Source organism: Salmonella sp. A1325 (assembly GCF_056991255.1).
The window spans coordinates 105,768-336,453 of the sequence record NZ_JAMLWO010000002.1; the positions used below are offsets into that span (position 1 = coordinate 105,768).

The window sequence follows — 230,686 nt, forward strand, 5'->3', positions numbered from 1 at the left end:
GGTGCATCCGGGAGGATTCGAACCTCCGACCGCTCGGTTCGTAGCCGAGTACTCTATCCAGCTGAGCTACGGATGCATCGGAAAACTTGCTTTACTGCCGATATTGATACCGCGGTGAAAGCCGTATCAAGTAAGAGATGGTGCATCCGGGAGGATTCGAACCTCCGACCGCTCGGTTCGTAGCCGAGTACTCTATCCAGCTGAGCTACGGATGCAAATGGCGGTGAGGCGGGGATTCGAACCCCGGATGCAGCTTTTGACCGCATACTCCCTTAGCAGGGGAGCGCCTTCAGCCTCTCGGCCACCTCACCACACGCCTCTTACGAGTGCTTCGAAGAACTTGTTCTGCTCATCGTCGCTGCGTGGCGCACATATTACTTTCTGGGACTTATAAGTCAAACAATTTTTCCAGAGCTTTTATCGTTTGCACACTTCACGCTCAATTAGTCTGTAAAAAAGCCAAAAAGAGTGTTTTATCAACAGATAATTTGATGACACGCTGGCCGCCAAAAGCGCACCATATCAACAATGAGGTTGAAAAAAGTCATGAAGGGACAACGCGGGCGAGCGAGAAGAGAGGCTGCGTCTCACCCGAAAAGTGAGACGCGAAAACCTTAGTAACTGGACTGCTGGGATTTTTCAGCCTGGATACGCTGGTAGATCTCTTCACGATGGACAGAAACTTCTTTCGGGGCGTTCACGCCAATACGCACCTGGTTGCCCTTCACCCCTAAAACTGTCACGGTGACCTCATCGCCAATCATGAGGGTCTCACCAACTCGACGAGTCAGAATCAGCATTCTTTGCTCCTTGAAAGATTAAAAGAGTCGGGTCTCTCTGTATCCCGGCATTATCCATCATATAACGCCAAAAAGTAAGCGATGACAAACACCTTAGGTGTAAGCAGTCATGGCATTACATTCTGTTAAACCTAAGTTTAGCCGATATACAAAACTTCAACCTGACTTTATCGTTGTCGATAGCGTTGAAGTAAACGCCGCAGCATGGGCTGCGGCGCCAACGAACGCTTATAATTATTGCAATTTTGCGCTGACCCAGCCTTGTACACTGGCTAACGCTGCAGGCAGAGCTGCCGCATCCGTACCACCGGCTTGCGCCATGTCCGGACGACCGCCACCCTTACCGCCCACCTGCTGAGCGACCATACCAATCAATTCCCCTGCTTTAACCCGGTCGGTCACATCCTTCGACACGCCCGCAATCAGAGAAACCTTACCTTCAACAACCGTTGCCAGTACGATAACGGTAGACCCCAGTTGATTTTTCAGATCATCAACCATGGTTCGCAGCATTTTCGGCTCAATACCAGTAAGCTCGCTGACCAGGAGCTTCACGCCGTTGAGATCGACCGCTTTACTGGAAAGATTTGCACTCTCCTGCGCTGCGGCCTGGTCCTTCAACTGCTGCAACTCTTTTTCCAGCTGACGTGTACGTTCCAGCACGGCGCGCACTTTGTCGCCCAGATTCTGGCTGTCGCCCTTCAGCAGATGCGCAATATCGTTTAAGCGATCGCTTTGCGCATGAACGGTGGCCATAGCGCCTTCACCGGTTACCGCCTCAATACGACGAATGCCCGCTGCGGTGCCGGACTCAGAGATAATACGGAATAGACCGATATCACCGGTACGACTGGCGTGAGTACCGCCGCACAGTTCGGTAGAGAAATCGCCCATGCTCAGAACGCGTACACGTTCGTCATATTTCTCGCCAAACAGCGCCATGGCGCCTTTCGCCTTCGCCGCGTCGAGATCCATGATGTTCGTTTCAATCGGCAGGTTGCGGCGAATTTGCGCATTCACCAAATCTTCAACCTGACGAATCTCCGACGGCTTCATCGCTTCATTGTGCGAGAAGTCGAAGCGCAGCACTTTATCGCTAACCAGCGAACCTTTCTGCGCAACGTGTGTCCCAAGCACCTGGCGCAACGCCGCGTGCATCAGGTGCGTGGCGGAGTGGTTCAGACGGATACGTGCGCGGCGCGCTTCATCTACGTCAGCCTGTACCGCATCGCCCACTTTCAGAGCGCCCGCAGACAATTTGCCGAGGTGACCAATCGCCTGACCATATTTTTGCGTGTCGTCCACAGCGAAAGTAAATCCAGCGCCTTTCAGCTCGCCTTTATCGCCAACCTGACCGCCTGATTCCGCATAGAATGGGGTCTGATCCAGCACGACAACTGCTTCCTGTCCCGCGTTAATCGCTTCAACCGCTTTACCATCGACAAACAGCGCAGTCACTTTGCCGTTCAGTTCCAGATGGTCATAACCTTTAAATTCAGAAGCGCTATCAACGCGGATCATCGCGTTGTAGTCCGCGCCAAAACCGCTAGCTTCGCGCGCACGACGGCGTTGCTCTTCCATAGCGGCTTCAAAACCGGCTTCGTCGACTTTTATGTTGCGCTCACGGCAGACGTCCGCCGTTAGATCGACCGGGAAACCATAAGTATCATACAGACGGAAAGCAGTTTCACCGTCCAGGGTGTCGCCCTGCAATTTCGCCAGTTCTTCATCCAGCAGCGCCAGACCGCGCTCCAGCGTACGGGCGAACTGCTCTTCTTCCGTTTTCAGAACCTGCTCGACCTGCGCCTGCTGACGTTTCAACTCTTCGCCTGCGGAGCCCATTACCTCAATCAGCGGCCCAACCAGCTTGTAGAAGAAGGTCTCTTTCGCGCCCAGCATGTTGCCGTGACGAACCGCGCGACGAATAATGCGACGCAGCACATAGCCACGGTTTTCATTCGACGGCAGCACGCCATCGGCAACCAGGAATGCGCAGGAACGGATGTGGTCGGCGATAACGCGCAGCGATTTATTACCCAGATCGGTGGCGCCGGTGACTTTCGCTACCGCTTCAATCAACGTGCGGAACAGGTCGATATCATAGTTAGAGTTAACGTGTTGCAGTACCGCGGCAATACGCTCCAGCCCCATACCGGTATCTACAGACGGTTTCGGCAATGGTTCCATAGTCCCGTCAGCCTGACGGTTGAACTGCATAAAGACGATGTTCCAGATCTCAATATAGCGATCGCCGTCTTCTTCCGGGCTTCCCGGAGGGCCGCCCCAGATGTGGTCGCCATGATCGTAGAAGATTTCGGTGCACGGACCGCAGGGACCGGTATCCCCCATCTGCCAGAAGTTATCCGATGCGTATGGCGCGCCTTTATTGTCGCCGATACGGATGATACGCTCGCGCGGGATGCCGACTTCTTTTTCCCAGATCTCATAGGCTTCGTCGTCGGTTTCATAAACGGTGACCCATAAACGCTCTTTTGGCAGAGCAAACCAGTTTTCACCGGTCAGTAATTCCCATGCGAACTGAATGGCGTCGTGTTTGAAGTAATCGCCGAAGCTGAAGTTGCCCAGCATTTCGAAGAAAGTATGGTGACGTGCAGTGTATCCGACGTTTTCCAGATCGTTGTGTTTACCCCCCGCGCGTACGCAACGCTGGGAAGTGGTTGCACGGGAATAATTACGTTTATCGAGCCCAAGGAAAACATCCTTGAACTGGTTCATCCCGGCATTGGTAAACAACAGAGTGGGGTCATTGTTAGGCACCAGGGAACTGCTGGCAACTACCTGATGCCCTTTACTATGGAAAAAGTCGAGAAACGCCTGACGGATCTCAGCGGTGCTCTTGCTCATAATTATCCTGAAATCAAGCTACACTTCATCCTTCAGGCCGCCTCTGCGTTGGCTGCGAGTTTCCCGGTCACGCGTTCCCGAGGCTCACTTGCCGCTTTGATGCGGCTTGAATGATTTTGTGTATTTAAGGAATATTCGTCGCAGACGCTGTTCGCCGTTAAGCAACCCGCGTCCAGACGGAAAAAGTGGGAATAAGATAAGTTTTCTTTACCGGGAAGTAAAATCCCGTATGCGCTCAATCTGCAAAATTTCGCCATATTTGCTGGATATCGTCCATCAGATACCCGCGATAGAGCAAAAAGCGCTGTACCTTAACCTTTTCTGAAAAGTTTGAAGGGAGCGGCTCGCCATATTTGCGAACGGCCTGTTCACGTGCCATTTCACTCCAGTCAATTTCACATTCTCGCATCGCTTTTTCAGTCGATTCACGGGAAATGCCTTTCTGATTCAACTCCTGGCGAATACGCGCCGGGCCATAGCCTTTGCGGCTACGACTGGCGATAAAGCGCATCACGAAGCGCTCGTCATCAAGATAGCGATGTTCGTGGCACCAGGCGATCACGCGTTCATAATCGTCTGCCGTCGCATCAATCTCTTCCGGCCCATTTTTGCCCATCACCGGCGCGGAGAGTTTACGCCGTAATTCCTGCTCGCTGTGATCGCGGACAGCAAGAATACGTACCGCACGATCAAGGAGACGAGCATAAGCGGGACGGCGCGATGTGGGTTCACTCATAAAAAACCTTAACAGGGAGAAATGCCAAAAGGGCCGCATAAATGCAGCCCTTGATGGTAATTTAACGTTTTGCTGAATGGCGGCTTCGTTTTGTCCGACCCACCATCACCTGATGATTAAAAATCTTCGTTGGTTTCTGCAACGCCTTCGCTATCGTCAACGGCGAAATCGGGCGTGGCATTCTGATTACTCAACAGTAATTCACGAACCCTTTTCTCGATCTCTTTCGCTGTCGCCGGGTTCTCTTTCAGCCAGGTAGTCGCGTTCGCTTTACCCTGGCCAATCTTCTCGCCGTTGTAGCTGTACCATGCGCCCGCTTTCTCGATCAGCTTCTCTTTCACGCCCAGGTCAACCAGCTCACCATAGAAGTTGATGCCTTCGCCGTAGAGGATCTGGAACTCGGCCTGCTTAAACGGCGCGGCGATTTTGTTTTTCACCACTTTTACCCGCGTTTCGCTACCCACGACATTATCGCCCTCTTTCACCGCGCCAATACGACGGATATCAAGACGAACAGAGGCGTAGAATTTCAGCGCGTTACCGCCGGTGGTGGTTTCCGGGTTACCGAACATCACGCCAATCTTCATACGGATCTGGTTGATGAAAATCAACAGCGTGTTGGACTGTTTCAGGTTCCCCGCCAGCTTACGCATCGCCTGGCTCATCATACGCGCCGCGAGGCCCATGTGAGAGTCGCCGATTTCGCCTTCGATTTCCGCTTTCGGCGTTAGCGCCGCTACGGAATCGACCACAATGACGTCCACCGCGCCTGAACGCGCCAGCGCGTCACAGATTTCCAGCGCCTGCTCGCCGGTATCCGGCTGAGAGCAGAGCAGGTTATCGATATCGACGCCCAGCTTGCGTGCGTAAACAGGGTCAAGCGCGTGTTCCGCATCGATAAACGCACAGGTTTTACCTTCACGCTGCGCAGCGGCAATCACCTGCAGCGTCAGGGTCGTTTTACCGGAAGATTCCGGCCCGTAAATTTCGACGATACGCCCCATCGGCAGACCGCCCGCACCGAGTGCGATATCCAGTGAAAGCGAACCGGTGGAGATAGTTTCCACATCCATAGAACGGTCTTCACCCAGACGCATGATGGAGCCTTTACCAAATTGCTTTTCAATTTGGCCCAGTGCTGCCGCCAACGCTTTCTGTTTGTTTTCGTCGATAGCCATTATTACTCCTGTCATGCAACTTGGTATTGAACCGGATAGTGAATTCGTACTGTTGAAGCAATTATACTGTATGCTCATACAGTATCAAGTGTTTTGTAGAAATTGTTGCCACAGGGTTTGTAGCGCGTACGTCGTCGCCTGTCGACGCACCGATTCACGGTCGCCGCTGAAGCATTCCCGACGCGTAATCCCTTCTCCACTGACGCTGGCGAAAGCAAACCACACCGTACCAACCGGCTTTTCTTCACTGCCGCCATCCGGCCCGGCAATTCCGCTAATAGCGACAGCAAAATCGGCGCGAGCGGCCTTCAACGCCCCGATCGCCATTTCGACCACTACGGGTTCGCTGACCGCGCCATGCTGCGCCAGAGTCTCTTCACGCACGCCAATCATCTGCGCTTTGGCTTCATTACTATAGGTGACAAAGCCGCGTTCAAACCAGGCGGAGCTTCCGGCGATGTCGGTAATGGCTTTCGCCAGCCAGCCGCCGGTACAGGACTCTGCTGTCGTTACGGTCGCCCTGCGCGCTTTTAACGCCAGCCCAACCTGCTCGCTAAGCCGCATCAGTTCACTGTCAGTCATCATGACCTCTGTCAGTTAGAAATCCTGCCGCACAAGATAGCACTTTCTCACCAGAGATGGGGACGAGCAGTCGATTTTACGAGTCGGATTCCGAAAAAATGCCAGCAGGTTATTTATGCAGAATGAAAGAGGTAGCACATGACTAAATAGCAGTACCATGTTGCTAAATTTACACGCACAGAGAGAAAGCAAGGATGTCACTCAAAAAAACGGAAAGTACACAGCACAAACTGAAACAAACCTGTCAACTCCGGCTGTGGTTAATTGTGGGTGGAGTATGTTCATTAGGAATGGGAGTACTGAATATATTGTCGTCAGGCTATTTTGAAACGTATGATGGCGGTCAAATTATCTTAGGCCTGGGATGTCTGGGATATAGTCTGGCACTATCAAAGAAGATATCCCACTTGCAGGCAGAGAATCAGCCCAAAAAGCCATAATAATAGCGGAGGGGGTGCTCCCCTCCCTAAGCGTAAATTAGCGCACCCGCGCCAGCGCTACCGCCTGGCCCAGTTGCCAAACCGCCATCGCATAATGCGTGCTGTGGTTATATCGGGTAATGGTGTAGAAGTTCGGCAGGCCGTACCAGTACTGGTAGCCTGTACCGATATCCAGACGCAGCAGGCTGGCTTCCTGATGATTGCCCAACGATTGCTGCGGCGTTAAGCCTGCGGCGGCAAGCTGAGAGAGGCTATATTTTGTTTTGAAACCATTCGCCAGTCCCGGCGCCTGACCATTCGCTGGCACCGCAACCGTATCGCCTTTCACCCAACCATGCGCCTTGAAGTAGTTCGCCACGCTGCCGATGGCATCAACCGGGTCCCAAAGGTTGATGTGATTGTCGCCATTGAAATCGACCGCATATTCTTTATAGGAAGACGGCATAAACTGGCCGTAGCCCATCGCGCCCGCAAAGGAACCTTTCAGATTGAGCGGATCGTCTTGCTCATCGCGCGCCATGAGCAGGAAGGTTTCCAGCTCGCCGGAGAAATATTCCGCCCGGCGCGGATAGTTAAATGACAGCGTCGCCAGCGCGTCCAGAATCCGCGTTTTCCCCATGATACGTCCCCAGCGGGTTTCCACGCCGATAATCCCCACGATGATTTCCGGCGGTACGCCGTATACCTGCCAGGCGCGGTTCAGCGCGTCTTCATACTGATTCCAGAACACAACGCCGTTTTGCACGTTATCCGGCGTAATAAATTGTTTGCGGTAGCGCAGCCAGGCGCCATTTGGTCCGGCGGGCGGCTGAGTGGTCGGCGCTTGTCTGTCCATCAGACGCAGAACGTAATCCAGTCTTTTAGACTGCGAGAGGATCTCCTGCAGTTGCTGACGGTCAAAACCGTGTTTACTGACCATTTTATCAATGAACTGCTGCGCATTAGGGTTGTTGGCGAAGTCGCCGCCCATTTGCATGACGTTATGCTGCGGCTCAAGCAGGAAGCCGCCGGAAGGCGTGCCCGTCGTCGCTTGAGTCTCGGAAGATTTTGGCTTGCTGCTACAGGCAGCAAGCAATACGCAAAGTGGAAGTAACGCTACATAACGACGCTTGAACATGAGACATCCATTAAACAAATTCATCCAGGGAGAAGTATGGTAAAGCATCCCTCGCCGCACAAGGAAGCGGCACAAGAGAATAAATCACCTTTCTCCTCTTTTCAGTTTGTATCTGCTCCCCCACCCCATAAACTTTCAAGTTAAAATATTTTTCTTTTATTTTGCGATCAAAATAACACTTTTGCATCTTTCAACATGATTACAATGAACAGGAAATTAGCAAGAAAACTAAAAACCCTACAGGAGAGAACAATGATCGAAACCATTACACATGGTGCGGAGTGGTTCATCGGGTTATTCCAGAAAGGCGGAGAGGTGTTTACCGGTATGGTGACAGGTATTCTTCCGCTACTGATAAGCCTGCTGGTTATCATGAATGCGCTCATCAATTTTATCGGCCAGCAGCGTATTGAGCGTTTTGCCCAACGTTGCGCCGGAAATCCGCTATCTCGTTACCTGCTTTTACCGTGTATCGGGACATTTGTTTTTTGTAATCCGATGACCCTGAGTCTGGGACGCTTTATGCCGGAGAAGTACAAGCCGAGCTATTACGCGGCGGCCTCCTATAGCTGTCACTCCATGAACGGTCTGTTTCCGCATATCAATCCCGGCGAACTGTTTGTTTATCTGGGTATTGCCAGCGGACTCACCACGTTAGGGCTTCCTCTCGGCCCGCTCGCAGTGAGCTATCTGCTGGTAGGTCTGGTGACGAACTTCTTCCGCGGTTGGGTAACCGATCTCACCACCGCTATTTTTGAGAAAAAAATGGGGATTCAACTTGAGCAGAAAGTTCATCTGACAGGAGCGGTATCATGACACGGGTTCGTATTGAGAAAGGCGCCGGCGGCTGGGGCGGCCCGCTTGAACTGGACGTTACGCCAGGCAAAAAGATCGTCTATATCACAGCCGGTACGCGCCCGGCGATCGTCGACAAACTGGCGCAACTAACAGGCTGGCAAGCGGTGGACGGCTTTAAAGAAGGCGAACCGCCGGAAGCGGAGATCGGCGCGGCCATTATCGACTGTGGCGGTACGCTGCGCTGCGGTATCTATCCGAAACGCCGGATTCCAACCATTAATATTCACTCGACGGGTAAGTCCGGCCCACTGGCGCAGTATATTGTTGAGGATATTTATGTCTCCGGCGTAAAAGAAGAAAACATTACTCTTGTCGGCGAAACGCCTGCCAGTCCTCAGCCTGCCAAAACGACATTAGGACGTGACTACGACACCAGCAAAAAAATCACCGAGCAGAGCGATGGGCTGCTGGCAAAAGTCGGTATGGGAATGGGCTCCGCCGTGGCGGTACTGTTCCAGTCCGGTCGCGACACCATTGATACGGTTCTGAAAACAATCCTGCCGTTTATGGCGTTCGTTTCGGCGCTGATCGGCATCATTATGGCCTCAGGTCTTGGCGACTGGATCGCCCACGGCCTGGCGCCATTAGCCAGCCATCCACTGGGGCTGGTGACGCTGGCATTGATCTGCTCTTTCCCGCTGCTGTCGCCCTTTCTCGGCCCTGGCGCGGTTATCGCTCAGGTCATTGGCGTCCTGATCGGCGTTCAGATAGGCCTGGGCAATATCCCCCCGCATCTGGCGCTTCCCGCCCTGTTCGCGATTAACGCGCAGGCGGCCTGCGACTTTATCCCGGTCGGCCTGTCGCTGGCGGAAGCGAAGCAAGACACCGTTCGCGTCGGCGTACCTTCCGTGCTGGTCGGACGCTTCCTGACTGGCGCGCCCACGGTACTTATCGCCTGGTTTGTTTCCGGCTTTATCTATCAATAAGAGGTTCAGACATGAGCGTGATTTATCAAACCACTATCACCCGTATCGGCCAGAGCGCGATGGAGGCGCTCGGCGAACAGATGCTGATTACGTTTCGGGAAGGCGCGCCGGCGGATATCGAAGAATTTTGCTTCATCCATTGTCATGGCGAACTGACCGGCGCGCTGCAGCCTGGCGCGCGGTGTGAATTGGGCCAACATTGCTATCCGGTCACGGCGGTCGGCAGCGTAGCCGAGCAAAACCTGCGTGAACTGGGGCATATCACTTTGCGCTTCGATGGTCTGCGCGAAGCAGAATTTCCCGGCACCGTACACGTTGCGGGGCCTGTACCGGACGATATCGCGCCGGGCTGTATTTTGACGTTTGTCGCTTAAGGAGAAAAAACATGAATCAAGTTGCCGTTGTCATTGGCGGAGGCCAGACCCTGGGGGCATTCCTTTGCCGTGGGCTTGCAGAAGAAGGATACCGCGTGGCGGTCGTTGATATTCAAAGCGATAAAGCCGCGAATGTCGCCCAGGAAATTAACGCCGATTTTGGCGAAGGTATGGCGTACGGTTTTGGCGCTGACGCTACCAGCGAGCAGAGCGTGCTGGCGCTGTCCCGCGGCGTAGACGAGATTTTCGGGCGCGTCGATCTGCTGGTTTACAGCGCGGGTATCGCCAAAGCGGCGTTTATCAGCGATTTCCAGTTGGGCGATTTTGACCGCTCGCTACAGGTGAATCTGGTGGGCTATTTCCTCTGCGCCCGGGAGTTTTCCCGCCTGATGATCCGCGACGGCATTCAGGGGCGCATTATTCAGATTAACTCTAAATCCGGCAAAGTGGGCAGTAAACACAACTCCGGCTACAGCGCGGCGAAATTCGGCGGCGTGGGGTTAACCCAGTCTCTGGCGCTGGATCTGGCGGAATACGGCATTACCGTACACTCGTTGATGCTCGGCAACCTGTTGAAATCGCCAATGTTCCAGTCACTGCTGCCGCAATACGCTACTAAACTGGGCATTAAGCCCGACGAGGTGGAGCAGTATTACATTGATAAGGTACCACTCAAACGCGGGTGTGATTATCAGGATGTGCTGAACATGCTGTTATTTTATGCCAGCCCGAAAGCGTCTTATTGCACCGGGCAGTCGATCAACGTAACCGGCGGTCAAGTGATGTTCTGACCGTGAATTGCCGGATGGCGCCGTAGGCCGGATAAGACGGTTACGCCGCCATCAGGCAAAACAACAGGAGCACATTATGGTTTCCACTCTGATTACCGTCGCCGTTATCGCCTGGTGTGCGCAACTGGCGCTGGGCGGCTGGCAGATTTCCCGCTTTAATCGGGCCTTCGATAAACTTAGCCAGCAGGGACGGGTCGGCGTCGGGCGCTCCGGCGGGCGTTTTAAGCCCCGGGTGGTGGTTGCCGTGGCGCTGGACGAACAGCAGCGGGTGGCGGACACTTTATTGATGAAAGGCCTTACGGTATTCGCCAGACCGGTTAAAATTGCCGCAATGCAAGGAAAACATTTGCATGAATTACAGCCTGATGTGATCTTTCCCCATGATTCGCTCGCGCAGAATGCACTATCATTGGCGCTTAAACTGAAACATGGGTAATTTCGTTGTGAATGCGTATAGCTTGCGAAATTATCATTTTGCAACCAATACCCTAAATAATTCGAGTTGCAGGAAGGCGGCGACGCAGTGAATCCCAGGAGCGTACATCAGTACGTGACCGGGGTAAGCGAGGAAAGCCAACGCACATGCAGCGTGAAGTATGACGGGTAAATACATAAGTCAGGGTAATCACGCCTATGAAACCTCGTCAGCGTCAGGCCGCGATTCTGGAGCACCTGCAAAAACAGGGAAAATGCTCGGTTGAAGAACTGGCCCAGTACTTTGACACGACAGGCACCACTATCCGTAAAGATCTGGTCATTCTGGAAAATGCCGGAACCGTCATCCGCACCTATGGCGGCGTGGTGTTGAATAAAGAAGAGTCCGATCCGCCTATTGATCACAAAACGCTTATCAACACCCACAAAAAAGCGCTGATAGCCGCAGCCGCTGTGAAATATATCCATGATGGCGATTCCATTATTCTGGACGCCGGAAGTACCGTGTTACAGATGGTGCCGTTGCTTTCGCGTTTTAGCAACATCACGGTGATGACCAACAGCCTCCATATTGTTAACGCGCTATCGGAACTGGACAACGAACAAACTATCCTGATGCCCGGCGGCACCTTCCGTAAAAAATCGGCGTCGTTTCACGGTCAACTGGCGGAAAACGCCTTTGAGCAATTCAGCTTTGATAAACTTTTCATGGGAACTGACGGTATTGACCTGAACGTCGGTGTGACCACGTTCAATGAGGTTTACACCGTCAGTAACGCAATGTGCAATGCAGCACGCGAGGTGATTCTGATGGCGGACTCCTCAAAATTTGGTCGTAAAAGCCCCAATGTGGTGTGCAGTCTGGAAACCGTCGACAAACTGATCACGGACGCGGGTATCGATCCGGCATTTCGTCAGGCGCTGGAAGCAAAAGGGATTGAAGTAATCATAACCGGAGAAAGCAATGAGTGATGCACTACTAAACGCGGGCCGTCAGACCTTAATGCTGGAGCTACAAGAAGCCAGCCGTCTGCCGGAGCGTCTGGGCGATGATTTTGTCCGCGCCGCCAATATCATTATTCACTGTGAAGGCAAAGTGATCGTTTCCGGCATTGGTAAGTCAGGCCATATTGGTAAAAAAATCGCCGCGACGCTTGCCAGTACCGGTACTCCCGCTTTTTTTGTTCATCCGGCGGAAGCACTGCATGGCGATCTGGGGATGATTGAAAGCCGCGACGTGATGTTATTTATCTCCTATTCCGGCGGCGCAAAAGAACTCGACCTCATCATCCCGCGTCTGGAAGATAAATCCGTCGCGCTGCTGGCGATGACCGGTAAACCTCACTCTCCGCTGGGGCGAGCGGCAAATGCCGTTCTGGATATTTCCGTCGAGCGTGAAGCCTGCCCGATGCATCTGGCACCGACGTCCAGTACCGTCAATACGCTGATGATGGGCGATGCGCTGGCGATGGCAGTCATGCAGGCGCGCGGTTTTAACGAAGAAGATTTCGCCCGTTCGCATCCGGCTGGCGCACTGGGCGCGCGTTTGCTCAATAATGTGCATCACCTGATGCGCCAGGGCGATGCAATACCGCAGGTGATGCTCGCCACCAGCGTGATGGATGCCATGCTGGAGCTTAGCCGTACCGGGCTGGGGCTGGTGGCGGTTTGCGATGAGCAACATGTTGTGAAAGGCGTCTTTACCGACGGCGACCTGCGTCGCTGGCTGGTGGGCGGCGGCGCGCTCACCACGCCGGTAAGCGAAGCCATGACACCCAACGGTATTACGCTCCAGGCGCAAAGCCGCGCCATTGACGCCAAAGAGCTCCTGATGAAGCGCAAAATTACCGCCGCGCCAGTGGTCGATGAAAACGGCAAACTCACCGGCGCCATTAACCTACAGGATTTCTACCAGGCGGGGATTATCTAATCCTTCAGTCCCAGACGCTTCGCCAGCCGATGCAGGTTGGCGACGTCGGTTTCCAGCGCCCGCGCGCTGGCCGCCCAGTTATGATTATTTTGCGCCAGCGCCTGGCGAATCATCTCTCGCTGGAAGTTCTCCGTCGATTCGCGCAAATTGCGGCAGGTTGGCAGCGCCAGAAAGCTTTCCGCAGGCGGCGCGGGTAAAACGTCCTCTGACAAGGCAAAATGCTGCGCCTCCAGTATCACCTCATCCCCTGCCCGAGTCGCTCTCGCCAGCACAACCGCACGGTGAATGGCATGTTCCAGCTCCCGGACGTTGCCCGGCCAGCCATAGTTGAGCAAATGGCGGCGCGCGTCGGGACTCAGCACCACGCGGGACAGCCCCAGCCGCAGTCGGCACTGCTCGCAAAAATAGCCCGCCAGCAGCACCACATCATCGCCACGCTCGCGCAGCGGCGGCACAAAGAGCGGAAAAACGCTCAGGCGATGGAACAGATCGGCGCGAAAACGCCCCGCCAGCACCTCTTCACGCAGGTCACGGTTGGTCGCCGCCAACACCCGCACATCCACGCGCAGGCTACGATCGTCGCCGACGCGCTGAATATCGCCATACTGCAACACGCGAAGTAGCTTGGCCTGTAGCGCCAGCGACAGTTCGCCAATCTCATCCAGAAACAGCGTACCGTTATCTGCCATTTCGAACTTACCGCTACGATTACTGATAGCCCCGGTAAAAGCCCCTTTTACATGACCAAACAACTCGCTCTCCGCCACGCTTTCCGGCAGCGCGGCGCAGTTGAGATAGACCAGCGGATTGACCGCTCTGGGGGAGCCCTGGTGAATAGCTTTCGCCACCAGCTCTTTACCGGTCCCCGTTTCACCGCCGATCAGCACGTTAAGATCGGAGCCCGCCACAATCTCGATCTCTTTTTTCAACTGCGTCATCGCAGGCGACAGGCCGATCATGTGCGTCTCTTTTATCGGTTCAAACACGCCTGACGACCCCGGCAGCATGTTCTGGCTTTCCAGTTGTTCAATTAACAGCGCATTACTCAATGCCCCGGCGGCCAGCGCGGCGACAAGCCGTAGTTCTTCATCGCTAAATACCTCGAACTGCTCCGGCGTCATAGCATCAAGGGTCAGCGCACCGATGAGGTTCTGTCCGGCAAACAGCGGCAGACCAACACAGGCGTGGACTTTCAGGCTTTCCTGTCCGGGAATTAACCCGTCATACGGATCGGGTAAATCGCTATCAGCCGGAAAACGCACCACGTCCCCCGCGCGGGCGATGGCTTCCAGGCGCGGATGCCCTTCCAGGGTAAAACGTCTGCCGAGGACGTCCTGCGCCAGGCCATCAATCGCCAGTGGAATAAATTGTCGTGATTCATAACGCAACAGCGCCGAGGCGTCGCACGCCAGCACCTGACGCAGCGTAGTAATCAGCCGCTGAAAACGATCCTGATGCCCAATACCGCGTTGTAACTCAATGGCGATGCCCGCCAATACCTCCACGGAAAAACTCATGGTTACCTCATTGTCATTTTGACAATCTATAGTGTCATATTGACAGCATCATTTATAGTCTTTTTGACTATATCAAAAATACAAACTTATTATAACTTCATATAAATCAATAAGATGTAAAGTTGGCACACTACCTGCTATAAGCAAAACAACTTTTTGCAAACGTTGAATGAATTGAGGTGGTTATGTCTATTCTGGTTAAAAATAATATTCATTGGGTTGGTCAGCGCGACTGGGAAGTACGTGATTTTCACGGCACTGAATACAAAACTCTGCGCGGCAGCAGCTATAACAGCTATCTCATTCGTGAAGAAAAGAATGTGCTGATCGATACCGTCGATCATAAGTTTAGCCGTGAGTTTGTGCAAAATCTGCGCAGTGAAATCGACCTCGCGGACATCGACTACATCATCATTAACCATGCCGAAGAAGACCATGCAGGCGCGCTGACCGAACTGATGGCGCAGATCCCGGACACGCCTATCTACTGTACCGCCAACGCCATTGACTCTATCAACGGCCATCACCATCACCCGGAATGGAATTTTAAGGTGGTGAAAACCGGCGATACGCTGGATATCGGCAACGGCAAGCAGTTGATCTTCGTGGAAACGCCGATGCTGCACTGGCCGGACAGCATGATGACCTATATGACCGGCGACGCGGTGTTATTCAGCAACGACGCCTTTGGTCAGCACTATTGCGACGAGCGCCTGTTCAATGATGAAGTGGACCAAACCGAACTGTTTGAACAATGCCAGCGCTACTACGCCAATATCCTGACGCCGTTCAGCCGTCTGGTAACGCCAAAAATTACCGAAATCCTCGGCTTCAACCTGCCGGTGGATATGATTGCCACCTCACACGGCGTGGTATGGCGCGACAACCCAACGCAAATCGTGGAACTGTATCTGAAATGGGCGGCAGATTATCAGGAAGATCGTATCACTATTTTCTACGATACCATGTCGAACAATACTCGCATGATGGCGGATGCCATCGCACAGGGTATCAATGAAGTGGACCCCAACGTGGCGGTCAAAATCTTTAACGTCGCCCGCAGCGATAAAAATGAAATATTGACCAACGTCTTCCGTTCGAAAGGCGTGCTGGTCGGCACTTCTACCATGAACAACGTGATGATGCCGAAAATCGCTGGTCTGGTGGAAGAGATGACCGGCCTGCGCTTTCGCAACAAACGCGCCAGCGCCTTCGGTTCTCATGGCTGGAGCGGCGGCGCGGTGGATCGACTGTCCACGCGCTTACAGGATGCCGGTTTTGAAATGTCCCTGAGTCTGAAAGCAAAATGGCGTCCGGATCTGGATGCGCTGGAGCTGTGCCGTCAGCACGGTCGCGACATCGCGCGTCAGTGGGCGCTTGCTCCGCTGCCGGAAACCACACAGAAAACCGCGCCAGTCGAAGAAACCACAACCTACGCCGCCGCAGACCTCGGCCCTAAAATGCAATGCAGCGTATGCCAGTGGATTTACGACCCTGCGCTGGGCGAGCCGTTGCAGGATGTCGCGCCGGGTACGCCGTGGAGCGACGTGCCGGATAACTTCCTGTGCCCGGAATGTTCATTAGGTAAAGACGTGTTCGACGTACTGGCGATGGAGGCAAAATGAGTCGGGGGATCATCATTATTGGGTCGGGCTTCGCCGCCCGCCAGCTCGTCAAAAATATCCGTAAACAAGATGCGCATGTGCCGTTAACCCTGATTGCGGCGGACAGTATGGATGAGTACAACAAGCCCGATCTCAGCCACGTTATCAGCCAGTCGCAGCGCGCCGATGATCTCACCCGCCAGTTAGCGGGGGAATTTGCTGAACAGTTTAATCTGCGACTGTTCCCGCATACCTGGGTTGCTGACATTGATGCCGATGCCCATGTGGTGAAAAGTCAGGATAAGCAGTGGCAGTACGACAAGCTGGTACTGGCGACCGGGGCGACAGCCTTTGTGCCGCCGATTGCAGGACGTGAGTTAATGCTTACTTTGAATAGCCAGCAGGAGTACCGCGCCTGTGAGACACAACTGCGCGAGGCGCAGCGAGTGCTGATTGTCGGCGGCGGTCTCATTGGCAGTGAATTAGCGATGGATTTCTGCCGCGCCGGGAAAACGGTAACGCTGATGGATAACGCCGCCAGCCTTCTCGCCTCACTGATGCCACCGGAAGTGAGCAGCCGCTTACAGCATCACCTGACCGATATGGGGGTGCATCTGCTGCTGAAATCGCAGTTGCAAAAACTGGAGAAAACCGAAGCCGGTATCCGCGCTACACTGGCAAGCCAGCGTAGTATTGAGGTCGATGCGGTGATTGCCGCCACCGGCTTACGCCCGGAAACCGCTCTGGCGCGCCGCGCCGGGGTAGTCGTCAACCGCGGCGTCTGCGTGGATAGCTATCTACAGACCAGTCACCCGGATATTTATGCGATCGGCGATTGCGCGGAAATCAATGGTCAGGTGCTGCCCTTCCTGCAACCGATCCAGTTAAGCGCGATGTACCTGGCGAAAAATCTGCTCGGCGGCAACGCGCCGCTGAAGCTACCGGCGATGCTGGTCAAAGTCAAAACGCCGGAACTGCCGCTGCATCTGGCGGGAGAAACTCAGCGCCGCGATTTAAGCTGGCAGATTACCGCAGAATCTGACGGTATGATTGCCAAAGGCATGAGTGGAGAAGGCCAGCTACGCGCCTTTGTGATGAGTGAAGACCGCATGAAAGAGGCCTTTGCACTGCTGAAAACGTTGTCCGTATAAGCCTGTGATGCCGGATGGCGCCGCTTCGCGTCTTATCCGGCCTACGAGTGAGCATCTGTTTACAGGCCAGATAAGGCGCAGCCGCCATCCGGTGCCCTACACTTCCCTTAATGCTCGCGCTGCGGCAATCACGCCCTGTCCAAACGACAGCCCGCCGTCGCCCGCTGGTAACCGCTGCGGAAATAACAATTTAAAATCAGAAAGATAAAAGGCAAGACGCGCGCGCAGTAAGCGGTTGTGTATCACCCCGCCGCTGAAGACCAGAGTGGTTATCCCCCGCGCCGTAGCCTGCTGGCGCATTAGCGTGGCAAACCCGCACGCCAGCGCATCATGAAAAGCCCAGGCGCGTTGCGCGGGCGTGGCCTGCCAGTTCAACCATTGCCGCCAGAAAACAGCGACGTCCAGTTGAGCGCCGTTAAGCGGCATCGTTACCGGATGCTCAACGTTAGCGCATTGAGAGGCCAGCGCCTCCAGTGCGCAGGCGGCCTCGCCCTCATAGCTAAGCGATGCTGGCGCGCAGCGAAGCGCGGCAGCCACCGCGTCAAACAACCTCCCGCAGGAAGAGGCCAACGGGGCATTGACGCCGCGCTCAATGGCACGCGCCAGGACACTCCAGTTTTGCTGTTGCAGCCCCGCTGTCTCCGGGTAATCCTGCCAGTCCGGCACAAAGCGCAGGCACTGCGCTAACAGATTACGCCACGGCTGTTTGGCAGCCAGATCGCCTCCCGGCAGCGCCACGGCGGGTAAACCACCTAAATGTTCGCATTCGCGATAATTGACCCGCAAACATTCTCCGCCCCATAGCGCACCATTCTTACCCATGCCGATACCGTCTACCGTCAGGGCAATCACCTCTCCGCCGTCCAGCGGCCAACCATGCTCGGCCAGGCAAGCCGCCGCATGGGCATGATGGTGTAACACCGTCTCTGTCGGTAGACGCATCTCACTGGCCCACTGACTGGAAACATAGCCCGGATGCGCATCACAGACGATACGCTCTGGGGTAAAATCGTAGATTGACTGGATCAGACGCAATGCCTCGCGCCACTGCGCCTGGATACCGTCATCGCTGAGATCGCCCAAATGTTGGCTGACAACCGCCTGTTCGCCGCGTACCAGACAGAACGTGTTTTTCAGATCCGCGCCCAGACAAAGTATCGGCGGCACATCGCGAAATCCGGGCGGCAACGCAATCGCGTCCGGCACGTATCCCCGCGAACGACGCAGCATTTCGCCGCTGTCGCGCACAACAGAGTCGTCCATGCGCTGTACAATGTCGCGATTGTGCAACAGAAAACCATCGGCAATATCGTGTAAATCGTCCAGCGCCTGTTCGTTGGTGATGGCGGGCGGTTTGCCGCTCAGGTTGCCGGATGTCATCACCAGCGGGTAATTGAGCGCCTGCAACAAGAGATGTTGCAATGGGTTGGCTGGCAGCATCACGCCCACCTCCGTAAGCCCTGGCGCGATGCCCTCACTCAGCGAAGGTACATACTGCTTATCCACCAGTACAATCGGGGCCGCTGGCGTGGTCAGCAGCGAACGCGCCGCGCTCGGCAGCGTTTGCGCCTTGGGCAACATCACCGCCAATGGTTTCGCCGGGCGATGTTTACGCGCCCGCAGCATCGCCACTGCGTTATCGTTGCGCGCATCGCAGGCCAGATGAAAACCACCCAGCCCTTTAACGGCAATAATGCCTCCGGCGTTCAGTTGGGCGACTGCCGCCTGCAAAGCCGCCTCTTTTTCCGCTCGTTCATGTTGGCTCCGCCACTCAAGATGCGGCCCGCATGACGGACAGGCAACAGGCTGGGCATGAAAACGGCGATCGTACGGATCGCGGTATTCGCTGTCGCATTCCGGACACAAGGGAAACGCCGCCATCACCGTAAATGGCCGGTCATAGGGCATAGCGCGAATAATGGTGAAGCGTGGTCCGCAGTGGGTGCAATTGATGAAAGGATAACGGTAGCGCCGCTCGCCCGGGGTATTCATCTCGGCAAGACATGCCGGGCAGGTCGCCGCATCCGGCACGATTTGCGTGTTCATCGCACCGCCTGCGCTCTGACGAATGGCGAAATCCGTCGGTGCGCGCTCCCATATCAACGACGCGTGTTCAACGCTGTCAATGCGCGCCAGCGGCGGGCAATCCTGATAGAGCGCGGCAATAAATTGCGACGGCTCTTCCAGCAGCCGAACGACGACGCCGTCGCCGTCATTACACACGTCGCCGTGTAATTGCAACTGCTGCGCCAGCTGCCAGACAAAAGGACGAAAACCGACGCCCTGTACTTTGCCCCGAATGCGTAGCTGTACGCCGGAAGGTGTGTCTATCGCCATCTTATTTTCCCGCCATCATCGAACCCAGATGCCTGATGGCGCGACGCTTATCAGGCCTACAACCGCACGGACCGTAGACCGGAGAAGGCATTGATGCCGCCATCCGGCAATGCTTTGTGGCGTATTCTACGCGCAATCGCAGAAATCAGAAAAGCAGCGATGCCGTTGAATCCAGCGCCGCACGACGGCGTTTTTCCGCGCTTAGCTGTTCGAGCTTATTGCGGTCAACGCAGATGAGGGCGTGCGTTGGGCAAGCGGCCATACAGGCCGGACCGGCTTCACGGTGGTGACACAGATCGCACTTGTTGGCTTCGGCTTTTTCGGCACGCACGTTCAGCCCCGCGCCGCTATTGCGAACCACCGGACGTACCACCACTTCCATGGCGCCATAAGGACATGCTACTACGCAAGTTTTACAGCCAATGCAGCGTTCCTGCATCACATGAACAAAGCCTTTGTCACGGCTGATGGCGCCATTCGGGCAAACGTTGGCGCACGGCGCGTCTTCACACTGGCGACATAGCGTTGCCGTGGAAACATTCACGCCTTTGATGACATGGATACGAGGTAAAAAGGTTTCAGGGGTCAGCGATGCGCAATCCTGATTTTCCTGATGGGATACGACGCAAGCCACTTCACAGGTACGGCAACCAATGCACTTACTCGCGTCTGCAATGATGAAACGGTTCATCAAATTCTCCAGCAATAACAGATGATGTGCCGATATATACACGAATCGTGCCAATTTTTATTTCATTGTTATTTAAGAATATTATTTCTATTTTCGTGAGCATTTACGTGTCATCGTCACAAGTGTCGATGACACGTAATGTCGCCAGTGGTGGTCAAAATTTGCAGTGATAGCCAGCCAACTCTGCACCGCAACTGGCATCAATCCTGATTAACGCCTGGCAATACGTTACCGCGTATTAAACAGCGCTGCGTAAGGGAAAGATCGTCCGTTTGCGGATTCCTTCCGGCAATAGGTTTGATAATTAATTTACGGCCAGGATAGTGATTAAAACGGGTCAGCGCCGGATAACTCAACCGGCCAAACCAGCCGTGTACGCGCTGCCAGCGGGCGTCCTTCACCTGATATAAATTGGTTATCCAGTAGCCTGAGTCAAACTGCATATCCAACAGTTGCGTGCGCCCATTGCCCTGTAAATCAAGCAAATCATCGACGCCAGTATCGGTCGCGGTATAAAACCCCCACGGTTCAAAGACGCAGGGGCGGCCATTATTGAGAAAGGTGAAAATGATATATTGCGCGCTCGGCGCCAGGCCCAACCCAGGATTGCCCAACCAGATAACCAGATCCTGAATGCCGTTACGATCGAGGTCAGCGCGATAAAATTGCGCATTACCCGCCAAATTAATCAGCATTCTCACCGGGACAACCCACGAATTACCGGCGCTGTCTTTTCCGCTAATCCGCCATTCGTTATCTTTTTTCGGCTCCGGCAATAGCGTCACTCCACTGACTCCGACCTGGCGAAAATGCCAGGTCTGGTCGGGCGATACAGAATAAGGCAGGGTCAACAGCGGCTTCAGCGCACGCTTTTGCGCATATTCACCGTCGCTCATCGGCAGGTAACCGACAAAATCGGTGGCCAGTGCGCGCGCGGCGATGCAGAAAAATAGCAGTCCGCTCCATACGATAATCTTCACGTCCTTCTTACAACCTTTGCCGGGTAACACAAATTCTCCCTAAATATGTGCGCATTTTACGCCTCCGGCGCTTCCAGCGCGGCAAATCCACCGTTTCCCTGCCAGCCTTCCAGGCGCTGATAGACGATATTTACCGCGTCCTTAATCGGTTGAGTCATTGGATAATAAAACCCGACGATATCCGGCTGGATACCAACAAAAATCACCTCGCCGACATCCTCTTTCAGCTGATCGATAAGGTAGTTGAGCGGCATATTGTGGGTGGTCATCATAAACATTTCGGCGATATCATCCGGATCGATAATGCGGATCTCGCCCGGATTAAGTCCCATGTCGGTGGCGTCGACAATCAACAGACGCTGCGGGCGCAGTTCGCGAATCGCCACAATGTCGTTTTCCGGCGCGCTGCCGCCGTCGATGACAACCCAGTTGCCCTTCGGCTGCGCTGCGCACATTTCCGCCAGTAACGGGCCTGCGCCGTCGTCGCCCATCATGCTGTTGCCGACACAGAGTAAAACGTCAGTCACGAAGCCTCCTCACCATCAGGTAGATGGCGCTTTCCTGATGAATGTCATGCAGCATACTGAGCATCAGTTTGCTCCATTCTTGCTGCTGCGGGGTCTGCGCGGCGCGTGCATCATCAAACGCGCGCGCCAGCATTTGCACATGGTTGAAATCGATAACGATCTCGCCATACTTCGGCACGCCTTCCATTTTACGCCGGGCATCGCTACCGGCTTCCAGGGTGGCGATCCACGCCAGATACTCATCCCATGGGCAGGTGAGCGCGGCCTCCAGACAATCGATAACCCCCAGGTGGTGACCAATCGCCAGGCTGTAATAGACAACCTGCTGCGCCTCGGCAGGCGTCGCATCGTTCTCATCAATAAACTTACGGCTCAGTTGACTGAACACCACCTGTTCGCTCATCGGATACGCGCCTCTTCAACAACATGATTGAGATGGGTGACAATTTCGGTTAAACGCGGATCGTTTTCCGCTTCCAGCCAACGCGCCACTTGCTGCTCGCCCTGCCCCAATTGTGTCAGGTAATCATCAGCGATCTGACGACCATAGCGATACCCCGCCAGCCGGCGCGCCGCGCGATCCACCTTCACGCGCAGCGGCTGCACCATATCCGGATGCAGGATCTCTGCGGGCTGATCGTCCAGCTCACCCGGCGCGCGGGCGTGGATTTTCTGCTCCAGCAGGCCAAGCGCCATCGCAAAGCCATACAGCGTGGCGGCAGGCGTTGGCGGGCAGCCTGGAATGTAGACATCTACCGGGACGATTTTGTCGGTACCGCCCCAGACGCAGTAGAGATCGTGGAAAATACCGCCGCTGTTGCCGCAGGCGCCGTAAGAGATACAGATTTTCGGGTCCGGCGCCGACTGCCAGGCGCGCAGCGCCGGAGAGCGCATGGCGCGGGTCACCGCGCCGGTAAACAGCAGAATATCGGCATGACGCGGCGACGGTACTACTTTGATGCCGAAACGCTCGGCATCAAACAGCGGCGACAGCGTCGCAAAGATTTCGATTTCACAGCCGTTACAGCCGCCGCAGTCCACGCGGTAAACGTATGCCGAACGCTTAATATTTTTCAGTAGAGACGCTTTCATGCTGGCGATGGATTCATCCACCGTCATCGGTACCGGAATGCCGTTGGCGTCACGCGGGCCTAATAAATTGCTCATTAGCTGACCTCTTTCATATGGCGAGTCAGTTCAATACGGTCGGACGGCACCAGGCATTTCTGACGCTTACAGTCCGGGCAGGTCTCAAAGCTTTCGCGGTGGTTTTCCGCGCGGCTGTCGCCGTTGTGCGCAAGCAGCGCAATGGCGTAGTCAATCTCTTTCTGTACCGCGAAAGGACGATTGCACACGCGGCAGTTGCACAGCGCAAAGCGGGACTGTTGCAGGAAATCTTCTTTCTTCCACACCGCCAGTTCGTATTCTTGCGACAGTTTAATCGCCGCCGTCGGGCACACCTCTTCGCAGCGACCGCAGAAGATACAACGGCCAAGATTGAACTGCCACGCCAGCTCATTGGTCGCAAGATCGGTTTCCACCGTCAGCGCGTTCGACGGGCAGGCATTAACGCAGGCGGCGCAGCCGATGCACTGCTGCGGATTATGTTCCGGCTTGCCGCGGAAGTTTTTATCAACCGCAATCGGCTCCAGCGGATAAGACGAGGTCGCCGTGCCGGTTTTGATAACTTTTTTGATAAAGGTAAACATGGCGATTCCTTATTTCAGCGGCGAGTTTTTACGCTCAATGCTGTAGCGCTCAAGTTCTTTGTACGGCACGACTTTGCTCTTCTTCTTACGCACATCGACCACGGTCATCCGGTCGGTACAGGAGTAGCAAGGGTCGAGGCTGCCGATAATCAGCGGCGCGTCGGAGACGGTGTTGCCGCGCAGCATATAGCGCAGCGTCGGCCAGTTGGCGTAGGTCGCCGCACGGCAGCGCCAGCGGTACAGCTTCTGGTTGTCGCCGGTCATGCTCCAGTGGATATCGTCACCACGCGGCGCTTCAGCGAAGCCGAGCGCAAAACGGTGCGGAATATAGGTAAAGCCTTCCACCATCAGCGGGCCACCCGGTAGATTATCCAGACCGAAATCGATCATGTTCAGCGCGGTATAAACTTCGTTGATACGGACTTTCAGACGAGAAATCACATCGCAACCCTGCTCGCTATGTACTTCCATCGGCAGCAGACCGTAACCGACAAACGGGTGGTCGGCGCGGGTGTCGCGGGCGTGGCCGCTGGCGCGCACCATCGGGCCGACATTACTGAAGTCGCGGGCAATTTCCGGGTCCAGACGACCGATACCCACGGTACGCTGTTCCATATTCGGCGTGCTCAGCAGCATGTCCACCAGCTCCTGCACGTCACGACGCATCTGCTGCGCCAGTTGACGGGTCTGGATCATGTCCTCTTTGAGCAGATCGCGGCGAATCCCGCCGATCAGGTTCAGTCCGTAAGTTTTGCGCGCCCCGGTCAGTATCTCCGCCATCTTCATGGAGGTTTCACGCACGCGGAAGAACTGCATAAAGCCGGAGTCAAAGCCGGTAAAGTGGCAGGCCAGGCCGAGGTTGAGCAGATGCGAGTGCAGGCGTTCCACTTCCAGCAGAATAGCGCGGATCATCTGCGCACGTTCCGGCACCTGAATGCCCATCGCGTTTTCCACGGAAGTGGTGTAGGCGGTGCTGTGGGCGAAGCCGCAGATACCACACACGCGATCCGACAGGAAGGTGACTTCGTTATAACCCATGCGGGTTTCCGCCAGTTTTTCCATGCCGCGGTGGACATAGAACAGACGGTAGTCGGCGTCGATGATGTTCTCGCCGTCAACAAACAGACGGAAGTGACCGGGCTCATCGGAGGTCACGTGCAGCGGGCCAATCGGCACCACGTTATTTTTCTTGTCACCCAGCTCGTTAATGAACTCGTAGGTTTCCTCATCGGTGGTCGGTGCCGGGCGCTGACGATAATCCATACTGTCTTTACGCAGCGGATAGAGCTCATCCGGCCAGTCGTCCGGCAGCACCAGACGGCGCTCGTCCGGCAGACCGACCGGGATTAAACCGTACATGTCGCGTACTTCGCGCTCACCCCACACGGCAGCCGGCACACGCGGCGTAACGGATGGGAATTCCAGCTTATTGGCATCCACTTCAACGCGGACGGTAATCCAGCACTTCGTGCCCTGCTCCATCGACAGCACGTAATAAACGGCATAGTGGCCGCACAACTGGCGTTCGTCATTACCGAACAGCACCGACAACCACCCACCCTGCTGGTAGTAAAGAAACTCCACCACTTCCGGCAGATAGTTCACTTTTACCGTAATAGTCAGCTGATCTTTGGTCTGCCAGGCTTCGTCCAGCACGACGCCCGGAAACGCCTGGTGCAGCGCCGCAAGGTATTGTTGACCTAATTTTTCTTCAGACATGCTCAAACTCTCTTAAATCACGCCGCCAGCAAGGAGACGAAGGCTAAAAACGCAAACCCAAAACCGGCCCAGGTCACGCGTGAAGTGGCGCAAAAACGCAGTCGCGCCATGCTGTTTTCAAACAGGGCGATCACCAGTACGCCGACAATCAGCTTGACGATGGCAATCACCAGCGCCAGCAACAGTCCGCCTGAGCTGAAGGTTTCCATCTGTCCCCACGGCAGAAACACGCCGACGAACATTTGCAGCACCACCAGTTGCTTAAGGCTGATGCCCCATTTCAGCACCGCAAAGCCGCTACCGCTGTATTCGGTCAACGGCCCTTCCTGCAACTCCTGCTCCGCTTCCGCCAGGTCGAACGGCAGCTTGCCCATTTCGATAAAGGTGGCGAAGGCGCAGGCGCACAGCGCCAGAATCAGCGGAATACTGCGCGCGACAGGCCAGTGATAAATGGTGTCGGCGATATTGCTGATATGAGTTGAACCCGCCACCTGCGCGGCGACCCACAGACCCAGCAGCAGAATCGGCTCCACCAGCACGCCGAGCATCGCTTCACGGCTGGCGCCGATCGCGGTGAACGGACTGCCGGTATCCAGGCCTGCAATAGAGAAGAAGAAGCGCGCGATGGCGAACAGGTAAATCAGGGTGATTAAATCACCCAGTTGCGGCAACGGAGATCCAACGGTGACAACCGGCAGCGCGGTGGCGATAGTCAGCATCACGCCGACCATCACAAACGGCGTCAGGCGAAAAACCCAGCCAGAATCAGCGGGCGCAATACTCTGACGACCGAGCAGTTTGATAATGTCGCGGTACTCCTGCAACACGCCCGGCCCACGGCGATTGTGTAGACGGGCGCGCGCCACGCGAGTAATACCGGACAGCAATGGCGCAACGGCAAATAGCACCAGCGCCTGAATTAACGGATAAAACACACTCATTTTCAGGCTCCTCGTGAAACCACAATCACCACCAGCACCGCCAGCTCAATCAGCGCCAGACGACGGAACAGCACCGCGGCCGCCGCGTTCTGCCAGCCCGGCACCAGCGATACCGGGTTAAGCCATTTACGCAGTTTAAGTACCGGGGCAAAGGCCTCTTTCACCGGCATGGCAAAACCGTGCGCGGTAATCACCATCGACTGCTCATGATCGTAGCCGCACACCCAGGCCGCGCCGCGAGAACGCGACGGCAGACGGTTGCCTTTGAACATCGCCATAATGATGAACGGCAGTAGCGGACAGGCGACCAACAGCAGCGTGATCATCGGCTGCGATACGGTGGTGTGCGCGGTTTCCAGCGGCAACGGTACCGCAGTGGAAATCATCGGCAGCAGCCACGGCGCGGCAACCCCGCCCAGTACACAGCAAATCGCCAATGCCACCACGCTGACGCCCATCAGGATCGGCGCGCAGCTGGCATTTTCAGCTTCCTTCGTGCGCGGCGCGCCAAGGAACGTCACGCCGTAAACTTTCGCCATACACATCACCGCCAGCGCGCCGGTAATCGCCAGGCCAACCGCCAGCAGCGGTCCTAACAGACGACCAACAAACGCGCCGCTGTTGCCCAGTTTGAAGAAGGACTGGTAAATCACCCACTCGCCGGCAAAGCCGTTCAGCGGCGGCAACGCAGCCATCGCCATCAGACCGACCAGCATGGCGATAGAAATAACCGGCATCCGTTTACCAATACCGCCCAGTTTTTCGATATCGCGATGACCGGTACGGAACCAGATGCTGCCCGCGCCCAGAAACAGCACGCTTTTGAACAGGCTATGGTTCAGCAGGTGATAGAGCCCGCCGGTCAGACCCAGCGCGATCAGTACCGGCTGATTGAGAGCAATCCCGGTAACGCCTGCGCCCAGACCGAGCAAAATGATGCCGATATTTTCCAGCGTGTGATAGGCCAGCAGGCGCTGAATGTTATGCTCCATCAGCGCGTACAGACCACCGACAAAGGCGGTGATCATCCCAAGCACCAACAGCGCCACGCCCCACCACAGCGGCGCATTGCCGCCAAGCAGAGATAGCGTGAGAATGCCCAGCAGCCCGATTTTCATCACCACGGTCGAGAACAGCGCGGCGGCGGGAGCGCTGGCGTTGGCGTGCGCCTGCGGCACCCAACCGTGTAGCGGGATAATCCCGGCCAGCAGACCAAAACCGATAACGCCGAGCAGCCAGATATCGGAGCCCAGCGGCAGTTGCTGAGCGCGTTGATCAAGCAGCCCCAGATCCAGCGTGCCGTAGCGCTGCCACACCAGCCAGCAGGCGATTGCCAGCAGCAGCGTACCGAGACGGCCCAGCGCAAACCACAGTTTGCCCTCTTTGCTACCGCCGGTGAGGAACACGGCGCAGAGCGCCATGATTTCCGCCATCACCACCATCGTCCCCAGGTTACTGGCGACCACGGCGCAGACGGCTGCCGCCATCAGCAGGTTGATCAACAGTCCGTTGGCTTTTACCTGTGGATGGCGATGCCAGTCGATATTGAACAGGCTGACGAACAGGCCGCACAGCCCGAGCGTAATCAGCCAGATAGCATTCAGCGGCGTAATTTGCAGCATGTGACCGGTAAACGGCATCACGCCGCTCACCGTAACGGCGCTGGTCAGCGCGGTGAACCCCGCGCCTGCCGTACACAGGCTGCCGACCGCGCCGCCGATACCGGCAATCCAGCCGCTCAGCGCTTTATGAAACGAAAACAGAAACGCCAGAACGGCGGCGGCGGCAAACCACGCGACGCCGCTAGTAATCAGTGAAAGTGAACTCATTATGCATCCCCACTCTGAGCCTGCTGAAACAAGGTGAGATCGCCAAAATCGGTATTAAATGTCAGCTCACGTTTACGTTTGCTGGCGCGGGCGATATCCGTGTTATCCACCAGGTGTAGCGCTTTAGTCGGGCACATCCGCACACAGGCCGGGCCTTGCTCGTCAAAGCTGCACAGGTCGCATTTCACCGCGATAGCGCGTACGCCCGGCACCCAGTCGAGCAACGTACTGACGCGCGCAGGCGCTGGCGGCGCGGGCGGCGCTTTCGGCGTATTGGCGTTCGCCGGAATATGCAGCGGACGGCTGCCGGAAAACTCAATAGCGCCAAACGGACAGGCAATACCGCACAGTTTGCAGCTCACGCACAGGCTTTCATTAAGCTGGACAGCGCCGTCAACGCGATTAATCGCGTTAACCGGGCATACCGTGGCGCATGGCGCATCTTCACAGTGGTGACAAAGCTGCGGCGCAGATTCTTTTTCATTCAGCATCACTTTCAGGCGCGGCATTGACTGCAGGCCATGCTGGCGATGCGTCTCTGAACAGGCGGCCTCACAGGTGTGGCAGCCGATACAGAGAGTGGAGTCAGCAATTACAAAACGATTCACCAGGCATTCCTCAGGTGATTGTCATTTTTGACGAAAACATGCCGTTGAAATGTCATTTTCGACACTTATCGACACGCCCATCCCCAAAACATTCATGACATGGCGCAACGCCATATCGAGAATCAAAGCGGGCAACACCTCAGGCTTATACCGCCGGGCTGTTTCCCTTTACCAATTGACGCAAATTAACCGGCGAGTTGGTTTCTACAGCGGTATAGAGGCTGTCGTAAACGCTGGCGATTTTTTCCAGATAGTGCTCCAGCACCTGCTCGCGATCGCGGTTGTTAACCCGTTCATCAACCTTGCCATCGATATCGAGCTGCGCCTGTGCAATCAATTGCTTATCTTCGCCATCTTTGGTTTCAACGTAGTACTCAATGGTGTGGCTGTTAAAACCATCCGCCAACGCGACGTAAATACGAAAGTGCTCAAACAGGACAAAGCAAAGATCCCTTTCCGGCGCGCAGCTCATTGCGTGATGCAGGCGCGCTTTCGAGAGGGTGATCCCCTGAACCAGCGAGTTGCAGTAAATATGCCACTGGTCCTGTAGGCGACGATGCCGCTGCGCGATGTAATCGGCCTTTTCGCTTATTTCCCAAATAGTCATGTCAGGTTACCCATTTAACAGAGATGCCTGCGTTAAGCATTTTCCATGCCAATTTTTAACTTGTTGTTTTTAATGGCAGACGAGCGCAGTTACTGCCGTTTCGACGCGGTGACGACATGTCATTTCGTCATCGTCGACATTAACCTGCCAGGGGATAAAAATATTGGCATAAATATTGCTTTACAGGGGCAACCACTACGGGAGGCGATATGCACGAAATCACCCTCTGCCAACGGGCACTGGAATTGATTGAACAACAGGCTTCAGCATACGGTGCAAAACGTGTGACAGCCGTCTGGATCAAAATTGGCGCATTTTCTTGCGTGGAAACCAGCGCTCTTTCCTTTTGTTTTGATCTGGTATGCCGCGGCACGATAGCAGAAGGTTGTAAACTGCACCTCGAAGAACAGGAAGCCGAATGCTGGTGTGAGCATTGTCAACAATATGTCACGTTGTTAACCCACCGTGTACGTCGTTGTCCGCAATGTCATAGCGATACGCTGCGAATTGTGGCCGATGACGGCTTACAAATTCGGCGCATAGAGATTGATGAAACTGAAGATTAATGCCGGATAGACGCTCGCGTCGCCATCCGGCAGAAAGCCTGTAACAAGAAAAAGATCAGGAGTAAGCGATGTGTACGACTTGCGGTTGCGCTGAAGGCAACCTTTATATAGAAGGCGATGAACATAATCCGCACTCAGCGTTTCGTAGCGCGCCCTTTGCCCCAGCGGCTCGCCCGGCGCTGAATATTACCGGCATTAAAACGCCTGACTTTACCCCAAGTCAGACCGCAGAAGGCGATCTGCATTACGGCCACGGCGAAGCCGGAACTCACGCGCCTGGTATGAGTCAGCGGCGGATGCTGGAGGTTGAAATCGACGTGCTGGACAAAAATAATCGTCTGGCTGAGCGCAACCGCGCCCGTTTCGCCGCCCGCCAGCAACTGGTGCTCAACCTGGTGTCCAGCCCCGGGTCAGGTAAAACCACCCTGCTGACTGAAACGCTAATGAAATTGAAAGACCGTGTACCGTGCGCGGTGATTGAAGGCGACCAGCAGACAGTGAACGACGCCGCCCGCATCCGCGCTACCGGCACGCCCGCCATTCAGGTCAACACCGGTAAAGGCTGCCATCTTGACGCGCAAATGATCGCCGACGCCGCGCCGCGCCTGCCGCTGGATGACCACGGTATTCTGTTTATCGAAAACGTCGGTAATCTTGTCTGCCCGGCCAGCTTCGATCTGGGCGAAAAGCATAAAGTCGCAGTGCTTTCCGTGACCGAAGGTGAAGATAAGCCGCTGAAATATCCCCATATGTTTGCCGCTGCGTCGCTCATGCTGCTCAATAAAGTCGATCTGCTGCCCTACCTCAATTTTGACGTTGAGAAGTGCATCGCCAGCGCGCGTGAAGTGAACCCGGAGATTGAAATTATCCTGATTTCCGCCACCAGCGGCGAAGGCATGGATCAGTGGCTGGCCTGGCTGGAGGCGCAGCGATGTGCATAGGCGTGCCGGGTCAAATCCGCGCCATTGACGGCAATCAGGCAAAAGTTGACGTCTGCGGCATTCAGCGCGACGTCGATCTCACATTAGTCGGCAGTTGTGATGAAAACGGTCAGCCGCGTCTGGGTCAGTGGGTGCTGGTTCATGTCGGATTCGCCATGAGCGTCATTAACGAAGCGGAAGCGCGCGACACGCTCGACGCGCTACAAAATATGTTTGATGTTGAGCCGGACGTCGGCGCACTGCTGTATGGTGAGGAGAGATAATGCGTTTTGTTGACGAGTACCGTGCGCCGGAACAGGTGATGCAGCTCATTGAACACCTGCGTGAACGCGCCGCCCTTCTTCCTTACACTGCCGAACGTCCGTTGCGCATTATGGAAGTCTGCGGGGGTCATACCCACGCGATTTTTAAATTTGGTCTCGATCAGTTACTGCCCGAAAACGTGGAGTTTATTCACGGCCCCGGTTGTCCGGTCTGCGTGCTGCCGATGGGACGTATCGACAGTTGCGTGGAAATCGCCAGTCATCCGGAGGTGATTTTCTGCACCTTTGGCGATGCCATGCGCGTGCCGGGGAAACAGGGTTCTCTGTTGCAGGCTAAAGCGCGCGGCGCGGATGTGCGTATTGTTTATTCTCCGATGGACGCGCTGAAGCTGGCGCAGGATAACCCGACCCGCAAAGTGGTATTTTTCGGGCTGGGCTTTGAAACCACCATGCCGACCACCGCCATCACGCTACAGCAGGCAAAACAGCGTGACGTGCGAAACTTCTACTTTTTCTGCCAGCACATTACGCTGATCCCGACGCTGCGTAGCTTACTGGAGCAGCCGGACAACGGCATTGACGCCTTTCTTGCGCCAGGCCACGTCAGCATGGTCATCGGCACCGAGGCGTACCAGTTTATCGCCGCCGATTTTAATCGCCCGCTGGTGGTGGCTGGATTCGAACCGCTTGATCTACTGCAAGGCGTGGTCATGCTGGTTGAGCAGAAAATAGCGGCCCTAAGCCAGGTTGAAAACCAATACCGTCGCGTGGTGCCGGATGCCGGAAACATGCTGGCGCAGCAGGCCATCGCCGATGTGTTCTGCGTTAATGGCGATAGCGAGTGGCGCGGTCTGGGCGTGATTGAATCCTCCGGCGTCCACCTGACGCCAGAGTATCAGCGCTTTGACGCCGAAGCGCATTTCCGCCCAGCGCCGCAGCAGGTCTATGACGATCCGCGCGCCCGCTGCGGCGAAGTGCTGACCGGCAGATGCAAGCCGCATCAGTGCCCGCTATTTGGTAAAACATGTAATCCAGAGACCGCGTTCGGCGCGCTGATGGTCTCTTCCGAAGGCGCATGCGCCGCCTGGTATCAGTATCGTCAGCAGGAGTGTGAAGTTTGAACAATATACAACTCGCCCACGGCAGCGGCGGCCAGGCTATGCAACAGTTGATTAATAGCCTGTTTATGGAGGCCTTTGCCAACCCGTGGCTGGCGGAACAAGAAGATCAGGCGCGTCTGGAGCTGGCGCAGCTGACGGCGGAGGGCGACCGTCTGGCGTTTTCTACCGATAGCTATGTGATCGATCCGCTCTTTTTCCCCGGCGGCAATATCGGCAAACTGGCGATTTGCGGTACGGCGAACGACGTTGCGGTGAGCGGCGCGATCCCCCGCTATCTCTCCTGCGGCTTTATCCTTGAAGAAGGACTGCCGATGGAGACGTTAAAAAGCGTGGTCAATAGCATGGCGGCGACCGCGCGGGAAGCGGGTATCGCCATTGTAACCGGCGACACCAAAGTTGTGCAGCGCGGCGCGGCGGATAAATTGTTTATCAACACTGCCGGCATGGGGGCGATTCCCGCCGATATTCACTGGGGCGCGCAAACGCTGAACGTTGGCGATGTGCTGTTAGTCAGCGGTACGCTTGGCGATCACGGCGCCACTATCCTCAACCTGCGTGAGCAACTGGGACTGGATGGCGAGCTGGCGAGCGACTGCGCAGTATTAACGCCGCTTATTCAGACGCTGCGTCATATTGACGGAGTGAAGGCATTGCGTGACGCCACGCGCGGCGGCGTGAATGCGGTCGCCCATGAGTTTGCGGCGTCCTGCGGTTACGGTATTGAATTGTCCGAATCCGCACTGCCGCTCAAACCTGCCGTGCGCGGCGTCTGCGAGCTGTTGGGGCTGGATGCCCTGAACTTTGCCAACGAAGGAAAACTGGTGATTGCCGTTGAACGGCAGGCCGCAGATCGGGCGTTGGCGGCATTACGCGCGCATCCGCTGGGACGTGATGCGGCGCTGATTGGCGAAGTCGTGGAACGCAAAGGCGTTCGCTTAGCCGGACTCTATGGCGTGAAGCGAACCCTTGATTTGCCACACGCCGAACCATTACCTCGTATATGCTAGCAGCCTGTTGGCAGCATACTGTAGGCCGGATAAGACGCATTTGCGTCGACATCCGGCATTAACGCTGCATGAACGCCTGATGGCGCTTTGCTTATCAGGCCTACGGAGTGTGTGACCAGCGAGTTTGCGGTCAGCCATCCGGCAATAACTTACGACTTATACCTATAATTCATTTACCGTTTTCGCACCGTTTTGCGGTATTTTCCTGGAAAAGCAACATGTCGTATACACCCATGAGCGATCTTGGACAGCAAGGCTTGTTCGATATCACTCGTACCTTATTGCAGCAGCCCGATTTGGCGTCGCTCAGTGAAGCGCTTTCGCAACTGGTAAAGCGTTCAGCGCTCGCCGACAGCGCCGGCATTGTGCTATGGCAGGCGCAGTCGCAACGCGCACAATATTATGCGACGCGAGAAAATGGCCGTCCTGTTGAATATGAAGATGAAACCGTACTGGCGCACGGCCCGGTACGTCGTATCCTTTCTCGCCCCGATGCATTGCACTGTAATTTCCATGAGTTTACCGAAACCTGGCCGCAGCTTGCCGCGAGCGGCCTCTACCCTGAATTTGGTCATTATTGTCTGCTTCCTTTAGCCGCGGAGGGCCGTATTTTCGGCGGCTGCGAATTCATCCGTCAGGAAGATCGCCCCTGGAGTGAAAAGGAATATGACCGCCTGCATACGTTTACCCAAATTGTCGGCGTGGTCGCCGAGCAAATTCAAAACCGGGTAAACAATAACGTCGATTATGATCTGTTGTGCCGCGAACGCGATAACTTCCGTATTCTGGTTGCAATCACCAACGCCGTCCTGTCGCGTCTGGATATTGATGAACTGGTAAGCGAAGTCGCAAAAGAGATCCACCACTATTTCAATATCGACGCGATCAGCATCGTGTTGCGCAGCCATCGCAAAAATAAGCTGAATATCTACTCCACCCACTACCTTGATGAGCATCATCCGGCGCACGAACAGAGCGAAGTCGACGAAGCCGGCACGCTCACGGAGCGCGTCTTTAAAAGTAAAGAGATGCTGCTTATCAACCTCAACGAACGCGATCCGCTTGCCCCCTACGAACGCATGCTGTTCGATACCTGGGGCAATCAGATCCAGACGCTTTGCCTGCTGCCGTTGATGTCCGGCAAGACGATGCTTGGCGTGCTCAAACTGGCCCAGTGCGAAGAAAAAGTGTTTACCACCGCCAACCTCAAGCTGCTGCGTCAGATTGCCGAACGGGTAGCCATTGCCGTGGATAATGCGCTGGCCTATCAGGAAATCCACCGTCTGAAGGAACGCCTGGTCGACGAAAACCTGGCGCTCACGGAGCAGCTTAATAACGTCGACAGCGAGTTTGGCGAGATCATCGGGCGCAGCGAAGCGATGTACAACGTGCTAAAGCAGGTTGAGATGGTGGCGCAGAGCGACAGTACCGTGCTAATTCTGGGCGAAACGGGAACCGGTAAAGAGTTGATTGCCCGCGCCATTCACAACCTGAGCGGACGTAGCGGGCGCAGGATGGTAAAGATGAACTGCGCCGCGATGCCGGCGGGGCTGCTGGAAAGCGATTTGTTTGGTCATGAGCGCGGCGCGTTTACCGGCGCCAGCGCGCAGCGGATTGGCCGTTTCGAGCTGGCGGATAAAAGCTCGCTGTTTCTGGATGAAGTGGGCGACATGCCGCTGGAGCTACAGCCTAAGCTGCTGCGTGTCCTTCAGGAGCAAGAGTTTGAACGTCTCGGCAGCAATAAACTGATCCAGACCGACGTGCGGCTGATCGCCGCGACTAACCGCGATCTGAAAAAAATGGTCGCCGATCGCGAATTCCGTAACGATCTCTACTATCGGCTGAATGTTTTTCCGATCCAGCTTCCTCCGTTACGCGAACGTCCGGAAGATATACCACTACTGGTCAAAGCGTTCACCTTCAAAATCGCCCGCCGAATGGGGCGTAATATCGACAGCATTCCCGCCGAAACGCTGCGCACGCTCAGCAGCATGGAATGGCCGGGGAACGTTCGCGAGCTGGAGAATGTCGTCGAGCGCGCCGTGCTGCTGACGCGCGGCAATGTGCTACAACTGTCGCTGCCGGATATTACCGCCGTAACGCCCGATACCTCGCCTGTTGCGACTGAAAGCGCCAAAGAAGGCGAAGATGAATATCAGCTTATTATACGCGTGCTGAAAGAGACCAATGGCGTAGTGGCTGGACCAAAAGGCGCGGCGCAGCGTCTGGGGCTTAAACGAACCACCCTGCTGTCGCGTATGAAGCGATTGGGTATTGATAAAGACGCGTTAGCGTAACGGGTTGCCGGATCTGATCCGGCCTGGAGATGATGCGCGTCGTAGGCCTGGCGCTTCCCCTTCACTTCTTGCGCTGATATTTTTCCGGCAATTCCGGAACGGGGCGCTTATCGTCGATAAGGTGCCGCACGGTCAGGACAGGGTGTCGCCAAAGCATTCGCGGACCTGCCCAACGCATAATCTGCTTCATCTCCTCGCGTTTAGCCGGCTGATAGCAGTGCACCGGGCACTGCTTACAGGCGGGTTTTTCCTCGCCAAATACGCACTTATCAAGACGTTTTTGCGCGTAGGCGAACAGCGCGTCGTAATGCCCCTGCACCGCTGACGCCTGTGGGCACTGGCTTTCATACAGCGCGATCATTTTTTTGATCGTCAGTTTTTCACGAGCGATACGTTTACCAGGCATCGTGCTCTCTCCGAATATTAAGTTGTATTTATTTTACACCTTATCCCTCTTTAGCACTATCACTGCATATCGTCGCCATTACGCAAATAAGAATTATTTTCATTTATTCATACCTTGTGCTATATAACATAGCAAATGCTATATTCGATGATTAATTAACCACATTGTTGCGAGGGATACTATGACGAATCTACATCGTCTGAAAACACTCCTGATTGCCGGTATTGTCGCGATACTCGCGCTATCGCCAGCCTATGCAAAAGAGAAATTTAAAGTCATCACCACGTTTACCGTTATTGCCGACATGGCGAAAAACGTGGCGGGCGACGCAGCGGAAGTCAGCTCAATTACCAAGCCCGGCGCTGAAATCCATGAGTATCAGCCAACGCCCGGCGATATTAAACGAGCGCAGGGGGCACAGCTTATCCTCGCGAATGGTCTGAACCTGGAGCGATGGTTCGCCCGCTTTTATCAGCACCTTTCCGGCGTACCGGAAGTCGTCGTCTCCACCGGCGTCAAACCGATGGGCATTACCGAAGGCCCGTATAACGGTAAACCGAACCCGCACGCCTGGATGTCGGCAGAAAACGCGCTGATTTATGTCGATAACATTCGCGACGCCCTGGTGAAGTACGATCCGGATAATGCGCAGATCTATAAGCAAAACGCCGAACGCTATAAAGCGAAAATTCGCCAGATGGCCGATCCGTTGCGTGCCGAGCTGGAAAAAATTCCCGCCGATCAGCGCTGGCTGGTCACCAGTGAAGGCGCGTTCTCTTACCTGGCGCGCGATAACGACATGAAAGAGCTTTATCTCTGGCCAATTAACGCCGATCAACAGGGGACGCCAAAACAGGTGCGTAAAGTGATTGATACCATTAAAAAGCACCATATTCCCGCCATCTTTAGCGAGAGTACGGTTTCCGATAAACCGGCCCGTCAGGTCGCGCGTGAATCCGGCGCGCATTATGGCGGCGTGCTGTATGTCGATTCTCTGAGCGCCGCTGACGGCCCTGTGCCAACCTATCTGGATCTGCTGCGCGTCACGACCGAAACCATCGTCAACGGCATTAACGACGGACTGAGGAGTCAACAATGAGTGAATCTGCGATTACCGTTGATCAAGTCACGGTGACGTATCGCAACGGTCATACCGCCCTACGGGACGCCACTTTTCAGGTGCCTGGCGGTTCAATCGCCGCGCTGGTAGGCGTAAATGGTTCCGGTAAGTCTACGTTATTTAAAGCGTTAATGGGCTTTGTGCATCTTGCGCAGGGCGATATCACTATCCTGCAACAGTCAGTCAACAAGGCGCTGAAAAAAAACCTCATTGCTTATGTTCCGCAATCGGAAGAAGTGGACTGGTCATTTCCGGTGCTGGTAGAAGATGTGGTGATGATGGGACGCTACGGCCATATGGGCTGGCTACGCCGCCCCACTGCGCATGATCACGCCTGTGTTGACGCCGCGCTGGCGCGGGTGGATATGCAGGAGTATCGTCACAGGCAGATTGGCGAGCTGTCCGGCGGGCAGAAAAAACGTGTGTTTCTTGCCAGGGCCATCGCTCAGGATGGACAGGTAATCCTGCTGGATGAACCTTTTACCGGCGTAGATGTAAAAACCGAAGCGCGAATCATCGATCTACTGCGGGAACTGCGCGATGAAGGCCGCACGATGCTGGTCTCAACGCATAATCTCGGCTCCGTCACCGAGTTTTGCGACTATACGGTAATGATTAAAGGAACCGTACTGGCCAGCGGCCCTACCGAAACCACGTTTACCGCCGCGAATCTGGAACAGGCGTTTAGCGGCGTTCTACGTCATATCGCGCTAAGCGGAGGTGAAGAGCACATCATCACCGATGACGAGCGCCCCTTTATTTCCCGGCGCGTGGCCAGCGGAGGAAAATCGTCATGAACTGGCTTGTTGAGCCGTTTGGCTACCAGTATATGCTCAACGCGATGTGGGTCTCCGCGATGGTGGGCGGTCTGTGCGCGTTTCTCTCCTGCTATTTGATGCTCAAAGGCTGGTCGCTCATTGGCGATGCGCTATCTCACTCTATTGTGCCTGGCGTCGCTGGCGCCTGGATGTTAGGGCTGCCCTTCTCGCTCGGCGCGTTTCTTTCCGGCGGACTGGCGGCAGGCAGTATGCTCTTTCTTAACCAACGCTCACGCCTGAAAGAAGACGCGATTATCGGGCTTATCTTCTCCTCTTTTTTTGGCGTCGGCCTTTTTATGGTGTCGCTCAATCCGATGTCGGTGAATATCCAGACGATTATTCTCGGCAACGTGCTGGCGATCGCGCCAGCGGATATTGCGCAACTGGCGATTATCGGCGCAGTCTCGCTGACGATTCTGCTGTTAAAGTGGAAAGATCTGATGGTCGTCTTTTTCGATGAGACCCATGCGCGTTCTATCGGGCTTAATCCGGGTCGACTAAAGCTGTTGTTTTTCACTCTATTGTCCGTCTCTACCGTAGCGGCCCTGCAAACCGTTGGGGCGTTCCTGGTGATCTGTCTCGTCGTCACGCCGGGCGCGACGGCCTGGTTACTCACCGACCGTTTTCCACGTCTGCTCATGATTGCCGTCGTGATTGGCAGCCTGACCAGTTTTCTGGGCGCATGGCTTAGCTACTGGCTGGATGGCGCCACTGGCGGAATTATTGTCGTCATGCAAACCTTACTGTTCATCACGGCCTTTATTTTCGCCCCGAAACACGGTCTGTTAGCTAACCGTCGACGCGCCCGCCTGCAGAAGGAGCCGACATGTTCTTAACAACGTTACTGGAACCCTTTCAGTTTGATTTTATGGTGAACGCCCTTATGGTTTCGGTCATTGTGGCGATTCCCTGCGCCTTGCTGTCCGTGTTTTTAGTGTTAAAAGGCTGGGCGTTAATGGGCGACGCAATGAGTCATGCGGTATTCCCCGGGGTCGTGCTGGCATATATTGTGGGGATCCCCCTGGCGATTGGCGCTTTCATTGCCGGATTATTTTGCGCTATCGCGACCGGCTATCTGGACGATAACAGCCGCATCAAACGTGATACGGTGATGGGCATCGTCTTTTCCGGGATGTTTGGCGCAGGTCTGGTGCTCTATGTTTCTATTCAATCGGAAGTGCATCTGGATCACATCCTGTTTGGGGATATGCTGGGCGTATCGCTGGGGGATATCGTACAAACGTCGGTTATTGCACTGGGTATTGCGTTAATCATAGGGCTGAAATGGAAAGATCTCCTGCTACACGCTTTTGACCCGCACCAGGCGAAAGCCAGCGGGCTGAATACCACGCTACTGCATTATGGCCTGCTATGTATGATTGCGCTGACTATCGTCGCCACGCTGAAATCGGTGGGCATTATTCTGTCGATCTCACTGCTTATCGCCCCCGGCGCAATTGCCATTTTGCTGACGCGACGCTTTGCGCGCGCGCTGGGATTAGCGGTGAGTCTGTCAGTTATTACCGCTTTTGCGGGCGTCTATCTGTCTTTTTATCTTGATAGCGCGCCAGCGCCGACCATCGTGGTATTATTTGCCATCGTGTTTATTGCGGCATTTATTTACGCAACATGGCGCGACAGGCGTAATGAAATCGTACCAGAGGCGCAAGGTTAACACTTTTTTGCCTGCTATTCAGGAAACATACGGTCATAATATAGAGTAGTTTTATGGCGCTGGAAGGATTTCCTCTGGCAGGTAACCTCATAATTTCATTACGGTTTAAGCAAAGACTTATATTCAGCTATCCTTTTTTTATGAGCGGATATAGAGAGTTTTTTATCGTTTAGCATAACGGCATTGTTATCGAATCGCTCATAAAGCGTTTCATTCTTTTTGTTTACTATACTGCTTCCCGCCGCCGGATTGGCCTGCACATATTCATTTAATCGTTGTACGCCTTGAGTATGTTTGTAAAAACTCACCGGCAGATAGCGGTCTGCTTTATCGGACGGGAGAAAAGGTTCTTCACCACACAGACGTTCACAAATATTATCTTCATGAATTTTTACTAAGTTCATAAATTCAAGCTGAAGTTTTTTGGCGAGCGCCAGGCTAAAAATACCGCATTCAGAAGAGCTTCGTTGAATGTCCAGCTCGACCATAGCAAAATAACAATCAGGCAGTTGTTCACGTTCAAGAGCTGCTTTGGTCCTCAACGCCAGTAAAGCAGGTCCAAAAGCGCTACACGCTGCTGGTTCGAACAAAATCACCGATGTCTTTCCGTCCATAACTCTAAAATCGACGACTGAAATATGGATACCTGAACTTCCCATATTTACGAGAAATCGGGCAGATTCAACGCCTTCCATTCTGGTCTCCTTTATAGAGGAAACAAGCTCATGGACTGACATAACAAATTTAAGATTTAACTCTGGATACTTCTTATTGGCCTGTGCAACAAGAAAAGGCATCATTTCGAGATCGGTTTCCTCGTAACTGATATGAATCCAGCTGCCATCTATAATTTCACTTTCCAGACGCTCAACAATACAGGTCAATGCTTCGGTGTTTAGCTCCCCGCTGACGTCAGGCTGAGGCGATAAACTCGCCCCCATATTACGAGCCGTAGGACTTAGCATACTTTTCCCTCCACATGATAGCTCCTGCACCGAAAATATCATCTTTAACTTTTCAGATTCAATATATTGCCCGCAAAAATATGCCTCAATGATTGAGCCAGGCAACCAATCACCTCCAGATGATTATATATAAGAATTACTACTCAAAAAATCTTTTTTATAATAAAAGCTCAACACATGGTCATAAATGATAAAAAATATTTTAATTCATTCCTACCGCAATCGGTAACGCGCAATTATCGTCAAGTACACCAGGGTTATGTGCAAAAGCAGTGCGCTGTAAATGCGCGTCTAGTTTCAGTCCCCGGAACAGCGATAGCGGTGAAGAGTCCATCCCCAAACGATACATAACCTTCTTACGATAAATACTGACGGTTTTTGTTCCCAGACCAAATTTTTTCGCCAGTTCAATTGCTGGATGTCCGGAGGATAATAATATCAGCAGCGCATATTTCGCCTGAGTGACGCCGGGAGGTAGATTCCACCAGGCGTATTGATTGATATTAAACAATACCTCTTCCGGCGTCTCGCCGACATTAAAAGCATACGTAGCAGCCACGGTTTTCTTTTGTGGCCTGTGGCAGAAACGCAGCCAGGCTTCCGGAAGACGGAGCTTCTCTCGATCCGAGCGGATAGCGCAGGATAGTTCGTCTTTTAAAACATAATCCATAACGCCAAAATATTGCAGCACACAGCGATCGATATAATACAAGCGATCTGCCACTACCAAAACTTTACGGTTCTGCAACCGCGCCTGCAACGCATGAAAAAGATAAACATGCTCATGCGGGTTCAAAGCTAAAATCAGCCCGGCGTCCGGCATATCGGATAGAGAATGCAAAAGTGCGGTTAATGAGTTACACGTTTTAACGCACTTTTCCGGATATTTTTGCTTAAAAATAGACTGAAGGGCATAACAATTAGTCCAGTTAATACCGTATATAATTACATTTCTCATTTATTTATCCTTTTTTGAAAACTGACTACAGCTTCGGTAATAATTTTTCTTCCTGGGCGACTACTGCGCAAGTAGATAACGCCTTCTTACTACAAAGGTAATAAGACCAGATACGTTATTACATGCGCAATGTCGTTACCGAAATGAATTCCTTTTACAAATCTGATAATGATTAAATTTGCTGTTTTACTTTACTGTAATCTCTTAGAGTACAACGATTGCCCGACGCCTGGTGGCCATGTATGTCTGACAATGAACGCTTTCGATTCCCTTTCATTAACTATATATCACTGGTGTAGCGATACTGAAATATACACTACGATTAAAAAAATATTTGGTATCTGTAACGCAAACAGATAGTAACGTTTAAAATAATTTCACAAATCAATGGTTCATCGTACGCATAAAGCTAAGCGGTGTAATCTTAAAATGCCGTTTAAAAATAGCGATAAAATAAGAAGGCGTATCATAGCCACACATCGTCGCGACTTGTGAAATATTTCCAGCCCCCATACGTAATAATTTTATAGCCTGATTCATACGAGCATCCAGGTATATTTTGCTAAAACTCACCTCTTCAGCGGCCAGTTTTCGCTTCAGACTTGATACGCTCATAAACAGCTTTCCTGCCACCTCAGCCTGTGACCATTTGCGGGTGAGATCGCTGATAATAATGTTATAAACTTTCTCTTTTGTCGTAATTTTTATTGCTCGCTCAAGGAAATCAAACCCACCGGGCTTACGTACAAATGCCGATATAAGATACATCAATGAGAAATATGAATAATCATGATCATCAATACTCACATTACTACAAACCCGTGGACATGCCACACCATGCAAAATAGAGTCAAAAGTATCACTCATCCCTGGCAACAAGTCCGCATGAAAAAAATACTTTGGTTTCGTTTTTAATGATAGCTCTCGATCATTGTAGTTTCTTGTACTGTAAAAAACTTTGTAGAATTTTTGCATTAAGTCATAGGAAACTTCCAGTGAAGAAAAATCAATATGCCCTTCTATTTCGCTCATACTAAGCGTGATTGTTTGATCTTTTTCCAATAAAAATAAACACGGCGCAGATTGTTCGATGAACTCCCCAAATTCGTTTTCAATTCGCAAACTGCCTTTATTAAGTTTAAACAATAAGCAGTTTGCGACATAATAGTCTCTTACGTCAGCTAATCCATTTATTAATGGAAATTTGTTCGGCTGTTGAAGGTGATTATTGCTAATGGCCTCAACTGATTTATTCATTGAAGGCAATACCATATTTTATCCTGTGTGCTATAAGGAACTCAAAATCGTTATATTCTTATAAACAAATAATTAAAACTCACAGTGATGATTTAAATCCGATTTTTTTATTATTATAGCCAATAATTACATTCCAACGCGCGTTCATTTTGTCACAAAAAGATACTCTTACAAACTTTATGCACAATTTTGTAATGGAAGCTTACAATATTAATATAATCCTTTCAGAATAAAACGCCTGGCAGAGACCTTAATAATCCATATACATCAATAAGATAGATACACTGGCATGGTGCATTACTTGCTGATATATACACCATACCTTATCACAAATCGCCAGCAATGGGGGTTCACCAGTCAATTGCCTCTTTGTTTTCCCCGCCCGATAAAATAATCTCCTGCATCCAGGAGGTCATTTGTGACTGTGCATTCATTGTACCAACTAATACCCCGTTTAAAGCCTCATATAAATGGGTGCCCGGTTCAACTTTTGCTAACATGTTTTGTAGCATAGCCGTTTGCTGCTCAAAAGAAACAAAAGCCGAATCACCACTTTTAGGATCTTTGAAGGCATTCATCTCTTGATAAATGCTATCTTTAAGCGTTTCAGAAGAGGCTGACTCAGGGAGCGCCAAAAGTCGTTGGTAGAATGCATCATAAAGATCAACGTCGCCGCCATTGCTTAAAGGCGCGCTATCCACATTATTCAGCATAGCGGCCCTGGCACTCAACGAAACCACACCCGTCGCTTCAGTGTCCGCTGTCGGGACCAAATAAGAAGTCGGAATCGTACCCGGTATCACCTTATAACCTCCATTTTACAATGCTTGCGTTTTTGTCTTCCATTCATCAATAAGTGCGTTAATGGCGTTATCAGAAATCGTCCGGCAGTCTTGTGGAAGTTCATCAAGATGATGCTTAATGACGCCTACTGCCGTTTCAACAAATTGTTCAGGTGAAAATTCTGCGATCTGATCGCCGCAACTCATGATAAAGCGCTGTTCCTGATGATATTTAAGATTAAAAGTGCCAGGCCAGTTCTCCATAAGCAACACCATCAGTTTTTGGTGATCTTTTTTCGCATTAACTGGTAGTGTTAAAAAAAGTTGCCCCTCAGGCTTATCGAAATCCCTCAGCCACTCATCCAGGACGGTTAAAAGCGTTTCGGGATGGTCGACTGCAGCTGAAAATAACTCGCGGGCATAAATCTGTATTTTTTCCATCCACTTCCAGGCCATTGTCTGATTATCAGTAAGATAAGCGGCGACCTGCTGTAACGCGTCTATCATTCCCTGCTCGTAACCTTCCTGATAGGCGTACATCCGCAAGGTCTTTGCCTCTTCTTCCGCCTCTCGCAAAATACGCTTAGCCCGTTGATGCGCCTGCTGTTCTAATCTTTCAATAGAGAAATAACGTTCCAGCGTTTTACGCTTTATCAGTATCCCCTCAACAGGCGAAAGCGGGGACGGAATTGGGATATTTTTGAGCATATTGTAAGGCCAGTAGCAAAATTGACATTTCTACAGCATCCTGCTTCGATGCCTCCTCAATAAATGGAGGAAAAAGCAAAGGAAAACGCTGTGCTAAAGATTCAGGTAAAAATTCATTCAGGGCATTTAACTGTGCATACCCGACGCTAAGTAAAAACCGGTGATTCGGCGCCTTATTGCAGACAGATAAACTTGTTCCCTGATGCATTGCCAAAAATGCTTGCGCCCAATCCGGCAGGCCAAGCAAGGCTCCCTGCCTTGCCAGATCGGCTCTCAGTTTATGGCAACCGAGTAAATACGCTACTTGCGGCAGTCGGCGCCACTGACGCAGCCACAGCTGCGTCAGTGAGTTTTGAATACACTCCTTTTCTCCGTTCTTAAGCCGCCATGCCGCCAGTATTAACTCATTTGCCGCCGCCCTGGCGGCGGGTCTGACAATCATTTCCGGCGCTATCTGCAACCGCTGAGGATGGATATACGATAACGGATCAAAAATGATTCTTTGCCAGATAATGGGTAATGGCTGCCTATTCATTTGACGATTTCGCCTTATCATCAGCCGTTATGCCTTTCTTATTGCGGGCATAATGGTTTTTGTAATACCAGACGCCAAAGCCTGCTGACATCACGGATAACAAAATAATCAACACAATCCAACTGGTTGCAAAAGAATTACGTTTTACTGGTGTGCCGGGAGCCTGTAATTGGGCATCAGAACGTTCTGACAACACAACAGAAATGTTGTCATAATCCACATCGGCAAAACTATTCTTTAAGAAACGCTTGATATCGCTGATCTGATGCGCAAGCGGCGAACCTCGTTCATATACGGCTAATGCCGACAGATGAACAGGTTTTGGCGGACGGCCATTTTCACCAGCATCAATATCATAACTAATATGGACCCTGGCGGAGAGCACGCCCTCCATCGTCTGTAATGACTGTTCCAGTCGCTGTTCAATAGCCGAATATAACCTGGCCTTTTCAGCTCGCGGAGAGGATACCAGCGAATCCGCCGGGAACATCTGCGCTATTTCCACCCGTGGCCGGGGAGGAAGCTGATAAGTTTTAATCCAGTACACCGCAGCGGTAAAATCAGGCTCAGCAACGGTAATGCTATAGCCCAATTTTCCGCTATCAATTTTATTCGCCTCTATATTGTGCATTTGCAGAACGGCAATGACCTCATTAGCCTGTTCCTGGTCCAGTCCTTTTAAAAGATCCTTATCCTTACAGCCGGCAAGGGTCATTACCAGCAGAAAGGTATATAGATATCGACGAATCATGAGCGTAATAGCGTTTCAACAGCCCCGACTCCTTTACGAGTAAGGGTACTTACCATAGAAACATACAGGTTATAATCTGAAATCATCTCTTGCGAAATAGCCAGCTCTTTAGGATCCGTCACCAGATTAGGGTCCTCAATCCTGTTGGTAATCGTCTGTTTATCCACAGCCGTGGCAATCGCCGAACCAGAAAAAGCCTGGAGTAGCCGGTCATCCAGCGAGACAATGTCCGTTTCCATAGACCTGATATTGACCGCCTGCCCTATAACGGCATTCTCAGGGACAATAGTTGCAATCGACATAATCCACCTTATAACTGATTAACGGAAGTTCTGAATAATGGCAGCATCAATATCCTTAAAGACTTTTACCGTGTTCGATTGCGCGTTACGGTACAAGTTATATTCCGAGAGCTTACTCTGATACGCCGCCAGTAGCGCCGGATCGGAGGGTTTTGCTGCTAATTTATCCAGCGCCTCTGTTACCTGCGTTTGTAGATTATCAACGCCTGTATCAAATTTTGCTGAAACTTCATCCAGATAGCCTGACCAAGGTGTTGGCATAATGACTTCCTTATTTGCGTTAAATTAAAGTGGGCTTGGGAAATACCAATGGCCTGGGCTCATTTTGATATAACCTTCCGCCCCGTACTGAAATGAGCGTCCCTTGAGCCAGTCATCTTTTAATTCGATCGCAAACTGCACATAGCGTCCTCCCCATGTGCGGTAATAGCTATCGACAAATTGACGAGCTCTGAGTATTTCTACATCATCGAGCGCCCCCTGAATAACAAACGTTACGCCCCCCTTATGATTCCTGCGGGAATAAGGTAACGCCTGCTGTTTTAGCCCCGCTTCCGCCTGGCCTGCTGCGGTAACATCGTCCATCAACGTGATGTTGACCGAATCCGCGTAGGGCATTAGCGCTCTCAGCTTTTGACTTAACACCTCGAGCTCTTTCTTGCTCATCGTGTTTCGCTGGCGGCTTAGCCAGAAAACGGGTTTACGCGGCTCATCGAAATGAAGCCGATAATAAGCCAGCTGCGGATAATAGGTATCCAGCCAGGTAGAGATACGCTTATTTTCTTCGTTTTCGTTAATCACTCGCGCATTTTTATCATAATCGCCCCTCGCTAAAACCTGACGAGCCCACAGCGTATCTCTTTCATTTTGCGCAGCGACATAGAGCATTTTGTCCCGTCCTGGCAACACCTGAAAGCGCTCCTTCTCCTGCCCCAATAACGAATCGAGCTCTGCGGCCTGCCGCTGCGGCGAGTTAAGTAACCATAACGTCCCCACCGTCCCAATTCCCAATATAAAAAACCCGGCCAGTGCTGCTACAATTCCGTTTTTAAAACGCGGCTCGTTCTTTTTTGCAGACGTTTCTAACTTCTCAGGCTGCTCGGGCACCCACGGCTCGCTTTCCGGGCGAATCAGGATAAGCAATTCACCGACCTGTATTGGTGTATTTAATTGCACCGAACGAGATTCAGAATTTCCTTCTTTCAGCTCATGGAGTATAATTTCGGTCGCATCCGTATCCACCTGGATTTCAAAATTTACTCCGCCATGGTCCAGCGGGATAAAAAAGCTATCGGCAGGTATATCAGGGAGTTGGCCTGAAGCAGTGAGCGCATCACTCTGACCTACCACAAAGAGTGTTCGGCCTGTCAGCAATGGAAACTCACAGCCGTTCAGTGAGCTGTTAAGTAATCGAACTATGTATGGCCCTGGGCTTGTTATCGTCTTCTCTTTTGATGTTTCCATATATACTGTTAGCGATGTCTGTCGTTCTCGATAGCAGCAGAGTACCGCACAGGACACAGGGATTCCTGATGAAAATAGAATGAAAAGTGAGAAATAAAATCAATTTATTCTGTATAATGCGTCTCAACACATATTAAAAGAACCATCATCCCCATTGGGGCTTAAACTACTGTAGATAAATTACCCAAATTTGGGTTCTTTTGGTGTAACAATCAGACCATTGCCAACACACGCTAATAAAGAGCATTTACAACTCAGATTTTTTCAGTAGGATACCAGTAAGGAACATTAAAATAACATCAACAAAGGGATAATATGGAAAATGTAACCTTTGTAAGTAATAGTCATCAGCGTCCTGCCGCAGATAACTTACAGAAATTAAAATCACTTTTGACAAATACCCAGCAGCAAATTAAAAGTCAGGCTCAGCAGGTCACCATCAAAAATCTTTATGTAAGCAGTTTCACTTTAGTTTGCTTTCGGAGCGGTAAACTGACGATTAGCAATAATCATGATACGATTTACTGTGACGAACCTGGGATGTTGGTGCTCAAAAAAGAGCAGGTAGTTAGCGTGACGCTTGAAGAGGTCAATGGCCACATGGATTTCGATATACTCGAGATACCGACGCAACGACTTGGCGCTCTCTATGCACTTATCCCAAACGAGCAGCAAACCAAAATGGCGGTACCCACAGAGAAAGCGCAGAAAATCTTCTATACGCCTGACTTTCCTGCCAGAAGAGAGGTATTTGAACATCTGAAAACGGCGTTCTCCTGTACGAAGGATACAAGCAAAGGTTGCAGTAACTGTAACAACAAAAGTTGTATTGAAAATGAAGAGTTAATTCCTTATTTTCTGCTGTTCCTGCTTACTGCTTTTCTCCGACTCCCGGAGAGTTATGAGATCATCCTTAGCTCAGCTCAGATAACGTTAAAGGAGCGCGTTTACAACATTATATCTTCGTCACCCAGTAGACAGTGGAAGCTTACGGATGTTGCCGATCATATATTTATGAGTACGTCAACGCTCAAACGGAAACTTGCAGAAGAAGGTACCAGCTTTAGCGACATCTACTTATCGGCAAGAATGAATCAGGCAGCAAAACTTTTACGCATAGGCAACCATAATGTTAATGCTGTAGCATTAAAATGTGGTTATGACAGCACGTCCTACTTCATTCAATGTTTCAAAAAATATTTTAAAACTACGCCATCGACATTCATAAAAATGGCGAACCATTAACATTTTTTGTATCTGTCACTCAAGTAAAGATTTTTATTAAAATTGTAATAATTTAAAATTCAGACTGCGCATTAACACGCTATATCAGGATGGGAGGCTATTCAATATCATTGTTCTGTCAGGAAGACAGCTTATACTGATATCTCTGGTAATTTAAAGTAAGGCTGATTATATAACACGATTTTTGTGAACTTGTCATCGCTATGATGACTGGTAAATCGATATTGCCTTATTCACAGCGTAACAATCCATCCAGATGACACTATCTCCTTCCGGCTTTAACCCTGTGGATTAAGGCCGGCATTTTATTCATATTTATACATCATCCGTTCCCTCTGGGAACTATTTGCCTGAACGGTCTACACCGAAACAGTCACGCTTGTTAGCTTCTGCCTGGCATACCTCTTCTCTTCCTCCTGATATCGATATAATGCCTGGGGGACAGCCTGAGGATGATACTGCTCATAACCCTCCTGCCTTTTGACTTTATAGCTGAAGGGAGTAAAGAAAAGACGATATCATTATTTTGCAAAAAAATATAAAAATAAGCGCACCATTAAAAATGGTCTTTCATTTATATTTTGACATCTAAGACAAATTACACTCTTAAACTTTCAACGAATGGTCATTTAGTGGAAACCTTCGAGAAAAATAGTTCTGATGGTGTAATTATCAGACCATTAACCATGAAGATATAATAAGCAGCATTTACACCCCAAAAAAATGCAGTAAGATAGCTACAAAACTAATCTCTATAGCAATGAGGCCAAGTTAAATATGTAAATATTTAGATGCCCGGCGCTGCCCCTCTCTGCACCAGGATATACGGCAGCGTCCATTCGATAATCACGGTTAGTTATAACAATATTATTACCAACATGTCAGTTATTTAAAGCACAGACATAAGCTAAATAATCAAATGTTAAAAACATATAAACCCGAGCCCGTAGAATATGACATTAAGCTCATAATAAAAGCTCAACCTGACCGTTAGTACTAATAGCAGAATTACTGAAACCGTAGATTCTATCCTAACGACTTGTATTAACTATTATAACTTTTCACCCTGTAAGAGAATACACTATTATCATGCCACATTTTAATCCTGTTCCTGTATCTAATAAAAAATTCGTCTTTGATGATTTCATACTCAACATGGACGGCTCCCTGCTACGCTCAGAAAAGAAAGTCAATATTCCGCCAAAAGAATATGCCGTTCTGGTCATCCTGCTCGAAGCCGCCGGCGAGATTGTGAGTAAAAACACCTTACTGGACCAGGTATGGGGCGACGCGGAAGTTAACGAAGAATCTCTTACCCGCTGTATTTATGCCTTACGACGTATTCTGTCGGAAGATAAAGAGCATCGTTACATTGAAACACTGTACGGACAGGGCTATCGGTTTAATCGTCCGGTCGTAGTGGTGTCTCCGCCAGCGCCGCAACCTACGACTCATACATTAGCGATACTTCCTTTTCAGATGCAGGATCAGGTTCAATCCGAGAGTCTGCATTACTCTATCGTGAAGGGATTATCGCAGTATGCGCCCTTTGGCCTGAGCGTGCTGCCGGTAACCATTACGAAGAACTGCCGCAGTGTTAAGGATATTCTTGAGCTCATGGATCAATTACGCCCCGATTATTATATCTCCGGGCAGATGATACCCGATGGTAATGATAATATTGTACAGATCGAGATAGTTCGGGTTAAAGGTTATCACCTGCTGCACCAGGAAAGCATTAAGTTGATAGAACACCAACCCGCTTCTCTCTTGCAAAACAAAATTGCGAATCTTTTGCTCAGATGTATTCCCGGGCTTCGCTGGGACACAAAGCAGATTAGCGAGCTAAATTCGATTGACAGTACGATGGTTTACTTACGCGGTAAGCATGAGTTAAATCAATATACCCCCTATAGCTTACAGCAAGCGCTTAAATTGCTGACTCAATGCGTTAACATGTCGCCAAACAGCATTGCGCCTTACTGTGCGCTGGCAGAATGCTACCTCAGCATGGCGCAAATGGGGATTTTTGATAAACAAAACGCCATGATCAAAGCTAAAGAACATGCGATTAAGGCAACAGAGCTGGACCACAATAATCCACAAGCGTTAGGATTACTGGGGCTAATTAATACGATTCATTCAGAATACATCGTCGGGAGTTTGCTATTCAAACAAGCTAACTTACTTTCGCCCATCTCTGCAGATATTAAATATTATTATGGCTGGAATCTCTTCATGGCTGGTCAGTTGGAGGAGGCCTTACAAACGATTAACGAGTGTTTAAAATTGGACCCAACGCGCGCAGCCGCAGGGATCACTAAGCTATGGATTACCTATTATCATACCGGTATTGATGATGCTATACGTTTAGGCGATGAATTACGCTCACAACACCTGCAGGATAATCCAATATTATTAAGTATGCAGGTTATGTTCCTTTCGCTTAAAGGTAAACATGAACTGGCACGAAAATTAACTAAAGAAATATCCACGCAGGAAATAACAGGGCTTATTGCTGTTAATCTTCTTTATGCTGAATACTGTCAGAATAGTGAGCGTGCCTTACCGACGATAAGAGAATTTCTGGAAAGTGAACAGCGTATTGATAATAATCCGGGATTATTACCGTTAGTGCTGGTAGCCCACGGCGAAGCTATTGCCGAAAAAATGTGGAATAAATTTAAAAACGAAGACAATATTTGGTTCAAAAGATGGAAACAGGATCCCCGCTTGATTAAATTACGGTAAAATCTGAGAGAGGAGATATGCATTATTTTTTTATCATCGTAATCTGGTTGCTTAGCATAAATACGGCATGGGCTGATTGCTGGCTTCAGGCTGAAAAAATGTTCAATATTGAATCCGAACTACTTTACGCTATCGCCCAGCAGGAATCAGCCATGAAACCTGGCGCCATTGGTCATAACCGAGATGGTTCAACCGATCTTGGCCTGATGCAAATTAACAGCTTCCATATGAAAAGGCTGAAAAAAATGGGGATTAGTGAAAAACAGTTGTTACAGGACCCCTGCATTTCTGTCATTGTGGGCGCATCCATTTTATCAGATATGATGAAAATCTACGGTTATAGCTGGGAGGCCGTTGGCGCTTATAATGCCGGGACGTCACCGAAACGATCGGATATAAGGAAACGTTATGCTAAAAAAATTTGGGAGAATTACAGAAAATTAAAAGGGATGTCAGCAGAAGAGAAAAACAAAAGACTTTCTATCGCGGTAAACAAATAATTATACAGAAATAGCTTACTTTCAGATAGTTCTAAAAGTAAGCTATATTTTTATCAGCTTGCCGTCGTCATAAGCAACTGGGCTTGCATTGCTTTTAGTTGTACAAACTGTGAGGCGTCTTCCAGCATTCTATTGTTCCGTGAATCCCGGAAATCTGCACGTACCTGCTCCAGATTACTATGAGGATTATCCTTAAGTACAAGAGCCGCCGCCATCGTTCCGGTTCTCCCCACTCCACCCAGACAATGAATCATCGGTAAATGCTTATCTGATGAACTACGCCCCGGCGCGCCATTTTGGTTACTATTTTTCACCCTATCCGCCAGGTATTCTAACTGATCAGTAGACGGTAACGGCTGGTGATCTGGCCAATTTTTCACATGCAATACCGGGATTGTATACTGCTTTTCCCCGCAGGACAGGTGCATATTGTATTGGTCTATCGCTCCTCCCTGACTGGCTGAGCTCACTTTTTGGCTGTTGGTATGCACCTCGCCAAAGGTGTAGCTCCCTCTGAAATAGGCTGGTAATTGTTTTGCCTGCATCTGATCTTCCGACGTTAACACCACCAGGCACGAGCATTCTTTTTCAAGAAGCATTTTCATATGCGCTTCCAGCGCGTCCGGCGTATTTTTTGGGTACGAACCGGCTAATGCCACAGGCTTACCGTCAAAAGTTAACGTATTCACTGGCACAGGCATTCCATCGCTCAGTTTCACCTGGGTTTGCTGATTAATTGGAATGCTGCTGACCGCAAACCGTGCCAGGCCCAGTGTCGGTCCGCTCATCGTCTGTGGCATTGACGCGCCGGCTTCTATTTTCTCAAGTTCAGCTGTAACGTTTTTCAGTTCTTTAGCAATAACGTGAATTTTTTTTACAGCCTGGGTTAATTCATGAGTAGAGGCTTTATCAATCCACCTCTCAACCTCTCCCCCACAGGTTCCCCATTGTGAGAACCGGGCTACACCTACCTGAATATTTGTTAACGTTGTAACATAATCATTAAGTTGTTTAGCCTCTGGAATTTTATTTAAATTCTGTAAATTCGTCATTAATGAACGTAGCGGGCCGTTACCTGAAGCCATCTCCTGGAAGTTTTCTCGCAGGCTATTTCCATCCATTTGTTCCAGTTGCGGTAATGTTCGTTTAAGTCCCTTTAGCGCGATATCGAGTAAAGGTTGCTTACTTTCTGCTCCAATATCGTTATTTTTTTCTGCCACTTTTGTATCGCCGCCTTTTATGACTAAAGCGGCATTCCGGACACCAACATTATCCTTTCTCTTAATAAGGTTTATAAACCCTTCGTCAGCAGCTTTTACACACTCCGTGATCTGCACTGCTAAACGTTGGGTAAGGGGTTTGTTCATATTTATACGGGACATTAACAGTGCGTCATTAACCGCTGTTTCCCCATATTTTTCCGTTAGTGCCTGGAGAAATGTCTGTAAAATCTTTTGATCCTGTACTCTGATATTTTCCGTATGTTTTTGCACCACTTCAGTGTTTTTAAATAACGGCATTTTTCCAAGCCAGGTTAATACTTTTGACGAAAATTTTTCAGGCGCAACATATGCCTTATCAGTATTTTCCTTAGCAATATAAAGTCGGGCATCATTCGACACACCAACTTTTGAAAACGAAGACAACGTTAAATTATTCAATTTTCTCTCCTCATACTTTAGCATATTCCTGCAGTATGTTTTTGAGCGCTTCCTGCTGATTCACAAATGACTCAAGCTGCGATATAATATGGTAAGTATTTGTCAGATCGGTAATTGCATGTATAAACAACAACGTCTCTGCGGCATCAATATACGCTAACGTACCTTCATTATTCGCAGCCAGTTCACCATTAATCACCATAATCTGCCGCCAGATAGAATCGCCACAAAAAGGCGATAACGGTATAATCATACCGTTCAATAACCAGATATCATCTTTAGCTTCAATAGACGTAAAAATATCGCTATCGAGTAGTAATAAGCACTGATTGTTGTCGTCAAAAGTGAGCGGTAAACCCAATTTTTCACCAATATTAGCGATAATATCCTGGTGTGCTTGCAATTTACTTTCCTCTTGAATTATATCTTTTATAAGATTGCTTCTTCAAATTTAATCTGGTTACACAATGACTTGATACTTTTTCGCGCCCATCGCCGGGCGCAATATTTCTCTCCTTTAATCCAGTAGAATAGCCATTCACTACGCATCGGAACACATATCAGCAGCTCCTTCGGATCATTTTCAACATGACGTAACTTGCCTTTAATAACAAAACGCGGACTGTCAGCAATATCATCATATATTGCAGCCATACCTGAACCGGGTACTACGTGTGTGATGATTTTCATAACAATTAATCTTGTTCAATTGTTGTCGAGCGAGAGAAAAATACTACACCCTGGACTCAAGACTTTTTTTAACAACACGGCATATATCCGCAAAGGTCGTCATATCCGGAAGATCGTTTTCATTACAACTAATGTCAAACTCCTCACTAAGACCAAATACAATATCAATTAAATCCAATGAGTCAGCGTAAAGATCCTCAACCAGATGGGTCTGACCATTGATACTATCAACATCAACGGCAATACAGGAGGTGATCACTTTTTTGACTCTTGCTTCAATATCCATATTCATCGCATCTTTCCCGGTTAATTAACGCTGCATGTGCAAGCCATCAACGGTAGTAATAACCCGATCCACGCCAGGTTTATTCAGGTATGACTCGTAAGCCGGGCCAGCTCGCCAGCTACCGTCTCCGATAAGGCCGTCCAGCACATTACTTAACACATAGTCAGTTTCCCCTTTTTGCCTGGTCAACCCCGCCTCTCTGGCAAACTGCAGTGCAATCTCAGCCAGTTTTTCTTTTTGTGGATGATGAGTAATGACCTCTTTGAGCGTATCCATTTTCGCTTTCAATTCTGGGTGCTTGTCAATATCGCTACATTGCGCTTTCAACGCTGCACTCTTTATCGTGTCATTGGGTAATATTTCCGCACGCAAGCCGTCAAACGCTCTGCGTACAGGAAACGGTGTGGAGGTATCCGGCTCCAGCGCTTTACGTATCACACCCAAAAACGCCTCACGGGCGTTGAAATGCATTGAATGCATATTCGTAACGCTCGGTACCGTTGAGAGGAAACTATTTTGCTTAAACTTCAAACCAGAAAATGGGCCAGTCTTATCTGTCTGGCTATTATCATTATCGGTCGTACCAGCTTTATTACCTGTAATTACCGTCGAGTCTGATTGTAAGGTATCGATTTTAACATTCTCGACGCCAGCCAGTTGACCGGCAAGCGGCTTCACATTCACAATCTCTGCCGTCTGGCTTTGCTGTTTATTATCATCAACGCCGTGCACCGTGGCCTGTACCGGCTTGCCGATAATGTTCTTGCTGGTTACGCCATCAACTTCATCAAAAGAGGGTGTTTCACCCGTAGTGCCCTTTTCTGACGTGACCACCTTTCCATTTTTACTTTCGGAAGAAGCGTTGGTCACAGCCTCTGCCGTCGCATGAGCCGTGATGTCAATTTTACCTGCGATGCCATGGTCAATTGCCCCTGTGTTGGCGCTGTGTGCCGTCTCCGTTTGATGCGTAGTCGAATCCACACGCGAATGACTATGGCTTACGTTACTGCTGTTAGTCGAATGGTGTGACTCGCCATGGCGTTGGCTGTTATCAATAAATGTTCGGCTATTATCAATCGTCTTCCGGCTATTATCATGGTTGCTATTATCGATATGGCGCTGGCTATTATCGACATGGCTTCGGCTATTGTTAATATGCTTACTGTTATCCACGCTATGGTTACTGCTATCAATATTAATATTGATATTAATACCCGTAGGTTCTGCTTTTTTCCCACCATCAGGTACTGGTCCAGCCGCAGGTTCCGGAATTTTAGGGTCGGGCAGTTTATCTGCAGGAATTTGTGCAAAAACATTACGTAGCAGCAGGGGTATCAACGTTTGCATTTCAAGGTGCCGGGCTTCCCGTCCTACGCTGGTACCCTGCTCTTGCGTTAATTTTTGGTGGCACATATCAAGCGCCTCAACCGCCTTCGCCGCCGCTTTGTCAACAAGCTGCGTAAGATTGCTGCGGGTTAACGGATCCAACGTACAGCCAAAGTTATGTTCAATGCAGCTGGCAATATAGGGCATCACCTCCTGCATAACAAAATGCGTCGATAATTTACTTAATTCACCGCCAGTGTTATTTTTGATGATATCTAACAGCTGCTTTTCCAGGTTTTCCAGCTTCGCTTCCGCTTTCTTTGTTTCTGGCATCCATGGCCCAAAAGCTGACTTTTCTTTCAGGCCATCTTTTATGATTTGCGCGGTATACTCTGCCCCCACCTTCATTAGTAGCGTCTTCGCCTCAGGAAAATCACTGGTGGCGTTGAGCGCTGAACGAAAGAGCCCGGCAAACTCCATTATCGCTTTCTTACTGGCGACATTATTTGAATTAGTAAAAACTTCTTTTAACGCCTCGGCGTCTTTCCCGCATTTAAACAATGCATCCAGACTCGCCTGTTTGGTCAGCGCGGGAAAATCTTCCAGTTGCGGGCCTTTAATTTCCCCTGACAGCGTCGCTGTGGCACTTTCCCTGACTGCGGAAAGATTCGCCGCAAGATTCGTGGCCTGTGTTTTGATCTCGGTCTGCATACCTGGCATTATGACGGGAGGCTGAATCCTTACACTTGTAACCATTATTAATATCCTCTTCTGTTATCCTTGCAGGAAGCTTTTGGCGGTTTCCAGGCTGCTACTTATCGTACTGCTCAGCACTTTTACCAGGTTGTCGTATAATGAATTGGCATTACTATATTTTTGCGTCAGCGTCTGTAATGTGGTTTTCATATTTTCTTCCTGCGCTTTAAAACCCGACTGCCAGGCTTGATATTTGGCGTTATCCATTTCGAGTTTTGAATCTTTTCCCGGCGCGCCTAAACCACCAATATCCTGAACCATTTTTTGTAATGGCGTCAGATCAACGGTGACGACATAACCGGATCCATAAGATTTCAGGCAGCTATTCGGCAAATTCAATTCACTGAGCCACTGTCTCGCTTCCGCTTCAGTAGCTACTTTAACGCCGCTGCCTGACTGCGCTGGAAATAAAACGGTATTACTGTTTATTTGATTATATTTACTGACTAAACTGTTTAAATCATTTTTGAGTGAGGTAACATCTAGCTTAACGGTATTACCGTCCTTACCTGGTAATAACCAGCCTCCCATTTTGGACAGAATGTCACTGAAGGCCTGATAAAAATCGGTATAGACTGCGACAACGTTTTCATAAACGCCCAGATAGCTGTCACCGATCGCCGATATATTTTGGGAAACCATATCCCAAATCTCAGCATCAGAAATGGTTGTTCTCGGCTGCGCCATAGGCGAAGCGCTAAATAAGGCCGACGTCGGCGCAGAAAACGCGCTCCGCAGGTTCTCATTTTGTTCTGCGGATAATGACACGCCAGACTTCGCCAGCGCATTCAGGCTGCTGGTCAACTGCTGGCGCGCCAGCGTGCGCTCGTCATTATTCTCTTCAGAGATCGGTGGCGTTGACTGCAGCGTCTGCTGTGCCTGCTGGATTTTAGTAGCCGCCTGCGATAATGAAATGATATCTGTACCGCGATGTTCTGTGGTAGACGGTACCACGGCAGTCTCGACGTGCTCGCTCGCCGAGGGAGTCTGCGGCCGTTCGGCAACGATCCCCGGATGAGGAGAAGCGGAATAATTTTGAATATTAAGCATAATATCCCCAGTTCGCCATCAGGAGCGCGATTAAATCACCCCCATGATGGCGTATAGATGACCTTTCAGATTAAGCGCGAATATTGCCTGCGATAGCAGCGAGTGCGGATGCTTTCGACTGGTTAATGCTCTCCATTGTTTTCAGCATTTCCTGAATCAGGCTGGTCGATTTACGTGAACTTTCACGGGCTTCGTCCGATGCAGTGCTGGCAACCCGGTTATTCACCTGGCTAATTTGCTGCTCGGAACGTTCCTGAGTAGCGGCGTACTGCCCGGACGCCCCTGCAATACCACCGACCGTGACCGAGTTCTTCATAATCAGATCGCCCGTCATCTGCATCTTGCGCGCATCGATTCGGGTCATATCCATGGTATTCTGCTCAAGACGAATATCGGATTCGACAGACTCAAGACGTTTCGACAGAATAGCCTGATGTTCAGGGGAGATTTGTTTATTACTGTCTTTAATACCCAGACTTTCCGTGGCGCTGGTTCCGGCATTAGATTTAAGCGTCGCATCATTAAGATTTTTCGTCGCATCGGTACCGGTTTTCTTCATATTTAACGATTTCAGAGAATCGACGCCTTCAGCACCGAGTTTGACGCTATTCTGCCCGTTCAGCACGTTTTTAATACTGTGGCTTTCAGTGGTCAGTTTATCGATCTTCGCGGCATTATGTTTAAGCGCGCCTCTTTCATTCTGCAGCCCCTTATATTCCAGTTTGGCGCCCACGCCAGTGATCCCCAACTGAAGCGCGCTCTGGGAAATACTACCGGACAACGCATTCATCCCTTCGCGCATCATGGAGCTTGCCGTCGTTTTAGCTGCATCAAAACTGACTAATGACAACTTACCAGACAGTTTGCTATCAGCCTGGTTCAACGTCAGCATTAACGTATTCGCGGCAGCCAACAGCGCAACGGCACTGGAAGACATTCCGCTAATATCAAAAAACTTTCCGACTTCTGCCTGCTGCTCGCGTAACTGGGTTTGCACAACCTCATTCGCTTTAGTCGTGACATTATTTGCCAGGGCATTCAAATCCTGATTCATGTCGGTATTTTGAATACTGGCTTTTAAAAAGGACGTGATCGTTCCGGGGGTTTGCGTTAATACCCCTGGCGCAGGCGCGCTCAGTGTAGGACTCAACCCCAGGTCACTGACTTTACTGCTGCTAATACCAATACTATTCAGAATATCTTTAGCGCTAACGGATTGCGAAGCTGTCTGTGAACTATTCTCAACAGAATGATTATTTAAATAAGCGGCGGGATTTATTCCCACATTACTAATTAACATATTTTTCTCCCTTTATTTTGGCAGTTTTTATGCGCGACTCTGGCGCAGAATAAAACGCGAAGCATCCGCATTTTGCTGTACCGCAGAAGACATGGCTTTTTGCAGTTCCGCCGTTACCTTCTGGTTTTCACCAAATATTTCTACGGATTGTTTAAGCCACTGCTGAATCTGATCCATGGCAAAACGGGCGAGCATAAAATCAGCAAGCGCCTCGCTGGCATTTTTAATAAATACGCCCTCGGCAACACCACCGGCTGACTGGGCTGCGGTATTCGTGACTTCCATGCCCAACGCCACTTTATTTAGGGTATTACCTACCAGCTCTTTACTTAAGGCATTCGTTTGCAGGCCCATCTTGCTACCCACATTACCCAGGCCGCTAGTAATACGTTGCATCCCTTGGGTAAAGAGTTTGCTGCCGTTTTGTGCCAACTGTTTCAGCACGTTAGGCACCAACTTCTTAATCGTTTCGCCCATCATTTTGCTCAGCGCGTTACCCAGTTTCGCCGCCGCGCCTTTCCCGACAACTGCGACCACCACAATGACCGCTACCATCGCAATAGCGGCAACAATCGCACCAACAATGCTGCCTGCCATCTCTGCCGTTTTCTTATCGACGCCTAATCCTTCCAGCGCTTTGGTAATCGCCTTGCCAATCAGCTCCATTAACGGCTTCAGCACATGCTCCATAATCGGGTTTAGCGCCTGCTGAATAAACGACACCCCCGTCGCCGCCTTCACAATTTCATCGGCCACCATTACCGCAAGTCCCACCGCAGCCAGCGCCAGACTCGCCCCACCGGTAAAAACAGCGGCCACAACGCTGACAATGGTTAGCAGCGCGCCGAGGACTTTCCCGATACATCCCATAATGCGGTTCGTTTCCTCGGCTTTGCGCGTCTCTTCCTGGAATTCAGCCGATTTCTTTTCCATCTCCGCCTGACGCCCTTCCTGCAAGGCGTTGAAAAGCGCAAGATCGTTTTGCAGGCTTTCTTCCGTATTTTTGCCCACAATCTCAATAAACATGGCCATGAGCATTGTGAGGCGGGCGACATTTGACAGATTATCCTGCTCCCCCTGGGAAACCTGATTCTGAGAGGCGGCATTAGCCGTTCCCTGGAATTTGGTCAGAATGTTATCCGCTTTCTCGGCTTTCGCTTTGGCGTCTGTGCCTGCTTTAACCGTCGCATCCGTGGCCTTATCTAAGGCCTCTTTCGCCTCTGTCGCTTCTTTTCCGGCCTGTTCTACCGCGGCTTCAGCTTGTGCATAGCCGGGGTCAGCCGGGTCCAGCGATTGCAATTTATTTTGCGCCTGCGTCAGTTTTTTGGCCGCAGCGTCATAAACACTCTTGGCGGTATCCGTCTTTTTGATGCTGGCCTCATAGAGATCCGTCGCCTCCTGAGCCTCTCCCAGAGCCATCTGGAATTCTTTCGATACCTGAATCCCCATCTCTTTTTGTGACTCAATCATCGCCTGCCATACCGCCAGACGAGACTCCAGTTGAGACAGCGAAACATCGCCCAGTAGGGTCATTAACTTGCCAAGCAGTAATGTCAATTGCCCTTCGCTGGAGAGTTTTTCCCGGGCGGCGTCCGTAGGCGGCTTTAGACCCACCGTATTAATAGCGCTCTCGCCGGACTTTGTTCCGGCTTTAAGGTCGCCCGCTTTCGTTGCCACCACATCTTTAAAAGCTTTATCCGCCGCTTTTAAAAAGTCCGTGTTCTTACGAACGCCTTCAAAAGCCGCCTCAGCGAGGCGCGGATTTTGGGTATATCCGCTACGGCTAATGCTACTTGCGTCATTTACCATAATTATTCCTTTTCTTGTTCACTGTGCTGCTCTGTCTCCGCCGTTTTTAGCGCCTCCAGATAGACCAACGCTTTTGCCCGCAGAGACTCATCTTCAGTACGTTCATTGACAAGTTCAAAACACTGTCTGGCTTTTGCTGCCTTACGCATTAATAATTGACATTGCCCGGTAAAAAAGACGGGGCGATAATCATTTTTAAGTAACGTAAACGCTACTGCATAAAGGTCACATGCTTTCTGAAATTGTTTTTTCAGTTGGCATACCGCCGCCAGTCCCATGGTGTAATCGGGATTGTAAAAATCATAAATGCATAAGAAACGAAAGAACGTCTCAGCTTCATCCAGTCGTCCCTGGTTATAAAACTCATAAGCATGAGCATATAAACCGTCCATCATATCTTGAGGGATCCCATGAACGTCTTTTAGCGTGGCGCCTTCACTAACGGCATCCCAAATCATTTCCGCAACACGTTCTTCGCTGACATTATTTTGATAATCCATTACTTACTCCTGTTATCTGTCACCGACTTTGTAGAACTTAACGACTGCGTTTATCTGATGCAGTTATTAAACCCCGACGGTGGTTAGTGAACATTCAAAAAACGCCCAATGAATACATCGCTACTGCTTTACGCGGCTCAATGCCGTACCTCGTTTTCTTGTGGCTGAATAACGTCTTTGCCCGCGTTTTCTACCTCTTCCAGCCAAACCAGAAGACGTAAAACTTCATCAATTTCTTCCAGACTCACCAGATCATAACGGCGATGGGTTTTGAAAAGACTGCGCGCCAGTTTGATATCGACGATCACAGGTACGCCAACCTTCTCCGCATAGGCGCGGACGGCCAGCGCGCGCTGATTCGTTTCATACACTGAGATCATCGGAATCGGCATCAGTTCGGGTTTAAAATAAATCCCGATCGTAATATGCGTGGGGTTGGCAACAATCAGGCGTGAGTTTTCAATATCGGATTTCACCTGTTCAGACAGAATTTCCATATGAACTTCACGTCTTTTAGATTTAACCTCTGGGTTCCCTTCCTGCTCCTTCATTTCACGCTTCACTTCTTCCTTATCCATTTTCATGTCTTTCATGGTCAGGAAATATTCCGCAATAGCATCCAATAATAAGACAATCAATGCGCAAGCAAGGCAAGTTAATACCAGCGCGAGGAGAAGTTCACGCCAAATGACGGCGATATCCACAACATTGCCATTTAACTGAGAAAAGATTTCAACCTTATATTTCTTCCAGCAAATGATGGCGGCCACCACAAAGGATGATAGATACAGTAGGGTTTTGACCGTATCTTTAACCGTGCGCATACTAAAAAGTTTTTTCGCCCCTTCTACCGGGTTTAACGCCGATAAATTAGGTTTTAATGCTTCTGTCGCCAGCACAAAACCGGCCTGTAATAGCGCCGGTAATGCGGAACACACTAAGCAGAGCAGCATAAATGGAATCAGATATTTTAACCCTATCCCAAAAACGGCCAAACTGTAATCAGCCATGCTCTGATCAAAATTATCCGCAATAATGATCTTAATTATCCCCATAAACTCATTAAATGAGCCATACGACACCAGATAGGCAATTCCTCCCAGCGTCAGGCAGGCGATAATGAGATCTTTACTTTTAAATGACTGGCCTTTTTTAGCGGAGTCTTCCAGCCGTTTTTTAGTCGGTTTTTCTGTTTTATTCGAGGACATGCGTCGCCCCTCGCTCGTAAAACCAACTGCTTAATCCTGTGGCCTGGAAAGAGAGTCGCAGTACATTGTCCGGTAGTACCGGAGAGAAATAAAGCAGCATAATTAAAACGGCAATGCCGCTTTTTACCGTCAGTGAAATCGCAAAGGCGTTCATTTGCGGAGCAAAGCGCGACAATAAACCCAGGAATACTTCTGACAGCAACAGCACTAATACCACCGGACTGGCCAGAACCAAGGCGTTTTGAGCCACCTGATTAATAAACGTTAATAGCGGCGGTAATGAAGGCGTGCACTCGTTCATCGGATCGCATAGCTGATAGCTTTTATTTAACACGTCAACCATCGTGACCAAGCCGCCGTTTTGTAAATAAACGACAGCGGCAAACATATTCAGGAAATTAGCCATTTCCGAGGTATCAATACCGTTTGCCGGATCGATACTGCTACTTAGCGTTGCCCCTCGCTGGTTATCGATAATACAACCCAGCGCATGCATAACCCAAAAAGGCCATGACAGCAAACAGCCCAGCATGACGCCTACCGCCGCTTCTTGCAGAACTAACGGGATCATCGCCACCGATAAAAACGGCGGCGCCTCGTTCAATGCATGCGGCCATACTCCCAATGCCACCAGGATGATAATGGCGTTTCTCGGCGCGCCGCTTAATACCCCGCTATTCAAAAACGGCAGGAAGAAAAAAATCGGCGCCACGCGAGCAAACCCTAGTGCCGCAGACGCAACCAGGTGATGAATTTCAAAGTACAACGCGTAAAACATTTTTTACCCCTTAGCCAACGCCAGGAATATCACCTGACGCCCGTAAGAGAGTAAAACTTCGCCATACCAGCCAGACAGTAAAAACAAGCACAAACACACGCCAAGTAATTTAATGCCAAAAGGCAGCGTCTGTTCCTGTAATTGCGTTACCGTCTGGAATAACCCTACCAGGAGGCCGATAATCGTTGCGACAATCGTCGGCCACCCTGACAGGATCAAAACAAGATAGAGCGCCTTATTACCTGCAAACACTAAATCATCCATTTAACTATCCCGTCTCGTAATGATGTCATGTTGCAATGTCCATATACTGTAATATCAATCCCTTAGACAGTAAGGTCCAGCCATCAAGCGCGACAAAAAGCACCAGCTTAATAGGTGTAGATATCGTCACCGGACTCATCATCATCATCCCCAGCGCCAGTAGCACGCTGGATACCACCAGGTCGACGACGACAAAGGGCAAATAAAGATAAAAACCAATTTTAAACGCGCTTTTTATTTCGCTCAGCGCATAAGCAGGTAATAACGCAAATATTGAAGGTTTTTCAATTTCATCTTTGTCACGCTTTACCGTCTCGGTCTCTTCTCCATACTGACGCTTCAGTTGCGCGTTTTCAAAAAACTGAACTAACTCGCGATCTGAATATTTGATCAGATAATCGCGATAACCATCCAGACCTTCATCAACGTGTTTACTTAATGACGAAATATCATTAAAGGTGACATCTTCGTCCTCAAAATAGACGTAGGCATCATGCATTATGGGCCACATAACAAACATAGAAAGCAGCAATGCGACGCCGTTAAGCGTCATATTTGAAGGTATCTGCTGCAATCCCAGGGCGTTACGCACCATGACAAATACAATAGAAAATTTAACGAAACAGGTTCCTGACGCAATAATAAATGGCAACAGGGTGGAAAATGCCAGTAAGGCAATTAATGAGATATCATTCCCCATTACCAGACTCGCTCAGCCATTCATGGATCTCAACGCCTAAGGTGTCATTCATCTGTACCAGTTCGCCATTACCCAGCAAAACACCATTCGCCATAATTTCAACGTTAAGTTCAGCATTGGTCGGCAGTGATAATAGCTGTTGCTGCCCCATGGCTTCGAGTTCGGCGAGGGTAACGTTCTTACGATACAAAACAAATTCCAGTTTGACGGGCAATTGGTTCAAGCCAGGCAGAGTTTCTGCAGTTTCAGTTGTATTATTTTCTTCTTCGATATGTTGAATATCTAACGTTTCCACAATAATTCCCCCTTCAACACGGTTGAAATGACCTAACTTTTTCGCGTAGCAAGAAACTTCCGCACGGGAAGTACGAATCAGGAGTACATCTCCGATCCCGATTCGGCCCAGCAACGAACACTGCGTATCACTGCTACCGATTACAAAGCGCAACGGCCAACGCAGCATTTTCGGCCTGCCGCCCCCGACTGCAGGCAGTTCAGGAAGATGCTCAAACCACAGGCCGCCCCGATCGCTCATAATGTGCAACAATTTCCCTTCCGGCAGCGCGCTTCCCGGCACGGGGTTCTCTACGCATAAACGCCGACAGGACAAATGCGGCACGGGCAACTCAAACGGTCGCTCTGTCGCAGCAAGCCAGGGAACGACCAGGTGCTCAGCGCCAGCAGAAACCGCCGCCCCCGCCAGAGCGGGAGAGACATGCTCAAGCCAGTCCCCAGGTTTAATCCAGGCCGACCACCGTTTTTCTGCATCGCTCAACCGAACCCACATTCCCTGTCGCGTCGGATATTCCAGCGTCGCTTCCCGGCCATGGCGCTGGCATTCTGTCGCGGTTTGCGCCAATAGCCATTCGCGACGATCAATCTGTCTCACACGCAATGACATCAGGCGTCATCCTCCTCGCCAGATTGCTGTCTGTGCTGTTGCTGCTGCGGATTTTGTTGATCGTCTCGCGTCAGGTGCCAGCGCTGGGGATTACCGTTTTGCCATTGATCATGCAAACGATGTTCAACCTGCGTATTTGACGGTATTAACGAAAACTCCCCTGCTTGCCGCGCCTGAATATTGACGGAATAGTCATTTCCCCAGCGCTGAAAACGGTAAGTCAGCGAGCTATCCTCTCCTTTCACGCCATCGGCAGTGGGAAAAATAGTCATCATCGGCTTTGATTGCGCCGCTAAAGGCATTTTTTCATCGCCGCCGGTTAATTGGCTAAGATCGGCGATAGTGGTTGGTTGCAGCGGAAGCTGAGAAACATCTTTAACCTTTTTATGATCTTTATCGTCAGGCTTACCGGTGTTGGCTGCGGCCATTCGGGCAGGTGCGACATCCCGCGCCAGCGGCGCGCCCTCTTTACGAACGCCTTCGCCCGCGATGGCTTTATTATCTCCAGGCAATGCCTTGATATTATCGTCAGAGATTCCCGTGGCGTTATCGGCTACTTCACTAGCGGATTCCACGGCTTTTAAATCAGCAGATAATTTTTTACCGCTTACGCTTTCTAACGGCCTATTTTTAGACGATAGCAACGCTGCGGATTTATCTACTTTGGCCTCCGCAGAAATCAAACCGACAGATTTTTCAGCAGTGACTTTCAACAGTTTTTCAGCAATCCTGAGTTCGCCTTTTCCGTTATGATGCAGACCAGAAACGTTGCCATTGTGATGTTCTGATTTCGCTGGCGCGCCATGTCGCCATGCCGCCAGTAATACCGGTAAAGCCGTTTCTTTATGCATTACGAAAGCATCACCATAGTCGCGATCTTTTTTATCACCGGAATATTCTGTCTTATGTTTTTCCACCGCTTTTTTTAATGCTTCTGATAAACCGCCAACCTCATCCTGCTGCGGCAGTAAAATGTTCCCGGATGAACTGACAGCTGACACATCGCCCATTAAATTATCTCCTCTGACTCGGCCTCTTCCTGCTGTATCTCTCGCTGGATATAGTGTCTTTTCTGACGGATTATCCAGCGTTGATAGTTCCCTTCTTTGCGCAACCAATATTTACTTTTTTTCTGAAACTCTTCCCTTTTCTTTTCCAGCTCGCTCCGTTTTTCCTGAATTTGTATAATCTGGAGTTCTAAATCTTTTATCTGCCGGCGAACAATAGACTGCTTACGTAATAACGTATAAATTTCCTCACGACTGAGCTGTCTGTTTTCTGCACGCAGCGTATCTAATAACAATTTCAGACCCGCTATTTGTTCAAGGATCGCCTCCTCCTCGGCCTGCAGCCCGCGGTCCTCATCCTGATAGCGAAGTAATATCGACTCACACTGTGAATGAAATACCGTACAGCGCCGCTGCAATACTTTAATTCTGGTCAGCGAATGCATTCATACCGCTCAACGTGTCATCAAAGGATGAATACTGCGCTACCGGCTGGCATAACCAGGCTTTCAGGCTATCCCGCATCTGCATCGCCCGATCGTTATCGATATTTTCGCCAGGACGATATTCTCCCAGGTCAATGAAAAGCTGGAGCTCTTCCAGACGCGTCATTAATTTACGCACGGCAGATGCCTGTTCAGCATGTGTCGGCGTCGTGACTTGTCCAAAAACGCGGCTTACGCTTTTCAGTACATCGATTGCCGGGTAATGTCCCTGCCCGGCCAGCTTTCTGCTCAGATACAGGTGACCGTCAAGGATAGAGCGAATTTCATCCGCCATCGGGTCCGCCTCTTCCTCGCTTTCCAGCAGTACCGTATAAAAGGCAGTAATGCTTCCCTCGCTGGTCGCACCGGGGCGTTCCAGCAAGCGGGGCAAATTATCGAATACGGAGGCGGGATAACCTCGACGGGCCGGACGCTCTCCCGACGCCAGTGCCACGTCTCGCAAAGCACGCGCATAACGGGTCATGGAATCGATAAAAAGCACGACCCGTTTTCCCTGGTCGCGAAAATATTCCGCTACGGTTGTCGCCAGTTGCGCCGCATTGCAGCGATCGACCGAGGGGAAATCGGAAGTGGCAAAAACCAGCACGCATTTTTCTTTCTTATGCGAAGCGCGCAACATATCCACGAATTCAGTGACCTCACGGCCTCGTTCACCGATAAGACCAATAACAAAGACATCCGCCTCCGTTTGCTCGATCAGCATATGCATCAGCATGGTCTTACCGCATCCTGCGGAGGCAAAAATGCCCATTCGCTGGCCTACGCCACAGGTCAATAACCCGTCAATCGCGCGCACACCGGTAATCAGCGGTTCACGGACGCCAACGCGCGAAGCGTAAGAAGGCGGTGCGACATCAATAACGCGTTCTTCGCTAATCGGCGCCACTTCAGGGGTAAAACGCTCAACGATTTTCCCCGTCGGATCCAACACCGCGCCTAATACCGAGTATCCCACCCACGCCGATAACGCACGTCCAGTGGGATAAAGCACGACATCGCGGCTCAGCCCCTGGGCATTGCCGATAAGGCTCAGCACGGTGCGTTCCCGCTGTAAGCCAACCACCTGCGCACGTGCAACAACCTGTTTTTGGTGCCAGCCACGGCGTATTTCACACAGTTCGCCAATGGCCACATCGCGCAATTCCGCCTCAATAATTGGGCCGGTTATTTTTTGTGGGTAGGCCAGATATTGCAGTAAACGAGGTGTTTTCATCTCATTAGCGACCGACTAAAAACTTCCAGATAGTTGTAAAACCCATTCAAGGCAGTAGAGAACTTTTCACCGTCAGATAAAAAATCCGGATGCACTAAGGCTTTAAGCGTTAGCTCCCCATTCTGCTCCCCCAGTAGTAATTGCCCGCCGCGGGCAAAATGGCATCCTTCCATTATGGTCATTAAGATTTCATAAGCCCGCTGTTGTAATACCACCATGCTGTCAGCACCCAATTGCGCCCAGATCCATACATCATCGTCCTTGACGCTGATACAGATACTTGGCAATGCAAATAAATCCAGAACAATTGTTGAATGGCTATCTATTCCTCCGATGAGTGAAGGATCGCAACCACTTACTTCCAGTGCGGAACGAACTAATTCAGCGATATCCAAATGTTGCATAGATCTTTTCCTTAATTAAGCCCTTATATTGTTTTTATAACATTCACTGACTTGCTATCTGCTATCTCACCGAAAGATAAAACCTCCAGATCCGGAAAACGACCTTCAATCATTTTCTTAATAAATCGACGGACATCGACAGACGTAAGGAGGACAAGATCTTTATGTGCAATCAATAAATCATCCAACTTAAGTGTAATGAGATCCATCAAATTAGCGGAGGCTTCCGGGTCAAGGCTGAGGAAGGTACTGCCAGAGGTCTGACGGATCCCTTTGCGAATAACATCCTCAACTTCAGCAGATACCATTACTGCTCGTAATTCGCCGCCATTGGCGAATTTATGACAAATATAACGCGCCATTGCTCCACGAATATGCTCCACAAGGTTAATGACATCTTTTTCTCTTGGCGCCCACAATGCGAGCGCTTCCATAATTAATTTCATATTACGCACGGAAACACGTTCGCTTAACAAACGCTGCAAAACTTCAGATATACGTTGTACCGTGGCATGTCTGAGCACTTCTTTAAGTAAATCAGGGAATTTCGCTTCCAGTTGGTCCAGCATATGTTTTGTTTCCTGAATACCGAAATATTCATTGACGTTGCGCGCCAGCGTCACCGCCAGACAGTGGTAAAGCTCATCAAGCGCGTTCCGCAACACATAGCCAAGCTCCCGGAGTTTCTCCCCCTCTTCATGCGTTACCCAGAAATACTGACTGCTACCTTGCTGATGGATTGTTGGATTAATGCCAAAGGAAACAACTTCATCGGAATAATTTACCACTCGCATCAAATCAAAATAGACCGTAAATTGTTCAACACGGATCTCATTAATCAACAATACGATGCTGTTATCGTCCAGACCCTCGCCATCGCGTAACAATACTTCCGGCAGGCGCACGCCATAATCAATAAAGAACTGACTACGTAGACGCTCCGCAAGTTGAGCTTTTTCCAGATCTTCACGCCGGCTCTTCGGCACAAGTAATATCAACGGTACGGTCTCTGTAGAGACTTTATCGAGATCGCCAATCAGTCCCAACGACGACCCTTCTTTTTCCTCAATACTGAGCGGCTGCTCGCCTTTGCTGGTTTTAGGTTTGGCGGCGCTACGTTTTGCTTCACGGAATTTAAAATAGAAGAGTACGCTTAAAACCACCGATAAAATAACAAATACCGGCAGCGGGAATCCCGGCAGAGTTCCCATTGAAATGGTCAAAATAGCCGTAACAACCAATACAAATGGGTTGTTCAACAGCTGCGTCATGATATTCCGCCCCATATTATCGCTATCGCCATTTACGCGAGTCACGATAAAACCGGCACTAATCGCAATCAACAATGCGGGGATCTGGGCGACAAGACCATCACCAATGGTCAGCATGGTATAAGTAGACAGAGCGGAGGACAAATCCATACCATGGCGGGTCATCCCCACCGAAATACCGCCAATAAAGTTCACAAAGATAATAATGATGCCGGCAATAGCGTCACCTTTGATAAACTTCATCGCACCGTCAAAGGAACCGTAAAGCTGGCTTTCCCTTTCCAGTACACTTCGCCGTTCGCGCGCAGCATCCGCATCAATAATACCGGCCTTCAAATCGGCATCAATACTCATCTGTTTACCGGGCATACCATCCAGAGAAAATCGGGCCGCGACTTCCGCGACGCGTTCTGAACCTTTGGTAATAACGATAAACTGGACCACGGTGACAATAGAGAAGACAACAAAACCCACCGCCAGGCTATCGCCAATAACGAATTGCCCGAACGTGGCGATAATTTCACCGGCATCGGCTTCAATCAAGATAAGACGGCTGGTACTGATCGATAATGCCAGACGAAAGAGCGTGGTAATTAACAGTACCGCAGGAAACGTTGAAAAACTGAGGATTCTGTCAATGTAGAACGACCCCATAAACACCAATATCGCCAGTACGATATTCAGTGCGATCAGGAAATCAACCAGATAGGTAGGTAATGGAATGACGAACATAGAAATGATCATCACCATTAGTACCAGAATCAGTAATTCAGGTCGTAAACGAGCACTGTTAAGTAGAGAAAGCAGCACTATAGGTATCCTGTTAATATTAAATTAAGACAGCTTTTCAATAGTACGACGCTGTTCTGCCATTTCATGCTTGTAGGCAATATCGGTCATACTACGTAACGCCATTAACAATTCTTCCTGCCAATATTCTTCATAAAAGAGTGAAGAGGGTATGGCTTTACATACTTGATAAAATATCTGCAAAAAGGATGCATGTTCTTTATGACTAAGCAATAACGCATTCAAACCTATAATATCGGCTAACAGCGAATCCACTTCATGTGGCTGTTGCAATAGCGAAAGCATCAGTAGTAGCCACGACGACTCCTCCGCATTAAACGCTTTGGTAAACGAATACGACAACAATGTACTCACAAACAGTAGATCAGCGGAGCGCAACATTTTGAGTTGCGTCAGGCGTCGTAAAAGCTGACCAAACTCCAGACGCGAACAGCTGGCGTCATTCGCGTCAATATCGGTTAATAGCGAACCCTCAATAAAATCCAGTACCACCAGTCGACGTTGATAGCCATAACTGGCTATCCAGTCAGAGTAAATCTCCACTTCATGTGATTCACTCTGGATAAATTGCCGATAGCTGGCGCGCAATAAGCCTGGTTTTAACGATAATGTTTTCCCAAAAAGCCGGGCCTTCAACGCACAATTAATCCCTGCCTTGAGGGTCTTCGGATCGGTTTGCTCTTCAACGTGCTTAAGTAACGACTCCAGCTTTTTCCGCACGATCTCTTCCAGATCTTTACGACGAAGCAATTCGCGTAACACAAGGACTAAATCACTGGGGTCAGGAAATAAGCTACGCGCCTGACGTAAAAAATCTTCTAACGCGCCGCCATGTACGCTAATTAGCTTTAATATTTGCTTCGCCTTCGGTAAAGCCTCATCCTCCAGCACGCGTTCAAAACTGTTAGATAAATTACTGGATTTTTTTTCATAATCGCGACGGTTACGAAATTGCGCCAGCGCCGCTGACATTTCGTCCGTCGACTGGACAAATTTTTGTACTTCCGCCCCTGGAGACGAATCCTCTGCGGCCTGTTGTATTTCCGCCTGTTGCGCATCAGTATGCTGGGTTGCATCCTGATGAGATGTCTGCCGGGACAATATTCTGGAAAATGAAATACCGGAGGTTGAGCCAGGAATCATTTAATTGCCTCCTGACCTCTATCCAGATAAACACGAACCCATTTCTGTAACTTATCGTCCCCACTCCAGGCACCGCTTTGCTTCAGAATATTGTTTACCGATTCGCTGGCATCCGGCGTTAACGGGTCGACAATTTCTTTTGGTTCAATCATGAATACACGAACAACATTACTTTTATTCTTACTGGAATAACGGAACAGGCTACCAATAAGCGGTAATTTGCCTAAAAACGGAATACTTTGGACAGTATCGGTATTTGCATCCCGTGTATAACCCCCGACCAGCAAACTTTTTCCGTGCGGAACTCTCGCAATAGTGCTAATTAACGTTCGCCCGACTTCGGGTAACGCATCTACGGAGGTGGTAGTATCGGATTGCGGCGTCTTATCGTTGCCATCTTCAATGTCCAGCGACATTTCTATCTGACCATCTGCGGAAAAACGGGGTAGCACTCGGATCATTGTTCCGTATGTTACATGCTCAAGCGCCACATTACGTTCCCCAATCAGCTTGGTGTAAAACGTTCTGTTGTTATCAAAAATAGCGGGAACATTTTCCTGAGTCAGTAATACCGGGCGCGAAACCACCGTCGCCTGTTTCTTCTCTTCTAACGCATTTACCGCGGCGATGAATCGACTGCCATCGAGGGTACTTATTGAAGACTGGTTTAATGACACGCCAAGTTTGTCCCCAATAGTAATGCTGCCGCTCCATGAAGTGCCCAAACGCTCCAGATCGCTTTTATTAAGATCGACAATCCACAGGGATAATTCTACGTGACGTTTGGCGACATCCAGCGCTTTAACCAGCATTTCGATAAAATGCACCTGCTCAGCCGTTCCCTTTACTAACAAACTGTTGGTATCCGGATAGGCCACGATTTTAATATTGCCCGCCGCGGCATTTTGCTTTAAGGCTTCCTGCAGACTCATGCCACCGGCATAATTTGCTGCTTTACCTTTTTCTCCATTCGCTGAAAACGCTGGCATCGCCGGGGGTTCGCTACTGACAATATTACCTAAGGGTTGCTCTTCTCCCTGCAATAACCTTTCAATGGCCGTGGCAATACCGGGGATAACCATTTTCTGATCGCGCAGATTGTAGGTACGATCGCCCACGAAGGTATTGTTCAGACGCATCACCCCTATTTTCTGGCGTCCCAGCTCAATACCATCGTTTTGCTTGTCCATCATGGTGGCGGCGTTGACCACCATATCAACATAGACGGGTGGCCCTGAAACATAGAATGTTCCTTTACGGTTATCGCCACGTAGCGGGTAATTTTTGTTATATAAACCTGAGCGTTTTAGAAAATTGTTGAACTCATTGAGTGAGACGTTGCGTAAAGAAACCACGGCATTGCGCATTTCACTGGCATCATAAATATAGATAGCCTGCCCATCGAAATACCAAATCAGCCCCAGTTGTAGGGAAAGCTTCTCCAGTAATGCGTTAGGATCGTGAAACTCAAAGTTGCCCGTAATTTTTTTTCGTGCCGCCATTTTGCTAACAATGACAGGCTCCTTTAGCTGTAGCGCCATGGCATCGAAAAATGTCCGCAGGCTATCGTCTTTCGCAACAAACCCACTTCCCGTTACAGGTATTTTTTCACTAGAATAACCAGGTGCAACCAGAACAAGCGCGGCACATGCCAGCACTCTGGCCAAAAGAATATGTGTCTTCATTTGTCTGCCAATTGAATAATATTTGATAATTTCCGCGGCGAAACGCCGATCAGCTCTTTGATCTCACTAGAAAAATGTGAAGGCGATGAGTAACCATGATTAACGGCTAATTGGGTGATGTTCTCGTGGCCTTCTACACTATTCAGCAGCGATTGCGCCATACGCCAGTTTCGTAATTCACTCTTCGCTTTTCCGCCCAACGCTCTGCTGCACAAACGACGAAAATGGGTATAAGAAACGCCATAGTCTTCTCCCAGCATTCTCATCGTGTTGCCGCTGGTTGACTGAGCAAGTAAATAGCCAACTAACCAGTAACTCTCGCTTTTTCGTAACAGCGCCAGTACCTTATTGAAGGCCGGAGAAGGCGTAATAATTTGCTGCAAAAACCAGTACTCGCAGCGTTTACGATCTTGCCAAATAGCGCGAAACTCAGGACTCAGCAAAACCCATTTATCGGATTCAGCATATGTCGTGTCCACTAATCCTGCGCCATCGATAAATGCCAGTAATTTGCTGAGTACTTCAATTTTTAACGGTTGAAAAACCAGGTCTCCTGATACTGGTGCGACAACGGCCTGCTCGCAAAAAAGCAGCGCGCCTTCCTGAATCAGGCAGTTTTCATTGTGTCGGCCTTCAGAAAATGACATATGCAGCTTTTGCGCGGAACACGTCTGTATAAACCATGCTTCCGGGCTGCGGATTTTCCGCTTCTCTCCTTCTTTAAGTACTTCCTGCGTATTTAGCATAGTTGTCAGCACCAGTTAAAAATCATTTTAATATGTAAACAATACCGGGAGCTGGTGGCAAAATCCTGATGCAATCATTATGAAACTGATGCCACCCGCTAATTAAATTAGCCAACTTGCACAGCGCTTGCTGATTTTAAATAGAAAATCAGCTCATAGAATATAAATTCTGGCTTATTGTTCTACAGCAGCAAAAATTCAGATATTGTCATCGGGATGGAGAATTAATTATTTATATCAGGAGTTTTTTTTGCTAGCATTCCTGAAACGCATTCGCCCCCTTATAACTATTGTCAGATAACGTTCTGACGGTTGTGTAAAAACATGGCGCCTCATTCTTCTGTAGTTGGAGTTAATATGAAAAAATTTTATAGCTGCCTTCCTGTCTTTTTACTGATTGGCTGTGCCCAGGTGCCCCTCCCTTCCTCCGTGAGCAAACCGGTACAGCAACCTGGCGCTCAGAAAGAGCAACTGGCCAACGCAAATAGTATTGATGAGTGTCAGTCTCTTCCGTATGTGCCGTCAGACCTTGCGAAGAATAAATCATTATCAAACCAGAACGCTGATAATTCCGCATCAAAAAATAGCGCAATCAGCTCAAGCATTTTTTGTGAAAAATATAAACAAACCAAAGAACAGGCGCTCACCTTCTTCCAGGAACATCCACAATACATGCGTTCGAAAGAAGATGAAGAGCAACTCATGACCGAATTTAAAAAAGTTCTACTTGAACCCGGAAGCAAGAATTTAAGCATATATCAGACGTTACTTATTGCCCATGAAAGACTGCAAGCCTTATAAGGCCATATCACCGTTGGCTGAACTCATCATGATATAATTAAGACCATATTTTGCATTGCCACTTAATATCAATATAATTATTATAGCTATGGTCACTTTTACGGTTGGCCATTTGTCTCTTACGTTGCATTTATCAATCTGCTTTTTGATACAGCAGCACCTCGCTGCTGCTTTTTTTATTTGCGATAAAGAACGGCCTCCCAGACTTGAGAAATAGCCGAAACTTATACTGACAAACTATCATCTCGTATATCGCGGTAAACTAACATCCCCCTCTTGCCCCACATGTTGGCATTCTTACGATACCCCATCCACTTTTCGCGGATAACGTTCTTTTTACCCGTGACAACGTATTGACGACCAAGCTAGTATAGCGGCAGAAACGTCCCGATGTCTGGAATGAATGGCAAACAGTCTATAAGGTGATTGAATGGATACGACAGAAGAACTAAACGGAACCTACTTCTACCACGGACAATCGAACCTGTCAGCAGGTGAACTATTTGATGTAATTTTCCTTGAGCAATTTTGTGATGAACTTGGGGTTAGCATTGAGTCAGGTGCTGCTATCCTCGCCGGGCAACCGTGGTTAAAAACCAGAACGAAACCGGGAGAGGCAATCAAAGGGACAAGTGTTATCTCCAGGTATGGGAGAATGCTTTTACGAAATGCACGAACTCCTTTTGGTATTAGAGTTCCTACACCCGTTGGTATAAGAATGCGAAAAACAAATAATCTTGCCGCAGTCATAGCACGATATGTTCCATGGTTAGGTTGGGTTGGTCTTGTGAATTCAATTTACCAGGTATCAAGGAGAACTCAGGCAAAATACAACCTAATAGCACGCCCTAAAGATCGTATACAATGGACATCCTTTTGATGGACACAATTCAGCAAGAGGTGTTAGCACTCTTCCGTGAAGAGATTCCCGGATATTTAGACAGCAATTGGAAAGAAATCCCTTTAGAACTTGATTCTGATTTATTTGAAGCTCCAGGCGATGACCTGCATGAAGCTTTGGATAAATTTGAAAAAAAATTTAATGTAGATTTATCACAAGTTAAATGGTCGTGTTATTTTCCCTGGGAGAATACTCCACTGCTTACACGATGGTTTAAATTAAAACGGGAAGATGTAGAACGAACTCGTAAGCCTTTAACAATCAGAATGTTTTCTGAATCAGCGAAAGCTGGGAAATGGCTTTATGATTAATGAAAAATATGTCGAATTAATCAGGAGTTAATTACTATGAATTTTGTTATTTGGCGCAGTACCATTAAACGATCAACCCCTTTCCTTGTTGCTGTCGTTTAAAACGCTTTATGCTGCTTTATCTGCATCTGGTAGGTTATGACAACATGAGGCTTTGTTGAATAATTCAGAATCGGCCAACGATAAGGATACAGGACTCCCACCGGAGCACTCGTTATACGAGCCTGACGCTGGTCGGCATTGCCAACAACGTCATCCAGTTCAGCGCCTTGAGCATCGCCATCGCTTCACCCACCTGCGCGTCATAGTTCCGCAGACTCAGATAGCCGCCCAGCAAGGTTTTAATACGAAACATCGCTGTTTCCACTACTGAACGACGGTGATAGCCCACTTTCTTTTCCAGACCTCATTGCTGCCGCTCCGATGTTGATTCGCCACCGCGTGGTTACGCTCATGGTACTACTTGTCCGGCCAGTATCGCGCACCGCTTCGTGGCGGGATTAGCGGCCTGATTTTTTTCCTCAATAACACATAATGGCAATAGCGCGTGTCATAAGCGCCGTCAGCCGAGGCTTCCCTGATTTTACAGTGAGTCTGGCTAATCAGCCCCGGCAGTGCCTGCGTATCCGTCGTGCCGCTGAGCGAGAAAGTATGCCTTTGCAATTAATCAGTAAAGTGTTGCGCGAGAAATCGTGCATCTTTCAAGCACATCGTCTACTTTAATTAACCGATTCATAAAATATATATTATCTGTTGATTTCTAGCTTGTAGGTTATTTTAATAACTGTGTATTTTAAAGAATAAAAATTAATATCACCCTACTTCTTTGTTATAATACCAGCCTCCAAAGTTGTGCTATAGGAACATCATGGAATTAATCCGTTATGTTGACATCAACAGCGATCTCTATCGCCACATTTGGGTCGTTGGTGATATTCATGGATGTTACTCCTTATTGTTAACCAGACTGGCTCAATTACATTTCTCTCCTGATACCGATCTCTTGATCTCCACTGGAGATAACATTGATCGAGGAAAAGAAAACCTTGAAACACTAAGACTGTTAAATACCCCATGGTTTATTTCTGTAGTGGGTAATCATGAAGCTATGGCGCTTGACGCTTTTGAAACACAGGATGGCAATTTCTGGTATGTAAACGGTGGTTACTGGTACGACTCGGTCACCGAAAAAGACAGGCAAGAAGCCACTGAGCTATTACTAACTTTTAAGCAGCGTCCTCACATCATAGAGGTTGAAACGTCCTCAAAGAAGTACGTGATTGCCCATGCCGATTATCCAGATGACAGCTACGATTATGGGAAGCAAGTTGATATTGATAGCGTTCTATGGTCACGCGATCGTCTGCTTGGTTCGTTACAGGGGAATATCCATCCAATACGCGGTGCGGATACTTTTATCTTCGGCCATATGATTGTTGACTACACAACAACATTCGCCAATCAAATCTACATTGACACCGGTTCTTTCTGTTCAGGCAATCTGTCTTTTTTTAAAATAAAGTAATCTGGAAATAGAATTATATAATATCAACCCTCCCTGAATTATGGGCAATGATATAGCCTTCAATAAGTACCATTGCCCATTCGTAATAGCGTCTAAATTTCGCGTTTTTCTGCCCATTTCAGCATTAAGATCGCAGGCCAAAAAAACGAAGCCGTAATCCGACGCAGGTAGTTACTCGATCACCTGAGAAGAGTAAAGATCGCACATCTCAAGATACCTATCGGAAGAAAGCGCAATAACCGTGGTGGCGAAATGGATCGGCTTGCCTTCATGCAACACAATCTTAATACCGGCGGCGGCCGGGATGAAGTTAATGCTCTGTGAATGCCAGGTGTTTTCGGCGATATTTGTCCAGGCCGCGAATTTGCCATTACAGAAGCGAATACCTTCACGACTGATGGTGACTGCCGGCTTTGCCGCGCTTAAAAATGTGCGAGCCAGGCGCACAATAAATAACAGACTGCCGCAACAAATAAGCCCCATAAAGACGGCACCGCCAGTTTTGGGCTCCTCGGGATCGGTGGCCATACTCACCGCCAGCGCAATAAAAACTCCCATCATACAAATCCAGAACACAATACCAACCAACGTTTTAGATCTGGAATAATAGATATTGAACTCCACAGGCATGTTTTGCTGGCTGGTTTTTGATACGTACAGTTCCATTGATTCATCCTTGTATAAAAATGTCGTCAGGCGGGTAAACGCTGGGAAAGAAAGTTGAGCAGCAGCGGCTCATTGACGATAGTGGAGCGGTCGATTTTGCAGATCCGGCCCGTAGCGGTGCTAATCATCAGATAGCTCATTGAACTGCCAGCACCCTCCTCGCGCTGGGTGCGAATACTGGCGATCTGCGCATACGGCACCGCCCGGTTTTTGTGTTCAAGCCGATCCGCCAGCGCGGTCACTTTGCCGAATTTAAGACGTCCATCGGCGGCGAGGCGCGCCCCCAGCGCAGAACCGTGTCGCCGGACAAGTTCAGCAGCCAGTCGGTCGTAAATTCCGTTGCCATCGTTCCAGAAATCAAGGTAGATGACGTACTTCTTGCCGCCACTGTGGCGCAAGATGAGTTTGTCGGATTGGTGGAGCAGACGCATTGATTCAAGCGCATCGTAATGGATAACACGATGCCCGGCCTGCAACGCGGTTTCGGTTAACGTCATCCTGCGTGGCGTAAACAGAAACATAACTGTGACGCTGAATTTCCAGATGATAAACAACAGGCCCACCAGTAGCGATATACCGGAAAGCCGATAATTCACAGTGGCTGTTGCTATGCTGAGAATAAAAAAACCGATCCCGATAGCAAACCATTTCAGCTCCGAAAGCGAAAGATGCCGGGTGTATTGACGACTTTCCATGATGGTATGGTATCCCTGATTTTACTGTCGGCGTATTACGTCAGGTTGAGTAAGGAAGCTATATCCGTTATGTTTTAGGTTATATACACTTCATCCTTCAGGCTGCCGGAGCAACTATTGTACGCTCCCGGAGATTAATGAGAGACATCCTGCCTCTCACCGAAGACCAACCACGAGCTTATACACCATTCGGTGTAAATGCCTTTCTCGGAAGTGAACGTCCAGGCGGCTACCGAACCCGAGCGTGATAATAAAGCGACTCGTTGTCATGAGCCAGTCCCTTAGCGACATTGTCCATTTTCGGATGTCGGCCTGAATTGCCAGTCACACGACCTTTTTCACTGACTCGTCCGTCGGAAACACCGTACGCTTTTTAATAACATGTTGATTATCTATGCCGGAAATGCGGGTCTGGTTTTTCTTCAGCAGACGATCGAACGGGCTGAGATCTTCAGGTATTTTGAGATTTTGGCCAGTGCATTAGCCAGAGCCTGCAACTGTTTTTCGTCCATAAAGCAACCAGCTTTTGATGTTGAGTCGAACATATCAAAATCAGGCAATTACACAATTTTAATTACAGTCTCATTTTGAGTTTGGAAGCATCCGTTTCCCTCTTAATTTTGTTGGAATTTCTCTTTGTTGCGAGCACGGTCTGAACTAATTGCCTGGTTACTTGCCTTGTTTCGTCAATATTTGGAAAATCGAACACATTTCCAACTTTTACTTTCAAGACAGAACTTGGCTTCCTACCCTCACTGACATTACGATCTGACGAGGCTACTCTTCGCTGGATTACGTAGGTCTTTTTCGTCAAACTGGCTTTTACCCCCGAAACTAACAGGAGCTTCTCTGTGGTCATCGAAAACAATGTAGAGTTTTTGAGCTGGGTTAGCTTCGAAAACGATTTTTCCAGAGCGACTGAGTGCAGACTTAACATTGATACTTAACTTGTTGATAATGAAAGGCTGGCTGAGAGTTGTTTTCAAAGTATCACCCCTGTTGTAGTCCAGGAATGATGAGAATGTAACCTGTCACATTTTAGGCTACAGGTGAGCTACAAATTTATGGGTTTATGTGAGTTTATAAGGGTTTTACCCGGGGCCACATGAGCACTTGAAAGAATAAAAAACGAGTAAAATCAATATGAATGAGTCATTTGATAAGGACTTCTCCAACCACACCCCGATGATGCAGCAGTATCTCAAGCTGAAAGCCCAGCATCCGGAGATCCTACTCTTTTATCGTATGGGAGACTTTTACGAGCTGTTTTATGACGACGCAAAGCGTGCGTCGCAGCTGCTCGATATTTCGCTGACCAAACGCGGCGCATCGGCTGGCGAACCTATCCCTATGGCGGGTATCCCGCACCACGCCGTAGAAAACTACCTCGCGAAACTGGTCAATCAGGGCGAATCCGTCGCTATTTGCGAACAGATTGGCGATCCGGCCACCAGCAAAGGTCCTGTTGAACGTAAGGTCGTGCGTATCGTTACGCCTGGCACCATCAGCGATGAAGCCCTGTTACAGGAGCGTCAGGATAACCTGCTGGCGGCTATCTGGCAGGATGGTAAAGGCTACGGTTACGCCACGCTGGATATCAGCTCCGGGCGCTTTCGTCTGAGCGAACCCGCCGACCGTGAAACGATGGCCGCAGAGCTGCAGCGCACCAATCCCGCCGAACTGTTGTATGCCGAAGATTTTGCTGAAATGGCGTTAATAGAGGGACGCCGGGGTCTGCGCCGTCGCCCGTTGTGGGAGTTTGAGATTGATACCGCCCGCCAGCAGTTAAATCTGCAATTCGGTACGCGGGATCTGGTCGGTTTCGGCGTCGAAAATGCCTCGCGTGGATTATGTGCGGCAGGCTGCCTGTTACAGTACGCAAAAGATACCCAGCGCACCTCCCTGCCGCATATTCGTTCCATTACGATGGAACGCCAGCAGGACAGCATCATTATGGATGCCGCGACCCGCCGCAATCTGGAAATTACCCAAAACCTGGCCGGTGGTGTCGAAAATACCCTCGCCGCGGTGCTTGACTGTACCGTGACGCCAATGGGTAGCCGAATGCTTAAACGCTGGCTGCATATGCCGGTACGAAATACCGACATATTGCGTGAACGCCAGCAGACCATCGGCGCCTTGCAGGACACCGTCAGCGAACTGCAACCGGTGCTGCGTCAGGTCGGCGATTTGGAGCGTATCCTTGCGCGTCTGGCGCTGCGCACCGCGCGTCCGCGCGATCTCGCCCGAATGCGTCACGCCTTCCAGCAGTTGCCGGAATTGCACGCTCAGCTTGAAACCGTTGACAGCGCGCCGGTACAGGCGTTGCGTAAAAAAATGGGCGATTTCGCCGAGCTGCGCGACCTCCTGGAACGCGCCATTATTGACGCGCCGCCGGTACTGGTCCGCGACGGCGGCGTTATTGCGCCCGGCTACCATGAAGAGCTGGACGAATGGCGCGCGCTGGCGGACGGCGCCACCGATTATCTCGATCGTCTGGAAATTCGCGAACGTGAGCGTACCGGGCTGGATACACTGAAAGTCGGCTATAACGCGGTACATGGTTATTACATTCAGATTAGCCGTGGTCAAAGCCATCTGGCGCCCATCAATTATGTGCGTCGCCAGACGCTGAAAAATGCCGAACGCTACATTATTCCTGAGCTTAAAGAGTACGAAGATAAAGTTCTGACCTCGAAAGGCAAAGCGCTGGCGCTGGAAAAACAGCTATATGACGAATTGTTTGATCTGCTGTTGCCACATCTGGCCGATTTACAGCAGAGCGCCAACGCGCTGGCGGAACTGGATGTGCTGGTTAACCTGGCCGAACGCGCCTGGACGCTGAATTACACCTGCCCGACATTTACCGATAAACCCGGTATCCGTATTACCGAAGGTCGCCACCCGGTGGTTGAACAGGTACTGAATGAGCCGTTTATCGCTAACCCGCTCAATCTGTCGCCGCAGCGCCGGATGTTGATCATTACCGGCCCCAATATGGGCGGTAAAAGTACCTATATGCGACAAACGGCATTGATCGCCCTGCTGGCCTATATCGGCAGTTACGTTCCGGCGCAAAACGTGGAAATCGGCCCCATCGACCGTATTTTTACCCGCGTCGGCGCAGCGGACGACCTGGCCTCCGGGCGTTCGACCTTTATGGTGGAGATGACCGAAACCGCGAACATTTTGCATAATGCGACGGAAAACAGTCTGGTATTGATGGATGAAATCGGGCGCGGTACCTCCACGTATGACGGGCTGTCGTTGGCCTGGGCCTGCGCGGAGAATCTCGCGAATAAGATTAAAGCGTTAACGCTGTTCGCTACCCACTACTTCGAGCTGACCCAATTACCGGAGAAAATGGAAGGCGTGGCGAACGTCCACCTGGATGCGCTGGAACACGGCGATACTATCGCGTTTATGCACAGCGTGCAGGACGGCGCGGCAAGTAAGAGCTATGGCCTGGCGGTCGCGGCGCTTGCGGGCGTCCCTAAAGAAGTCATCAAACGCGCGCGCCAAAAACTCCGCGAGCTGGAGAGCATCTCGCCCAATGCGGCGGCAACGCAGGTGGACGGCACGCAAATGTCGTTGCTTGCCGCCCCGGAAGAGACATCGCCCGCCGTTGAAGCGCTGGAGAATCTCGATCCGGACTCCCTGACGCCACGCCAGGCGCTGGAGTGGATCTATCGGCTGAAAAGTCTGGTGTAAACGTGTCAGACCCGATAGCGCGGCGCTATCGGGTCTGCGCGCCGGAACAGGCTTTTCAGGCTGTGACTGTCGTTTCGTGTAAATGACGCCAGACTATCCGTCCTCTTTCCCTTTTTAAAATGACCGTCGACCAGCGTACCGTCTCGGCCTGGCCCGGCAGTTGCTGGCGCTCACGATAACGCAGCGCGGCGCCTTCCGGCCACTCCGCCACAAGGTCAATGTGCTCAACCACGATAACCAGCCCCGGGCGACACGCGCGCTGCGCCTGGAAAAAAGCGCCCAGCGCCGGATAATCCAGACAAACACCGCCTGGCGTTATCATCGTAAAATCAGCAGCGAAACGCGCTATCAACGCCTCCAGGCTACCCATCCCCTTACTAAGCCAGTTCTCAATCGCCGCATGGGCGTGAATAATTTCATCTTTATATGGATTCATGATCTTTCCTTTTTCAGGCACAGAAGCGCCTGTCTATTGTTCAGACAGACAGCGTAAATAAGGGGCAGCAGGGTGATACCGGCGGCGGCAATAAAGGTCCAGCGATAAGCAACCTCAAGCGACATAACGCGCTGGAGCACGTTTAACAGCAGCGTCAACAGCGTCGCGCCAAGGAAAAAGCTGATCTGACGATTAAGATTCCATAGCGCGCTGGCGTCAGGCATGTCCCGGCGAGCAATAGTCAGGAAAGCGCCACTCTGCGCGGTACTGCTGCACAAACTGCCGCCAGCGCCCATTAAGGCGAATATCATCATCAGTACACGGTGCGATGTCGCAGGCGTAACGTTAGTTAAAAGCAGTATCCCTGCGGCCTGAAGAAGACAGCCGACGATAATCAGCGGACGCGGCCCAAGCCGATTGAAGTAACGTCCGGTAAGCATAATGGCGACAAATGAAGCGATCGACCAGGGAAGCATCAGCGACCCCGCCGCCGCAGGCGATAGCTGCGCGACGTTCTGTAGATAAAACATCCCGACCACGCTGATACCAATGAACATACCCGGTACGCACAGATAGACGATCATGGCAAAACGCAGCAGCCTGTCCGTCAACAACGGCAGATGGAGCAATCTTGCTGACGCCATTGTCGTCGACGCGGCGTTCAGCCAACGATAAGCGAGCAATAAAGTGAGAACGGCCACCGGCAGCGTGGCAAAGAATATCCAGCGCCAGCCGCACGTTTCCACCAGCAGCCCGCCAATCGCAGGCGAACATGCCGGCGCCAGTAGCGCCACCATCATGACAACCGATGACACGCCAGCGCGTTCATGCGGTTTAAACTGTTGCCAGGTTAACGCCTGACCAACCGGGATCAATAAGCCACCGCCCGCCCCCTGCACAATACGCCAGAAAACAAGGCTGTGTAAGGAATCGGCAAAACCTGCGGCAGCGGCGGCAACGCTAAACAGGATGAGCGAAAATATGATCAACCGTCGTGCGCCGAGATAACGTGAAAGAAACGCGCTAAACGGAACGATCAGCGTTAATCCTGCGATATAACCGTTACTCACCCATGCCAGCGCCGATATGGACGTATGCAGATCCACGGACATCGCAGGAAAAGCCACGCTGGCAATAAACAGATTAATCAGATCAAGAAAGAAGCCGAGCAGGTAAACCACTGCCACTTTACTGCGATACGTCATTATGCATCCTCCGTCAGAGGCGCTAATGTAGCCGTCCGGAGAAAGCCAGATAAGTCCGCGCTTCAACGATATACTGTCAAAATAATTTTGACAGTAAAGGAGCTCGCCATGCTCAATTTGCAGCGTATGTCGCTGTTTATCGCCGTGGTAGATAGCGGCAGCTTCACGGCCGCTGCCGCCGCATCGGGCCAAACAAAAGCGGTAGTGAGTTTTAATATTCGGCAGCTTGAAAAAGAGCTTGGCGTAACGTTACTGCTACGTTCCACCCGACGACTGACGCTCACAGACGCCGGCGTCCTCTTTTACCAAAAAGGCGTGAATTTACTCAATGCCGCGAAAAATTTGCAGGATGAAGTGCGTGCCAGCCATAGTGGGCTGGGCGGCGAGTTACGTATTACCACTACGCCCGAGTTTGGCGAACAGGTGGTCATTCCGGTACTGGCGCAGTTTAGTCAGCGCCATCCCGATCTCCGTATTCGACATATGTCCTCATCACATCATGCCGATTTAATTGCCGAGCGCTTTGATGTGGCGATTCGGCTTGGCTCGCTGGCGGACTCCCGCTATCGCGCCGCGCTGATATCCCGCTTTACCATTCTGCCGGTCGCCGCGCCGCAGTGGCTCGCCCGCCACCCTGTGTCGTCACTGGAGTCGTTGGCCCAGGCGCAATGGATTATTCATGAGCGATTACCTACGCCGCTACGGTGGACAGTAACGAATAATCATGGCCAACACTCACGTCTGGAGATAAGCAAAGCCGGCAAAATTTCTGTCGACAGCGCGCGCTCGCTGATGGGCTTCGCTCTCGCGGGAAGCGGCGTCGCATTACTGCCGCAATGGTTAGTCAACACCGCACTGGAGGATGGAACGTTAATTCACCTGTTACCCGACTATCATTTTCCCCGTCAGGGCATTTATGCCGTTTATCCGGACGCCCGCCATGTATCGACAAAAGTACGCACATTTATTGATTTTTTACGTTCGCAATGGGATTGCGGGGAGCACGCCCCATCATTGTAGCCAGTCCGGGAGCATTGCGCTCCCGGACGGATAATACCGTCTTAATCCTTAACTACCAGCTTGTCTTTGATCCCCTGCGCCTGCCAACGCACCCACAGCATAATTGCCGCCAGAACGACAATCGGCAGTAACGGATCGAGCCAACTGCCGCCGGAACCAAACAGCAGGTTAATCAGCGCCACGCCGGTGCCGCCAATCGCCCAGGCAATGGTCGTCGGTACAGACCAAACCACCATCTGCTGTTTGACATCAGAGACGCCCATCATGCGGTTAACCACCCAGAACAGGCTATCGTTGAAGTAGCCGAAGAACAGCGACCCCATCGTTGCGGCCTGAGCGGCAAGCAACATATTGATGCCGGGGATCTGCGCCAGGATCGGCGCGGAAATCGAGGCGGCAGTGATCATCGCCACCGTCCCCGATCCCTGAATCAGGCGTACCAGCGTCGCCACGATAAACGGGATCAGGATCGGCGAGATCGGCAGGTTGGCAACCTGCTCCGCCAGCTGTTGCCCCGCGCCGCTGTCGCGCAGGATCGCGCCCAACGCGCCGCCAGCGCCCGTGACCAGTAAGATAATCCCGGCGCTTTGCAAGCCCTCTTCCAGACGCTCTGCGGTGGTATGTTTATCCATGCGCGGCACCAGCGTATACACCGCCAGCAGAACGCTGATGGCCAACGCGATCACTGGGCTTCCCACAAAGTTGATTGCCTGTACCACCGGATGCGTCGCCAGGCCGGACCATCCTTCTATGGTAGCGAGGGTGGAACAGATAGCCTTCAGGAAGATCAGCACGATCGGCACCACAATAGGCAACAGAGAGAGCGTCAAACTCGGCAGATCCTTTTGCTCTTTCTCTTTATTGTACTGCTCCAGCGCGGCATTGACTTCATCGGCGTTCAGCGTGCGCGGCACGAAATCAGGGTAGCGTTTATCCAGCCACTGCGCATAGAGCACAATGCCGATCACACAGGGCACCGCCAGCGCCATCCCGGTCAATAACATTGCGCCGATGTCGACGTTAAAAATCCCGGCTACCCCCAGCGGACCGGGCGTCGGAGGTACCGTATGGTGAGTGACCACCAGCCCGCCCGCCAGCGCGACGCCCAGCGTCAGTAGCGAACGTTTACCGCTTTTCGCCAGCGCTTTCGCCACCGGATAAAGAATGACAAAAGCGGAATCGACGAAAATGGGGATGCTGACAATATAACCCGTGATCGCCAGCGCCCACTCTTCACGACGTTTCCCCAACCATTTGATAAAGCTCCAGGCGATACGCTCCGCCGCGCCGGAAACCTCCAGCAAGCGCCCCATCATTACGCCGAGACCAATTACCAGACCAATGCTGCCCAGCGTCGTACCGAATCCGCTGGTGATGACAGAGAGCGTTTTATCAATGCCCATTCCCCCCAACAGACCGGCGATACAGGCCGCCGCCAGCATCGCGATCAGCGCATGAACACGAGTGCGTAACACCAGCCATACCAGAACGAAAACGGCAACGATCAGGCCGATAATTGGGGTCGGTAAACTTGTCATGACCTCCCCTCCATATCATCTTGTCGAAAGCGTTCGATAATGTCATCGAAGCGTTTATCGGCGACAAAACCTAACGCCAGCGCATGCTGGTTATCGATACGTCCCGGCCAGGAGGCGACAATTTTCTCGACGCCTTCGTCGCGCTGATGCGTAACCCGATCGCGCGCCGCCTGACCGCCCGCCTGACGCAACGTTTCCAGCATCTCGCCCACGGTTACGCTGATCCCCGGTAAGTTGATGCTGCTCGCCTCGCCAGGCGCGGGTAACGTTGCGGCCAGCGACAGGTTATGGATCACCGTCGCCGGGCTGGAAATCCACAGCCGCAAACTTTCCGATACCGGGCAGACGGTCGTCTCGCCCTGCAACGGTTCACGAATAATCGCGCTGACAAAAGAAGAGGCGGCGCGGTTTGGTTTACCCGGGCGAACACAGATCGTCGGCAAACGCAGCGCCAGCCCATCCACATAGCCTTTGCGGGTATAGTCGTTGACCAACAGTTCACAGGCGGCCTTCTGCGCGCCATAAGACGAGCGCGGCGTGAGCGCGGTGGTATCGGTGACGCATTCCGGCAGCGTACCGCCATAAACGGCAAGCGAGCTGGAGAAGACAAAACGAATTTTCTGCGGTTGCCGACGACACGCCTCAAGTAACTGGCGGGTAAGATCCAGGTTAACTTTCCATCCCAGATCGAAATCGTCTTCCGCATGGCTGCTGACAATCGCAGCGAGATGATAAACAACAGAGGTATTAGCGGTAATCACATTCTCCAGCACGCCCGGCTGGGTTAAGTCAGCCTCCAGACAGCGTAAACGTGGGGAGTCTGATAACCGCGCAGGCATTTTTAAATCAACAAGAAGCAGTTCGTTAAACGCCAGCGATGAGTTTAATAAGGCGCTTGCGAGTTTCTGGCCTAAAAAGCCGCCCCCGCCGGTAATGATAATCTGCATCCGGATGTCCTCTTTATTGTTGTGTAGGGTAGTTCAGGGTTAGCGCCAGGCGTTAAACCAGCCAAGCCCGTCCTGAGTGGTATTCCGTGGTTGGTATTCGCAGCCTATCCAGCCGCGATAACCTACGTCATCGAACAGCCGGAACAGCCACGGGTAGTTGATCTCGCCATCATCCGGTTCATGTCTGTCCGGTAGCGAAGCGATTTGTACATGGGCATAGCGGCCCGCATACTCGCGAATCAGGTGACTCAAATTGCCATCCACTTTTTGCGCATGGAAAGTGTCGAGCTGGATGAACACATTCGGACGGTCAACCTCTTCTGCGATGCCCAGCGCCTGATATTGGCTGGAAAAGAGGTAGCCGGGTTTAACGCCGGGACTCAGCGCTTCGATCAAAATACGTTTATCGTGGGCGGCAAACCGGTCGGCGGCATAACGCAAATTATCGATAAACGTGGCGCGATAACGTGCGCCATCAGCGCCATCCGGCACGACGCCCGCCATGATGTGAACCTGCTCACATTCCAGCGCCAGAGCGTATTCCAGAGCCAGATCAATATCGGCGCGCGCGTCGTGTTCGCGCCCCGGTAGCGCGGCACGTCCCCACTCGCCCGCCGCGGTATCACCCGCCGAAGTATTAAACAGCGCCAGCGTCAGATCATGACGCGATAGCTGGGCTTTAATCTCGCTGGCGGCAAAGCCGTAGGGGAACAGAAACTCAACGGCCTGAAAACCGGCTTCGGCAGCAGCGGCAAAACGCTCGATAAACGGCACTTCGGTAAACATCATCGACAAATTGGCGGCAAAACGCGGCATCGGGTTATCTCCTTAACTGCGCAATTTCTTCGGTGGTTAAATAACGAATCGGGCGTTCGCCAAGGATAAAAATCAGCTTTGCCGTCTCTTCCAGCTCCTCGGTATTATTAGCGGCTTCCTGCAAATTCTCCCCGCACACGACCGGCCCATGATTAGCCAGTAAAAAGGCCTGATGCCGGGCCGCCAGCGCAGCCAAATCGCGAGCAATTCGGTCATCCCCCGGGCGATAGTAGGGAACCAGCGGAATGTCTCCCATCCGCATCACCACATAGGGGGTAAACGGGCGAATCACATTTTGCGGGTCCAGTCCTTCGAGACAGGAAAGCGCCGTTGACCAGGTGCTGTGCAGATGAACCACTGCCTTGCAGCAAGGGTTATTGCGATACAACGCCAGATGAAAACGCACCTCTTTAGACGGTTTATCGCCACTGAGCCATTCGCCCTGCGGGTCCACTTTGGATAGCCGCTGCGGGTCGAGATTACCCAGACACGAACCGGTGGGCGTCGCCAGAATATTGCCGTCCGGCAGTAACAGCGAGAGGTTGCCTGCCGAGCCGGTAGCATAGCCGCGCTGGAAAAACGAGGCGGCTATCCTGACCATCTCTTCTCGCAAAGCGTGCTCTTCTTTTGCCAGTGTCGTCATACCTGAAACTCCCTTTGAGCGCGGATGAAAAAGGATTCATCGCCAAAATTGCCTGACTTTAGCGCCAGCGAGACTGGCGCATGGAGCGCGTTGACCCACGGCACGCCGGGTGAAATGCACGGTCCGATGTGAAAACCGGTAATACCGAGGCTTTGCGTCACCACGCCCGAGGTTTCGCCGCCCGCCACGATAAACCGGGTGATACCGCCTTCCGCTAAGCGAGCGGCCAGCAGGGAAAAGAGCGCCTCTACCGCATGGCTGGCTTCAGTAGCGCCATATTGCTGCTGGATGGCGGCCAGCGCCTGCGTGGAGGCGGTGGCGCTAATCATTGGCGCCAGTTCGCTGTCCTGACTGAGCACCCACTGCGCCAGCGCTTCGGCGTAGGCCTCGCGCGTCTCGGATGACAGGCAGCGCGCCACGTCAACGTCGCGTGTGGGAGCATGTTGTCGATAGAAGGCCACCTGCTGATTCGTCATTTGTGAACAGGAACCGGAAAGCACCACCGCGCGACCGCTCAGCGGATAGCCTGCGGAACGGGCCTGAGAAACGCCGTGCTTCGCCCACTGACGCGCCAACCCCATTGCCAGCCCGGAACCGCCGGTCACTAACGGGGCATCACGCAAAACCTCGCCCTGGATTTCCAGATGCCGCTCATTGAGCGCGTCAAGTACTGCGTAGCGATACCCTTCCTGCTGTAAACGCGACAGCGCCGTACGGGTCGCGGCAACGCCTTCATCAAGCGTCTGAGTCGGAATAACGCCGCAGCGCCCTTGTGCCTGCGCTTCCATCAAACGCGGCAGGTAGCTGTCGGTCATCGGATTGATAGGGTGGTGGCGCATACCGGACTCCGCCAGCAAGTGGTTCATGACAAACAGATAGCCCTGATAAACCGTGCGTCCGTTAACCGGCAGCGCGGGAGAAATCACGGTAAATGAGGTATCCAGCGCCACCATCAGCGCATCGGTGACCGGGCCGATATTGCCTTCGGCGGTACTATCGAAAGTCGAGCAATATTTGAAATAGACTTGCTGGCAGCCCTGTTTTTTCAGCCATACCAGCGCCGCCAGCGATTGTTTTATCGCCTCTTGCGCCGGGCATGAGCGGGTTTTCAGGCTGATAACCACCGCGTCGCACCCTTCCGGTTGCGTCCCGGTTGGGACATCATTGATCTGCACTGTCGGCATCCCGTTTTCGACCAGAAAACTGGCGATGTCGGTCGCGCCGGTAAAATCATCGGCAATGACGCCAATTTTTAACATGACGGCTCCTCAGGCGTGACGCCAGGCAGAGTAATCCCTGAGAAAATTTTGATCACAGCGCTGTCATCCTCTTTGCCATAACCGGCGTTACTGGCGCTGGTGAACATATTTAACGCCGTAGAGGCCAGCGGTAAGGGGAAGCGCAGCGCTTTCGCCGTGTCGGCAACCAGCCCCAAATCTTTGACAAAAATGTCGACGGCCGAACGCGGGGTATAGTCGCCGTCAACGACATGCTGCATACGGTTTTCGAACATCCAGGAGTTGCCGGCGGCATGGATCACGACGTCATACATCACGTCCAGAGGAATACCGGCCCGCGCGGCCAGCGCCATCGCTTCGGCCGCCGCCGCAATATGCACGCCAGCCAGCAGCTGATGAATGATTTTGACAGTTGAGCCTGCGCCCGGCGTATCGCTGATGCGATAAACGTTGCTGGCAACGGCGTCCAGCACAGGCTTCAGGCGGGTAAACGCCGCCTCGCTTCCGGAGGCCATCACCGTCATTTCGCCCTGCGCCGCTTTTACCGCGCCGCCGGAAACCGGCGCATCCAGCATGTTAAGATTCAATGCCGTCAACGCCGCGGCGATCTCTTGCGCGTCGGCGCTTGAGATCGTAGACGAAACCATCACCGCGCTTCCGGGTTTCATCAGATGGGCGACGCCATCCTCACCGAATAACACCTGTCTGACCTGGGCGGCATTGACGACCAGAATGACTAACGCATCCACGACGCCGGCGAACTCCCTGGCGCTGGCGGCAGCCCCACAAGCCCCTTCAGCAAGAAGATTCGCGCACGCTTGCGGGTTAAGATCGGCCCCCCATGTGGAAAGTCCGGCGCGCAGGCATGAACGCGCAGCGCCCATTCCCATTGAGCCAAGCCCCACAATGCCGACATGAAAATCAGTTCCTGTTGTCATTATCACTCCATGTTAATTTACGTGATATTATGTTTTGTTATGTGAATATAGGCGTTTTTGTAAACAATTGCGGTGAGTTGTTTCACAAAAAATAACAAAATGTGTTATTTTTTGTGAAGGCAATCCTCATAGAACTTCACACGCTGTGACGAGAAATCGCGTAAAATCGCGACAGGACTAAAGAAAGGAGCAGACGTTGATACCTACTGAGCGTCGACAAATCATTCTTGATATGGTGGCGGAGAAAGGCATCGTCAGTATCGCTGAACTGACCGAGCGCATGCATGTATCCCACATGACTATCCGCCGTGATTTACAAAAACTGGAGCAGCAAGGCGCGGTAATCCAGGTCTCTGGCGGCGTGCAATCATCGACTCGCGTGGCGCACGAACCCTCGCATCAGATCAAAACCGAACTGGCGACGCCGCAGAAAGCGGCGATTGGCAAACTGGCCGCCAGCCTGGTACAGCCAGAAAGCTGTATCTACCTTGATGCAGGTACTACCACGCTGGCGATTGCCAGGCAGCTGGTTACGATGAATAAACTTACGGTGGTGACCAATGATTTCGTTATCGCCGATTACCTGATGGACAACAGCGGTTGCACAATTATTCACACTGGCGGGGCGGTATGCCGGGAAAACCGGTCGTGCGTCGGTGAAGCCGCGGCGACGCTTTTGCGCGGGCTGATGATTGACCAGGCCTTTATTTCCGCCTCTTCCTGGAGCGTGCGCGGTATTTCAACGCCGGCAGAAGATAAAGTCACGGTGAAACGGGCCGTCGCCAGCGCCAGCCGCCAAAAAATTCTGGTGTGCGACGCGACCAAATACGGCCAGGTCGCGACGTGGCTGGCGTTACCGCTGGCGGAATTCAACCAAATCGTCACCGATGACGGCCTGCCGGAAAGCGCAATTCGGGCGCTGGCCAAAGTGGATATCTCACTGCTGATGGCCAAAAAATAGCGAAGCGGCGCAAGCCGCTTACGTCATCATCTTGCGTACCAGTTGCGTAAACTGTTCGCGTTCTTCAGCGCTCAGTCGCCCCAAAAACTCATCGTCAACGCGATCCCCCAGTGGTATCGCGGCGGCGAGCAACGTTTGGCCCTGAACGGTGAGATAGACAAAACGCCGACGTTTATCCAGCGGATCGTTTTCTCGCTTTACCAGCCCACGATTTTCCATCCGGCTTAACATCTCCGCCAGCGTCGCTTTAGTGCTGACCGCCGCTTCGGTCAGATCGACCTGTTCAATACCCGGATGTTCAGCAATAACGCGCATCACCGCATATTGAGGTTTGGTGAGCTCCGGTAGCTCATGCTGCCAGCGTGCGGTATGTTGCTGAAAAAGTTGGCGTAACAGATGAAACGCGGTGTTTCGTAACTCCATGAGCGCTCCGGATAAATTAACTTTTTCTATCATAACGACTTATGCACGGTTTTTTAATGACGAATGCTTTAGCTAAACGTGCGCAGGCGTCGGGAGCGATCTTGTCGCAAAGGCCGAGTGGGCGTATTTTGATCAAAATGTTCGTATACGAACGATATTTGAGGTAAGAAATGAGATTGATTGTGGGGATGACCGGTGCGACCGGCGCGCCGCTTGGCGTCGAGCTACTCCAGGCATTGCGGGCGATACCTGATGTTGAAACGCATCTGGTAATGTCAAAGTGGGCGAAAACCACTATTGAACTGGAGACGCCCTACACGCCCGCTGAGGTAGCCGCCCTGGCAGATTATTGTCATAGCCCGGCCGATCAGGCGGCGACCATTTCCTCCGGCTCATTTCGTACCGACGGCATGATTATTATCCCCTGCAGTATGAAAACACTGGCGGGGGTTCGCGCCGGCTATGCCGAGGGGCTGGTGGGACGCGCTGCCGATGTCGTGTTGAAAGAGGGTCGCAAGCTGGTGCTTGTACCGCGGGAAATGCCGCTCAGCACGATTCATCTGGAAAACATGCTTGCGCTTTCTCGTATGGGGGTGGCGATAGTGCCGCCCATGCCCGCGTTCTACAACCTGCCGCAAACCGTTGACGATATTATCCAGCACATCGTAGCGCGCGTTCTCGACCAGTTTGGTCTGGAGCATACGCGCGCGCGTCGCTGGCAAGGACTGCGACAGGCAGCAAATTTTTCACAGGAGAATGGATAATGGCATTTGATGATTTGCGCAGTTTTTTACATGCGCTGGATCAGCAGGGACAACTGCTGAAAATCAGCGAGGAAGTGAATGCGGAGCCGGATCTCGCCGCCGCTGCCAACGCAACGGGACGCATCGGCGATGGCGCGCCCGCGCTGTGGTTTGACAATATTCGTGGTTTTACCGACGCCCGCGTGGCGATGAATACCATCGGTTCCTGGCAGAACCATGCCATCTCACTGGGTTTGCCGCCTAACACGCCGGTTAAAAAACAGATCGATGAATTTATTCGCCGCTGGGACAATTTTCCGGTAGCGCCGGAACGACGGGCGAATCCGGGCTGGGCGGAAAATACCGTCGACGGCGACGCGATCAACCTGTTTGATATCCTGCCGCTGTTTCGTCTGAACGACGGCGACGGCGGATTCTATCTGGATAAAGCCTGTGTGGTATCACGCGATCCGCTCGATCCCGATAACTTCGGCAAGCAGAATGTCGGCATCTACCGTATGGAAGTTAAAGGCAAGCGTAAGCTGGGTCTGCAACCAGTGCCGATGCATGATATCGCATTGCACCTGCACAAAGCTGAAGAGCGCGGGGAAGATCTGCCGATTGCGATCACGTTGGGTAACGATCCGATCATTACCCTGATGGGCGCAACGCCGCTGAAATACGATCAGTCAGAGTATGAAATGGCAGGCGCGCTGCGTGAAAGCCCCTATCCTATCGCCACCGCGCCGTTGACCGGTTTTGATGTGCCGTGGGGATCTGAAGTCATTCTTGAAGGGGTCATCGAAAGCCGTAAACGTGAAATTGAAGGACCGTTCGGCGAATTTACCGGCCACTATTCCGGCGGTCGCAACATGACCGTGGTGCGTATCGATAAGGTCTCTTACCGCAGCAAACCCATTTTTGAATCGCTCTATTTGGGTATGCCGTGGACGGAAATCGACTACCTGATGGGGCCGGCGACCTGCGTGCCACTGTATCAACAGTTGAAAGCCGAATTTCCGGAAGTGCAGGCGGTAAACGCCATGTACACCCACGGCCTGCTGGCCATCATCTCGACCAAAAAACGCTACGGCGGCTTTGCCCGTGCGGTGGGCCTGCGAGCGATGACGACGCCGCATGGTCTGGGATATGTGAAGATGGTGATCATGGTCGATGAAGATGTCGATCCATTCAATCTGCCACAGGTGATGTGGGCGTTGTCGTCGAAAGTGAATCCGGCAGGCGATCTGGTACAGCTACCGAATATGTCCGTCCTGGAACTGGACCCGGGCTCAAGCCCGGCGGGGATTACCGACAAGCTGATCATTGACGCCACCACGCCGGTTGCGCCAGATAACCGTGGTCACTATAGCCAGCCGGTTGTTGATTTACCGGAAACTAAAGCCTGGGCTGAAAAGCTGACCGCCATGCTGGCAAACCGTAAATAAGGAGTAACCGATGATTTGTCCACGCTGTGCCGATGCACATATTGAACTCATGGCGACTTCGCCGGTAAAAGGAGTCTGGACGGTATATCAGTGTCAGCATTGTCTGTATACCTGGCGCGATACCGAACCGTTACGCCGTACCAGCCGCGAACACTATCCACAAGCGTTTCGCATGACGCAAAAAGATATTGATGACGCGCCAATGGTGCCGAGTATCCCGCCGCTGCTGGCAGAAGACAAACGGTAAAAAAAAGGCCAGTCGACAGACTGGCCTTTTTTTGACAAGGGTACTTACTCGCGGAACAGCGCTTCGATATTCAGCCCCTGCGTCTGCAGAATTTCGCGCAGACGGCGCAGGCCTTCAACCTGAATCTGACGAACACGTTCACGCGTAAGACCGATTTCACGGCCTACATCTTCCAGTGTCGCAGCCTCATATCCCAGCAGACCGAAACGGCGCGCCAGCACTTCACGCTGTTTGGCGTTCAGTTCGAACAACCATTTGACGATGCTCTGTTTCATATCGTCATCTTGCGTGGTGTCTTCCGGACCGTTCTCTTTTTCATCGGCCAGGATGTCCAGCAACGCTTTTTCGGAATCACCACCCAGCGGGGTGTCTACCGAGGTAATGCGCTCGTTGAGACGAAGCATACGGCTGACGTCATCAACCGGTTTATCCAGTTGCTCTGCAATTTCTTCCGCACTCGGTTCGTGGTCCAGTTTATGCGACAACTCACGTGCGGTGCGCAGGTATACGTTCAGCTCTTTAACAATGTGAATCGGCAAGCGAATCGTACGGGTTTGGTTCATAATCGCCCGTTCGATTGTCTGGCGAATCCACCAGGTTGCGTATGTTGAGAAGCGGAACCCGCGTTCCGGGTCAAACTTCTCGACTGCACGGATAAGCCCCAGGTTGCCCTCTTCAATCAGGTCCAGCAACGCCAGTCCACGATTGCCATAACGGCGGGCAATTTTTACCACCAGACGCAGGTTACTCTCAATCATGCGACGGCGAGAAGCGACATCCCCACGCAGTGCGCGACGCGCAAAATAGACTTCTTCTTCGGCTGTTAACAGTGGTGAATACCCAATCTCACCAAGGTAAAGCTGAGTCGCGTCCAACACACGCTGTGTGGCCCCTTGCGATAACAGCTCTTCTTCAGCCAGGTCGTTATCACTGGGTTCCTCTTCACTCAAGGCTTTTTCGTCAAAAGCCTCTACTCCGTTCTCATCAAATTCCGCGTCTTCATTTAAATCATGAACTTTCAGCGTATTCTGACTCATAAGGTGGCTCCTACCCGTGATCCCTTGACGGAACTAGCAAGTCAAAGCCTGGTTCCGCCGCTTTATCGCTGCGGTAAATAACGCAGCGGGTTTACGGATTTCCCCTTGTAACGAATTTCAAAATGCAAGCGTGTAGAGCTGGTGCCGGTGCTACCCATAGTAGCGATTTTTTGCCCCGCCTTAACTTCCTGTTGTTCCCGGACCAGCATCGTATCATTATGGGCGTAGGCACTCAGGTAATCATCGTTATGTTTGATGATAATAAGATTACCGTAACCACGCAGTGCGTTACCGGCATATACGACGCGCCCATCAGCGGTTGCGACGATAGCCTGTCCCTTACTGCCTGCAATGTCGATCCCTTTATTGCCCCCTTCGGAAGCACCAAAGTTTTCGATCACTTTGCCATCCGTCGGCCAGCGCCATGCGGAAATCGGCGCGCTGGTTGACGTACTGCTTGCATTTGGTTCGGTCGTGCTTACCGTTGGTGCCGTTACAGGCGCTGTGACAACCGTCCCAGCAGGCTTGTTGTTTGGCAACATTTTGTTAGCACTTTGTTCACCTGAGCCCTCAGAATACGTAATTGTTGGTTGAGACGCAACTGCAACGGTGGAATTTTGTGCAGACCTGGTCACAACTCCTTGCTGTGCTGCATCCGCCTGGGTGATCGCATTTCCACCAGTAATTGGCGTACCGGATGCGTTACCAACTTGCAAAGTTTGCCCTACATTCAGGCTATACGGGGCAGAAATACTGTTTCTCTGGGCCAGATCGCGGAAATCGTTCCCGGTAATCCAGGCGATGTAAAAAAGCGTATCACCCTTTTTCACGGTGTAAGTACTGCCACCCGTATAGCTACCTTTCGGAATATTCCCATACTGGCGATTATATACGATTCGCCCATTTTCCATCTGCACGGGCTGTTCCGCGACCGGTTGAGTTTGAATGGGCTGCGTTACAGGACGCTGAACGGGTTGAATTTGCGGCGCTTGTTGCGGCGTTTGTTGCGTCGTCGCGCCCATTTTTGGCGGCGGTGTGATCAACATCCCGGAATTGGTATTTGATGACGAACCACTGTCCACAGACGTAACCGGCGCCGGAGGGTTTGACGAACTGGTACAACCTGCCAGCCATAGTGAAACCAGTGATAGTGCCGCAATGCGACTAACGGTGAATTTTGGGCTTCCCGCGCTCATTTATCCCCCAGGAAAAAATTTGGTTAACAACCAGTGACGTAAGAACCGTGCAACGCATTAAGTGAACACGGGAAAATGTGTTCACGATACGCTTAACCCACCGGGAATAACCAGGAAAACTCCAGGTATTCGTTTCGGCTTCATCAGGCGTAAGAGTGGGTGTTTGCAGGGCAAACTAGGCCAGCTCTCCCTTGACTAACGGGACGAAGCGAACGGCCTCCACGGTATCGATAATAAATTCGCCGCCCCGGCGACGCACGCGTTTCAAAAACTGCTGCTCATCGCCCACGGGCAGAACAAGAATGCCGCCTTCATCCAACTGTGCCATGAGCGCGGTAGGAATTTCCGGCGGCGCAGCCGTCACAATGATAGCGTCAAACGGCGCACGCGCCTGCCAGCCTTGCCAGCCATCGCCATGACGGGTAGAAACATTATGTAAATCGAGCTGCTTCAGGCGGCGACGCGCCTGCCATTGCAGCCCCTTAATCCGCTCAACGGAGCAAACGTGATGTACCAGATGCGCCAGAATCGCCGTCTGATAGCCGGAACCGGTGCCAATTTCCAGCACCCTGGATTGCGGCGTCAGTTCGAGCAGTTCCGTCATTCGCGCCACCATATAGGGCTGCGAAATCGTCTGACCCTGGCCTATCGGCAAAGCGATATTTTCCCAGGCCTTATGTTCAAACGCTTCATCAATAAATTTCTCGCGCGGCACTGCAGCAAGCGCATTAAGCACCTGCTCATCTCTGATGCCCTGCGCGCGCAATTGTTCAAGAAGAGCCTGTACACGTCCACTTACCATTGCGTGCCAACTCCCACGCTGTCTAACCAGTCTGAAACCACATCATGCGCGCTGTGCGCGGTTAAATCCACATGCAACGGCGTGACGGAGACGTAGCCTTCATCCACCGCCGCGAAATCGGTATCCGGCCCGGCATCGTATTTATCGCCCGGCGGGCCAATCCAGTACAATGTATTACCGCGCGGATCTTCCTGCGGGATTACTTTATCCGCTGGATGGCGGCTACCACAGCGAGTCACGCGGATGCCTTTAACCTGCGCTAACGGTAGATCCGGGACATTCACGTTGAGAATACGCCCGGTACGCAACGGCTCCCGGCTTAACCCTCGCAAAAGCGCGCAAGTCACGGCTGCAGCCGTATCATAATGCTGATAGCCGTTAAGGGAGACCGCTAATGCCGGAAAGCCGAGATGACGACCTTCCATCGCCGCGGCGACTGTACCGGAATAGATCACATCATCGCCCAGATTCGGACCCGCGTTAATACCGGAAACGACAATATCCGGACGCGGACGCATTAAGGCATTAACGCCCAGATAGACGCAATCGGTCGGCGTCCCCATCTGTACGGCGATATCGCCATTATCAAAGGTAAAAGTACGAAGCGAAGATTCCAGCGTGAGGGAATTAGACGCGCCGCTGCGGTTACGATCCGGGGCTACGACCTGTACATCAGCAAACTCACGCAGCGCTTTCGCCAGCGTTTGTATACCGGGCGCGTGAACCCCGTCATCGTTACTCAGCAATATGCGCATAATCACCCATTGTGTTGATCAGTTCCCTTACTACGCTGGTGGCAAAACTGCCTGCGGGCAGCCAGAAACGTAACTCGACGGTAACGTCATCCCACCAGTTCCAGCTTAATTGTTGCGGATAAAGCAGCATCGCTCTGCGCGACGCCTCTACTTTTTCGCGCAGCAACAGCGATTGCAACACCGTTTCCTGGGCAATGGCATCTTGCTCAAACGCCAGCGCCGCACGCTGTGTTCCCCACTCTCCGCTGCCCGGCAACGATGCTGTAATCATCAGCTCTTTTTCGTCTACCCGGCGCTGCAATTCAGGCAGTTCTTCAGATGTCGCGACGAACCAGCTTCCACGCCCCGCTAATTGTAGCGCATCGCCGTCAACAACTTGATTAAAGTCTGGTTTCTTCAGCCGCTGGTGAACAATTTGATTAAACAACGCGCTACGTGCCGCCGACAACCAAAAACTGCGTTTATTGCGATCGCGCACCGGCGCGTTACTTTGCGCCCAGCGCAGCGCGCCCTGCAAGTTGCTGCCGCCAATGCCGAATCGCTGTGCGCCGAAATAGTTCGGCACGCCGCCATCGCGAATCGCCTGCAATCGTGTTTCGACATCGCGGCGATCGCTTATTTCACGCAACACCAGCGTAAAGGCATTGCCTTTCAGCGCGCCTAAACGCAGCTTACGCTTGTGACGCGCGTATTCCAGCACTTTACAACCTTCCAGCTGAAAGGCGCTGAAATCGGGCATCTCTTTCCCCGGCACGCGCGCGCACAGCCACTGCTCGGTAACGGCGTGTTTATCTTTTTGCCCGGCAAAGCTCACTTCGCGAGCGTGAATTTTCAGGAATTTCGCCAGCGCGTCAGCGACAAAACGGGTATTGCAACCGTTTTTCAAAATACGCAGCAGAATGTGCTCACCTTCACCATCCGGCCTAAAGCCTAAATCTTCAACCACCACAAAATCTTCCGGATTCGCTTTCAGCAATCCGCTACCTTGTGGTTTTCCGTGCAGCCAGGTGAGATTGTCAAACTCTGTCATTTCGCCGCCTTCATCAGCAACGCGACCGCTTCGCAGGCAATGCCTTCTCCGCGTCCGGTAAATCCGAGCTTTTCCGTCGTCGTCGCCTTCACGTTAACCTCATCCATATGGCAGCCGAGATCTTCGGCGATAAAGACGCGCATTTGCGGAATATGCGGCAACATTTTCGGCGCCTGCGCAATAATGGTGACATCTACGTTACCGAGGGTGTACCCCTTCGCCTGAATACGACGCCAGGCTTCACGCAGTAGTTCGCGGCTATCCGCTCCCTTAAATGCCGGATCGGTATCCGGGAAGAGCTTGCCGATATCGCCAAGCGCCGCTGCGCCCAGCAGCGCATCGGTCAGCGCATGTAACGCCACATCGCCATCGGAATGCGCCAATAGCCCTTTTTCATAAGGGATACGCACGCCGCCAATAATAATCGGCCCTTCTCCGCCAAACGCGTGTACGTCAAAACCGTGTCCAATTCGCATTATGCTTTCTCCTGGTGGATGGTTCGGGTCAGATAAAATTCCGCCAGCGCCAGATCTTCCGGACGGGTGACCTTGATGTTATCCGCGCGACCTTCTACCAGCGCCGGATGAAAACCACAATACTCCAGCGCTGACGCCTCGTCGGTGATGGTCGCGCCTTCATTCAGCGCACGCGTCAGACAATCGTGCAAGAGCTCGCGGGGGAAAAACTGCGGGGTGAGCGCGTGCCATAAATCGGCGCGCTCTACGGTATGGGCAATAGCGTTTTTCCCTGGTTCGCCGCGTTTCATGGTGTCGCGCACCGGACTGGCGAGGATACCGCCGACCCGGCTGTTTTCGCTGATAGCCAGCAACCGCGCAAGGTCATCCTGATGCAAACAGGGTCTTGCCGCGTCGTGCACCAGCACCCACTGCGCCTTTGCAACGGCCTGTAACCCGGCCAAAACGGAATCAGCGCGTTCGTTGCCGCCATCCACAACGGTGATTTGCGGATGATTCGCCAGCGGAAGTTGGGCAAAGCGATGATCGCCAGGACTGATAGCAATAACAACGCGTGTCACCCGAGGATGCGCCAGCAGCGCATGAACTGAGTGCTCCAGAATGGTTTTATTACCGATTGAGAGATACTGCTTAGGACATTCTGTTTGCATTCGGCGGCCAAATCCGGCCGCCGGCACCACGGCGCAAACGTCCAATAAAGTGGCTGCCATGTTAAATCCCTGGATGGTTTATCGATGAGTTTGCCCCGCCGTTGCCGCGCGTTTTGAGGCGTCAGGCACCAGACGATAGAAGGTTTCGCCCGGTTTGGTCATGCTAAGTTCGTTGCGCGCGCGCTCCTCAATCGCTTCCTGGCCGCCATTGAGATCGTCAATTTCGGCAAAAAGCTGATCGTTACGCGCTTTAAGTTTGGCGTTTGTCGCCTGCTGCGCGACCACATCATCGTTGACGCGGCTATAGTCATGTATGCCGTTCTTACCGAACCACAGCGAGTACTGTAGCCAGACCAGTAAAGCCAGCAACAGCAGCGTTAGTTTACCCATCCTGCCCCCTGAAAAACGGCATCATCATCCCATAACGTCCTCTGTGACTCCACATTCAGGACGGGATTGCCGCGACAACGCCGGCAAATGTACCACATTTGCCGGATGTTACGTATACCCGAGTAAGGAGAACATAATCTCATTGTTGGTTACGGTTTGAATTATGACCGGAGGCGCACTGATAACCCGTCTACCCTAATAGCCATATAAATAACGCGCCGAACAGCGCGCCTACGGCCAGTAGAGTAAACATAATGCTAAAAAGTATTTTGCCCTTTACCAGCAGATGCAACGCAATGCCGATAATCACCGATACCGGCATTAACGCGAGGAAAAAGGGCCAGGTATAGAGGAAAAAAAACAGCGTGTTAGGACCATAAAGCAGAAAAGGGATCCCCAACGCCAGCAGCCATGACACAAAGCCGACCACCGCCCCCGGAAATGCACTGGTGGCGTCATCGTCGACCATGAAGGCGTCTGACCTTGTGAAAGTAATGTTATGGCTATTACGCATATTAAATCCTGTAACCTTGACCATACCGGGCATACAAGCCCGGTGGTGTCTCAGGATCTGATAATATCGCGCCGTCTCAGCAGGTCTAATAATTGGGAAACCAAATTTGTTACTAATTGTTCACCATTAAGATGAACCTGGGGCGAGTCAGGCGCTTCGTAAATGGCGTCGATGCCGGTAAAGTTACGCAACTCGCCCGCGCGCGCTTTTTTATACAACCCTTTAGGATCGCGCTGTTCACAGATAGCCAGCGGCGTATTAACATAAATCTCGATAAAACGATCGTGGCCGACGCGCTCTTTTACCAGTTGCCGCTCGGCGCGGTGCGGAGAAATAAATGCCGTCAAAACAATCAGGCCAGCGTCCGCCATCAGACTGGCCACTTCGCCTACCCGCCGGATATTCTCCTGGCGATCGGCATCGCTAAAGCCTAAATCACGGCACAAACCGTGGCGCACATTATCGCCATCCAACAGGTAGGTACTGACGCCACGCTGATGTAACGCCTCTTCCAGCGCGCCGGCCACCGTTGATTTTCCCGAACCGGAGAGCCCGGTAAACCACAGCACCACGCCACGGTGGCCGTGGAGCTGTTCACGGGCGGCGACAGTAACGGGATGAGAGTGCCAGACCACGTTCTCATCATGCAGCGCCATGTTTATCTCCCAGCAAATCGCGGGCGTCCCAGTGCGGAAAATGACGGCGTACCAGCGCATTCAGCTCCAGCTCAAACGCACTGTATTCCACGGGCGGCGTCGCTCCGCGTTCATCCAGTTCCCGCACCATGCCAGCGCCCACGGTGACGTTAGAAAGTCGGTCGATAAAAATCAGCCCGCCCGTCACCGGATTTTGCTGATAAATATCCAGCGCGAGCGGCTCATCGAATGTCATCTCTACCAGACCAATACCGTTTAACGGCAGGCTCTCGACGTCTCGTTGGGTCAGATTGTTGATATCAATCTGATAGCGAATAGCCTCGATACGCGCGCGGGTTTTCTTACCCGCAAGTTTAACGTCGTAGCTTTGGCCCGGTGCCAGCGGCTGTTCCGCCATCCATACCACATCGATCGCGGCGTGCCGCGCAGGTGCCAGCGTCTCGTTTGCCGCCAGCAGCAGATCGCCGCGGCTAATATCAATGTCGTCGTTGAGTACCAGGGTAATGGCTTCGCCCGCATAGGCTTCTTCTTTATCGCCATCAAAAGTGACGATACGCGCCACGCTGGATTCCACGCCAGACGGCAGCACTTTAATGCGCTCTCCGACTTTGACGCTACCAGACGCCAGAGTGCCGGCATACCCCCGAAAATCAAGATTCGGGCGATTGACGTACTGTACCGGAAAGCGCATCGGCTGACGGTCTACCGCACGCTGTATGTCTACCGTTTCCAGGACTTCCAGCAGCGTCGGACCGCTGTACCAGCGCATATTGGCGCTCTGCGCGGCGACATTATCCCCTTCCAGCGCCGAAAGCGGGACAAAGCGAATGTCCAGATCGCCTGGCAACTGTTCAGCAAAAGTCAGGTAATCTTCGCGAATACGAGCGAAGGTCTCTTCGCGGTAGTCAACGAGATCCATTTTGTTGATTGCCACCACCAGGTGTTTGATCCCCAACAGAGTGGAGATAAAGCTATGGCGACGCGTCTGATCCAGCACGCCTTTACGCGCGTCGATCAGTAGGATCGCCAGATCGCAGGTGGACGCTCCGGTCGCCATATTCCGGGTATATTGTTCATGGCCCGGCGTGTCGGCGATAATAAATTTTCGTTTTTCCGTGGAGAAATAGCGGTACGCGACGTCAATAGTAATGCCCTGCTCACGCTCGGCCTGCAGCCCATCTACCAGCAGCGCCAGATCGAGTTTTTCTCCCTGCGTGCCATGACGTTTACTGTCATTATGCAGAGAAGAGAGCTGATCTTCATAAATTTGCAGGGTATCGTGCAGCAAACGACCTATCAACGTACTTTTACCGTCATCAACGCTGCCACAGGTTAAAAAACGCAGCAGGCTTTTGTGTTGTTGGGCAATCATCCAGGCTTCGACGCCGCCTTCATTGGCGATTTGTTGTGCAAGTATGGTGTTCATGGCGGCTCCTTAGAAATACCCCTGACGTTTTTTAAGCTCCATCGACCCCGCCTGATCGCGGTCAATCATCCTCCCCTGGCGCTCGCTGGTGGTAGAAACCAGCATCTCTTCGATAATTTCCGGCAGCGTTTGCGCGTGGGATTCCACCGCCCCGGTGAGCGGCCAACAGCCAAGTGTACGGAAGCGCACCATCCTTTTTTTGATGACTTCGCCAGGCTGGAGATCGATACGATCGTCATCCACCATCATCAACATGCCGTCACGTTCCAGAACCGGGCGTTCAGCAGCCAAATACAGCGGCACGATGTCGATGTTTTCCAGCCAGATGTATTGCCAGATATCCTGCTCTGTCCAGTTGGAGAGCGGGAAGACGCGTATACTTTCTCCTTTATTAATCTGACCGTTATAGTTACGCCACAACTCTGGCCGCTGATTTTTCGGGTCCCAGCGATGGAAACGGTCACGAAAGGAGTAAATACGTTCTTTCGCGCGGGATTTTTCCTCATCGCGCCGTGCGCCGCCGAACGCGGCATCAAAACCGTACTTATTCAGCGCCTGCTTTAACCCTTCGGTTTTCATAATGTCGGTGTGTTTAGCGCTACCGTGAACGAACGGATTGATGCCCATCGCCACGCCTTCCGGATTTTTATGTACCAGCAATTCGCAGCCGTATGCGTTGGCGGTACGATCGCGAAAGGCGTACATCTCACGGAATTTCCAACCGGTATCAACGTGCAATAGCGGGAACGGTAACGTACCCGGATAAAACGCCTTACGCGCCAAATGCAGCATGACGCTGGAGTCTTTACCAATGGAGTACAGCATGACCGGATTAGCGAATTCCGCTGCCACTTCACGGATAATGTGGATACTTTCCGCCTCCAGTTGCCGCAGGTGGGTGAGTCGTTTTTGATCCATAACCGTTCCTTTGCAATACCGTTTTTTGCTAAACATTTCGATTACACGACTATAGGGAGCGCAGGAGAGTGAATGAAATGACGAATTGGAATGAGTAGTTCCTCAAAGGAATAACGCGGCCCAAAAACCAATATCAAAAAATGCTTAACGTACCGGATTGCCAGCATTTAGGAGCAAATGAAATTGTATTAACACGATCGCGGTTTCATACTAGCCACGTAAAATTTTGTTCTGTATTTAAGGACTCATTATGTTTTCCGCAACGCGCCGCTTTGCCGTCATTCTGGCGCTCGGCGTAGGCTTTATCCTTCCTGCACAAGCAGCATCACCAGGGCCTGGTGAAATAGCGAATACTCAGGCACGACATATCGCCACCTTTTTTCCCGGGAGAATGACGGGCTCCCCCGCCGAGATGTTATCTGCCGATTATTTACGCCAACAATTTACCCAGATGGGATACCAAAGCGATATTCGAACGTTTAATAGCCGATTTATTTATACCACGAAGGATAATCGCAAAAACTGGCATAACGTGACGGGCAGTACGGTCATCGCCGCCCATGAAGGGCGCGTGCCGCAACAGATCATCATTATGGCGCATCTGGATACCTACGCTCCGCAGAGCGACGCTGATGTCGATGCCAATCTGGGCGGTTTAACGTTACAGGGAATGGATGATAATGCCGCGGGATTAGGCGTTATGCTGGAACTGGCGGCGCACCTGAAAGATATACCGACCCATTATGGGATTCGTTTTATCGCCACCAGCGGGGAAGAAGAGGGAAAGCTAGGCGCGGAAAATTTACTCAAACGAATGAGTGACGCTGAGAAGAAAAATACGCTGCTGGTCATTAATCTCGATAACCTGATTGTTGGCGACAAGCTCTATTTTAATAGCGGGAAAAATACGCCGGAAGCGGTGCGTACACTGACCCGCGATCGGGCATTAGCGATTGCGCGCCGTTATGGTATCGCCGCCAACACCAATCCGGGACGCAATCCATCCTACCCCAAAGGAACGGGTTGCTGTAATGATGCGGAGGTTTTCGATAAAGCGGGAATATCGGTGCTTTCTGTTGAGGCGACGAACTGGAATCTGGGTAAAAAAGACGGATACCAGCAACGCGTGAAAAATGCATCCTTCCCGAACGGCAATAGCTGGCACGACGTACGGCTTGATAATCAACAGCATATTGACAAGGCGCTGCCAGGGCGGATTGAGCGCCGTAGCCGCGATGTAGTGCGGATAATGCTGCCGTTGGTAAAAGAGCTGGCGAAGGCGGAAAAAACGTCCTGATATGCTGGTGAAACGTGTTTATCCCCGCTGACGCGGGGAACATTTTTCAGCCCTTGCCGACTGCGGAACGCCCCTCGGTTTATCCCCGCTGGCGCGGGGAACACGCTTCGAGTGATGGAAAGACAGGAGTTGTCTTCGGTTTATCCCCGCTGGCGCGGGGAACACGTTTCTGCCGAGTTCAGCAAATTCCCCAGTTGCGGTTTATCCCCGCTGGCGCGGGGAACACGCTGAACGCATCCAGCGCGTTGTCCAGCTGTTCGGTTTATCCCCGCTGGCGCGGGGAACACATTTCTGCGCCTCCGCCATCGTCTCTTCCCTGCGGTTTATCCCCGCTGGCGCGGGGAACACGATGAATTTACGATCCCAGTTGCTGTAAAAATCGGTTTATCCCCGCTGGCGCGGGGAACACTTTTTGAATTTCCAGCGCTCAATGAATATCCACGGTTTATCCCCGCTGGCGCGGGGAACACGGAGGCGTGGAGATCATTCAGACTGTAGCGCCCGGTTTATCCCCGCTGGCGCGGGGAACACTCTGAGAGGTGTTTATCCCTTCTGTAATACAGCGGTTTATCCCCGCTGGCGCGGGGAACACATTCAGACGAATTAAGGGGAATGGCGAAAGCCCGGTTTATCCCCGCTGGCGCGGGGAACACATCCATTTATTAGGCAGGAAACGTGCATATAACGGTTTATCCCCGCTGGCGCGGGGAACACCGTCTGTGCGTAACTCTCGCTCCAGTTGTGATCGGTTTATCCCCGCTGGCGCGGGGAACACTGGTAAAAAATAATGGCAGGGTCTTACCCTGCCGGTTTATCCCCGCTGGCGCGGGGAACACATATTGAAAAGCACAAACGGATTGTCACCCTGCGGTTTATCCCCGCTGGCGCGGGGAACACCAACGTTTGGTAAGTTAATAACGCCTAAAATACGGTTTATCCCCGCTGGCGCGGGGAACACTTCAAAAATCCAGGCTGCACAGTCGAGATCGGCGGTTTATCCCCGCTGGCGCGGGGAACACGTTAATCCATGTTTGATACTATTCAAGTCAATCGGTTTATCCCCGCTGGCGCGGGGAACACCACCGGCACGGCGTTAACCGTGATTAGCCAGTCGGTTTATCCCCGCTGGCGCGGGGAACACGCCGTTTATTCGACCTGCCTTTGATTCGAATATGGTTTATCCCCGCTGGCGCGGGGAACACCACCGTCAGTCGGCAGAACGTTAATGCCGCGGCGGTTTATCCCCGCTGGCGCGGGGAACACATGCGGCGGAGTTGGGGTTAACGATAAAAACACGGTTTATCCCCGCTGGCGCGGGGAACACGGGAGTCGTTACCGCTTCGCCGCAAATGTTTGCGGTTTATCCCCGCTGGCGCGGGGAACACGCTAATCAGTTCGGTGGTTCTGTAAAATCATACGGTTTATCCCCGCTGGCGCGGGGAACACTCGACGGCATCACGCAGGTCAGTTAACGCGTCCGGTTTATCCCCGCTGGCGCGGGGAACACTCTAAATCTACCCAATTGAATTTAAATACTTTTTTAGCGCACAAAAAACCCACCAACTTTTCCTAATTTTTAAAGATCTCTAACTTATTGATTTTCAACAGGTAGAAACGACACCAATCGCAGTCCATCAAGATCTACCGGAATACGTCGATTTACACCAAAAGTCTGAAACTCAAAACCTGATTCTGTATTTGTCGCCCACGCCATAACAACATTTCCCTCATCTGCCAGAACGGAAACCTGTTGCCATATCATCTCGCGGATCTTTGCGGAAACATCACCAACATACACACCAGCTCGAATTTCCAGTAACCAGACGGCCAGCCTCCCCCGCAGACGAGGAGGAACATTTTCGGTAACGACAACCAGCATACTCATCGTTAGGTACTCCGATGACCGGAATCTCCCAACGCAACAGGAAGAGGGATCGCTATGGGTTGTGAATCTTCAGGAGGTAACGGCGGTTGAATTTCCCCTGCCGCGAGAACATCTTCAATAAGAGGAATCAATTTCGCCAATGTTTTTCCACTGCGGAAGATATCCCGGCAGGCAATACGGACATCACGATCGGGCTCGGCAGGATTACGTCGCGCAATTTCAAATGCTTTCGGTACAACGGTCTCAAATTTAATGATATCGGCAATATCATAGACAAAAGAAAGCGGCTTGCCGGTGTGCACAAATCCAATCGCGGGCGCATATCCGGCAGCCAGTATTGCCGCCTCCGTTACGCCATAGAGGCAGGAGGTTGCCGAGCTGATACACTGATTAATGACATCGCCTTTCTCCCAGTCTTTCGGATCGTAGCGACGTCCCTGCCATTTCACGCCATACTGTTTAGCAAGTAGTGCATAGGTTGCCCGCACACGGCTCCCCTCAATACCACGCAATTGATCTACAGAACGACGGCTCGGCGCGGGTTCGCCAAAACGTAATTCAAACATTTTACGCACGACCTTCAGCCGCAAATCTTCATCCAGTGCAAGTTTCGCCTGATAAAGCAATTTGTCGGAACGGGCACCACCAGGTTGCCCCGAAGCGTAAACGCGTACGCCCGCTTCCCCCACCCACACCAGTAACGTACCCACCGTTGCCACAAGTCGCACGGCGGCATGGGAAACCCGCGTCCCCGGTTCCAGCATGATGCAGGCCACCGATCCAACAGGAATATGGGTACGTACACCCGTTTTATCGATAAGCACAAACGCACCGTCGATCACATCTATTTGTCCGTACTGGAGAAATATCATCGAAACACGGTCTTTCAACGGGATGGGATTCAGCGGCAGCCAGCTCATCAGCGTTTCCTTTTTACCATCAGCATTCCGCAGCCCAGCGCTTTACTTTTACCTAATCCGGAAAATAAAGCCTGTTTAAACAGTGCTGCATCGGTGATACAGAGCGCACCGCTAAAATCAACGCTACTGAAAGTGATCGGTTTTTGCTGGTCTTTACGGACAAAACGATGCTGCTGATACGCTTGCACGCATCCACAATGCGCCTGCAATTCACTGTACTCGTCACCAGCCCACATAGCGAAATCATCAGGTTCCGGTGCAATCAGCCGGAAACCATGCTGCTGCCCTTGTTGTTCCAGCCACGCCTGCGCGGCCTGCTGTTGAAGCTCCCACCACCGTTCTTTCTCCACACCATTCGCCTTCGCCTGATGTTTCGCGTTCATCATCACGTCACTGCGCTTACCGTTGCGGGTTATCACCGGGTTAGCTCGTAGTTGAAAATCAAGCTCAAGACCATTTGTCAGTTGCGGATTAAATGGTTTGGTTTCAATAAGAAACAGGGAGTGCTGCAATAACGGCGGTATTGCCGAGAGCATAAAAAAGCCGCCATGCGCCTCTTCGCGAAACAGAAACTGACGCAATTCCTGTTCCGGAAAGAGCTGCCATAACCACTGGTGGCCGGCATAAGGCCTGGCTGAATTCCACTTTGCCAACATCTCCGGTCGCAAATTATTAAACCGGAGTTGAATACGAGAAAGATACATTATGTTCTCTCCTGCAACGGCCCATTGAAGCGGGTGTAGCCGCCAAACTGCCAGCGTTGGCGGCTAACTGGCTGGTTATTGCTATGCTGCTTTTGTTGCCAGACCAGACTCTCCTCATCAGGATCATCCCAATAACAAATACCCTCACGCAGGGTAAATCCACTTAATTCCGCTGCGGAAATCTCCTCCACAGCATGGGTGAATACCTCTTTTAAGGTGCCGGTCATTAAACGCGCCGCTAACGGTAACGCCAGCGGGCAGGATTTTCTCCCCAGATAGAGCGGAAAATGCGGTGTCAGCAGCGCCTCTCGCAATTTGCTAAGCGAATGTGGTGCATCAGGCGTGGCACTTATTGCCACATGCCAGTAGCCGTCGCAGCGATACTCTCGCTGCGAGATAAGCGTTCCCACTTCATCCGGCGCGAGAGTCAGTTCATCCCGGCGCGTGTAATAACGATATTTTTTGTTTTCTCGCGGCGCGCTAACCGTGTGATAATCCCGCAACCAGCGATCTTGTGAAGCCAACGCGTGCACCGCCAGATGATAGTGCCGGTTAAAGTTATTCAGCCGCGCTTCTTCGTCGCGACGAATTCCTAACGCTGCGGCAAGCAGACCCAATAGCGCAGAGCGCGTGGGAACCGTAGCTGAGTGGCGAATCTCGCCAGACGCTTCTTCCCCCCACGACGCCAGCGGCGCATAGAGCTGAAAAACCAGATATTCCTTCATTATTCATCCTTACTGGCTAACAAAGGCCAGTAATTCCGCCAGAGATCCCGTACCTTCCTGAACGTTCAACTCGCGATAATCGTCTGCACAGTTTCCGTATACGCTATCGAAGCTGGCGCGCTGCTGTTTTAAACGGGTTATTGCCGCAGGAATTTGATCGGTATCGCGTACCGGCTGGAAAAATGCCGCCGCCAGAGAACGCGGTTGTTTTTGCCCGACTTCGGCCAACGCATAGGTGGCATAGGCACGAGAAGCGAAGCTGTTTTGTTTACCGGTTGGCGAGACGGTTAACGCTGTTTCAGTGAGTGCCGCGATAGTACGCTTCGCCAGTTCTTCGTTACCACCCAAGTTTTCCACCAGCAGATCGCGGCTGATACAGACATAGGTATAGAAAAGCGCCGAGGCAAAACCCTGCTCGCCCATATGCCCGGAACCTGCGTCTTCCTCTTTATTATTCAGATCGTCAACGGCGGTGAAAAAATCAGACTCAACGGTCACGGCACTTACGCCCAACGCATGGGATACCTGACAAGCAGCCTCGACGTTGAACTCAGGCGATGACGCCAGCATACGGCCAAACAGCGCCATATCTACGCTACGCTGCTCTTTGCGCAACAACTCCACTTCTTCATCGTTAGGTTCGCGTTTGTCGGCAATTAGCGTATCAACCAGTTGCTTAATCAAACTAATTTCATGGTTACTGACGTGAACGATCTGCTCAATTTCGAGATTTTTTTCCGGTTTCGCATCTTTATCACTTTTAAGCTTGCCAAATTGCTTAGCGATTAACTCAGACGAACTCTTAGCAATTTTTTCTTCAATTCCGGCATCTTTCATCGGACGATAAACATAATCCACGCCAATTCGACGAGTACGCTTACCCATAAAACCATCCATTGCCGCTTCAAAAGTTTCCGACACCCGCCAGGCACGCTTCAGACTTTGCGACGATACGCGTAAACGCTCAACTCCTCCCATAAACGCAGTCTTCGGTCTGCCAGACTCATCACGATTCAGGTTAGCGGGCGCATAAGCAGTCAATAAATGCAGTTGAATAAAAGTTGTCATTATCAAATCCTTCTAAAAATGATTATTTGCCACGCGACGTGGAAAGATATTCGTTCGCCCAACGGATGCGATTTCGTTCAAAGGGGTTACGGAATTCCGGCTGATGGTTTTCGCGTCGTTGCCACTCTTCCATCCACAGGAAAATGCCATCGGCAAGTGAAAGAACATTCACCCCCTCCGTACCGCGAATCTTCACTGCCTGAATCAACAACTGGCAAAATGTTTCCGGGTCGGACGCTTTTTGCAAACGTTCAAAACGCAGACCAGAAACGCACGACGTGGAACCTTTAAGCTTTTCCCCTAATTGTGCAGCGAAACTAATATTCGCCTTATGGCTCTTAATATGCACAGCGACGCTGACAAACAGCGCCAGAGCCATCTCATCAAGAGGTTGCAGTCGCATATGTTTAAGCAGAGCCTGGCGGAGAGCGTCATGCCCTTCACATATCATTACGCCATATGGCGGCGCCATTCTTTTCAACTCAGCCCGCCAGGCGCGACCGTTGACTCGTTTACCATCCTTGCGCTCGTAACGCTCAGACAGCGTAGCAAACCAGTCAAGTAGCGCCTTCTGCGCATCGGGGTGGAGAATTCTGCATAACACTGCTGTATTGCTATTCAGCATATTTGGCTTCCTTCTGTTATTCGACCAGCGCCAACACATCCTTGCGCGCTTTATGTTTACGATAGCTGCTGGCTAAATCCTGTCGGGCCGTCAGCTGGCGCTGCAGGATATCGTCCGGGCAGTCGGGGTTGGTCAGGGCATCACGGTCAAAAACGTGAAATAGATAGTGTGCTAATTCCGCCTCCCACTGACTTACTGCGTGACGAGTCTGTGTATCCTGCCGAAGCGGATCGACAGCCAGCGCCTCTTGCAACGTCCGAAAAGCGGGTTCGGTTTCCTGCCAGAAGGCGATATCCACCATACTAAAATCCATTTTGGCTTCTTTCGGACAATCGAATTTGGCGCTCTTTAACGCGTTCCGTAACAGCGACAGCGACTCACTAGCCAGCACCAGCACAATGTTAAGCACAGCGAGAAATTGCTCTTCGTGCGAAACGCTAATGAGCGGAATACGGTGCTGATACCAGCAGCGGACCTTGGCCTTATCCATATCCCAGGCAAAGCACCACAGGCTCATTTTGTTCCGCTGACCAGCGGCACGAACGACCTTTGCAGGCTGCATTTTGTTGAACTTATCCTCACGATTGAGCATCAGCCCCAACCAGTCTTTATAACTTAACCCGCCCGGCTGCCCTTTAAACGCCAGCCAGGGTGCGGATGGATCTTTCAATGCCTGCCGATATGGGGAGAAAGGATGTAGCCAACTGTCGTACTGAACGCCATAATTTTTACTACGCATTTGCAGTAGCAGTGATTCGTGATGCTCCCCGCACAAATCGCAGATACCTGCCACAGTGTGGGTGAAATCCAGTTCTATGCGCCGCGGCATTCCCCAGTAGGCTTGCAAGGGGTGCGCATTATCCGGTGTGACCACATTCCCCGCTTTTTCGCTGGTTTTCGTCGGCGCAAGCCAGGGAAAAATGAGTGGATGCTGTGTAACATTCGGCGGCTCTTCCTGCGGCAAAACGTTAAGCCAAAGTTTTTTCCATAGTGGATATTTATCTTCTTCCTGCGGTACCACCAGCGTAGTCAGCGGACCACCGCCGCGCATCCCTACCCGGTAACCCGCCCCGCCGGCAGGTGAATTGGTTTGAATCGCAAATAGCGCTATCGCCGCGCAGTGAGGACATATTTGTTCTACGTTGCCACGTTTTACAAAATGATCTTTATTGAGCTTGAGCGCATTACCGCCCGGCGCATCCACCAGCAGCCCGGCAATAGAACCATATTCACTATCGAGAGGATCAAAACTTTGCAGGAAGGAAGGTTTTTGCTCGCCGAACTGTAGAGCCAGAGAAATCGTATTTAACGCCTTCTCCCATTGTTCGAATTCGATACTTTCATGCCAGATATCTGCCCATTCTTCTTTATCTTCCGGCGCGACGGTACATTGTAAAATACCAATCAGCATTTGCCATGCAGCCCCCTGAAAATCGGGCCGGGGGTATGCAAGATCCTGAATGCGGTTATCCAGAAGATCGCGTAATGATATTCTCGTTTTTTCGCCGTTTGAGAATATGACGGGAAGCCATTTCTCTTTGGTTAAATCCATACCTTTACTCCTGCAGGGCTATTTATTAAGCCAATTTGGAATATTAACTACCTATAGGTAGGTTCCGTCCTGAGGTATCTCTTAAATACTGTCATCGGAGTTATACTACATTTTCTCGAAGACGAAAATATAAATAAAAAGTAGATACAGTCTTAAACCAGACTATGTATTTTTTATAGTTATCTGTTATCTTTAATACGTTCCCTAAAATTATGGGATAAACCGTAGATACAGTCTTAATAGCGCAGCGTTCCCCGCGCCAGCGGGGATAACCTAATCCAGACAAAAAAACTGGCCAATTACCCGTATCCCAATTTATTATCGATTTCATTGTAATCCCCCTGCTACAGGAAAAAGATGACACAGATAGAATATCTGGACTACCTCTGCTATTGGGGGAAAACTGATAAATCAACAAAAAACATAACCTGTAATTATCATTTACTGGCATACCATTGCCTGGACGTTGCTGCATGCGGGAAATACATAATAAAAAACAATATATTCAATTCATGTAATATATTAAAGGAATGTAATATCTCAGGTACAAATGCAGAAAACTGGATAATCTGGTTTCTTGCCAGCCACGATATCGGAAAATTCGCCAGAGGATTTCAAAAATACGCCGAATTCCCAGACTCTCCCTTAGTCTCTCCCGTTAGCGGTGTTTCCGCGTTTGAGAGACATGATTCCTTAGGCTTCTATTTATGGGGTAAATTATTTGAAGCGTGGAGTTCAGGCAGTAATGAAATTATCGCAGGTATTGAACCAGAAAATCGCGCCAGGTTTGAAAGCGCTTTAAATAGCTGGATGCTTATTAGCACCGGGCACCATGGCATCCCGCCGGACACCATGAAAAACAGAAGCTCGCTGGCATTCACCGATGAAGACATTGTCGCAGCAACGCATTATCTGGAAGCATTAAGTGAATTATTTCCTTTCACTCTACCTCAGGAGTGGAAAACCAAAGCAGGGAGAAAATGTTTAAAACAGCACAGTTGGTTTTTCGCTGGGCTTGTCACCCTTGCCGACTGGATGGGCTCGGATGAAAGCCAGTTTCCACTGCTCAGCAGCGCCATGCCATTGAAAGATTATTGGCCTCTCGCTTGTGAAAAAGCCCAACAGGCCATCCTCCGAATGCCGCCGTTATCTCAGCACAGCTATTATCAAGATCACCGGGCATTATTTCCGTTCATTCAGACGCTCACTCCTCTTCAACAACGAGCAAGCGAACTGGATATTTCAGCACCCGGTGCACAGCTGGTTGTCCTGGAAGACGTTACCGGAGCAGGCAAAACAGAGGCCGCGCTGATTCTGACTCACCGCTTAATGTCAGCCAATAAAGGCCACGGTCTCTACGTTGGGTTGCCGACAATGGCCACCGCAAACGCCATGTATCAGCGCCTGGCATCGGCTTATCATGCGCTATTTACCGATGAGTCCAGGCCATCGCTCATCCTGGCACACGGTGGGCGAGAAATGTCGGACTCTTTCCGACAATCCATCTGGCAGCCAACAGAAAATATAGCTGAAGATTATGCCCGTGATGATGGCAACGCGACTACTGAGTGCCATACCTGGTTTGCAGATTCACGCAAAAAAGCGCTGCTGGCGGAAGTCGGCGTAGGTACGCTGGATCAACTCTTAATGGCGGTGATGCCTTTTCGCCATCAATCGCTCCGATTGCTAGGGATGCGCGACAAAATCCTGCTGCTGGATGAAGTGCACGCCTATGATGGTTATATGGTTAAATTGCTGGAAGGTTTATTGCGCTTCCATGCCGCCCAGGGCGGTAGCGCTATTATTCTGAGCGCCACTCTTCCCGCCGCTTTACGGGAAAAATTACTTAATGCGTTTAGCGATGGCGCGGGATTTATGAGCGCTGGTGGTAGCGATAACGCGGGTTATCCATGGTTAAGCCACCTCACTTCCTCCGGTCTGTTAGAGCAACCACTGGCCACACGTCCCGAAGTTCAAAGGACTGTAGCCGTTAATTGGATACAGCAGCGCCAGGAAGCACTGGACATTATTTATCGCGTTGTGGCAACCGGACAGTGCATTTGTTGGATCCGCAACACGGTTGATGATGCGCTGGATACTTACCAGCAGTTGCTACACGAGGGAATCGTTCCAGAGCAGGATCTTTTGCTTTTCCACAGCCGTTTTGCTTTTATCGATCGTATTGCTATTGAAAATAAAACGTTAAACTGGTTTGGTAACAATGCCCCCGTTTCTGAACGACGTGGTAAGGTATTAATCGCCACACAAGTCGTTGAACAAAGTCTCGATCTGGACTTTGACTGGATGATCACCGATCTGGCGCCGATTGATTTATTGATCCAGCGCGCCGGTCGCCTGCAACGCCATATCCGCGATGCCCATGGGCAACGAAAATCTACGCTTCCGGATGAACGCCAGCCACCAATATTGCATATTCTGGCCCCTCACTGGCAGGAGCAGGCAGAAGAGGGCTGGTTGGGGCAAGAGCTAAAAGGTACCGGCTTTGTTTACACCGATCATGCCTGCCTGTGGCGTACCCAGGCGCTGCTGCGTCAACATGGTGAGATCCGTATGCCGGATAATGCCAGAGCACTCGTTGACGGCGTATACGAGCAGAAAATTGCTGCGCCAGCAGGCTTGCAGACGATCTCTGACGTTGCCTTTGGCAAAGTCCTTAGCCAACGTTCAGTGGCTGCGCAAAATTTATTACGTTACGATCTCGGTTACGATCGAGAAGCCAGCGACTTTTTATGGGATAAAGATAGAGAATTTTCTACCCGTCTGGGTGAAGAGAGTGTTGATGTTTATCTCGCGAGAAAAGACATTGATGGACAGCTACGCCCTTTAGTTGATGAAATAGATTTCTGCTGGGAAAAAAGTCGCTTATCCGTCCGAAAATCATGGTGGCAAAAAAATTCTGGTACATTCCAATGTCCAGATGAGGAAACATTAGCCTGTTTCAGAAAACGCCACCATCGCCCTTCCGGACAGGTTGTGCTGGTATCTGATGCCGGAGAAGCTAGCTATTATAGTAAACGTTTTGGATTGGTTGGATAACGGGTATTATTCTAACTCCGTTGTATAGAGAAGTTATTACATTAGATTCACCAAAATCTTTGTAGCTTCTCTATCTACATCCATTTCCATGAATACCCTTAATTAATTAAATTTAACTACTTCATTTCATCATACTTTATCTCTCAGCATCAACACCATTCATGACAAACCAAAATTTAAAAAAACGACCATTTGCGGCGAATCATCTACCTTTTGTCTGAATTATCGTCACCACAAAGAATTACCAACCATAAATGTGCTGTATTGATAATGCCGTTCAAATTCTCTCCTGTAGTAAACCTTGTCTGTTTAATAAAAAAGAGGGAGTTGAACGATATATTTTACTCCGGATATTAAATAATATAAATTTGAAGGAAAATATTATGCCAGTCACTTTAAGCTTCGGTAATCATCAAAATTATACGCTTAATGAAAGTCGGCTTGCTCATCTGTTAAGCGCAGATAAAGAAAAAGCAATCCATATGGGGAGCTGGGATAAAGTCCAGGATCATTTTAGAGCGGAAAAAAAGGACCATGCGCTGGAAGTGTTACACTCCATCATTCACGGTCAGGGCCGTGGTGAACCTGGAGAGATGGAAGTTAACGTAGAGGATATAAATAAAATTTACGCCTTTAAACGGCTACAACATCTGGCCTGCCCGGCTCATCAGGATCTGTTTACTATCAAGTTGGATGCCTCTCAGACACAATTTTTACTTATGGTCGGCGACACGGTGATCAGCCAAAGCAATATTAAGGACATCCTCAATATATCAGATGATGCAGTGATAGAATCTATGAGTAGGGAGGAGAGACAGTTATTTTTACAAATATGCGAGGTAATTGGTGCGAAGATGACCTGGCACCCAGAATTACTTCAGGAGTCGATTTCTACTCTACGAAAAGAAGTGACGGGCAATGCACAAATCAAAACGGCGGTTTATGAGATGATGCGTCCAGCAGAGGCTCCAGACCACCCGCTTGTCGAATGGCAGGACTTACTTACTGCAGATGAAAAATCGATGCTGGCCTGTATTAATGCCGGTAACTTTGAGCCTACGACTCAGTTTTGCAAAATAGGTTATCAGGAGGTACAAGGTGAAGTCGCTTTTAGCATGATGCATCCGTGCATCTCCTATTTACTACACAGCTATTCACCGTTTGCAGAGTTTAAACCAACAAATTCTGGTTTTTTAAAAAAACTTAATCAGGATTATAACGACTATCATGCAAAAAAAATGTTTATTGATGTAATTCTTGAAAAACTATATCTAACCCATGAACGTTCTTTGCACATTGGTAAAGATGGGTGCAGTCGCAATATATTACTGACATAAAGATAGTCAGTAATATAACCAATTTAAAATCCGGCTGCCTGCCGGATTTTTCATAGCAGCAAGTATAATCATACCGCGTAAGGACAATTACCCTTCATGCAGCCCGCACTCACGTTTCAGTCCGAAGAAGCGTGTCTCTTCTTCCGCCATGCCCGGCTCCCACTTGCGGGTAGTATGTGTATCGCCCACCGACAGATAGCCCTGATCCCACAGCGGATGGTATTTCAGACCATGCTTTTGCAGATACTGGTAAACCGTGCGGTTATCCCAGTCGATAATCGGTAGCACTTTAAACACGCCGCGCTGGATAGCGAGAACAGGTAAATGCGCGCGGCTGCCGGACTGCTCGCGACGCAGACCCGCAAACCACGTCTGCGCTTTCAGCTCTTTTAGCGCCCGGTTCATCGGCTCGACTTTGTTGATGTCATTGTATTTCTCAATACCTTCTACGCCCTGCTCCCACAGCTTGCCGTAGCGCGCTTCCTGCCAGGCCGGACTTTCGCCCGCGCGGTAAACTTTCAGGTTGAGTTTGAGTTTGTCCGTTAACTCATCAATAAACTGATAGGTTTCCGGGAACAAATAGCCGGTATCGGTGAGGATCACCGGGATATCCGGGCGAATCTGGTTCACCAGGTGCAGGCTCACCGCCGCCTGGATGCCAAAGCTTGAGGAGAGCACGTATTCGCCGGGCAGATTTTCCAGCGCCCAGACCACGCGTTCTTCGGCAGTTAGCGTTTCCAGTTGGGCGTTGGTTTCCGCCAACGCCAGTACGCGATCGACTTTTGGCAGTTCATTCAATGCGTTGAGATCGAGTTGGGACATAAGTTCCTCACTGTTTGCCTTGCCTGATGGCGCTGCGCTTATCAGGCCTACACAGACGCCATCCGGCAATTCAGGTTATTCCCAGAAATCACGCGCGGGATCGAGCACCGGGCGAATGATGCCCGCACGCACCGTAAAGTCGCCGAAGCCTTCACCCGCTTCACGCTCTTTCGCCCAGCGCCCAATCAGTTCATCCAGCGAAGCCAGAATATCCGGCTCGGTGATATTTTCTTGATACATCCGTGGGATACGTGTCCCAATACGGTTGCCACCAAGATGCAGGTTATAACGACCCGGCGCTTTCCCTACTAAGCCAATTTCCGCCAGCATCGCGCGACCACAGCCGTTCGGGCAGCCGGTCACGCGCATCACGATATGCTCATCAGGAATGCCGTGTTTTTCCAGAATCGCCTCCACTTTGTCCGTGAACGACGGCAGGAAACGCTCGGCTTCCGCCATTGCCAGCGGGCAGGTCGGGAACGATACACAGGCCATTGAGTTTTCACGCTGCGCGCTCACGGCATTCATCAACCCGTGGTCGCGCGCCAGCGTCTCGATTTTCACTTTCTGGCTTTCCGGCACGCTGGCAATAATCAGGTTCTGGTTAGCGGTAATACGGAACTCGCCCTGATGAATCTTCGCGATCTCCAGCAGGCCGGTTTTCAGCGGGCGCCCCGGATAATCCAGGATACGACCATTTTCAATAAACAGCGTCAGGTGCCAGTTGTTGTCGATCCCTTTCACCCAACCGATACGATCGCCGCGACCGGTAAACTCATACGGGCGGATCGGCTCAAATTTGATCCCCGCGCGACGCTCGACTTCCGCTTTAAACGTCTCCAGTCCCACGCGCTCAAGGGTGTATTTGGTTTTGGCGTTTTTCCTGTCGGTACGGTTACCCCAGTCGCGCTGCGTCGTCACTACCGCTTCCGCCACCGCCAGGGTGTGCTCCAGCGGTAGATAGCCAAACTCGCTCGCGGTACGGGCATAGGTTTTCTTATTACCATGCTCAATAGACAGACCGCCGCCCACCAGCAGGTTAAAGCCGACCAGCTTGCCGTTTTCGGCAATCGCCACAAAGTTCATGTCGTTGGCGTGCAGATCGATATCGTTTTGTGGCGGGATCACTACCGTGGTTTTGAACTTACGCGGCAGATAGGTCTGCCCGAGGATCGGCTCTTCATCGGTGGTCGCTACCTTCTCCTGATCGAGCCAGATCTCCGCATAGGCGCGAGTGCGCGGCAGCAGATGTTCAGAGATCTTCTTCGCCCATTCGTAGGCTTCCGCGTGCAACTGCGATTCGTACGGGTTGGAGGTGCACAGCACGTTACGGTTCATGTCGTTGGCGGTCGCCAGCGCGTCCAGACCGACCGAATGCAGCATCTGGTGCACCGGCTTGACGTTCTTCTTCAGAATGCCATGGAACTGGAAGGTCTGGCGGTTGGTCAGACGGATACTGCCATAAATCGTGTTATCCGCCGCGAATTTATCGATCGCCTGCCATTGCGCCGTAGTAATCACCCCGCCCGGCAGGCGGCAGCGCAGCAGCATGGCGTGGCGCGGCTCCAGCTTCTGCGCCGCACGCTCGGCGCGAATATCGCGGTCATCCTGCTGATACATGCCATGAAAGCGTATTAGCAGGAAGTTGTCGCCTTTAAAACCGCCGGTGAGACCGTCGTTCAGATCTTCCGCAATGGTACCGCGCAGGTAGTTGCTTTCCAGCTTCATGCGCTCGGCATCGGACAGTTTACCTTCGACCACCAGTGGGCCTGGATGTTTTTCGCTCATTAGTAGACATCTCGCTGATAACGGCGCTCTACGCGCAGCTCACTTAAATATTCATCTGCCGATTCGAGGTCCATACCACCGAATTCAGCGATCACTTCCAGCAATGCTTTTTCGACATCTGCGGCCATGCGCCTGGCGTCGCCGCAGACATAAATATGCGCGCCATCATTGATCCAGCGCCACAGCTCGGCGCCCTGTTCACGCAGCTTGTCTTGTACGTAAATTTTTTCTTTTTGATCGCGTGACCAGGCGAGATCGATACGGCTTAACACCCCCTCTTTCACGTAGCGCTGCCACTCCACCTGATAGAGGAAATCTTCGGTAAAGTGCGGGTTGCCGAAGAACAACCAGTTCTTACCTTCCGCCCCTTCCGCCGCACGCTGTTGCATAAAGGCGCGGAACGGCGCGATGCCGGTGCCAGGGCCAATCATAATGACCGGCGTCTGTGGGTTAGCAGGCAGGCGGAAGTTATCGTTATGCTCAATAAAGACGCGAACTTCGCCCTCTTCTTCCACGCGGTCAGCGAGGAAGCTGGAAGCGCCACCGGCGCGGGCGCGGCCTTCAATGTCATAACGAACCACGCCAACGGTGATATGCACTTCGCTCTCCACTTCAGCCTGTGCGGAGGCGATGGAGTAGAGGCGCGGCGTTAGCGGACGCAGCAGGTCGATTAGCGCCTGAGCATCCAGCTGCGCCGGAGAGAAACGCACCATATCAACGATCGGCGTGGTGGCGGCATACTGTTGAAGCTGGGCTTTATCGCCCACCAGCGGCAACAGCGACTCACTGCGCGTCAGGGTCGCGTAGTTCTCAACAATGTTGGCGGTATTCACCGTCAGCTCGAAGTGCCACTCCAGCGCTTCGGCGAGCGGCAGGGTTTTACCGTCAACCGTCACCGGCTCATCGCCTTTCAACCACAGCAACTCAACCAGCTCTTTCACCAGATCCGGATCGTTCTGATACCAGACGCCCAGCGCATCGCCCGGCTGGTAACGCAGACCGGAGTCGCCTAAATCAATCTCAATATGACGAACGTCTTTTTCCGAGTTGCGACCGGTGATTTTCTGATTCACGGCGAGGGGCGCGGTCAGCGGCGCGTCTTTGGTATAGGGGCTGGTATGGATATCGTTTACCGCGCCAGTAGCGACGGATTGCGAAGGTGCCGCGACAGGTGCGCGGGACTTCAGAACATCAACCACGCGGGCGCGCCATTCGCTGGCAGCGGCCTGATATTCAACGTCAGCATCGACACGGTCGAGCAGACGTTCACCGCCCAGTTCCGCCAGTTTGCTGTCAAAATCTTTTCCGGACTGGCAGAAAAATTCATAAGAGGTGTCGCCGAGGCTAAACACGGCAAAAGCGGTGTTTTCCAGTTTCGGCGCTTTTTTCGAGAACAGGAACTTATGCAGCGCGACGGCCTCTTCCGGCGGCTCGCCTTCTCCCTGGGTGGACGTCACTATCACCAGCAGTTTTTCACTGTCAATCTGTTTGAATTTGTAGTCGCCGGCGTTCACCAGTGTCACATTAAGGTTGGCCGCCAGCAGATCATCACGCAGCGCTTCCGCCACACGACGCGCGTTGCCGGTTTGCGAAGCGGAGATAAGCGTAACCCCCGGCATCTTCCCCTCAGGAGCAGGCGTGACGGCAACAGTGCCTGAGCGCGGGTTCAGTACGCCCCAAAAATAGCCGGAGACCCAGGCAAGCTGTTCGGGAGTAAGGTCGGTTGTCGCGGCCTGAAGGCGCGCCAGTTGCTCCGGATTAAGCGGAAGCAACCCAGTCAGTGGAGCCGGTGTCGTCATGCGTCGTTATGTTCCAGTAAGCAAAGCGGATCTATACACAAAAGCATTCAAGTTCGCTGTAGCCCAGACTGTAAGCTGAGCGCGCCCCAGGAGCGTACATAAATACGTGACTGGGGTGAGTAAACGCAGTCAACACAGATGCGGCTTGAAGGATGAAGTGTATAAGCGATAAATCCCAAACTGAGGATAAGGTTAACGGTGAGAGGAATAACAATTAAAGAAGGGTTGGAAATAACAAATAACCAAATGAACTAACCTGTTTTAGTTATCGTTATTAACGCCAAAATCGATTTTATAATTGATTGATAATTATTAATTTTTCTGGAAATTCTTAAATTAATTGCCCGTCACAAGGCGGAGAATGGTTTTAGTTAATGATAAAAAATGCGCTTTCCGGTACCCTACGGCGGTTTTTTTATTGCCTGAGAGTTCATCATGTCCACCACGTTGTATAAAGATTTCACCTTTGAAGCCGCTCACCGCCTGCCTCACGTGCCTGAAGGGCATAAGTGCGGCCGCCTGCACGGACACTCGTTTATGGTGCGTCTCGAAATTACCGGTGAAGTCGATCCACATACCGGTTGGATTATGGATTTCGCGGATCTCAAAGCGGCGTTTAAACCTACTTACGATCGTCTTGATCACTACTATCTGAATGATATTCCAGGGCTGTCCAATCCCACCAGCGAAGTGCTGGCAAAATGGATTTGGGATCAGGTTAAGCCCGTCGTGCCGCTACTGAGCGCCGTGATGGTGAAAGAAACCTGTACAGCCGGCTGCATCTATCGCGGCGAATAAGGTTTATTAACGCGTGGGCTGGATGCCAAATTGATTCCAGCCTATTCACACGACGTTTTATCAGTGAAAACATTGTCCAGCGCGTGGTGTTAAAAGCGCAGCACATCACCGGTTGCAGGTGCGGTTATTTCCGGTAGCCACAACCGCCCCCAGGCCCCTGTACAGTGACAACCGCATAGTTTTTCAGGTTTTTGTTCTTGCAGAAAGCGCCTGACTCGCCACATCGTGAACGGTGATGCGCAGCGGAGATGAAATCCGCCGACAAGCGCGTAAATCCGCTTTATACCGGTAATGTTCTGACAGTGCCGGACAATATTTGCGATCCCCCGATGCCCGCATCCCGTAATGATGACTAATCCTTTTGCCGATTGGTAAATCAGTACGCCCTCATCCAAAATAGAGTCCGGCTCCGCATCGTGGCCGCCAAAAATGCCGTAGGCTTCAGGCGCGACCACCGGTATTTCCCCTGACCAGATAAAGTTTTCGCCAATCGGCAGGGGGTCACGCGTGTACATCATTCGATAGCGTGAATAGTCCACCTCACGCGACAATTTTTTTATTTTGCGGGTAATACCGAGAAAAGTCATTGCCGCATAACGTTCGCGCGCAATATCGGGATGGCAGATGATTCGACTGTTATCAGGAAGCCACGGCACGCCGCCGTAATGATCGTAATGACCATGCGAAAGCACCACAGCAGACACATCGGACAGGTCGATCCCCATCGCCGACGCGTTTTGCATAAAACTGCCATCAGGGCCGGTATCGAACAAGATCGACGTAGACTCATCCTCGACCAACAGGCTTAATCCTGGCCGGGCCTTCAACGATTTATCCGCTCCAGCTCCCTTATGATTTTCGAGCAATACCCTGATCCTTAACGCCATGGCCTTCTCCTGTATAAAAGCCTCCCCGGGAAAACGCGGCCTTTTTACTTTACAGGTTTGTAGCAGCCATTACTGGTACACAGATTATGATTATGCAACGGCTATCCCCGCTGGCGCGGGGAACACTCGTAGTCTTCCGGGTAGGCGTTTTCATCCGGCGGTTTATCCCCGCTAGCGCGGGGAACACTCTTTATCAGCTAACCATTTCCAGAACTCGTCCGGTTTATCCCCGCTGACGCGGGGAACACAGTGCCGATGCGCGGTATCTGGGGAATTTCGCCGGTTTATCCCCGCTGGCGCGGGGAACACCACATTTCTTTTAGACTGATATATCTCGACGTCGGTTTATCCCCGCTGGCGCGGGGAACACCTCTCCCCTGACTTCCGCTGCAGACCTGAAAACGGTTTATCCCCGCTGGCGCGGGGAACACATTGAGCGTCGAGCACTCGCCAGGCGACAGATCGGTTTATCCCCGCTGGCGCGGGGAACACCTAAACCTCAAAAAATAAGACCATTGCCAGAACGGTTTATCCCCGCTGGCGCGGGGAACACTACTTGGCTTGCACCAGCATAAGCCGCATTCCCGGTTTATCCCCGCTGGCGCGGGGAACACGGTTTTGCGGGAATGCCCGGGTGCTTATTCCCCGGTTTATCCCCGCTGGCGCGGGGAACACCTAAACATCGCGTATGCCTCCGCGCGCATGCCCGGTTTATCCCCGCTGGCGCGGGGAACACCGGTACAGGTGACATAACGATTAACGGCGAGACGGTTTATCCCCGCTGGCGCGGGGAACACACTCACCCCATTACCCTACCCGAGGCATTTTGCGGTTTATCCCCGCTGGCGCGGGGAACACTTCATTGGTCATGTCTCCGTTATTTAAACAAACGGTTTATCCCCGCTGGCGCGGGGAACACGAGCGCGGCACGGGTGCCAGCCGCGCTAATAGCGGTTTATCCCCGCTGGCGCGGGGAACACGGTTCAGATGAATGATGACGGTTCTATAATGTCGGTTTATCCCCGCTGGCGCGGGGAACACAAACGAATTGCATCATTTTTGTACACGTCGATCGGTTTATCCCCGCTGGCGCGGGGAACACTCCAAAAGGCACACCGTGGTAATAAAAAATCACGGTTTATCCCCGCTGGCGCGGGGAACACATAACCGCCGCGTCGCCGAGCGCGATCTGTTCCGGTTTATCCCCGCTGGCGCGGGGAACACGCCGCCGCAGTTAAGGAGTGTTACATCAATGCCGGTTTATCCCCGCTGGCGCGGGGAACACATATGAAATGAGCTAATGAACTACCAATTACGCGGTTTATCCCCGCTGGCGCGGGGAACACACTAAACGGATATCATTGTTTATAAACTACTTTTTATCAGCACCACATTCTACCAACATAATCGCAACAATTTAAATTATTAAAGAACAGCTAATTTGCTGATTTTGATGCAAAAAAGTTCATAGAATGATTTTTTCTTTAAATTTACCAAAATAGCGTGATCCGTGCATCGCTATGGAAAAATTTATCAGCGCTTTTATACACTCATCGAAATTCACATAGAGAAAATAAACAATGCAAGGTAATGGATGAGTCACAGACGGCATCGGCAGGCCGTCTGTAAGATTAGTAATGCATCAGGCGATATTTAAATATTTATGCGTTTGCATAGACAGCCGCCAGTTACGTGCAATACAAGTTTCAATACACAGACGCGTCGCGTCTTCTTTCTGGCTAATGGGCTGCAAAGCAATCACGCGCGGTTTATCATCGCTCAACGTGGCTAACAGTTCATCCAGCGCCTCAATATCACGAACTCGCCCAACGGGATGCTTGATTTCATTGGCGCGCTCCAGCGCCTGGGAAAGCACGTCATATCCTCCGCGCATATTCACTTTTGGTGAAACCGTTACCCAGGTGTTAGGCGTACAGCGCACTTCGTGCGTCCCGCTGGTTTCAATCTGACAACTAAAACCACTCTTTTCAAGCAGATCGGTGAGCGGCATGAGGTCGTGAATACAGGGTTCGCCACCGGTGATGACAACGTGACGCGCGGTATAGTCCTGACGATTAATCACCGCCAGCAGATCTTCACTGCTCGCAGCACCCCATTTGTCACTCTCTTTGGTTTTTGCCAGAATGCTGAACAGAGACACTTCCCGATCGCTCAGTTTATCCCAGGTATGCTTAGTATCACACCAGGCACAGCCGACCGGACATCCTTGTAAACGAATAAAAATAGCGGGGACGCCGGTAAAATAACCCTCGCCTTGTAGGGTCTGGAACATCTCGTTAATCGGGTACTGCATAGCGTTCTCTGTTAAGGGGATAATCGTTAATTATTGCAGATTTCGTCTGCCCGGTCATGCACAGCGGCTGCGCTATTGAACAGATACAAAAAAACCCGCCGAAGCGGGTTTTTACATTAAGAGGTAAAAGCAGGATTACGCCTGGCCTTTGATCTCTTTACGACCGTTGTACGGTGCTTTTTCGCCCAGAGCTTCTTCGATACGAATCAGCTGGTTGTATTTAGCAACACGGTCAGAACGGCTCATAGAACCGGTTTTGATCTGGCCTGCTGCGGTACCAACAGCCAGGTCAGCGATGGTAGCGTCTTCAGTTTCGCCAGAACGGTGAGAGATGACAGCAGTGTAGCCAGCGTCTTTCGCCATCTTGATTGCAGCCAGAGTTTCGGTCAGAGAACCGATCTGGTTGAATTTGATCAGGATGGAGTTAGCGATGCCTTTCTCGATGCCTTCTTTCAGGATTTTGGTGTTGGTTACGAACAGGTCGTCACCAACCAGCTGGATTTTGTCGCCCAGTACTTTGGTCTGGTATGCAAAACCGTCCCAGTCAGACTCGTCCAGACCATCTTCGATGGAAACGATCGGGTACTGTTTGGTCAGTTCTTCCAGGAAGTGGGTGAATTCTTCGGAGGTGAACGCTTTGTTGCCTTCGCCAGCCAGAACGTATTTACCGTCTTTGTAGAATTCAGATGCTGCGCAGTCCATCGCCAGGGTGATGTCTTTACCCAGCTCGTAACCAGCCGCTTTAACCGCTTCAGCGATTACCGCCAGCGCTTCCGCGTTGGAGCCCAGGTTCGGCGCATAGCCGCCTTCGTCACCCACAGCGGTGTTCATGCCTTTGCCTTTCAGCACTTTTGCCAGGTGATGGAAAACTTCAGAACCCATACGGATGGCTTCTTTAACCGTTTTCGCGCCAACCGGCTGGATCATGAATTCCTGGATGTCGACGTTGTTGTCAGCGTGCTCGCCGCCGTTGATGATGTTCATCATCGGAACCGGCATGGAGTATTTGCCCGGAGTGCCGTTCAGTTCAGCAATGTGCTCGTACAGCGGCATACCTTTAGCGGCAGCAGCAGCTTTGGCGTTAGCCAGAGAGACAGCCAGAATGGCGTTTGCACCGAAGTTAGATTTGTTTTCAGTACCGTCCAGGTCGATCATGATTTTGTCGATGCCAGCCTGGTCTTTAGCGTCTTTGCCAAGAATAGCCTGAGCAATCGGGCCGTTAACCGCGCCAACAGCTTTGGTTACGCCTTTACCCAGGAAACGGGATTTGTCGCCATCGCGCAGTTCCAGCGCTTCGCGGGAACCAGTAGAAGCACCTGACGGAGCCGCCGCCATACCTACGAAACCACCTTCCAGGTGTACTTCAGCTTCAACAGTCGGGTTACCACGGGAGTCGATGATTTCACGACCGATGACTTTAACGATTTTGGACATTAGGTTTTCCTCAAGTCACTAGTTAAACTAAAACTTCAGACAAACGGTGCACCGCTGAGGGTGCACCGCCGTTCTAACTTTTTTACTTCGCCTGACGTTTCTGATGCTCGTTGGCGGCTTTAACAAAGCCAGCGAACAACGGATGTCCATCACGCGGCGTGGAAGTAAATTCCGGATGGAACTGACAGGCCACGAACCACGGATGATTCGGTACCTCAATGATCTCGACTAACTGATCATCACCGGAACGGCCTGCGACACGCAGACCCGCTGCTTCAATTTGTTTCAACAACATATTGTTGACTTCGTAACGATGGCGATGACGTTCAACAATCGTCGACGCGCCGTACAACTGACGTACCAGACTGTCATCGCTAAGCTGGCACTGCTGCGCGCCCAGGCGCATGGTGCCGCCCAGATCGCTTTTCTCGCTACGGACTTCAACGTTACCGTCTTCATCGCGCCACTCGGTAATTAACGCCACAACCGGGTACTTACAGTCTGGCACAAATTCCGTTGAGTTGGCGTTGTCCATGCCGGCCACGTTACGAGCGAACTCAATCAACGCAACCTGCATCCCCAGGCAAATGCCCAGATAAGGAATATTGTTTTCACGCGCATAGCGCGCAGTGGCGATTTTACCTTCAACGCCACGATAGCCGAAGCCGCCGGGGATCAGGATAGCGTCCAAATCTTTCAGAATTTCGACGCCGCGCGTTTCAACATCTTGCGAATCGATCAATTTGATGTTGACGGTAACGCGGTTTTTCAGACCACCGTGTTTCAGCGCTTCGATCACCGACTTATAGGCATCCGGCAGTTCAATATATTTGCCGACCATGCCGATAGTCACTTCGCCTGCCGGGTTCGCTTCTTCGTAAATGACCTGTTCCCATTCAGACAGGTTAGCTTCCGGACAGTTCAAGCTGAATCGTTTACAAATATAATCATCAAGCCCCTGAGATTTCAACAGGCCTGGAATTTTATAAATGGAATCGACATCTTTCATTGAAATAACGGCTTTTTCCGGCACATTACAGAACAATGCAATTTTTGCACGCTCGTTGGCAGGAACCGCGCGATCGGAACGACAAATCAGAATATCGGGCTGAATACCGATAGACAGCAGCTCTTTCACGGAGTGCTGAGTCGGTTTAGTTTTCACTTCGCCCGCAGCCGCCAGGTAAGGTACCAGCGTCAGGTGCATAAACAGCGCGTGTTCACGACCGATATCTACCGCCAATTGACGAATCGCCTCAAGAAACGGCAGCGATTCGATATCACCGACGGTACCGCCGATTTCCACCAGTACCACATCGTGGCCTTCGCCACCTTCCAGCACGCGCTCTTTAATCGCGTTAGTGATGTGAGGGATTACCTGTACGGTTGCGCCCAGATAGTCGCCACGGCGTTCTTTACGCAGAACGTCGGAGTAGATGCGGCCAGTCGTGAAGTTGTTGCGGCGAGACATCTTGGTGCGGATGAAACGCTCGTAGTGCCCCAGGTCCAGGTCGGTTTCAGCGCCGTCTTCAGTAACGAACACTTCCCCGTGTTGGATTGGGCTCATAGTACCCGGATCGACGTTGATGTACGGATCCAGTTTCATGATGGTCACGTTGAGACCACGGGCTTCCAGAATGGCTGCGAGGGAGGCTGCGGCAATGCCTTTACCCAGAGAGGATACGACCCCGCCGGTCACAAAAATATAGTTCGTTGTCATGCGGAACCTGAGAAGTTAGGTTTAAAAGACGATGGAATAACCAGGACGGGAAAGCAGTATACCCGAACATGACCTACGCCACAAACTTTCATTATTCCTCCTCTTCGTCAGGCTGACATTCACACAGGGAGGGAGAAAATAGCCCCTTTGAGGTAAATGTTTTTGACGTAAATCAAGCGCTTGTTATTTAAAAAATCACACAAATCGCTCTTGACCGCCTAAAACCTTTAGAGATCAATTTCCTGGCGTTTTACTTCCTGCCAAACTTCTTCCATTGTTTCCAGGTCCACCCCGGTCATTTCCAGGCCTCTGGCTGCGACAATACGTTCAACTTCGCGAAAACGACGTTCAAATTTATCGTTCGCTTTTTGCAAAGCGAGCTCCGCTTTCGTACCTAAATGACGCGCCATGTTGACCGTGGCAAAGAGCAAATCGCCCATTTCCTCTTCCAGTTTAGCCTGATCAACAACCGCCTGCCGCGCCTCGAACATCACCTCATCGATCTCTTCATAGACCTTATCGACGACCGGTCCCAGCGTCGTCCAGTCAAAGCCCACGTTTGAGCACCGTTTCTGGATTTTTTGCGCGCGCATTAAGGCCGGTAAACTGCGCGGAATATCGTCCAGCGCGGAATGCTGCGCTTTTTGCGCGCGCTCTTCCGTTTTGATTTGCTCCCAGCGAACTAATGCTTCTTCGCTATTACCTGCGGAAATCTCGCCAAAAACATGCGGATGGCGGCGCTCCAGCTTGTCGCTGATGGCAGCGCAGATATCATTAAAATCGAAGCGGCCTTCTTCCTGCGCCATCTGCGCGTAAAACACCACCTGGAACAACAGGTCGCCCAGTTCGCCGCGCAAATCGTCAAAATCCTCACGCGCAATAGCATCCAGTACTTCATAGGTTTCTTCCAGCGTATAAGGCGCGATGCTGGCGAAGGTCTGCTCTTTATCCCACGGGCAGCCGTTTTCCGGGTCACGCAAGCGCTGCATGAGGGTGAGAAGACGGTCAATTTGATGGTTAGTTGTCATGGTTTTTAATCGGTTGTAAATACTAGCGACAATTGTAACGTATTATTCTTAACCATTCACGCACAGAGACACTACGGCAACGCCTATATAATAAAATATATTGTTAACAGGTGTTGAACGCTACCTCTCCCGTATAATTTTAAAATTATTAATCGATACACAACAATATAATAATCATATAACTAACTTATTAAAAAAAACAGATATTTGCACCAGGCATTATAAATAACATCAATTAAGCAAACGCTATAAGCACCCCACCCAAAGAGCCTTCTCTTTCAAAAAAAATAAATTATTTCACTTTTACGGAAAAACGAGTAGCATGCACACCAGTTTAATATTCAAAAAAGACCACTTTTTTTGTTTTTTCTGGAACATACATGAAAATAAACATATTGAAAGTATTACATATAATATTTTATGAGCCTGTACGATCATTCAGCCCTTAAGAATACACTCATAAAAATGTAGAAATATAATATTTTTATTATGACCTATTTTTTACCCAAAGCCCGCAGCATAGCTCTATGCCGCATATCCCTTGGTATACACGTACAAAATGCTGCCATAAAACACGTTAATTAAGGATAACACGATGAAGTCATCTCATTTTTGTAAACTGGCAGTAACTGCATCTTTAGTTATGGGAATTGTCTCCGGCGCTCAAGCCGCGGGTAGCAACACAGCAAAGGTCACTTTCCTTGGTAATATTGTTGATTCCCCCAGCTCTATCACACTTGTTTTTTAGATAAAAAGGCTATAACCAATTTACATGCTTACCAGCATCCTGATGCTGGCTCAGAATACGTATCACGATAACTTCCGTAACTGATTGTATAAAATAGATAATATGCCTTTCAAACGGTAAGGCATAAATGTATTCACCCAGTTCAGGTCGAGGCGTGCCAATGTTATTGGCACTCATAATGCTGAATATTTCTGATAGATGATTAATATATCGATCGGCCTGTATTTCGCCAAAATACAGCCAGCCGTAATGCCAGATATTTTCCAGATCTTCACTGGCCTTTGGCGTTAATTTTACCGTTCTCATCGGGTTTGATCATCCCTGTTTTGACCTTCCGTAAAAAGGCGTCCTTTTCCCAGGCCTGGGGCTCTCCGCTGTTCAGACCTTCAGCCAGAAGTTCACGTAACGCCTGAAGTCGTGACTCGGCCTGTTTTTCCCTCAGCAGACGAAGAGACTCTCTGATCACTTCACTTTGTGTTCTGTAATCACCTGATTCTATGAGCGATTCAATAAACTCGCGCAGTTCATCGCCAAGATCAACGGTCATTGTTCTGGCCATAACAGCCTCCACTGTAAGTATAAATCTTACATAAGAGTACACCGGAAATGAAATGTACGTCAAAAACATACCCCATATCTCATGCTTATGGGGTTGGTTAATGCGGCTTTGCTGAACGAGTAGCAAAGCCGCTACATTATTACTGTCTGGGGTTTACCCCCCGTGCAAACGACGGGCATCAATCACATCCGGCACCTGGTTCAGCTTACCGAGCACGCGGCCCAGCACCTGCAGGTTGTAGATCTCGATGGTCATATCAATGGTGGCGATCTGCTGCTTAATGTCGCTGCGGCTGGCGACGCCCAGCACGTTGACTTTTTCGTTAGCCAGAATGGTGGTGATATCACGCAATAAACCGCTGCGATCGTTGGCCTGGACGCGCACCACCAGCGAATATCCCGCCGAGTAGCTTTCGCCCCATACCGCCTCTACGATCCGCTCCGGCGCATGTGAGCGCAGTTCCGCCAACTGTTCGCAATCGGCCCGGTGCACGGAAATCCCCCGCCCCTGAGTAATGAAGCCGACAATTTCATCCCCCGGAATCGGCTGGCAGCAGCGGGCAATGTGGTGCATCAAATTACCCACGCCTTCTACCACCACGCGCCCGTCGTCTTTACGACGATTTTGCGGCGCGTATGTTTTTTGCTGAAGCTGTTTCAGCGCCGCTGCATCCTGCTCCTCTGCACTCGGCTTATTGAACTGCGATTGCAGGAAATTCACCATCTGATTAAGACGGATATCACCGCCGCCTATCGCCGCCAGCAACTCTTCCAGCTCATTAAAGTTGTAGCGCGGCAGCAGATGTTTCTCGGCCTCTTTCAGGCTTATCCCCAAATGCGCCAGCTCATCGTCGAGGATCTGCCGTCCAGCCAGGATATTTTTGTCACGGTCCTGTTTACGGAACCAGGCGTGAATTTTCGAGCGTCCGCGGCTGGTCGTCACATAGCCCAGGTTTGGATTCAGCCAGTCGCGGCTGGGATTCGGCTGCTTCTGAGTGATAATTTCAACCTGATCGCCCATCTGTAACTGGTAGGTAAACGGTACGATGCGCCCACCAATTTTCGCGCCGATGCAGCGGTGCCCGACATCGCTGTGGATGTGGTAAGCAAAATCGAGCGGCGTAGATCCGGCAGGCAAGTCAACCACGTCGCCTTTTGGCGTAAAAACGTAGACCCGATCGTCAAACACCTGGCTGCGCACTTCATCCAGCATTTCGCCGGAGTCGGCCATCTCTTCCTGCCAGGCGATCAGCTTACGCAGCCACGCAATTCTGTCTTCATGGCCGGAACGCACGCCGCCGGACGCGGCGCCTTCTTTATACTTCCAGTGCGCCGCCACTCCCAGTTCGGCGTCTTCATGCATCTGTTTGGTACGAATCTGGATCTCAACGGTTTTACCGCCCGGCCCCAGGACCACGGTGTGGATAGACTGGTAACCGTTCGGTTTCGGGTTAGCGACATAATCATCGAATTCATCCGGCAGGTGACGATAATGCGTATGCACTATCCCCAACGCGGCGTAGCAGTCTTGCAGACGTTCAGCGACAATACGCACGGCGCGCACGTCAAAGAGTTCATCAAACGCCAGATGCTTTTTCTGCATTTTGCGCCAGATGCTATAAATATGTTTTGGTCGTCCGTAGACTTCCGCCTGCACGCCCTCGTTTTTCATTTCGGCGCGCAGATGTCCAACAAACTCTTCGATGTAATGTTCGCGATCGAGACGGCGCTCATGCAGCAGTTTGGCGATGCGTTTGTATTCCGCCGGATGCAGGTAGCGGAAACAGTAGTCTTCCAGTTCCCACTTCAGTTGCCCGATGCCCAGACGATTAGCGAGCGGCGCATAGATGTTGGTACATTCTTTCGCCGCCAGCACGCGCTCATCTTCCGGCGCCTCTTTCACTTCGCGCAAATGAGCGATTCGCTCGGCCAGTTTGATGACCACGCAGCGGAAATCATCCACCATCGCCAATAACATTCGACGGACGTTATCAACCTGCTCCGAAGAAACAGAGTCGTTATGAGTGGCGTTTAGCTGACGGATCGCCGCCATATCGCGCACGCCATGAATCAGGGTCACGATAGATTTGCCGACGCTTTCGCGCAGTACATCTTCGCTGACTACGTTGGCGTCGGCCAGAGGGAACAGTAGCGCCGCCCGCAGCGTGTCGATATCCATACTCAGCGTGGAAAGAATTTCTACCATCTCCACGCCACGCCACAGCAACAGATCCGCATCCGGATGTCCTTGTGTCTGTTGCAGGCAATACGCCCAGGTTTCGGCTAAGCGCTCACACGACTGCTGGCTGGAAATTCCCAGGCTTGCGATCCACTTCTTCGGATCAAATTCACCAGCTTTATTAATATGTGCACTTCTTACCGCGACCATCGTCCTCTCCTTAAGGGACCAGGCCTACCGAAGTCGGTAAGCCGGTAATCATTACATGCGCTCGAACAGAACCATTGATTCCAGATGTCCTGTGTGCGGGAACATGTCGAGCATCGCTAAACGCGTAACCTCATATCCCGCATTGACTAGCGCTTCACTATCGCGCGCCAGCGTCGCCGGGTTACAGGATACATAAACAATGCGAATAGGTTTTAATTTTATAATATGTCGCATCACTCCTGTAGCCCCCGCACGCGCAGGATCAAGTAAGACTTTGTCAAAGCCGTTTTTCGCCCACGGCTGCTTCGTGACATCTTCCTCCAGGTTCTCATGGAAGAATGTCACATTATGTAAACCATTGCGGATGGCGTTTTCACGGCCTTTTTCTACCAGCGCCGGAACGCCCTCAACCCCTACCACGCTTGCCGCGTGCGTTGCCAGCGGCAGCGTAAAATTCCCCATTCCGCAGAACAGATCCAGGACACGATCCTCGGCGCGCACATCAAGCCACTCCAGCGCGCGGGCGACCATTTGCTGGTTTACCACCTCATTAACCTGAATAAAGTCTCGCGGACTGAAGGCTAAACGTAAGCCGTGCGAATCATACCAGGGCGCCTCGCCAGATACCGTTTCCAGTATCTCGCTAAACGGCGCCAGAAACAGAGACAATCCCTCAGAATGCGAAAAGCGTTCCAGTTTTTCTTTATCCGCCGCACTTAATGGCGCGGTATGGCGCAGAATCATCAGCGTACCGCTTCCCGCCTGTACCAGCTCAACATGCCCAAGATGTCGGGTGCCGTGTAAACTCGCCAGACACGCCCTGATTCGGGGCAGCAATGCTTCAAGCTGGGGCGCCAAAACGGGGCACTGTTCGACATTGACGATATCGCTGGAACCCGCTTTGCGAAATCCCATTTGCAGCGGTTTATCCGGCGGGCAATTCAGACTTAACCGCGCACGACGCCGATAACCCCAGGGCGCGCCGGCGATGATGTCATTCACCTCGTGTTTCATCAAACGCGCCAGCGCCGCGCTTTTGCTGCGTTGTTGCAGGGCGATGCTGATATGCTGTTGCTGACAACCGCCGCAGACGCCAAAATGCGGGCAGCGCGGCGTTTCTCGTTCCGGGCTATCATTCAAACGACGCGAAACGCGTGCGCGGGCAAATTGCTTTTTATCTTCTGTAATAATGACTTCTGCGCTTTCCTCAGGCAATAAACCGGGGATAAACAGCGCCTTTCCGTTATGACGGGCTACGCCCTGACCAAATGAATCGAGGTCATTGACTTTAACGGTTATGATCTGACGCGTCGTCACGCGCCGTTTTGCAGAGTAGAATTGCGCCATCGACCAGCTTTTTCTCAATTTAACAGTGTGACCCTAATTGTCCCATAACGGAACTCCATGACCAACTACAGCCTGCGCGCACGCATGATGATTCTGATCCTGGCCCCGACCGTCCTGATAGGTTTGCTGCTCAGTATCTTTTTTGTAGTGCACCGCTATAACGACCTGCAGCGTCAACTGGAAGATGCCGGCGCCAGTATTATTGAACCGCTCGCCGTCTCCAGCGAATATGGTATGAACTTACAAAACCGGGAGTCTATCGGCCAACTTATCAGCGTCCTGCACCGCAGACACTCTGATATTGTGCGGGCGATTTCCGTTTATGACGATCATAACCGCCTGTTTGTAACGTCTAATTTCCATCTGGACCCCTCACAGATGCAGCTTCCCGCCGGAGCGCCGTTTCCACGTCGTCTGAGCGTCGATCGCCACGGCGATATTATGATTCTGCGCACCCCGATTATCTCGGAGAGCTATTCGCCGGACGAGTCAGCGATTGCCGACGCGAAAAATACCAAAAATATGCTGGGGTATGTGGCGCTTGAACTGGATCTCAAGTCGGTAAGGCTACAGCAATACAAAGAGATTTTTATCTCCAGCGTGATGATGCTTTTTTGTATTGGCATTGCGCTGATCTTTGGCTGGCGGCTTATGCGCGATGTCACCGGGCCTATCCGTAACATGGTGAATACCGTTGACCGCATTCGCCGCGGACAACTGGATAGCCGTGTGGAAGGATTTATGCTGGGCGAACTGGATATGCTGAAAAACGGCATTAATTCCATGGCGATGTCGCTCGCCGCCTATCACGAAGAGATGCAGCATAATATCGATCAGGCCACTTCGGACCTGCGTGAAACCCTTGAGCAGATGGAAATCCAAAACGTTGAGCTGGATCTGGCGAAAAAGCGCGCCCAGGAAGCGGCGCGTATTAAGTCGGAGTTCCTGGCGAACATGTCGCACGAACTGCGAACGCCGCTAAACGGCGTCATTGGCTTTACCCGCCTGACATTAAAAACGGAGCTGAATCCCACCCAGCGCGACCATCTGAACACCATTGAGCGTTCCGCGAATAATCTGCTGGCGATCATTAATGACGTGCTCGACTTCTCCAAGCTGGAAGCCGGTAAGCTCATTCTGGAAAGTATCCCTTTTCCACTGCGCAACACGCTGGATGAAGTGGTTACGCTGCTGGCCCACTCGTCGCATGATAAAGGGCTGGAGTTGACGTTAAATATTAAAAACGACGTCCCGGATAATGTGATTGGCGACCCGCTGCGCCTGCAACAGGTCATTACCAATCTGGTGGGCAATGCCATTAAGTTCACCGAGAGTGGCAATATCGACATTCTGGTAGAAAAGCGGGCGCTCAGTAACACCAAAGTACAGATTGAAGTGCAGATCCGCGATACGGGGATCGGCATTCCGGAACGCGACCAGTCGCGACTGTTTCAGGCGTTTCGCCAGGCCGATGCCAGTATTTCTCGCCGTCACGGCGGCACCGGGCTTGGGCTGGTGATTACGCAAAAGCTGGTCAACGAAATGGGCGGGGATATCTCTTTCCACAGCCAGCCTAATCGCGGCTCGACCTTCTGGTTTCATATTAATCTTGATCTTAACCCAAATGTTATTATTGACGGGCCGTCGACCGCATGTCTGGCCGGAAAACGGCTGGCTTATGTCGAACCGAATGCTACCGCCGCGCAATGTACCCTGGATCTACTGAGCGACACGCCGGTGGAGGTGGTTTACAGCCCGACCTTCTCCGCGCTGCCGTTAGCGCACTACGATATTATGATTTTGAGCGTTCCGGTGACCTTCCGCGAGCCGCTCACCATGCAGCATGAACGTCTGGCGAAAGCGGCGTCAATGACGGACTTTCTACTGCTGGCGCTACCTTGCCATGCGCAAATTAACGCCGAAAAGCTGAAACAAGGAGGCGCGGCGGCCTGTCTGTTAAAACCATTGACGTCAACGCGCCTGTTGCCAGCGCTGACGGAATATTGCCAGTTGAATCACCATCCTGAACCGCTGCTAATGGATACCAGTAAAATCACCATGACGGTTATGGCGGTTGATGATAATCCCGCTAATCTGAAGCTTATCGGCGCGTTACTGGAAGATAAAGTCCAGCACGTAGAGCTTTGTGATAGCGGACATCAGGCGGTGGATCGGGCGAAACAAATGCAGTTTGATCTGATTTTGATGGATATTCAGATGCCGGATATGGACGGCATACGCGCCTGCGAGTTAATTCACCAGCTTCCTCATCAGCAGCAAACACCGGTTATTGCCGTTACGGCACATGCGATGGCCGGGCAAAAAGAGAAGTTGCTCAGCGCGGGCATGAACGACTATCTGGCTAAACCGATAGAAGAAGAGAAGTTGCATAATCTGTTGCTGCGCTATAAACCCGGCGCCAACGTAGCAGCGCGCCTGATGGCGCCGGAACCGGCTGAGTTTATCTTCAATCCGAATGCGACGCTCGACTGGCAGCTTGCGCTCCGCCAGGCTGCCGGTAAGCCCGATCTGGCACGGGATATGCTGCAAATGCTGATTGATTTTCTGCCGGAAGTGCGCAACAAAATTGAAGAACAACTGGTGGGAGAAAACCCCAACGGTCTGGTCGATCTGATCCATAAGCTACACGGGAGCTGCGGCTATAGCGGCGTACCGCGGATGAAGAACCTTTGCCAGCTTATTGAGCAACAGCTTCGCAGCGGCGTCCACGAAGAGGAGCTGGAGCCTGAGTTTCTGGAGCTGCTGGATGAGATGGATAATGTCGCGCGTGAAGCGAAGAAGATATTGGGCTGATATTCGCCGGATGGCGGCATGACCGCCTTATCCGGCCTATAACTCAGCGTAACTGTTGCCCCGCTTTCAGCGTTGCAGCCACGTTGCGCGCGGTCATTCGTACGTTTTCACTCGCATTCTTCAGCGCGTCCTCCAGCGTACAGATGGTATAAATCACGCTGAAAACGGCATCAAGCCCATGTTCATGAACCACGCCAACATCCGCCGTCAGGCTACCCGCAATACCAATTACCGGCTTGTTATACCGTTTGGCGATGTTTGCCACGCCAATAGGGACTTTACCGTGAATGGTCTGGCTGTCGATGCGCCCCTCGCCGGTGATGACTAAATCAGCATCCGCAAGACACGCTTCCAGATGAAGCGCATCGGTGACAATCTCAATACCACGCCGTAGCTGCGCGCCGCAAAACGCGTATAACGCCGCCCCCATGCCGCCTGCCGCGCCGCCGCCTGCCAGATCCAACACATCGACATGCAGATCGCGGGCAATCAAATGCGCATAGCGAGTCAATGCCGTATCCAGGCGTTCAATCATTTCCGGCGTCGCCCCTTTTTGCGGACCAAAAACCGCAGACGCGCCCTCTTTGCCGGTAAGGGGATTCGTGACATCGCAGGCGACCTCTATATGACACGCCGACAAACGCTTATCCAGGCCGCTGATATCAATGCTGGCGAGTGTTTCCAGCCCAATGCCGCCTTGCACAATATCATTGCCCTGCGCATCCCGTAGCCTGGCCCCCAGCGCCTGCACCATCCCCGCGCCGCCATCGTTGGTGGCGCTACCGCCGATACCAATAATGATATGCTCAACGCCCGCATCCAGCGCATGACGGATCAGCTCGCCGGTTCCCCATGATGTGGTCTTCAACGGATCGCGTTGCGCGGGCGGTACCTGCTCCAGCCCACTGGCGGCCGCCATTTCAATGAACGCGGAACGCGCATCGCCGGAAAGCCCATAAAACGCATTGACGCGATGCCCCAACGGCCCGGTGACCTCAACATGCACGATTCGACCCGCCGTCGCTTCAACCATCGCTTCGACAGTACCTTCTCCGCCATCAGCCAGCGGTAATTTCAGGTAATCGGCGTCAGGCCAGATCTCGCGAAATCCTTGTTCAATGGCGGTCGCTACCTCAAGAGCACTCAAACTTTCCTTATACGAGTCTGGTGCGATCACTATTTTCATAAGTCGTCCTTACGCATGTTGATCCTGTTAAGCATACACCCAGAGAAGGACCGGTTCCTTACGGAACCGGCTCTGACTTAACGCACCATGCAAGGACGCTTATTATCAAACGTCCAGCCAGGAATTAAGTACTGCATTCCCATCGCGTCGTCACGCGCGCCTAAGCCATGCTTTTGATAAAGCTCATGCGCTTTCATCACCTGATCCATATCGAGCTCAACGCCCAGCCCCGGTTTGGTCGGTACTTGCACCATGCCGCCTTTAATTTCAAACGGTTCTTTAGTCAGACGTTGGTTGCCTTCCTGCCAGATCCAGTGGGTATCGATCGCGGTGATCTTGCCCGGCGCCGCCGCGGCAACATGGGTAAACATCGCCAACGAAATATCAAAGTGGTTGTTAGAGTGCGATCCCCAAGTCAGACCGAACTCATGACACATTTGCGCCACGCGTACAGAGCCTTGCATAGTCCAGAAGTGCGGGTCCGCCAGCGGGATATCTACAGATTGCAGCGACAGCGTATGCCCCATTTGACGCCAATCGGTCGCTATCATATTGGTGGCCGTCGGTAATCCGGTCGCGCGACGGAATTCCGCCATCACTTCACGTCCGGAAAAACCCTGCTCCGCGCCGCACGGATCTTCTGCATAGGCCAGAGAACCTTTCAGGTATTTACCAATGCTGATCGCTTCGTTCAGCGACCAGGCACCGTTTGGATCGAGCGTGACGCGCGCTTGTGGGAAACGTTTCGCCAGCGCCACGATTGACTCGGCCTCTTCTTCGCCCGCCAGCACGCCGCCTTTCAGTTTGAAGTCGTTGAAGCCGTATTTTTCATAGGCGGCTTCCGCCAGACGTACTACCGTTTCCGGCGTCATCGCCTCTTCATGGCGCAGACGATACCAGTCGCATTGCTCATCCGGCTGGCTCTGATACGGCAGCGGCGTGGCCTTGCGATTGCCGACAAAGAACAGATAACCCAGCATTTCGACTTCGCTGCGCTGCTGACCGTCGCCTAACAGCGAAGCGACGTTGACGCCCAGGTGTTGGCCCAAAAGATCAAGCATTGCCGCTTCAATACCAGTCACCACATGGATAGTGGTACGGAGATCGAACGTTTGTAAACCGCGTCCGCCCGCATCGCGATCGGCAAACTGGTTGCGAACGGCGGTCAGGACATTTTTATATTCACCCAGCGTTTTTCCCACCACCAGTGGGATCGCATCTTCCAGCGTTTTGCGAATTTTTTCGCCGCCCGGAATCTCGCCGACCCCGGTATGGCCGGAGTTATCTTTAATAATGACGATGTTGCGCGTGAAGAACGGGGCGTGCGCGCCGCTCAGGTTCATCAGCATACTGTCATGACCCGCAACCGGGATAACCTGCATTTCAGTCACTACAGGCGTCGTAAATTGAGTACTCATAACTGTGTCCTTATTCAGAATTAGTGACGACCAAAAACAGGGCGTTTGCGGTCAAAAGTCCAGCCGGGGATCAGGTATTGCATCGGGCCTGCATCATTACGCGCGCCGCCTGGCAGCGTTTTATACGCGTCATGCGCTTTTCGCACCTGTTCCCAGTCAAGCTCCACGCCCAGTCCTGGCGCATCCGGAACGGCAATTTTGCCGTTTTTAATTTCCAGCGGATTTTTAGTCAGGCGGCAATCGCCCTCCTGCCAGATCCAGTGCGTATCAATAGCGGTGGGTTTGCCTGGCGCCGCCGCGCCGACATGGGTAAACATCGCCAGTGAAATATCAAAATGGTTATTCGAATGGCAGCCCCAGGTTAGCCCCCAGTCATCGCACAGTTGCGCCACGCGAACGGCGCCGGTGAGAGTCCAGAAATGCGGGTCGGCAAGAGGAATGTCTACCGCGTTGAGCATCACCGCGTGTCCCATTTCACGCCAGTTGGTGGCAATCATATTGGTCGCCACCGGCAGTCCTGTCGCGCGGCGGAACTCCGCCATGACTTCACGACCAGAGAATCCTTGCTCCGCGCCGCACGGATCTTCCGCGTAGGTCAGTACATCATTCAGCCCTTTGCACAACGCAATGGCTTCATCCAGTAGCCAGGCGCCGTTCGGATCCACGGTAATACGCGCGTCCGGGAAGCGTTTTTTTAGCGCGCGAACGGTATCAATCTCTTGTTCGCCCGGCAGCACGCCGCCCTTGAGTTTAAAATCTTTAAAGCCGTAACGATCCTGAGATGCTTCCGCCAGCCGCACAACCGCGTCGCTGTTCAGCGCTTCCTGATGGCGCAGGCGATACCATTCATGACTGCCCGGCGTGCTTTCCAGATACGGCAGATCGGTTTTAGTGCGATCGCCAATATAGAAGAGATAGCCCAACACGGTGACGGCATCGCGCTGTTTACCGGGTCCTAACAGTTCACAGACCGGCACATTAAGCGCCTGTCCCAGTAGATCAAGCAGCGCCGCTTCCAAAGCCGCCACCGCGTTAACCCGCAGTTCAAACGTCCATGCGCCTTTACCAAAGGTGTCAAAATCAGCGGCCTGGTTGCCTTTATGCACCTGCTGCACCACTTTGTTCAGGCGGGCGACTTCCTGGCCTAATACCATCGGAATAGCATCGACCAGCGTCTGATAAATCACTTCTCCGCCCGGCGCCTCACCGACGCCAGTATGCCCGGCGTTATCGGTGAGGACGACGATGTTACGGGTGAAGTACGCGTTATGCGCGCCGCCGATGTTGAGTAGCATACTGTCATGTCCGGCAACCGGAATGACCTTCATGTCCGTAATAACGGGACTGGATTGCGTTGTCATGATAATTGTCCTGCGACAGGTTTCAGTTCAATACGCTTAATATCGCCTACCAGCACCAGATAGCTGATGATGGCCACCAGGGCATGTACGCCGACATAGATCAACGCGCCGTTGAAGGAACCGGTGGTGCCAACGATGTAACCAATCGCGATTGGCGTCACAATACCGGAGATATTGCCGAACATATTAAACAAGCCGCCGGAAAGACCGCTGATCTCTTTCGGCGCGGTATCCGCCATTACTGCCCAGCCCAACGCGCCGATACCTTTACCGAAGAAGGCCAACGCCATAAAGCCGATGATCATCCATTCCACGTTCACATAGTTACAGAACACCATAACCATTGACAGCAACATCCCCAGCACAATCGGCGTCTTGCGCGCGATATTCAGGGAGCCAGTACGACGCATCAACCAGTCGGAAATGATGCCGCCCAACACGCCGCCGATAAAGCCGCAGACCGCAGGAACCGAGGCGACAAAGCCCGCTTTGAGAATCGACATGCCGCGCGCCTGAACCAAATAGACCGGGAACCAGGTAATAAAGAAATAGGTCAATGCGTTAATACAGTACTGACCGATGTAAACGCCAATCATCATACGAGAGCCCAGCAGCTGTTTGATCTGGCCCCATTTGACGCTAAACGGTACTTTCGCTTTGGTGTCTTTCTGATCCATATTGATCAGCGCGCCGCCTTCTGCGATGTACTCCAACTCTTTCTTATTTACGCCCGGATGGTTATTTGGTTCATGGATAACTTTCAACCAGATAAAGCTGATGATGATCCCTAACCCGCCCATAAAGAAGAAGACATGCGACCAGCCCACTTCGTGCGTCAGCCAGCCCATAATCGGCGCGAAAATAACCGTGGCAAAGTATTGCGCGGAGTTAAAGATGGCCACTGCCGTTCCCCTCTCCTGCGCCGGGAACCAGGCTGCAACGATGCGACTGTTGCCCGGGAAAGAAGGCGATTCCGCCAGACCAACCAGGAAACGAAGCGTAAAGAGGGCGACAATAATGCCGAAACCACTAAAGATATCGACAAAACCCTGCAACAGGGTGAAGACTGACCAAATGAAAATAGACCAGAAATAGACGCGTTTGGAACCAAAGCGGTCCAGCAGCCAGCCGCCCGGGATCTGCCCGATAACATAGGCCCATGAAAAAGCAGAAAAAACATAGCCCATGCCTACCGGATCAAGGCCGATATCTTTGGCCATTTCTGAGCCGGCAATGGACAATGTGGCGCGGTCGCCGTAGTTGAAGGATGTGACGATAAACAGCATCACCACTATCCAGTAGCGGGCGTTCGTGCGTTTCTCCGCACTACTCGCCGCGTGACTTAATGAACTCATTGTTGCACTCCTGAAATTTCGCGTTAGCTACGCTCACTCTGAACTGCACAACCGGTAGGGAATCAGAGATAACGTTTCCTTGTTGCAGCTTTTATTAGGTCGTTTGCTTTGCACGCTGCATGCTTTTATTCACTGGCAGGAGAAGTATAAAAAGCGCGCCACACACACTCACCGTGCAACAACACAGTATTTTGGCGATGAATTACGCCTGTTTATGGCAAAAGCCCAGGACAGTGGAAGCCACTTCACGGAAATGAAATCAGAAGGCGTCAGGCGTCGACGCAGGAGGAATAAAAAGAGAAGAATGTGAAACAGGTCGCTTGATTACATGAAAACGCCCGTAAAAAACTGCCGCTTTTGCGGGCATATGCCCAAAGCTAACACGATTCAGTTACTTTACACTGTGTACAGGTCGTGATTTTGCTTACTGGCAACGCAAGCAAACGAAAAGGTACCCTCCCGTAGGGGGGAGGGATTTACCTCAGGAAAGTAAAGTTCCCCAGTTTTCAACCCAGGGATTGGATTGGCTCTCCGGCTCCGGATGTTCGTTGGCGTCAATGAATAACATCTCCCCCACCCGCTGCGCGCTTTGCTCCTGCAACAGGGCATCAAACTGTTTGCCGCCATTACAGAAATTGGGGTAGCTGCTATCACCTAGCGCAATCACCCCGTAACGCAGGTTTGGTTGAAAACCGACTGTATCTTTAATGCCGTGAAAGAGCGGCGCAATGCTATCCGGTAGATCGCCCTGCCCGGTCGTCGAGGTAACGACCAGCGCAACCTTATCCTGATATTGCTGCCAGTCGGACAGTTCAGGATCTTCAAACACGGTCGCGCTGTGGCCCTGTCTGGCGAGGATCGCTTCCGCTTCTTCCGCCACCAGCAGTGAGTTGCCATACATGGTCCCGACAAAAATACCAATTTCCGCCATTATGCGTATCTCCCTGAATTATGCCTGATGAGTCTCATCCTGCCGGGACGCCGCCGTAAACTCAACCCTTTCATTGTCAGGGAGAAGTCCACGCCAGCCAAACTGTGTCAGCGCCTGCATCCAGGTTTCATCCAACCCGGCCTGAATCATCAACGGCTGTCCGGTGAAGGGGTGCGTCAGTTCAAGCCGACTGGCATGAAGCATCAGGCGACGACAGGCAAAATGCTCTGCGGCGCTGCGGTTTTGTCGCAAATCGCCATGCTTGCTGTCGCCGATGATAGGATGACGCAGATGCGCCAGATGACGACGAAGCTGGTGCTTGCGTCCCGTTTTTGGTTCCAGCTCAACCAGACCATAACGCGTGGTGGGATAACGTCCGGTCGGCACCGCCATTTCGACCGTCGCCAGTCCGCGATACTGCGTTACAGCCGGCTGGGGCGCTTTATCCTCGCGGGCGAATTTATCAGCAATTTTATCGCGCTCTTCCACCAGCGGATAATCCAGTACTGCGTCATCCATCAGCCAGCCGCGCACAATGGCATGGTAGCGTTTACGGATGTGGTGCTGCTCGAACTGCTGCGCCAGACGGCGTCCCGCTTCGCTGGACAGCCCCATTAACAGTACGCCCGACGTGGGTCTGTCGAGACGGTGGGCGGTAAAAACATGCTGGCCGATTTGGTCGCGCACCGTTTGCATGACCACGACTTTTTCGTCGCGATCCAGCCAGCTCCGGTGAACAAGCCAGCCTGCGGGTTTATTCACGGCAACCAGCCACTGGTCTTGATAGAGGATCTCCAACATCAGGATTTATCGCGGACGAATAGCGCATCCAGATCCTGCAAAACCGCCAGGATCGCCTCCCTCTGCGGATGATCCGCCGCCAGCGCCATTTCATAATAAGGGGCGACGGCAAACGCCTCGGGCAGCGGCTGCGCATTATCAAGTAGGGTATGCATACGTGGGATCAATACCCATTGCAGCCATTCCAGCGGTTCCATGGTATCCATAAAAAATGGTTGGGTACTGGTAAACAGGTGCGCCTGCGGCGCATCCAGCCGCCAGTGGCGATGCTCGCGCAGCAGCGTTTCAAGCGCATGTAACTGCTGACGCACACGGTCATGAGTCGTCATGTTAAAAACCTCAATGATGAAAATCTGGCGCGAAGAATAACAAAAAAAAGGGAGCACTGTATAAACAGTGCTCCCGGTTCGTTTCGCAGCATTCCAGCTACTTTTCGTGCTCCCTGCTCATCCGTGACAACTTTTCCTGTGACCTTACGGCCTGTTCATCCTGAACGTTTGCATCCTGCGCACATCGCCCGATGTGATAGCTTCTTCCTGAAGCGTCCCTGGTCATCCAGACCCGCCGAACATCCTGATCGGCTCTCGTTCTCCGTCCTGGAGGTGTCCTTTAACGCATCCTGCGCTTTCCACTTTGCTTCATCCTGAAGCCTTTCCTTGTAACACCATCCTGGCGTGTCCTGCTGAAGCGCCATCATCCTGACGTTCGCTTCGTTGTACGACTCCCTGTCGACGAAGATAGAATCGCCTGTTTCACCTTGTCTTACAAGACACCTACAGACAATACCTTAAGTAAATTTTCATATGAAAGTGCGCAAAAACATTTTAACAGGTTGTTTTATATAGACTTACATAAGAAAACGGGACTCAGTATCCGCTGATATCCTGGCGATCTCCTACAGACTTTGTAAGAGATCTCTCACACCTGTTAGGGCAAACGATTACAGAAGAGGATTAAGTTGCGTAAGGAATTCCGCAAGCGTTGCGGCAAGAACGGTACGATTGCGGGTGCCCAGCGTTTCTTTAATCACCTCGCCGGACAGATTACAGACCGAAATGACCTCAAGCTCATTTTCCTGCGTCGCAATAAAAAGCGTGGGAGGAAGCTTGAGCCGCTTTTGCGTGACCAGGTGGCCTATCAGATTTTCCTGCACGCGCCGAAAGTCATCCTGACTCCAGGTTTGCAGTAGCGTAAGCTTTTCATCCGCGAACTGCGCGGGCATGTCGCCAGCAAACTGCGTGGTGTAAAACGCGTGGAGCGCAGGTTGTACCATAATATCGAAGGCGCGTTCAACCGCGTTTACATTTTCTTCGCCTTCAAAAGGTTGCGGCTGCCAGTAAACGGCATCGCGGGTTGAAGAAATAATGCACGGAGAAGGTACGCCATACAGTTCTTCGCTCAACGGCCAGCTACCGTGTTTTTCTTGCCACGCGTCGCAGTAACGCGTCGTAAAGGCTTTCAATGCCTGCGCTGTCAGTTCGTCCACCAGTTTCTCTCTTCATAAAAGCCAGGATACACTTGGCGCATAGTGTATCTGGTTTATGACGGTGAAACATGTCTTCTTATGAAAACCATCAGGCTCTCGATGGCCTGACTCTCGGAAAATCAACGGATTACCGGGACAATTATGACGCCAGCCTGCTGCAGGGCGTACCGCGCAGTTTGAATCGCGACCCGCTCGGATTAACAGCCGATAATTTGCCGTTCCACGGCGCGGATATCTGGACGTTGTATGAACTTTCCTGGCTTAACAGCCGTGGTCTTCCGCAGGTCGCCGTCGGGCATGTCGAACTGGATTACACCAGCGTTAATTTAATCGAATCCAAAAGCTTTAAACTGTATCTGAACAGCTTTAACCAGACGCGCTTTGACACTTGGGAGACGGTGCGCCAGACGCTGGAGCGCGATCTGCGCGCCTGCGCGCAGGGCAACGTTAGCGTGAGGCTTCATCGTCTTGATGAGCTGGAAGGACAGCCTGTCGCCCATTTCCACGGCACCTGTATTGACGATCAGGATATCAGTATCGACAACTACCAGTTTACTACCGACTATCTGCAACATGCGGTCAGCGGCGAGAAGCAAGTAGAGGAGACGCTGGTCAGTCATCTGCTGAAATCCAACTGCCTGATCACCCACCAACCGGACTGGGGCTCAATACAAATTCAGTATCGCGGGCGCAAAATCGACAGGGAAAAACTGCTGCGTTATCTGGTCTCCTTCCGTCACCATAATGAATTTCACGAGCAGTGCGTAGAGCGTATTTTTAATGACATTCTGCGCTTCTGCCAGCCGGAAACGCTAAGCGTTTATGCGCGCTATACCCGCCGCGGCGGGCTGGACATTAATCCCTGGCGCAGCAATACCGATTTCGTGCCCGCCACAGGCAGGCTGGCGCGACAGTAATTTTTTTGTCAATTTTGCGTGCCGGATTGCGCATGTAAGGTTGTGAAAGGTCATCAGCCAGGGCTATTGTAATCAACAGGGAATGGCGTGTTGCGTCCCATAAGGAGTTTACTTGATTACACATATTAGCCCGCTTGGCTCAATGGATATGTTGTCGCAACTGGAAGTGGACATGCTGAAACGCACGGCCAGTAGCGACCTGTATCAACTGTTTCGTAACTGTTCACTTGCCGTTCTTAACTCCGGCAGCCTGACCGACAACAGCAAAGAGCTGCTGTCCCGCTTTGAAAATTTCGATATTAACGTGCTGCGCCGCGAGCGCGGCGTGAAGCTGGAATTGATTAATCCGCCTGAAGACGCTTTTGTTGACGGGCGGATTATTCGTGCGCTACAGGCTAACCTGTTCGCGGTGCTGCGCGACATTCTCTTTGTGAATGGGCAGATCCACAATGCCGGTCGTTTCCAGCATCTGGATCTTGAAAGCTCAACACATATCACCAATCTGGTGTTCTCCATTTTGCGCAACGCCCGGGCGCTGCACGTCGGCGAAGCGCCAAACATGGTGGTATGCTGGGGCGGCCACTCAATTAACGAAAACGAGTACCTGTATGCCCGTCGCGTCGGCACACAGTTGGGATTACGCGAGCTGAACATCTGCACCGGCTGCGGCCCTGGGGCGATGGAAGCCCCCATGAAGGGCGCGGCGGTCGGTCACGCGCAACAGCGTTATAAAGACAGCCGTTTTATCGGCATGACTGAACCTTCCATTATTGCGGCTGAACCGCCTAACCCGCTGGTGAACGAACTGATCATCATGCCGGATATCGAAAAACGCCTGGAAGCGTTCGTCCGTATCGCACACGGTATCATCATCTTCCCGGGCGGCGTGGGTACGGCGGAAGAGCTGCTTTATTTGCTGGGGATTCTGATGAATCCAGCCAATAAAAATCAGGTGCTGCCGCTGATCCTGACCGGACCAAAAGAAAGCGCCGATTACTTCCGCGTGCTGGATGAGTTTATTACCCATACGCTGGGCGAAGCGGCCCGCCGTCATTACCGCATCATTATTGACGATGCGGCGGAGGTAGCGCGACTGATGAAGAAAGCGATGCCGCAAGTGAAAGAGAATCGCCGCGATACCGGCGACGCCTATAGTTTTAACTGGTCGATGCGTATAGCACCGGATCTTCAGGTGCCGTTTGAGCCGTCGCATGAAAATATGGCCAACCTGAAACTGTACCCGGATCAGCCGGTTGAGATTCTGGCGGCAGATCTGCGACGCGCCTTCTCCGGTATTGTCGCGGGGAACGTGAAGGAGGTCGGGATACGCGCCATTGAAGCTAATGGTCCGTATAAAATCCACGGCGATCGAGAGATGATGCGTCGCATGGACGATCTGCTGCAGGGATTCGTCGCGCAGCATCGTATGAAATTGCCAGGTTCCGCCTACATCCCCTGTTACGAGATCTGCGCTTAGCGCTTATGCCCGGTTGCCGCCAGCAGCCGGGCGCTTCTCCCATTCCTTTCATTGCGGTATGGCGATTCACGTATTCCTTCATTTTTTATGATGATCATCAGAGGCATAGACCGCATTGTTTTATAAACACCATTTATAATTCATCATAAATAGATTGCCAGGCAAACGTTTACTTGACTCCTCTTACCGTGATTTATCGGCTCAAACTCTTATTCTTCGCCAGAATCCACTAAAAACCTTGATTTTTATAGTCAAACCTCCGTATCTTGCGCCCCAATCTTTCCGGCCTTATATCGTTAATGGTAGCCTTCGCGCCCGGAAATTCGTTATGACGTTTTTTTAATAGATTAATGGTCCAAATTTATCCATGTAAGAAGCGGATTATTGCATTTGAGATCGGGATCACTGATAGATTCATCACTTAAATGTATCTTTCCGCCCGAAAATTATTACGGCGAAAAATTATATAAAAAGCGTCCCTAAGCAGATTTCATTTTACGATCAGGTCTTTTTTCATTGGATTAGACCAGCAACCTGATTTTTAGCATCCTCCAGGAGAAATAGATGGAAACCACTCAGACCAGCACTATTGCTTCGATTGACTCTCGAAGCGCATGGCGCAAAACGGATACCATGTGGATGCTGGGCCTTTACGGCACGGCAATCGGCGCGGGCGTTCTGTTCCTGCCGATCAACGCAGGCGTCGGCGGCATGATTCCGCTCATCATCATGGCGATTCTCGCTTTCCCGATGACCTTTTTCGCACACCGTGGTTTAACCCGCTTCGTGCTGTCCGGTAAAAACCCGGGTGAAGACATCACTGAAGTCGTTGAGGAACACTTCGGTATCGGCGCAGGTAAACTGATTACCCTGCTCTACTTCTTCGCGATTTACCCCATCCTGCTGGTTTACAGCGTGGCGATTACTAATACCGTGGAAAGCTTCCTGACCCACCAGTTAGCGATTAATCCGCCGCCGCGGGCGATTCTTTCCCTGATCCTGATTGTTGGCATGATGACCATCGTGCGCTTCGGCGAGCAAATGATCGTTAAGGCGATGAGTATCCTGGTATTCCCGTTCGTCGCTGCGCTGATGCTGCTGGCCTTGTACCTGATCCCGCAGTGGAACGGCGCGGCGCTGGAAACGCTGTCCTTTGATTCCGCCGCGTCTACCGGTAACGGTCTGTGGATGACGCTGTGGCTGGCGATTCCGGTGATGGTTTTCTCTTTCAACCACTCCCCGATCATCTCCTCCTTCGCGGTTGCGAAGCGTGAAGAGTACGGTGAAGGCGCTGAGAAGAAATGTTCTAAAATTCTGGCCTTCGCCCACATCATGATGGTGCTGACCGTGATGTTCTTCGTCTTCAGCTGCGTGCTGAGCCTGACGCCGGCAGATCTGGCGGCGGCAAAAGAGCAGAACATCTCTATTCTGTCTTACCTGGCGAACCACTTTAACGCGCCGATCATCGCCTGGATGGCGCCGATCATTGCGATGATTGCTATCACCAAATCCTTCCTCGGCCACTACTTGGGCGCGCGTGAAGGCTTTAACGGGATGGTGATTAAATCGCTGCGTGGTAAAGGTAAATCCATCGAAATCAACAAACTGAATAAAATTACCGCGCTGTTCATGCTGGTCACCACCTGGATTGTGGCGACGCTGAACCCCAGCATCCTGGGCATGATTGAAACCCTGGGCGGCCCGATCATCGCGATGATTCTGTTCCTGATGCCGATGTATGCCATCCAGAAAGTACCGGCAATGCGTAAGTACAGCGGTCATATCAGCAACGTATTCGTTGTGGTTATGGGCCTGATTGCCATCTCCGCTATTTTCTACTCACTGTTCAGCTAAGTCCTTTAGCGCCGCTTACCGCGGCGCTTCTCTATGATACAACCGCAATGGATGCCCTATGATTAGCGTATTCGATATTTTTAAAATCGGCATTGGCCCTTCCAGTTCTCACACCGTCGGACCAATGAAAGCAGGCAAGCAGTTCACGGATGATCTGATTGCCCGCCATATCCTTACAGATGTCACCCGCGTCGTGGTGGATGTCTACGGCTCTCTGTCATTGACGGGTAAAGGCCACCACACTGATATCGCCATTATTATGGGCCTGGCGGGGAATCTGCCGGACACCGTCGATATCGACGCCATTCCGTCCTTTATCCAGGATGTGAACACCCATGGGCGTTTACTACTGGCCAATGGGCAGCATGAAGTCGAATTTCCGGTCGATAAGTGCATGAATTTCCACGCCGACAACCTGTCTCTGCATGAAAACGGGATGCGTATTACCGCGCTGGCGGGCGATAAGGTGCTCTACAGCCAAACCTACTACTCCATTGGCGGCGGCTTTATCGTCGATGAAGAGCACTTTGGTTTGACGAATAGCGAACCTGTTAACGTGCCGTACCCTTACAAAACCGCCGCGGATTTACAGCGCCACTGCCAGGAGACGGGTCTGTCGCTCTCCGGTCTGATGATGCAAAACGAACTGGCCCTGCACAGTAAAGAAGCGCTGGAGCAGCACTTCGCCAGGGTCTGGGAGGTAATGCGCAGCGGTATTGAGCGCGGTATCACCACCGAGGGCGTATTGCCGGGCAAACTGCGCGTTCCGCGTCGCGCGGCGGCGCTGCGTCGGGTGCTGGTCAGTCAGGATAAGACCACCACCGATCCGATGGCGGTCGTCGACTGGATCAATATGTTCGCGCTGGCGGTGAACGAAGAGAATGCCGCAGGCGGACGAGTAGTCACTGCGCCGACTAACGGCGCATGTGGTATTGTTCCGGCGGTGCTGGCGTACTATGACAAGTTTATCCGCGAAGTAAATGCTAACTCACTTGCTCGCTATATGCTGGTCGCCAGCGCGATTGGCTCGCTGTATAAGATGAACGCCTCTATTTCCGGCGCCGAAGTGGGTTGTCAGGGAGAGGTCGGCGTGGCCTGTTCCATGGCGGCAGCGGGTCTGGCCGAGCTGCTGGGCGGTAGTCCGGCGCAGGTGTGTATCGCCGCAGAAATCGCCATGGAGCATAATCTGGGGTTAACTTGCGATCCGGTTGCCGGTCAGGTCCAGGTTCCCTGCATTGAGCGTAACGCAATTGCTTCAGTCAAAGCGGTCAACGCCGCGCGTATGGCGCTGCGCCGTACCAGCGAACCGCGTGTATGCCTCGATAAAGTGATTGAGACCATGTACGAAACCGGTAAAGACATGAACGCTAAGTACCGCGAAACTTCGCGCGGCGGCCTGGCGATGAAGATCGTTACCTGCGATTAATTCTCAGCACATTTTAGGATCTGTAGGCCGGATAAGGCGCTCGCCGCCATCCGGCTTTGTTGCCTGATGTCGCTTCGCTTGTCAGGCCTACGGATAGTGCTATTTCGCAATGCTCGCCTCCCCCCGCCGTGAATGTTACCCTACGCGCAGGTTTGTAAGGGAGAACACCGTGGCTGCTCATCTGCTTATCGTCGACGCGCTCAATTTGATTCGCCGTATTCACGCCGTTCAGGGATCGCCCTGTGTGGAAACCTGCCAACACGCGCTCGATCAATTGATTATTCACAGCCAGCCAACCCATGCCGTAGCGGTATTTGATGACGACGCGCGCAGTAGCGGCTGGCGTCATCAGCGTTTGCCGGACTACAAAGCAGGACGTCCGCCGATGCCTGACGATTTACATAATGAAATGCCCGCCCTACGCGCCGCATTTGAACAGCGCGGCGTACGCTGTTGGGCATCAGATGGTAACGAAGCGGACGATCTGGCGGCGACGCTGGCGCTAAAAGTTACCGAAGCCGGACACCAGGCAACCATTGTGTCAACCGATAAAGGCTATTGCCAGTTGCTCTCTCCGGGATTGCGCATTCGCGACTACTTCCAGAAACGCTGGCTGGACGCGCCATTTATTGAAAAAGAGTTTGGCGTACTTCCCCGGCAGTTGCCGGATTACTGGGGTCTGGCAGGAATCAGCAGTTCGAAAGTCCCCGGCGTTGCCGGTATCGGCCCCAAAAGCGCGACCCAGCTGTTGATTCAGTTTCAAAATCTGGAGGGAATTTACGCCCATCTGGACGAGGTGCCGGAAAAGTGGCGCAAAAAGCTTGAGACGCATAAAGAAATGGCATTTCTCTGCCGCGATATTGCACGTCTGCAAACCGATTTACATATCGACGGAAACTTACAGCAGCTACGGCTGGTACGGTAGTTTTGTTGCCGGATGGCGGCGTGAACGCCTTATCCGGCCTACAGAACTGCACGAAATGTAGAGCGGATAAGCGCAGCGCCATCCGGCAAAATTACCAGGCGATATGATACAGTTCGACAATGTCCGCCAGACTCGCTTCACGCGGATTGCCGCCCGTACAGACATCATCGAACGCCGCCTGCGCCAGCGCCGGGATATCCTCTTTTCGAACGCCGACATCACGCAAATGCAGCGGAATTCCCACATCGCGATTTAACGCAAATACGGCTTCCACTGCGGCATTACGCGCCTCTTCAAGACTCAATCCTTCTACCTTCACCCCCATCGCCCGGGCGATATCACGGAATTTCTCGTTGGTAGACCCGGCATTGAAACGCATCACGTGCGGAAGCAAAATAGCATTCGCGACGCCGTGCGGCGTGTTGTAAAACGCGCCCAGCGGATGCGCCATCCCATGCACCAGCCCCAGCCCCACATTGGAAAACCCCATCCCGGCAACGTATTGCCCCAGCGCCATCGCCTCACCGGCCTCTTTTTCTCCGGCTACGGCGCCGCGCAGCGCGCCAGCAATAATCTCAATGGCTTTGATATGTAATGCATCCGTCAGCGCCCATGCGGCCCGGGTAATATAGCCTTCAATAGCATGGGTTAGCGCATCCACGCCCGTTGCCGCTTTCAGCGCGGGCGGCATACCGTCCATCATATCGGCATCGATAAATGCCGCCTGCGGAATATCATGTGGATCGACACAAACGAATTTGCGCCGTTTCTCTTCATCGGTAATCACATAATTGATAGTGACTTCCGCCGCGGTTCCCGCCGTTGTCGGGATCGCCATAATCGGCACGCTGGGTTTACGGGTCGGCGATAGCCCTTCCAGACTGCGCACATCGGCAAATTCCGGATTGTTACTGATAATACCGATCGCTTTGCAGGTATCCTGCGGAGAACCGCCGCCAATGGCGATGAGATAGTCCGCGCCGCTTTGGGTAAAGACCTTAAGCCCTTCCTGGACAACGGAAATCGTAGGATTAGGGATCACGCCCGCATAGATCTCCCACGCCAGCCCTGCGGCATCCATTCTGCTTGTCACTTTATCGACCACACCGCATTGCACCAGCGTTTTATCGGTAACAATCAGCGCTTTATGATAACCGCGGCGCGTCACCTCATCGGTTAATGCGTCCACCGCTCCCCGGCCAAACCATGCCGTTTCATTCAGAATCATTCTGTTCGCCATCGCCTGTCTCCTGACATCACTCTTCAATACGTAATCCGTAAGTTTTAAATTTCTCCAGTACGATAGCGATCGCCTCGTCATCCAGTACCGGTACCGGATCGACAATGGCCAGCGTACTTAAATAGAGCTGCGCCAGCACTTCCACTTCATGCGCCAGCCACAACGCTTTGTCTAAATTTTCTTCACAAGCGATAAGCCCGTGATGCTGTAACAGCGTCGCTTTACGATTTTTAAGCGCCACGGCAACATGGTCAGAAAGTTCGCGGGTGCCAAAAGTGGCGTAGGGCGCGCAGGGAATAGAGTTTCCCCCCGCGGCGGCAATCATGTAGTGAATCGCCGGAATCGGGCGATTCAGGATCGAGACTGCCGTACAATGGACAGCGTGGTTATGTACCACGGCATTGGCGTCAGGGCGCGTCTGGTATGCCGCCATATGAAAACGCCACTCGCTGGAAGGCAGTTTGCCCTGCTCATGCTGACCGTCTGCATCAATAAAGACAATGTGCGACTCTGTCAGCTTCTCGTAGGGGATCCCCGTCGGCGTAATCAGCATTCCGCCCTGATAACGTACGCTCACGTTACCTGCCGTCCCCTGATTTAACCCTAACCGCGTCATTTCCAGACAGGTATCAATAATCTGCCGCGCCAGTCTATTTCGTTCCATTATTTACCTCTCTCTGTGATTCAAAATGAGACAACAAAACCGCCTTTCGCATCGCGCTGCTGTCCTGTTGAAATAATCGAATAGTTAGCAACTATCATCATACTGAATAAAGAGAAGGGAATTTAAATAACGATATTTTGTGATTCACATCAATTAATTCGCCACGATAAACCAGACGACTACCGTTTCTCTCGCCGATAAATGCCCGCTCTTAATAATATTTTTTAAAACGGGCAAAAATGAAGAATAAGTTACTACTGCCCGTTTTCGTGGCAATAATTTAATTCGGGCATTCAGTCTGTGGTTTTTTTAATTAAACATCTCAAACGGTCATTTTTTTATGAAAATTAAAGTGATGATAATCACAGAACGCTCTGCTCTCAGGTATAAATGTGACCGCCATCATATTAAAAGGCCTTTTTTATTTGAAAATGAATCCATGAGTTCATTCCGGACGCCAATTTATTACCGGTAAGAAAAGCGAACTCACCTAATTTTACGGTCTGGTGACCAGAACCGACCGCACGCAAAAGCTTCTGAACCGATGAGGATGCTATGGGAAACACAACAATACAAACACAGAGTTTTCGTGCTGTGGATGCAGAGCAAAGCAAGAGCAAGCGCTACATTATTCCATTCGCCTTACTTTGCTCGCTATTTTTTCTGTGGGCCGTCGCCAATAATCTGAATGACATTTTATTACCGCAGTTTCAACAAGCTTTTACGCTAACTAACTTTCAGGCTGGGCTTATTCAGTCAGCCTTTTATTTCGGTTATTTCGTCATTCCAATCCCCGCTGGGATTTTGATGAAAAAACTCAGTTATAAAGCAGGGATTATCACCGGGCTTTTTTTGTATGCTGTTGGCGCCGCATTATTCTGGCCTGCCGCCGAGATAATGAATTACACATTATTTTTAATTGGCCTGTTTATCATCGCCGCCGGTTTAGGTTGCCTTGAAACAGCAGCCAACCCTTTTGTTACGGTATTAGGTCCAGAAAGCGGCGGACATTTCCGGCTTAATCTGGCGCAAACTTTTAACTCCTTTGGCGCTATTATCGCCGTTGTGTTTGGGCAAAGCCTTATTTTGTCTAACGTGCCGCATCAATCGCAAGAAGCGCTTGATAAAATGACGCCGGATCAGCTTAGCGCCTATAAACACAGCCTGGTGTTATCGGTACAAACACCATACATGATTATCGTCGCCATCGTATTAGTAGTTGCGCTGCTGATTATGCTGACCAAATTTCCGGCCCTGCAAAGTGACGATCATAGCGATGCTAAACAAAGCTCTTTCTTATCTTCTCTCTCCCGACTCATCCGTATCCGCCACTGGCGCTGGGCGGTGCTGGCGCAGTTCTGCTACGTGGGGGCGCAAACCGCCTGCTGGAGCTATCTGATCCGCTACGCCATTGAGGAGATCCCTGGAATGACACCCGGTTTCGCCGCCAACTACCTGACCGGCACGATGGTGTGCTTCTTTATCGGCCGTTTCACCGGGACCTGGCTTATCAGCCGCTTCGCGCCGCATAAAGTGCTGGCCGCCTACGCCCTGTTTGCCATGCTCCTGTGTCTGATTTCCGCCTTTAGCGGCGGACATATCGGCCTGCTGGCGCTGACGTTGTGTAGCGCATTTATGTCAATCCAGTACCCGACCATCTTCTCGCTGGGTATCAAAAATCTGGGACAGGACACTAAGTACGGCTCGTCTTTTATCGTCATGACCATCATTGGCGGCGGTATTGTCACGCCAGTAATGGGCTTCGTTAGCGACGCCGCAGGCAAAATCCCGACCGCCGAACTGGTTCCGGCATTGTGCTTTGCCGTCATCTTCATTTTTGCCCGTTTCCGTTCACAAGCGGCGACAAACTGAACATTTATCCGAATAACGTGAGGAATCTGTCATGAAAAAAATCAGCTTACCGAAAATCGGTATCCGCCCGGTGATTGATGGACGTCGTATGGGCGTACGCGAGTCGCTCGAAGAGCAAACCATGAACATGGCGAAAGCGACGGCGGCGCTCATCACTGAGAAAATCCGCCACGCCTGCGGGGCTCAGGTGGAGTGCGTCATTGCGGATACCTGTATTGCCGGAATGGCGGAATCCGCCGCCTGTGAAGAAAAATTCAGCAGCCAGAACGTGGGCGTGACCATTACCGTTACGCCGTGCTGGTGCTATGGCAGCGAAACCATTGATATGGACCCGATGCGTCCAAAAGCCATCTGGGGCTTTAACGGCACAGAGCGTCCTGGGGCGGTTTACCTTGCCGCGGCGCTGGCGGCGCACAGCCAGAAAGGCATTCCAGCGTTCTCCATTTATGGCCATGACGTGCAGGATGCCGACGATACCTCCATTCCCGCCGACGTCGAAGAAAAACTGCTGCGTTTTGCGCGGGCAGGGTTAGCGGTAGCCAGCATGAAAGGCAAAAGCTACCTCTCCGTCGGCGGCGTGTCGATGGGGATCGCGGGTTCCATTGTCGATCATAACTTCTTTGAATCCTGGCTGGGCATGAAGGTACAAGCGGTAGATATGACCGAACTGCGCCGCCGTATCGATCAAAAAATTTATGATGAGGCCGAACTGGAGATGGCGCTGGCGTGGGCGGATAAAAACTTCCGCTACGGCGAAGATCAGAACGCCTCGCAGTATAAGCGCAATGAAGCCCAGAACCGCGCGGTGTTAAAAGAGAGCCTGCTGATGGCGATGTGTATTCGCGATATGATGCAGGGCAACAAGACGCTCGCGGACAAAGGGTTAGTTGAAGAATCGCTGGGCTACAACGCCATTGCCGCCGGCTTCCAGGGCCAGCGCCACTGGACCGATCAATACCCGAACGGCGATACCGCCGAAGCGCTGCTCAATAGCTCTTTTGACTGGAACGGCGTACGCGAACCGTTTGTCGTCGCCACCGAAAATGACAGTCTGAACGGCGTAGCGATGCTGTTCGGCCATCAACTCACCGGTACCGCGCAGATCTTCGCCGACGTGCGAACCTACTGGTCGCCGGAAGCCGTAGAACGCGTCACCGGCCAGGCACTCAGCGGCCTGGCGGAACACGGCATTATTCACCTGATTAATTCCGGTTCTGCCGCTCTGGACGGTGCCTGTAAACAGCGCGACAGCGAAGGCAAGCCGACTATGAAACCGCACTGGGAAATCAGCCAACAAGAGGCGGATGCGTGTCTGGCGGCCACCGAATGGTGCCCGGCGATTCACGAATACTTCCGCGGCGGCGGCTACTCATCCCGTTTCCTGACCGAAGGCGGCGTGCCATTCACCATGACCCGCGTGAATATCATCAAAGGCCTGGGACCAGTACTGCAAATCGCCGAGGGCTGGAGCGTCGAACTGCCGAAAGCGATGCACGATCAGCTTGATGCCCGCACCAACTCTACCTGGCCTACCACCTGGTTTGCGCCGCGTCTTACCGGCAAAGGCCCGTTTACCGATGTCTATTCGGTGATGGCGAACTGGGGCGCTAACCACGGCGTACTCACCATCGGCCATGTAGGGGCGGACTTTATTACTCTTGCCGCGATGCTGCGTATCCCGGTATGTATGCACAACGTGGAGGAGGCGAAGATCTACCGTCCTTCCGCCTGGGCGGCTCACGGTATGGATATCGAAGGCCAGGATTATCGCGCCTGCCAGAATTATGGCCCGCTGTATAAACGTTAATGCGGCTTAGCCCGGTGGCGCAGGCTTACCGGGCCTACGAGCGCGTGAACCGTAGGCCGGATAAGCGTAGCGCCATCGGGCGGCGTTTATGGAGTTATCTATGAAACAAGACGTTATCCTGGTTCTCGACTGCGGTGCGACAAACGTTCGGGCGATCGCCGTTGATCGCCAGGGGAAAATTGTCGCCCGCGCCTCAACCGCTAACGCCAGCGACATTGCCGCAGAAAATAGCGCCTGGCATCAGTGGTCGCTGGACGCCATCCTGCAACGTTTCGCCGACTGCTGCAGGTCACTCTCCAGCGCCCTGTCGGAGTGTGTTGTTCGCGGTATTACGGTGACCACGTTCGGCGTCGATGGCGCGCTGGTCGATGCGCAGGGTAAGCTACTCTACCCGGTCATCAGTTGGAAATGCCCGCGAACCGCTGCCGTGATGGAAACGATTGAGCGCTTTATCTCGCCCCGGCAATTGCAGACGCTCTCCGGCGTCGGCGCGTTCAGCTTTAACACGCTGTATAAACTGGTCTGGCTTAAAGAGAATCATCCGCGCCTGCTGGAACAAGCTCACTGCTGGCTGTTTATCTCGTCGCTGATTAACCACCGTCTGACCGGCGAGTTTACAACCGATATCACTATGGCAGGCACCAGCCAGCTACTGGATATCCATCAGCGCGACTTTAGTCCGGAAATCCTGCAGGCGACGGGCCTGGCGCGCCGCCTGTTCCCGCGTATCGTGGAAGCGGGCGCCCCGATAGGCACGCTACAGACAGACGCGGCCAGGCTACTCGGTCTCCCGGCGGGTGTGCCGGTGATCTCTGCCGGACACGATACTCAGTTCGCGTTATTCGGCGCTGGCGCGCAGCAAGGTGAACCGGTGCTCTCCTCAGGAACATGGGAGATTCTGATGGTGCGCAGCGGTCAGGTGGATACCTCGCTGCTCAGTCAGTATCCGGGCTCGACCTGTGAACTGGACAGTCAGTCGGGGCTTTATAACCCCGGAATGCAGTGGCTGGCCTCCGGCGTACTCGAATGGGTACGAAAACTGCTGTGGACGCCGGAAACGCCATGGCAAACGCTGATCGACGAAGCGCGCGCTATTCCCGCCGGCGCGGAAGGCGTGCGGATGCAGTGCGATCTGCTCGCCTGCCAAAATGCAGGCTGGCAGGGCGTGACGCTCAATACCACCCGCGGCCATTTCTATCGCGCCGCGCTGGAAGGCCTGACGGCGCAACTGCAGCGTAATCTGCGCACTCTGGAGAAAATCGGCCATTTTAACGCCACAGAACTGTTACTGGTTGGCGGCGGCAGTCGCAACGCTTTATGGAATCAAATTAAAGCGAATCAGCTTGCTCTCCCTATCAAGGTGCTGGACGACGCGGAAACCACCGTGGCCGGCGCTGCCATGTTTGGCTGGTACGGCGTAGGCGAATTTAATAGCCCGGAACAGGCGCGTGCGCAGGTCAATTATCAGTATCGCTATTTCTGGCCGCAAACCGAACCTGAAATTATTGAGGGAGTATGAAATGCTAAAAACCATTTCACCGTTAATTTCCCCGACACTGCTCAAAGTGCTGACCGAGATGGGCCACGGGGACGAAATCATTTTTTCCGACGCTCACTTTCCCGCGCATAGCCTGGGCCCGCAGGTGATTCGCGCCGATGGTCTTAGCGTCAGCGATCTACTGCGGGCAATTATTCCGCTCTTTGAGCTGGATAGCTACGCTCCGCCGCTGGTGATGATGGCCGCCGTGGAAGGCGACACGCTCGATCCCAGCGTTGAAGCGCGCTATCGCGATGCCTTGTCATTAGAAGCGCCGTGCCCGGATATCGTTCGTATCGACCGCTATGCGTTTTATGAGCGGGCGCAAAAAGCGTTTGCGATCGTTATCACAGGTGAGTGCGCGAAGTACGGAAATATTCTTTTAAAAAAAGGGGTAACGCCGTAATCTCTTGCCGGTGCGCCCGCATGACGCGGGCGTTCATCGAATGATGGGGTGAGAAAAATGAAAGCGGCACGCCAACAAGCGATAGTCGATCTGCTGATCAATCATAAAAGTCTGACCACCGAAGCGCTGGCCACCCGGCTTAACGTCAGTAAAGAGACCATCCGCCGCGATCTCAGTGAACTACAGACGCAGGGAAAAGTGCTGCGTAATCACGGACGAGCTAAATATATTCATCGTGAAAATCAGGACAGCGGCGATCCATTCCATATCCGCCTGAAAAGCCATTATGCGCACAAAGCCGATATTGCCCGTGAAGCGTTAGCGTGGATAGAAGAAGGAATGACGATTGCGCTGGATGCCAGTTCAACTTGCTGGTATCTGGCCCGCCAGTTGCCGGATATTCCCATTCAGGTTTTTACCAATAGCCATCCTATCTGTCAGGAGCTGGGAAAACGCGAACGCATTGCGCTGATAAGTTCCGGCGGCCAGCTTGAACGTAAATATGGCTGTTACGTTAACCCGTCGCTTATCTCACAGCTAAAATCGCTTGATATCGATCTGTTCATCTTTTCCTGCGAGGGAATCGACGGCGGCGGCGATCTGTGGGACTCCAATGCGATCAACGCCGATTTTAAATCTATCCTGCTCAGGCGCGCCTCGCAGTCTTTATTATTGATTGATAAAAGTAAATTTAATCGTTCAGGAGAGGCGCGCATCGGCCATCTGGATGACGTGACGCATATTGTTTCAGATGCGCCGCAGTCATAGGCCGGACAAGCGTGCGCCATCCGGCGCTGATGACGCGCCGGATGACGGCAGCGCGTTTTTATCGCTCGTCGCGACGTCCGCCAACAGCCGCCCACAACCGACGCACGTGTACCGTCACCTCTTCGCGATCGTGATAAAGCTGACGCGCCTGGATCTGCGCATTAACGCTATGCTCATCCAACTGCGCCTGAAGATACGCCAGATTATGCGATACCTCTTCATAGCGTTTTTTCATCGGCAGTTTAAGGTTAAAAATCGTCTCCCGACACCAGCCGTTCACCAGCCACTGCGCCATTAACGCGGTGACTTTGGCTGGCTTCTCCACCATATCGCAGACCATCCATGAAATATTATTCCGGTTCGGACGGTACCTGAAGCCATCCTCACGCAACCAGGTCACCTGTCCGGTGTCCATCAGGCTTTGCGCCATCGGGCCGTTATCTACGGAGTAGACCCACATATTGCGCTTCACTAACTGGTACGTCCATCCGCCGGGACAGGCGCCCAAATCCACCGCATACATGCCGTTCGCCAGACGTTCATCCCACTCATCTTCCGGGATGAAAACGTGGAGCGCCTCTTCCAGTTTCAGCGTTGAGCGGCTCGGCGCATCAGACGGAAACTTCAAACGCGGGATGCCCATATAAAACGGTGAATTGTTATGCGCGAACGAATAACCGGTATAGCAGCATCCTGGCGCGATAAAAAAGACATGAACGACCGGACGCTTCGGCGTTTCATAATTCGTCAATACGCCCGCATCACGCAAAGCCGCGCGCAGCGGTACCGTAAATTTGCGGCAGAACTTCATCAGTTCTTTACTTTCATTGGTGTCGGCGACTTCAACGCGCAGCTCGCCGCCCTTTTCCACTACGCCCTGCAACATGCCGACAATCGGCGTAATTCTGTCTTCCGGCGGTAAATGTTGCAGCAGTTCACCCACCACAAACCACTGGCGGGCGAAAATCAACGAACTGAACGGCAGTTCTGAAATCAGCTTTTCGCCATCTTCCGGCTGATAGCATTCATAAATGACATAGCCTGCGTTCTCTTTTACGCGTGCAAAACCAAATATTTCCCGTTTTCCCGCTTTATCGGTAATTTCTGCAGCGCACTCTTTTTCAAACCCCGGACGGCAGAGCAATACAACTTTATTCATGGCTCGCGCCCTTACGTTTCATACGAATAGCGCCAATCAGCAATAGCGCCCAGCCCACCAGGAAACTGACGCCGCCGACAGGCGTGATATACGCCCACAGGCGCAGATGCGAAAGCGCAAGGCAGTACAGACTGCCGCTAAACAGCACCGTGCCCAGCGCCAGAAAAACGCTGCTCCAGTAAAACCAGATGCTGATACGGCGCTGCATCGCCACCGCCAGGCCAAAGATCGCCAGCGTATGGAACGCCTGATATTGCAGGCCGGTCTGAATCCAGCCCATTTCAACCACGCCCAGGGTTTTACTCAAAACATGCGCCCCGAACGCGCCCAGAGCAACGTAAATAAAACCGCTGATAGCGGCGACAATCAGCATAAAACGGCTGGTCATGGTCATACCCTAAGTTAATTATTGTTCGTAACGAAAACGGAATTTTTCTTGCTCCGTCGCCGCCTTCGCCAAAATCCACTGACGGAAGGCGGCTATTTTACCCAGTTCTGCCTGGCTGTCATGACAAACCAGATAAAAAGCATTCTTACTCACCAGAACATCGTTAAATGGACACACCAGTCGCCCGGCTTCAATTTCCGACTGCGCCATAACATTATTCGCCAGCGCGATCCCCTGTCCGTGAATAGCGGCCTGTAGCACCATCGCGCTGTGGCTAAATATCGGCCCTTGCTGAACGTTAATATGGTTGAGCCCTAACTGACGAGTATAGGCCTGCCAGTCACGCCGGGAGGCATCGTGCAATAACGTGTGTTTCGCCAGATCTTCCGGCGTTTTTAACGGTTTTTCGCCTGTGAGCAATAAAGGAGAACAGACGGGCAGTAAATATTCTGCGTATAATTTTTCGACGCGCAAGCCCGGCCAGTTTCCCCGGCCATAAAAAATCGCGACATCGACATCGTCTGCCAGTTTATCCTCCTGACGGTCAACGGCTTGTATCCGAACGTCAATTCCCGGATAAGCTGAGTTAAAGCTGGAGAGTCTGGGCACCAGCCACTGGATGGCAAAACTGGGTGGTAAACTCACCGTCAGCGCCCCTTTGGCACTGCGCGCCTGGAGCTTACGCGTTGCTTCCGTGAGCTGGGAAAATATCTCTTTAATGTCGAGAAAATAGCTTTGGCCTTCTTCCGTCAGCAGCAGCGAACGATTGCGGCGGCGGAACAGTTTTAGCCCCAAAAAATCCTCAAGTGACTTAATTTGGTGGCTTACTGCGGCCTGCGTCACAAAAAGTTCTTCCGCTGCTCGTGTAAAGCTCAAATGGCGCGCGGCAGCATCAAAAACGCGTAACGCATTTAAAGGAGGTAATCGTTTTGACATGGCCTCTGGACTTAATGTCGAATGAATTTAACAAATAGGTAACAATATGTAACCTATTAGTTTTTTTAATCTGAGACATTATAAATTGTCCGTTGAGGTTCTACCAGCAAATACCTATAGTGGCGGCACTTCCTGAGCCGGAACGAAAAGTTTTATCGGAATGCGTGTTCTGATGGGCTTTTGGCTTACGGTTGTGATGTTGTGTTGTTGTGTTTGCAATTGGTCTGCGATTCAGACCACGGTAGCGAGACTACCCTTTTTCACTTCCTGTACATTTACCCTGTCTGTCCATAGTGATTAATGTAGCACCGCCATATTGCGGTGCTTTTTTTTGTATAACAAACGGTTAGTTTTCCAGAGCCACCATCTCTTTCACGTCAGTACGATTGATCTGCTGTTTGTTGCCATTAGCGTCTTTATACGAAATCATACCGGTATCGTTATCGGTCTGGGGTTTACCGTCGGTCACAATGCTACGTCCATCATTGGTGTGCATAACGTAATTAGGACCGGAACAGGCGCTCAGGGCAAAAGTCAGCATACATGCAGAGATAATTGCGGCAGTCTTTTTCATCTTCTTCTCCTTAAAGCTGTTTGTGCTATTTAAAGCGGACTCCGTAACAGGCTTAAACATTCGCCTAACATTATTCAGCATAACCTCCTTTACATAATTCGCCAGGATATACAGACGATTCCGATGGTTAGGACAAACCTTGTATCAGCCGCGCTTTTACGCCACGATCGGTAAACTGAACCGAGGAATATCATGAACGCTTTTAATCCCACGCAGTTTCGCGCGCAGTTTCCCGCGCTAGCCGATGCGGGTGTTTATCTCGATAGCGCCGCCACGGCATTAAAGCCACAGGCAGTCATTGACGCCACGCACCAGTTTTATTGTTTGAGCGCCGGTAACGTTCATCGTAGCCAGTTTGCACAGGCGCAGCGCCTGACGGCGCAATATGAAGCGGCCAGAGCAAAAGCAGCGCGACTGTTAAACGCGCCCGATGAAAAAAGTATCGTCTGGACTCGCGGCACCACCGAAGCGATCAACATGGTGGCGCAGTGTTACGCCCGTCCTCGTCTGCGCCCCGGCGATGAAATTATCGTTAGCGTCGCCGAGCATCACGCCAACCTTGTGCCCTGGCTGATGGTGGCGCAACAAACCGGCGCGCAGGTCATAAAACTGCCGCTTAATGACCGACGTCTTCCTGATGTTGAGCGTCTGCCGGAACTGATCACGTCGCGCAGCCGGATTCTGGCGCTGGGGCAAATGTCGAACGTAACGGGCGGCTGCCCGGATCTCGCAAGCGCTATCAGCGCCGCTCACGCGGCGGGAATGGTAGTGATGGTAGATGGCGCGCAAGGCGCGGTACACTTCCCGGCGGATCTCCAGCAGCTTGATATCGATTTTTATGCTTTTTCCGCTCACAAACTGTATGGCCCGACCGGTATCGGCGTGCTGTACGGTAAGCCGGAGCTTCTTGAGGCGATGTCGCCCTGGCTCGGCGGCGGCAAGATGATCCGTGACGTTAGCTTTGAAGGCTTCACCACTCAAAGCGCTCCCTGGAAACTGGAAGCGGGGACGCCGAACGTCGCCGGGGTCATCGGCCTGAGCGCTGCGCTGGAATGGCTGTCCGATATCGATATTGAACAGGCCGAAAACTGGAGCCGGGGGTTGGCGACGCTGGCGGAAGACGCACTGGCGAAACGTCCGGGCTTTCGTTCGTTCCGCTGCCAGGACTCCAGCCTGCTGGCCTTTGATTTTGTCGGCGTGCACCACGGCGATATGGTGACACTGCTGGCGGAATACGGTATTGCGCTCCGGGCCGGGCAACATTGCGCCCAGCCATTGCTGGCGGAACTTGGCGTCACAGGGACTCTGCGCGCCTCTTTTGCGCCGTATAATACCCAACATGATGTGGATGCGTTGGTTAACGCCGTTGACCGCGCGCTGGAACTGCTGGTGGATTAATGACAAACCCTCTTTATACCGGACACCCGTTCGGCACAACGGTAACGGAAGAGACGTTACGCGCTATCTTTCTCCCACTGACCCAGTGGGAGGATAAATATCGTCAGTTGATTCTGTTAGGAAAACAGCTCCCCGCTCTGCCGGATGAATGCAAAGCGCAGGCGAAAGAGATAGCCGGCTGCGAGAACCGCGTCTGGCTGGGCTTTACCCGATCAGATAACGGAACGATGCACTTTTTCGGCGACAGTGAGGGGCGGATTGTCCGCGGCCTGCTGGCGGTATTGCTCACCGCGGTGGAAGGAAAAAACGCCGCCGAGCTGCAGGCTCGTTCACCGCTGGCGCTGTTTGATGAGCTGGGTTTACGCGCCCAGCTTAGCGCCTCACGTAGTCAGGGGCTGAACGCGCTGAGCGAAGCGATTGTTGCCGCAACGCATAAGGGTTGAAATAGCGTAAATATTCTGTCGCCTGACAGCGCCGTCCGCGGCGGTCAGGCGATGCAGATAAAATAATCCAGTCACTTTATTAGTTTCGGCGTCAGATTTCCCTGATAAACATTCTTTTGATTTTTATCAGCTATCACAATGAAATTACAATGTTAGAATCCATGTTAAAACGGCGTGAAGATTTTAGAGTAAATAAAGCCACTCGATGTAGCGTAGCAGGAGAACTGGAAAATTCATACGCATCGGGTGAAGTTATAACAGGATATGGATAAGTGGAAAAATATCTGCGTAGCGGTACCATGTTTGTGGTACTGGCATTTATATTATGGGGGTTAACACCTTTATATTATCAATATTTATCAGGGGGAAATCTCGCACAAATATTGATATACCGGGTGTTCTGGTCAATTCCATTATTACTGGCAGTAAGATTGTTATTTCGGCAGCGAACGCGATTTCATGATGCATGGAAAGATAAAAAATCTTTTTTCTTCTGCATGATCGCCGGACTTTTGATGATTGTCTCATGGTCATCTTTTATTTATGCGCTAACCCATCATCTGGTACTTGATGCCAGCCTCGGCTATTTTATCAACCCGCTATTTGTTATTGCACTGGGATGCATTTTTCTTAAAGAAAAACTGTCGTTGTTTCAGGCCATCGCCGTTTTTTCCGGTGTCTGTGGCCTGACTTTTCAAATTATCATGCTTCGGCATTTCCCGGCGCTGGCGCTAACCATGGGATTATCATTTGCGCTATATGGCCTGGCGCGAAAGTTTATACATTATGATGTGATGACATCGATAACGATTGAAACATTATGGGCATTGCCTGTCTCACTATTAATTTTTCTCTTTAGCGACACTGGACCAATTATATCCGCTAATACTCCTTTCTTTTTGTATGTTATGACGGCGCCAGTGACAATCATTCCACTGGTATTATTTGCCATCGCGTTAAATCACACCTCGTTGATTGTCACCGGACTGGCGCAATATATAGAGCCGTCTTTACAGTTCTTACTTGCCATTATGATATTTGGCGAGCACATTAATTACGCGGAACTGCTCTGCTTTTGTGCAGTATGGTTCGGGTTGTTTCTATGCATATCTGAAAATTTATATTCCCATTATCTCCGCGCCCGTCTGAAACCGGTGTTCGGCAGGGTACAGCGCTTCTTTCGCTAACAAAGGGCGCAGGGCCGGATACGCGTCTGCGTGACACTCCGCCCCGTCCTTTTATTCTTGTCGCGCCGCTTTAGCCATGATCTTCTTCAGCGCATGGGAAACGGCGACAAAACCGAACGTTGCCGTCACCATCGTCGCCGCGCCGAAGCCAGAGGCGCAATCCATCCGTTTTGGCCCTTCTGCGGTAGCTTTCATCGCGCATACGGAACCGTCCGCCTGTGGGTAAACCAGCGCTTCGGTGGAAAAAACGCAGTCCACGCCCAGCTTACCTTTACTGTTCTTCACTACGCCAAAATTATGTTTCAATCTCTCACGCAGTTTTGCCGCCAGCGGATCCTGGATGGTTTTCGCCAAATCAGCGACCTGGATTTGCGTCGGATCGATCTGCCCGCCCGCGCCGCCAGTGGTCACTAAAGGAACCTTATATCGGCGACAGTACGCAATCAGCGCGGCTTTTGGACGAACGCTGTCAATGGCGTCAATAACATAGGTAAAACCCGCGTTCATATAACCCGCCACATTATCCGGCGTGATGAAATCATCGATAACCGTTACCCGGCACTCCGGGTTAATTTGACGAATCCGTTCGGCCATCACTTCCGCTTTCGCCAACCCAACGTTATCACGCAACGCATGGATCTGGCGGTTCGTATTGGTCACGCAGACATCGTCCATATCAATCAGCGTAATCGCGCCGATGCCCGTACGCGCCAGCGCCTCTGCCGCCCATGATCCCACCCCGCCGATTCCCACGACGCAGATATGCGCCTCAGCAAACCGCTGCAGCGCTTTTTCACCGTACAGACGCGCGGTGCCGCCAAAGCGTTGGCGCCAGGCATCACTTATCACCACTGACATATGACCTCAGAATAAAAAAAGGTGAGGTTATTCCTCACCCCTGCTCACTATTTTCAGGCCCGATAGCGATCGCGTTATCGGGCAATCCGGTTGTCGCAGAATACCACAATCAGCCGCTAAACACGTTACCGGCGCCCGGCGCGCTTTTTAACACCCAGACGCGACCATAGTGATTATACCATCCGGCACGATGCCCGGCATCCGGGCCAATTCCCTGGTAAATATCAAAGTGCTGGCCTTTAATCGCTCCGCCGACATCCAGCGCGACCATCAAACGTAGCTCATACTGACCGCTAAATTTACCGTTGTTATCCAGCAACGGTACTTCCGCCAACAAGGTCGTGCCAGGCGGAATGATGCTGCGGTCGGAGGCGACGGATGCTCGCCCAATCAGCGGTACGGCGCTGGCACCTTTGACCGGCGCAAAAGATTGCGGCTTAAAGAAGACGAACGACGGGTTCTGCTCCAGTAATTCACGCACTTCCGCTTCGCTGTGCTTCTCTCCCCATTCGCGTATAGCCTGCATCGACATATCTTCTTTTTTCACTTCACCGCGATCGATAAGCACTTTACCAATACTGCGATAAGGCCAGCCGTTTTTACCGGCATAACTAAAGAAGTTCAGTGGACTACCGTCACCAAAATCAATATAGCCGCTGCCCTGGACATCCATAATAAAGTTATCCATCAGCGAATTACTCCAGGCCAGGATGTACTTATCGCTCAGCGCGCCTGCATAGATCTGAGCGCGGGACGGTAAGCGTCCGCGTTTTGGCGGCATACTATAGATAGGGTACTGGAACGCGCCCTGGCGCGTATGGCGAGCCTGAACGACGGGCGTATAGTAGCCCGTGAACTGGACGTTACCGTAGTTGTCGGTGCCTTCCATCTGCCAGGCATCAATACCAAACTGGCGCATAGTGCGCGTATCGCCTCCGGAACGTAACCAGTTCTGGACAGCGTTATAGACGTTGCTTTGATTGGTGTATAAACGCGGCGACGCGGAACGGATCTGGTTGACCTGCTCGGCAAAGTCACCAGCATTAATCGGCGCGCCCACCGCGTCCGGCTGGTTTACCAGGGAGAAGGGCTGGGTAAATTTCCCGTCCTTATATTGCTGACCGCGATCGGTCGGTTTTGATGAACAGGCAGCCAGCATTGCCAGCATTACGCCTGTCGCCACATATTTTGCCCAACGTCCTTTCATGGTGTCTCGTCTTCTGCGTAATCGAAAGTGCCCGGTGAAGATAACAAACCGTCCGAAGTAATGAAATGCGATCGCGATCTCATTATGTAAATTCGTTTAAAAATCGCGCTATCTGCGGTGTATTTGCGCAATTCATGAGAAATTAGCGATTTATATGAAAAAAGGGTTGCAACAAAAGCTCAGCGGAGTATAGTGCGCATCCACGGACGCGGGGTGGAGCAGCCTGGTAGCTCGTCGGGCTCATAACCCGAAGGTCGTCGGTTCAAATCCGGCCCCCGCAACCAATTACAATGAGAATGCAAGTTTAGACGGACGCGGGGTGGAGCAGCCTGGTAGCTCGTCGGGCTCATAACCCGAAGGTCGTCGGTTCAAATCCGGCCCCCGCAACCAACTTAATGAACACCCTTACGGGTGTTTTTTTGTATCTGTCGTCTGGTCCGCAACGACAGTGCGGGCAGCATCCTACTTACCCGCGCAATAAACTCGCCGTCATCTCAGGTTAACTTCTTCTCGCCAGCGTCGCCCCATCGGCAAAATACGCTTTAATGCCCGCCAGAATCGACTCTGCGACCTGTTGCTGGAACGTCGCGGTCTTGAGCTTGCGTTCTTCTTCAATGTTACTGATAAACGCCGTCTCGACCAGAATAGACGGAATATCGGGCGCCTTTAACACCGCAAACCCCGCCTGCTCGACCTTGTTTTTATGCAGGTCATTAATTTTACCAAGCTGCTTCAACACCGCTTTACCGAATTTCAAACTATCGGCAATGGTCAGCGATTGCACCATATCGAACATCGTATGGTCGACATAACGGTCACCGCTTTTGCTCACGCCGCCAATTAAGTCCGAGGCGTTCTGCGTTTGCGCCAGATATTTCGCTGCGGTACTGGTGGCGCCTTTGGTCGATAGCGCGAATACGGATGAACCGCTAGGCTGCCGGCTGGTGAAGGCATCCGCATGAATAGAGACAAACAGGTCGGCGCGCTGTTTCTGCGCTTTCGCCACCCGGACTTTTAACGGAATGAAGATGTCTTCATTGCGCGTCATATAGACCTTCATGTTGCCTTCTTTTTCGATCAACGCGCGCAGGCGGCGGGCTATCTGGAGCACCACGTCTTTTTCACGCGTTTTGTATTTGCCTATCGCACCGGGGTCTTCGCCGCCGTGTCCCGGATCAAGCATAATGACAATAGGACGATCGCGCCCCGCTTTACCGGGCTGCGGCCCGCTTTGCGAAGGCGGCACCTGCTTATCCAGATCGCCTTTATTGTAGTCTTCCAGCAGCGCCAGCAGCGGATCCTGCATATCCTGCGCATTGGCAGGATAAAGATCCATCACCAGTCGTTCTTTAAAGCCTGCCACAGGCGCCAGCGCAAATAGCTGCGGCTTCACGTTTTGTTTTAGCTCAAAGACCATACGCACAGTCTTAGGATCAAACTGCCCTACCCTTGCGGATTTGATATACGGATCGTCGCTGCGAATCTGCGCGCCAATGCCTTTAAGCACCGAGTTCAGATTCACATCCTCAATATCTACTACCACGCGGTCCGGGTTACTTAAGGCAAATTGTTTATATTTCAGCAGACGATTCGACTCTACCGTGACGCGGGTATAGCTGGACGCAGGCCAGATACGCACCGCAACGACCTGGCTTACGGCAGCCAGCCCGACCTGGCTCACGCTTAATAGCCACATGGCGCCCGCGCCTTGTAGTAAACGGCGACGGCTGATTGCTGAATTGGCTCCCGACATGCTTCTCCCGAGCAAAAACTAAATAGAGATCATACAAAGTTCATCCAAATTGACCGGAAACTTTAGCGAATGACGCATAATCTGTCATCTATAAAAGGGTAAACATTCTTTTTATATTCACGGCATTACTAAGAAAAGCGATCGGACCGCATAAAATTTACGCTTGCACAGAGGGCAAAAACAGAATAAAAATACGCTAATTTCGAATAATAATTCACTAGTGGGGCGCGCAATGATAAAGGAACGTAAAACCGAACTGGTAGAAGGGTTTCGCCATTCAGTTCCCTATATCAACACCCATCGCGGAAAAACCTTTGTCATTATGCTCGGCGGCGAAGCCATTGAGCATGACAATTTTTCCAGCATCGTTAGCGATATCGGGCTACTGCATAGCCTCGGTATTCGCCTTGTCGTGGTGTATGGCGCGCGACCGCAAATCGACGCCAATCTGGCCGCGCATCATCATGAACCGATTTACCACAAAAACACGCGGGTGACGGACGCCAAAGCACTGGAGCTGGTGAAACAGGCCGCCGGTTTACTCCAGCTTGATATTACCGCCCGTCTGTCGATGAGTCTGAACAATACGCCGTTGCAGGGCGCGCACATTAATGTCGTCAGCGGCAATTTCACCATTGCGCAGCCGCTGGGCGTTGATGATGGCGTGGACTACTGTCATAGCGGCCGTATCCGGCGCATTGATGAAGATGCGATCAACCGCCAGTTGGATAACGGCGCGATCGTTCTGATGGGGCCGGTCGCCGTCTCAGTGACCGGCGAAAGTTTTAATCTGACCTCAGAAGAGATTGCCACTCAACTCGCCGTTAAACTGAAAGCGGAAAAAATGATCGGTTTCTGTTCTTCTCAGGGCGTTACCAATAGCGAGGGCGGCATCATTTCTGAACTCTTCCCGAATGAAGCGCAGGCGCGGGTGGAAGAGTTGGAAGCGCAGGGCGATTACAACTCCGGAACCGTACGTTTTTTGCGCGGCGCGGTAAAAGCCTGTCGTAGCGGCGTTCGTCGTTGCCATCTGATCAGCTATCAGGAAGATGGCTCGCTATTACAGGAACTGTTCTCGCGTGATGGTATCGGTACGCAGATCGTCATGGAGAGCGCCGAGCAGATCCGCCGCGCCACCATCAACGATATTGGCGGTATTCTGGAGCTTATCCGCCCACTGGAACAGCAGGGCATTCTGGTACGCCGTTCCCGTGAACAACTGGAGATGGAGATCGATAAATTTACCATTATTCAGCGCGATAATATGACTATCGCCTGCGCGGCGCTGTATCCTTTTGTGGAAGAGAAAATAGGCGAAATGGCCTGCGTAGCGGTACATCCGGATTACCGCAGCTCATCGCGTGGAGAAGTGCTTCTGGAGCGGGTTGCCGCCCAGGCGCGGCAAATGGGGCTGCGTAAATTGTTTGTGCTGACGACGCGCAGTATTCACTGGTTCCAGGAGCGCGGTTTTACGCCTGTCGATATTGAGTTACTGCCTGAGAGCAAGAAAAAAATGTATAACTATCAGCGACGTTCAAAGGTGCTGATGGCGGATTTAGGATAACAAGGTGGGCCTGATGGCGCTGCGCTTATCAAGCCTACGCTCGAAAGCATCATTTGGAGGCCGGATAAGACGCTACGCGTCGCCATCCGGCGAGAACTCGTCTTATCCGGTACGACTGACTTCATCAAATAAGGTGGCTAACCCGCTGCGCCGTTCCGTACGCGTCACAATCGCGCCTGCCAGGATCCGTTCATCGGCATACAGCGATAACCGCCGCCGCGCCCGCGTAACAGCGGTATACACCAGCTCCCGCGTCACGACCGGCGAACGCTGGCTGGGTAAAATCAGCGCGGCGTGATCAAATTCAGACCCCTGTGATTTATGTACCGTCATCGCCCAGGTTGTATCATGTTCCGGCAGACGGCTGGGCTGAACGGACTTGATCGTGCCGTCCGGCATCACAAACCAGACGCGTAACCCCTGCCCGCGATCGAGCGCAATACCAATATCGCCGTTAAATAGCCCCAACGCGCTATCGTTGCGCGCAATCATTACCGGACGCCCTTCATACCAGCGAGAGTGCGGATGCCGCTGAATTTTTCGTTGCTGCACCATCGCCTGCTCAATGCGGTCATTCAGTCCCCTCACGCCAAATGGGCCTTCGCGCAGCGCACAAAGCAGTTGATACTCATTGAAAGCCTGAAGGATTGCCTCCGGCGCCGCTTTTTCATGCAGCAACCGCAGGTAGCGCCCATAGCCCGCCAGCGCTTCATCCAGCATCCCGGCATAATCGTCGCTGCTTTGCAATGTACGCTTCTCTATATCGCTAAACCCCTGCTGAAAAACAGCCTGGATTGCCGACCTGTCGCCGCAGTTAATCGCCGCCGCCAGCTTGCCGATGCCAGAATCGCTGCCGAAACGGTAGCTCTTTTGCAATAAACAGAGGCTATCGCGTAAAGATGCGGCTTGCGTTCCGGCCCCCGCCGGAATGGCGCTCCCTGTTAGTCGACTTAGCTGTCGGGCGCGTTCCGCCGTAAACCCTGCGTTGACATAGGCGCAAATATCGCCCAACACAGCGCCCGCCTCAACGGATGCCAACTGATCGCGATCGCCAAGAAAAATGACCCGCCCGTGCGGCGGCAGCGCGTCAATCAAACGTGACATCATCGGCAAATCAATCATTGATGCTTCATCGACCACCAGCACGTCCAGATGCAGCGGGTTGCCCGCATGATGGCGTAATCGCTGGCTGCCGGGCTGTGCGCCCAGCAGTCGGTGCAGCGTACTGGCGTCCTCCGGTATACGCTTTTTCTGCGCATCGGTAAGAGGAAGCTGACGCAACGCCGCGCCGAGCGACTCCGTCAGGCGTGCGGCCGCTTTCCCGGTCGGTGCCGCCAGCCGGATACGGCAACGTTCGCCATCCGCCATTTGAATTAATGCCGCCAGCAGCTTCGCGACGGTGGTGGTTTTACCGGTGCCGGGACCGCCTGAAATCACGGAGATACGGCGAGTTAGCGCTACAGCGGCGGCCACCTTTTGCCAGTTCACCTCGTCTGTCGGAGGGAATAGCGCGTCCAGAATACGGGATAACTGATCTTCATCTACGGCGATGGCCTGGTTAACCTCGTTAAAAAAGCGCGCAACAGTACGCTCGTTGCACCACATGCGATTCAGGTAGAGGCGATCGCCGCACAGAATTAACGGCGCGGGGCTATCGCCGCAGCTAACCGCCGCAGACGCCAGTAACCGCTTTTTCCAGTCAATTGGCGTAGCCGTTTCGCTTATCCAGGCGACCAGTAAGGGATGCGCCTCCTCCGTTAACGTTAAACGCGACAACGGCAGACACACGTGACCTTCACCTGCGTCATGACTAAGCAGCGCTGCCGCCAGCGTCACGGCGGGATCGTCGTTACCGGCGACGGTTAAAGCAAACTGGGCATCAATGGGCCGTAAGAGTTTTTGTTCAACGGCCTCCAGCAACCGCTCCTGGATTGTCATTGCGCCTCCTCACTCATTTCACCTGCAAACATATCATCCAGTTGGTTAATTAACGCCGCCGCAGGACGAGTGGTAAAAATACCCTGCTGCGGACGTTCGCTATCCACCCCGCGTAAAAAGAGATAGATGACGCCGCCGAAATGGCGTTCATAGTCGTAATTCGCCATTCGATGACGAAGGTAACGGTGCAATGCCAGCGTATAAAGCTGGTACTGCAAATCATAGCGATGCGCCTGCATCGCCGCAGCCATCGCCGTCTGGGTATAAGCGGCGCTATCCTCGCCCAGCCAGTTAGATTTATAGTCGAGCAGGTAATAGCGCCCCTCATAACGAAAAACCAGGTCGATAAAGCCCTTTAACATGCCGCGAACCTGCATAAAATCCAGAGCAGGGCAACCTGCTGAAAGCGGGTCGTATCGACGAATCAACGCATCCAGCTCTCCGGCGGTAAGCGGCTGGGCAATCGGCAGATAAAACTCCATTTCGACCTGTTTTTCACGCCCGGTCAGCACGCTCAGACTAACGCCCGTCTCGTTAAGGGGAACGTGTAACACGGTGTCCAGCCAGCGGGTAAGTACGGGCTCCCATCGCGTTTCAAAACCACTCAGCTCCAGTTTTTCCTGTACCCATTGGGGGTTTATCGGTTGAGTAAAATCAAGCTCTTCAAACAGGCTGTGCAAAAATGTTCCCGGCGATGCCCCGCGAGGAAAGTGATGCGGCGTCATTGCCGGCGCTTCCGCCGCTTCGCCAACGCCTGCGGCGTCAATGTCGAGACGAGGAATAAGATCTTGCGCCACGCTATGTCCCCGCTGCTGCAAACCGGAATAACTGGTGACGCGCCAGCTATCATAAAGCAGGCGTTGCAGCGTTCTGGCGCTGAGTTCCGCGTGCGATGCAGCGGCAATTTGCCAGCGGTCGTTATCCGTATTGCCTGGCGTTCGACACACGATATCCTCGTCGCATAGCGCCTCAATACAGGCGCGAAGGCCTGCGGCATCCATCGGTTCGCCTTTTTGCAGGAGTCGCCCAAGCGCGCTTTGGTGCACATCCGTCTCGCCTTTCTTATCGCTACGACGCCGCACCAGCGGCGCGACGCCGAGGCTGCAATGCCACACTGCACGGGTCAGCGCGACATAAAGTAGGCGCAGGTCTTCCGCCAGGCGTTCGGCTTCCGCCAGTGCTATGCTCTCTTCGGCGTGACTAAGGTCCAGCACCGCCTCGTAGGAGTGCCTGTCGTGATAAAAAGCCTGGTCCTGCACGCGGAAATGGGTGATAAAAGGTAGCCAGACTAGCGGGTATTCCAGACCTTTCGATTTATGAATGGTGACGATTTGCACCAGATGCTTATCGCTTTCCAGACGTAGTTGCTGGCTGGAAGCATTACTATCGGGTTCAAGGATATGTTGCGCCAGCCAACGCACCAGCGCATGTTCGCTTTCCAGCTGCGAACCGGCTTCCTGTAATAGTTCGCTAATATGCAGAATATCCGTCAGCCGACGTTCGCCTCCCGCTGTCGCCAGCAGGTTTTCAGCAATATTGCGCGCCGACATTAACGCGCGCAGCATAGGCATGACGCCGCGTTTATGCCAAATCTGCCGGTAGCCATCAAACTCTTCAACAACCGCATCCCACGCATTTTCATCATTGTTAAGCGTTTCGATATCCAGCGCGGTAAGGCCCATCATTGATGTCGCCAGAGCGCTACGCAGCGTATTCTCACGTTCGGGCGCCATCACCGCCTGCAACACCCACAGCATTTCCTGCGCTTCGAGCGTTTCGAATACGCTGTCGCGGTTAGAAAGATAGACGGAGGGGATCGCCAGTAAGGTCAGCGCATCCCGTATCAGCGCGGCCTCACGCCTGCTGCGCACCAGCACGCTGATATCCGAGGCGCGAACGGGCCGCGACGAATCGCCATTCGTCAGCAGCGCGTCGCCCGTTTGTCCGGCGCGCAGCCAGTCGCGAATTTGCGTGGCGCACACCTGCGCCATATAACTTTGATAATCACCCGAACCGCAGCTTTCCCCCTCCATTAGCCACAGGGTCATCGCCGGTTGAGGCGCGTCATTCACTTTAAATTGCAGCGACTGGTTTCTGGGCGCAAACTTTACCGGACTGAAGGGAATATCGCGGAACATAAAGGCGTCGTTCATCTGACTGAACAGCTTGTTAACGCTATTCACCATCCCCGGCGCGGAGCGCCAGTTAGTGTCAAGCGTATAGTGCGCGCTCACTTCGCTGCGAGCCTTCATGTAGGTAAAGATATCCGCGCCACGAAACGCATAAATCGCCTGCTTAGGATCGCCAATCAGCAATAGCGCCGTATCGGGTTGATGTCGCCAGATACGGCGAAAAATACGGTACTGTTGTGGGTCGGTATCCTGAAATTCATCGATCATCGCCACCGGAAAACGGGTACGAATCGCCGTAGCCAGCGCCTCGCCGCTTTCACTACGCAGCGCGGTATCTAAACGGCTGAGCATATCGTCAAACCCCAGCTCGCCGCGCCGTCGTTTTTCCTGAGCCACCGTTTCACGGATCTCTGAGAGCGCTCGGGTAAGAACCAGATCTTTAATCGATAGCGGTTCGCCCAACAGGTTATCAATGGCGACAAACAATGGGTGCTGGGGCGTCACGCCGCCAGCTTTGGTGCGCTCAGCTAAAAAACGCTGTGAAAATTTTCCCAACGCCTCGGGTAATTGATAATTTTTGGTCTCTTCTTGCGCCCACGCGGTGATCTTTTCGATCCATTTCGCCTGATTGCCGCGGTTGAATTTTCTGCGATCGATGCCGGATGATTCGATTAGCGCGTCCAGCTCGCTAACCGCCTCACACCACTGCTGCTTCACCTGGTTGATGCGCGCCAAGATCTGTTCATGACGCGATGCCAGCGTCTCCTCCTGCGATGGCGGCGCTTTAATGACCGGCGCTTCGCCCTGCAGATAACGATCGATATCCTTTAAGAGCGTCTTCGGCCCCTTCCATACGTCAAACACCACCTGCGCGATGTCGCGCGGCAGCGGATAGCAATGACGCCGCCAGAAATCGGCGCAGGCCTGATAACGCAACAAAGATTCGTCTTCAATAAGCTGTTGCTCAAACAACATACCGGATTCGAAAGCGTTCAGGCTGAGCATACGCTGGCAAAAACCGTGGATGGTAAAAACCGCGGCCTCATCCATTTGTCGTTCCGCCAGTAATAACCACTGCGCGGCCTGCTTTTTGTCGCTAATTTCTTCCAGCAAGCGGGCATACAGCGGATTATCCGTGCTTTCTCGCAGACAGGCGATGCGCAACTCATGGATATTACTGCGAATTCGCCCACGCAGCTCTTCAGTGGCGGCCTCCGTAAAGGTTACCACCAGCAGTTCTTCAACGGTCAACGGACGGGGAAATGCGGCACTGCCGCCCAGACCGAGCAATAACCGCAGATACAGCGCCGCGATAGTAAACGTTTTGCCTGTGCCCGCTGATGCTTCAATCAGACGCTCGCCTGTCAGGGGCAAGCGCAGAGGATCAAGAGTCTCGGCGACATCATTCATTCTTTTCGCTCATTAGAGGTAACGTTTGCTGCAATGCGCTGACGTTATCCCACACTTTCCAGCCTGTCGGATGCACGTATTCTGCTTTTCCATTCTGGCTACCGGCAATCTGTGACAATATTGCCATACCGTGTGGTTCCACCACCGCCTGGTGGAAGAAGTCGGCAAGCTTTTGTGGCGTCAGCAATTTTATCTGAGCGATGATTTTATCACGCGAGTCAAAGCGCATATTACCCCGATCGAAATCCTTGCTTAAACGGGATGCTTCTTCGCCCAACGTTTGCGGCGCCTGGCGCATTTGCGTAATGATCGCCTGCTGAATTTGGGCGAACTCTTCCGGCTTCATCGCCCTCAGCTTCGCCTCGGCGTCAGGGAAAAATGCCTGATAGCGTTGCCACAGGTAAGAGGGCTGTTTATCGTTGCTCTGTAGCAGGAATCCCATTCCCCACTGACGGCCAACGCTCATCGGAAAGGCGAAAACGGCGTATCCCAGTTGCTCTTCGGTTCGTAGCTGATTGTAAAACCACGGTTGAACAATCTGACCTAACATCGCGCTGTAGGCGGCGCTGACGTACTCGTCGTAGCCGACCGGGACAAAGACCGCGGCTAACGCGGAGTCGGTGCTACTGCCCGCTTTTTCAAATATTACGGACTGCTTTTTCTCAACCACCACGTCTTTGTTGCGACACCACGCCGATCCGTTCGCCGCGAGCTGTTTTTGAACATCTTGCGCCAGAGAGGTCGCCTGGGCTTCGCTCATATTCCCTATAACCAGAAATTCCGGACGAGCGCCCGTTTTTAACGCATTACGATAGGCCATTACCTCTTTCAACGTAATGGACGGCAGCAAAGCGCGACGTTCATCACGGGAAAAATAAGGCACCTGCGAAATCATCTGCACCGGCATAATCGCCTGCTCGTAGGCTTTTCCCTTCTCCGCAGAATCCATCATCTGCGTATACCAGGATTTCGCCTGCGCCAGCTGTTCTTCCGTGGCGTCGTAGCTAAAATATCCTTCCAGCAACGCCAGGAAAAGCTGCGGCAAACGCTGGGTATAACCGTTCGCAGTGACCATCAGACCATTGTTGGCGTTAGTAGAAAAGCTAATGCCGCCCACTGCCGCCTGGTTGCTGAGCTGATCGAGCGCCATTCCCGCCAGATAATCATTAAGGGCGAACAGTACCTGATTGCGGGCGCTGTCCATCGCCTGCGGGTTACGCAATACCACGCTCACGTCAGCTTTTGGCTCGCTGGCGAAATAACGACTCGGCGCATAAACCACGCGCAAATCCGCTTTATCGACAATCAGTTCTGGCCGCACGTAGTTTTTGTCATTCTTCACAAGCGTGAAATCATCAGGAATATAGGGGTTTAACTCCGGCAGCGACAACGCAATGCCCTGTGCTTTTTGCTGCCAGTTTTTAAACGTCTGTTCGCTAATCTTATCGACCTGATAAGGCGCATCCACAAAATACGCAATCTTATTATGGGGTTCCTGGGGACTGATGTACCAGATGCGCGCATTCTGCGGCGTCATCATCGCCAGGCGATTTTTGATAGCGGCAGGATCGTAACGATCGGCGATATTCGCCGCATCCAGCGTATGCGCTACCGGGACGCGGATCATAGTGTCCGCCAGCCATTCGACATAGTCCATATCGCGGGTAATCGACGGATAGCGGAAGTCGAGATCCAGCACATGCGCCAGCTCGTCAAAGTAACGTTTATCTATCCCTTTTTCACGTAACGTATTGAGATAGCTAAAGATAGCTGCGACGACTTCATCACGATTGGCCAAACCTTTATCAGTCAGCGTTGCCGAAATGGCAAATACGCCGCTGTTACCATTAACAATCGGATCGGAATCCGCGCTAATACCTTCGACCAGTCCTTGTTTTTGCAGCCAGTCAGAGAGCGTCCCCGGGCTACGATTGCCAATCAGATAAGAGACCAGTTCATCGGTCTTGCTGCGGAACTGCGCGCTATTGTTATCAATACGAAACTCCACGCGCAACACTTTACGCGGTAGCGCCGGCACGTAATGAATAATGATGCCCTTCTGCGCCTCGGTGATGACAGGTACGTTAATTTCCGGTTTTTTAATCTGTTTATTCGGCACGCGACCATAGGTTGCGGCGGCAATACGCGCCAGTTCCGGCAAGGGTTTATTACTGTAAATCACCGCCTTCATCAGATTAGATGAATAGTATTTTTCATGAAAAGCGATCAGCGCCTGTTGCACCGGATTGCCCGGCTTATCGCTTAGCGTTTCCAGATTGCCGCCTGAAAAGTGCGAGCCTGGATGCGCCGGGTTAATGGTTTCGGCGCTTACCTGCGCCATACGCATACCGTCGCGGGTGCGCGCCATCGTCAGCTCGGCATTCACCGCGTTTCGCTCGCGTTCGGCGTACTTTTTATCGAGCAATGGCGCGGCAATGGCGTCGGCCAGGCGATCTACGGCGCCTGGAAGCGCGTCGTTTTCAACCTCCAGGTAGAAGGCTGTTCGATAAGGCGCGGTGCTGGCGTTGTGGCTACCGCCATGTCTTTTAAGGTATTCGGCAAGGCTATCCGCCTGCGGATATTTTTTTGACCCCATCAGGCACATATGCTCAAGATAATGAGCAAGCCCTTGATGAGCCTCAGGATCTTCAAGCGATCCAACGGGCACCACTAACGCAGAAAGAGACTTTACAGCCTGCGGATCGGATACCAGCAACACCACCATGTCATTATCAAGACGTATCGCCTGATACTGCCGGGTATCTTTATCGCTTTTACGGATAGTTTCTTGCAGCGGTTGCCAACCGATATCCGCCTGAACTGCAGGCCCCCAGAGGGCGACCAATAACAATAACGCTTTGAACCAGGTGCTGCGGGGCATTCACGGACCTCATCATTAACTTTCATTCCCACTCATCTGTATGGTCACGTAAACCATCGACCTGAGCAGAACGGGATATTATTGTGCTGAACCAGGCAGCATCTTTTTATCAGTCATCAGTCCGTGACGAAGAGCGCATCATAGTCGAAGCCTTTTAATTGCGCGATTTTCATACAATCAACGAGACTGATTAAAACGAAACAGCGGTAACAGGTAATGTCGGGACTGCGCAATGATAGCCTGCAACGTTTCAGATTCCAGCTGACGCCAAAGACGTTGATACCAGATATCTTCGCCTTCGCCGCTCACCATCATGTTGCCTTCATAAACCAGTAAAAACTTTGTCCTGGCCTTCTGTAAGGTATCATCATCGTCTAACATGACATCATTTTCAGCGTCATAACAGGCTTTTATCCATGCGCCGCCGCTTTCCGGCAGTACCAATAGCGGAGAAGACATGCCTTCCCGGTAGCCTTCAATCAGTTGCGCCAGGTAAGCCATTGCCTGCGCTTTATCAAGTGGCGGAAATCGCCATTCTCCCTCTTTGCGCAAAAACAGACGACTTTCGCCACTCCCGCCGCTGGCACAATAGACAAGGTGTTCCAGCCAAAGTTGCACACCTTGCGCAACGCTGATTAAAGCGGGACGCCAGCGCAATAATCCATCCTCCTGTACCTGCGGTAGCCAGCCGGTTAGCTGAACGCCATTGCAAAGCAGATCCACTTCCAGGCTTTGGCTCGGCTTACGACAGGCGATGACCCGGCTTGCCAGTTGCTGCATCTCCTGGCATTGCGCATCCCAGAATATTTCGCCAAACGCGCCGTAAGGCAACTCTCCCGCAGCCCGGAAACGGCGGAACAAGCGTTCGGCGTCGTCCTCTTCAACCAGCGTATTGAGCAACTGTTGGTTAAGTTGATATCGCGTCAATCCCTCTAATTCAAACGGTTCCGCATCAGGAATCTCACTCTCTTCCGAGCGGAAATTAACCTGAAGCCGCATCTGAAAAAATGCGCGTACCGGATGGGCCCAAAAACGCTGCAGACTTTCCAGAGTCAATGTTTCCGGCATCGTAAAAGGAAGCGGCTGCACAAAGTCAGAATGCGCTTTTCCCGACTGACTCGCCGCGGGCAACCACTCTCTGGCATAACTTTGCTGTTCTCCGGGTTGGTAATTTTGCGCATCAAAAGGCATACGGGTATGCAGACGCGTAATATGCGCTTTGACTCGTGCTTCGCTCTCATCACAGGTCAGCGTTTCGTCGCCCGGCAAATAGTGGCTTTGTCCGATGTAATCCACCAATTCTTGCACCAGTACAGAGGGAAAGCGTTCGCTATTATCCTGGATGGAGCGACCGATGTAGCTGATATACAGCGTCTGCTGCGCCGAGATTAACGCTTCCAGAAACAGATAGCGGTCATCGTCGCGACGGCTTCGATCCCCGCGCATGGGTTTTTGGCTCATCAGGTCAAAGCCCAACGGCGCAAGCTGGCGCGGGTATACGCCGTCGTTCATTCCCAGCAGGCAAACGACTCTGAACGGAATGGAACGCATCGGCATCAGCGTACAAATATTGATGGGGCCCGCCAGGAAGCGCTGGCTAATACGTTCCTGATCCAGACGCTGCGCCAGTTCATCCCGCAGTAGCGAAATCGGTACCGCGTCGCCATATTCCGCCGCGACGCCTTCGGCGATAATGGCCTGCCACTGCTGTTCAATCAATGTCATTGCCGCTTCCGTGTCCGCATCGGGCAGGAAGAAATCATTGAGCATATCGCGACAAACGGGCAACCACTCTTCCAGCGGTCGCTCCTGCGCCAGACCGCGCCGCCAGATATTAAGCTGCATCAGCAGCGAAGCCAGATGCCCGACCAGCTCAGCAATCAGACCGCTGGATTCGTCATAAGGCAGAACCGACTGCCACTCGCCCTGGGCGCTTTCCATGGCATACCCCAGCAGCATACGCGTCAGGCCAAATTGCCACGTATGCTGCCCCGTGGCAGGAAGTTCCAGCTCGCGCACGTTGTCATCGTCAATTCCCCAGCGAATGCCTGACTCATTGACCCACAAGCGCAGATAACGCAGCCCTTCTTCGTTGATCGTAAAGCGGGCAGCCAATACCGGTACGTCTAACAACGCCAGAACATCCTCGGAGACAAAGCGGCTGTCCGGTAACGAAAGTAGGCTGATAAATGCCTGTAACACCGGATGTGACTGACGCGCCCGCCGATCGGAAATGGCATAAGGCAGATAGCGCTCCGTTGGCGCGCTACCAAATACCGCCTGGATAAACGGGCTATAGCTGTCAATATCAGCCACCATAACGATAATGTCGCGCGGCGTTAGCGTCGGATCGGCTTCCAGCATCGCCAGAAGGCGATCGTGCAGTATCTCCACCTCGCGCTGCGGGCTGTGACAAACGTGAAAAGAGAGGCTGTTATCTTCGGGATCGAGCAGACGCTTATTGTCGCTGCGCGAATACTCCTCAAGGTTTACGCCCGCCACCGCATGGCTTTCCAGTTCAAGAATATCCGCCTGAATCCGATGCAAAAGATTATCTGGCGTAATATCAACAAACGCATCCAGCTCCTGGCTGTTTTCCAGTTCAGATAGCAGGTAGATATAATCCCGCCCCAGTTTTCCCCATGAGGCCAGTAGCGGATTACCGATATCCTGTTCACCGTCGCTGTTAAATAAGGCTTCCGGATTCTGGTTTTCACGGAACAACGGTAAATGACGGTCTTCAAAACTATGACGACGCTGGCGAGCCATGAGTTTTGCCAGCCAGGCTGGGTCTTTAATGTCCCCCCAGTAATACCGACACGGATTAGTAAAAAGGAGATGAATTTCAATATGTTTGCCCAGCGCCTGCAACGCTCTGAGATACACTGGCGGTAACGCGGAAATGCCGCAAATAAAAACGCGGGACGGCAACCCTGGCGGGCAGGCGGTCGCGCTTTCCAGCGTTTGAATAAAGCGTTGGTAGAGATTGGCGCGATGCCAGCGCGGCTGCCCCAGCGCGGCGGTATATTCCACCAATGCTTTCCACAGCGGCGCCTGCCAGTTTTGCGCCTCCCCCAGACCTTCCACGGTTTCTCCCGCCTCCCACTGCGTAAGCCAGTCAGGCCGATAAACCAGATACTGATCGAACAGGTCAGCGGCGCGCGCGGAAAGCTGAAAGAGTTTGCGTTTATCAGTGTCGTCGCTCAGATAATGGCGCAGCAGTACAAACTCATCCTTATCCAGCAACTGCGGCAGCAAGGTCATCAGTTTCCAGCTCATGCTTTGTTTGCTGAAAGCGCTTTCTTTGGGGATATCCGGCAACACGCGGACAAACATCTCCCAGATAAAACTCGCCGGTAACGGAAAAGCGATATTCGCCGCAATACCAAACTTTTGTGAAAGGGTCATCTGCAGCCACTGCGCCATACCCGTGCTTTGTACCAGAATCATTTCTGGTTCAAAGGGATCATCCAGCCGCTCGCGTTCGACGATGAACTCCATCAACGCTTCCAGCACATCCAGACGATTGGAGTGGTAGACCCTTAACATAATTACTCCTGACGATTAACGATTTGGACAATGCAAGCGCGTCATCTGCCCCTGCCTGCCAGAGGGTGAAACCATCGTGACGCTGATGCTGACACATCCCGATTGCATTGTCTGCATCCGGTTGGCCTTCCACCCTTCAGCAGGCGAAAATGGATACAGCGCCGTTTGCTGCCACGCCTGCCGCCAGATCTGGAGATACTGGTGTCGTAATGCAAAACTGTGCATTAATACCCGCTGATAGCCTGACAGCGCGGTGACGATCATTACCATTAGAACCATCGCCACTAAAACTTCCGGGAGGCTAAACCCGCGTTGTAAATTCAGGGGATGCGACATAACGCCACCTCTTTTAACGGACAAAAATCACTCCAGCCGTGGGGAGAAAAGACAATACTTCCCTGAATGACGTTGCCCAAACGCCATAACGTCATGCCGTCATCTTGCGCCGCCATCACCACCTCATCCCCCGATAATCTCCGCAAACAGACTCTTGCTCCTGAAGAGGAATAGCGCCGACATTCCATTTCGGTTACGCCTGACCATAGCTGCCCCCGCCCCCATTCCAGCGCCGACTGTACGAGCGCCTGGCGTTGTATCGCCATGCTCTGCGTCGTCACGCGGGCGGCATAGCTGGCCTGCTGCTGATTTACGCCTTGCAGTAGCAGACTACCCAGAATCAGTATTAAAAGCGCCAGTATTATCGAAGAAGCGCCACGTTCCCGATTCACAGATTAAATCCCGTTACGCTGTATTGCGCGTCAATAACCGTCTGAGGCTCGGCTTTGCTGGCGCCGCGCAGATGCAGCATGAGCACTGGCGAGAATCCCGTTATATCCCGGCGCTCAACGGTAAACGCCGTGATGAGTACCGTATTGGGATCGGTCATTTTTTCCCATCCCTTACCCTGGCAAGATGTTGCTCCGCGTAATGTCTCCAGAACGTTATCCTTCACACGAAACCCGGTCTGGTCGGCCTCTTTCGCCGGTATGGTATCCCAGACACCGTTATTATTCCCGTCCCACTGAACGATGACGCATTGCCCCTGTTCGGCAAGATGTAACCCTTCGCCAATACAGTGGCCATGACAGTAACCCGCACGTTGAAGATGCTTCGCTACGGTATAGGTTCGCTGCCAGATTTCATCTTCCAGCGATAACTGTCGCGTGTTGTGCCAGATCTCACGCTGTAGCGCCGGTAAAAATCGTGCGGACCCAAGCAGTAAAATGGAACCTATCGCCATCGCCAGCACAACCTCCAGTAGCGAGAACCCCCGCGTGGTTATTGACACGTGGCGGCCTCGTTACGCTCGCATAGCCTGATTCGCCCCCAGGAGGAGACGACCAGACGCCACTCTCCGGCAGCGTTTTTCAGTACGATGTGCCCTGCCCATGCCGTATTGCGCAGGCCAAAGAAGGCTAACGACGGCGTGATATCGGCAAGGACGACATCACGCCAGTCGGGCGTAAACACAAAGGGGGAAGATGGCGTACACGATGTTTGCGTAGCAACAGAGCTGACAAAGCACCATGAACCACCTTCGCTGACCACGCGAAGAATGTGATCGCGGTTATGCCAGTGAGCGTCCTCACGAAGTTGCAGCAGGTAATCCCGCACCTGACATGCGGTTTGCCACAGGCGCTGTTGCTGCTGCCAGCGTTGCCAGCCATAAAGTCCTGTGGCGCTGAGAATGATAATGAGCGACATCGCGACCACCGTTTCAATGAGCGTATAGCCCTGTTGTTTTTTCATATCGGCAGTATGGCGGGCGGGGAAAAAATAACGAGCGCCAAATACAGATTGTTCGGCGCGTTACGGAAAAAAGTTCATGTCTTGCAGCGCGTTGCAAAATTTCAGGAATCCGCGCCGAAGATTGAGACTAAGGGTAAAAAAAACCGACGCGCGATGACGTCGGTTATGGCAGGATCGTCAACGCTTAGATAGCGACCGGCGCTTTAATACCGGGGTGCGGATCATAGCCTTCAATTTCGAAATCATCGAACCGGTAGTCAAAAAGCGAATCGGGTTTACGCTTAATGACCAACTTCGGCAGCGCGCGCGGTTCACGGCTTAATTGCAGGTGCGTCTGCTCCATATGGTTGCTGTACAGGTGCGTGTCGCCGCCGGTCCAGACAAAATCGCCGACGTCCAGGTCGCACTGTTGCGCCATCATATGCACCAGTAACGCGTAGCTGGCAATGTTGAACGGCAGACCGAGGAACACATCGCAGGAGCGCTGATAAAGCTGACAGGAGAGTTTTCCATCTGCGACATAAAACTGGAAAAAGGCGTGACACGGCGCCAGCGCCATCTTATCCAGCTCGCCGACGTTCCACGCAGAAACGATAATACGACGAGAGTCCGGGTCGTTTTTAAGCTGGCTTAAGACCGTGGCGATCTGATCGATATGGCGGCCATCCGGTGTTGGCCATGCACGCCACTGCTTACCATAAACCGGGCCTAAATCGCCGTTCTCATCGGCCCATTCGTCCCAGATGGTGACATTATTTTCGTGCAGGTAAGCGATGTTGGTATCGCCCTGCAAAAACCATAGCAGTTCGTGAATAATTGAACGTAAATGGCAGCGTTTTGTCGTCACCAGCGGAAAGCCTTCCTGCAGGTTAAAACGCATCTGATGGCCAAAAATGGAAAGCGTGCCGGTGCCGGTACGGTCGTTTTTCTGTGTGCCTTCATCCAGCACTTTTTGCATCAGTTCTAAATACTGTTTCATGGTTCCTCAGGAAACGTGTTGCTGCGGGCGGCGGCGATATGCCCAAACCATCATGATCGCGCCAGCGATAATCATCGGGATAGAGAGAATCTGCCCCATGCTGATGTACTGTACCCACGCGCCGGTAAATTGCGCGTCCGGCTGGCGGAAGAATTCAACAATGATACGAAACGCGCCGTAGCCAATCAGGAATAATCCGGAGACTGCGCCCATCGGACGCGGTTTGCGAATAAAGAGATTAAGGATGATAAACAGCACCACGCCTTCTAATGCCAGTTCATACAACTGGGAAGGGTGGCGCGGCAATACGCCGTAGGTATCAAAAATAGGCTGCCATTGCGGATGTGACGGCAGCAGCGCAATATCTTCCGCGCGTGAGCCAGGAAAGAGCATGGCAAACCGGAAGTTAGGATCGACGCGCCCCCACAATTCACCGTTGATAAAGTTGCCCAGACGCCCGGCGCCCAGGCCGAACGGAATTAACGGCGCAATAAAATCAGACACCTGAAAGAACGAGCGCTTCGTGCGCCTGGCGAAAATAATCATCACCAGTATCACGCCGATAAGCCCGCCGTGGAAGGACATGCCGCCGTCCCAGACGCGGAATAAATAGAGCGGGTTATCCAGAAACAGAGGGAAGTTATAAAACAGGACATAGCCAATACGCCCCCCCAGGAAGACCCCCAGGAAACCTGCATAGAGTAAATTTTCAACTTCGTTTTTGGTCCAACCGCTTCCCGGACGGTTAGCGCGACGCACCGCCAACCACATCGCGAAAACGAATCCCACCAGATACATCAAGCCATACCAGTGAAGCGCGACGGGCCCAATTGAGAAAATGACCGGATCAAAGTCCGGAAAATGCAGATAGCTACTGGTCATCTGTCACCACAATTTCTTGTTATTTCGCTGAAGAGATAGCGATTGATAAGCGCGCCTGCGCGTTGCAGACGCTCCAAAGGTGCGAATAATAGCACAAGGGTTAAAAGCGAGATGCCGATTACCGTTAAAAGATATGTATACGCATTGTCTTTCATCTTGCAGGCGTGTTGTCTGCGCCGTGAATCCACAGTCACTCTCTTTTCCCGCTCCAGTCGTTACAACCCTCCGCGAATCAATCCCCCCATCCCACGGCGCTCCATAAACGCCGCCACCTGATGACGCACCTCGGTCGCCATCTGCGCCTCAAGGCTGCGTCTGGCAAGGGTTTGCGCGTCTTCAAAATCGATATGCCGCAGCAGATATTTCACACGCGCTACCGAACGGCCATTCATCGAAAGATGGCGATATCCCAGACCGATAAGAATCGCCACGCACATCGGATCGCCCGCCATCTCGCCGCACAAGCGAAGATCGAGGCCATTTTTTTCGGCTTCCTGCGCAATCATGGACAGCGCGCGCAGCATAGCCGGATGCAGACTGTCGTAAATACTGGCCACGCGGGTATTGTTGCGATCTACCGCCAGGATATATTGCGTTAAATCGTTGGTGCCGACCGAGATAAAGTCGATCCGGTTAGCCAGATGCGGCAGCATAAATACCATGGACGGCACTTCCAGCATAATGCCGATACGCGGTTTCGGGATCGCATAGCCGATCATCTCCTCGACCTCGCGCCCGGCGCGTTCGATCAGACGCCGCGCTTCATCGACTTCATCAATACTAGTGACCATCGGCAACAAAATGCTGAGGTTGCCAGTCGCCGCATTGGCGCGCAGCATCGCGCGGACCTGGATCAAAAAGATCTCCGGCTGATCCAGCGTAATGCGGATCCCGCGCCAGCCCAGACACGGGTTCTCCTCGCTGATCGGCATATAGGGCAGTTGCTTATCCGCTCCCACATCCAGGGTCCGCAGCGTCACCGGTTTATCGTTAAACATTTGCAGCATCCCTTGATACTGCGCCACCTGCTCTTCTTCCGAGGGAAACCCGCTTTGCAGCATAAAGGGAATTTCAGTACGGTACAGGCCGATACCGTCGATCCGACTGCCTAACTTTTCCTCATGCTCGGGGCTGAGCCCGGCATTCAGCATCACTTTGACTCGCTCGCCGCTTTTCAGTTGGGCGGGAAGATTGACGTCGTCCTCCGCCAGACGACTGAGTTCTATCTCTTCACTAATGAGCCGCTGATATTCCTGAATAAGCACGGGTTCAGGATCGACCAGTAATTCACCGCGATAGCCATCCACCACCAACGTACGGCGATGTAGCACCGAAGGTTGGATATCAGCGCCCATGACGGTCGGGATACCGAGCGCGCGCACCATAATCGCCGCATGCGAGTTTGCCGCGCCGTCGCGCACCACAACGCCCGCCAGCCTGTCCTGCGGCAGCTCCGCCAGGGTGGTCGCCGACAGCTCATCCGCGACCAGAATAAAACGTTCCGGCCAGGCGTTTGGCCCCTGAACTGAATCATCAAGGTGGAATAACAGCCGCTGCCCCAGCGTGCGTAAGTCTCCCGCACGTTCTTTGAGGTAGTTATCGGTTAGCGCCGCAAATTGCTCGGCAAATTTTTCGATGATTTTTTTAACGGCCCACTCCGCAACAGCGCCTTTGTCGACCTCGGCGAAGAGTTCGCGACGCAGTCTGGCGTCTGAAAGCAGGTGTGAGTACAGATCGAAAATGGCCGCCGTCTCTTTTTGCGCGCCGGCGGCAAAGCGTTTGCTGTATCGTCGGAATTCGTTCGCCGCCTCTTCCAGCGCGCCGGTCAGTCGTTCGCGTTCAAGAGAGGTATCCAGCGTAGACGCTTCGTAAACCTGTTCCATCAGCGGCATGGTCGCGTCTTGCCAGCCCGTTGCGATAGCCACGCCCGGCGCCGCAGGAAGCGCGCGGATTCGCGTCTGCCGGTATTGCCCGAACAGCGCTGTGACCTGCGACTGTGACAGGATAGCCGCCATCTGCGTAGCGAGCGTGACGAGGAAAGACTCTTCGCTTTCATCGTACTGGCGCAATTCGCGCTGCTGTACGACCAGCACGCCGAGAAGTTGGCGACGCTGAATGATCGGCACGCCGAGAAACGCGCGAAAACGCTCCTCTTTTACCGAAGGAATGTATTTAAAGCTGGGATGTTTTTGCGCATCGGCAAGGTTAATGGGTTCCGCCAGCCTGCCCACCAGACCGACGATCCCCTCATCAAACGCAAGCGCAACGGTTCGACCACGCGGTTTTTTCAACCCCCGCGTCGCCATCAGGTAATAACAGCGTCGGTCATGATCGGCCAGGTAAACCGAGCAAACCTCTGTATCCATCGCAAGACAGATATCCGTGACCAGAATATTCAGCGCCTCGTTCAGACGCGGCGCACTGGCCACTTTTTCGACTATTTCGCGCAGGCGAGTAAGCATAATTTGCGTGGCTTAACCTCTTTTACGTCGATAAGCAGGCGCGCTTTGTAGCTTAGGGGGATTATCCTGAAGCGCCATGACAACACTTGCAAACTCTTTCATTACCCTGCGGTAGACATCGCGTTTAAATGACACCACTTGTCGAACCGGATACCAGTAACTTACCCAGCGCCAGCCGTCAAACTCCGGCGTACTGCTGGTTTGCATATTGATTTCGGCGTCGGCGCTCATTAACTGCAAAAGAAACCACTTTTGTTTCTGGCCGATACATACCGGCTTTGTGTCCCAACGCACCAAACGTTTTGGTAACTTGTAACGCAACCAGTTGCGAGTAGAAGCAAGGATCCGCACATCTTTACGGCTTAACCCAACTTCTTCAAACAGTTCCCGGTACATCGCCTGTTCTGCCGACTCCCCTGGATTTATCCCGCCCTGCGGGAACTGCCAGGAGTGCTGACCAAATCGCCGGGCCCACATCACCTGCCCCTGACGATTACAAATTACGATACCTACATTTGGGCGGTAGCCATCGTCATCAATCACCGGACTACCTCAACATAAACCTTATATATGAACGATTGTTTCATACTCCAGTGAGGCGGTAAACCACTCTGTAATAGTGACACAGCCTAATAACAATTGAATAACTCACAGTAAATAGCCGAGTTATAAACAGATGATGACGCCCTTGCGCCATTTTATTCACCTTTTCTGTGGATATAGTTGTGAAGAAGTATGGAATTACCACGGGAAAACCCAGAACAGTCTGAATTCCTCATGCGGAAAACAGTAAAAATAGTGCCTTATATTCATTGTGTTATAGACAAATCCTACATGCCGCCTTCATAAAGCGTGACCAGTATCACATCTAAGATCCTTATGCTGATGAAAGATCAACCAGCGTCGGTTTTATCCACAGATTGTGCCAATAACTTACGCACTATTTGTCTGAATTTTCGATTTTTGTCGCACGTCAAGGCTGTAAATGGAAACAGTAGTGGTGGTTTTACACAGTTATCCCAACTTTCTGTGGATAACATAGTGTAAGATCCTGTTTATTGTCAGTGACCAGAATTGGAAAACCCGCTTCAGCGTTGCGCAACACGAAGAAACAACACAAAAAAGGCAATAAAAATCAGTCTATTGAATATAAGACACAGAAAAAGATAAACTCTGCCCATACGGTATAAAATCACTGCTCACTTTTTGACCTAAGGTAATTGTCATGTCCGCTCTTTGTCCGCTACTGACTCCGCCTGCTTCGGAAGCATTGCTGTTAGCCCAGGCGCGGCAGCTTTCCGGCTATACGTTAGGCGAGCTGGCGGCGATGGCCGGCATTACCACGCCTAAAGATTTGAAGCGAGACAAAGGCTGGATCGGCGTCTTGCTGGAGATCTGGCTCGGCGCCAGCGCCGGGAGCAAGCCGGAGCAGGATTTCGCCGCGTTAGGCGTAGAACTGAAAACCATCCCGGTGGATAGTCTGGGTCGTCCTCTGGAAACAACCTTTGTTTGCGTGGCGCCGTTAACCGGTAACAGCGGCGTGACCTGGGAGACAAGTCACGTACGGCATAAATTGAAGCGCGTGCTATGGGTACCGGTCGAAGGCGATCGCAGCATACCGTTAGCCGAACGCCGCGTAGGTTCGCCGCTACTCTGGAGTCCGAGTGAAGAAGAGGACAGGCAGCTACGCCTCGACTGGGAAGAGCTGATGGACATGATAGTGCTGGGCCAGGTGGAACGCATTACCGCCCGCCATGGCGAAGTCTTGCAACTGCGACCCAAAGCCGCCAATGCCAGGGCGCTCACCGAGGCTATCGGCGCGCGCGGGGAACCTATTTTGACGCTACCGCGTGGATTTTATCTGAAAAAAAATTTTACGCAGGCGCTGCTGGCTCGCCATTTTTTATTGCAGAATCCGTAACGTCCATTACACGCAAATGCGCCTCCGCTATGGCTACGCATCGGGCCGATGCCGGATAAACGTAAGCGTATTGTCGCCGCTATTTTACACCGTTCCTGGTTGCGCAAATTCAGCCTGGGCTTTCGCCCGTCACTCGACGGGCCTATAATTACCGCTTCTTTTTTTGGCAGGACTTTGTTCGATGTTATTTGCATGGATAACCGATCCTAATGCCTGGCTGGCGCTCGGTACGCTGACGCTGCTGGAGATTGTACTTGGGATCGACAACATTATTTTTCTTTCTCTGGTGGTAGCAAAACTTCCTACGGCGCAACGAAACCACGCACGGCGGCTTGGGTTGGCGGCGGCGATGGTTATGCGCCTGGCGCTGCTGGCGTCAATCGCCTGGGTCACTCGGCTGACTAATCCGCTGTTTGAGCTTTTCGGCGAAGCGATTTCCGCCCGCGATCTCATTCTGTTACTGGGCGGGTTATTTTTAATCTGGAAAGCCAGCAAGGAGATCCATGAGTCCATCGAAGGCGAAGAAGAAGGGTTAAAAACCCGGGTTTCTTCTTTCCTGGGCGCAATAGTACAGATTATGCTGCTGGATATTATTTTCAGCCTTGATTCAGTTATCACAGCGGTTGGCCTCTCCGATCATCTGTTTATTATGATGGCGGCAGTCGTTATTGCCGTGGGCGTCATGATGTTTGCGGCACGGCCCATCGGCGAGTTTGTCGATCGCCATCCGTCGGTAAAAATGCTGGCGCTCTCCTTTCTGATCCTGGTTGGCTTTACCCTGATTCTGGAAAGTTTCGACGTTCACGTTCCGAAAGGGTATATCTATTTCGCCATGTTCTTCTCTATCGCAGTAGAGAGCCTGAACCTGTTGCGTAATAAAAAGAATCCGCTGTAATCCTGTCTCGCTCCCCCGCCGGGGAGCGAATACTCACTTTATTTCCTTTCTTCTCACAGATTAAGATTTTGCTGCTTCCGACATGCAGAGCTGCGCGTTATTACTAGACTATTATCAGACATATGATTAACAGACTATTATCAGATGCAGGCTATGTGAGGACAAACGGATGAAAAAGTGGGCAGTTGTAATTTCCGCAGTAGGGTTGGCTTTTGCGGTATCCGGATGCAGCAGCGATTATGTAATGGCGACGAAAGATGGTCGTATGATCCTGACCGATGGAAAACCACAAGTTGACGATGATACCGGTCTGGTCAGCTATACCGATGCACAGGGAAACGAGATGCAAATCAACCGTGACGAAGTGTCTCAAATCATCGAACGTTAAGCGGTGGCCTGTGATCGAGGTCAGCGTTCTGCAAACCTTCAGGCTGCGTCCTGTAACGGTGCGTGGCGACCACGCCCGGTAACAATTACGCCGCGCAGCCTGCAATTTTACTTTCCCTTTTGCCTTCCCTCTGCCATTTTTATTGTCCTTTGTCGGGAATTTCTGACTTCATAATAAAAAGGAAACGGCTATGCACTATCACCGTATACCCCACAGCTCGCTCGAAGTAAGTACGCTAGGGCTGGGCACAATGACATTTGGTGAACAAAACAGCGAAGCCGACGCTCACGCACAGCTCGACTATGCCATCGCAAATGGCATTAACCTTATCGACGCCGCCGAGATGTATCCGGTACCGCCGCGCCCGGAAACACAAGGGCTGACGGAATCCTATATCGGTAACTGGCTCGCCAAACGCGGCAACCGTGAAAAACTGATCATCGCCAGCAAAGTTAGCGGACCGGCACGTAATAATGATCAAGGCATCCGGCCTCATCAGGCGCTGGATCGTAAAAATATTCGCGAAGCGCTACACGACAGTTTGACCCGGTTGCAGACCGATTATCTGGATTTGTATCAGGTGCACTGGCCGCAGCGTCCCACTAACTGCTTCGGTAAACTCGGCTATAACTGGACGGACTCCACGCCAGTAGTAAGTCTGCTGGAGACGTTAGACGCGCTAAGTGAGTTTCAGCGAGCGGGTAAGATTCGTTATATTGGCGTTTCAAATGAGACAGCGTTTGGCGTTATGCGCTATCTGCATCTGGCGGAAAAACATGACCTGCCGCGTATTGTCACGATCCAGAACCCCTATAGCCTGTTAAACCGCAGCTACGAGGTCGGGCTGGCGGAAGTCAGCCAGTATGAAGGTGTTGAATTGCTCGCCTACTCCTGTCTGGCGTTTGGCACATTAACCGGTAAATACCTGAACGGGGCCAAACCCGCAGGCGCGCGGAATACCTTGTTCAGCCGCTTCACACGTTACAGCGGCGAACAGGCGCAAAAAGCCGTTGCCGCCTACGTCGATATCGCGAAGCGTCACAATCTTGATCCGGCGCAGATGGCGCTGGCCTTTGTTCGCCGCCAGCCGTTTGTCGCCAGTACGTTACTGGGCGCAACCACGATGGCGCAGCTCAAGACGAATGTGGAAAGTCTGCATCTGACGTTAAGCGAAGAGGTCCTGGCGGAGATTGAGGCGGCGCATCAGGTTTATACCTACCCGGCGCCGTGATAGTCAGTGCCCGGTGGCGCTACGCTTCCGGGCTTACAGAGACAATGTAAGCCGGATAACGCGCACTCGCCGCCCGGCATATTCACTCAGTATGATGCCTGCCGGCGCTGCCAGATCCACAGCGCCGCGATCGCCAGCGCGAACAGCACGCCAAAGCCGATACCTATCGCCACAGCCGGAACGCCAACCAGCACCGCCAGCGAGTACAGTCCCAGCATTAATAGCATGGCGCTATTCTCGCCCAGATTTTGTACGGCAATGGCATTCCCGGCGCCAACGCTCTTCTTACCGCGCTCCTGGAGCAAAGCGTTGAGCGGCACCACAAAAAAGCCGCCCAGCATACCTATCAACAGCAACAAGGCATAAGCAGGCAGCAATGCGTGCTGTAATGAGAAGATCGCAACCACAACGCCAATCAAAATCCCGGCGGGCATACAGCGCGATACGGTCTCCAGCGTCACCAGTTTTGCCGCCGCACCCGCGCCGACCACAATGCCTACCGCCACCATGGCGTTCAGGTAAGTCGGCGTGGCGTTATCCGTAATGCCCAGCGCCACCGGCACCCACAGCACCAGCAGAAAACGCAGCGTCACGCCTGCGCCCCAGAATAGCCCGGTCCCCACCAGCGAAAAACGCGTTTCACCGTTACGCCAAAGGACAACGCAAGCGCTGAAGAAGCTACGCGTCATCGCCGACAACCGCCAGGATTGTCCTGGACGCGCCGCCACAAGCTTCGGGATAAACAGGTTCGCCGCCACTGCGCCAGCGTAGGCCAACGCGCAGGCAACCAGCGCGGCGATGACATGCCAGTCGGCCAATACGCCGCCCGCGACGGAACCGAGCAAAATCGCCGCAATCGTAGAGGCTTCCATCAGGCCATTGGCTTTCACCAGCTTATCGCCCGTCGTCAGTTCGCCCAGAATACCGTATTTCGCCGGAGAATAAGCCGCCGCGCCAATCCCGACCAACGTATAACCGACAAAAGGATTCACGCCGAGGCAGATACCTGCCGCTCCCGCCAGTTTAAGACCATTGGCGACCATCATCACCCGGCCTTTGGCAAAGCTGTCCGCTATCTGGCCGACAAACGGCGCAAAAAGAATGTAAGCGCCCACAAACACCATTTGCAAAACAGGCTGGCTCCAGTCCGGGTAAAACTGAGCTTTCAGCAGCGCCAGCGTCGCAAACAGCAGCGCATTATCGCCAAAAGCCGAGAGAAACTGCGCGACAATCACCGACAGCATCCCTTTCGACCAGATGGAGGTGTTAGTACGTACTGACTCACTCATGATGTTGTTCCGGCGCATCCACCCAACTTTTCAGCGTCACAAAATCGGGTTTCCCGCTGCCAAGCAAGGGAAGCTGTTTCAGATAACGGATATCACGCGGGACGGCAAGTTCCGGAATACCGTGTTCACGGGCATAGTGCTGTAACTTTTCTCGGGTGAGTTCGCTGTCAGTCGTAAACAGTACCAGCGCTTCACCTTTGCTGGCATCGCTTTTAATGGCGGTAGCGTGCATTTTGTCCGCCGAAACGCCAAGCGCCAGTTGCTCGACCATCTCCAGCGAGACCATTTCGCCAGCAATTTTCGCAAAGCGTTTCGCGCGCCCCTGAATCTGCACAAAACCATTTTCATCGAAGCGTACAATATCGCCCGTGTCGTACCACCCGCGCTCGGTTTCGCCTCTGGCGTTTTCCGCTGACGGCACCTCCAGCACGCCCGGTTTTTCCACGCGCAGATAGCCATTCATGATATTCGGCCCTTTCAGCTGTAGCCGACCGCCGTTTTCAATACCGGGCACCGCCAGTAGACGCGCGTCCATGCCAGGCAGAATGCGGCCAACAGTGCCCGGCTTAGCCGCCATCGGCACGTTAATCGAGACTACTGGCGCGCATTCCGTTACCCCGTAGCCCTCAAGAATGCGCAGACCGAATTTATCCTGCCACAGTTGTTTAGTGCTCTCCTGAAGTTTTTCCGCACCGGCCACCACATAGCGCAGGCGATAAAAATCATACGGATTGGCAAAGCGCGCATAGTTGCCGAGGAAGGTTGATGTACCAAACAGCACGGTACAGTTACGGTCATAGACCAGTTCCGGCACAATGCGATAGTGCAGCGGACTTGGATAAAGAAACACTTCCGCGCCGGTCAACAACGGCGTAAACAGGCCCACCGTCAAACCGAACGAGTGAAAGAGCGGCAGCGCCGACATAAAACGGTCATTGGCGGTGAAATCCGCAATCGTTTTTATCTGCTCGACGTTCGCCAGAATGCTTTTATGGCTGTGCACCACCCCTTTCGGGTGCCCTTCCGAGCCAGAGGTAAAAAGAATAATCGCCGCGTCTTCCGGCTGCTGTTTTACCTGCGCCAGTCGCGGCGCCAGGAGGTGGGCAAAAATCCACAGCTTGTCGGAGGGCGTGACGTCCGCTTTTAAATCTTCCAGGTAAACCCAGCGAACCTGCGTTAGCTGTTCCGGCAGGTGCCATAATTTACCTTTATCGAGGAACTGGCGGGAGGTAAAAATCGTTTTAATTCCCGCCGCGGTAATCGCGCTGGTCAGCCCTTTTACCCCCGCCGTGTAGTTCATCATGGCCGGAATGCGGCGACGAGAAACCGCGCCGAAAATCACCGCCGCGCTGATGGCGGCATTCGGCAGCATTAAACCGATTTTCTCGCCCTCAACGCTGTACTTTTCCAGAATCCGGCCAACAAAAAGCGTCTTGGTCAGTAACTTACGATACGTATCCGGCGTAAAGTTAATGTCCTCAATACAGTTTTTACCTGCGCCGTAACGATATTGCGCCGCCAGCAACGATTCGTATAACGTCTCGCGCGGGCGCACCGCCATACGCGCTTCCATCATGATCTGGTGCAGCATCTCACCCGCTATCTTACGTCTGTCGCGCGCGCGCGGCGCTTCCGGCATCGGTATTTGCGTCGGCGGTAAAATATGAAGCTGAATGCGGGGGAATAAGCGCCGTTTAACCAGACCTTTAAGGCGACTGAAAGGGGTAAGCTCCGCGCCGTCAATACGGAGCGGAATGACGGTTGCGCCCGATTTTGCCGCCACAAAGCCTGCGCCGTCATAAATTTTCATCAGCGAGCCGGTCACGGAAATCCGCCCTTCCGGGAAAATCACCACTGGACGCCCCTGCTCCACCAGACGCACCAGGTGTTTAATGGACATGGGTTTAGTGGGGTCGAGCGGCACAAAATCGATCAGCGGCGTTAACCAGCGCATATACCATTGCTGGCTGATGGAGGTATATACCGCAAAGACAGGCCGTACCGGCAAAAACAGCGCCAGTAGCATACCATCGATAAATGAAACGTGATTGGGGGTAATTAAGACCCGGTTCCCCTGTAGCGCCCGGACATCGCCAGTGACGCGCACACGATAAAGCACGCGAAACAGGTTACGGAAAAATCCAAACAGCATTTCAACTCCCTTTGGCCGACAATTCGCTAAAACATGAATTGTGGCAGATTACACGAGTTGCGTAACAGGAGCGATAGCAAAATAGGTTCGAAAAAAAACCTGCGCATCCGCGCAGGTTGGTGCAAGAGACAGGTACGAAGAGCGTACCGAATAATCTCACCAATCAATACCTCTGGGATCTTGATTGTGGGCTTCGCGCGTCTGCATCGCCAGTCCGAAAACGCAAAGGAATAAACGGAAATGCAACGAGTTGTGTAAATTATCCGTTACTGTTACAGGTTCAGGCGAAACAAAAAAAAACCTGCGCATCTCTACGCAGGTTGGTGTAATTCGTGTGATCAACAATGACGTTGATTCCACCTATCAATACCTCTGGGATCACCACTCTATCAACCTGACTCGCTAGCCTGCCAGCAGACAATCGCAACAGCGCTTCGCAAACTGTAACGAAAGATTTGTATTGTCACTTTACAGACGCATTTCTCCCGTGCAGGTCACATTTGCCCGACACGGCGGGGCAAGAGGCTTGAACAGAGGTTCATTTTCCGTAAAACTGGCGTAATGTAAGCGTTTACCCACTATAGGTATTATCATGGCGACCATAAAAGATGTAGCCCGACTGGCCGGTGTTTCAGTCGCCACCGTTTCTCGCGTTATTAACGATTCGCCAAAAGCCAGCGAAGCGTCCCGGCTGGCGGTAACCAGCGCAATGGAGTCCCTGAGCTATCACCCTAACGCCAACGCGCGCGCGCTGGCACAGCAGGCAACGGAAACCCTCGGTCTGGTGGTCGGCGACGTTTCCGATCCTTTTTTCGGCGCGATGGTGAAAGCCGTTGAACAGGTGGCGTATCACACCAGCAATTTTTTACTGATTGGCAACGGGTATCATAACGAACAAAAAGAGCGTCAGGCTATTGAACAGTTGATTCGTCATCGTTGCGCAGCGTTAGTGGTACACGCCAAAATGATTCCGGATGCGGACCTGGCCTCATTAATGAAGCAAATCCCCGGCATGGTGCTGATTAACCGCATTTTACCGGGGTTAGAACATCGCTGTGTCGCGCTGGATGACCGTTACGGGGCATGGCTGGCGACCCGGCATCTGATCCAGCAAGGTCATACGCGTATTGGGTATATCTGTTCCAACCACACCATCTCTGATGCCGAAGATCGCCTGAGGGGCTATTACGATGCGCTGGCGGAAAGCCATATCCCGGCTAACGATCGGCTGGTGACGTTCGGCGAACCGGATGAAAGCGGCGGCGAGCAGGCGATGACTGAGTTATTAGGCCGCGGCAGACATTTTACCGCGGTGGCCTGCTATAACGACTCGATGGCGGCTGGCGCGATGGGAGTATTAAATGATAATGGCGTGGGGGTGCCGGGCGAAGTATCGCTCATCGGTTTTGATGATGTACTGGTCTCACGCTATGTGCGTCCCCGACTGACCACCATTCGGTATCCGATCGTCACCATGGCGACACAGGCGGCGGAGCTGGCGTTAGCGTTGGCGGGGAAATGCCCTACGCCAGAAGTAACTCATGTATTTAGTCCGACACTGGTACGCCGACATTCGGTATCCACGCCGACGGATACCGGACACCTGTCGACAACCGATTAATCAGGGTAGCATGATCGCGACAATGCTGGATGTTTCCCGCCATGCGGGCGTATCAAAGGCCACCGTCTCACGAGTGCTGAATGGGACGGGGCAGGTAAAAGAAAGCACGCGCCAGAAAGTGTTTACGGCGATGCAGGCTCTGGACTATCGCCCCAACCTGCTGGCACGCTCGCTGGCGAATCGCACCAGCAACAGCATCGGTCTGGTCGTCTCTACGTTTGACGGCTTCTATTTTGGCAGTTTGTTGCGCCGGGCGTCGCGCCAGGCGGAGTTTCATAACAAGCAGTTGATCGTCACCGATGGTCACGATACGCCGGAACGAGAGCAGAAAGCCGTACAAATGTTGGCCGACAGACAGTGCGACGCTATTATTCTTTACACTCGCTATATGGATGAGCCGGCGATTTTGTCGTTGATTGACGCCACGGAAATGCCGCTGGTGATTATTAATCGCAACGTCACTCAGGCCCGCGATCGCGCTATTTTCTTCGAGCAGGAGACGGCGGCATTCCAGGCGGTGGAATATCTGATTACGCAGGGCCATCGCGATATCGCCTGTATTACGCTGCCTGTTCATACTCCCACCGGCACATCACGCGTAGCGGGTTATCGCAAGGCGCTGGAAAAGTATGGTATTCCGTGGCAACCGACAAAAGTGAAATACGGCGATTACACGCTGACGCGCGGCTATGACGCCTGCCGGGAATTACTGGAGGAAGGCGTCACGTTTAGCGCGCTATTCGCCTGTAATGATGACACGGCGCTGGGCGCGGCAAAAGCGCTGCGCCAGGCCGGATTACGCATCCCGCAGGATGTGTCGCTGTTTGGTTTTGACGATGCGCCGGGCGCAACCTGGCTTGAACCGGGGCTTTCAACAGTCTATTTACCCATTGAGGATATGATAGCCACCGCGATCGATCAGGCCGTTCGTCTGGCGAACAGCGAGCCGGTCGCCCCGATCCCGCCCTTTACCGGCACGCTGATTCTGCGCGAGTCCGTCGCCGCAGGCCCGTTTTTTCAACGTCCGGCCTAATGATGCGCTTCAGAGCATCTCCAGCGCTAACAGCTCTTCAATAGTCTGACGACGGCGGATCAGCCGCGCCTGTCCATTGTCAAACAGTACTTCCGGCAGGAGCGGGCGGCTGTTGTAATTCGATGACATAGACGCGCCGTACGCGCCGGTATCGTGCAATACGAGGTAATCGCCGGGGATGACCGCAGGTAAGGCGCGTGTTTCAACCATTCCCCCTTCCTGCTGCGTAAAAACATCGCCTGATTCGCATAGCGGCCCGGCGACCACCGTCTCGACCCACGGGCCATTTTCAAGCGCGCGACCATCCGCCGCCAGCGCCGAAATACGGTGATAGCTACCGTACATCGCCGGGCGCATCAGATCGTTAAAACCCGCATCTACCAGCACGAAATGGCGGCTTCCCATCTGTTTTACGCTACGCACCTGCGTTACCAGCACGCCCGATTGCGCCACCAGAAAACGTCCGGGTTCGATCTCAAGTTTGACCGCATGTCCCAGATGGCGGGCGATTTGCTCGCGCGCCGCGTTCCACAGGCCATAGTAATGGCGCGTATCAACGGGCTCTTCTCCCTCACGATAAGGTATCGAGAGTCCGCCGCCTGCCGAAATCGCCTCCACATCCTGACCACATTCCAGCACCTGGCGTACCATCGCGCCGCAAACCTGCTCCAGATGTCCATAATCGACGCCGGAACCAATGTGCATATGGATACCGACAAGTTTCAGTCGGTATTTCTGCATTACCGCCAGCGCCGCCGGAAGATCGCTATGCCAGATGCCGTGTTTGCTGTTTTCGCCCCCGGTGTTGGTTTTCTGGCTGTGGCCGTGACCAAAGCCAGGATTTACGCGCAACCAGACGCGATGCCCAGGCGAAACCTGACCAAGCTGCGTCAGCATATCTACCGAGCCAGCATTGACCGGAATATGCAGTTCACTGACGCGCGCCAGCGTGGCGGCGTCAATCACATCGGCGGTAAAAACGATATCATCAGGGCACGTTTGCGGATCGTAGCCCGCCGCCAGCGCACGTTCGATCTCCCCCAATGAAACAGAATCCACCTTGACGCCCTGCGCGCGCATTAAGCGCAGGATATGAATGTTCGAACAGGCTTTTTGCGCAAAACGCACGACGTCAAACTGCTGCAGGGCGGCTATCTGACGGCGAATAATGTGCGCGTCATAGACCCAGACCGGACAGCCGAATTCAGCAGGCAATCTGAGCAAATTTTCAGCGTTAAGGTCAGTTTCAGCGTAATAATGCGACAATGACATAACAAACTCCGGAACAGGCTTTTTAACGATTACGCCATACCTTAGAAAGAATAAAAAATATCGTTTTATTGTCAGTCTATGCAAAAATGATATGGGATAAATGATTCAGGAAAACGTATGGCTGCCGTTAATTTACGTCACATTGAAATTTTTCATGCCGTAATGACCGCCGGAAATCTCACCGAAGCGGCGCGGCTGCTGCATACCTCGCAGCCTACCGTCAGTCGCGAGCTGGCGCGTTTTGAGAAAGTGCTGGGATTAACGCTGTTTGAGCGCACACGCGGGCGTTTACATCCGACGGTGCAAGGGCTACGCCTGTTCGAAGAGGTACAACGCTCCTGGTATGGGTTGGATCGCATCGTCAGCGCGGCGGAAAGTCTGCGCGAGTTCCGTCAGGGCGAACTCTCTATCGCCTGCCTGCCGGTCTTTTCACAATCCTTTTTGCCGCCGCTACTACCGCCTTTTCTGGCGCGTTATCCGGATGTCAGCCTGAATATTGTGCCGCAGGAGTCGCCGTTGCTGGAAGAGTGGCTCTCCGCCCAGCGCCACGACTTAGGGCTGACAGAGACGCTTCATGCCCCGGCAGGAACAACCCGTACCGAGTTACTAACGCTAAATGAAGTGTGCGTACTGCCCTGCGACCATCCGCTTGCCGCCAAAACGGTACTGACGCCAGACGATTTTCAGGGGGAAAACTTTATCAGCCTCTCCCGCCTGGACAGCTATCGACAGTTGTTGGATACGTTATTTTCCGAACATCAGGTGAAGCGCAGAATGGTGGTGGAAACGCATAGCGCGGCCTCCGTCTGCGCGATGGTGCGCGCCGGGGCGGGCGTTTCGATCGTTAACCCGCTAACCGCGCTGGACTATGCCGCCAGCGGCGTCGCCGTTCGCCGCTTCAGCATTGACGTGCCCTTTACCGTCAGCCTGATTCGCCCGCTACACCGCCCCGCCTCCGCGCTGGTTGACGCCTTCAGTAAGCATTTACAAACGCACCTTTCGCGCCTGGTCGAACCGCTGGAGGTTATTCTGGGGCCGATGACGAAAGCATAAAGCTCACGGCATCTGCGGCATGAATTGCCGTGGTATCGAAAACCGGTAGCGCGCTTTGCGTCTGGGGAACAAGCAAACCTATTTCAGTGCAGCCAAAAATAACGCCCTGCGCGCCTTGCGCAGCCAGTTGTTCGATAACCTGTAAATAATAGTGGCGCGACGCGTCAGTGAATGTCCCCTGACAGAGCTCGTCAAAAATGACCTGATTGATACGCGCCCGATCGTCCGCCTCCGGCACGATGGTCTCAATCGCAAATTGCTGTTCCAGCCGCCCGCGATAAAAATCCTGCTCCATCGTATAGCGGGTCCCTAATAGCGCCACGCGATGCAACCCCTGACGGGCGATGGCTCGCCCGGTAGCATCCGCAATGTGTAGGAAAGGCAGAGAACAACGAGATTCAATAACGTGCGCGATTTTATGCATGGTGTTGGTACACAGCACAATGCCTTCTGCGCCCGCCTGCTGTAACCCCTGGGCGGCCTGCGCCAGGATATCGCCCGCTTTATCCCACTCGCCGCGGCGTTGACATACTTCAATATCGTGGAAATCTACGCTATGCAGCAGTAAGCTCGCCGAGTGCAGGCCTCCCAGCTGCTGTTTAATGCCTTCATTGATTAAACGGTAATAAGGGATAGTCGATTCCCAGCTCATCCCCCCCAACAGCCCGATCGTTTTCACTGCGCTCTCCTTTTTTTAAAGCATTATGGCAGTGAAGCAAACTTACACATCCGTTTCCAGTCTATTTTTCATCATGCCGGATAACAGGCGTCATCCGGCATGGGAGGGGTGATTACACGCCAATATTTCTTAGCTTCTCGCCCGCCATCAGCTTGCGTTCGATGTGCTCCAGGGTGACATTTTTGGTTTCCGGAATCAGCCAGAAGGTGATGCCGATAAAAGCGATATTCAGCGCGGTGTAAAGCCAGAATGTACCTGCCGCGCCAATGCTGTCCAACAGTGTCAGGAATGTCGCGCCGATGATCATGTTCGATACCCAGTTTGTCGTGGTTGAACAGGTAATGCCAAAATCACGGCATTTCAGCGGCTGGATTTCCGAACACAGTATCCACACCACCGGAGCGGCGCTCATCGCGTAACCGGCGATACACATCATCGTCATCCCAACGGAAAGCCAGGAGAGGCCGCTTGATGCCGTACCGTTATCAAACTGCATCAGGCAGTAGCCCAACACCAATGTCCCTAACGCCATTACGCTGAAACCGATTTTTAACGCCGGTTTACGCCCGGCCTTATCGACCGTAAAGACGGCGATAAACGTCGCGAACATAAAGGTCAGCCCGACCACCAGCGTGGCGATCATTTGCTGTTCCGTGGTGGTAAAGCCGGCCATTTTAAAAATGCGCGGCGCATAGTACATAATGATGTTCATGCCGGTGAACTGCTGCATTGCCTGTAGCAGCATACCGAGGAACACGGCGCGGCGAACATTGCGGTTAGCTTTAAATAATGCCCACCCGCCCTGCTTGAGTTTGAGGCTTTCCCGAATCTCATTCAGTTCATCACGGGCTTTTTCCGAGGTATCGCGCAGCATACGCAGCACCTCTTCCGCTTCAATATGGCGACCTTTTTGCGCCAGCCAGCGCGGACTATTCGGCAGGAATACCACCAGAATAATGAGCAACACCGCAGGCAGCGCCAGTACGCCCAACATCGCGCGCCAGTTGCCGCTGTAGCTGAATGCCGTATCGGATAAAAAAGCCAGCACAATGCCTAACGTCACCATCAGTTGATACATACTGATCATTTTGCCGCGAACATTTTCACTTGCCATTTCAGAGAGATAAAGCGGCGCGGTATAGGAGGCAATCCCTACTGCTACGCCCAGTATCACGCGGGCGCCAATCAATACTTCCACGCTGGAAGCAAACGCCGACCCCAGCGAGCCGAGCACAAACAAAATCGCGCCGGCCATCAGGCTATACTTACGCCCCAGCCGGAATGAAAGCCAGCCGTTAAATAATGCGCCAATTGCCGCGCCAAGCATCATACTGCTGACGACCCATTCCTGCAGCCGGCTGGTCAGTACGAAATGGTCGGTAATAAAAGGCAGCGCCCCGGCGATAACGCCGATATCCAGACCAAATAACAGTCCCGCTACCGCTGCAGAAACCGAAACAAACATATTCATACGTCGTGTGTCGCGAAGCGAACGCGGCGTTAAAGCAGAGTCATGATTAATAGAGACCATATTTTCCTGCCACAACAGAGTAAGACATAGCCTGAAAGTACGGGATACTCTTCCTCAAGTGTCAGGCTGGAAACGGCATAAATATGGATTAAATGGCTACGCTATAGCGATATGTGATGGATATTACACTTTTTAAATTTAACGCCGTTGCCGGGTATTTTTTTAAACCACCAATATTTCAATGAATTAAACCATTGATCATAGCTATTATTTAACAATATATGGATTAAGTTAAACCCACAATATGGACTATGCTAATGAGATCATAAAAAAACCCTGTACGAGGACAGGGCTTTATCAGTTTTTTCGGCCAAAGAGTCGACTTTCCCAGAAACGCATTTGTCAGTAGCGGATTAACGCGCCAGCCAACCGCCATCTACCGCTATGGTATAGCCGTTAATATAATCAGCGGCGCTGGATGCCAGGAAGACTACCGGCCCCATTAAATCGCCCGGTAGCCCCCAACGTCCAGCCGGAATACGGTCGAGAATTTCGGCGCTACGTTGTGCATCAGCGCGCAATTGCTGGGTATTATTCGTGGACATATAGCCCGGTGCGATGGCGTTCACATTGATATTGTGTTTCGCCCACTCGTTCGCCATCAGACGTGTTATTCCCATTACGCCGCTTTTCGATGCGGTATAAGACGGAACGCGAATACCGCCCTGGAAGGAGAGCATAGACGCGATATTAATAATTTTGCCGCCGTTGCCCTGGGCAATAAAATGTTTTGCCGCCGCCTGAGACATAAAGAACACGCTCTTGATGTTCAGGTTCATGACGTCATCCCAGTCTTTTTCCGTGAAATCAATCGCATCTTCACGACGGATTAAACCCGCGTTATTCACCAGAATATCAATATGACCGTATTCCGCCACCGCCCGTTCCAGTAATGCCGGAATACCATCGATTTGACGCAGATCGGCTGTCAGGCTTAAAAAACGACGTCCCAGAGCGGTGACGCGCGCAATAGTTTCCGTCGGTTCAACAATGTTAATACCGACAATGTCACAGCCCGCTTCCGCCAGCCCTAACGCCATCCCCTGCCCCAATCCGGTATCGCACCCCGTCACAACCGCGACTTTACCCTCAAGAGAAAATGCATTCAAAATCATTGTTAATCCTTATTTTTGTCATGCCTGTCACGCACAGGCGTTATCACCGGTCGCGACTAGCGCAGATCTTGTACCGCAACGTGATCCATGTCATCGAAGACCTGATTTTCTCCCACCATGCCCCAAATAAACGTATAGGCTTTGGTGCCAACGCCAGAATGTATTGACCAGCTTGGGGAAATAACCGCCTGTTCATTACGCATCACAATATGACGGGTTTCCTGAGGCTGCCCCATCATATGGAAAACGCAACTGTCCTCTTCCATATTGAAATAGAGGTACACTTCCATACGGCGCTCATGGGTATGGCATGGCATGGTGTTCCATAGATTGCCGGGCGCCAGTTCGGTGAGTCCCATACTGAGCTGACAGGTTTCCAGTACATCCGGTACGAAGTATTTATTGATGGTGCGACGGTTACTGGTGAGGTTATCGCCTAAGGTGACGGGCGCAACGTCGGCAGGCGACACTTTTTTCGTCGGATAAGCGGTATGCGCTGGCGCGCAGTTGTAATAAAACTTCGCCGGTCTGCTCGCCTCATTGCTGACGAAGACCAGCTCTTTCGCCCCTTTACCAATATACAGAGCATCACGATGACCAATGTCATGGCGCTGCCCGTCAACGATAATGGCGCCCGCGCCGCCAATATTAATGACGCCCAGCTCGCGGCGGTCCAGTAACCGGGAAACGCCAAGCTGTTTACCCACCTCTCCGCCGATTTCAACGGGATGGCTGACGGGCATAATGCCGCCGACAATAATACGGTCGATATGGCTGTAGACCATCGTATATTCATCAGCGACAAAAATATTTTCTATTAAAAACTCGCGTCGCAGCGCCTGGGTGTCCAGCGTTTTAGCGTGCTCGCTATGGATACTTTGCCTTACGTCCACCTTTCCCTCCAATGATAAATCGATCGCAATGGCATAAAATCAAAACACTGTTTTGATTTATTTAACGGCATCATAGTCGCCTGGATAAAGGTTTTCAACAATAAATAAAACAACGTTTCATTTTTATGTCTGGTTATTTTTAAAACTGCTGTAGCGATCACGATCGGCGCTAAAATTTACGCACTTGTCTGATTTTCAGACATGTGCGCCAGATGCTGTATGCGGTTACTCAGATAAAAATTGGAGCTTGTTTTGGAACGGGGTCTGATGTGCGAATTGAATTAAAAGCGGTATGCGTCTGCAATGCCCGACGCGGCAAGACGTTCTGCGCTATAACGAAAAAGGGGGTTCTGTCACTGGCTTTGCCCTCGTGATAGAGGGCTTTTTATAACGGAATACTGAAGCAGGAAAAGGGTGGCTGGCGTAGGATCAGTCGCGTTCAATGGTTAAAGCAACGCCCTGGCCGCCACCGATACACAGCGTCGCCAGGCCTTTACGCGCGTCGCGTTTAACCATTTCGTGCACCAGTGAAACCAGAATTCGACAGCCGGAAGCGCCAATGGGATGCCCCAGCGCAATCGCGCCGCCATTAACGTTTACCCGTCGCTCATCCCATTCCAGCATTTTTCCTACCGACAACGCCTGGGCGGCAAACGCTTCGTTGGCTTCGATAAGGTCGACCTCCGTCAGTTGCCAGCCGGCGCGCTCCAGACAGCGCCGGGTAGCATATACCGGCGCAATCCCCATTAGCGCAGGATCGACGCCGACGCTGGCAAACGCGCGAATGCGCGCCAGCACCGGCAACCCCAGCGCCTGGGCTTTCGCCTCGCTCATCATCATCACCGCGGCGGCGCCATCGTTGATTGAGGAGGCATTACCCGCCGTCACCGAACCTAAACTATCAAACGCCGGATGCAGCAGGGCTAACCCCTCCGCACTGGCGTCGGCCCGCGGTTGTTCATCCGTATCGACAATTGCGGTCTGCCCATTACGTTGCGTGACGATGGGGACAATCTCATCTTTAAAACGTCCGGTATCAATCGCGGCCCTGGCTTTTTGCTGCGAACTGAGCGCATAAGCATCCTGTAACTCGCGGCTGATGCCATATTCCCGCGCCAGGTTTTCTGCCGTCACGCCAATGTGATAATCGTTGAAGGCATCCCATAAGCCATCATGTACCAGACTATCCACCAGATTGTCGGCATCAGGCAACGCGCCGGTACGACTGTCATTGAGGACATGCGGCGCACGGCTCATATTCTCCTGCCCGCCCGCGATAACAATGTCCGCTTCGCCGCACTGAATAGCCTGCGTCGCCAGGTGCAACGCTTTTAAACCGGAACCACAAACGTCATTAATGGTAATGGCGGAAACGGTAGTCGGCAGCCCTCCTTTGATGGCTGACTGGCGCGCCGGATTCTGCCCGGCACCAGCCGTCAGCACCTGACCGAGGATGACCTCATCGATAGCGTTAGCGTCCACGCCGGTGCGCTCAATTAACGCTTTTACGACCATGCTCCCCAGCTCGACGGCGGAATGACGGGCCAGCGTTCCCTGAAAACAGCCGATGGGTGTCCGTAAAGCCCCCACTATCACAACCTCTTTCATTACCACCTCAGCGCAAAATGACACCGCCATAGTAGAGCATTGTTAAAATTAGTTATCTTGATTGTTTAAAAAAAGTGAGTTTTATCACAAAGGAAATGACGCTGATTTGACGGTGACGCAGCTTATTTCTGCTGCAAATGGTAGCGAAGCCAGTTCCCCGCCGTTCCGGGCGGCGTTTTCTTGTTCCACAGCAAATCAATAGCAATCGCCCTCGGCCAGCCAGGAACATCCAGCTGCGCCAGCGGTTTTTCCGCCGCAAACTCTTCCACCAGCGCGCAGGGCAATACGCACCAGCCAAATCCCTGAACCGCCATGCTCAACAGCAATAAATAGTTTGGCGCTGACCAGGCCGGGCCGCGCGTAATGTTGGCGTTAGAGTCAAGATAGGTATTCAGACGCAGCTCGCGCCAGGTATGCAGTTGTTCCCATTGCAGGTTCGTCTGCGACGCCAACGGATGCGTGGTCGCCACATAAACCCCCATCCAGCTTTGAACAGGCAGACGCGTCGCGCCAATGTTTGTGGGATAGTCATCACGCGCTTCAATCAGGCCTATCTGGGCGCGCCCTTTTTGCAGCAGGTCGATGACATCATCATTTTCTCCGATCAAGCATTCAAACTCGGTATGCGGAAATTGACGATCAAACTGCGCCATTAACTCTTCCAGACTGTCAGGGTGCAGGGTATCAGAGAGGACGAACGTGAGTCTTGCCTCCGTCTCGCCGGATAACGTCAGCGCCACCTCATCCAGACGATCGCTCGCCGATAAAATAGCCTGAACATAGCTAAGCACCCGTTTTCCTTCTTCGGTCAGAACGGGCTGGCGCGAAGATCGATCAAATAATGAAAATCCCAGATCCGCCTCCAGATGCGCAATGGCGGTACTAATGGTGGACTGGCTTTTACGCAGGCGGCGCGCCGCCGCAGAAAACGAACCGCAAGAGACGGTCTCAACAAATGCCATTAACGCTTCAGGTGAGTAACGCATAACCTATCTACTTTATCGATGGATGTTATCTTTTAGGTATCACATTAAACGATAAAATAGCGGAAATTTCTTTAGCTTGATTAAGAGTAAGGTTTTTTCGTTTATGCAACATGACGCCATACAACGTCGCTCGCTGCCGGAGCGTATTTTCCATGCTGTCTGTTTTGAAGGTATTGCGACTGCGATACTGGCGCCAACGACCGCCTGGCTAATGCAGCGCTCGGTGCTGGAGATGGGCGGCCTGACGATATTGCTGGCAACGACGGCCATGATCTGGAATATCATTTATAACGCTCTGTTTGATCGACTGTGGCCCGCGCATCAGGTGAGACGAACCGCCAAAGTGCGCGCACTCCATGCGTTAGGATTTGAAAGTGGGTTTATTGTCATTGGCGTGAGTATTGTCGCCTGGGTACTGAATGTCAGCCTGCTACAAGCATTCACCCTAGAAATTGGTTTCTTCCTGTTCTTTTTGCCGTACACGATGCTGTACAACTGGGCGTACGATGTTTTACGCCAGCGAATAGTGACCCGCCGCCAACAGCGCGTTAGTGCATGATATTGCTCTTTTTTGCCGGGATCGCAACGCTCCCGGCCCTCCTCCTCCACGACATCCATCTGCTTAAAACGCCCCCAACTGACGCTATTTATGGTAAATTGCGCTTCTTTTTGTGTGTTTTATAGTTGATAAATTCAAATAATGTCTAAAATTTGGTCAAAAGATGAGACTCTCTGGAGTTTTGCATTATACGGAACGGCTGTAGGCGCAGGCACTCTTTTCCTTCCCATCCAGTTGGGATCGGCAGGCGCAATCGTGCTATTTATTACCGCGCTGGTCGCCTGGCCGCTGACATACTGGCCGCATAAGGCGCTGTGTCAGTTTATTCTTTCCTCAAAGACTTCTGCCGGTGAGGGAATTACTGGCGCCGTTACTCATTATTACGGCAAGAAAATCGGCAGTATTATTACCACGCTTTATTTCATTGCGTTTTTTGTCGTGGTATTAATTTATGCTGTGGCGATTACCAATTCCCTGACAGAGCAATTAGCGAAGCATATTCAGATAGATATTCGCATCCGGATGGCAGTTAGCTTCGGCGTAGTACTTATCCTGAATATGATTTTCTTAATGGGAAGACATGCCACTCTTCGCGTAATGGGCTTTTTAGTCTTTCCACTTATCGCTTACTTCTTGTTCCTTTCGCTCTACTTAACCGGAAGCTGGCAACCCTCGTTACTGACCGGGCAGATGTCTTTGGATAGTCACACGTTGCACCAGGTATGGATTTCTATTCCGGTGATGGTTTTTGCTTTTAGCCATACGCCCATTATTTCGACGTTTGCCATCGACAGACGGGAAAATTTTGGCGATCAGGCCATGGATAAATGCAAAAAGATCATGAAGGTCGCCTATCTGATTATCTGCCTGAGCGTGCTGTTCTTTGTCTTTAGCTGCCTGCTCTCCATTCCGCCGTCATACATTGAAGACGCGCGCAACGAAGGCGTTACCATCCTTTCCGCGCTCTCGATGATGCCCAATGCGCCGGCCTGGCTCTCTATTTCCGGTATTATCGTTGCCGTCGTGGCCATGTCGAAATCTTTCCTCGGCACCTATTTCGGCGTCATTGAGGGCGCAACCGAAATGGTAAGAACCACCCTACAGCAGGTTGGCGTGAAAAAAAGCCGGGCGTTCAATCGCGCGCTGTCTATCATGCTGGTTTCCGGGATTACGTTTATTATTTGCTGTATTAACCCGAATGCCATCTCTATGATTTATGCCATTAGCGGCCCGCTCATTGCGATGATTCTGTTTATTATGCCCACGTTGTCAACGTACCTGATACCGGCATTGAAACCCTACCGTTCAGTAGGCAATTTCATTACGTTGGTCGTCGGTTTACTTTGCGTATCGGTGATGTTTTTCGGCTAAAGTAAAAGATAGCCGGGATATAGCTCCCGGCTATTTAATATAAGAATCCAGCACCTTTAATATTACGTCCAGATCTTCTTCACGTCTGGCTTCATCACTCTGATGAACGATATGCTCGGTCAGATGCCCTTTAATCACCTCACGCATTAAGCCATTTACCGCGCCGCGAATCGCCGCGATCTGTTGTAACACGGCCGCGCATTCATGCGGTTCATCCAGCATTTTTTTTAGCGCTATCACCTGTCCCTGAATCTTGCTGGTTCTGGCTTTAAGCTTTTGTTTGTCCCGGATGGTATGTGACATTGCAACACCTCACTAACATTAACGAATACAAATTATAGCATTACGATGCTACTGGGGGGTAGTATTCCATACTGGGGGGGAGTAGAATGACGCCCCACATAAAACAACTAAGAATCATTCTCATGGGTGAATTTTCGACACTTCTTCAGCAAGGAAACGGCTGGTTCTTCATTCCCAGCGCCATTTTATTAGGTATTTTGCACGGGCTTGAACCAGGGCACTCCAAAACTATGATGGCGGCTTTTATCATTGCCATTAAAGGTACGGTTAAACAGGCTGTCATGCTCGGTCTGGCAGCAACGCTTTCTCATACCGCGATCGTCTGGTTAATCGCGCTGGGTGGGATGTATCTTAGCCGGGCATTCACCGCACAATCAGTGGAACCATGGCTGCAGTTAATTTCTGCGATTATTATTCTGAGCACCGCGTGCTGGATGTTCTGGCGGACATGGCGAGGCGAGCAGCAGTGGCTGGCGGGAAACCACGACCACGGCCATGACCATGACCATGACCATGACCATGACCATGACCATGACCATGACCATGACCATGACCATCATGGTCACATACATCCGGAAGGCGCAACGTCAAAAGCGTATCAGGATGCCCATGAACGCGCCCATGCTGCCGATATTCAACGCCGTTTTGATGGTCAAACAGTGACTAATGGACAGATCCTGCTGTTCGGACTGACCGGAGGGCTTATCCCCTGTCCGGCTGCGATCACCGTTTTACTGATTTGTATCCAGCTTAAAGCGTTTACGCTGGGCGCCACGATGGTGCTGAGCTTTAGTCTTGGCCTGGCATTAACGCTGGTGACGGTAGGCGTTGGCGCGGCGATAAGCGTTCAACAGGCAGCAAAGCGCTGGAGTGGTTTTTCGACGCTTGCCCGGCGGGCGCCCTATTTTTCGAGCATTCTGATTGGTCTGGTCGGCGTGTATATGGGAATTCATGGCTATACCGGGATCATGCAGTAAATATGTAACGCTTCTGCTCAGGCCGTATCATTCACTTCGGGTTTCATTCCAGAAGCGTTTTTACTTATCAAACGGTATGAAAGGCCATACATTCAGCGTCCCGCCTGAATTCTGTATTTTACTCCACTACACCACAGGCAAAACATACCCCACCGCCACCGGGTTTAGCCGGAGTGTCAGTGTTTCTGGATAGGATCGCCGGAGGCGGGTTACTACGGAGCGATAAACGGAGTTCGCTGCAATGATTTACAAAACCGGGTACCAAACAGCAGTTCCCGTAATCGGTTCCGCATTCCCAGCTTCACCAGTAACCGGTATTTGTCCTGCCAGATTTGCTTCTCCTGCGTATTCAGCCTTCCACACAACGCTGACAACCTTCCCCGTCCACGGTAAACTTCCTGAAGCAAGCGTAACTGGGCCAGGCTCACTCCGCATGCCAGTATCTCCCGGTGCATCAACTGGTCCATATAGTTCATCAACCGCTTCGGATTGTTAAATATCGGTGGCACTTCCAGAAAGCCCGTCACCGGAGCCGGAGATAACAAAAAGGCGTCCAGCCCTCCTGTCCTGCGCAGGCGTGCGCCCCCGGCCCACTGTTCATCCCGCCGCCACCGAATAAGTATCTCCGCCAATTCCTGCTCCAGCAGCGCCGGGATGCCGCCGTATACCTTCAGTACCACCCGGTCGCTGAAAAACAGCTCATCGCTGATAATCATAACCGGGTAGTCCGGCAGTATCTGTCTCAGGGAATAGAACAAAAAGAGATGTTCACGGGGACGCAGACACAGTATCAGTATGGCCTCCGGTTTCCGACGTAATTGCTGCAACAGAACAGGCAGCCTGTATGCGGTTTCACAGTTGCAGCCCGGCAGAAATCTCCGGACCAGGTGTGCCACGGCGATCGTCACCGGCCAGCAGTCACCGTAAACGATAATCTGCCGGGCCGGTATCCGGTTATGTTCCGTCATCCTCATCCTCCTTCTTTTTCAGGATCTTTCCCGCATTTCTGTTACTGCACAGCCGGTTCCACAGTTCATTTGCCATCGACCTGTCACCATTACCGACCCGGCGTTTTGATACCGGCGGCGGTCCGGCTTTTTCACGGCGCGTGGACGGGGTGGGACTGTCAAGAACCCGGATAACATAAATCTCATAGCGTCGTGCTTTATTGGGCAGGGTCTGGTGACGGCAGATGCTGACCACCCGCGATGTTTTGCTTCGCAGATAGGCAATCAGGTAGCTGGCCCGTCTGGCCGTGATGTGAAACGCCTCTGCTATCTGGTTACGCTGAACCCAGTTCTGCTGCAACAGGCACCAGTGTGCCACGATGATATACAGGGGCTCGCCGGCATACTGGCGGACACTTACCGGAATAAAACAGGCATCATGGTTGGTCTGTCCGGGATAATGAATATCGTTACCTGAAAAAACTATCTTCCCTTTTGATTTATCAGAAGACATGCAAACTCTCCGTTTTTTTAGTGAAAAAGACCGAGAAGAAAAAAATAATCATAAAGATAAATTTATAGCTATTTTTTAATTAACTATCAGGAAATGGTATTTAATCCTGCTAATTGTAAGTAACAATCACTGTCATTGCGGCTGAAAAAGCACCTGTTTTAATTACCGCACCGGGTATAGCTTCGACCTTTGCTTTATACTGTTTTATAATTCTGCCACCGGCACCGTTATCAAGATGGATAGATCCCATATCTGTTTTCACATTAAATTTAACTGGTGTGTTATTATCTACATCCATTACCGACAGTCTGAAACCATTGTTTTCTTGTTTATTATTCTTAAGAATCACGGTGCTGTCAGCATCTGCCAGTGTCAGACCGTTGGTCCTGAACTCTATAGCCAGTGGGGCGACGAACGGGATCTGCGTTCCGACATTCTGTTGTGCTGTAACGGTGAAAGGTACTTCCCTGGGCACCATGGTTTCCTTATATTCCGTATAAAAATGCCCCATTTTGATAGTATTAGAAGGAGAGATAATAACCGTGCCTGAGTTGTCAGGAATAAACCTGAGATTAAACGCAGAAACAGTTAAAGGTCTGAATGAAACAGATGGGGGGCTTACACCATTTGGGTCATAGGGTAATATGTTAATCGTGCTTGATGGTATAGTTATGTTCAAAAAGTTATTCTTAAACGCCTGATACACAAATATACGAAACGTCAGCGTTCCGCTCCGGTTATATGTTTTCTCCGGGTCCATATATTGCCCGAATACTTTTGAGCTGCTCCAGCCAGAAAATCCTGCCTGTATCTCTTTCCATGTAAATGTTACGGAAGCCGACGTCCCTTCCTGAACAGTGATATCCATGCCGAGACCGCTTTTTCTTAGTGCAGTTACTACCTCCCCCATATTGTAAAGATTAAGAGTTGTGTAGTAAGAGGGTCCGTAACTTTTCCATTTTGTATAACAGGTATAACTAATGGGAACGGTAACGCTCTGCAGCTCCTGACCAGTGAAGAATGTTCCACCCTTCAGATTAATATTCTGAATGCCGACATGTCCATTCGCGTCACAATATGACCATTCGATATTTGCACTCGCAGAATCACAGACAGCAAAGAAAAGAAACACACCTGACAGTATCAGTGATTTCATATTGAATAATCGTCCTGTCATGATGTCGCCCCTGCGTCCTTAAACGCGCAGTTCAGGGCATCGCAGGCGTAGCGATTCATCTGCAGTCCACCGTAATCATCAATATACCCTACCCACAGCGTCCGGGTTTCTGCCGGCAGAACAGCCTTTAAAGGCAGGCTCCCCAGGGGCGGCACCATCACGCCCTCGCTGAAACCGCTGAGCCTGTGGCTACGGTCTGCTCCCAGCCACGCCACAGTGATGTAGTACGGCGTCGGGTTTCTGAGGGTCAGGTGTCCCGCATTCCGCTCAGCAGTCAGCTTTCTTTCCGGCTGGTCATTGCTGCTTCTGATAATGGCTTTCGGACGGTAAAACAGTTTCAGCTGGCTCTGCATGGCCAGCTGCAGGACGTTGTCGTCTTCCGGCTTCGGGGGAACGCCCCGCACGTTAAACCAGAACAGCGTTTCCCTGTCCTGAGGGAGCTTATCTGTCAGCCCACGAACCTGGGTGATACGGACCTGGGATTTCTGTCCGGCATCAATACGCTGCAGCGGCGGCAGCGCCATCAGCGCATCGGTTCTCACCCCGTCAGCGTCCGTCACCCAAGACTGCGCCAGAAACGGCGTGGTTTTGTCATCGTTATTCAGCGTGATGGCCACCGTTTTCTGCGGCGCATCCATGATAATACGGGTCCGGTCGACATTGACGGCCGCCGGGCTGCACTGGCTCCATGCTGCCGCCAGCGCGAGTAAAATCACACGGCTTCTTCTGCTGTTTTTCACCTGTTTTCTCCGTTAGTCCTGCTCTGTGACAGGGATATTTTTATCTGCAGGGCAGTAACAGCGGCCCCCGGCTGAGTGTCACCGTTTCCGGCAGGGTGAGTCTGCACTGCACCCGGCCATCCCAGGACACATTCAGGGTCCGGCGGTCTTCCCCGCTGAGACCTGTCAGGTAGGCCAGACCGCCATCTCCGACCATCCCCGCGGTTCTGCCGCTTTTCCCGGACACTACCATGGCGCCAAACGGCGGACTGGCACCATCAGCCAGTCGGATATGACCGAGCACCTGCTCCCCCTGGCTGGCGTCAATCTTCCGGTAGCCCACCGCGCCCTCCGTCAGCACCTGGCTGATGACGGAGCTGCTGACGTCCACGCCCTCCGGCAGGGCGGCCACATCAACCGAAATATCGCTGCGCCGATAGCTGCTGCCGGCGCTCACCACGCCCACCCCGAAGCGGTTGGTCACCCCGCTGTTGCCGTTCACCGGTACACCGGCCACGTCTCCAGTATCTATCATCATGCGAGGCTCATTCCCGGCCATCGACTGGCTGAAGGCGGCGCCGTGGGCGGTGGCGGTCACCGAGCCGTACCAGCTCAGGCCCAGGCTGCGGTACTGTCCGGGCTGCAGGGTGGCGTCCGCTGCCGCCTGGCCCCACGGCAGACGGCTCTGCACGCTGCCGCTGAAGCTGCTGTTACTGCCGGTGTCATAGCGGTTATGACCGGCGCTGATGTTCCATGTGGTGTCCGGGTTATGGAAATCGCTGTAATTCACGGTCTGCTGCAGGCCGCCCCGGTTATCCTTCTGCACGCTGTAGCTCACCTGGCGGCTGTCGCCCCACGGGATACTGATGGTGGCGTAGACCTGGTTCTGGCTCCCCCCGCCGGTGTACTGGTTACGGGCAAACGACACCGAGGCCGAGAGCCCCTGAAGGTCGCCGAGACTGAACACTTTGTTGAAGCTGAGCATGTAGTTATTGTTGGACTGCGCATTCCAGTAATTGAGCCGGCTTACCGAGAGGGCCGCGCTCATGTTGAGTACCGGAACGGACTGGCTGTAAGTCACGGTGTAGCTCTGTTTTTCATGCCATGCATCGCCGCCGTCAGTGGCCCGACGCTGCAGGTACTCCGGCATGGACAGAAAATGGCGGTCCGAGAAGCGGTATCCGACGAACGCCAGGGTACTGCCGGTTTTATCAAACGTTTTGGCATAGTTGATACGGTAGCTGTAACCGGACTGCTTCTGCCCATGCGGCAACCGCGCATCTGAGCGGGTGACGTCCGCAGACAGAGCGCCCAACAGCCCCATATTCTGGCCGATCCCGAGCGCCGCGGACTGGTAGTCGCCGGTGGAGGCAATGAGGCCGCCATACAGCGACGTGTTGTTAAATGCTCCCCAGGTGGCCTCCCCGAGCAGAAAGTCAGGGCTGACCGTGCTGTTGTTATGCGTCCCGCCGTACAGCGGACGTCCGGCGGCCACCTTATAGCGAACCTGTCCCTGGCGTGCCATAAAGGGGACGCTGGCCGTGTTGACCTGCCATGTCCGGACGCTACCGTTGCTTTCCCGGACGCTGACATCCAGGTTGCCGCTGATATTCTGGCTCAGGTCGGGAAGCTCAAAAGGCCCCGGCGACACCCGGGTCTGGTACAGAATGCGACCATTCTGGCTGACGGTAACCTGTGCATTACTGTTCGCAATGCCGCTGATTTTCGGGGCATACCCCTGAAGAGAGGGCGGCAGCATGCGCTCATCGCTGGCCAAAGTGAGCCCGGCAAAGCGGAAGGAGTCGAAAATAGCGGAGCTGAGGTACGTCTGTCCGAGCGTCAGTTTTGAGCGCAGTGCTGGCAGGGCACGGAACAGATACGTCTGCGGCAGATAAAAATCGGACTGTGATGCGCCCCGCCCACTGTCAAAACGGCTGTACTGGTAATCGCTCCGCAACCGCCAGGCGCCGAGATTAAACCCGGCGGTGCCGTAGAGGCTGTAGCTGGTAGAGGTCTCCCCCTGCTGCGGCATATAGCGATTGGCCATCAGGCTGTAATCGAGCAGGCCGGCGGTGACGCCGTCGCTCCAGCGTGAAGGGGGCACCCAGTCCGGGTCCTGATAACGCATCCAGGCCTGGGGGATAATGAAGGTCAGACGCTGATTTTCAGCGCTGTACCGTACCTGACTGTCAGCGGAGCGCAGCTCAAGGCATTGCCCGTTCGGGATACCGGTAACGGGTTTCAGGCCATGAATAATCTTATCCTTAAGACCCAGCATGGCCACCATGTCTGTTGTCACACAGATGACGGCCGCGTCGCGTCCGGCCACCGGTACAACTCTGACCGGATACTGTTCCCGTACCGGCTGGTCATTGAGCCAGATATCGAGAATATAGTTACCGGGCGCCACATACCCCTCGCGACTGAAGGCCGTGAGGTCCACGTTAGACAGGTTCCCGCTGTCCAGCAGGCTGGCATTGAACTCCGTGGCCTGCGACTTCAGGACGGAAAATGTCAGGGTAATCAGAATGGCAAGCCGGGTAATTTTCATGGCATGGCGCTTTCGTGTTGTCGTCCGTGTAACAGACAGCCCGCAGGCACAGTCAGATATAAAAGCCGTCCGATACCCTCCGTGGACGGCTTCTCCCTGTCGTTATTTACCGCGTAAAATCACAAGTATTTCAGGGTGTAGGTGACGGAGGCGTTAACATCGCCAGGAGTTGCGGCATCTGTCAGGGCTATCAGGCGGGCAAAGAAGTTGAGTTCGTTATTCCCGGCCTGCAGTTGCTGGGCGTCGCCATCCGGCATCGGGGTATTGGGTGTAATCAGTGAGGTGTTGTCACTTTTCAGAAGCTGCACACCAACATGCTGGGCACTGCCGGTGCTGACGTAAGCTTTACCTGAGGTATCAGCTGTGCCACTGAAAGAGACGGTTACTTTAGACATTTTCCCTGCGGAGCCGGCTATTGTAGTTTCATTCGGATCGAAGGCGCAGTTCTGCAGATGAATGGTGAACGGTTTTGAGTCCGTGGTTGCATTGGCGGTATTCAGTTTACGGTAAGAAATCTGTCCAAACGGAACGGTGATTGCATCGTCGCCCGGTGCGATATCACAGGGTGAGTTGGTGATGGTACCAGTGAAGGTAATTTTACCTGAGCCGAACGGGCCTGCTGTGGGTGTAGTATCGGCGGCAAATACAGAAGCACCATACATCATACCGGCAGCCGCCATGGCAAGTATTATTTTATTACGCATAGATAATATGTCCTTTGGGTGAATGAGAATTATTTTGCAAAGGCTGAAAACAAATCTGAGGGTATTAATGAAAGCGTTCAGAAAAGATTCGTATGAATAATAAACGCCTGGTGTTAAACGAAGCACCTGAACTTTCCATCGAAAAATATTGATTTCAGCTAATGCCTAATCAGTTGTAAGAAAATTCTTATTCAAATTAAAACAATAAAAATAGATCGATACGATCGATGATTATGATCGTAATTTAAGAATAATCATCAAAGAAATACTTTTTAATGTAATTATAAGCGGATGAATACCTAACAGACAGATATTCGCAGCGGACATGAAATATTTTGTAATATGTTATCGGGAATGTATGTTTTGCTTTTCCATCACACTGGATATTTACAAAACATAATACTAACCATATATAACAATAAAACTACTGGTAGCATAAAAAACTAGATATAACGCAAGTAAAAGGCATTTAATTCCAAAACATTAACTTAATAAATCATTATGAACCATCATAAGCGGAAGGGATAAAAAATAATAAATGAAATGATATTCTTCTGTATTTGTGATGAGCATCACAATAGATATGAATGCAGGTACCCTGACATTACTGAACTTCACGGATGAAATTTAAAAACAATGCCGACAGCAAAGAACAAACTGGTAATAGCTGTCAGACATAATGCTGCCTGCTGTAATATATACAGCAGGCTGGGGGATATTAATGCGCGGAATCGTGCTGCACGGGGGCCGTGGGTAATTCCTGAACTGACTGAGAATCCACAATTATGCCATCCTGAGCTGATTTCAGTATCAGACCTGCCTGATAGTATTTTCCTTCGTTCATCAAGGAAAGCGCTGTGGTCACATCCTTACGGGTTTGCTGAAGAGGAATGAGTTCCTGATTTTCAATCATACTGACGCCTGCTAGTTTCAGGGCCTCTATAGTCCCTTTTTTATCTCCTTCTTTCATTTTCTGGTTTGCTTTATTAATAGCATCATTTTTCTGCCCCGCAGGGAGATAATCTTCGGCTACCGTAATCGATGAATTTATCCGAATATAGCGGTCTCCTTCAACTGGGGCTTTTTTATCTGATTTGACATACAGGTTCCAGTCAGTGCTGTCATCGTTCAGGAGTTTTTCTGCTTGCGCAGCCAGTTGTTCCGCCTTTTGGGTTCGACCATTAAACAACTCGAATCGCGACATTCCGATATCACGCATGGCCTGCCAGGCCTGTCCGGATATCTTGTCATTATTCAGAGTAACATTATCAGTCATGTTTGTTGCGGCCATAACATTTCCTGAAAACAGGATAACCATCAGCGCAACGCCTGGCATAATATGGCTTTTCATAATCCATCATCTCCACAAAGTAACATTTTTTATCGAATTATCCTATTCAGAACCGGTAACCCACGCCAAGATTAAAGCCGTTGCTATTAAGGCTTCCGCTGTTATGGGTAGCATCAAAATCCGCACCCTCATAACCCAGATTTATAGCGACATTACTGACCGGGGTATAAGCCACGCCTGCAGAATAACCATATCCGACCTTACTGTCAGACTCATTTATTCCGTGATCACGCTGATGCAATAATACGGGGCCCACTTGACTATACAGGCTTAACTGGTTATTTATTTTCCATGAAGGGCCTGCAAGCAGGGAGTAATAACGGGTTGTTACACGACCATTACTGCTTTCATCGGAATAGCGCTGGCTTCCATTTAGCCAGGCAAATGAGGTTGTCAGCCCCCAGTCCGGTGACATTTCATAGTTGTTTGCCAGCCGAACCCCACGCAACGTCCCGGCGTGATTAGTATGGGACTGGGCGTATCCAAGCGAAAATGTACTGGCATTATCGTCTGCCCATACCGGACTGGCTGCAGCAGACAGCAGAACAATACCGGCACTTCCGGCTAATAGCATTTTGTTCATCTTCTTCTCTCCGGTTATTTTTACCTGATGCCTTACTGGCATGTATTAAGTTAAAATCTTTCCGTGATAACAAACTATAAATAAATCTTTTAAATTATGAGCGCTGTTACGCCAGCAAATATCTTTGTCTGCGGCTGTCGGGAGGCTATTCACGAAAATATATCCAGGCCAGAAACAGTATTTAATAATAAATAAACTGAAAAATAAAAACTGACAAAAATAGAAGTTCACTGATATATACCCAAAATAATTTGAGTTGCTTAAAGGTGGCAAGGGAGTGAGTCCCCAGGAGCATAGATAACTCTGTGACTGGGGTGAGCGACAAATCTGCCGGGAGCAGATTTGAACGTCGCGTGCGACGGCCCGTCAGGGCGAGGCCCATGATGGGCCGAGTAATCCGTAGTCAACACATAAGCCACTTGAAGTATGAAGGGTATATAACGGGAAAGAAGTCATATCGGCCTGGTAAACCAACGTCTGTGACTTAGTTGCAGGAAACGGCTATGGAGAGGGGATGCGGCAGTTATCGGGCAGTAACGGCATTGTTCAGTGAGTATCCAGGAAACAAAAAAAGAAGGGAGCGGTACTCCCTTCGTAAACATGTCAGAATACGACATTTTGGTACTCTTTTATTTATTATCTGGCCGTAAAAGTTATGCTGTTGGCAGGTATCTCCAGTCAACATAAAAAAATACCACCAGCTAAAAATGTGATGCAAACCACCATTAAGCAGGTAACCAAACTGACTGTGCCACTAAATCCGGAAAAGAGTTTGAATCCGGGGATAACATCTGATGCAGAAATTAGCACCAGTCTTCGATTCGGATACCCGGAATGCGTTCAAACTCGCGGAGATTGTTTGTGACGACGACCAGTCCGCGGCTACGGACATGGCCAGCAATCATCTGGTCATAAGGCCCGACAGGTGTTCCCTTGCGGGCCAGTTCGGCACGGATTTGACCGGTATGTATCGCCAGCCTGAAGGGGCATGTTGGCTTTGACGATCAGGCAAAAAACAACTGCGAATAAAGTCGTATGATGATCTTCACATTTATCATCATCAGCGTTCATATTACTCAACCTGTAATCAACCTCTGGCGTTTTTCTGTATCCATCACAACCATTTCCGGTAAAGGTAAAAAAGGGATTTGAACCTTTCCGGAGATGATAATGAAGGTAAATGCATGGACAATTTTGCTTATGTCGGCGCATCTGACGGCCTGTACCGTCCCTGGCACAGAAAAATATCAGACCAGCATGGACAGCGTTACGGCAGAAAAAGTAAGCCGGATTATCCAGTCGGATGTCATTCCTTATAAAGGCGAAAACCATGGAGAAGTTATCAGCCGCGTATCGTCTGCTTTTCTCGGAACACCTTATCAGGCAAATACGCTCATCGGTGGGCCCGGCACACCCGAAGTCCTTGTAGCGAATTTCAACGGCGTGGACTGCTTTACCCTGGCTGATTACGTTGAGGCCCTGGCCCGCAGCGATAATCAGAAATCGTTTCTGCATAATCTTGCCAGGACTCGCTACGCCGCGGGCAAAGTTGCTTATCTCAGCCGCCGGCACTTCTTCTCTGACTGGTTCGCCGCAGCACCGCGTAATGCACGGGATGTAACGCCGGATATCAGCCCTGATTATGTCGTTGTTGACAAGCAGCTTAACCATAAACCTGATGGCGGCGAGTACATTCCTGGTCTGGGCATCCATCCTCGTAAAATAAATTACATTCCCGGAAGAGCCATCAACCAGCAGGTCATGAACCACCTAAAAAACGGGGATTATATCGGTGTCTACTCCCCGCTTGACGGGCTGGACGTTTCACATGTGGGTATCGTAGTTCGTCATGATGAACAGGTGTGGTTCAGGAACGCCTCCTCATTGGCCGCAAACAGAAAAGTGGTGGATACACCGTTTATGGAATACATGCATTCCAGACCGGGCATCGTTGTGCTGCGGGCTGAATGATAAAGTCATTACCGGAGTCGCCAGCGGATAATAGCCGTCCGACATAGGCATTGAAACCCTGTGTACTGTGGGGCAGTACAGAAAAAATGGCTGTAAATTTGTGGATTTAGTAGATATTTGTCTGGAGCGGGCGAAGGGAATCGAACCCTCGTATAGAGCTTGGGAAGCTCTCGTTCTACCATTGAACTACGCCCGCTTTGAGATGCGTAAGGCATTATAAACCTTACGCTCTGGTTGGCAAGAGACTTACTGGCTGACTGGCGATTAATTCACCGTCAGCACTTCGGTTTACTCCCCTGCGGCGGCAGATAACGCAGCGGATCGATGGCCGTCGCCCGATAGCGAATCTGGAAGTGTAGTCTTACAGATGCGGCATCCGTGCTGCCCATCGTAGCGATTTTTTGCCCCGCTTTAACGCTTTGCCCATTATTAACCAGCATGGTGTCATTATGAGCGTAAGCCGTAATGTAATCTTCATTGTGCTTAATCATGATGAGATTGCCGTAACCGCGCAGCTGGTTCCCGACATAGACAACTTTACCCGCTCCCGCCGCATAAACAGGCGTTCCGCGCGCGCCCGCAATATCGATCCCCTTATTTCCGCCCTCCGCGGTGGAATAAGGTAAAATCACTTTACCGTTAGCAGGCCATACCCAACAACGCTGCCCCACCGGCGGCCAGGAGGATTTTGGCACCGAAGATGACGGTCTGACCGCAGCAGTTTTTGTTGCTGTTTTATTGCTGGTTTTGCGTGTTGAACTGCTACTCTTTGCGCTGCCGCGCACTTTAATTCGCTGCCCCACCTCAATAGTATAAGGCGGAGAAATGCCATTCAGTCGGGCCAGTTCTTTCACGCTGGTTCCCGTAGCGCGCGATATACGATACAACGTATCGCCGCGCTTAACGGTATAGACGGAGCCGGAATACGTTCCTGAGCCGGAATTACTGGAACACCCCGCCAGCAGCAGCCCTGTGCATAACAGCACCGCAATACCCAGGCTATTTTTGTTCAGGCGTCCTGCGCTCAAAACCATTCCTCACTCTATTGACAGACGCCTTATGATAGCAGCCAAATGCCGTATGCCCAATCCATTGACGCCGGAAAGGGTCCGTGTGGATGATGATGCCGCGAATATCCGATATGCCAGCATAGTATCGAATCACGGCACAATGGTGCTCGTCTGCGTTCTGTCAGGGCCTGTTTTGGTAATGCCTTTCTTTCTGTTATGCGCTACGCTGATCGTCTGAGTATATGGCCTGGCCATGCTGCCGGGTCATTTTAATTTTCAGGAGCTTTCATGACTGAGGAACATGTCGTTTTATTGGATGAGCAGGATAAGCCTTCCGGCACACTGGAAAAGTATGCGGCTCATACGCTTAATACGCCTTTGCATCTGGCTTTCTCCTGCTGGCTATTTAACGAAGATGGTCAGTTGCTGGTAACACGACGGTCGCTGAGCAAAAAAGCCTGGCCAGGCGTGTGGACGAATTCGGTTTGCGGTCATCCGCAACAAGGCGAAACCACCGAAGAGGCGATCATCCGCCGTTGTCGGTTCGAACTCGGCGTGGAAATTACCGATCTCACCCCCGTCTATCCGCACTTCAGCTATCGGGCGACAGATCCAAACGGTATTGTGGAAAATGAAGTCTGTCCGGTATTTGCCGCGCGGACAACCAGTATGTTACAGGTTAACAGCGAAGAGGTGATGGACTATCAGTGGAGCGAATTTAAAAGCGTATGGAAAAGCCTTCTCGCTACGCCGTGGGCATTTAGCCCGTGGATGGTCATGCAAGCGTCAGACGAACAAGCGCGTGAACGACTGTTCAATTACTGCCAGCGTTAAAGATTGCCTGATGGCGCTACGCCTGAACAAAGAGATGCCGGATGGCGGCTAATGCCCCATCCGGCAATTTACATCTTATTTCACCGGACGCATCGCCGGGAACAGAATAACGTCGCGAATCGTGTGGCTGTTAGTAAACAGCATCACCATACGGTCGATACCAATTCCCAGACCCGCTGTCGGCGGTAAACCGTGTTCCAGCGCCGTCACGTAGTCTTCGTCGTAGAACATGGCTTCGTCGTCGCCCGCCGCTTTTGCATTAACCTGATCCAGGAAACGCTGCGCCTGATCTTCCGCATCGTTCAACTCGCTAAAGCCATTGCCGATTTCACGACCGCCGATAAAGAACTCGAAGCGGTCAGTGATTTCCGGGTTCACATCATTACGACGCGCCAGCGGAGACACTTCAGCAGGATATTCGGTGATGAAGGTCGGCTGAATCAGATGCGCTTCAGCGACTTCGTCAAAGATCTCGGTGACGATACGGCCCAGACCCCAGCTCTTCTCGACGTGAATGCCGATGCTTTCAGCAATCGCCTTCGCGGAGTCGAAGTTGTCCAGATCAGCCATATCCGTTTCCGGACGATATTTCTTGATCGCTTCACGCATGGTCAGTTTTTCGAACGGCTTACCGAAGTCAAACACTTCATCACCGTACGGAACCTGGGTGGTGCCCAGAACATCCTGCGCCAGCGTACGGAACAGAGACTCCGTCAGTTCGATCAGGTCTTTGTAGTCCGCATACGCCATATAGAGTTCCATCATGGTGAACTCAGGATTATGGCGCACGGAGATGCCTTCGTTACGGAAGTTACGGTTAATTTCGAATACGCGTTCGAAGCCGCCAACCACCAGACGCTTGAGGTACAGTTCCGGCGCAATACGCAGGTACATGTCCAGATCCAGCGCGTTGTGATGGGTGATAAACGGACGGGCAGACGCGCCGCCTGGGATCACCTGCATCATCGGGGTTTCGACTTCCATAAAGCCGCGAGCAACCATAAACTGGCGAATACCGGCCAGGATCTTCGAACGGGTTTTGAAGGTGTTACGGGATTCATCGTTAGAGATGAGATCCAGATAACGCTGGCGATAGCGCGCTTCCTGGTCCTGCAGGCCGTGGAATTTATCCGGCAACGGACGCAGCGCTTTCGTCAGCAGGCGCAGTTCGGTACAGTGGATAGACAGCTCGCCGGTTTTGGTTTTGAACAGCTTACCTTTCGCGCCGAGGATATCGCCAAGATCCCACTTCTTGAACTGCTCGTTGTAAACGCCTTCCGGCAGATCATCGCGCGCCACATACAGCTGAATGCGGCCGCCTACGTCTTGCAGGGTAACAAAAGAGGCTTTACCCATAATACGGCGAGTCATCATACGGCCCGCGACGGACACTTCAATATTCAGCGCTTCCAGTTCTTCAGCTTCTTTCGCGTCAAACTCTGCGTGCAGTTGGTCTGAGGTACGGTCACGACGGAAATCGTTCGGGAACGGGATACCCTGCTCACGCAGTGCAGCCAGCTTCTCGCGACGTGCCTTCATTTCATTGTTAAGATCGACTACCTCGTCAGCGCCCTGTGCGTTTTGTTCAGACATGTTGATTCCTCATAGCCCTGCTTTCAAACTTGCTTCGATAAATTGATCCAGACTACCGTCCAGTACCGCCTGTGTATTGCGGGTTTCCACCCCAGTACGCAGGTCTTTAATGCGGGAATCGTCCAGGACATAGGAACGAATCTGGCTTCCCCAGCCGATATCGGACTTAGTGTCTTCCATCGCCTGTTTTTCAGCGTTCTTTTTCTGCATCTCCAGTTCATAAAGCTTCGCTTTCATCTGCTTCATGGCCTGGTCTTTGTTTTTGTGCTGCGAACGGTCGTTCTGGCACTGCGTCACGATCCCGGTGGGAATATGGGTGATACGCACTGCGGATTCCGTACGGTTAACGTGCTGACCGCCTGCGCCAGACGCACGATAGACGTCGATACGCAGATCCGCCGGGTTAATGTCGATATCGATATCGTCGTCCACTTCCGGGTACACAAACGCGGAGCTAAACGAGGTATGACGGCGACCGCCGGAGTCGAACGGGCTTTTACGCACCAGACGATGTACGCCGGTTTCAGTGCGCAGCCAGCCATAGGCATATTCGCCGGAGATTTTGATAGTCGCGGACTTAATGCCAGCGACTTCCCCTTCCGACTCTTCAATGACTTCCGTCTTGAAGCCGCGCGCTTCCGCCCAACGCAGATACATACGCAGCAACATGCTGGCCCAGTCCTGCGCTTCAGTACCACCAGAACCGGCCTGAATATCGAGATAGCAATCGGCGCTATCGTACTCGCCGGAGAACATCCGACGGAATTCCAACTGCGCCAGCTTCTCTTCCAGCGTATTCAGTTCCGCGACGGCTTCGTTAAACGTCTCTTCGTCGTCAGCTTCTACCGCCAGTTCCAGCAGCCCGGAAACGTCGTCCAGCCCCTGAGTCATTTGATCAAGCGTATCGACGATCGCTTCGAGCGATGAACGCTCTTTTCCCAGCGCCTGCGCGCGCTCAGGTTCGTTCCAGACATCCGGCTGTTCCAGCTCGGCGTTTACTTCTTCCAGACGCTCTTTCTTAGCATCGTAGTCAAAGATACCCCCTAAGAACGTTGGTGCGTTCCGTGAGGTCCTGAATGCGGTTATTCACCGGGTTAATTTCAAACATGGTCTGATTTCTTTTATTTGACTTGTCAAAATGCGGTTATAAGGGCGAAATATTAGCGGATTTCGCCCCTTAATTACAGCGAAAGTGTTGTTAAATCGCCCCGATCATAGCGGCCAAATATCATCGATAATAATCTGTAAACTACGGTTGCCGCGAAACTCGTTAATGTCCAGTTTATAAGCCAGTTCTACCTCCCGCACGCCATTATCCGGCCAACAGGTCGTATCAATATTAAATGCGATGCCATCCAACAGCGGGCCGCCGCCGACAGGCTCCACCATCACCTTGAGGTGGCGCTCGCCCACCAGACGCTGTTGTAGCAGACGGAAACGACCATCGAATAACGGTTCCGGGAACATTTGCCCCCACGGTCCGGCATCCCGCAACAGTTGCGCCACTTCCATAGTCATCTCCGCCGCGCTTAATGGACCATCGGAGATCACCTCGCCTTGCAACAGGGCAGGATCGAGCCATTCCGTCACCAGCTCGCCAAAACGTTGCTGAAACTGCTCGAATTTATGCTCTTCCAGCGACAATCCCGCCGCCATCGCATGACCGCCGAACTTGATCATCAGATCAGGGTAAAGCGTATCCAGCCTTTCCAGCGCATCGCGCATATGCAGCCCCTGAATCGATCGGCCTGAGCCTTTTAGCGTGCCGTCGCCCGCAGGCGCAAAGGCGATCACCGGGCGGTGAAAACGCTCTTTAATGCGCGACGCCAGAATTCCGACCACGCCCTGATGCCATTCAGGATGATACATCGCCAGACCGCCCGGTAGCGTTTCACTACTGCGCTCAAGCTTTTCGCACAAGATAAGCGCTTCCGCCTGCATCCCCTGCTCTATTTCTTTGCGCGTCTGGTTAAGCGCATCCAGCTCGCTGGCCAGAACACGCGCTTCGCCGAGGTTATCGCATAACAGTAACGCCACGCCAACGGACATATCATCCAGCCTGCCGGCGGCATTCAGGCGAGGCCCCAACGCGAAGCCTAAATCACTGGCGGCAAGCTGCTGCGGATCGCGATTCGATATCTCCAGCAACGCTTTAATTCCCGGGCGGCATTTCCCGGCACGAATACGACTTAGCCCTTGCCAGGTCAGAATACGGTTGTTAGCGTCCAGCGGCACAACGTCTGCTACCGTTCCCAACGCCACTAAATCCAGCAGCTCCGCCAGATTCGGCGGCGCGATGTTGCGCTCGTCGAACCATCCTTTGTCGCGCAAAAATGTTCGCAACGCCAGCATCAGGTAAAACGCCACGCCGACGCCCGCCAGCGACTTAGACGGGAATTCGCAGTCGCGCAGATTGGGATTAATAATCGCTTCGGCATCCGGCAACGTGTCGCCAGGCAGGTGGTGATCGGTCACGATCACCGGAATCCCCAACGTCTTTGCATGCGCTACGCCGGCGTGGGATGAGATGCCGTTATCTACGGTGACGATAAGCTGCGCGCCGCGCGCCTTCGCCTGATCGACCACTTCCGGGCTTAA

General features: G+C 52.0%; 210 protein-coding genes, 6 tRNA genes, 6 pseudogenes and 2 CRISPR repeat arrays (1 of these 224 running past the window's edge). Of the genes and pseudogenes, 69 read left to right on the top strand and 153 right to left on the bottom strand.

The genetic code is table 11. The annotated features are described in order from the left end of the window. Positions 1–2: 2 nt before the first annotated feature. The 8 genes from NAZ64_RS04410 to pncC form a co-directional block, all read right to left on the bottom strand. Positions 3–76 (bottom strand) — tRNA-Arg (locus tag NAZ64_RS04410). 62 nt (positions 77–138) lie between these two features. Then, positions 139–215, bottom strand: a tRNA-Arg gene (locus tag NAZ64_RS04415). A 3-nt stretch (positions 216–218) separates the two neighbouring features. Continuing rightward, positions 219–311: transfer RNA gene (locus NAZ64_RS04420), tRNA-Ser, on the bottom strand. A 303-nt stretch (positions 312–614) separates the two neighbouring features. Next, a complete protein-coding gene (csrA, locus tag NAZ64_RS04425; RefSeq protein WP_000906486.1) occupies positions 615–800 on the bottom strand; it encodes a carbon storage regulator CsrA in 186 nt (61 codons plus the stop codon). A gap of 234 nt (positions 801–1,034) precedes the next feature. After that, entirely contained in the window at positions 1,035–3,665 is a 2,631-nt protein-coding gene (gene alaS / locus NAZ64_RS04430) for an alanine--tRNA ligase (RefSeq protein WP_220569677.1), read from the bottom strand. 235 nt (positions 3,666–3,900) lie between these two features. After that, positions 3,901–4,401 (bottom strand): recombination regulator RecX, encoded by a 501-nt coding sequence (recX, locus tag NAZ64_RS04435; protein ID WP_080108681.1) that lies wholly within the window; start codon positions 4,399–4,401, stop codon positions 3,901–3,903. A gap of 116 nt (positions 4,402–4,517) precedes the next feature. Beyond that, a complete protein-coding gene (gene recA / locus NAZ64_RS04440; RefSeq protein ID WP_000963150.1) occupies positions 4,518–5,579 on the bottom strand; it encodes a recombinase RecA in 1,062 nt (353 codons plus the stop codon). 84 nt (positions 5,580–5,663) lie between these two features. Then, on the bottom strand, positions 5,664–6,161 hold the full coding sequence (gene pncC, locus NAZ64_RS04445; RefSeq protein WP_023136961.1) for a nicotinamide-nucleotide amidase: 498 nt from the start codon (positions 6,159–6,161) through the stop codon (positions 5,664–5,666). A gap of 194 nt (positions 6,162–6,355) precedes the next feature. Between pncC and NAZ64_RS04450 the strand changes: the two genes are divergently transcribed. Next, a complete protein-coding gene (locus NAZ64_RS04450; protein WP_076935575.1) occupies positions 6,356–6,601 on the top strand; it encodes a hypothetical protein in 246 nt (81 codons plus the stop codon). Between the two features lie 37 nt (positions 6,602–6,638). Here the strand turns inward: NAZ64_RS04450 and mltB are convergent, their stop codons facing one another. After that, a complete protein-coding gene (mltB, locus tag NAZ64_RS04455) occupies positions 6,639–7,718 on the bottom strand; it encodes a lytic murein transglycosylase B (RefSeq protein ID WP_076935576.1) in 1,080 nt (359 codons plus the stop codon). 252 nt (positions 7,719–7,970) lie between these two features. Between mltB and srlA the strand changes: the two genes are divergently transcribed. From srlA to gutQ, 7 genes are all read left to right on the top strand, one after another. Continuing rightward, positions 7,971–8,534, top strand: a complete 564-nt coding sequence (gene srlA / locus NAZ64_RS04460) for a PTS glucitol/sorbitol transporter subunit IIC (protein ID WP_000573333.1) — start codon at positions 7,971–7,973, stop codon at positions 8,532–8,534. Continuing rightward, positions 8,531–9,502, top strand: a complete 972-nt coding sequence (srlE, locus tag NAZ64_RS04465; RefSeq protein WP_000199039.1) for a PTS glucitol/sorbitol transporter subunit IIB — start codon at positions 8,531–8,533, stop codon at positions 9,500–9,502. Before srlA ends, srlE begins: the two co-directional genes overlap by 4 nt. Before the next feature lie 11 nt (positions 9,503–9,513). Further along, complete coding sequence (gene srlB / locus NAZ64_RS04470; RefSeq protein WP_000111555.1) at positions 9,514–9,876, top strand: PTS glucitol/sorbitol transporter subunit IIA; 363 nt, start codon at positions 9,514–9,516, stop codon at positions 9,874–9,876. An 11-nt stretch (positions 9,877–9,887) separates the two neighbouring features. Further along, positions 9,888–10,667 (top strand): sorbitol-6-phosphate dehydrogenase, encoded by a 780-nt coding sequence (gene srlD, locus NAZ64_RS04475; RefSeq protein WP_001077372.1) that lies wholly within the window; start codon positions 9,888–9,890, stop codon positions 10,665–10,667. A gap of 76 nt (positions 10,668–10,743) precedes the next feature. Next, on the top strand, positions 10,744–11,103 hold the full coding sequence (gutM, locus tag NAZ64_RS04480) for a transcriptional regulator GutM (protein ID WP_220569676.1): 360 nt from the start codon (positions 10,744–10,746) through the stop codon (positions 11,101–11,103). A gap of 197 nt (positions 11,104–11,300) precedes the next feature. After that, positions 11,301–12,074 (top strand): glucitol operon DNA-binding transcriptional repressor SrlR, encoded by a 774-nt coding sequence (gene srlR, locus NAZ64_RS04485; protein WP_000804536.1) that lies wholly within the window; start codon positions 11,301–11,303, stop codon positions 12,072–12,074. Further along, a complete protein-coding gene (gene gutQ, locus NAZ64_RS04490) occupies positions 12,067–13,032 on the top strand; it encodes an arabinose-5-phosphate isomerase GutQ (protein WP_220569675.1) in 966 nt (321 codons plus the stop codon). Before srlR ends, gutQ begins: the two co-directional genes overlap by 8 nt. On the opposite strand, the gene norR is transcribed toward gutQ, so the two are convergent. Further along, the gene (gene norR / locus NAZ64_RS04495; RefSeq protein ID WP_000010808.1) at positions 13,029–14,549 is read right to left on the bottom strand and encodes a nitric oxide reductase transcriptional regulator NorR; all 1,521 of its coding nucleotides are present in this window, start codon (positions 14,547–14,549) and stop codon (positions 13,029–13,031) included. The two genes, gutQ and norR, sit on opposite strands and share 4 nt — an antisense overlap. 185 nt (positions 14,550–14,734) lie before the next feature. Here norR and norV point away from each other — a divergent pair, with 185 nt between their 5' ends. Further along, the gene (gene norV / locus NAZ64_RS04500; RefSeq protein ID WP_220569674.1) at positions 14,735–16,174 is read left to right on the top strand and encodes an anaerobic nitric oxide reductase flavorubredoxin; all 1,440 of its coding nucleotides are present in this window, start codon (positions 14,735–14,737) and stop codon (positions 16,172–16,174) included. Further along, the gene (gene norW / locus NAZ64_RS04505; protein WP_220569673.1) at positions 16,171–17,304 is read left to right on the top strand and encodes an NADH:flavorubredoxin reductase NorW; all 1,134 of its coding nucleotides are present in this window, start codon (positions 16,171–16,173) and stop codon (positions 17,302–17,304) included. The genes norV and norW overlap by 4 nt, the downstream gene beginning before the upstream one ends. A 96-nt stretch (positions 17,305–17,400) precedes the next feature. Here the strand turns inward: norW and hypF are convergent, their stop codons facing one another. The 12 genes from hypF to hycA all read right to left on the bottom strand — a co-directional run bounded on the left by hypF (position 17,401) and on the right by hycA (position 29,252). Then, complete coding sequence (gene hypF, locus NAZ64_RS04510) at positions 17,401–19,641, bottom strand: carbamoyltransferase HypF (RefSeq protein ID WP_220569672.1); 2,241 nt, start codon at positions 19,639–19,641, stop codon at positions 17,401–17,403. A gap of 145 nt (positions 19,642–19,786) precedes the next feature. After that, complete coding sequence (gene hydN, locus NAZ64_RS04515; RefSeq protein ID WP_001078791.1) at positions 19,787–20,332, bottom strand: electron transport protein HydN; 546 nt, start codon at positions 20,330–20,332, stop codon at positions 19,787–19,789. Between the two features lie 200 nt (positions 20,333–20,532). Then, entirely contained in the window at positions 20,533–21,342 is an 810-nt protein-coding gene (locus NAZ64_RS04520; protein ID WP_115285728.1) for a hypothetical protein, read from the bottom strand. A gap of 26 nt (positions 21,343–21,368) precedes the next feature. Next, positions 21,369–21,839 carry a hydrogenase maturation peptidase HycI gene (gene hycI, locus NAZ64_RS04525; protein WP_000132984.1) on the bottom strand — a complete coding sequence of 157 codons (471 nt, stop codon included), beginning with the start codon at positions 21,837–21,839 and terminating at the stop codon, positions 21,369–21,371. Then, positions 21,832–22,242, bottom strand: coding sequence for a formate hydrogenlyase maturation HycH family protein (locus NAZ64_RS04530; RefSeq protein ID WP_001660787.1), 411 nt, complete (start codon positions 22,240–22,242; stop codon positions 21,832–21,834). Before NAZ64_RS04530 ends, hycI begins: the two co-directional genes overlap by 8 nt. Then, a complete protein-coding gene (gene hycG / locus NAZ64_RS04535; protein WP_000067419.1) occupies positions 22,239–23,006 on the bottom strand; it encodes a formate hydrogenlyase subunit HycG in 768 nt (255 codons plus the stop codon). Before hycG ends, NAZ64_RS04530 begins: the two co-directional genes overlap by 4 nt. After that, positions 23,006–23,548 (bottom strand): formate hydrogenlyase subunit HycF, encoded by a 543-nt coding sequence (hycF, locus tag NAZ64_RS04540; RefSeq protein WP_000493767.1) that lies wholly within the window; start codon positions 23,546–23,548, stop codon positions 23,006–23,008. Before hycF ends, hycG begins: the two co-directional genes overlap by 1 nt. 9 nt (positions 23,549–23,557) lie before the next feature. After that, on the bottom strand, positions 23,558–25,267 hold the full coding sequence (hycE, locus tag NAZ64_RS04545; RefSeq protein ID WP_220569671.1) for a formate hydrogenlyase subunit HycE: 1,710 nt from the start codon (positions 25,265–25,267) through the stop codon (positions 23,558–23,560). Between the two features lie 17 nt (positions 25,268–25,284). Next, a complete protein-coding gene (locus NAZ64_RS04550; protein WP_220569670.1) occupies positions 25,285–26,208 on the bottom strand; it encodes a respiratory chain complex I subunit 1 family protein in 924 nt (307 codons plus the stop codon). A gap of 2 nt (positions 26,209–26,210) precedes the next feature. After that, positions 26,211–28,037, bottom strand: coding sequence for a formate hydrogenlyase subunit 3 (gene hycC, locus NAZ64_RS04555; RefSeq protein WP_000097041.1), 1,827 nt, complete (start codon positions 28,035–28,037; stop codon positions 26,211–26,213). Beyond that, entirely contained in the window at positions 28,037–28,645 is a 609-nt protein-coding gene (hycB, locus tag NAZ64_RS04560; protein WP_001079163.1) for a formate hydrogenlyase subunit HycB, read from the bottom strand. The genes hycC and hycB overlap by 1 nt, the downstream gene beginning before the upstream one ends. Positions 28,646–28,790: 145 nt before the next feature. After that, the gene (gene hycA, locus NAZ64_RS04565; RefSeq protein WP_000158075.1) at positions 28,791–29,252 is read right to left on the bottom strand and encodes a formate hydrogenlyase regulator HycA; all 462 of its coding nucleotides are present in this window, start codon (positions 29,250–29,252) and stop codon (positions 28,791–28,793) included. Positions 29,253–29,461: 209 nt separating this feature from the next. Between hycA and hypA the strand changes: the two genes are divergently transcribed. The 6 genes from hypA to flhA all read left to right on the top strand — a co-directional run bounded on the left by hypA (position 29,462) and on the right by flhA (position 35,447). Further along, positions 29,462–29,818: a hydrogenase maturation nickel metallochaperone HypA gene (gene hypA, locus NAZ64_RS04570; RefSeq protein WP_000544461.1), complete on the top strand. Its 357-nt coding sequence runs from the start codon at positions 29,462–29,464 to the stop codon at positions 29,816–29,818. 68 nt (positions 29,819–29,886) lie between these two features. Continuing rightward, positions 29,887–30,759: a hydrogenase nickel incorporation protein HypB gene (gene hypB / locus NAZ64_RS04575; protein ID WP_000337646.1), complete on the top strand. Its 873-nt coding sequence runs from the start codon at positions 29,887–29,889 to the stop codon at positions 30,757–30,759. Then, positions 30,750–31,022, top strand: coding sequence for a hydrogenase 3 maturation protein HypC (gene hypC / locus NAZ64_RS04580; RefSeq protein ID WP_000334871.1), 273 nt, complete (start codon positions 30,750–30,752; stop codon positions 31,020–31,022). The genes hypB and hypC overlap by 10 nt, the downstream gene beginning before the upstream one ends. After that, positions 31,022–32,143, top strand: coding sequence for a hydrogenase formation protein HypD (gene hypD / locus NAZ64_RS04585; RefSeq protein ID WP_001212962.1), 1,122 nt, complete (start codon positions 31,022–31,024; stop codon positions 32,141–32,143). The genes hypC and hypD overlap by 1 nt, the downstream gene beginning before the upstream one ends. After that, positions 32,140–33,150, top strand: a complete 1,011-nt coding sequence (gene hypE / locus NAZ64_RS04590; RefSeq protein ID WP_001059957.1) for a hydrogenase expression/formation protein HypE — start codon at positions 32,140–32,142, stop codon at positions 33,148–33,150. The genes hypD and hypE overlap by 4 nt, the downstream gene beginning before the upstream one ends. A 218-nt stretch (positions 33,151–33,368) precedes the next feature. Then, positions 33,369–35,447 (top strand): formate hydrogenlyase transcriptional activator FlhA, encoded by a 2,079-nt coding sequence (flhA, locus tag NAZ64_RS04595; protein WP_000122692.1) that lies wholly within the window; start codon positions 33,369–33,371, stop codon positions 35,445–35,447. A 61-nt stretch (positions 35,448–35,508) separates the two neighbouring features. Here flhA and NAZ64_RS04600 read toward each other — a convergent pair whose 3' ends face one another. Continuing rightward, a complete protein-coding gene (locus NAZ64_RS04600; protein ID WP_001117938.1) occupies positions 35,509–35,853 on the bottom strand; it encodes a nitrous oxide-stimulated promoter family protein in 345 nt (114 codons plus the stop codon). A gap of 181 nt (positions 35,854–36,034) precedes the next feature. On the opposite strand from NAZ64_RS04600, the gene sitA reads away from it, so the two are divergent. From sitA to sitD, 4 genes are read left to right on the top strand one after another with little or no spacing between them, the layout of a single operon-like run. Continuing rightward, positions 36,035–36,952, top strand: coding sequence for an iron/manganese ABC transporter substrate-binding protein SitA (gene sitA / locus NAZ64_RS04605; protein WP_000182930.1), 918 nt, complete (start codon positions 36,035–36,037; stop codon positions 36,950–36,952). Beyond that, positions 36,949–37,770, top strand: coding sequence for an iron/manganese ABC transporter ATP-binding protein SitB (gene sitB / locus NAZ64_RS04610; protein WP_080150094.1), 822 nt, complete (start codon positions 36,949–36,951; stop codon positions 37,768–37,770). The genes sitA and sitB overlap by 4 nt, the downstream gene beginning before the upstream one ends. After that, the gene (gene sitC / locus NAZ64_RS04615; protein WP_001104336.1) at positions 37,767–38,627 is read left to right on the top strand and encodes an iron/manganese ABC transporter permease subunit SitC; all 861 of its coding nucleotides are present in this window, start codon (positions 37,767–37,769) and stop codon (positions 38,625–38,627) included. The genes sitB and sitC overlap by 4 nt, the downstream gene beginning before the upstream one ends. Then, entirely contained in the window at positions 38,618–39,466 is an 849-nt protein-coding gene (gene sitD, locus NAZ64_RS04620; RefSeq protein ID WP_000480208.1) for an iron/manganese ABC transporter permease subunit SitD, read from the top strand. The genes sitC and sitD overlap by 10 nt, the downstream gene beginning before the upstream one ends. A 98-nt stretch (positions 39,467–39,564) precedes the next feature. On the opposite strand, the gene avrA is transcribed toward sitD, so the two are convergent. From avrA to prgH, 10 genes are all read right to left on the bottom strand, one after another. Then, positions 39,565–40,473, bottom strand: coding sequence for a type III secretion system YopJ family effector AvrA (avrA, locus tag NAZ64_RS04625; protein ID WP_077909652.1), 909 nt, complete (start codon positions 40,471–40,473; stop codon positions 39,565–39,567). Positions 40,474–40,633: 160 nt separating this feature from the next. Beyond that, positions 40,634–41,389 (bottom strand): transcriptional regulator SprB, encoded by a 756-nt coding sequence (gene sprB, locus NAZ64_RS04630; RefSeq protein ID WP_131046493.1) that lies wholly within the window; start codon positions 41,387–41,389, stop codon positions 40,634–40,636. A 384-nt stretch (positions 41,390–41,773) separates the two neighbouring features. Beyond that, positions 41,774–42,661, bottom strand: coding sequence for an invasion transcriptional regulator HilC (gene hilC, locus NAZ64_RS04635; protein ID WP_000243998.1), 888 nt, complete (start codon positions 42,659–42,661; stop codon positions 41,774–41,776). A 335-nt stretch (positions 42,662–42,996) separates the two neighbouring features. Continuing rightward, complete coding sequence (locus NAZ64_RS04640) at positions 42,997–43,449, bottom strand: type III secretion system effector protein OrgC (RefSeq protein WP_000612177.1); 453 nt, start codon at positions 43,447–43,449, stop codon at positions 42,997–42,999. A gap of 15 nt (positions 43,450–43,464) precedes the next feature. Further along, positions 43,465–44,136, bottom strand: a complete 672-nt coding sequence (orgB, locus tag NAZ64_RS04645) for a type III secretion system linker protein OrgB (RefSeq protein ID WP_000916655.1) — start codon at positions 44,134–44,136, stop codon at positions 43,465–43,467. Then, a complete protein-coding gene (gene orgA / locus NAZ64_RS04650; RefSeq protein WP_001591231.1) occupies positions 44,093–44,692 on the bottom strand; it encodes an oxygen-regulated invasion protein OrgA in 600 nt (199 codons plus the stop codon). The genes orgB and orgA overlap by 44 nt, the downstream gene beginning before the upstream one ends. Then, complete coding sequence (prgK, locus tag NAZ64_RS04655) at positions 44,664–45,422, bottom strand: type III secretion system inner membrane ring lipoprotein PrgK (protein WP_000621238.1); 759 nt, start codon at positions 45,420–45,422, stop codon at positions 44,664–44,666. The genes orgA and prgK overlap by 29 nt, the downstream gene beginning before the upstream one ends. After that, a complete protein-coding gene (prgJ, locus tag NAZ64_RS04660) occupies positions 45,419–45,724 on the bottom strand; it encodes a type III secretion system inner rod protein PrgJ (RefSeq protein ID WP_000020431.1) in 306 nt (101 codons plus the stop codon). The genes prgK and prgJ overlap by 4 nt, the downstream gene beginning before the upstream one ends. Before the next feature lie 18 nt (positions 45,725–45,742). After that, complete coding sequence (gene prgI / locus NAZ64_RS04665) at positions 45,743–45,985, bottom strand: type III secretion system needle filament protein PrgI (protein WP_001143113.1); 243 nt, start codon at positions 45,983–45,985, stop codon at positions 45,743–45,745. A gap of 24 nt (positions 45,986–46,009) precedes the next feature. Then, positions 46,010–47,188, bottom strand: a complete 1,179-nt coding sequence (prgH, locus tag NAZ64_RS04670) for a type III secretion system inner membrane ring protein PrgH (RefSeq protein WP_483640879.1) — start codon at positions 47,186–47,188, stop codon at positions 46,010–46,012. A 315-nt stretch (positions 47,189–47,503) separates the two neighbouring features. Between prgH and hilD the strand changes: the two genes are divergently transcribed. The 3 genes from hilD to iagB all read left to right on the top strand — a co-directional run bounded on the left by hilD (position 47,504) and on the right by iagB (position 51,684). Then, entirely contained in the window at positions 47,504–48,433 is a 930-nt protein-coding gene (gene hilD / locus NAZ64_RS04675; protein ID WP_076727066.1) for a transcriptional regulator HilD, read from the top strand. A gap of 1,089 nt (positions 48,434–49,522) precedes the next feature. Next, positions 49,523–51,184: a transcriptional regulator HilA gene (gene hilA, locus NAZ64_RS04680; RefSeq protein ID WP_001120085.1), complete on the top strand. Its 1,662-nt coding sequence runs from the start codon at positions 49,523–49,525 to the stop codon at positions 51,182–51,184. Positions 51,185–51,201: 17 nt separating this feature from the next. Beyond that, positions 51,202–51,684: an SPI-1 type III secretion system invasion protein IagB gene (gene iagB, locus NAZ64_RS04685; RefSeq protein WP_000558930.1), complete on the top strand. Its 483-nt coding sequence runs from the start codon at positions 51,202–51,204 to the stop codon at positions 51,682–51,684. Positions 51,685–51,737: 53 nt separating this feature from the next. Here iagB and sptP read toward each other — a convergent pair whose 3' ends face one another. The 22 genes from sptP to invF all read right to left on the bottom strand — a co-directional run bounded on the left by sptP (position 51,738) and on the right by invF (position 73,599). After that, positions 51,738–53,369: an SPI-1 type III secretion system effector GTPase-activating protein SptP gene (gene sptP, locus NAZ64_RS04690; protein ID WP_483640880.1), complete on the bottom strand. Its 1,632-nt coding sequence runs from the start codon at positions 53,367–53,369 to the stop codon at positions 51,738–51,740. Further along, positions 53,356–53,748 carry a chaperone SicP gene (gene sicP / locus NAZ64_RS04695; RefSeq protein WP_001748715.1) on the bottom strand — a complete coding sequence of 131 codons (393 nt, stop codon included), beginning with the start codon at positions 53,746–53,748 and terminating at the stop codon, positions 53,356–53,358. The genes sptP and sicP overlap by 14 nt, the downstream gene beginning before the upstream one ends. Before the next feature lie 26 nt (positions 53,749–53,774). After that, positions 53,775–54,035, bottom strand: coding sequence for a hypothetical protein (locus NAZ64_RS04700; RefSeq protein WP_072206347.1), 261 nt, complete (start codon positions 54,033–54,035; stop codon positions 53,775–53,777). A gap of 43 nt (positions 54,036–54,078) precedes the next feature. Continuing rightward, positions 54,079–54,327, bottom strand: coding sequence for an acyl carrier protein (locus NAZ64_RS04705; protein WP_001055579.1), 249 nt, complete (start codon positions 54,325–54,327; stop codon positions 54,079–54,081). Positions 54,328–54,345: 18 nt separating this feature from the next. Then, positions 54,346–56,403, bottom strand: a complete 2,058-nt coding sequence (gene sipA, locus NAZ64_RS04710) for an SPI-1 type III secretion system effector SipA (RefSeq protein ID WP_115285721.1) — start codon at positions 56,401–56,403, stop codon at positions 54,346–54,348. 18 nt (positions 56,404–56,421) lie between these two features. Further along, entirely contained in the window at positions 56,422–57,453 is a 1,032-nt protein-coding gene (gene sipD / locus NAZ64_RS04715; protein WP_023202215.1) for an SPI-1 type III secretion system needle tip complex protein SipD, read from the bottom strand. A gap of 70 nt (positions 57,454–57,523) precedes the next feature. Next, on the bottom strand, positions 57,524–58,753 hold the full coding sequence (sipC, locus tag NAZ64_RS04720) for an SPI-1 type III secretion system needle tip complex protein SipC (RefSeq protein WP_000909019.1): 1,230 nt from the start codon (positions 58,751–58,753) through the stop codon (positions 57,524–57,526). A 27-nt stretch (positions 58,754–58,780) separates the two neighbouring features. Further along, a complete protein-coding gene (sipB, locus tag NAZ64_RS04725; RefSeq protein WP_220569668.1) occupies positions 58,781–60,562 on the bottom strand; it encodes an SPI-1 type III secretion system needle tip complex protein SipB in 1,782 nt (593 codons plus the stop codon). A gap of 2 nt (positions 60,563–60,564) precedes the next feature. Beyond that, positions 60,565–61,062 (bottom strand): SycD/LcrH family type III secretion system chaperone SicA, encoded by a 498-nt coding sequence (gene sicA, locus NAZ64_RS04730; RefSeq protein ID WP_000386309.1) that lies wholly within the window; start codon positions 61,060–61,062, stop codon positions 60,565–60,567. Between the two features lie 137 nt (positions 61,063–61,199). After that, complete coding sequence (gene spaS / locus NAZ64_RS04735) at positions 61,200–62,270, bottom strand: SPI-1 type III secretion system export apparatus protein SpaS (protein WP_000097721.1); 1,071 nt, start codon at positions 62,268–62,270, stop codon at positions 61,200–61,202. After that, positions 62,257–63,048 carry an SPI-1 type III secretion system export apparatus protein SpaR gene (gene spaR, locus NAZ64_RS04740; RefSeq protein WP_000498965.1) on the bottom strand — a complete coding sequence of 264 codons (792 nt, stop codon included), beginning with the start codon at positions 63,046–63,048 and terminating at the stop codon, positions 62,257–62,259. Before spaR ends, spaS begins: the two co-directional genes overlap by 14 nt. A gap of 3 nt (positions 63,049–63,051) precedes the next feature. Continuing rightward, positions 63,052–63,312: an SPI-1 type III secretion system export apparatus protein SpaQ gene (gene spaQ / locus NAZ64_RS04745; RefSeq protein WP_000342503.1), complete on the bottom strand. Its 261-nt coding sequence runs from the start codon at positions 63,310–63,312 to the stop codon at positions 63,052–63,054. 25 nt (positions 63,313–63,337) lie between these two features. Continuing rightward, positions 63,338–64,012 carry an SPI-1 type III secretion system export apparatus protein SpaP gene (gene spaP / locus NAZ64_RS04750; RefSeq protein WP_000526016.1) on the bottom strand — a complete coding sequence of 225 codons (675 nt, stop codon included), beginning with the start codon at positions 64,010–64,012 and terminating at the stop codon, positions 63,338–63,340. Further along, positions 64,002–64,913 carry an SPI-1 type III secretion system protein SpaO gene (gene spaO / locus NAZ64_RS04755; protein ID WP_220569667.1) on the bottom strand — a complete coding sequence of 304 codons (912 nt, stop codon included), beginning with the start codon at positions 64,911–64,913 and terminating at the stop codon, positions 64,002–64,004. The genes spaP and spaO overlap by 11 nt, the downstream gene beginning before the upstream one ends. Then, the gene (gene spaN, locus NAZ64_RS04760; RefSeq protein ID WP_023137851.1) at positions 64,913–65,923 is read right to left on the bottom strand and encodes an SPI-1 type III secretion system protein SpaN; all 1,011 of its coding nucleotides are present in this window, start codon (positions 65,921–65,923) and stop codon (positions 64,913–64,915) included. The genes spaO and spaN overlap by 1 nt, the downstream gene beginning before the upstream one ends. After that, on the bottom strand, positions 65,923–66,366 hold the full coding sequence (gene spaM, locus NAZ64_RS04765) for an SPI-1 type III secretion system protein SpaM (RefSeq protein ID WP_000555884.1): 444 nt from the start codon (positions 66,364–66,366) through the stop codon (positions 65,923–65,925). Before spaM ends, spaN begins: the two co-directional genes overlap by 1 nt. Then, the gene (invC, locus tag NAZ64_RS04770) at positions 66,344–67,639 is read right to left on the bottom strand and encodes a SctN family type III secretion system ATPase InvC (RefSeq protein ID WP_000856766.1); all 1,296 of its coding nucleotides are present in this window, start codon (positions 67,637–67,639) and stop codon (positions 66,344–66,346) included. The genes spaM and invC overlap by 23 nt, the downstream gene beginning before the upstream one ends. Beyond that, positions 67,636–68,043, bottom strand: a complete 408-nt coding sequence (gene spaK / locus NAZ64_RS04775) for an SPI-1 type III secretion system chaperone SpaK (RefSeq protein WP_001164066.1) — start codon at positions 68,041–68,043, stop codon at positions 67,636–67,638. Before spaK ends, invC begins: the two co-directional genes overlap by 4 nt. Positions 68,044–68,066: 23 nt before the next feature. Beyond that, the gene (gene invA, locus NAZ64_RS04780; RefSeq protein WP_000927219.1) at positions 68,067–70,124 is read right to left on the bottom strand and encodes a type III secretion system export apparatus protein InvA; all 2,058 of its coding nucleotides are present in this window, start codon (positions 70,122–70,124) and stop codon (positions 68,067–68,069) included. A 24-nt stretch (positions 70,125–70,148) separates the two neighbouring features. Then, positions 70,149–71,267, bottom strand: coding sequence for a type III secretion system gatekeeper InvE (gene invE, locus NAZ64_RS04785; RefSeq protein ID WP_000612171.1), 1,119 nt, complete (start codon positions 71,265–71,267; stop codon positions 70,149–70,151). Continuing rightward, positions 71,264–72,952 (bottom strand): type III secretion system outer membrane ring protein InvG, encoded by a 1,689-nt coding sequence (gene invG / locus NAZ64_RS04790; RefSeq protein WP_000848101.1) that lies wholly within the window; start codon positions 72,950–72,952, stop codon positions 71,264–71,266. Before invG ends, invE begins: the two co-directional genes overlap by 4 nt. Further along, positions 72,949–73,599: a type III secretion system transcriptional activator InvF gene (gene invF / locus NAZ64_RS04795; RefSeq protein ID WP_220569909.1), complete on the bottom strand. Its 651-nt coding sequence runs from the start codon at positions 73,597–73,599 to the stop codon at positions 72,949–72,951. The genes invG and invF overlap by 4 nt, the downstream gene beginning before the upstream one ends. Before the next feature lie 456 nt (positions 73,600–74,055). Between invF and invH the strand changes: the two genes are divergently transcribed. The 4 genes and pseudogenes from invH to NAZ64_RS04815 form a co-directional block, all read left to right on the top strand. After that, positions 74,056–74,499 carry an SPI-1 type III secretion system invasion lipoprotein InvH gene (gene invH, locus NAZ64_RS04800; RefSeq protein ID WP_079826435.1) on the top strand — a complete coding sequence of 148 codons (444 nt, stop codon included), beginning with the start codon at positions 74,056–74,058 and terminating at the stop codon, positions 74,497–74,499. 430 nt (positions 74,500–74,929) lie between these two features. Then, on the top strand, positions 74,930–75,379 hold the full coding sequence (locus NAZ64_RS04805) for an STM2901 family protein (RefSeq protein ID WP_220569666.1): 450 nt from the start codon (positions 74,930–74,932) through the stop codon (positions 75,377–75,379). After that, entirely contained in the window at positions 75,364–75,711 is a 348-nt protein-coding gene (locus NAZ64_RS04810) for a DUF1493 family protein (RefSeq protein ID WP_001669174.1), read from the top strand. The genes NAZ64_RS04805 and NAZ64_RS04810 overlap by 16 nt, the downstream gene beginning before the upstream one ends. Positions 75,712–75,760: 49 nt before the next feature. Continuing rightward, a pseudogene (locus tag NAZ64_RS04815) lies at positions 75,761–75,853 on the top strand (GNAT family N-acetyltransferase); the annotation flags it as partial. Positions 75,854–75,925: 72 nt separating this feature from the next. On the opposite strand, the pseudogene NAZ64_RS04820 reads toward NAZ64_RS04815, so the two are convergent. Continuing rightward, a pseudogene (locus NAZ64_RS04820) lies at positions 75,926–76,356 on the bottom strand (transposase); the annotation flags it as partial. A gap of 223 nt (positions 76,357–76,579) precedes the next feature. Here NAZ64_RS04820 and pphB point away from each other — a divergent pair. Further along, a complete protein-coding gene (gene pphB, locus NAZ64_RS04825) occupies positions 76,580–77,236 on the top strand; it encodes a protein-serine/threonine phosphatase (RefSeq protein ID WP_220569665.1) in 657 nt (218 codons plus the stop codon). A gap of 171 nt (positions 77,237–77,407) precedes the next feature. On the opposite strand, the gene NAZ64_RS04830 is transcribed toward pphB, so the two are convergent. The 4 genes and pseudogenes from NAZ64_RS04830 to NAZ64_RS04845 all read right to left on the bottom strand — a co-directional run. Beyond that, complete coding sequence (locus NAZ64_RS04830) at positions 77,408–77,902, bottom strand: hypothetical protein (RefSeq protein WP_064013254.1); 495 nt, start codon at positions 77,900–77,902, stop codon at positions 77,408–77,410. Between the two features lie 26 nt (positions 77,903–77,928). After that, positions 77,929–78,597, bottom strand: coding sequence for a hypothetical protein (locus tag NAZ64_RS04835; RefSeq protein ID WP_111761358.1), 669 nt, complete (start codon positions 78,595–78,597; stop codon positions 77,929–77,931). A gap of 156 nt (positions 78,598–78,753) precedes the next feature. Next, positions 78,754–78,984 (bottom strand): annotated as a pseudogene (locus tag NAZ64_RS04840) (hypothetical protein); the annotation flags it as partial. Positions 78,985–79,183: 199 nt separating this feature from the next. Further along, a pseudogene (locus tag NAZ64_RS04845) lies at positions 79,184–79,583 on the bottom strand (cytoplasmic protein); the annotation flags it as partial. A 157-nt stretch (positions 79,584–79,740) separates the two neighbouring features. On the opposite strand from NAZ64_RS04845, the gene mutS reads away from it, so the two are divergent. Next, the gene (mutS, locus tag NAZ64_RS04850) at positions 79,741–82,308 is read left to right on the top strand and encodes a DNA mismatch repair protein MutS (protein ID WP_001005802.1); all 2,568 of its coding nucleotides are present in this window, start codon (positions 79,741–79,743) and stop codon (positions 82,306–82,308) included. A gap of 55 nt (positions 82,309–82,363) precedes the next feature. Here mutS and NAZ64_RS04855 read toward each other — a convergent pair whose 3' ends face one another. After that, positions 82,364–82,744, bottom strand: coding sequence for a DUF4440 domain-containing protein (locus tag NAZ64_RS04855; RefSeq protein WP_001070458.1), 381 nt, complete (start codon positions 82,742–82,744; stop codon positions 82,364–82,366). After that, the gene (locus NAZ64_RS04860) at positions 82,741–83,949 is read right to left on the bottom strand and encodes an MFS transporter (RefSeq protein ID WP_220545807.1); all 1,209 of its coding nucleotides are present in this window, start codon (positions 83,947–83,949) and stop codon (positions 82,741–82,743) included. Before NAZ64_RS04860 ends, NAZ64_RS04855 begins: the two co-directional genes overlap by 4 nt. A gap of 87 nt (positions 83,950–84,036) precedes the next feature. Here NAZ64_RS04860 and NAZ64_RS04865 point away from each other — a divergent pair, with 87 nt between their 5' ends. After that, entirely contained in the window at positions 84,037–84,969 is a 933-nt protein-coding gene (locus NAZ64_RS04865) for a LysR family transcriptional regulator (RefSeq protein ID WP_220569664.1), read from the top strand. Positions 84,970–85,010: 41 nt separating this feature from the next. Here the strand turns inward: NAZ64_RS04865 and NAZ64_RS04870 are convergent, their stop codons facing one another. The 6 genes from NAZ64_RS04870 to ltnD are packed head-to-tail and all read right to left on the bottom strand — an operon-like array spanning position 85,011 to position 91,089. Next, entirely contained in the window at positions 85,011–86,507 is a 1,497-nt protein-coding gene (locus tag NAZ64_RS04870) for a GntP family permease (protein ID WP_115285715.1), read from the bottom strand. Beyond that, the gene (gene denD, locus NAZ64_RS04875) at positions 86,504–87,454 is read right to left on the bottom strand and encodes a D-erythronate dehydrogenase (RefSeq protein WP_086801639.1); all 951 of its coding nucleotides are present in this window, start codon (positions 87,452–87,454) and stop codon (positions 86,504–86,506) included. The genes NAZ64_RS04870 and denD overlap by 4 nt, the downstream gene beginning before the upstream one ends. 39 nt (positions 87,455–87,493) lie before the next feature. Continuing rightward, positions 87,494–88,270 (bottom strand): HPr family phosphocarrier protein, encoded by a 777-nt coding sequence (locus tag NAZ64_RS04880; protein WP_001136899.1) that lies wholly within the window; start codon positions 88,268–88,270, stop codon positions 87,494–87,496. Positions 88,271–88,274: 4 nt separating this feature from the next. Further along, positions 88,275–88,913 (bottom strand): 3-oxo-tetronate 4-phosphate decarboxylase, encoded by a 639-nt coding sequence (otnC, locus tag NAZ64_RS04885; RefSeq protein WP_000209068.1) that lies wholly within the window; start codon positions 88,911–88,913, stop codon positions 88,275–88,277. Then, positions 88,910–90,172 (bottom strand): 3-oxo-tetronate kinase, encoded by a 1,263-nt coding sequence (gene otnK, locus NAZ64_RS04890; RefSeq protein ID WP_220569663.1) that lies wholly within the window; start codon positions 90,170–90,172, stop codon positions 88,910–88,912. The genes otnC and otnK overlap by 4 nt, the downstream gene beginning before the upstream one ends. Continuing rightward, positions 90,166–91,089, bottom strand: a complete 924-nt coding sequence (gene ltnD, locus NAZ64_RS04895) for an L-threonate dehydrogenase (protein WP_220569662.1) — start codon at positions 91,087–91,089, stop codon at positions 90,166–90,168. Before ltnD ends, otnK begins: the two co-directional genes overlap by 7 nt. Positions 91,090–91,285: 196 nt before the next feature. Here ltnD and ygbI point away from each other — a divergent pair, with 196 nt between their 5' ends. Continuing rightward, on the top strand, positions 91,286–92,050 hold the full coding sequence (ygbI, locus tag NAZ64_RS04900) for a DNA-binding transcriptional repressor YgbI (RefSeq protein WP_000613180.1): 765 nt from the start codon (positions 91,286–91,288) through the stop codon (positions 92,048–92,050). A gap of 18 nt (positions 92,051–92,068) precedes the next feature. Here the strand turns inward: ygbI and NAZ64_RS04905 are convergent, their stop codons facing one another. Next, entirely contained in the window at positions 92,069–92,473 is a 405-nt protein-coding gene (locus NAZ64_RS04905; RefSeq protein ID WP_000423338.1) for a MarR family winged helix-turn-helix transcriptional regulator, read from the bottom strand. 170 nt (positions 92,474–92,643) lie between these two features. Here NAZ64_RS04905 and NAZ64_RS04910 point away from each other — a divergent pair, with 170 nt between their 5' ends. Genes NAZ64_RS04910 through NAZ64_RS04920 form a run of 3 tightly spaced genes read left to right on the top strand, consistent with a single transcriptional unit; the run spans position 92,644 to position 94,911 of the window. Continuing rightward, positions 92,644–93,237, top strand: a complete 594-nt coding sequence (locus NAZ64_RS04910) for a non-oxidative hydroxyarylic acid decarboxylases subunit B (RefSeq protein ID WP_001237180.1) — start codon at positions 92,644–92,646, stop codon at positions 93,235–93,237. Next, positions 93,237–94,664 carry a non-oxidative hydroxyarylic acid decarboxylases subunit C gene (locus NAZ64_RS04915; protein WP_000863168.1) on the top strand — a complete coding sequence of 476 codons (1,428 nt, stop codon included), beginning with the start codon at positions 93,237–93,239 and terminating at the stop codon, positions 94,662–94,664. The genes NAZ64_RS04910 and NAZ64_RS04915 overlap by 1 nt, the downstream gene beginning before the upstream one ends. A 10-nt stretch (positions 94,665–94,674) precedes the next feature. Then, complete coding sequence (locus NAZ64_RS04920) at positions 94,675–94,911, top strand: non-oxidative hydroxyarylic acid decarboxylases subunit D (protein WP_000562964.1); 237 nt, start codon at positions 94,675–94,677, stop codon at positions 94,909–94,911. 44 nt (positions 94,912–94,955) lie between these two features. Here NAZ64_RS04920 and rpoS read toward each other — a convergent pair whose 3' ends face one another. Beyond that, on the bottom strand, positions 94,956–95,948 hold the full coding sequence (rpoS, locus tag NAZ64_RS04925) for an RNA polymerase sigma factor RpoS (protein WP_000081498.1): 993 nt from the start codon (positions 95,946–95,948) through the stop codon (positions 94,956–94,958). A 62-nt stretch (positions 95,949–96,010) separates the two neighbouring features. Next, positions 96,011–97,093 carry a murein hydrolase activator NlpD gene (gene nlpD, locus NAZ64_RS04930; protein WP_223228865.1) on the bottom strand — a complete coding sequence of 361 codons (1,083 nt, stop codon included), beginning with the start codon at positions 97,091–97,093 and terminating at the stop codon, positions 96,011–96,013. Between nlpD and NAZ64_RS04935 the strand changes: the two genes are divergently transcribed. Then, positions 97,023–97,181 carry a peptidase gene (locus NAZ64_RS04935; protein ID WP_223148970.1) on the top strand — a complete coding sequence of 53 codons (159 nt, stop codon included), beginning with the start codon at positions 97,023–97,025 and terminating at the stop codon, positions 97,179–97,181. The genes nlpD and NAZ64_RS04935 overlap by 71 nt on opposite strands. Positions 97,182–97,319: 138 nt before the next feature. Here the strand turns inward: NAZ64_RS04935 and NAZ64_RS04940 are convergent, their stop codons facing one another. From NAZ64_RS04940 to cysD, 10 genes are all read right to left on the bottom strand, one after another. Then, a complete protein-coding gene (locus tag NAZ64_RS04940; protein WP_000253545.1) occupies positions 97,320–97,946 on the bottom strand; it encodes a protein-L-isoaspartate(D-aspartate) O-methyltransferase in 627 nt (208 codons plus the stop codon). Then, positions 97,940–98,701 carry a 5'/3'-nucleotidase SurE gene (surE, locus tag NAZ64_RS04945; RefSeq protein WP_001221538.1) on the bottom strand — a complete coding sequence of 254 codons (762 nt, stop codon included), beginning with the start codon at positions 98,699–98,701 and terminating at the stop codon, positions 97,940–97,942. The genes NAZ64_RS04940 and surE overlap by 7 nt, the downstream gene beginning before the upstream one ends. Next, the gene (gene truD / locus NAZ64_RS04950) at positions 98,682–99,731 is read right to left on the bottom strand and encodes a tRNA pseudouridine(13) synthase TruD (RefSeq protein ID WP_000134241.1); all 1,050 of its coding nucleotides are present in this window, start codon (positions 99,729–99,731) and stop codon (positions 98,682–98,684) included. The genes surE and truD overlap by 20 nt, the downstream gene beginning before the upstream one ends. After that, positions 99,728–100,207: a 2-C-methyl-D-erythritol 2,4-cyclodiphosphate synthase gene (ispF, locus tag NAZ64_RS04955; RefSeq protein WP_001219245.1), complete on the bottom strand. Its 480-nt coding sequence runs from the start codon at positions 100,205–100,207 to the stop codon at positions 99,728–99,730. Before ispF ends, truD begins: the two co-directional genes overlap by 4 nt. Next, positions 100,207–100,917 (bottom strand): 2-C-methyl-D-erythritol 4-phosphate cytidylyltransferase, encoded by a 711-nt coding sequence (ispD, locus tag NAZ64_RS04960; protein ID WP_000741649.1) that lies wholly within the window; start codon positions 100,915–100,917, stop codon positions 100,207–100,209. Before ispD ends, ispF begins: the two co-directional genes overlap by 1 nt. An 18-nt stretch (positions 100,918–100,935) precedes the next feature. After that, on the bottom strand, positions 100,936–101,247 hold the full coding sequence (gene ftsB, locus NAZ64_RS04965; RefSeq protein WP_000517480.1) for a cell division protein FtsB: 312 nt from the start codon (positions 101,245–101,247) through the stop codon (positions 100,936–100,938). 190 nt (positions 101,248–101,437) lie between these two features. Continuing rightward, complete coding sequence (locus NAZ64_RS04970) at positions 101,438–101,761, bottom strand: DUF3561 family protein (RefSeq protein WP_001537530.1); 324 nt, start codon at positions 101,759–101,761, stop codon at positions 101,438–101,440. Positions 101,762–101,811: 50 nt separating this feature from the next. Continuing rightward, on the bottom strand, positions 101,812–102,417 hold the full coding sequence (gene cysC / locus NAZ64_RS04975; protein WP_001173663.1) for an adenylyl-sulfate kinase: 606 nt from the start codon (positions 102,415–102,417) through the stop codon (positions 101,812–101,814). Continuing rightward, positions 102,404–103,843 (bottom strand): sulfate adenylyltransferase subunit CysN, encoded by a 1,440-nt coding sequence (gene cysN, locus NAZ64_RS04980; protein WP_001092259.1) that lies wholly within the window; start codon positions 103,841–103,843, stop codon positions 102,404–102,406. Before cysN ends, cysC begins: the two co-directional genes overlap by 14 nt. A 9-nt stretch (positions 103,844–103,852) precedes the next feature. Next, positions 103,853–104,761: a sulfate adenylyltransferase subunit CysD gene (cysD, locus tag NAZ64_RS04985; protein WP_000372384.1), complete on the bottom strand. Its 909-nt coding sequence runs from the start codon at positions 104,759–104,761 to the stop codon at positions 103,853–103,855. Between the two features lie 250 nt (positions 104,762–105,011). On the opposite strand from cysD, the gene NAZ64_RS04990 reads away from it, so the two are divergent. Next, on the top strand, positions 105,012–106,058 hold the full coding sequence (locus NAZ64_RS04990) for an aminopeptidase (RefSeq protein WP_220569660.1): 1,047 nt from the start codon (positions 105,012–105,014) through the stop codon (positions 106,056–106,058). 14 nt (positions 106,059–106,072) lie between these two features. After that, positions 106,073–107,565: a CRISPR direct-repeat array (repeat unit 29 nt; unit sequence CGGTTTATCCCCGCTGGCGCGGGGAACAC). Between the two features lie 84 nt (positions 107,566–107,649). Here NAZ64_RS04990 and cas2e read toward each other — a convergent pair. From cas2e to casA, 7 genes are read right to left on the bottom strand one after another with little or no spacing between them, the layout of a single operon-like run. Next, on the bottom strand, positions 107,650–107,943 hold the full coding sequence (gene cas2e, locus NAZ64_RS04995; RefSeq protein WP_000062282.1) for a type I-E CRISPR-associated endoribonuclease Cas2e: 294 nt from the start codon (positions 107,941–107,943) through the stop codon (positions 107,650–107,652). Positions 107,944–107,945: 2 nt separating this feature from the next. Continuing rightward, positions 107,946–108,863, bottom strand: a complete 918-nt coding sequence (cas1e, locus tag NAZ64_RS05000; protein ID WP_483640881.1) for a type I-E CRISPR-associated endonuclease Cas1e — start codon at positions 108,861–108,863, stop codon at positions 107,946–107,948. Continuing rightward, positions 108,863–109,567 (bottom strand): type I-E CRISPR-associated protein Cas6/Cse3/CasE, encoded by a 705-nt coding sequence (cas6e, locus tag NAZ64_RS05005; protein WP_079962083.1) that lies wholly within the window; start codon positions 109,565–109,567, stop codon positions 108,863–108,865. The genes cas1e and cas6e overlap by 1 nt, the downstream gene beginning before the upstream one ends. Then, positions 109,567–110,292, bottom strand: coding sequence for a type I-E CRISPR-associated protein Cas5/CasD (gene cas5e, locus NAZ64_RS05010; RefSeq protein ID WP_079962081.1), 726 nt, complete (start codon positions 110,290–110,292; stop codon positions 109,567–109,569). The genes cas6e and cas5e overlap by 1 nt, the downstream gene beginning before the upstream one ends. Before the next feature lie 9 nt (positions 110,293–110,301). Further along, the gene (gene cas7e / locus NAZ64_RS05015) at positions 110,302–111,360 is read right to left on the bottom strand and encodes a type I-E CRISPR-associated protein Cas7/Cse4/CasC (protein ID WP_001537534.1); all 1,059 of its coding nucleotides are present in this window, start codon (positions 111,358–111,360) and stop codon (positions 110,302–110,304) included. 22 nt (positions 111,361–111,382) lie between these two features. Then, complete coding sequence (gene casB, locus NAZ64_RS05020) at positions 111,383–111,985, bottom strand: type I-E CRISPR-associated protein Cse2/CasB (protein WP_000935106.1); 603 nt, start codon at positions 111,983–111,985, stop codon at positions 111,383–111,385. Between the two features lie 16 nt (positions 111,986–112,001). Beyond that, positions 112,002–113,537: a type I-E CRISPR-associated protein Cse1/CasA gene (casA, locus tag NAZ64_RS05025; RefSeq protein WP_023136481.1), complete on the bottom strand. Its 1,536-nt coding sequence runs from the start codon at positions 113,535–113,537 to the stop codon at positions 112,002–112,004. A 357-nt stretch (positions 113,538–113,894) separates the two neighbouring features. Between casA and cas3 the strand changes: the two genes are divergently transcribed. Both cas3 and sopD read left to right on the top strand, forming a co-directional pair. Continuing rightward, positions 113,895–116,594, top strand: a complete 2,700-nt coding sequence (cas3, locus tag NAZ64_RS05030; protein WP_115285708.1) for a CRISPR-associated helicase Cas3' — start codon at positions 113,895–113,897, stop codon at positions 116,592–116,594. A gap of 383 nt (positions 116,595–116,977) precedes the next feature. Continuing rightward, the gene (gene sopD, locus NAZ64_RS05035; RefSeq protein WP_115395853.1) at positions 116,978–117,931 is read left to right on the top strand and encodes an SPI-1 type III secretion system effector SopD; all 954 of its coding nucleotides are present in this window, start codon (positions 116,978–116,980) and stop codon (positions 117,929–117,931) included. Between the two features lie 87 nt (positions 117,932–118,018). On the opposite strand, the gene cysH is transcribed toward sopD, so the two are convergent. The 3 genes from cysH to cysJ form a co-directional block, all read right to left on the bottom strand. Further along, entirely contained in the window at positions 118,019–118,753 is a 735-nt protein-coding gene (gene cysH, locus NAZ64_RS05040) for a phosphoadenosine phosphosulfate reductase (RefSeq protein WP_023136478.1), read from the bottom strand. A gap of 75 nt (positions 118,754–118,828) precedes the next feature. Then, positions 118,829–120,541, bottom strand: a complete 1,713-nt coding sequence (gene cysI, locus NAZ64_RS05045; RefSeq protein WP_001290646.1) for an assimilatory sulfite reductase (NADPH) hemoprotein subunit — start codon at positions 120,539–120,541, stop codon at positions 118,829–118,831. Beyond that, positions 120,541–122,340: an NADPH-dependent assimilatory sulfite reductase flavoprotein subunit gene (gene cysJ, locus NAZ64_RS05050; protein WP_220569659.1), complete on the bottom strand. Its 1,800-nt coding sequence runs from the start codon at positions 122,338–122,340 to the stop codon at positions 120,541–120,543. Before cysJ ends, cysI begins: the two co-directional genes overlap by 1 nt. A gap of 435 nt (positions 122,341–122,775) precedes the next feature. Here cysJ and queD point away from each other — a divergent pair, with 435 nt between their 5' ends. Further along, the gene (queD, locus tag NAZ64_RS05055) at positions 122,776–123,138 is read left to right on the top strand and encodes a 6-carboxytetrahydropterin synthase QueD (protein ID WP_000108312.1); all 363 of its coding nucleotides are present in this window, start codon (positions 122,776–122,778) and stop codon (positions 123,136–123,138) included. 89 nt (positions 123,139–123,227) lie between these two features. Here queD and NAZ64_RS05060 read toward each other — a convergent pair whose 3' ends face one another. The 5 genes from NAZ64_RS05060 to mazG form a co-directional block, all read right to left on the bottom strand. Then, the gene (locus tag NAZ64_RS05060) at positions 123,228–124,025 is read right to left on the bottom strand and encodes an MBL fold metallo-hydrolase (protein ID WP_024798189.1); all 798 of its coding nucleotides are present in this window, start codon (positions 124,023–124,025) and stop codon (positions 123,228–123,230) included. 97 nt (positions 124,026–124,122) lie between these two features. Continuing rightward, a CRISPR array of direct repeats spans positions 124,123–125,371; the repeat unit is 29 nt; unit sequence CGGTTTATCCCCGCTGGCGCGGGGAACAC. A gap of 296 nt (positions 125,372–125,667) precedes the next feature. Continuing rightward, on the bottom strand, positions 125,668–126,339 hold the full coding sequence (queE, locus tag NAZ64_RS05065; protein ID WP_001199956.1) for a 7-carboxy-7-deazaguanine synthase QueE: 672 nt from the start codon (positions 126,337–126,339) through the stop codon (positions 125,668–125,670). 135 nt (positions 126,340–126,474) lie between these two features. Further along, complete coding sequence (gene eno / locus NAZ64_RS05070; protein ID WP_000036734.1) at positions 126,475–127,773, bottom strand: phosphopyruvate hydratase; 1,299 nt, start codon at positions 127,771–127,773, stop codon at positions 126,475–126,477. An 82-nt stretch (positions 127,774–127,855) separates the two neighbouring features. Beyond that, positions 127,856–129,493, bottom strand: coding sequence for a glutamine hydrolyzing CTP synthase (pyrG, locus tag NAZ64_RS05075; protein WP_000210863.1), 1,638 nt, complete (start codon positions 129,491–129,493; stop codon positions 127,856–127,858). 227 nt (positions 129,494–129,720) lie between these two features. Next, on the bottom strand, positions 129,721–130,521 hold the full coding sequence (gene mazG / locus NAZ64_RS05080) for a nucleoside triphosphate pyrophosphohydrolase (protein ID WP_000210447.1): 801 nt from the start codon (positions 130,519–130,521) through the stop codon (positions 129,721–129,723). A gap of 595 nt (positions 130,522–131,116) precedes the next feature. On the opposite strand from mazG, the pseudogene NAZ64_RS05085 reads away from it, so the two are divergent. Next, a pseudogene (locus NAZ64_RS05085) lies at positions 131,117–131,260 on the top strand (fimbrial protein); the annotation flags it as partial. 18 nt (positions 131,261–131,278) lie between these two features. Here NAZ64_RS05085 and NAZ64_RS05090 read toward each other — a convergent pair. The 4 genes from NAZ64_RS05090 to rlmD all read right to left on the bottom strand — a co-directional run bounded on the left by NAZ64_RS05090 (position 131,279) and on the right by rlmD (position 135,563). After that, positions 131,279–131,575 (bottom strand): type II toxin-antitoxin system RelE/ParE family toxin, encoded by a 297-nt coding sequence (locus tag NAZ64_RS05090; RefSeq protein ID WP_220569658.1) that lies wholly within the window; start codon positions 131,573–131,575, stop codon positions 131,279–131,281. Further along, a complete protein-coding gene (locus NAZ64_RS05095; protein WP_000480218.1) occupies positions 131,541–131,897 on the bottom strand; it encodes a type II toxin-antitoxin system ParD family antitoxin in 357 nt (118 codons plus the stop codon). Before NAZ64_RS05095 ends, NAZ64_RS05090 begins: the two co-directional genes overlap by 35 nt. An 84-nt stretch (positions 131,898–131,981) precedes the next feature. Further along, positions 131,982–134,216 (bottom strand): GTP diphosphokinase, encoded by a 2,235-nt coding sequence (relA, locus tag NAZ64_RS05100; protein WP_000226841.1) that lies wholly within the window; start codon positions 134,214–134,216, stop codon positions 131,982–131,984. Positions 134,217–134,267: 51 nt separating this feature from the next. Then, on the bottom strand, positions 134,268–135,563 hold the full coding sequence (rlmD, locus tag NAZ64_RS05105; protein ID WP_483640882.1) for a 23S rRNA (uracil(1939)-C(5))-methyltransferase RlmD: 1,296 nt from the start codon (positions 135,561–135,563) through the stop codon (positions 134,268–134,270). Positions 135,564–135,620: 57 nt separating this feature from the next. On the opposite strand from rlmD, the gene barA reads away from it, so the two are divergent. Continuing rightward, a complete protein-coding gene (gene barA / locus NAZ64_RS05110; protein ID WP_000186399.1) occupies positions 135,621–138,377 on the top strand; it encodes a two-component sensor histidine kinase BarA in 2,757 nt (918 codons plus the stop codon). A 43-nt stretch (positions 138,378–138,420) separates the two neighbouring features. Here barA and NAZ64_RS05115 read toward each other — a convergent pair whose 3' ends face one another. From NAZ64_RS05115 to syd, 8 genes are all read right to left on the bottom strand, one after another. Then, positions 138,421–139,563, bottom strand: a complete 1,143-nt coding sequence (locus NAZ64_RS05115; protein WP_000706486.1) for a glycerate kinase — start codon at positions 139,561–139,563, stop codon at positions 138,421–138,423. Between the two features lie 77 nt (positions 139,564–139,640). Then, a complete protein-coding gene (gene gudD, locus NAZ64_RS05120) occupies positions 139,641–140,981 on the bottom strand; it encodes a glucarate dehydratase (RefSeq protein ID WP_000107113.1) in 1,341 nt (446 codons plus the stop codon). 20 nt (positions 140,982–141,001) lie between these two features. Then, positions 141,002–142,342, bottom strand: coding sequence for an enolase C-terminal domain-like protein (locus NAZ64_RS05125; RefSeq protein WP_023136652.1), 1,341 nt, complete (start codon positions 142,340–142,342; stop codon positions 141,002–141,004). Continuing rightward, positions 142,339–143,697 carry a galactarate/glucarate/glycerate transporter GudP gene (gene gudP / locus NAZ64_RS05130; protein WP_000097015.1) on the bottom strand — a complete coding sequence of 453 codons (1,359 nt, stop codon included), beginning with the start codon at positions 143,695–143,697 and terminating at the stop codon, positions 142,339–142,341. Before gudP ends, NAZ64_RS05125 begins: the two co-directional genes overlap by 4 nt. Before the next feature lie 481 nt (positions 143,698–144,178). Next, a complete protein-coding gene (locus tag NAZ64_RS05135) occupies positions 144,179–144,628 on the bottom strand; it encodes a flavodoxin (protein ID WP_483640883.1) in 450 nt (149 codons plus the stop codon). An 18-nt stretch (positions 144,629–144,646) separates the two neighbouring features. Continuing rightward, positions 144,647–145,429, bottom strand: coding sequence for a tRNA pseudouridine(65) synthase TruC (gene truC / locus NAZ64_RS05140; protein WP_000890034.1), 783 nt, complete (start codon positions 145,427–145,429; stop codon positions 144,647–144,649). After that, positions 145,429–145,758, bottom strand: coding sequence for a YqcC family protein (locus NAZ64_RS05145; RefSeq protein WP_000207010.1), 330 nt, complete (start codon positions 145,756–145,758; stop codon positions 145,429–145,431). Before NAZ64_RS05145 ends, truC begins: the two co-directional genes overlap by 1 nt. 611 nt (positions 145,759–146,369) lie before the next feature. Next, complete coding sequence (syd, locus tag NAZ64_RS05150; RefSeq protein WP_000343990.1) at positions 146,370–146,915, bottom strand: SecY-interacting protein; 546 nt, start codon at positions 146,913–146,915, stop codon at positions 146,370–146,372. A gap of 68 nt (positions 146,916–146,983) precedes the next feature. Here syd and queF point away from each other — a divergent pair, with 68 nt between their 5' ends. From queF to xni, 5 genes are all read left to right on the top strand, one after another. Continuing rightward, entirely contained in the window at positions 146,984–147,832 is an 849-nt protein-coding gene (gene queF, locus NAZ64_RS05155) for an NADPH-dependent 7-cyano-7-deazaguanine reductase QueF (RefSeq protein ID WP_024798543.1), read from the top strand. Between the two features lie 112 nt (positions 147,833–147,944). After that, the gene (gene ppnN / locus NAZ64_RS05160; protein WP_000627973.1) at positions 147,945–149,309 is read left to right on the top strand and encodes a nucleotide 5'-monophosphate nucleosidase PpnN; all 1,365 of its coding nucleotides are present in this window, start codon (positions 147,945–147,947) and stop codon (positions 149,307–149,309) included. A 564-nt stretch (positions 149,310–149,873) separates the two neighbouring features. Next, positions 149,874–151,163, top strand: coding sequence for an HAAAP family serine/threonine permease SdaC (gene sdaC, locus NAZ64_RS05165; RefSeq protein ID WP_023224598.1), 1,290 nt, complete (start codon positions 149,874–149,876; stop codon positions 151,161–151,163). 58 nt (positions 151,164–151,221) lie between these two features. Then, positions 151,222–152,589, top strand: a complete 1,368-nt coding sequence (gene sdaB / locus NAZ64_RS05170) for an L-serine ammonia-lyase II (protein ID WP_000626384.1) — start codon at positions 151,222–151,224, stop codon at positions 152,587–152,589. 169 nt (positions 152,590–152,758) lie between these two features. Beyond that, positions 152,759–153,514, top strand: a complete 756-nt coding sequence (gene xni, locus NAZ64_RS05175; RefSeq protein ID WP_001818022.1) for a flap endonuclease Xni — start codon at positions 152,759–152,761, stop codon at positions 153,512–153,514. 91 nt (positions 153,515–153,605) lie between these two features. Here the strand turns inward: xni and fucO are convergent, their stop codons facing one another. Then, on the bottom strand, positions 153,606–154,754 hold the full coding sequence (fucO, locus tag NAZ64_RS05180) for a lactaldehyde reductase (RefSeq protein ID WP_000013562.1): 1,149 nt from the start codon (positions 154,752–154,754) through the stop codon (positions 153,606–153,608). A 16-nt stretch (positions 154,755–154,770) separates the two neighbouring features. Then, positions 154,771–155,418, bottom strand: a complete 648-nt coding sequence (fucA, locus tag NAZ64_RS05185; RefSeq protein ID WP_000440828.1) for an L-fuculose-phosphate aldolase — start codon at positions 155,416–155,418, stop codon at positions 154,771–154,773. Positions 155,419–155,973: 555 nt separating this feature from the next. Here fucA and fucP point away from each other — a divergent pair. The 5 genes from fucP (at position 155,974) to fucR (ending at position 161,808) form a co-directional block, all read left to right on the top strand. Continuing rightward, positions 155,974–157,290, top strand: coding sequence for an L-fucose:H+ symporter permease (gene fucP, locus NAZ64_RS05190; RefSeq protein ID WP_000528622.1), 1,317 nt, complete (start codon positions 155,974–155,976; stop codon positions 157,288–157,290). A 31-nt stretch (positions 157,291–157,321) separates the two neighbouring features. Then, positions 157,322–159,097, top strand: a complete 1,776-nt coding sequence (gene fucI / locus NAZ64_RS05195) for an L-fucose isomerase (RefSeq protein ID WP_000724126.1) — start codon at positions 157,322–157,324, stop codon at positions 159,095–159,097. 100 nt (positions 159,098–159,197) lie between these two features. After that, on the top strand, positions 159,198–160,616 hold the full coding sequence (gene fucK, locus NAZ64_RS05200; protein WP_220569657.1) for an L-fuculokinase: 1,419 nt from the start codon (positions 159,198–159,200) through the stop codon (positions 160,614–160,616). A gap of 1 nt (position 160,617) precedes the next feature. Further along, a complete protein-coding gene (fucU, locus tag NAZ64_RS05205) occupies positions 160,618–161,040 on the top strand; it encodes an L-fucose mutarotase (RefSeq protein WP_023255178.1) in 423 nt (140 codons plus the stop codon). 57 nt (positions 161,041–161,097) lie between these two features. Beyond that, on the top strand, positions 161,098–161,808 hold the full coding sequence (fucR, locus tag NAZ64_RS05210) for an L-fucose operon activator (RefSeq protein WP_000642330.1): 711 nt from the start codon (positions 161,098–161,100) through the stop codon (positions 161,806–161,808). 58 nt (positions 161,809–161,866) lie between these two features. Here the strand turns inward: fucR and rlmM are convergent, their stop codons facing one another. The 4 genes from rlmM to NAZ64_RS05230 form a co-directional block, all read right to left on the bottom strand. Beyond that, complete coding sequence (gene rlmM / locus NAZ64_RS05215; RefSeq protein WP_220569656.1) at positions 161,867–162,967, bottom strand: 23S rRNA (cytidine(2498)-2'-O)-methyltransferase RlmM; 1,101 nt, start codon at positions 162,965–162,967, stop codon at positions 161,867–161,869. Next, positions 162,960–163,355 (bottom strand): DUF423 domain-containing protein, encoded by a 396-nt coding sequence (locus NAZ64_RS05220; RefSeq protein WP_000203913.1) that lies wholly within the window; start codon positions 163,353–163,355, stop codon positions 162,960–162,962. The genes rlmM and NAZ64_RS05220 overlap by 8 nt, the downstream gene beginning before the upstream one ends. Before the next feature lie 18 nt (positions 163,356–163,373). Then, complete coding sequence (gene gcvA / locus NAZ64_RS05225) at positions 163,374–164,291, bottom strand: glycine cleavage system transcriptional regulator GcvA (RefSeq protein ID WP_000044409.1); 918 nt, start codon at positions 164,289–164,291, stop codon at positions 163,374–163,376. A gap of 346 nt (positions 164,292–164,637) precedes the next feature. Beyond that, the gene (locus NAZ64_RS05230) at positions 164,638–164,865 is read right to left on the bottom strand and encodes a YgdI/YgdR family lipoprotein (protein WP_000750393.1); all 228 of its coding nucleotides are present in this window, start codon (positions 164,863–164,865) and stop codon (positions 164,638–164,640) included. A gap of 192 nt (positions 164,866–165,057) precedes the next feature. On the opposite strand from NAZ64_RS05230, the gene csdA reads away from it, so the two are divergent. The 3 genes from csdA (at position 165,058) to rarD (ending at position 167,893) form a co-directional block, all read left to right on the top strand. Further along, the gene (gene csdA, locus NAZ64_RS05235; RefSeq protein ID WP_000991052.1) at positions 165,058–166,263 is read left to right on the top strand and encodes a cysteine desulfurase CsdA; all 1,206 of its coding nucleotides are present in this window, start codon (positions 165,058–165,060) and stop codon (positions 166,261–166,263) included. Next, a complete protein-coding gene (csdE, locus tag NAZ64_RS05240) occupies positions 166,263–166,706 on the top strand; it encodes a cysteine desulfurase sulfur acceptor subunit CsdE (RefSeq protein ID WP_000184198.1) in 444 nt (147 codons plus the stop codon). The genes csdA and csdE overlap by 1 nt, the downstream gene beginning before the upstream one ends. A gap of 299 nt (positions 166,707–167,005) precedes the next feature. Further along, entirely contained in the window at positions 167,006–167,893 is an 888-nt protein-coding gene (gene rarD / locus NAZ64_RS05245) for an EamA family transporter RarD (RefSeq protein ID WP_014343890.1), read from the top strand. A gap of 51 nt (positions 167,894–167,944) precedes the next feature. Here the strand turns inward: rarD and tcdA are convergent, their stop codons facing one another. Together tcdA and mltA are read right to left on the bottom strand one after the other, a co-directional pair. After that, positions 167,945–168,751 (bottom strand): tRNA cyclic N6-threonylcarbamoyladenosine(37) synthase TcdA, encoded by an 807-nt coding sequence (gene tcdA, locus NAZ64_RS05250; RefSeq protein ID WP_000117748.1) that lies wholly within the window; start codon positions 168,749–168,751, stop codon positions 167,945–167,947. A gap of 109 nt (positions 168,752–168,860) precedes the next feature. Beyond that, positions 168,861–169,958: a murein transglycosylase A gene (mltA, locus tag NAZ64_RS05255; RefSeq protein ID WP_000678626.1), complete on the bottom strand. Its 1,098-nt coding sequence runs from the start codon at positions 169,956–169,958 to the stop codon at positions 168,861–168,863. A gap of 207 nt (positions 169,959–170,165) precedes the next feature. Between mltA and NAZ64_RS05260 the strand changes: the two genes are divergently transcribed. Both NAZ64_RS05260 and NAZ64_RS05265 read left to right on the top strand, forming a co-directional pair. Continuing rightward, a tRNA-Met gene (locus tag NAZ64_RS05260) sits at positions 170,166–170,242 on the top strand. A 29-nt stretch (positions 170,243–170,271) separates the two neighbouring features. Beyond that, positions 170,272–170,348, top strand: a tRNA-Met gene (locus NAZ64_RS05265). A 109-nt stretch (positions 170,349–170,457) separates the two neighbouring features. On the opposite strand, the gene amiC is transcribed toward NAZ64_RS05265, so the two are convergent. After that, the gene (gene amiC / locus NAZ64_RS05270; protein ID WP_000011919.1) at positions 170,458–171,711 is read right to left on the bottom strand and encodes an N-acetylmuramoyl-L-alanine amidase AmiC; all 1,254 of its coding nucleotides are present in this window, start codon (positions 171,709–171,711) and stop codon (positions 170,458–170,460) included. A gap of 232 nt (positions 171,712–171,943) precedes the next feature. On the opposite strand from amiC, the gene argA reads away from it, so the two are divergent. Beyond that, positions 171,944–173,275 (top strand): amino-acid N-acetyltransferase, encoded by a 1,332-nt coding sequence (gene argA, locus NAZ64_RS05275; RefSeq protein ID WP_000588964.1) that lies wholly within the window; start codon positions 171,944–171,946, stop codon positions 173,273–173,275. A gap of 102 nt (positions 173,276–173,377) precedes the next feature. Here argA and recD read toward each other — a convergent pair whose 3' ends face one another. From recD to rppH, 12 genes are all read right to left on the bottom strand, one after another. Beyond that, positions 173,378–175,213: an exodeoxyribonuclease V subunit alpha gene (recD, locus tag NAZ64_RS05280; protein WP_001660909.1), complete on the bottom strand. Its 1,836-nt coding sequence runs from the start codon at positions 175,211–175,213 to the stop codon at positions 173,378–173,380. Continuing rightward, complete coding sequence (recB, locus tag NAZ64_RS05285; protein ID WP_220569653.1) at positions 175,210–178,755, bottom strand: exodeoxyribonuclease V subunit beta; 3,546 nt, start codon at positions 178,753–178,755, stop codon at positions 175,210–175,212. The genes recD and recB overlap by 4 nt, the downstream gene beginning before the upstream one ends. Further along, positions 178,748–181,636, bottom strand: a complete 2,889-nt coding sequence (gene ptrA / locus NAZ64_RS05290) for a pitrilysin (protein WP_220569652.1) — start codon at positions 181,634–181,636, stop codon at positions 178,748–178,750. Before ptrA ends, recB begins: the two co-directional genes overlap by 8 nt. Before the next feature lie 177 nt (positions 181,637–181,813). Next, the gene (gene recC, locus NAZ64_RS05295) at positions 181,814–185,185 is read right to left on the bottom strand and encodes an exodeoxyribonuclease V subunit gamma (RefSeq protein ID WP_220569651.1); all 3,372 of its coding nucleotides are present in this window, start codon (positions 185,183–185,185) and stop codon (positions 181,814–181,816) included. A gap of 15 nt (positions 185,186–185,200) precedes the next feature. Then, the gene (locus NAZ64_RS05300; RefSeq protein WP_000019293.1) at positions 185,201–185,521 is read right to left on the bottom strand and encodes a prepilin-type N-terminal cleavage/methylation domain-containing protein; all 321 of its coding nucleotides are present in this window, start codon (positions 185,519–185,521) and stop codon (positions 185,201–185,203) included. Then, complete coding sequence (locus NAZ64_RS05305) at positions 185,506–185,913, bottom strand: DUF2509 family protein (protein WP_001078523.1); 408 nt, start codon at positions 185,911–185,913, stop codon at positions 185,506–185,508. The genes NAZ64_RS05300 and NAZ64_RS05305 overlap by 16 nt, the downstream gene beginning before the upstream one ends. Then, positions 185,910–186,473: a prepilin peptidase-dependent protein gene (locus tag NAZ64_RS05310; protein WP_000029153.1), complete on the bottom strand. Its 564-nt coding sequence runs from the start codon at positions 186,471–186,473 to the stop codon at positions 185,910–185,912. The genes NAZ64_RS05305 and NAZ64_RS05310 overlap by 4 nt, the downstream gene beginning before the upstream one ends. Next, a complete protein-coding gene (locus tag NAZ64_RS05315) occupies positions 186,464–186,934 on the bottom strand; it encodes a prepilin peptidase-dependent protein (protein WP_000744668.1) in 471 nt (156 codons plus the stop codon). Before NAZ64_RS05315 ends, NAZ64_RS05310 begins: the two co-directional genes overlap by 10 nt. Before the next feature lie 184 nt (positions 186,935–187,118). Next, the gene (thyA, locus tag NAZ64_RS05320) at positions 187,119–187,913 is read right to left on the bottom strand and encodes a thymidylate synthase (RefSeq protein ID WP_000816247.1); all 795 of its coding nucleotides are present in this window, start codon (positions 187,911–187,913) and stop codon (positions 187,119–187,121) included. Positions 187,914–187,919: 6 nt separating this feature from the next. Beyond that, positions 187,920–188,795 carry a prolipoprotein diacylglyceryl transferase gene (gene lgt, locus NAZ64_RS05325; RefSeq protein WP_000204647.1) on the bottom strand — a complete coding sequence of 292 codons (876 nt, stop codon included), beginning with the start codon at positions 188,793–188,795 and terminating at the stop codon, positions 187,920–187,922. 215 nt (positions 188,796–189,010) lie between these two features. Next, a complete protein-coding gene (ptsP, locus tag NAZ64_RS05330; protein ID WP_000957888.1) occupies positions 189,011–191,257 on the bottom strand; it encodes a phosphoenolpyruvate--protein phosphotransferase in 2,247 nt (748 codons plus the stop codon). Positions 191,258–191,269: 12 nt separating this feature from the next. After that, entirely contained in the window at positions 191,270–191,800 is a 531-nt protein-coding gene (gene rppH / locus NAZ64_RS05335; protein ID WP_000564481.1) for an RNA pyrophosphohydrolase, read from the bottom strand. Positions 191,801–192,482: 682 nt separating this feature from the next. On the opposite strand from rppH, the gene mutH reads away from it, so the two are divergent. From mutH to NAZ64_RS05355, 4 genes are all read left to right on the top strand, one after another. Beyond that, a complete protein-coding gene (gene mutH, locus NAZ64_RS05340) occupies positions 192,483–193,178 on the top strand; it encodes a DNA mismatch repair endonuclease MutH (protein ID WP_001274930.1) in 696 nt (231 codons plus the stop codon). A 181-nt stretch (positions 193,179–193,359) separates the two neighbouring features. Beyond that, positions 193,360–194,073: a TerC family protein gene (locus tag NAZ64_RS05345; protein WP_000895635.1), complete on the top strand. Its 714-nt coding sequence runs from the start codon at positions 193,360–193,362 to the stop codon at positions 194,071–194,073. 169 nt (positions 194,074–194,242) lie between these two features. Next, complete coding sequence (locus NAZ64_RS05350) at positions 194,243–194,461, top strand: YgdI/YgdR family lipoprotein (protein ID WP_000758662.1); 219 nt, start codon at positions 194,243–194,245, stop codon at positions 194,459–194,461. 190 nt (positions 194,462–194,651) lie between these two features. Then, positions 194,652–195,692, top strand: coding sequence for an NADP(H)-dependent aldo-keto reductase (locus tag NAZ64_RS05355; RefSeq protein WP_000558960.1), 1,041 nt, complete (start codon positions 194,652–194,654; stop codon positions 195,690–195,692). A gap of 86 nt (positions 195,693–195,778) precedes the next feature. Here the strand turns inward: NAZ64_RS05355 and lplT are convergent, their stop codons facing one another. Beyond that, positions 195,779–196,981: a lysophospholipid transporter LplT gene (gene lplT, locus NAZ64_RS05360; protein WP_000004686.1), complete on the bottom strand. Its 1,203-nt coding sequence runs from the start codon at positions 196,979–196,981 to the stop codon at positions 195,779–195,781. Next, positions 196,974–199,133: a bifunctional acyl-ACP--phospholipid O-acyltransferase/long-chain-fatty-acid--ACP ligase gene (gene aas / locus NAZ64_RS05365; protein ID WP_220569650.1), complete on the bottom strand. Its 2,160-nt coding sequence runs from the start codon at positions 199,131–199,133 to the stop codon at positions 196,974–196,976. Before aas ends, lplT begins: the two co-directional genes overlap by 8 nt. Positions 199,134–199,725: 592 nt before the next feature. Between aas and galR the strand changes: the two genes are divergently transcribed. Together galR and NAZ64_RS05375 are read left to right on the top strand one after the other, a co-directional pair. Beyond that, positions 199,726–200,754: an HTH-type transcriptional regulator GalR gene (gene galR / locus NAZ64_RS05370; RefSeq protein ID WP_220569649.1), complete on the top strand. Its 1,029-nt coding sequence runs from the start codon at positions 199,726–199,728 to the stop codon at positions 200,752–200,754. Between the two features lie 10 nt (positions 200,755–200,764). Then, positions 200,765–201,787 carry a LacI family DNA-binding transcriptional regulator gene (locus tag NAZ64_RS05375; RefSeq protein ID WP_220569908.1) on the top strand — a complete coding sequence of 341 codons (1,023 nt, stop codon included), beginning with the start codon at positions 200,765–200,767 and terminating at the stop codon, positions 201,785–201,787. Positions 201,788–201,796: 9 nt separating this feature from the next. Here the strand turns inward: NAZ64_RS05375 and lysA are convergent, their stop codons facing one another. Then, complete coding sequence (gene lysA / locus NAZ64_RS05380; protein ID WP_000058916.1) at positions 201,797–203,059, bottom strand: diaminopimelate decarboxylase; 1,263 nt, start codon at positions 203,057–203,059, stop codon at positions 201,797–201,799. 117 nt (positions 203,060–203,176) lie between these two features. Between lysA and NAZ64_RS05385 the strand changes: the two genes are divergently transcribed. Further along, the gene (locus NAZ64_RS05385; protein WP_111768965.1) at positions 203,177–204,112 is read left to right on the top strand and encodes a LysR family transcriptional regulator; all 936 of its coding nucleotides are present in this window, start codon (positions 203,177–203,179) and stop codon (positions 204,110–204,112) included. Here NAZ64_RS05385 and NAZ64_RS05390 read toward each other — a convergent pair. The 6 genes from NAZ64_RS05390 to NAZ64_RS05415 all read right to left on the bottom strand — a co-directional run bounded on the left by NAZ64_RS05390 (position 204,084) and on the right by NAZ64_RS05415 (position 210,924). After that, entirely contained in the window at positions 204,084–204,791 is a 708-nt protein-coding gene (locus tag NAZ64_RS05390; protein WP_000848633.1) for an aspartate/glutamate racemase, read from the bottom strand. The two genes, NAZ64_RS05385 and NAZ64_RS05390, sit on opposite strands and share 29 nt — an antisense overlap. A gap of 112 nt (positions 204,792–204,903) precedes the next feature. After that, a complete protein-coding gene (araE, locus tag NAZ64_RS05395) occupies positions 204,904–206,322 on the bottom strand; it encodes an arabinose-proton symporter AraE (protein ID WP_000253650.1) in 1,419 nt (472 codons plus the stop codon). 353 nt (positions 206,323–206,675) lie between these two features. Continuing rightward, entirely contained in the window at positions 206,676–207,437 is a 762-nt protein-coding gene (kduD, locus tag NAZ64_RS05400) for a 2-dehydro-3-deoxy-D-gluconate 5-dehydrogenase KduD (protein WP_000602490.1), read from the bottom strand. Positions 207,438–207,493: 56 nt separating this feature from the next. Next, on the bottom strand, positions 207,494–208,330 hold the full coding sequence (gene kduI, locus NAZ64_RS05405; protein WP_000383270.1) for a 5-dehydro-4-deoxy-D-glucuronate isomerase: 837 nt from the start codon (positions 208,328–208,330) through the stop codon (positions 207,494–207,496). A gap of 429 nt (positions 208,331–208,759) precedes the next feature. Then, positions 208,760–209,938, bottom strand: a complete 1,179-nt coding sequence (locus tag NAZ64_RS05410) for an acetyl-CoA C-acetyltransferase (protein WP_000665980.1) — start codon at positions 209,936–209,938, stop codon at positions 208,760–208,762. Positions 209,939–210,060: 122 nt separating this feature from the next. Beyond that, on the bottom strand, positions 210,061–210,924 hold the full coding sequence (locus NAZ64_RS05415; RefSeq protein ID WP_023138777.1) for a LysR family transcriptional regulator: 864 nt from the start codon (positions 210,922–210,924) through the stop codon (positions 210,061–210,063). Between the two features lie 103 nt (positions 210,925–211,027). On the opposite strand from NAZ64_RS05415, the gene NAZ64_RS05420 reads away from it, so the two are divergent. Together NAZ64_RS05420 and NAZ64_RS05425 are read left to right on the top strand one after the other, a co-directional pair. Then, positions 211,028–211,483, top strand: coding sequence for a multidrug/biocide efflux PACE transporter (locus NAZ64_RS05420; RefSeq protein ID WP_001519547.1), 456 nt, complete (start codon positions 211,028–211,030; stop codon positions 211,481–211,483). 141 nt (positions 211,484–211,624) lie between these two features. Next, complete coding sequence (locus tag NAZ64_RS05425) at positions 211,625–212,854, top strand: amino acid permease (protein ID WP_000036837.1); 1,230 nt, start codon at positions 211,625–211,627, stop codon at positions 212,852–212,854. A 30-nt stretch (positions 212,855–212,884) separates the two neighbouring features. On the opposite strand, the gene rcnR is transcribed toward NAZ64_RS05425, so the two are convergent. Continuing rightward, positions 212,885–213,157: a Ni(II)/Co(II)-binding transcriptional repressor RcnR gene (rcnR, locus tag NAZ64_RS05430; RefSeq protein ID WP_000019953.1), complete on the bottom strand. Its 273-nt coding sequence runs from the start codon at positions 213,155–213,157 to the stop codon at positions 212,885–212,887. Between the two features lie 122 nt (positions 213,158–213,279). Here rcnR and NAZ64_RS05435 point away from each other — a divergent pair, with 122 nt between their 5' ends. Continuing rightward, entirely contained in the window at positions 213,280–214,134 is an 855-nt protein-coding gene (locus tag NAZ64_RS05435; protein WP_220541929.1) for a nickel/cobalt efflux protein RcnA, read from the top strand. A gap of 212 nt (positions 214,135–214,346) precedes the next feature. On the opposite strand, the gene NAZ64_RS05440 is transcribed toward NAZ64_RS05435, so the two are convergent. From NAZ64_RS05440 to vapC, 9 genes and pseudogenes are all read right to left on the bottom strand, one after another. Continuing rightward, on the bottom strand, positions 214,347–215,102 hold the full coding sequence (locus NAZ64_RS05440) for a transcriptional regulator (protein ID WP_024798162.1): 756 nt from the start codon (positions 215,100–215,102) through the stop codon (positions 214,347–214,349). Continuing rightward, the gene (locus NAZ64_RS05445) at positions 215,089–215,595 is read right to left on the bottom strand and encodes a CaiF/GrlA family transcriptional regulator (protein ID WP_000093333.1); all 507 of its coding nucleotides are present in this window, start codon (positions 215,593–215,595) and stop codon (positions 215,089–215,091) included. Before NAZ64_RS05445 ends, NAZ64_RS05440 begins: the two co-directional genes overlap by 14 nt. A gap of 109 nt (positions 215,596–215,704) precedes the next feature. Further along, positions 215,705–216,772 (bottom strand): fimbrial protein, encoded by a 1,068-nt coding sequence (locus tag NAZ64_RS05450; protein ID WP_024798161.1) that lies wholly within the window; start codon positions 216,770–216,772, stop codon positions 215,705–215,707. Next, a complete protein-coding gene (gene stdC / locus NAZ64_RS05455) occupies positions 216,769–217,512 on the bottom strand; it encodes a fimbrial biogenesis chaperone StdC (RefSeq protein WP_024798160.1) in 744 nt (247 codons plus the stop codon). The genes NAZ64_RS05450 and stdC overlap by 4 nt, the downstream gene beginning before the upstream one ends. Positions 217,513–217,552: 40 nt before the next feature. Beyond that, positions 217,553–220,042, bottom strand: a complete 2,490-nt coding sequence (gene stdB, locus NAZ64_RS05460; RefSeq protein WP_024798159.1) for a fimbrial outer membrane usher protein StdB — start codon at positions 220,040–220,042, stop codon at positions 217,553–217,555. A 119-nt stretch (positions 220,043–220,161) separates the two neighbouring features. Further along, complete coding sequence (locus tag NAZ64_RS05465) at positions 220,162–220,746, bottom strand: fimbrial protein (RefSeq protein ID WP_001244639.1); 585 nt, start codon at positions 220,744–220,746, stop codon at positions 220,162–220,164. A gap of 718 nt (positions 220,747–221,464) precedes the next feature. Beyond that, complete coding sequence (locus tag NAZ64_RS05470) at positions 221,465–222,097, bottom strand: YfdX family protein (RefSeq protein WP_000835269.1); 633 nt, start codon at positions 222,095–222,097, stop codon at positions 221,465–221,467. Positions 222,098–222,143: 46 nt separating this feature from the next. Further along, a complete protein-coding gene (locus NAZ64_RS05475; RefSeq protein ID WP_001038499.1) occupies positions 222,144–222,680 on the bottom strand; it encodes an STM3031 family outer membrane protein in 537 nt (178 codons plus the stop codon). Positions 222,681–223,483: 803 nt separating this feature from the next. Next, a pseudogene (gene vapC / locus NAZ64_RS05480) lies at positions 223,484–223,654 on the bottom strand (tRNA(fMet)-specific endonuclease VapC); the annotation flags it as partial. A gap of 190 nt (positions 223,655–223,844) precedes the next feature. Here vapC and NAZ64_RS05485 point away from each other — a divergent pair. Beyond that, positions 223,845–224,651: a DUF1460 domain-containing protein gene (locus NAZ64_RS05485; protein WP_220569644.1), complete on the top strand. Its 807-nt coding sequence runs from the start codon at positions 223,845–223,847 to the stop codon at positions 224,649–224,651. Positions 224,652–224,773: 122 nt separating this feature from the next. On the opposite strand, the gene NAZ64_RS05490 is transcribed toward NAZ64_RS05485, so the two are convergent. Then, positions 224,774–224,847, bottom strand: a tRNA-Gly gene (locus NAZ64_RS05490). A 79-nt stretch (positions 224,848–224,926) separates the two neighbouring features. Then, positions 224,927–225,685: an amidase activator ActS gene (actS, locus tag NAZ64_RS05495; RefSeq protein WP_000244328.1), complete on the bottom strand. Its 759-nt coding sequence runs from the start codon at positions 225,683–225,685 to the stop codon at positions 224,927–224,929. 264 nt (positions 225,686–225,949) lie between these two features. On the opposite strand from actS, the gene idi reads away from it, so the two are divergent. After that, positions 225,950–226,495: an isopentenyl-diphosphate Delta-isomerase gene (idi, locus tag NAZ64_RS05500; RefSeq protein WP_220569643.1), complete on the top strand. Its 546-nt coding sequence runs from the start codon at positions 225,950–225,952 to the stop codon at positions 226,493–226,495. 75 nt (positions 226,496–226,570) lie between these two features. Here the strand turns inward: idi and lysS are convergent, their stop codons facing one another. The 3 genes from lysS to recJ form a co-directional block, all read right to left on the bottom strand. After that, on the bottom strand, positions 226,571–228,088 hold the full coding sequence (gene lysS / locus NAZ64_RS05505) for a lysine--tRNA ligase (protein WP_000003339.1): 1,518 nt from the start codon (positions 228,086–228,088) through the stop codon (positions 226,571–226,573). A gap of 9 nt (positions 228,089–228,097) precedes the next feature. Then, a protein-coding gene (gene prfB, locus NAZ64_RS05510; RefSeq protein WP_010989230.1) for a peptide chain release factor 2 occupies positions 228,098–229,196 on the bottom strand; the annotation gives its coding sequence in 2 pieces (ribosomal slippage) (positions 228,098–229,120 and positions 229,122–229,196; 1,098 coding nt in all). 104 nt (positions 229,197–229,300) lie between these two features. Further along, a protein-coding gene (gene recJ, locus NAZ64_RS05515; protein ID WP_220569642.1) for a single-stranded-DNA-specific exonuclease RecJ crosses the window boundary here: on the bottom strand, positions 229,301–230,686 show its 3' portion. The gene runs 348 nt beyond the window's last position; 1,386 of the gene's 1,734 nt are visible here — the last part of the coding sequence; the start codon falls outside the window, past its right edge; the stop codon is at positions 229,301–229,303.

Coding starts and splice junctions, on each gene's coding strand:
- csrA (WP_000906486.1), bottom strand. CDS start 800: ATGCTGATTCTGACTCGTCGAGTTGGTGAGACCCTCATGATTGGCGAT.
- alaS (WP_220569677.1), bottom strand. CDS start 3,665: ATGAGCAAGAGCACCGCTGAGATCCGTCAGGCGTTTCTCGACTTTTTC.
- recX (WP_080108681.1), bottom strand. CDS start 4,401: ATGAGTGAACCCACATCGCGCCGTCCCGCTTATGCTCGTCTCCTTGAT.
- recA (WP_000963150.1), bottom strand. CDS start 5,579: ATGGCTATCGACGAAAACAAACAGAAAGCGTTGGCGGCAGCACTGGGC.
- pncC (WP_023136961.1), bottom strand. CDS start 6,161: ATGACTGACAGTGAACTGATGCGGCTTAGCGAGCAGGTTGGGCTGGCG.
- NAZ64_RS04450 (WP_076935575.1), top strand. CDS start 6,356: ATGTCACTCAAAAAAACGGAAAGTACACAGCACAAACTGAAACAAACC.
- mltB (WP_076935576.1), bottom strand. CDS start 7,718: ATGTTCAAGCGTCGTTATGTAGCGTTACTTCCACTTTGCGTATTGCTT.
- srlA (WP_000573333.1), top strand. CDS start 7,971: ATGATCGAAACCATTACACATGGTGCGGAGTGGTTCATCGGGTTATTC.
- srlE (WP_000199039.1), top strand. CDS start 8,531: ATGACACGGGTTCGTATTGAGAAAGGCGCCGGCGGCTGGGGCGGCCCG.
- srlB (WP_000111555.1), top strand. CDS start 9,514: ATGAGCGTGATTTATCAAACCACTATCACCCGTATCGGCCAGAGCGCG.
- srlD (WP_001077372.1), top strand. CDS start 9,888: ATGAATCAAGTTGCCGTTGTCATTGGCGGAGGCCAGACCCTGGGGGCA.
- gutM (WP_220569676.1), top strand. CDS start 10,744: ATGGTTTCCACTCTGATTACCGTCGCCGTTATCGCCTGGTGTGCGCAA.
- srlR (WP_000804536.1), top strand. CDS start 11,301: ATGAAACCTCGTCAGCGTCAGGCCGCGATTCTGGAGCACCTGCAAAAA.
- gutQ (WP_220569675.1), top strand. CDS start 12,067: ATGAGTGATGCACTACTAAACGCGGGCCGTCAGACCTTAATGCTGGAG.
- norR (WP_000010808.1), bottom strand. CDS start 14,549: ATGAGTTTTTCCGTGGAGGTATTGGCGGGCATCGCCATTGAGTTACAA.
- norV (WP_220569674.1), top strand. CDS start 14,735: ATGTCTATTCTGGTTAAAAATAATATTCATTGGGTTGGTCAGCGCGAC.
- norW (WP_220569673.1), top strand. CDS start 16,171: ATGAGTCGGGGGATCATCATTATTGGGTCGGGCTTCGCCGCCCGCCAG.
- hypF (WP_220569672.1), bottom strand. CDS start 19,641: ATGGCGATAGACACACCTTCCGGCGTACAGCTACGCATTCGGGGCAAA.
- hydN (WP_001078791.1), bottom strand. CDS start 20,332: ATGAACCGTTTCATCATTGCAGACGCGAGTAAGTGCATTGGTTGCCGT.
- NAZ64_RS04530 (WP_001660787.1), bottom strand. CDS start 22,242: ATGAGCGAACAGGTGGTGTTCAGTCAACTGAGCCGTAAGTTTATTGAT.
- hycG (WP_000067419.1), bottom strand. CDS start 23,006: ATGAGCAATTTATTAGGCCCGCGTGACGCCAACGGCATTCCGGTACCG.
- hycF (WP_000493767.1), bottom strand. CDS start 23,548: ATGTTTACCTTTATCAAAAAAGTTATCAAAACCGGCACGGCGACCTCG.
- hycE (WP_220569671.1), bottom strand. CDS start 25,267: ATGTCTGAAGAAAAATTAGGTCAACAATACCTTGCGGCGCTGCACCAG.
- NAZ64_RS04550 (WP_220569670.1), bottom strand. CDS start 26,208: ATGAGTGTGTTTTATCCGTTAATTCAGGCGCTGGTGCTATTTGCCGTT.
- hycC (WP_000097041.1), bottom strand. CDS start 28,037: ATGAGTTCACTTTCACTGATTACTAGCGGCGTCGCGTGGTTTGCCGCC.
- hycA (WP_000158075.1), bottom strand. CDS start 29,252: ATGACTATTTGGGAAATAAGCGAAAAGGCCGATTACATCGCGCAGCGG.
- hypA (WP_000544461.1), top strand. CDS start 29,462: ATGCACGAAATCACCCTCTGCCAACGGGCACTGGAATTGATTGAACAA.
- hypB (WP_000337646.1), top strand. CDS start 29,887: ATGTGTACGACTTGCGGTTGCGCTGAAGGCAACCTTTATATAGAAGGC.
- hypC (WP_000334871.1), top strand. CDS start 30,750: ATGTGCATAGGCGTGCCGGGTCAAATCCGCGCCATTGACGGCAATCAG.
- hypD (WP_001212962.1), top strand. CDS start 31,022: ATGCGTTTTGTTGACGAGTACCGTGCGCCGGAACAGGTGATGCAGCTC.
- flhA (WP_000122692.1), top strand. CDS start 33,369: ATGTCGTATACACCCATGAGCGATCTTGGACAGCAAGGCTTGTTCGAT.
- NAZ64_RS04600 (WP_001117938.1), bottom strand. CDS start 35,853: ATGCCTGGTAAACGTATCGCTCGTGAAAAACTGACGATCAAAAAAATG.
- sitA (WP_000182930.1), top strand. CDS start 36,035: ATGACGAATCTACATCGTCTGAAAACACTCCTGATTGCCGGTATTGTC.
- sitB (WP_080150094.1), top strand. CDS start 36,949: ATGAGTGAATCTGCGATTACCGTTGATCAAGTCACGGTGACGTATCGC.
- sitC (WP_001104336.1), top strand. CDS start 37,767: ATGAACTGGCTTGTTGAGCCGTTTGGCTACCAGTATATGCTCAACGCG.
- sitD (WP_000480208.1), top strand. CDS start 38,618: ATGTTCTTAACAACGTTACTGGAACCCTTTCAGTTTGATTTTATGGTG.
- avrA (WP_077909652.1), bottom strand. CDS start 40,473: ATGATATTTTCGGTGCAGGAGCTATCATGTGGAGGGAAAAGTATGCTA.
- sprB (WP_131046493.1), bottom strand. CDS start 41,389: ATGAGAAATGTAATTATATACGGTATTAACTGGACTAATTGTTATGCC.
- hilC (WP_000243998.1), bottom strand. CDS start 42,661: ATGGTATTGCCTTCAATGAATAAATCAGTTGAGGCCATTAGCAATAAT.
- orgB (WP_000916655.1), bottom strand. CDS start 44,136: ATGCTCAAAAATATCCCAATTCCGTCCCCGCTTTCGCCTGTTGAGGGG.
- orgA (WP_001591231.1), bottom strand. CDS start 44,692: ATGATAAGGCGAAATCGTCAAATGAATAGGCAGCCATTACCCATTATC.
- prgK (WP_000621238.1), bottom strand. CDS start 45,422: ATGATTCGTCGATATCTATATACCTTTCTGCTGGTAATGACCCTTGCC.
- prgJ (WP_000020431.1), bottom strand. CDS start 45,724: ATGTCGATTGCAACTATTGTCCCTGAGAATGCCGTTATAGGGCAGGCG.
- prgI (WP_001143113.1), bottom strand. CDS start 45,985: ATGCCAACACCTTGGTCAGGCTATCTGGATGAAGTTTCAGCAAAATTT.
- prgH (WP_483640879.1), bottom strand. CDS start 47,188: ATGGAAACATCAAAAGAGAAGACGATAACAAGCCCAGGGCCATACATA.
- hilD (WP_076727066.1), top strand. CDS start 47,504: ATGGAAAATGTAACCTTTGTAAGTAATAGTCATCAGCGTCCTGCCGCA.
- hilA (WP_001120085.1), top strand. CDS start 49,523: ATGCCACATTTTAATCCTGTTCCTGTATCTAATAAAAAATTCGTCTTT.
- iagB (WP_000558930.1), top strand. CDS start 51,202: ATGCATTATTTTTTTATCATCGTAATCTGGTTGCTTAGCATAAATACG.
- sptP (WP_483640880.1), bottom strand. CDS start 53,369: ATGCTAAAGTATGAGGAGAGAAAATTGAATAATTTAACGTTGTCTTCG.
- NAZ64_RS04700 (WP_072206347.1), bottom strand. CDS start 54,035: ATGAAAATCATCACACACGTAGTACCCGGTTCAGGTATGGCTGCAATA.
- NAZ64_RS04705 (WP_001055579.1), bottom strand. CDS start 54,327: ATGAATATGGATATTGAAGCAAGAGTCAAAAAAGTGATCACCTCCTGT.
- sipA (WP_115285721.1), bottom strand. CDS start 56,403: ATGGTTACAAGTGTAAGGATTCAGCCTCCCGTCATAATGCCAGGTATG.
- sipD (WP_023202215.1), bottom strand. CDS start 57,453: ATGCTTAATATTCAAAATTATTCCGCTTCTCCTCATCCGGGGATCGTT.
- sipC (WP_000909019.1), bottom strand. CDS start 58,753: ATGTTAATTAGTAATGTGGGAATAAATCCCGCCGCTTATTTAAATAAT.
- sipB (WP_220569668.1), bottom strand. CDS start 60,562: ATGGTAAATGACGCAAGTAGCATTAGCCGTAGCGGATATACCCAAAAT.
- sicA (WP_000386309.1), bottom strand. CDS start 61,062: ATGGATTATCAAAATAATGTCAGCGAAGAACGTGTTGCGGAAATGATT.
- spaS (WP_000097721.1), bottom strand. CDS start 62,270: ATGTCCTCGAATAAAACAGAAAAACCGACTAAAAAACGGCTGGAAGAC.
- spaR (WP_000498965.1), bottom strand. CDS start 63,048: ATGTTTTACGCGTTGTACTTTGAAATTCATCACCTGGTTGCGTCTGCG.
- spaQ (WP_000342503.1), bottom strand. CDS start 63,312: ATGGATGATTTAGTGTTTGCAGGTAATAAGGCGCTCTATCTTGTTTTG.
- spaP (WP_000526016.1), bottom strand. CDS start 64,012: ATGGGGAATGATATCTCATTAATTGCCTTACTGGCATTTTCCACCCTG.
- spaO (WP_220569667.1), bottom strand. CDS start 64,913: ATGTCATTGCGTGTGAGACAGATTGATCGTCGCGAATGGCTATTGGCG.
- spaN (WP_023137851.1), bottom strand. CDS start 65,923: ATGGGCGATGTGTCAGCTGTCAGTTCATCCGGGAACATTTTACTGCCG.
- spaM (WP_000555884.1), bottom strand. CDS start 66,366: ATGCATTCGCTGACCAGAATTAAAGTATTGCAGCGGCGCTGTACGGTA.
- invC (WP_000856766.1), bottom strand. CDS start 67,639: ATGAAAACACCTCGTTTACTGCAATATCTGGCCTACCCACAAAAAATA.
- spaK (WP_001164066.1), bottom strand. CDS start 68,043: ATGCAACATTTGGATATCGCTGAATTAGTTCGTTCCGCACTGGAAGTA.
- invE (WP_000612171.1), bottom strand. CDS start 71,267: ATGATTCCTGGCTCAACCTCCGGTATTTCATTTTCCAGAATATTGTCC.
- invG (WP_000848101.1), bottom strand. CDS start 72,952: ATGAAGACACATATTCTTTTGGCCAGAGTGCTGGCATGTGCCGCGCTT.
- invF (WP_220569909.1), bottom strand. CDS start 73,599: ATGTCATTTTCTGAAGGCCGACACAATGAAAACTGCCTGATTCAGGAA.
- invH (WP_079826435.1), top strand. CDS start 74,056: ATGAAAAAATTTTATAGCTGCCTTCCTGTCTTTTTACTGATTGGCTGT.
- NAZ64_RS04805 (WP_220569666.1), top strand. CDS start 74,930: ATGGATACGACAGAAGAACTAAACGGAACCTACTTCTACCACGGACAA.
- NAZ64_RS04810 (WP_001669174.1), top strand. CDS start 75,364: ATGGACATCCTTTTGATGGACACAATTCAGCAAGAGGTGTTAGCACTC.
- pphB (WP_220569665.1), top strand. CDS start 76,580: ATGGAATTAATCCGTTATGTTGACATCAACAGCGATCTCTATCGCCAC.
- NAZ64_RS04830 (WP_064013254.1), bottom strand. CDS start 77,902: ATGGAACTGTACGTATCAAAAACCAGCCAGCAAAACATGCCTGTGGAG.
- NAZ64_RS04835 (WP_111761358.1), bottom strand. CDS start 78,597: ATGGAAAGTCGTCAATACACCCGGCATCTTTCGCTTTCGGAGCTGAAA.
- mutS (WP_001005802.1), top strand. CDS start 79,741: ATGAATGAGTCATTTGATAAGGACTTCTCCAACCACACCCCGATGATG.
- NAZ64_RS04855 (WP_001070458.1), bottom strand. CDS start 82,744: ATGAATCCATATAAAGATGAAATTATTCACGCCCATGCGGCGATTGAG.
- NAZ64_RS04860 (WP_220545807.1), bottom strand. CDS start 83,949: ATGACGTATCGCAGTAAAGTGGCAGTGGTTTACCTGCTCGGCTTCTTT.
- NAZ64_RS04870 (WP_115285715.1), bottom strand. CDS start 86,507: ATGACAAGTTTACCGACCCCAATTATCGGCCTGATCGTTGCCGTTTTC.
- denD (WP_086801639.1), bottom strand. CDS start 87,454: ATGCAGATTATCATTACCGGCGGGGGCGGCTTTTTAGGCCAGAAACTC.
- NAZ64_RS04880 (WP_001136899.1), bottom strand. CDS start 88,270: ATGCCGCGTTTTGCCGCCAATTTGTCGATGATGTTTACCGAAGTGCCG.
- otnC (WP_000209068.1), bottom strand. CDS start 88,913: ATGACGACACTGGCAAAAGAAGAGCACGCTTTGCGAGAAGAGATGGTC.
- otnK (WP_220569663.1), bottom strand. CDS start 90,172: ATGTTAAAAATTGGCGTCATTGCCGATGATTTTACCGGCGCGACCGAC.
- ltnD (WP_220569662.1), bottom strand. CDS start 91,089: ATGACAACAGGAACTGATTTTCATGTCGGCATTGTGGGGCTTGGCTCA.
- NAZ64_RS04905 (WP_000423338.1), bottom strand. CDS start 92,473: ATGGAGTTACGAAACACCGCGTTTCATCTGTTACGCCAACTTTTTCAG.
- NAZ64_RS04910 (WP_001237180.1), top strand. CDS start 92,644: ATGAGATTGATTGTGGGGATGACCGGTGCGACCGGCGCGCCGCTTGGC.
- NAZ64_RS04915 (WP_000863168.1), top strand. CDS start 93,237: ATGGCATTTGATGATTTGCGCAGTTTTTTACATGCGCTGGATCAGCAG.
- NAZ64_RS04920 (WP_000562964.1), top strand. CDS start 94,675: ATGATTTGTCCACGCTGTGCCGATGCACATATTGAACTCATGGCGACT.
- rpoS (WP_000081498.1), bottom strand. CDS start 95,948: ATGAGTCAGAATACGCTGAAAGTTCATGATTTAAATGAAGACGCGGAA.
- NAZ64_RS04940 (WP_000253545.1), bottom strand. CDS start 97,946: ATGGTAAGTGGACGTGTACAGGCTCTTCTTGAACAATTGCGCGCGCAG.
- surE (WP_001221538.1), bottom strand. CDS start 98,701: ATGCGCATATTGCTGAGTAACGATGACGGGGTTCACGCGCCCGGTATA.
- truD (WP_000134241.1), bottom strand. CDS start 99,731: ATGACAGAGTTTGACAATCTCACCTGGCTGCACGGAAAACCACAAGGT.
- ispF (WP_001219245.1), bottom strand. CDS start 100,207: ATGCGAATTGGACACGGTTTTGACGTACACGCGTTTGGCGGAGAAGGG.
- ispD (WP_000741649.1), bottom strand. CDS start 100,917: ATGGCAGCCACTTTATTGGACGTTTGCGCCGTGGTGCCGGCGGCCGGA.
- ftsB (WP_000517480.1), bottom strand. CDS start 101,247: ATGGGTAAACTAACGCTGCTGTTGCTGGCTTTACTGGTCTGGCTACAG.
- NAZ64_RS04970 (WP_001537530.1), bottom strand. CDS start 101,761: ATGCGTAATAGCCATAACATTACTTTCACAAGGTCAGACGCCTTCATG.
- cysC (WP_001173663.1), bottom strand. CDS start 102,417: ATGGCGCTGCATGATGAGAACGTGGTCTGGCACTCTCATCCCGTTACT.
- cysN (WP_001092259.1), bottom strand. CDS start 103,843: ATGAACACCATACTTGCACAACAAATCGCCAATGAAGGCGGCGTCGAA.
- cysD (WP_000372384.1), bottom strand. CDS start 104,761: ATGGATCAAAAACGACTCACCCACCTGCGGCAACTGGAGGCGGAAAGT.
- NAZ64_RS04990 (WP_220569660.1), top strand. CDS start 105,012: ATGTTTTCCGCAACGCGCCGCTTTGCCGTCATTCTGGCGCTCGGCGTA.
- cas2e (WP_000062282.1), bottom strand. CDS start 107,943: ATGAGTATGCTGGTTGTCGTTACCGAAAATGTTCCTCCTCGTCTGCGG.
- cas1e (WP_483640881.1), bottom strand. CDS start 108,863: ATGAGCTGGCTGCCGCTGAATCCCATCCCGTTGAAAGACCGTGTTTCG.
- cas6e (WP_079962083.1), bottom strand. CDS start 109,567: ATGTATCTTTCTCGTATTCAACTCCGGTTTAATAATTTGCGACCGGAG.
- cas5e (WP_079962081.1), bottom strand. CDS start 110,292: ATGAAGGAATATCTGGTTTTTCAGCTCTATGCGCCGCTGGCGTCGTGG.
- cas7e (WP_001537534.1), bottom strand. CDS start 111,360: ATGACAACTTTTATTCAACTGCATTTATTGACTGCTTATGCGCCCGCT.
- casB (WP_000935106.1), bottom strand. CDS start 111,985: ATGCTGAATAGCAATACAGCAGTGTTATGCAGAATTCTCCACCCCGAT.
- casA (WP_023136481.1), bottom strand. CDS start 113,537: ATGGATTTAACCAAAGAGAAATGGCTTCCCGTCATATTCTCAAACGGC.
- cas3 (WP_115285708.1), top strand. CDS start 113,895: ATGACACAGATAGAATATCTGGACTACCTCTGCTATTGGGGGAAAACT.
- sopD (WP_115395853.1), top strand. CDS start 116,978: ATGCCAGTCACTTTAAGCTTCGGTAATCATCAAAATTATACGCTTAAT.
- cysH (WP_023136478.1), bottom strand. CDS start 118,753: ATGTCCCAACTCGATCTCAACGCATTGAATGAACTGCCAAAAGTCGAT.
- cysI (WP_001290646.1), bottom strand. CDS start 120,541: ATGAGCGAAAAACATCCAGGCCCACTGGTGGTCGAAGGTAAACTGTCC.
- cysJ (WP_220569659.1), bottom strand. CDS start 122,340: ATGACGACACCGGCTCCACTGACTGGGTTGCTTCCGCTTAATCCGGAG.
- queD (WP_000108312.1), top strand. CDS start 122,776: ATGTCCACCACGTTGTATAAAGATTTCACCTTTGAAGCCGCTCACCGC.
- NAZ64_RS05060 (WP_024798189.1), bottom strand. CDS start 124,025: ATGGCGTTAAGGATCAGGGTATTGCTCGAAAATCATAAGGGAGCTGGA.
- queE (WP_001199956.1), bottom strand. CDS start 126,339: ATGCAGTACCCGATTAACGAGATGTTCCAGACCCTACAAGGCGAGGGT.
- eno (WP_000036734.1), bottom strand. CDS start 127,773: ATGTCCAAAATCGTTAAAGTCATCGGTCGTGAAATCATCGACTCCCGT.
- pyrG (WP_000210863.1), bottom strand. CDS start 129,493: ATGACAACGAACTATATTTTTGTGACCGGCGGGGTCGTATCCTCTCTG.
- mazG (WP_000210447.1), bottom strand. CDS start 130,521: ATGACAACTAACCATCAAATTGACCGTCTTCTCACCCTCATGCAGCGC.
- NAZ64_RS05090 (WP_220569658.1), bottom strand. CDS start 131,575: ATGAGAACGGTAAAATTAACGCCAAAGGCCAGTGAAGATCTGGAAAAT.
- NAZ64_RS05095 (WP_000480218.1), bottom strand. CDS start 131,897: ATGTTTTTGACGTACATTTCATTTCCGGTGTACTCTTATGTAAGATTT.
- relA (WP_000226841.1), bottom strand. CDS start 134,216: ATGGTCGCGGTAAGAAGTGCACATATTAATAAAGCTGGTGAATTTGAT.
- rlmD (WP_483640882.1), bottom strand. CDS start 135,563: ATGGCGCAATTCTACTCTGCAAAACGGCGCGTGACGACGCGTCAGATC.
- barA (WP_000186399.1), top strand. CDS start 135,621: ATGACCAACTACAGCCTGCGCGCACGCATGATGATTCTGATCCTGGCC.
- NAZ64_RS05115 (WP_000706486.1), bottom strand. CDS start 139,563: ATGAAAATAGTGATCGCACCAGACTCGTATAAGGAAAGTTTGAGTGCT.
- gudD (WP_000107113.1), bottom strand. CDS start 140,981: ATGAGTACTCAATTTACGACGCCTGTAGTGACTGAAATGCAGGTTATC.
- NAZ64_RS05125 (WP_023136652.1), bottom strand. CDS start 142,342: ATGACAACGCAATCCAGTCCCGTTATTACGGACATGAAGGTCATTCCG.
- gudP (WP_000097015.1), bottom strand. CDS start 143,697: ATGAGTTCATTAAGTCACGCGGCGAGTAGTGCGGAGAAACGCACGAAC.
- NAZ64_RS05135 (WP_483640883.1), bottom strand. CDS start 144,628: ATGGCGGAAATTGGTATTTTTGTCGGGACCATGTATGGCAACTCACTG.
- truC (WP_000890034.1), bottom strand. CDS start 145,429: ATGTTGGAGATCCTCTATCAAGACCAGTGGCTGGTTGCCGTGAATAAA.
- NAZ64_RS05145 (WP_000207010.1), bottom strand. CDS start 145,758: ATGACGACTCATGACCGTGTGCGTCAGCAGTTACATGCGCTTGAAACG.
- queF (WP_024798543.1), top strand. CDS start 146,984: ATGTCTTCTTATGAAAACCATCAGGCTCTCGATGGCCTGACTCTCGGA.
- sdaC (WP_023224598.1), top strand. CDS start 149,874: ATGGAAACCACTCAGACCAGCACTATTGCTTCGATTGACTCTCGAAGC.
- sdaB (WP_000626384.1), top strand. CDS start 151,222: ATGATTAGCGTATTCGATATTTTTAAAATCGGCATTGGCCCTTCCAGT.
- fucO (WP_000013562.1), bottom strand. CDS start 154,754: ATGGCGAACAGAATGATTCTGAATGAAACGGCATGGTTTGGCCGGGGA.
- fucA (WP_000440828.1), bottom strand. CDS start 155,418: ATGGAACGAAATAGACTGGCGCGGCAGATTATTGATACCTGTCTGGAA.
- fucP (WP_000528622.1), top strand. CDS start 155,974: ATGGGAAACACAACAATACAAACACAGAGTTTTCGTGCTGTGGATGCA.
- fucI (WP_000724126.1), top strand. CDS start 157,322: ATGAAAAAAATCAGCTTACCGAAAATCGGTATCCGCCCGGTGATTGAT.
- fucK (WP_220569657.1), top strand. CDS start 159,198: ATGAAACAAGACGTTATCCTGGTTCTCGACTGCGGTGCGACAAACGTT.
- fucU (WP_023255178.1), top strand. CDS start 160,618: ATGCTAAAAACCATTTCACCGTTAATTTCCCCGACACTGCTCAAAGTG.
- fucR (WP_000642330.1), top strand. CDS start 161,098: ATGAAAGCGGCACGCCAACAAGCGATAGTCGATCTGCTGATCAATCAT.
- rlmM (WP_220569656.1), bottom strand. CDS start 162,967: ATGAATAAAGTTGTATTGCTCTGCCGTCCGGGGTTTGAAAAAGAGTGC.
- NAZ64_RS05220 (WP_000203913.1), bottom strand. CDS start 163,355: ATGACCAGCCGTTTTATGCTGATTGTCGCCGCTATCAGCGGTTTTATT.
- gcvA (WP_000044409.1), bottom strand. CDS start 164,291: ATGTCAAAACGATTACCTCCTTTAAATGCGTTACGCGTTTTTGATGCT.
- NAZ64_RS05230 (WP_000750393.1), bottom strand. CDS start 164,865: ATGAAAAAGACTGCCGCAATTATCTCTGCATGTATGCTGACTTTTGCC.
- csdA (WP_000991052.1), top strand. CDS start 165,058: ATGAACGCTTTTAATCCCACGCAGTTTCGCGCGCAGTTTCCCGCGCTA.
- csdE (WP_000184198.1), top strand. CDS start 166,263: ATGACAAACCCTCTTTATACCGGACACCCGTTCGGCACAACGGTAACG.
- rarD (WP_014343890.1), top strand. CDS start 167,006: ATGTTTGTGGTACTGGCATTTATATTATGGGGGTTAACACCTTTATAT.
- tcdA (WP_000117748.1), bottom strand. CDS start 168,751: ATGTCAGTGGTGATAAGTGATGCCTGGCGCCAACGCTTTGGCGGCACC.
- mltA (WP_000678626.1), bottom strand. CDS start 169,958: ATGAAAGGACGTTGGGCAAAATATGTGGCGACAGGCGTAATGCTGGCA.
- amiC (WP_000011919.1), bottom strand. CDS start 171,711: ATGTCGGGAGCCAATTCAGCAATCAGCCGTCGCCGTTTACTACAAGGC.
- argA (WP_000588964.1), top strand. CDS start 171,944: ATGATAAAGGAACGTAAAACCGAACTGGTAGAAGGGTTTCGCCATTCA.
- recD (WP_001660909.1), bottom strand. CDS start 175,213: ATGACAATCCAGGAGCGGTTGCTGGAGGCCGTTGAACAAAAACTCTTA.
- recB (WP_220569653.1), bottom strand. CDS start 178,755: ATGAATGATGTCGCCGAGACTCTTGATCCTCTGCGCTTGCCCCTGACA.
- ptrA (WP_220569652.1), bottom strand. CDS start 181,636: ATGCCCCGCAGCACCTGGTTCAAAGCGTTATTGTTATTGGTCGCCCTC.
- recC (WP_220569651.1), bottom strand. CDS start 185,185: ATGTTAAGGGTCTACCACTCCAATCGTCTGGATGTGCTGGAAGCGTTG.
- NAZ64_RS05300 (WP_000019293.1), bottom strand. CDS start 185,521: ATGTCGCATCCCCTGAATTTACAACGCGGGTTTAGCCTCCCGGAAGTT.
- NAZ64_RS05315 (WP_000744668.1), bottom strand. CDS start 186,934: ATGAAAAAACAACAGGGCTATACGCTCATTGAAACGGTGGTCGCGATG.
- thyA (WP_000816247.1), bottom strand. CDS start 187,913: ATGAAACAGTATTTAGAACTGATGCAAAAAGTGCTGGATGAAGGCACA.
- lgt (WP_000204647.1), bottom strand. CDS start 188,795: ATGACCAGTAGCTATCTGCATTTTCCGGACTTTGATCCGGTCATTTTC.
- ptsP (WP_000957888.1), bottom strand. CDS start 191,257: ATGCTTACTCGCCTGCGCGAAATAGTCGAAAAAGTGGCCAGTGCGCCG.
- mutH (WP_001274930.1), top strand. CDS start 192,483: ATGTCCGCTCTTTGTCCGCTACTGACTCCGCCTGCTTCGGAAGCATTG.
- NAZ64_RS05345 (WP_000895635.1), top strand. CDS start 193,360: ATGTTATTTGCATGGATAACCGATCCTAATGCCTGGCTGGCGCTCGGT.
- NAZ64_RS05350 (WP_000758662.1), top strand. CDS start 194,243: ATGAAAAAGTGGGCAGTTGTAATTTCCGCAGTAGGGTTGGCTTTTGCG.
- NAZ64_RS05355 (WP_000558960.1), top strand. CDS start 194,652: ATGCACTATCACCGTATACCCCACAGCTCGCTCGAAGTAAGTACGCTA.
- lplT (WP_000004686.1), bottom strand. CDS start 196,981: ATGAGTGAGTCAGTACGTACTAACACCTCCATCTGGTCGAAAGGGATG.
- aas (WP_220569650.1), bottom strand. CDS start 199,133: ATGCTGTTTGGATTTTTCCGTAACCTGTTTCGCGTGCTTTATCGTGTG.
- galR (WP_220569649.1), top strand. CDS start 199,726: ATGGCGACCATAAAAGATGTAGCCCGACTGGCCGGTGTTTCAGTCGCC.
- NAZ64_RS05375 (WP_220569908.1), top strand. CDS start 200,765: ATGATCGCGACAATGCTGGATGTTTCCCGCCATGCGGGCGTATCAAAG.
- lysA (WP_000058916.1), bottom strand. CDS start 203,059: ATGTCATTGTCGCATTATTACGCTGAAACTGACCTTAACGCTGAAAAT.
- NAZ64_RS05385 (WP_111768965.1), top strand. CDS start 203,177: ATGGCTGCCGTTAATTTACGTCACATTGAAATTTTTCATGCCGTAATG.
- araE (WP_000253650.1), bottom strand. CDS start 206,322: ATGGTCTCTATTAATCATGACTCTGCTTTAACGCCGCGTTCGCTTCGC.
- kduD (WP_000602490.1), bottom strand. CDS start 207,437: ATGATTTTGAATGCATTTTCTCTTGAGGGTAAAGTCGCGGTTGTGACG.
- NAZ64_RS05410 (WP_000665980.1), bottom strand. CDS start 209,938: ATGAAAGAGGTTGTGATAGTGGGGGCTTTACGGACACCCATCGGCTGT.
- NAZ64_RS05415 (WP_023138777.1), bottom strand. CDS start 210,924: ATGCGTTACTCACCTGAAGCGTTAATGGCATTTGTTGAGACCGTCTCT.
- NAZ64_RS05420 (WP_001519547.1), top strand. CDS start 211,028: ATGCAACATGACGCCATACAACGTCGCTCGCTGCCGGAGCGTATTTTC.
- NAZ64_RS05425 (WP_000036837.1), top strand. CDS start 211,625: ATGTCTAAAATTTGGTCAAAAGATGAGACTCTCTGGAGTTTTGCATTA.
- rcnR (WP_000019953.1), bottom strand. CDS start 213,157: ATGTCACATACCATCCGGGACAAACAAAAGCTTAAAGCCAGAACCAGC.
- NAZ64_RS05435 (WP_220541929.1), top strand. CDS start 213,280: ATGGGTGAATTTTCGACACTTCTTCAGCAAGGAAACGGCTGGTTCTTC.
- NAZ64_RS05440 (WP_024798162.1), bottom strand. CDS start 215,102: ATGACGGAACATAACCGGATACCGGCCCGGCAGATTATCGTTTACGGT.
- NAZ64_RS05445 (WP_000093333.1), bottom strand. CDS start 215,595: ATGTCTTCTGATAAATCAAAAGGGAAGATAGTTTTTTCAGGTAACGAT.
- NAZ64_RS05450 (WP_024798161.1), bottom strand. CDS start 216,772: ATGACAGGACGATTATTCAATATGAAATCACTGATACTGTCAGGTGTG.
- stdB (WP_024798159.1), bottom strand. CDS start 220,042: ATGAAAATTACCCGGCTTGCCATTCTGATTACCCTGACATTTTCCGTC.
- NAZ64_RS05465 (WP_001244639.1), bottom strand. CDS start 220,746: ATGCGTAATAAAATAATACTTGCCATGGCGGCTGCCGGTATGATGTAT.
- NAZ64_RS05470 (WP_000835269.1), bottom strand. CDS start 222,097: ATGAAAAGCCATATTATGCCAGGCGTTGCGCTGATGGTTATCCTGTTT.
- NAZ64_RS05475 (WP_001038499.1), bottom strand. CDS start 222,680: ATGAACAAAATGCTATTAGCCGGAAGTGCCGGTATTGTTCTGCTGTCT.
- NAZ64_RS05485 (WP_220569644.1), top strand. CDS start 223,845: ATGATAATGAAGGTAAATGCATGGACAATTTTGCTTATGTCGGCGCAT.
- actS (WP_000244328.1), bottom strand. CDS start 225,685: ATGGTTTTGAGCGCAGGACGCCTGAACAAAAATAGCCTGGGTATTGCG.
- idi (WP_220569643.1), top strand. CDS start 225,950: ATGACTGAGGAACATGTCGTTTTATTGGATGAGCAGGATAAGCCTTCC.
- lysS (WP_000003339.1), bottom strand. CDS start 228,088: ATGTCTGAACAAAACGCACAGGGCGCTGACGAGGTAGTCGATCTTAAC.